Annotated in this window: 151 protein-coding genes, 3 tRNA genes, 3 pseudogenes and 1 riboswitch; of the genes and pseudogenes, 115 read left to right on the forward strand and 42 right to left on the reverse strand. The window is 70.0% G+C overall.

The genetic code is table 11. From position 1 onward, the window contains the following. Positions 1–134: 134 nt before the first annotated feature. Positions 135–524: pseudogene (locus ACFWWR_RS13745) on the reverse strand (SdrD B-like domain-containing protein); the annotation flags it as partial. A 144-nt stretch (positions 525–668) separates the two neighbouring features. Here ACFWWR_RS13745 and ACFWWR_RS13750 point away from each other — a divergent pair. After that, on the forward strand, positions 669–881 hold the full coding sequence (locus tag ACFWWR_RS13750; protein WP_383876506.1) for a hypothetical protein: 213 nt from the start codon (positions 669–671) through the stop codon (positions 879–881). A 50-nt stretch (positions 882–931) separates the two neighbouring features. Here ACFWWR_RS13750 and ACFWWR_RS13755 read toward each other — a convergent pair whose 3' ends face one another. The 3 genes from ACFWWR_RS13755 to ACFWWR_RS13765 form a co-directional block, all read right to left on the reverse strand. Continuing rightward, complete coding sequence (locus ACFWWR_RS13755) at positions 932–1,309, reverse strand: nuclear transport factor 2 family protein (RefSeq protein WP_383876508.1); 378 nt, start codon at positions 1,307–1,309, stop codon at positions 932–934. Between the two features lie 2 nt (positions 1,310–1,311). Next, a complete protein-coding gene (locus ACFWWR_RS13760; RefSeq protein ID WP_383876510.1) occupies positions 1,312–1,968 on the reverse strand; it encodes an NAD(P)H-binding protein in 657 nt (218 codons plus the stop codon). A 98-nt stretch (positions 1,969–2,066) separates the two neighbouring features. Further along, a complete protein-coding gene (locus ACFWWR_RS13765) occupies positions 2,067–3,365 on the reverse strand; it encodes a hydrolase (protein WP_383876512.1) in 1,299 nt (432 codons plus the stop codon). A gap of 269 nt (positions 3,366–3,634) precedes the next feature. Between ACFWWR_RS13765 and ACFWWR_RS13770 the strand changes: the two genes are divergently transcribed. From ACFWWR_RS13770 to ACFWWR_RS13805, 8 genes are all read left to right on the forward strand, one after another. Further along, positions 3,635–3,707, forward strand: a tRNA-Thr gene (locus ACFWWR_RS13770). Between the two features lie 46 nt (positions 3,708–3,753). Continuing rightward, positions 3,754–3,826 (forward strand) — tRNA-Met (locus ACFWWR_RS13775). A 96-nt stretch (positions 3,827–3,922) separates the two neighbouring features. Next, positions 3,923–4,087 (forward strand): 50S ribosomal protein L33, encoded by a 165-nt coding sequence (rpmG, locus tag ACFWWR_RS13780; protein WP_003948671.1) that lies wholly within the window; start codon positions 3,923–3,925, stop codon positions 4,085–4,087. Between the two features lie 86 nt (positions 4,088–4,173). Further along, the gene (locus ACFWWR_RS13785; protein ID WP_383876515.1) at positions 4,174–4,626 is read left to right on the forward strand and encodes a MaoC family dehydratase N-terminal domain-containing protein; all 453 of its coding nucleotides are present in this window, start codon (positions 4,174–4,176) and stop codon (positions 4,624–4,626) included. 4 nt (positions 4,627–4,630) lie between these two features. Continuing rightward, positions 4,631–5,059: a MaoC family dehydratase gene (locus ACFWWR_RS13790; protein WP_383876518.1), complete on the forward strand. Its 429-nt coding sequence runs from the start codon at positions 4,631–4,633 to the stop codon at positions 5,057–5,059. A 122-nt stretch (positions 5,060–5,181) separates the two neighbouring features. Further along, positions 5,182–5,751 carry a TetR/AcrR family transcriptional regulator gene (locus ACFWWR_RS13795; protein ID WP_383876521.1) on the forward strand — a complete coding sequence of 190 codons (570 nt, stop codon included), beginning with the start codon at positions 5,182–5,184 and terminating at the stop codon, positions 5,749–5,751. A gap of 95 nt (positions 5,752–5,846) precedes the next feature. Beyond that, positions 5,847–7,289 (forward strand): MFS transporter, encoded by a 1,443-nt coding sequence (locus ACFWWR_RS13800; protein WP_383876523.1) that lies wholly within the window; start codon positions 5,847–5,849, stop codon positions 7,287–7,289. A gap of 395 nt (positions 7,290–7,684) precedes the next feature. Further along, a complete protein-coding gene (locus ACFWWR_RS13805; protein WP_383865965.1) occupies positions 7,685–8,740 on the forward strand; it encodes a UDP-N-acetylmuramate dehydrogenase in 1,056 nt (351 codons plus the stop codon). Positions 8,741–8,772: 32 nt separating this feature from the next. Here the strand turns inward: ACFWWR_RS13805 and ACFWWR_RS13810 are convergent, their stop codons facing one another. Both ACFWWR_RS13810 and ACFWWR_RS13815 read right to left on the reverse strand, forming a co-directional pair. After that, positions 8,773–9,804, reverse strand: coding sequence for an adenosine deaminase (locus ACFWWR_RS13810; protein WP_383865967.1), 1,032 nt, complete (start codon positions 9,802–9,804; stop codon positions 8,773–8,775). 131 nt (positions 9,805–9,935) lie between these two features. Beyond that, positions 9,936–11,162 carry a pyridoxal phosphate-dependent aminotransferase gene (locus tag ACFWWR_RS13815; protein WP_383865969.1) on the reverse strand — a complete coding sequence of 409 codons (1,227 nt, stop codon included), beginning with the start codon at positions 11,160–11,162 and terminating at the stop codon, positions 9,936–9,938. 286 nt (positions 11,163–11,448) lie between these two features. Here ACFWWR_RS13815 and ACFWWR_RS13820 point away from each other — a divergent pair. From ACFWWR_RS13820 to tuf, 16 genes are all read left to right on the forward strand, one after another. After that, positions 11,449–11,521, forward strand: a tRNA-Trp gene (locus tag ACFWWR_RS13820). 108 nt (positions 11,522–11,629) lie between these two features. Then, positions 11,630–11,917, forward strand: a complete 288-nt coding sequence (secE, locus tag ACFWWR_RS13825; RefSeq protein WP_383865971.1) for a preprotein translocase subunit SecE — start codon at positions 11,630–11,632, stop codon at positions 11,915–11,917. 77 nt (positions 11,918–11,994) lie between these two features. Next, complete coding sequence (nusG, locus tag ACFWWR_RS13830) at positions 11,995–12,882, forward strand: transcription termination/antitermination protein NusG (RefSeq protein ID WP_383865973.1); 888 nt, start codon at positions 11,995–11,997, stop codon at positions 12,880–12,882. A gap of 182 nt (positions 12,883–13,064) precedes the next feature. Beyond that, positions 13,065–13,499, forward strand: coding sequence for a 50S ribosomal protein L11 (gene rplK, locus ACFWWR_RS13835; protein ID WP_020135826.1), 435 nt, complete (start codon positions 13,065–13,067; stop codon positions 13,497–13,499). A gap of 76 nt (positions 13,500–13,575) precedes the next feature. Continuing rightward, on the forward strand, positions 13,576–14,301 hold the full coding sequence (gene rplA, locus ACFWWR_RS13840) for a 50S ribosomal protein L1 (RefSeq protein ID WP_383865975.1): 726 nt from the start codon (positions 13,576–13,578) through the stop codon (positions 14,299–14,301). 120 nt (positions 14,302–14,421) lie between these two features. After that, positions 14,422–15,279 (forward strand): hypothetical protein, encoded by an 858-nt coding sequence (locus ACFWWR_RS13845; protein ID WP_384303374.1) that lies wholly within the window; start codon positions 14,422–14,424, stop codon positions 15,277–15,279. A 411-nt stretch (positions 15,280–15,690) separates the two neighbouring features. Next, entirely contained in the window at positions 15,691–16,221 is a 531-nt protein-coding gene (rplJ, locus tag ACFWWR_RS13850) for a 50S ribosomal protein L10 (protein WP_030039746.1), read from the forward strand. A gap of 114 nt (positions 16,222–16,335) precedes the next feature. Next, positions 16,336–16,719, forward strand: a complete 384-nt coding sequence (rplL, locus tag ACFWWR_RS13855) for a 50S ribosomal protein L7/L12 (RefSeq protein ID WP_384303376.1) — start codon at positions 16,336–16,338, stop codon at positions 16,717–16,719. A 159-nt stretch (positions 16,720–16,878) separates the two neighbouring features. Beyond that, on the forward strand, positions 16,879–17,064 hold the full coding sequence (locus tag ACFWWR_RS13860; protein ID WP_383865981.1) for a hypothetical protein: 186 nt from the start codon (positions 16,879–16,881) through the stop codon (positions 17,062–17,064). Between the two features lie 267 nt (positions 17,065–17,331). After that, complete coding sequence (rpoB, locus tag ACFWWR_RS13865; protein ID WP_383865983.1) at positions 17,332–20,817, forward strand: DNA-directed RNA polymerase subunit beta; 3,486 nt, start codon at positions 17,332–17,334, stop codon at positions 20,815–20,817. Between the two features lie 94 nt (positions 20,818–20,911). Next, positions 20,912–24,811, forward strand: coding sequence for a DNA-directed RNA polymerase subunit beta' (locus tag ACFWWR_RS13870; protein WP_383865985.1), 3,900 nt, complete (start codon positions 20,912–20,914; stop codon positions 24,809–24,811). Positions 24,812–24,946: 135 nt separating this feature from the next. Beyond that, on the forward strand, positions 24,947–25,489 hold the full coding sequence (locus tag ACFWWR_RS13875) for a DUF1707 and DUF4190 domain-containing protein (protein WP_383865987.1): 543 nt from the start codon (positions 24,947–24,949) through the stop codon (positions 25,487–25,489). Between the two features lie 378 nt (positions 25,490–25,867). Next, the gene (gene rpsL, locus ACFWWR_RS13880) at positions 25,868–26,239 is read left to right on the forward strand and encodes a 30S ribosomal protein S12 (protein ID WP_003948652.1); all 372 of its coding nucleotides are present in this window, start codon (positions 25,868–25,870) and stop codon (positions 26,237–26,239) included. A 2-nt stretch (positions 26,240–26,241) separates the two neighbouring features. After that, positions 26,242–26,712, forward strand: a complete 471-nt coding sequence (rpsG, locus tag ACFWWR_RS13885; protein WP_005481264.1) for a 30S ribosomal protein S7 — start codon at positions 26,242–26,244, stop codon at positions 26,710–26,712. A 39-nt stretch (positions 26,713–26,751) separates the two neighbouring features. Further along, positions 26,752–28,881: an elongation factor G gene (gene fusA, locus ACFWWR_RS13890; protein ID WP_383865990.1), complete on the forward strand. Its 2,130-nt coding sequence runs from the start codon at positions 26,752–26,754 to the stop codon at positions 28,879–28,881. Positions 28,882–29,039: 158 nt separating this feature from the next. Continuing rightward, entirely contained in the window at positions 29,040–30,233 is a 1,194-nt protein-coding gene (gene tuf, locus ACFWWR_RS13895; RefSeq protein WP_217237702.1) for an elongation factor Tu, read from the forward strand. Positions 30,234–30,326: 93 nt separating this feature from the next. Here tuf and ACFWWR_RS13900 read toward each other — a convergent pair whose 3' ends face one another. Together ACFWWR_RS13900 and ACFWWR_RS13905 are read right to left on the reverse strand one after the other, a co-directional pair. Next, on the reverse strand, positions 30,327–30,710 hold the full coding sequence (locus tag ACFWWR_RS13900; RefSeq protein WP_383865992.1) for a phage holin family protein: 384 nt from the start codon (positions 30,708–30,710) through the stop codon (positions 30,327–30,329). A gap of 74 nt (positions 30,711–30,784) precedes the next feature. Further along, a complete protein-coding gene (locus tag ACFWWR_RS13905) occupies positions 30,785–31,777 on the reverse strand; it encodes a hypothetical protein (protein WP_384303378.1) in 993 nt (330 codons plus the stop codon). A 246-nt stretch (positions 31,778–32,023) separates the two neighbouring features. Between ACFWWR_RS13905 and ACFWWR_RS13910 the strand changes: the two genes are divergently transcribed. Beyond that, positions 32,024–33,244, forward strand: coding sequence for an acyltransferase family protein (locus ACFWWR_RS13910; RefSeq protein ID WP_384303442.1), 1,221 nt, complete (start codon positions 32,024–32,026; stop codon positions 33,242–33,244). Between the two features lie 56 nt (positions 33,245–33,300). Here ACFWWR_RS13910 and ACFWWR_RS13915 read toward each other — a convergent pair whose 3' ends face one another. Continuing rightward, complete coding sequence (locus ACFWWR_RS13915; protein ID WP_384303380.1) at positions 33,301–33,546, reverse strand: hypothetical protein; 246 nt, start codon at positions 33,544–33,546, stop codon at positions 33,301–33,303. Then, on the reverse strand, positions 33,546–33,995 hold the full coding sequence (locus ACFWWR_RS13920; RefSeq protein ID WP_383865998.1) for a hypothetical protein: 450 nt from the start codon (positions 33,993–33,995) through the stop codon (positions 33,546–33,548). Before ACFWWR_RS13920 ends, ACFWWR_RS13915 begins: the two co-directional genes overlap by 1 nt. 501 nt (positions 33,996–34,496) lie before the next feature. Between ACFWWR_RS13920 and rpsJ the strand changes: the two genes are divergently transcribed. The 31 genes from rpsJ (at position 34,497) to truA (ending at position 52,131) form a co-directional block, all read left to right on the forward strand. Next, a complete protein-coding gene (gene rpsJ, locus ACFWWR_RS13925) occupies positions 34,497–34,805 on the forward strand; it encodes a 30S ribosomal protein S10 (RefSeq protein WP_003948644.1) in 309 nt (102 codons plus the stop codon). A gap of 17 nt (positions 34,806–34,822) precedes the next feature. Further along, entirely contained in the window at positions 34,823–35,467 is a 645-nt protein-coding gene (gene rplC / locus ACFWWR_RS13930; RefSeq protein WP_053753931.1) for a 50S ribosomal protein L3, read from the forward strand. An 8-nt stretch (positions 35,468–35,475) separates the two neighbouring features. After that, positions 35,476–36,132 (forward strand): 50S ribosomal protein L4, encoded by a 657-nt coding sequence (rplD, locus tag ACFWWR_RS13935; RefSeq protein ID WP_307676743.1) that lies wholly within the window; start codon positions 35,476–35,478, stop codon positions 36,130–36,132. Further along, on the forward strand, positions 36,132–36,551 hold the full coding sequence (gene rplW / locus ACFWWR_RS13940; RefSeq protein ID WP_383866001.1) for a 50S ribosomal protein L23: 420 nt from the start codon (positions 36,132–36,134) through the stop codon (positions 36,549–36,551). Before rplD ends, rplW begins: the two co-directional genes overlap by 1 nt. Before the next feature lie 40 nt (positions 36,552–36,591). Continuing rightward, positions 36,592–37,428: a 50S ribosomal protein L2 gene (rplB, locus tag ACFWWR_RS13945; protein WP_030039757.1), complete on the forward strand. Its 837-nt coding sequence runs from the start codon at positions 36,592–36,594 to the stop codon at positions 37,426–37,428. 12 nt (positions 37,429–37,440) lie between these two features. Beyond that, positions 37,441–37,722, forward strand: coding sequence for a 30S ribosomal protein S19 (gene rpsS / locus ACFWWR_RS13950; protein WP_003948639.1), 282 nt, complete (start codon positions 37,441–37,443; stop codon positions 37,720–37,722). A gap of 41 nt (positions 37,723–37,763) precedes the next feature. Beyond that, positions 37,764–38,111, forward strand: coding sequence for a 50S ribosomal protein L22 (rplV, locus tag ACFWWR_RS13955; RefSeq protein WP_006604878.1), 348 nt, complete (start codon positions 37,764–37,766; stop codon positions 38,109–38,111). Beyond that, complete coding sequence (gene rpsC, locus ACFWWR_RS13960) at positions 38,111–38,944, forward strand: 30S ribosomal protein S3 (RefSeq protein ID WP_217237697.1); 834 nt, start codon at positions 38,111–38,113, stop codon at positions 38,942–38,944. Before rplV ends, rpsC begins: the two co-directional genes overlap by 1 nt. A gap of 5 nt (positions 38,945–38,949) precedes the next feature. Beyond that, entirely contained in the window at positions 38,950–39,369 is a 420-nt protein-coding gene (rplP, locus tag ACFWWR_RS13965) for a 50S ribosomal protein L16 (RefSeq protein WP_004927269.1), read from the forward strand. Beyond that, entirely contained in the window at positions 39,369–39,593 is a 225-nt protein-coding gene (gene rpmC / locus ACFWWR_RS13970; RefSeq protein ID WP_003998824.1) for a 50S ribosomal protein L29, read from the forward strand. The genes rplP and rpmC overlap by 1 nt, the downstream gene beginning before the upstream one ends. Then, positions 39,593–39,880 (forward strand): 30S ribosomal protein S17, encoded by a 288-nt coding sequence (gene rpsQ, locus ACFWWR_RS13975; protein WP_383866005.1) that lies wholly within the window; start codon positions 39,593–39,595, stop codon positions 39,878–39,880. The genes rpmC and rpsQ overlap by 1 nt, the downstream gene beginning before the upstream one ends. Before the next feature lie 104 nt (positions 39,881–39,984). Continuing rightward, entirely contained in the window at positions 39,985–40,353 is a 369-nt protein-coding gene (gene rplN / locus ACFWWR_RS13980) for a 50S ribosomal protein L14 (protein WP_003998823.1), read from the forward strand. A 2-nt stretch (positions 40,354–40,355) separates the two neighbouring features. Next, the gene (gene rplX / locus ACFWWR_RS13985) at positions 40,356–40,679 is read left to right on the forward strand and encodes a 50S ribosomal protein L24 (protein WP_006376030.1); all 324 of its coding nucleotides are present in this window, start codon (positions 40,356–40,358) and stop codon (positions 40,677–40,679) included. Continuing rightward, on the forward strand, positions 40,679–41,236 hold the full coding sequence (gene rplE, locus ACFWWR_RS13990; protein WP_217237695.1) for a 50S ribosomal protein L5: 558 nt from the start codon (positions 40,679–40,681) through the stop codon (positions 41,234–41,236). Before rplX ends, rplE begins: the two co-directional genes overlap by 1 nt. 5 nt (positions 41,237–41,241) lie before the next feature. Then, a complete protein-coding gene (locus ACFWWR_RS13995) occupies positions 41,242–41,427 on the forward strand; it encodes a type Z 30S ribosomal protein S14 (RefSeq protein ID WP_003948630.1) in 186 nt (61 codons plus the stop codon). Positions 41,428–41,641: 214 nt separating this feature from the next. Beyond that, positions 41,642–42,040, forward strand: a complete 399-nt coding sequence (gene rpsH / locus ACFWWR_RS14000) for a 30S ribosomal protein S8 (protein WP_007384075.1) — start codon at positions 41,642–41,644, stop codon at positions 42,038–42,040. A gap of 24 nt (positions 42,041–42,064) precedes the next feature. After that, the gene (rplF, locus tag ACFWWR_RS14005) at positions 42,065–42,604 is read left to right on the forward strand and encodes a 50S ribosomal protein L6 (RefSeq protein WP_383866009.1); all 540 of its coding nucleotides are present in this window, start codon (positions 42,065–42,067) and stop codon (positions 42,602–42,604) included. A gap of 3 nt (positions 42,605–42,607) precedes the next feature. After that, positions 42,608–42,991 carry a 50S ribosomal protein L18 gene (rplR, locus tag ACFWWR_RS14010; RefSeq protein ID WP_053753923.1) on the forward strand — a complete coding sequence of 128 codons (384 nt, stop codon included), beginning with the start codon at positions 42,608–42,610 and terminating at the stop codon, positions 42,989–42,991. Positions 42,992–43,032: 41 nt separating this feature from the next. Next, positions 43,033–43,641, forward strand: a complete 609-nt coding sequence (gene rpsE / locus ACFWWR_RS14015) for a 30S ribosomal protein S5 (RefSeq protein WP_217237693.1) — start codon at positions 43,033–43,035, stop codon at positions 43,639–43,641. After that, a complete protein-coding gene (gene rpmD / locus ACFWWR_RS14020) occupies positions 43,641–43,823 on the forward strand; it encodes a 50S ribosomal protein L30 (protein WP_005481207.1) in 183 nt (60 codons plus the stop codon). Before rpsE ends, rpmD begins: the two co-directional genes overlap by 1 nt. A gap of 2 nt (positions 43,824–43,825) precedes the next feature. Then, the gene (gene rplO / locus ACFWWR_RS14025; RefSeq protein WP_383866012.1) at positions 43,826–44,281 is read left to right on the forward strand and encodes a 50S ribosomal protein L15; all 456 of its coding nucleotides are present in this window, start codon (positions 43,826–43,828) and stop codon (positions 44,279–44,281) included. Between the two features lie 408 nt (positions 44,282–44,689). Next, positions 44,690–46,003, forward strand: coding sequence for a preprotein translocase subunit SecY (gene secY, locus ACFWWR_RS14030; protein ID WP_383866014.1), 1,314 nt, complete (start codon positions 44,690–44,692; stop codon positions 46,001–46,003). Next, complete coding sequence (locus tag ACFWWR_RS14035; RefSeq protein WP_383866016.1) at positions 46,003–46,665, forward strand: adenylate kinase; 663 nt, start codon at positions 46,003–46,005, stop codon at positions 46,663–46,665. The genes secY and ACFWWR_RS14035 overlap by 1 nt, the downstream gene beginning before the upstream one ends. Positions 46,666–46,782: 117 nt before the next feature. Beyond that, positions 46,783–47,619: a type I methionyl aminopeptidase gene (map, locus tag ACFWWR_RS14040; protein WP_383866018.1), complete on the forward strand. Its 837-nt coding sequence runs from the start codon at positions 46,783–46,785 to the stop codon at positions 47,617–47,619. A gap of 303 nt (positions 47,620–47,922) precedes the next feature. Continuing rightward, complete coding sequence (infA, locus tag ACFWWR_RS14045; RefSeq protein ID WP_003948620.1) at positions 47,923–48,144, forward strand: translation initiation factor IF-1; 222 nt, start codon at positions 47,923–47,925, stop codon at positions 48,142–48,144. A 58-nt stretch (positions 48,145–48,202) separates the two neighbouring features. After that, positions 48,203–48,316: a 50S ribosomal protein L36 gene (gene rpmJ / locus ACFWWR_RS14050; protein WP_003998809.1), complete on the forward strand. Its 114-nt coding sequence runs from the start codon at positions 48,203–48,205 to the stop codon at positions 48,314–48,316. 207 nt (positions 48,317–48,523) lie between these two features. Then, a complete protein-coding gene (gene rpsM / locus ACFWWR_RS14055) occupies positions 48,524–48,904 on the forward strand; it encodes a 30S ribosomal protein S13 (RefSeq protein ID WP_037680379.1) in 381 nt (126 codons plus the stop codon). Positions 48,905–48,970: 66 nt separating this feature from the next. After that, positions 48,971–49,375 (forward strand): 30S ribosomal protein S11, encoded by a 405-nt coding sequence (rpsK, locus tag ACFWWR_RS14060; RefSeq protein ID WP_003956432.1) that lies wholly within the window; start codon positions 48,971–48,973, stop codon positions 49,373–49,375. Positions 49,376–49,490: 115 nt separating this feature from the next. Then, positions 49,491–50,513 carry a DNA-directed RNA polymerase subunit alpha gene (locus ACFWWR_RS14065; RefSeq protein WP_003966937.1) on the forward strand — a complete coding sequence of 341 codons (1,023 nt, stop codon included), beginning with the start codon at positions 49,491–49,493 and terminating at the stop codon, positions 50,511–50,513. A 172-nt stretch (positions 50,514–50,685) separates the two neighbouring features. Next, the gene (gene rplQ, locus ACFWWR_RS14070; RefSeq protein ID WP_383866021.1) at positions 50,686–51,198 is read left to right on the forward strand and encodes a 50S ribosomal protein L17; all 513 of its coding nucleotides are present in this window, start codon (positions 50,686–50,688) and stop codon (positions 51,196–51,198) included. 75 nt (positions 51,199–51,273) lie between these two features. Continuing rightward, positions 51,274–52,131: a tRNA pseudouridine(38-40) synthase TruA gene (gene truA, locus ACFWWR_RS14075; protein ID WP_383866023.1), complete on the forward strand. Its 858-nt coding sequence runs from the start codon at positions 51,274–51,276 to the stop codon at positions 52,129–52,131. Between the two features lie 13 nt (positions 52,132–52,144). On the opposite strand, the gene ACFWWR_RS14080 is transcribed toward truA, so the two are convergent. Continuing rightward, positions 52,145–53,029: a hypothetical protein gene (locus tag ACFWWR_RS14080; protein WP_383866025.1), complete on the reverse strand. Its 885-nt coding sequence runs from the start codon at positions 53,027–53,029 to the stop codon at positions 52,145–52,147. 633 nt (positions 53,030–53,662) lie between these two features. Here ACFWWR_RS14080 and rplM point away from each other — a divergent pair. From rplM to glmM, 3 genes are all read left to right on the forward strand, one after another. Continuing rightward, positions 53,663–54,106 (forward strand): 50S ribosomal protein L13, encoded by a 444-nt coding sequence (rplM, locus tag ACFWWR_RS14085; RefSeq protein WP_383866027.1) that lies wholly within the window; start codon positions 53,663–53,665, stop codon positions 54,104–54,106. 42 nt (positions 54,107–54,148) lie between these two features. Next, positions 54,149–54,670 carry a 30S ribosomal protein S9 gene (gene rpsI, locus ACFWWR_RS14090; RefSeq protein ID WP_217235218.1) on the forward strand — a complete coding sequence of 174 codons (522 nt, stop codon included), beginning with the start codon at positions 54,149–54,151 and terminating at the stop codon, positions 54,668–54,670. A gap of 185 nt (positions 54,671–54,855) precedes the next feature. Beyond that, on the forward strand, positions 54,856–56,214 hold the full coding sequence (gene glmM / locus ACFWWR_RS14095) for a phosphoglucosamine mutase (RefSeq protein WP_383866030.1): 1,359 nt from the start codon (positions 54,856–54,858) through the stop codon (positions 56,212–56,214). 220 nt (positions 56,215–56,434) lie between these two features. On the opposite strand, the gene ACFWWR_RS14100 is transcribed toward glmM, so the two are convergent. Continuing rightward, on the reverse strand, positions 56,435–57,370 hold the full coding sequence (locus ACFWWR_RS14100; RefSeq protein WP_383866032.1) for a DUF389 domain-containing protein: 936 nt from the start codon (positions 57,368–57,370) through the stop codon (positions 56,435–56,437). Positions 57,371–57,386: 16 nt separating this feature from the next. After that, complete coding sequence (coaA, locus tag ACFWWR_RS14105) at positions 57,387–58,355, reverse strand: type I pantothenate kinase (RefSeq protein ID WP_383866034.1); 969 nt, start codon at positions 58,353–58,355, stop codon at positions 57,387–57,389. Positions 58,356–58,532: 177 nt separating this feature from the next. On the opposite strand from coaA, the gene glmS reads away from it, so the two are divergent. Continuing rightward, positions 58,533–60,380, forward strand: a complete 1,848-nt coding sequence (gene glmS, locus ACFWWR_RS14110) for a glutamine--fructose-6-phosphate transaminase (isomerizing) (RefSeq protein ID WP_383866036.1) — start codon at positions 58,533–58,535, stop codon at positions 60,378–60,380. 204 nt (positions 60,381–60,584) lie between these two features. On the opposite strand, the gene ACFWWR_RS14115 is transcribed toward glmS, so the two are convergent. The 4 genes from ACFWWR_RS14115 to ACFWWR_RS14130 form a co-directional block, all read right to left on the reverse strand. Continuing rightward, complete coding sequence (locus tag ACFWWR_RS14115; protein WP_383866038.1) at positions 60,585–61,445, reverse strand: immunity 49 family protein; 861 nt, start codon at positions 61,443–61,445, stop codon at positions 60,585–60,587. Positions 61,446–61,458: 13 nt separating this feature from the next. Continuing rightward, entirely contained in the window at positions 61,459–64,362 is a 2,904-nt protein-coding gene (locus tag ACFWWR_RS14120; protein WP_384303382.1) for a hypothetical protein, read from the reverse strand. Between the two features lie 167 nt (positions 64,363–64,529). Next, entirely contained in the window at positions 64,530–66,275 is a 1,746-nt protein-coding gene (locus ACFWWR_RS14125) for a M16 family metallopeptidase (RefSeq protein WP_384303384.1), read from the reverse strand. Between the two features lie 73 nt (positions 66,276–66,348). Further along, positions 66,349–67,317 (reverse strand): hypothetical protein, encoded by a 969-nt coding sequence (locus ACFWWR_RS14130; RefSeq protein ID WP_383866044.1) that lies wholly within the window; start codon positions 67,315–67,317, stop codon positions 66,349–66,351. 167 nt (positions 67,318–67,484) lie between these two features. Between ACFWWR_RS14130 and ACFWWR_RS14135 the strand changes: the two genes are divergently transcribed. Beyond that, positions 67,485–67,856 carry a holo-ACP synthase gene (locus tag ACFWWR_RS14135; protein ID WP_383866046.1) on the forward strand — a complete coding sequence of 124 codons (372 nt, stop codon included), beginning with the start codon at positions 67,485–67,487 and terminating at the stop codon, positions 67,854–67,856. A gap of 30 nt (positions 67,857–67,886) precedes the next feature. Here the strand turns inward: ACFWWR_RS14135 and ACFWWR_RS14140 are convergent, their stop codons facing one another. Then, positions 67,887–69,059: a hypothetical protein gene (locus ACFWWR_RS14140; RefSeq protein WP_384303386.1), complete on the reverse strand. Its 1,173-nt coding sequence runs from the start codon at positions 69,057–69,059 to the stop codon at positions 67,887–67,889. A gap of 144 nt (positions 69,060–69,203) precedes the next feature. Here ACFWWR_RS14140 and ACFWWR_RS14145 point away from each other — a divergent pair, with 144 nt between their 5' ends. The 5 genes from ACFWWR_RS14145 (at position 69,204) to ACFWWR_RS14165 (ending at position 74,046) form a co-directional block, all read left to right on the forward strand. Then, positions 69,204–70,667, forward strand: a complete 1,464-nt coding sequence (locus ACFWWR_RS14145) for an NAD(P)H-hydrate dehydratase (RefSeq protein ID WP_383866050.1) — start codon at positions 69,204–69,206, stop codon at positions 70,665–70,667. 42 nt (positions 70,668–70,709) lie between these two features. Next, positions 70,710–71,879, forward strand: a complete 1,170-nt coding sequence (gene alr, locus ACFWWR_RS14150) for an alanine racemase (protein WP_383866052.1) — start codon at positions 70,710–70,712, stop codon at positions 71,877–71,879. Positions 71,880–71,978: 99 nt separating this feature from the next. Then, complete coding sequence (locus ACFWWR_RS14155) at positions 71,979–73,235, forward strand: alpha/beta fold hydrolase (protein ID WP_383866054.1); 1,257 nt, start codon at positions 71,979–71,981, stop codon at positions 73,233–73,235. Further along, on the forward strand, positions 73,201–73,713 hold the full coding sequence (gene tsaE / locus ACFWWR_RS14160) for a tRNA (adenosine(37)-N6)-threonylcarbamoyltransferase complex ATPase subunit type 1 TsaE (protein WP_383866056.1): 513 nt from the start codon (positions 73,201–73,203) through the stop codon (positions 73,711–73,713). The genes ACFWWR_RS14155 and tsaE overlap by 35 nt, the downstream gene beginning before the upstream one ends. A 162-nt stretch (positions 73,714–73,875) precedes the next feature. After that, the gene (locus ACFWWR_RS14165) at positions 73,876–74,046 is read left to right on the forward strand and encodes a hypothetical protein (RefSeq protein ID WP_383866058.1); all 171 of its coding nucleotides are present in this window, start codon (positions 73,876–73,878) and stop codon (positions 74,044–74,046) included. On the opposite strand, the gene ACFWWR_RS14170 is transcribed toward ACFWWR_RS14165, so the two are convergent. Beyond that, positions 74,043–74,597, reverse strand: a complete 555-nt coding sequence (locus ACFWWR_RS14170; RefSeq protein ID WP_384303388.1) for a hypothetical protein — start codon at positions 74,595–74,597, stop codon at positions 74,043–74,045. The genes ACFWWR_RS14165 and ACFWWR_RS14170 overlap by 4 nt on opposite strands. Positions 74,598–74,711: 114 nt before the next feature. On the opposite strand from ACFWWR_RS14170, the gene tsaB reads away from it, so the two are divergent. Genes tsaB through ACFWWR_RS14190 form a run of 4 tightly spaced genes read left to right on the forward strand, consistent with a single transcriptional unit; the run spans position 74,712 to position 77,215 of the window. Further along, complete coding sequence (gene tsaB / locus ACFWWR_RS14175) at positions 74,712–75,368, forward strand: tRNA (adenosine(37)-N6)-threonylcarbamoyltransferase complex dimerization subunit type 1 TsaB (protein ID WP_384303390.1); 657 nt, start codon at positions 74,712–74,714, stop codon at positions 75,366–75,368. A 29-nt stretch (positions 75,369–75,397) separates the two neighbouring features. After that, the gene (rimI, locus tag ACFWWR_RS14180) at positions 75,398–75,883 is read left to right on the forward strand and encodes a ribosomal protein S18-alanine N-acetyltransferase (protein ID WP_383866152.1); all 486 of its coding nucleotides are present in this window, start codon (positions 75,398–75,400) and stop codon (positions 75,881–75,883) included. Next, the gene (gene tsaD / locus ACFWWR_RS14185) at positions 75,876–76,961 is read left to right on the forward strand and encodes a tRNA (adenosine(37)-N6)-threonylcarbamoyltransferase complex transferase subunit TsaD (protein ID WP_383866064.1); all 1,086 of its coding nucleotides are present in this window, start codon (positions 75,876–75,878) and stop codon (positions 76,959–76,961) included. Before rimI ends, tsaD begins: the two co-directional genes overlap by 8 nt. Next, complete coding sequence (locus ACFWWR_RS14190; protein ID WP_383866065.1) at positions 76,958–77,215, forward strand: hypothetical protein; 258 nt, start codon at positions 76,958–76,960, stop codon at positions 77,213–77,215. The genes tsaD and ACFWWR_RS14190 overlap by 4 nt, the downstream gene beginning before the upstream one ends. Positions 77,216–77,320: 105 nt before the next feature. On the opposite strand, the gene ACFWWR_RS14195 is transcribed toward ACFWWR_RS14190, so the two are convergent. After that, complete coding sequence (locus tag ACFWWR_RS14195) at positions 77,321–79,630, reverse strand: glycoside hydrolase family 3 N-terminal domain-containing protein (protein ID WP_384303392.1); 2,310 nt, start codon at positions 79,628–79,630, stop codon at positions 77,321–77,323. 122 nt (positions 79,631–79,752) lie between these two features. Between ACFWWR_RS14195 and ACFWWR_RS14200 the strand changes: the two genes are divergently transcribed. The 5 genes from ACFWWR_RS14200 to ACFWWR_RS14220 all read left to right on the forward strand — a co-directional run bounded on the left by ACFWWR_RS14200 (position 79,753) and on the right by ACFWWR_RS14220 (position 85,412). Beyond that, entirely contained in the window at positions 79,753–80,820 is a 1,068-nt protein-coding gene (locus ACFWWR_RS14200; RefSeq protein ID WP_383866069.1) for a LacI family DNA-binding transcriptional regulator, read from the forward strand. A 130-nt stretch (positions 80,821–80,950) separates the two neighbouring features. Then, complete coding sequence (locus ACFWWR_RS14205) at positions 80,951–82,306, forward strand: endo-1,4-beta-xylanase (RefSeq protein WP_384303394.1); 1,356 nt, start codon at positions 80,951–80,953, stop codon at positions 82,304–82,306. A 94-nt stretch (positions 82,307–82,400) separates the two neighbouring features. Continuing rightward, positions 82,401–83,456 (forward strand): LCP family protein, encoded by a 1,056-nt coding sequence (locus ACFWWR_RS14210; RefSeq protein ID WP_383866073.1) that lies wholly within the window; start codon positions 82,401–82,403, stop codon positions 83,454–83,456. A 287-nt stretch (positions 83,457–83,743) separates the two neighbouring features. Then, on the forward strand, positions 83,744–84,100 hold the full coding sequence (locus tag ACFWWR_RS14215; protein WP_383866074.1) for a YciI family protein: 357 nt from the start codon (positions 83,744–83,746) through the stop codon (positions 84,098–84,100). A gap of 52 nt (positions 84,101–84,152) precedes the next feature. Continuing rightward, on the forward strand, positions 84,153–85,412 hold the full coding sequence (locus tag ACFWWR_RS14220; RefSeq protein WP_383866076.1) for an RNA polymerase sigma factor: 1,260 nt from the start codon (positions 84,153–84,155) through the stop codon (positions 85,410–85,412). 1 nt (position 85,413) lies between these two features. On the opposite strand, the gene ACFWWR_RS14225 is transcribed toward ACFWWR_RS14220, so the two are convergent. Next, positions 85,414–86,586: a methyltransferase domain-containing protein gene (locus ACFWWR_RS14225; RefSeq protein WP_383866078.1), complete on the reverse strand. Its 1,173-nt coding sequence runs from the start codon at positions 86,584–86,586 to the stop codon at positions 85,414–85,416. A 91-nt stretch (positions 86,587–86,677) separates the two neighbouring features. Here ACFWWR_RS14225 and ACFWWR_RS14230 point away from each other — a divergent pair, with 91 nt between their 5' ends. The 6 genes and pseudogenes from ACFWWR_RS14230 to ACFWWR_RS14255 all read left to right on the forward strand — a co-directional run bounded on the left by ACFWWR_RS14230 (position 86,678) and on the right by ACFWWR_RS14255 (position 91,846). Further along, positions 86,678–87,574, forward strand: a complete 897-nt coding sequence (locus tag ACFWWR_RS14230) for a polysaccharide deacetylase family protein (RefSeq protein WP_383866080.1) — start codon at positions 86,678–86,680, stop codon at positions 87,572–87,574. A 395-nt stretch (positions 87,575–87,969) separates the two neighbouring features. Then, positions 87,970–88,698, forward strand: a pseudogene (locus ACFWWR_RS14235) (polysaccharide deacetylase family protein); the annotation flags it as partial. Positions 88,699–89,012: 314 nt separating this feature from the next. After that, the gene (gene groES / locus ACFWWR_RS14240) at positions 89,013–89,321 is read left to right on the forward strand and encodes a co-chaperone GroES (protein WP_003998759.1); all 309 of its coding nucleotides are present in this window, start codon (positions 89,013–89,015) and stop codon (positions 89,319–89,321) included. A 131-nt stretch (positions 89,322–89,452) separates the two neighbouring features. After that, positions 89,453–91,078, forward strand: a complete 1,626-nt coding sequence (gene groL / locus ACFWWR_RS14245) for a chaperonin GroEL (protein WP_383866083.1) — start codon at positions 89,453–89,455, stop codon at positions 91,076–91,078. A 175-nt stretch (positions 91,079–91,253) separates the two neighbouring features. Further along, positions 91,254–91,505, forward strand: coding sequence for a hypothetical protein (locus tag ACFWWR_RS14250; protein WP_384303396.1), 252 nt, complete (start codon positions 91,254–91,256; stop codon positions 91,503–91,505). Continuing rightward, the gene (locus tag ACFWWR_RS14255; RefSeq protein ID WP_383866087.1) at positions 91,502–91,846 is read left to right on the forward strand and encodes a hypothetical protein; all 345 of its coding nucleotides are present in this window, start codon (positions 91,502–91,504) and stop codon (positions 91,844–91,846) included. The genes ACFWWR_RS14250 and ACFWWR_RS14255 overlap by 4 nt, the downstream gene beginning before the upstream one ends. A gap of 80 nt (positions 91,847–91,926) precedes the next feature. Here ACFWWR_RS14255 and ACFWWR_RS14260 read toward each other — a convergent pair whose 3' ends face one another. Next, positions 91,927–92,622, reverse strand: coding sequence for an ester cyclase (locus tag ACFWWR_RS14260; protein WP_383866089.1), 696 nt, complete (start codon positions 92,620–92,622; stop codon positions 91,927–91,929). Positions 92,623–92,715: 93 nt separating this feature from the next. On the opposite strand from ACFWWR_RS14260, the gene ACFWWR_RS14265 reads away from it, so the two are divergent. Further along, a complete protein-coding gene (locus ACFWWR_RS14265) occupies positions 92,716–96,303 on the forward strand; it encodes a hypothetical protein (protein ID WP_384303398.1) in 3,588 nt (1,195 codons plus the stop codon). Here the strand turns inward: ACFWWR_RS14265 and ACFWWR_RS14270 are convergent. Both ACFWWR_RS14270 and ACFWWR_RS14275 read right to left on the reverse strand, forming a co-directional pair. Then, a complete protein-coding gene (locus ACFWWR_RS14270) occupies positions 96,266–97,039 on the reverse strand; it encodes an SDR family NAD(P)-dependent oxidoreductase (RefSeq protein ID WP_383866093.1) in 774 nt (257 codons plus the stop codon). The genes ACFWWR_RS14265 and ACFWWR_RS14270 overlap by 38 nt on opposite strands. Before the next feature lie 97 nt (positions 97,040–97,136). After that, entirely contained in the window at positions 97,137–97,814 is a 678-nt protein-coding gene (locus tag ACFWWR_RS14275) for an MOSC domain-containing protein (RefSeq protein WP_384303400.1), read from the reverse strand. Positions 97,815–97,894: 80 nt separating this feature from the next. On the opposite strand from ACFWWR_RS14275, the gene ACFWWR_RS14280 reads away from it, so the two are divergent. Continuing rightward, complete coding sequence (locus tag ACFWWR_RS14280) at positions 97,895–98,800, forward strand: LysR family transcriptional regulator (protein WP_383866097.1); 906 nt, start codon at positions 97,895–97,897, stop codon at positions 98,798–98,800. 100 nt (positions 98,801–98,900) lie between these two features. On the opposite strand, the gene ACFWWR_RS14285 is transcribed toward ACFWWR_RS14280, so the two are convergent. Then, the gene (locus ACFWWR_RS14285) at positions 98,901–99,224 is read right to left on the reverse strand and encodes a WhiB family transcriptional regulator (RefSeq protein ID WP_383866099.1); all 324 of its coding nucleotides are present in this window, start codon (positions 99,222–99,224) and stop codon (positions 98,901–98,903) included. Positions 99,225–99,605: 381 nt separating this feature from the next. On the opposite strand from ACFWWR_RS14285, the gene ACFWWR_RS14290 reads away from it, so the two are divergent. From ACFWWR_RS14290 to ACFWWR_RS14305, 4 genes are all read left to right on the forward strand, one after another. Next, the gene (locus ACFWWR_RS14290) at positions 99,606–100,217 is read left to right on the forward strand and encodes a response regulator transcription factor (RefSeq protein WP_003948568.1); all 612 of its coding nucleotides are present in this window, start codon (positions 99,606–99,608) and stop codon (positions 100,215–100,217) included. Positions 100,218–100,484: 267 nt separating this feature from the next. Continuing rightward, positions 100,485–101,072, forward strand: coding sequence for a sigma-70 family RNA polymerase sigma factor (locus ACFWWR_RS14295; protein WP_286064117.1), 588 nt, complete (start codon positions 100,485–100,487; stop codon positions 101,070–101,072). 175 nt (positions 101,073–101,247) lie between these two features. Then, on the forward strand, positions 101,248–102,756 hold the full coding sequence (gene guaB / locus ACFWWR_RS14300) for an IMP dehydrogenase (RefSeq protein WP_383866101.1): 1,509 nt from the start codon (positions 101,248–101,250) through the stop codon (positions 102,754–102,756). A gap of 116 nt (positions 102,757–102,872) precedes the next feature. Further along, positions 102,873–103,997, forward strand: a complete 1,125-nt coding sequence (locus ACFWWR_RS14305) for a GuaB3 family IMP dehydrogenase-related protein (RefSeq protein ID WP_383866103.1) — start codon at positions 102,873–102,875, stop codon at positions 103,995–103,997. Between the two features lie 110 nt (positions 103,998–104,107). Here ACFWWR_RS14305 and ACFWWR_RS14310 read toward each other — a convergent pair whose 3' ends face one another. Next, positions 104,108–104,623, reverse strand: coding sequence for a hypothetical protein (locus ACFWWR_RS14310; protein ID WP_383866105.1), 516 nt, complete (start codon positions 104,621–104,623; stop codon positions 104,108–104,110). A gap of 146 nt (positions 104,624–104,769) precedes the next feature. Continuing rightward, a complete protein-coding gene (locus ACFWWR_RS14315; RefSeq protein WP_383866107.1) occupies positions 104,770–105,981 on the reverse strand; it encodes a nucleotide sugar dehydrogenase in 1,212 nt (403 codons plus the stop codon). 290 nt (positions 105,982–106,271) lie between these two features. Between ACFWWR_RS14315 and ACFWWR_RS14320 the strand changes: the two genes are divergently transcribed. Beyond that, positions 106,272–107,978 carry a glycerol-3-phosphate dehydrogenase/oxidase gene (locus ACFWWR_RS14320; RefSeq protein WP_383866109.1) on the forward strand — a complete coding sequence of 569 codons (1,707 nt, stop codon included), beginning with the start codon at positions 106,272–106,274 and terminating at the stop codon, positions 107,976–107,978. Positions 107,979–108,163: 185 nt separating this feature from the next. Here the strand turns inward: ACFWWR_RS14320 and ACFWWR_RS14325 are convergent, their stop codons facing one another. Next, positions 108,164–109,207 carry a serine hydrolase domain-containing protein gene (locus ACFWWR_RS14325; RefSeq protein ID WP_384303402.1) on the reverse strand — a complete coding sequence of 348 codons (1,044 nt, stop codon included), beginning with the start codon at positions 109,205–109,207 and terminating at the stop codon, positions 108,164–108,166. Positions 109,208–109,375: 168 nt separating this feature from the next. Between ACFWWR_RS14325 and ACFWWR_RS14330 the strand changes: the two genes are divergently transcribed. From ACFWWR_RS14330 to ACFWWR_RS14365, 8 genes are all read left to right on the forward strand, one after another. Then, positions 109,376–111,565 (forward strand): serine/threonine-protein kinase, encoded by a 2,190-nt coding sequence (locus ACFWWR_RS14330; protein ID WP_384303404.1) that lies wholly within the window; start codon positions 109,376–109,378, stop codon positions 111,563–111,565. Positions 111,566–111,753: 188 nt separating this feature from the next. Then, positions 111,754–114,705, forward strand: a complete 2,952-nt coding sequence (locus ACFWWR_RS14335) for a protein kinase (RefSeq protein WP_384303406.1) — start codon at positions 111,754–111,756, stop codon at positions 114,703–114,705. A gap of 176 nt (positions 114,706–114,881) precedes the next feature. Continuing rightward, positions 114,882–116,684: a serine/threonine-protein kinase gene (locus ACFWWR_RS14340; protein WP_383866116.1), complete on the forward strand. Its 1,803-nt coding sequence runs from the start codon at positions 114,882–114,884 to the stop codon at positions 116,682–116,684. A 69-nt stretch (positions 116,685–116,753) separates the two neighbouring features. Beyond that, positions 116,754–118,028, forward strand: coding sequence for a serine/threonine-protein kinase (locus ACFWWR_RS14345; RefSeq protein ID WP_384303408.1), 1,275 nt, complete (start codon positions 116,754–116,756; stop codon positions 118,026–118,028). A 92-nt stretch (positions 118,029–118,120) separates the two neighbouring features. Then, on the forward strand, positions 118,121–119,809 hold the full coding sequence (locus ACFWWR_RS14350; protein WP_384303410.1) for a serine/threonine-protein kinase: 1,689 nt from the start codon (positions 118,121–118,123) through the stop codon (positions 119,807–119,809). A 143-nt stretch (positions 119,810–119,952) separates the two neighbouring features. Next, positions 119,953–121,755 carry a serine/threonine-protein kinase gene (locus ACFWWR_RS14355; RefSeq protein ID WP_384303412.1) on the forward strand — a complete coding sequence of 601 codons (1,803 nt, stop codon included), beginning with the start codon at positions 119,953–119,955 and terminating at the stop codon, positions 121,753–121,755. Between the two features lie 137 nt (positions 121,756–121,892). After that, on the forward strand, positions 121,893–123,506 hold the full coding sequence (locus ACFWWR_RS14360) for a succinic semialdehyde dehydrogenase (RefSeq protein ID WP_383866124.1): 1,614 nt from the start codon (positions 121,893–121,895) through the stop codon (positions 123,504–123,506). Between the two features lie 75 nt (positions 123,507–123,581). After that, complete coding sequence (locus ACFWWR_RS14365; RefSeq protein WP_383866126.1) at positions 123,582–125,357, forward strand: GMC oxidoreductase; 1,776 nt, start codon at positions 123,582–123,584, stop codon at positions 125,355–125,357. 139 nt (positions 125,358–125,496) lie between these two features. Here the strand turns inward: ACFWWR_RS14365 and ACFWWR_RS14370 are convergent, their stop codons facing one another. After that, positions 125,497–126,552 carry an LAETG motif-containing sortase-dependent surface protein gene (locus tag ACFWWR_RS14370; protein ID WP_384303414.1) on the reverse strand — a complete coding sequence of 352 codons (1,056 nt, stop codon included), beginning with the start codon at positions 126,550–126,552 and terminating at the stop codon, positions 125,497–125,499. Positions 126,553–126,782: 230 nt separating this feature from the next. Between ACFWWR_RS14370 and ACFWWR_RS14375 the strand changes: the two genes are divergently transcribed. After that, positions 126,783–127,940 (forward strand): hypothetical protein, encoded by a 1,158-nt coding sequence (locus tag ACFWWR_RS14375; RefSeq protein ID WP_384303416.1) that lies wholly within the window; start codon positions 126,783–126,785, stop codon positions 127,938–127,940. Positions 127,941–128,562: 622 nt separating this feature from the next. On the opposite strand, the gene ACFWWR_RS14380 is transcribed toward ACFWWR_RS14375, so the two are convergent. Then, positions 128,563–128,844 (reverse strand): chorismate mutase, encoded by a 282-nt coding sequence (locus tag ACFWWR_RS14380; protein ID WP_383866132.1) that lies wholly within the window; start codon positions 128,842–128,844, stop codon positions 128,563–128,565. Between the two features lie 325 nt (positions 128,845–129,169). On the opposite strand from ACFWWR_RS14380, the gene guaA reads away from it, so the two are divergent. Next, positions 129,170–130,741, forward strand: coding sequence for a glutamine-hydrolyzing GMP synthase (guaA, locus tag ACFWWR_RS14385; RefSeq protein WP_383866134.1), 1,572 nt, complete (start codon positions 129,170–129,172; stop codon positions 130,739–130,741). Positions 130,742–130,757: 16 nt separating this feature from the next. On the opposite strand, the gene ACFWWR_RS14390 is transcribed toward guaA, so the two are convergent. Further along, the gene (locus ACFWWR_RS14390; protein WP_383866136.1) at positions 130,758–131,225 is read right to left on the reverse strand and encodes a pyridoxamine 5'-phosphate oxidase family protein; all 468 of its coding nucleotides are present in this window, start codon (positions 131,223–131,225) and stop codon (positions 130,758–130,760) included. A 141-nt stretch (positions 131,226–131,366) separates the two neighbouring features. Between ACFWWR_RS14390 and ACFWWR_RS14395 the strand changes: the two genes are divergently transcribed. Then, positions 131,367–132,176 carry a class II aldolase/adducin family protein gene (locus tag ACFWWR_RS14395; protein WP_383866138.1) on the forward strand — a complete coding sequence of 270 codons (810 nt, stop codon included), beginning with the start codon at positions 131,367–131,369 and terminating at the stop codon, positions 132,174–132,176. 18 nt (positions 132,177–132,194) lie between these two features. Here the strand turns inward: ACFWWR_RS14395 and ACFWWR_RS14400 are convergent, their stop codons facing one another. Then, a complete protein-coding gene (locus ACFWWR_RS14400) occupies positions 132,195–133,088 on the reverse strand; it encodes a DUF4429 domain-containing protein (protein WP_383866140.1) in 894 nt (297 codons plus the stop codon). A gap of 154 nt (positions 133,089–133,242) precedes the next feature. Between ACFWWR_RS14400 and ACFWWR_RS14405 the strand changes: the two genes are divergently transcribed. After that, complete coding sequence (locus ACFWWR_RS14405) at positions 133,243–134,532, forward strand: hypothetical protein (RefSeq protein WP_384303418.1); 1,290 nt, start codon at positions 133,243–133,245, stop codon at positions 134,530–134,532. Positions 134,533–134,704: 172 nt separating this feature from the next. Further along, positions 134,705–135,235, forward strand: coding sequence for a DoxX family protein (locus ACFWWR_RS14410; RefSeq protein WP_383866144.1), 531 nt, complete (start codon positions 134,705–134,707; stop codon positions 135,233–135,235). Between the two features lie 88 nt (positions 135,236–135,323). On the opposite strand, the gene ACFWWR_RS14415 is transcribed toward ACFWWR_RS14410, so the two are convergent. Continuing rightward, the gene (locus tag ACFWWR_RS14415) at positions 135,324–135,566 is read right to left on the reverse strand and encodes a hypothetical protein (protein WP_383866146.1); all 243 of its coding nucleotides are present in this window, start codon (positions 135,564–135,566) and stop codon (positions 135,324–135,326) included. Beyond that, the gene (locus tag ACFWWR_RS14420; protein ID WP_384303420.1) at positions 135,553–137,055 is read right to left on the reverse strand and encodes a PspC domain-containing protein; all 1,503 of its coding nucleotides are present in this window, start codon (positions 137,053–137,055) and stop codon (positions 135,553–135,555) included. The genes ACFWWR_RS14415 and ACFWWR_RS14420 overlap by 14 nt, the downstream gene beginning before the upstream one ends. A gap of 179 nt (positions 137,056–137,234) precedes the next feature. Between ACFWWR_RS14420 and ACFWWR_RS14425 the strand changes: the two genes are divergently transcribed. Further along, positions 137,235–138,527 (forward strand): PspC domain-containing protein, encoded by a 1,293-nt coding sequence (locus ACFWWR_RS14425; RefSeq protein ID WP_384303422.1) that lies wholly within the window; start codon positions 137,235–137,237, stop codon positions 138,525–138,527. Further along, positions 138,524–139,246 carry a LuxR C-terminal-related transcriptional regulator gene (locus ACFWWR_RS14430; protein ID WP_383875779.1) on the forward strand — a complete coding sequence of 241 codons (723 nt, stop codon included), beginning with the start codon at positions 138,524–138,526 and terminating at the stop codon, positions 139,244–139,246. The genes ACFWWR_RS14425 and ACFWWR_RS14430 overlap by 4 nt, the downstream gene beginning before the upstream one ends. Before the next feature lie 712 nt (positions 139,247–139,958). On the opposite strand, the gene ACFWWR_RS14435 is transcribed toward ACFWWR_RS14430, so the two are convergent. The 3 genes from ACFWWR_RS14435 to ACFWWR_RS14445 all read right to left on the reverse strand — a co-directional run bounded on the left by ACFWWR_RS14435 (position 139,959) and on the right by ACFWWR_RS14445 (position 145,675). Then, complete coding sequence (locus tag ACFWWR_RS14435) at positions 139,959–142,784, reverse strand: KGGVGR-motif variant AAA ATPase (RefSeq protein ID WP_384303424.1); 2,826 nt, start codon at positions 142,782–142,784, stop codon at positions 139,959–139,961. A 16-nt stretch (positions 142,785–142,800) separates the two neighbouring features. Further along, the gene (locus ACFWWR_RS14440; protein ID WP_384303426.1) at positions 142,801–144,513 is read right to left on the reverse strand and encodes a DUF4062 domain-containing protein; all 1,713 of its coding nucleotides are present in this window, start codon (positions 144,511–144,513) and stop codon (positions 142,801–142,803) included. Between the two features lie 97 nt (positions 144,514–144,610). Next, positions 144,611–145,675 (reverse strand): NlpC/P60 family protein, encoded by a 1,065-nt coding sequence (locus ACFWWR_RS14445; RefSeq protein ID WP_383875773.1) that lies wholly within the window; start codon positions 145,673–145,675, stop codon positions 144,611–144,613. Between the two features lie 484 nt (positions 145,676–146,159). Here ACFWWR_RS14445 and ACFWWR_RS14450 point away from each other — a divergent pair, with 484 nt between their 5' ends. After that, positions 146,160–146,513: a hypothetical protein gene (locus ACFWWR_RS14450; protein WP_383875772.1), complete on the forward strand. Its 354-nt coding sequence runs from the start codon at positions 146,160–146,162 to the stop codon at positions 146,511–146,513. A gap of 51 nt (positions 146,514–146,564) precedes the next feature. On the opposite strand, the gene ACFWWR_RS14455 is transcribed toward ACFWWR_RS14450, so the two are convergent. Continuing rightward, positions 146,565–147,740 carry an NlpC/P60 family protein gene (locus ACFWWR_RS14455; RefSeq protein WP_383875770.1) on the reverse strand — a complete coding sequence of 392 codons (1,176 nt, stop codon included), beginning with the start codon at positions 147,738–147,740 and terminating at the stop codon, positions 146,565–146,567. 7 nt (positions 147,741–147,747) lie between these two features. Continuing rightward, a riboswitch (cyclic di-AMP (ydaO/yuaA leader) is annotated at positions 147,748–147,917 on the reverse strand. A 364-nt stretch (positions 147,918–148,281) separates the two neighbouring features. Between ACFWWR_RS14455 and pcrA the strand changes: the two genes are divergently transcribed. After that, positions 148,282–150,768 carry a DNA helicase PcrA gene (pcrA, locus tag ACFWWR_RS14460; RefSeq protein WP_383875769.1) on the forward strand — a complete coding sequence of 829 codons (2,487 nt, stop codon included), beginning with the start codon at positions 148,282–148,284 and terminating at the stop codon, positions 150,766–150,768. A 64-nt stretch (positions 150,769–150,832) separates the two neighbouring features. Here the strand turns inward: pcrA and ACFWWR_RS14465 are convergent, their stop codons facing one another. Further along, positions 150,833–152,353, reverse strand: coding sequence for a M23 family metallopeptidase (locus ACFWWR_RS14465; protein ID WP_384303430.1), 1,521 nt, complete (start codon positions 152,351–152,353; stop codon positions 150,833–150,835). A 362-nt stretch (positions 152,354–152,715) separates the two neighbouring features. Continuing rightward, positions 152,716–153,600, reverse strand: coding sequence for an esterase/lipase family protein (locus ACFWWR_RS14470; RefSeq protein WP_383875766.1), 885 nt, complete (start codon positions 153,598–153,600; stop codon positions 152,716–152,718). Between the two features lie 530 nt (positions 153,601–154,130). On the opposite strand from ACFWWR_RS14470, the gene ACFWWR_RS14475 reads away from it, so the two are divergent. Next, positions 154,131–154,547 (forward strand): cobalamin B12-binding domain-containing protein, encoded by a 417-nt coding sequence (locus ACFWWR_RS14475; RefSeq protein ID WP_217235145.1) that lies wholly within the window; start codon positions 154,131–154,133, stop codon positions 154,545–154,547. 119 nt (positions 154,548–154,666) lie between these two features. Here the strand turns inward: ACFWWR_RS14475 and ACFWWR_RS14480 are convergent. Continuing rightward, positions 154,667–156,290 (reverse strand): annotated as a pseudogene (locus tag ACFWWR_RS14480) (DUF5691 domain-containing protein). A 541-nt stretch (positions 156,291–156,831) separates the two neighbouring features. Next, positions 156,832–158,187: an SWIM zinc finger family protein gene (locus ACFWWR_RS14485; RefSeq protein WP_384303432.1), complete on the reverse strand. Its 1,356-nt coding sequence runs from the start codon at positions 158,185–158,187 to the stop codon at positions 156,832–156,834. Between the two features lie 145 nt (positions 158,188–158,332). Here ACFWWR_RS14485 and ACFWWR_RS14490 point away from each other — a divergent pair, with 145 nt between their 5' ends. The 8 genes from ACFWWR_RS14490 (at position 158,333) to sucD (ending at position 169,701) form a co-directional block, all read left to right on the forward strand. Beyond that, positions 158,333–159,463 carry an AAA family ATPase gene (locus ACFWWR_RS14490; protein ID WP_383875761.1) on the forward strand — a complete coding sequence of 377 codons (1,131 nt, stop codon included), beginning with the start codon at positions 158,333–158,335 and terminating at the stop codon, positions 159,461–159,463. Further along, positions 159,460–162,108, forward strand: coding sequence for a DUF5682 family protein (locus ACFWWR_RS14495; RefSeq protein WP_384303434.1), 2,649 nt, complete (start codon positions 159,460–159,462; stop codon positions 162,106–162,108). The genes ACFWWR_RS14490 and ACFWWR_RS14495 overlap by 4 nt, the downstream gene beginning before the upstream one ends. A gap of 5 nt (positions 162,109–162,113) precedes the next feature. Then, on the forward strand, positions 162,114–162,374 hold the full coding sequence (locus ACFWWR_RS14500) for a hypothetical protein (protein ID WP_384303436.1): 261 nt from the start codon (positions 162,114–162,116) through the stop codon (positions 162,372–162,374). Positions 162,375–162,423: 49 nt separating this feature from the next. Then, positions 162,424–163,587 carry a VWA domain-containing protein gene (locus tag ACFWWR_RS14505; RefSeq protein ID WP_384303438.1) on the forward strand — a complete coding sequence of 388 codons (1,164 nt, stop codon included), beginning with the start codon at positions 162,424–162,426 and terminating at the stop codon, positions 163,585–163,587. A gap of 514 nt (positions 163,588–164,101) precedes the next feature. Continuing rightward, on the forward strand, positions 164,102–164,764 hold the full coding sequence (locus ACFWWR_RS14510; protein ID WP_383875753.1) for a hypothetical protein: 663 nt from the start codon (positions 164,102–164,104) through the stop codon (positions 164,762–164,764). A 289-nt stretch (positions 164,765–165,053) separates the two neighbouring features. Then, on the forward strand, positions 165,054–167,141 hold the full coding sequence (locus ACFWWR_RS14515) for a hypothetical protein (RefSeq protein WP_384303440.1): 2,088 nt from the start codon (positions 165,054–165,056) through the stop codon (positions 167,139–167,141). Between the two features lie 475 nt (positions 167,142–167,616). Continuing rightward, a complete protein-coding gene (gene sucC / locus ACFWWR_RS14520; protein ID WP_383875750.1) occupies positions 167,617–168,795 on the forward strand; it encodes an ADP-forming succinate--CoA ligase subunit beta in 1,179 nt (392 codons plus the stop codon). 21 nt (positions 168,796–168,816) lie between these two features. Further along, the gene (gene sucD, locus ACFWWR_RS14525; protein WP_217235135.1) at positions 168,817–169,701 is read left to right on the forward strand and encodes a succinate--CoA ligase subunit alpha; all 885 of its coding nucleotides are present in this window, start codon (positions 168,817–168,819) and stop codon (positions 169,699–169,701) included. Positions 169,702–169,839: the final 138 nt, after the last annotated feature.

Below are 169,839 nucleotides of genomic sequence, written 5' to 3' on the forward strand. Positions count from 1 at the left end.
GGTCACGGGCCCTTGGTCATGTCTGCTGCCGTACAGCGCACCGGCGTCCCTTGTTCGCCCCTCGCCGCCCCCACGAGTGCCGCCAAGGCCTCTGCGTCGGCGGCACGTGGGGCGGGCGAGGGATCGAGGGGGAACTACCGCCCCGCGTGGACGTGTTCGATGTCGTGGTCGTCCCCGCCGTCGCCGGTGAGCGTCACCGAGGCGGCCTGGGGCGGGTAGCCCGTCGCGATGATCGTGTACGCGCCACCGTCCAGGTCGGAGAAGGCGTGGGCACCGTCGGGGCCGGTCGTGGACGTGGCGACGACGTTGCCCGCGGCGTCCACCAGGGTCACCAGGGCATCGCTCAGCGTCGCGGTCCCCGGCACCAGGTCGGCGACGCTGAACGCGCCCAGGGCGTCGGTGCCTCCGGTCGCCAGGACGTCCCCGCTGACGTCGGTGACGATGACGACGGCCTCCCCGACCGGCGCCCCGCTGTCGGCGGACAGGACCACGCCGGTGAGGCCGCTGGTGCCACTCAGCAGGATGTAGCGCGGGCATCGCACCGTAGGTGAACCCGATGCCGGTGCCCGATGACGCAGGAGACCCGAACGAATGTTGATTGACCTAAGCAAGTGCGGTCGGTTTTCGGGGAGGAGTGGGGAGCAATTCAGGGCGGGCACACTGATCCCATGTCCACCCGCCGCAGACACTGCCCCGAATGCCGTCGCGAGATCGCGGTCGTCGCCGGACGCTTCGCCCGGCACGACCCGCCCCGCGCACGCGAGAGCGGCGAGCTCGTCTCGTGCCCAGGATCTCGGCGGCAGGCGGAACTCGGAGCCGCGCAGCCCACGTTGGACGGGTACGCGGTCCCCGTCTTTCCCGGGCAGCTGCCCCTGTTCTAGGGGTTCCAGTTCTAGGGGTTCCAGAGGTTCTGGACACGACTCACGGGCTTTTAGGGGCCGGGCCGCACATCCATCCGCGTCACCAACCCGTCCCCGCCGAACCGGTACACGTGCTCGACCGTCCCGGCCCAGTGCTCCCCACCCGCGTTCCGCATGCCGAGCCGTACGGTGACCGCCACCGCCTCGCCGTCCTCGTCGAGCCGCAGCCCTTCCATCCGTACGAGGGGATGCCCGGCAGCGAACTGCCGGGCCCAGTAGGCGCGTACCGCCTCGCGGCCGTGCAGCCGGACCCCGTCCAGCATGTTCGGCCAGTCCACGTCCGGAGCCAGGCACCGCACCAGGAAGGCGTCTCGCTCGTCCGTCGAGAAAACCTCGTACATCCGCCGCAGCAGCGCCTCCCGCGCCGCCGGCACCCCCGCGGTCGCCATCCTCAGTTTCCCGCCACCGACTTCACCGCCACGGACACCGGCGAGGACCCGCTGATCAGCTCCAGGACCAGTCCGGCCGTGGCCCGTGTGTCCACCAACTCCGCCAGTACGGCCGCCACGTCGTCCCGCGGCACCGCGCCCCGGCCCGTTTGCGCCTCAAGCCGTACGAGCCCGGTGCCGGCGTCGTTGGTCAGTGAACCGGGGCGCAGGATCGTCCAGTCGAGGGATTCCAGGCCGCTCACGTACGCGTCCGCCTCGCCCTTGGCGCGCAGGTAGACGTCGAAGATTTCGTCGCCCTGGTGCGCCGGATCCGCGCCCATCGACGACACGACCACGAAACGCCGTACCCCCGCCCGGACCGCCGCGTCCGCGAACAACACCGCCGCGGCCTTGTCCACCGAGTCCTTGCGGGCCACCCCGCTGCCCGGGCCCGCACCCGCCGCGAAGACCGCCGCGTCCGCGCCCTGCAGGTGCGCCGCGACCTCCTCGACCGAGGCCGACTCCAGATCCAGCAGGACCGGTTCGGCACCGGCCTCCCGCAGGTCGTCGCCCTGTTCGGCGCGGCGGATGAGCCCCGCGACCTCGTCTCCGCGCGCGGCGAGCAGTCGCTCCAGCCGCAGCGCGATCTGACCATGACCACCAGCGATGACAATGCGCATGCTTCCGACCGTACGCCCGCACAGCCGCATCCGCCGCACGACTCCGGCCACACATCAGGAGCGCGCACCCCCGGGCCGCACGTGCCCCGCCCGCCCCACTACGACAACTGCCCACGCCCCTGTCGAGGCAGCCCCAACTCCGCCGCGGCCGCAGTGTTGCAGTACTCCCGCACCGCGCTGGTCCGCGCCACCACGCGCCCCCGGTGGACCACGATCCGGCTGTACGCGAGCGAGAGCGCCCCCGACAGCCGGTCACCGCGAACAGCGAGCAGCTCGGCCGGAAATCCCGCCTCCACGCGTACCTCCGGCAGGCCCAGCACCGCCCGGGCCTGCCCGCTCACCGCGTCGTACGCCTCCTCGGGACGCAGGCCGTGGCGCGAGGCCAGCAGGTAGGCCGCCTCCAGCGGGTCGCCGCGCCCCACGGGGTTCGAGACGTCCCGCATGGCGCCGCTGCCGGCCGCCACCCGCACTCCGGCCGCCCGCAGCATCCGTACCGGGGCCGTGCCCCGTCGTTCGACGCCCCCGCAGCCGCCCTGCGGCAGACACACCACCGCCACGCCGGCCGCAGCGAGTTGATCGGCGGTCCGGGACGCCACCTCGGCGGGCAGGCGCTCCAAGCCGCCGCACGGCGCGAGGGTCACCCCGGGGCGCAGTCCGCCGGCCATGGCCGCGAGCCGGGACAGGCGGGCCGGGTCGGTGGCGTCGGTGTGCAGATCGACGGGGCAGCCGTGTTCGGAGGCGACGTCCAGGACCGCCTGCACGTACCCCGTCGGGTCAGGGTCGAGATCCGGACAACCGCCCACCACGGAGGCGCCCATCTTCACAGCGTCCCGCAGCATCGCCAGCCCGTCGGCCCCGGCCACCCCGGTCAGCACCCTCGGCATCGCCACGGTCGTCAGCTCCGCGAGCCCGCGCAGCGCCCGCCGTGCCTGGAGCACGGCGGTCAGCGCGCCGAGCCCCTGGACGTCCCCCACGCGCACGTGCGTGCGCAGCACGGTCGCCCCGTGCCCGAGTTGCAGCAGGGCGGCTTCCGTGGCCCGGCGCTGGACGTCCTGGGTGTCGTACGAGACCGGTCCCTCGCCGTCGGCCGACAGGGCGGTGTCGCCGTGGGCGTGCGGCTCGGCCGGGGCCGGCAGGAGGAGGTAGCCGCCGAGGTCCACGCGCGCGCCACGCGTGCGTGCCCCGCCCGCCGCGAGGCTGCCGACCGTGCCGACCGCCTCGATGCGTCCGCCGCCCAGCCGTACGTCCACGGTCCGGCCGTCGGTGAGCCGCGCGCCGCACAACAGGAGGTATGCCCCATCGAACCGCCCGGACGGCGAGCCCGACGAAGCACCAGAGGACGAACCCGACGACGAACCGGACGACGAATGGGGCGGCTGCGGCTGGCTGTCGGGCATCGCGCTCCAGGGGTTCGGGGGCTGCGGGGCTCGGGGACTGCGGAGTGAGTTCGAGGGCTGCAAAGGGGACGCAAGATCACGCAGAGTGAGTCCGAGCCTAGGGTGACGACCTGCTCACACCGGGGAGGAGCGCAATAGTCGTACCGGTGTGGTCCGTCGTACCGGAGAGGCGGCGGAGACCCCTGGGAGAACCGCGGATCGGGCCTGGACGGGAGCCGCGAAACGGATTTGGGCGAACGGCGGCCTAGCGTGTAATGTCTTCATCGCTCGCCCCAATAGCTCAGTCGGCAGAGCGTCTCCATGGTAAGGAGAAGGTCTACGGTTCGATTCCGTATTGGGGCTCTGGTGTGAGAGGTTCCCGCCGCAAGGCGGGGTCCGATCGCATCACAGCGGTGTAGCTCAGTCGGTAGAGCAAGCGGCTCATAATCGCTGTGTCACCGGTTCAAGTCCGGTCACCGCTACTGACAGTAGCCGATTGCGGGGTCGGTCCTTCGATCGGCTACTCTTCTATGCGTTAATGCGTTCATCGTCCCATCCGTTCGTCAAGGAGCACTCCTGTGGCTGCCACCGACGTCCGCCCGAAGATCACGCTGGCCTGCGTGGAGTGCAAGGAGCGGAACTACATCACCAAGAAGAACCGGCGTAACAACCCGGACCGACTGGAGATGAAGAAGCACTGCCCGCGTTGCAACGCGCACACCGCGCACCGCGAAACGCGATAATTCAGGCTCGTACGTGAGGCCGTCCCCCGCAGTTGGGGGGCGGCCTCACGTCGTTTCCGTCCAGCAGAATCAGGAGGTGCCGAGCCATGGCGCTCGACCAGTCCTTCGTGGGGCGGAGCTACCCGCCCACCGCCCCCTATGAAGTGGGCCGGGAGAAGATCCGTGAGTTCGCGGAGGCAGTGGGGGACGCCAACCCGGCGTACACGGACCCGGAGGCCGCCAAGGCGCTCGGCCACCCTGAAGTGATCGCCCCGCCGACCTTCGTCTTCTCGATCACCTTCAAGGCGGCCGGGCAGGTCGTCCAGGACCCGCAGCTCGGCCTCGACTACAGCCGGGTGGTGCACGGCGACCAGAAGTTCGCCTACGTCCGTCCCGTGCGCGCCGGTGACCGGCTCACGGTCACCTCGACCATCGAGGCGATCAAGTCCATGGCGGGCAACGACATCCTGGACATCCGCGGCGAGGTCCACGACGAGGCCGGCGAGCACGTCGTGACCGCCTGGACCAAGCTCGTGGCCCGTGCGGCCGAGGAGGCATGAGCAGATGACCGCCAACATCGCGTACAGCGACGTCGAGGTCGGCACCGAGCTGCCCGCCCAGACCTTCTCCGTGACCCGCGCCACCCTCGTCCAGTACGCGGGCGCCTCCGGCGACTTCAACCCGATCCACTGGAACGAGAAGTTCGCCAAGGAGGTCGGACTGCCGGACGTCATCGCGCACGGCATGTTCACCATGGCCGAGGCGATCCGCGTGGTCACCGACTGGGCCGGCGACCCGGGCTCGGTCGTCGAGTACGGCGTCCGCTTCACCAAGCCCGTCGTCGTCCCGAACGACGACCAGGGCGCCACCGTCGAGGTCAGCGGCAAGGTCGCGGCCAAGCTCGACGACAACACGGTCCGCGTGGACCTCGTCGCGACCAGCGCCGGGCAGAAGGTGCTGGGGATGTCGCGGGCGGTCGTACGACTGGCCTGAAGCCGGAGCAGTCGGTAAGGGGCGTTCTCCAATACGGAGCGCCCCTTACTCATGGGCACTGGTCGGCCCAGTCCCGAGAGGACCTCTTGACTTAGTTAGTGATTGAGTACTAACTTACTCGCATGGTCAGGATGAGCGCAGAAGAGAGGCGCGAGAGTGTCATCCGCGCGGCGACGGCCGAGTTCGCCCGTGGCGGGTACCACGGCACCTCGACCGAAGCGATCGCCAAGCGCGTCGGTGTCTCGCAGCCGTACCTCTTCCGGCTCTTCCCGAGCAAGAAAGCGATCTTCCTCGCGGCGGCCGAGCGGTGCGTCGAGGACACCATCAGCGCCTTCGCGGAGGCCGCCGAGGGACTCGAGGGCGAAAAAGCCCTGCATGCCATGGCGAACGCGTACACCAAGGCCATCGCGGAGCGGCCCGAGATGCTGATGATGCAGATGCAGATGTACGGCGCCGTGGCCGCCGCCGAGGAGGCCGGTGACCACGAGTTCGGCGAGACGGTGCGGGCCGGCTGGATGCGACTGTGGGACACCGTCCATCTGCCCCTGGGTGCCGACATCGACGAGACGACGACCTTCCTGGCGTACGGAATGCTCGTCAACTGCCTGGTGGCCATGGGCTTCCCGCCCGAGCACCGGGTCTGGGAAGGGCTCTACCCGTCGGCGCGGATCAAGGGCCGGCTGGAGAAGTAGCAAGGACCGAAGAAGGGCATCGAGGGCCCTTTCATGAACGTGAAAGTTAGTCATCAATAACTAACTGATCTTGTCGATCACTCTCTGGGGGAGAGATGTCACAGCAGACCGCACGTCGTGGAGGGGCCGTCTGGGCCCTTGTCATCACCAGCGTCGCCGGATTCATGGCGGCACTGGACAATCTCGTCGTCACCACCGCCCTGCCCTCCATCCGGAAGGACCTCGGGGGAGCACTGGACGACCTGGAATGGACCGTGAGCGCCTACACGCTCACCTTCGCCGTCTTCCTGATGTTCGGCGCGGCGCTCGGCGACCGCTTCGGCCGCCGCCGGCTCTTCATCATCGGCACCGCCGTCTTCACCGCAGCTTCCGCCGCCGCGGCCATGGCGCCCGGCATCGACTCCCTGATCGCCGCCCGCGCGGTCCAGGGCGTAGGGGCGGCGATCATGATGCCGCTGACCCTCACCCTCCTCACGGCAGCCGTGCCGGCCGCCAAGCGCGGAATGGCGTACGGCATCTGGGGCGCCGTCAACGGCCTCGCCGTGGCCTCCGGCCCGCTCATCGGCGGCAGCCTCACCGAGCACATCTCCTGGCAGTGGATCTTCTGGCTGAACGTGCCGCTGGGCATCGCCCTCCTGCCGCTCGCCCGCCTCCGCCTCGCCGAGTCCCGCGGCACCGGTGCCCGGCTCGACATCACCGGCACCCTGCTCGCCAGCGGCGGCCTCTTCGGGATCGTCTACGGCCTGGTCCGCAGCCCGGTGGACGGCTGGACGAGCCCGCTCGTCCTGACCGGCCTGTTCACCGGTACCGCCCTGCTCACCGGCTTCGTCCTTTACAGCATCCGCGCCAAGCACCCCATGATTCCGATGCGGCTGTTCCGCTCCCGCGCCTTCTCCGGGATCAACGCCGCGAGCCTGCTGATGTTCCTGGGGATGTTCGGCTCGATCTTCCTGCTCAGCCAGTACATGCAGGGCGTGCTCGGCTACTCGCCCACCGAGGCGGGCCTGCGCATGCTGCCCTGGACCGGCATGCCCATGCTCGTCGCCCCGATCGCCGGCATCCTCTCCGACCGCATCGGCGGCCGCCCCGTCGTCGCCGCAGGCCTCTTCCTCCAGGCCGCCGGCCTCGCCTGGATGGCCTCCGTGGCCACCGCGGACGCCTCCTACGCGATCCAGCTGCCCGGCCTGATCATCAGCGGCATCGGCATGGCCCTGTACTTCGCTCCCGCCGCCAATCTGGTGATGTCCAGCGTCAGCGCCCACGAACAGGGCATAGCCTCCGGCGCGAACAACGCTCTGCGCGAGGTCGGGGGCGCGCTCGGCATCGCCGTCATGGCGTCGATCTTCTCGGCGCAGGGTGGTTACGAGAGCGGGCAGGCCTTTGTGGACGGGCTGCGGCCTGCCTTGGTGACGGGGGCGGCGGTCGTGGCTGTCGCCGGGGCCGCGGCATTGCTCATCCCGGGACGGCACCGGGCGACCCGGCTCGCGAAGCCGGCACCGACCGAGCCGACGCCGGTCCTGGAGACCACCGGTTCCTGAACGAATGGCGGCGCCGGGTGCGGGCAACGGGGTTCCACCCCCTCTTTCCCAGACACCCGGCGCCGACGCGTGCGTCTACTGGGTGCTCCGCCCCCAGACCCCCAACCCATCCCCCCACCACCCGACTCGGAAGGCCGAGAGGCGGCCGCGACCGGCGTCTTAAGGCGTACGCTCCCGCACCGGCGTACGGCGGCGAGGGGCCGTGTCGGGGGGTGTCCGCCCGCAGCGGTTGGCGCGTCAACACGAGCACCTCGAAAGGCAACCGATTCCGCGCCGTTCCGAGGACGGACACCCCCTGACACGGCCCCGACCCCCAACCCGCCCGCACAGGCGCCGCAGGCACCCGCACCGCACCACAACCGAAGCTGTCAGCCCCGTCTCGTAGTCTTGGGCGCGTGCAGGAACTCCACGACGCCCCCCTCGCCCCGCTGACCACCTTCCGGCTCGGCGGCCCCGCGACCCGCCTGGTCACCGCGACGACCGACGCCGAGGTGATCGCGGCCGTCCGCGAGGCCGACGACAGCGGCACGCCCCTGCTGCTCATCGGCGGCGGATCGAACCTGGTCATCGGCGACAAGGGCTTCGCCGGAACCGCGCTCGTCATCGCCACCAAGGGCTTCGCCCTCGACGGCACCAGCCTGGAGCTGGCCGCCGGCGAGGTGTGGACCGACGCCGTCGCCCGCACCGTGGAGGCCGGACTCGCCGGCATCGAGTGCCTGGCCGGCATCCCCGGCTCCGCCGGCGCGACCCCCATCCAGAACGTGGGGGCGTACGGCCAGGAGGTCTCCGCCACGATCACCGACGTGACCGCCTACGACCGGATCACACGCGAGACGGTCACGATCCCGAACGCCGACTGTGCCTTCTCGTACCGCCACAGCCGCTTCAAGACCACCCCCGAGCGATACGTCGTCCTGCGTGTCCGCTTCGAGCTGGAGGACGCGGACGGACTGTCCGCTCCGCTCAAGTACGCCGAGACCGCCCGCGCCCTGGGCGTGGAACCCGGTGACCGCGTGCCGCTCGCCGACGCCCGCGAGACCGTGCTGAAGCTGCGCTCCGGCAAGGGCATGGTCCTGGACCCCGAGGACCACGACACCTGGTCGGCCGGCTCCTTCTTCACCAACCCGATCCTGACCGAGGAACAGTTCGCGGCCTTCCACGCGCGCGTGCGCCAGCGGCTGGGCGAGGGCGTGGAGCCGCCCGCGTACCCGGCGGGGGAGGGCCGTACCAAGACCTCCGCCGCCTGGCTGATCGACAAGGCCGGGTTCACCAAGGGCTACGGCACCGGACCCGCCCGCATCTCCACCAAGCACACCCTCGCCCTCACCAACCGCGGCGCGGCGACCACCGAGGACCTCCTCGCGCTGGCCCGCGAGGTGGTCACCGGCGTCCGTGACGCCTTCGGGGTGACGCTGGTCAACGAGCCGGTGACAGTCGGCGTCAGCCTCTGAACAAAGGGAAAGGGCCTGGCCCCGCCCGGATCCTAGGCCGCCAGCCAGCCGTCCACCCCTGCCAGCAGCTTCGCCTTCGTGTCCTCGGGGGCGGCCGAGCCACGAATCGACTGCCGGGCCAGCTCCGCCAGCTCCAGGTCCGTGAAGGCATGGTGGTTGCGGGCGATCTCGTACTGGGCGGCCAGGCGAGAACCGAAGAGAAGCGGATCGTCGGCACCGAGCGCCATCGGCACGCCCGCCTCGAACAGGGTCCGCAGCGGCACGTCCTCGGGCTTCTCGTAGACGCCCAGGGCGACGTTCGACGCCGGACACACCTCACACGTGACGCCCCGCTCCGCGAGCTGCTTCAGCAGGCGCGGATCCTCGGCCGCGCGGACCCCGTGGCCGAGCCGGTTCGCGTGCAGGTCGTCGAGGCAGTCCCGTACCGAGTACGGGCCCGTCAGCTCGCCGCCGTGCGGCGCCGACAGCAGGCCGCCCTCCCGCGCGATGGCGAAGGCACGATCGAAGTCCCTCGCCAGACCCCGGCGCTCGTCGTTGGACAATCCGAAGCCGACCACACCACGGTCCGCGTACCGCACGGCCAGGCGGGCCAGCGTGCGCGCGTCCAGAGGGTGCTTCATACGGTTCGCGGCGACCAGGACCCGCATGCCGAGGCCCGTCTCGCGCGAGGTCGTCTCCACCGCGTCCAGGATGACCTCCAGCGCCGGGATCAGACCGCCCAGGCGCGGGGCGTACGACGTCGGGTCGACCTGGATCTCCAGCCAGCCCGAGCCGTCCTTCAGGTCCTCCTCCGCGGCCTCCCGCACCAGGCGCCGGATGTCCTCGGGCTCTCTGAGGCACGAGCGCGCCGCGTCGTACAGGCGCTGGAAGCGGAACCAGCCCCGCTCGTCCGTCGCCCGCAGCTGCGGCGGTTCCCCGCTGGTCAGGGCTTCACTGAGCACCTCGGGCAGCCGCACGCCGTACTTGTCGGCCAGTTCCAGCACGGTGCCGGGCCGCATCGAACCGGTGAAGTGCAGGTGCAGATGGGCTTTGGGCAGCTCAGAGACATCACGTACACGCTCCATCCCAGGATCCTGCCGTACGTCCCTGCCGTCCCGGTAGCGCTTTCCCCTTTAGTGGTCTTGCTCGCACAAACAAACAGGGCGGGTGCCTCCGGAAATCCGGAGGCGCCCGCCCCGCGACGGCACCCGGTGACTCAGTCCCGAGCCTCGGCCAGCAGCTTCTGGATCCGCGAGACACCCTCGACGAGGTCCTCGTCCCCCAGGGCGTACGACAGCCGCAGATAGCCCGGCGTGCCGAAGGCCTCGCCCGGGACGACCGCGACCTCGGCCTCCTCCAGGATCAGCGCGGCCAGCGCGACCGTGTCCTGCGGGCGCTTGCCGCGGATCTCCTTGCCGAGCAGGCCCTTCACCGAGGGGTAGGCGTAGAAGGCGCCCTCGGGCTCGGGGCAGACGACGCCGTCGATCTCGTTGAGCATCCGCACGATCGTCTTGCGTCGGCGGTCGAAGGCCTCCCGCATCGTCGCGACGGCGTCCAGCCCGCCCGACACCGCGGCCAGCGCCGCGACCTGCGCCACGTTCGACACGTTCGACGTGGCGTGCGACTGGAGGTTCGTCGCCGCCTTCACGACGTCCTTCGGGCCGATGATCCAGCCGACCCGCCAGCCCGTCATGGCGTACGTCTTCGCGACACCGTTGACGACGATGCACTTGTCCCGCAGCTCCGGCAGGATCGCGGGCAGGGACGTGAACGTCGCGTCGCCGTAGACCAGGTGCTCGTAGATCTCGTCCGTCATCACCCACAGGCCGTGCTCGACGGCCCAGCGGCCGATCGCCTCGGCGTCCTCGGCGCTGTAGACCGCGCCGGTCGGGTTGGAGGGGGACACGAAGAGGACGACCTTCGTCTTCTCGGTGCGGGCCGCCTCCAGCTGCTCCACGCTGACGCGGTAACCGGTCGTCTCGTCCGCGACGACGTCGACCGGCACACCGCCGGCCAGCCGGATCGACTCCGGGTACGTCGTCCAGTACGGCGCCGGGACGATGACCTCGTCGCCCGGGTCGAGGATCGCGGCGAAGGCTTCGTAGATGGCCTGCTTTCCGCCATTGGTGACGAGGATCTGCGCCGGGTCGACCTCGTAGTTCGAGTCACGCAGCGTCTTGGCGGCGATCGCGGCCTTCAGCTCGGGGAGACCGCCGGCCGGCGTGTAGCGGTGGTACTTGGGGTTCTTGCAGGCCTCGACGGCCGCCTCGACGATGTAGTCCGGGGTCGGGAAGTCGGGCTCACCGGCGCCGAAGCCGATCACCGGCCGACCGGCCGCCTTCAGGGCCTTGGCCTTGGCGTCCACGGCGAGGGTGGCGGACTCGGAGATCGCGCCGACTCGGGCGGAGACCCGGCGCTCGGTGGGAGGGGTTGCAGGGCTCATGGGGCCCATCGTTTCAGACCGGAAACGACCCCGGCACGCGGGTTTCACAGACTGAACATGTGCGGGCAAACCCCTGGACACCCGTCCGGATCCCTGCCACGGCCAGGGCGATCTTCAGTCGATCTTCCGCCGTTCTTCCGTCGGCAGGGCCCTTACGGGCGCTTTCTGTTCGACGAGGACGCACAGAACACGTACACTCTCACCTCGTTGGCCCTCAGCAGCCTGCGCTCAACCGGTGCACACCGAGCACTCGGTCGGATGCGGTACGTTGTTGGGGAACACGCAAAGGGTCGTAGCTCAATTGGTAGAGCACTGGTCTCCAAAACCAGCGGTTGGGGGTTCAAGTCCCTCCGGCCCTGCTACACACTCCTTCGCCAGGATGTGTGCGCATGTACGTACAGCAATGCACCGCCGTGCGGCTCAGACCGGGCGCGGCACGGCCACGACCCGGAATCAGGTGAGGACGAGTGACGGACGCCGTGGGCTCCATCGACATGCCTGATGCCCAGGACGAGGCGCCGGAGTCCCAGAAGAAGACTCGTAAGGGCGGAAAGCGTGCCAAGAAGGGCCCGCTGAAGCGCCTCGCTCTCTTCTACCGCCAGATTGTCGCTGAGCTTCGCAAGGTCGTATGGCCCACGCGCAGCCAGCTGACGACGTACACGACCGTCGTGATCGTCTTCGTCGTCATCATGATCGGCTTGGTCACCGTGATTGACTATGGGCTCGACCACGCCGCCAAGTACGTCTTTGGCTGAGCCAAGAGCGAAGGGCGCCGTCACCGGCGCCCCTTTCGCGTGTTCCACCCCCATGTATCCAGGAAGAAGCAGCCACCGTGTCTGACCCGAACCTGAACGAGGCCGTCGAGCCGGACCAGTCCGTGGATGACGAACTCGACATCGTCGAGGGCGCGGACGAGGCGGACGAGTTCGAGGCTGCGGAAGCCGAACTGGGTGAGCCCGCCGAGGAAGCCGCCGTAAACGTCGAGGACGAGGACGAGACCGCCGAAGCTGCCGAGTCGGCCGAGGACGAGTCCGCCGAGGACGCCGAGGACGAGGCCGTCGCGGAAGAGGAAGAGGACGTCGAGGAGGAGCCGGCCGAGCCGGTCGACCCCGTCGCCGCCCTGCGCGAGGAACTGCGCACCCTCCCCGGCGAGTGGTACGTCATCCACACGTACGCCGGTTACGAGAACCGCGTGAAGACCAACCTCGAGCAGCGTGCCGTCTCGCTGAACGTCGAGGACTTCATCTTCCAGGCCGAGGTGCCGCAGGAAGAGGTCGCGCAGATCAAGAACGGCGAGCGCAAGACCGTCCGCCAGAACAAGCTTCCCGGCTACGTGCTGGTGCGCATGGACCTGACGAACGAGTCCTGGGGCGTCGTCCGCAACACCCCCGGCGTCACCGGCTTCGTGGGCAACGCCTACGACCCGTACCCGCTGACCCTGGACGAGATCGTCAAGATGCTCGCGCCGGAGGCCGAGGAGAAGGCCGCCCGTGAGGCCGCCGAGGCCGAGGGCAAGCCCGCTCCGCAGCGCAAGGTCGAGGTCCAGGTGCTGGACTTCGAGGTCGGCGACTCGGTCACCGTCACCGACGGCCCGTTCGCCACGCTGCAGGCGACCATCAACGAGATCAACCCCGACTCGAAGAAGGTCAAGGGTCTCGTCGAGATCTTCGGCCGCGAGACGCCGGTCGAGCTGTCGTTCGACCAGATCCAGAAGAACTAGTTCCTCGACTGGTTCCTCCCTGGACCCACCGCGTCCGAGCAGGTCAGAAGGGCTGTTGAAAGCCCGTCTGACCTGCTCGGTTTTTGGCCGCGCATCTATACCCGTTATCGTTGTGCGGTATGCCTTCATCTGGGACGCGACCCGGGTGGGGGTAGACCCGAATCGAAAGGACCCGGAGAGCAATGCCTCCCAAGAAGAAGAAGGTCACGGGGCTCATCAAGCTCCAGATCCAGGCCGGTGCCGCCAACCCGGCTCCGCCGGTCGGCCCCGCGCTGGGTCAGCACGGCGTCAACATCATGGAGTTCTGCAAGGCGTACAACGCCGCGACCGAGTCGCAGCGTGGCTGGGTGATCCCGGTGGAGATCACGGTCTACGAGGACCGCTCCTTCACCTTCATCACCAAGACGCCGCCGGCCGCCAAGATGATCCTCAAGGCCGCGGGCATCGAGAAGGGCTCCGGCGAGCCGCACAAGACCAAGGTCGCCAAGATCACCCAGGCGCAGGTCCGCGAGATTGCCACGACCAAGCTTCCCGACCTCAACGCCAACGACCTGGACGCCGCCGCGAAGATCATCGCCGGTACCGCGCGTTCCATGGGCGTCACGGTCGAGGGCTGAGCCCCAATCTCCCAGCAGTAGTGGCAGGGCCTGCTCGGCCCGCACCACGACTCCTCAAGAACACACAGGAGCAGTAGTGAGCAAGCGCAGCAAGTCTCTCCGCGCTGCGGACGCCAAGATCGACCGGGACAAGTTCTACGCCCCGCTCGAGGCCGTCCGTCTCGCCAAGGAGACCTCCACCAGCAAGTTCGACGGCACCGTCGAGGTCGCCTTCCGTCTGGGTGTCGACCCGCGTAAGGCCGACCAGATGGTCCGTGGCACCGTGAACCTCCCGCACGGCACCGGTAAGACCGCCCGGGTCCTGGTCTTCGCGACCGGTGACCGTGCCGAGGCCGCTCGTGCCGCGGGCGCCGACATCGTCGGCGCCGACGAGCTCATCGACGAGGTGTCGAAGGGCCGTCTGGACTTCGACGCCGTCGTCGCCACCCCGGACCTCATGGGCAAGGTCGGCCGCCTGGGCCGCGTGCTCGGTCCCCGTGGTCTCATGCCGAACCCCAAGACCGGCACCGTGACCCCGGACGTGACCAAGGCCGTCACCGAGATCAAGGGTGGCAAGATCGAGTTCCGCGTCGACAAGCACTCGAACCTGCACTTCATCATCGGCAAGGTGTCGTTCGACGACACCAAGCTGGTGGAGAACTACGGCGCGGCGCTGGACGAGATCCTTCGTCTGAAGCCGTCCGCCGCGAAGGGTCGCTACATCAAGAAGGCCGCGCTGAGCACCACGATCGGCCCCGGCATTCCGCTCGACCCGAACCGCACCCGCAACCTCCTCGTCGAGGAGGACCCGGCGGCGGTCTGAGCCTGACGGCTCGCCCAGTCGGCGACGGGCCCCGCACCTGCACGGTGCGGGGCCCGTTCCTGTGTCCGGGGGTCGTGCCCTGGGTTAGCGTGCGGTCACGGCAACGGCACAGGGGGACGTATGAAGTTCACGAAGGGGCGCCGCGTCGCCCTCGCGGTCGCGTCGGCGACCGCGGTGACCGCGGTGACCGCCTGCACTTCCGCCGAGCCCTCCGCGAAGCCCGAGAAGGACCGCCGGGCGGCCTCCGAGTTCCTTCCGGCCCTGCGTTCCGCCGAGCGGTCCACCGACCGTGCCCAGTCGGCCAGGGTGCGCTCCACGACGGTCATGGGCAGCCAGCTGTCCATCGAGGCCGACGGCGCCCTCGACTGGGGCCGCGCTCTCACCGGCACCCTGACCATCACGTACACCGGCGGCACGACGGCCGAGACGATGCGCGGTCTCGGCATCACGTCGATGGAGGCCCGCTACCTGTCCGACGCCTACTACGCGCGGATGGGCGACACGTTCGCCGAGAAGGCCGGCGGCAAGCACTGGCTCAAGTACGTGTACGCGGATCTCGAGGCTCTCGGCGGTGGTGGCGCGAACTTCGCGGACCAGATGCGCAACACCACGCCGAACCAGTCGGTGAAGCTGCTCCTCGACTCCGCGGACGTGCGCCGGGTCGGCGCGGAGACGGTGAACGGACAGGCCACCACGCACTACTCCGGCACGGTCCGGGTGAGCGATGTCGCCGACGCGGAGCTGAGGAAACAGCTCGAACAGGCCGGCGTCACCACGCAGACCGTCGACATCTGGGTCGACGACCGAGACCTGCTGGTCAAGAAGGTCGAGAAGGGCCGGATGGCCACCGGCGGGCTGACCCAGACCGCGTACTACAGCGATTACGGCACACGGGTCTCCGTACGGAAGCCTCCGGCCGACGACACCAGGGACTTCAAGGATCTGCTGGGGGAGCAGGGCGGCAGCCCGGCCCTTTGAGCTCGACGGCGAGGCGAAGATCGGGCTCGTGGACGAGGCCAGGTACACAGGCGGGGGTGGAGCCGCCGAGGAACCGGACGGCAGGAGCCGGCTCACCTTCGGTCTGTCCGAGCTGGGGGCGAGCTGAGCCCCGTACCACCGGATTTGCTCGACGGCGATCCGGTCGCGTATTCTCCTACAGAAGCCAAAGACCGCTGGTCGTTGCCGTGTGCTCGTAAGAGGGTGCGGTGGCCGAAGGATCCGCTGAACTGCGGACGACCCGCGTAGGTGAATGTGGATGTGCTCCCGGAGCTCGCTGCTCACGCTGCGAAAGTCCGGTAGAGCTACGCCCCGTGCGCCTGCGCCGGGGCGTTTCGTTTGTCCCAGCCCCTTCTGAGCGGTCCTCATCACCCGGAAGGAGGCCGACGCTCTATGGCAAGGCCCGACAAGGCTGCCGCGGTGGCCGAGCTCGCGGAGCAGTTCCGTAGCTCGAACGCCGCTGTGCTGACCGAGTACCGGGGTCTCACCGTGGCGCAGCTCAAGACGCTGCGTCGTTCGCTCGGTGAGAACGCCCAGTACGCCGTGGTGAAGAACACGCTGACCAAGATTGCGGCCAACGAGGCCGGGATCTCGACGCTCGACGACCTGTTCAACGGTCCGACGGCAGTTGCCTTCGTCACCGGTGACCCGGTGGAGTCGGCGAAGGGTCTTCGTGACTTCGCCAAGGACAACCCGAACCTCGTCATCAAGGGCGGTGTCCTTGACGGCAAGGCGCTGTCCGCCGACGAGATCAAGAAGCTTGCGGACCTCGAGTCCCGCGAGGTTCTGCTCTCCAAGCTGGCGGGTGCCTTCAAGGGCAAGCAGACTCAGGCTGCTCAGGTCTTCCAGGCGCTCCCGTCGAAGCTCGTCCGCACCGTGGACGCTCTTCGCGCCAAGCAGGACGAGCAGGGCGGTGCCGAGTAACTCGGCTCGCGCACTGACCGAAGCCGCCTGAGGCGACGGTCGTAGCGGGCCGAACGTACGCCCGCCATACATGTACATCCGGCACCTGCCGAAAAAGTGGAAGGATCGCCCCTCATGGCGAAGCTCAGCCAGGAAGACCTGCTCGCGCAGTTCGAAGAGATGACCCTCATCGAGCTCTCCGAGTTCGTGAAGGCCTTCGAGGAGAAGTTCGACGTCACCGCCGCCGCCGCGGTCGCCGTTGCCGGCCCCGCCGCCCCCGGCGCCCCGGTCGAGGCCGCTGAGGAGCAGGACGAGTTCGACGTCATCCTCACCGGCGCCGGCGAGAAGAAGATCCAGGTCATCAAGGTCGTGCGTGAGCTGACCTCCCTGGGCCTCAAGGAGGCCAAGGACCTCGTGGACGGCGCCCCGAAGCCCGTCCTCGAGAAGGTCGCCAAGGACGCCGCCGAGAAGGCCGCCGAGTCCCTCAAGGCCGCCGGCGCCTCCGTCGAGGTCAAGTGACCCCAGAGAGTCCTTCGGACTCTCCTGCAGGCTGACGCAGTCCCTCTGAGAGGGCTGTAACGCTGACGCACCGAAGAGCGATCATCCATCCGGGTGGTCGCTCTTCGGCGTTCCGGGGAGCCGGGTGGCGACCGCCTTGCACCGAGGTTCGCGCGGAGTATGGTGATCTTCGTCGTGTCTCCGGGCGCCCGGTGCAGGCAGCACGTGACGAGCGCAGCACCCGGTTCGGGCAAGGAGGGCCTTGACGAACCGCACGCGGCGCGCAATTCTCAGGACGCGTCGTCACAAGGATCCGAATCCGAGGCATGGATCGGCGACGAAGAGGGCAGTATCAACGTGCGTTGAGGACGTGGGCTTGCCGAAGGTGTTGAGAACAACGAGGGTCTCAAAAACCCGAGCTGGACATCAGTGTGCCAAGTGGCTACACTGACCCTTTGCGCTGCCTGTTAGCTGCCTCCTGCCCGTCACCAGGGGCATACCCTCACTTGAGCACTGACGATCAGACGGAATCCGACCTGGCCCTTTGAGCTGGGGAAGGAAACGTCTGTCTCTGTGTCCGGGAGAGGGACCGGTACGCGCGTAGTGAGTCCGAGCCCTCGGAAGGACCCCCTCTTGGCCGCCTCGCGCACTGCCTCGACCGCGAATACGAACAACGGCGCCAGCACCGCCCCGCTGCGCATCTCCTTTGCAAAGATCAAGGAGCCCCTCGAGGTTCCGAACCTTCTTGCGCTGCAAACCGAGAGCTTCGACTGGCTGCTCGGCAACGACGCGTGGAAGGCTCGTGTCGAGGCGGCTCTGGAGTCCGGTCAGGACGTCCCCACCAAGTCCGGTCTGGAGGAGATCTTCGAGGAGATCTCTCCGATCGAGGACTTCTCCGGGTCGATGTCGCTGACGTTCCGCGACCACCGTTTCGAGCCGCCGAAGAACAGCATCGACGAGTGCAAGGACCGCGACTTCACGTACGCGGCCCCGCTCTTCGTCACCGCCGAGTTCACCAACAACGAGACCGGCGAGATCAAGTCCCAGACGGTCTTCATGGGCGACTTCCCGCTCATGACCGGCAAGGGCACGTTCGTCATCAACGGCACCGAGCGTGTCGTGGTGTCGCAGCTGGTCCGCTCGCCCGGCGTCTACTTCGACTCCTCCATCGACAAGACGTCCGACAAGGACATCTTCTCCGCCAAGATCATCCCGTCCCGGGGTGCCTGGCTGGAGATGGAGATCGACAAGCGCGACATGGTCGGTGTCCGCATCGACCGCAAGCGCAAGCAGTCCGTCACCGTCCTGCTCAAGGCTCTCGGCTGGACCACCGAGCAGATCCTCGAGGAGTTCGGCGAGTACGAGTCCATGCGCGCCACCCTGGAGAAGGACCACACCCAGGGCCAGGACGACGCGCTGCTCGACATCTACCGCAAGCTGCGTCCGGGCGAGCCCCCGACGCGTGAGGCCGCGCAGACCCTGCTCGAGAACCTCTACTTCAACCCCAAGCGCTACGACCTGGCCAAGGTCGGCCGCTACAAGGTCAACAAGAAGCTGGGTGGGGACGCTCCGCTCAACGCGGGTGTCCTGACCGTCGAGGACGTCATCTCGACGATCAAGTACCTGGTGAAGCTGCACGCCGGCGAGACCGAGACGGCCACTGACAACGGCACGACGATCGTCGTCGAGACCGACGACATCGACCACTTCGGCAACCGTCGCCTGCGCAGCGTCGGCGAACTCATCCAGAACCAGGTCCGTACGGGTCTGGCGCGTATGGAGCGAGTCGTCCGCGAGCGCATGACGACCCAGGACGTCGAGGCGATCACGCCGCAGACCCTGATCAACATCCGGCCGGTCGTCGCCTCCATCAAGGAGTTCTTCGGCACCAGCCAGCTGTCGCAGTTCATGGACCAGAACAACCCGCTGTCGGGTCTCACCCACAAGCGCCGCCTGTCGGCTCTTGGTCCGGGTGGTCTCTCCCGTGAGCGGGCCGGCTTCGAGGTCCGTGACGTGCACCCGTCCCACTACGGCCGCATGTGCCCGATCGAGACGCCTGAAGGCCCGAACATCGGTCTGATCGGCTCGCTCGCCTCCTACGGCCGCGTCAACGCGTTCGGTTTCGTGGAGACGCCGTACCGCAAGGTCACCGGCGGTGTCGTCACCGACGAGGTCGACTACCTCACGGCCGACGAAGAGGACCGATTCGTCATCGCGCAGGCCAACGCCACGCTCAATGACGACATGCGTTTCACCGAGAACCGCGTCCTGGTCCGCCGTCGTGGCGGCGAGGTCGACTACGTCCCCGGTGACGACGTGGACTACATGGACGTCTCGCCGCGCCAGATGGTGTCGGTCGCGACGGCCATGATCCCGTTCCTCGAGCACGACGACGCCAACCGTGCCCTCATGGGCGCGAACATGATGCGTCAGGCCGTGCCGCTCATCAAGTCCGAGTCCCCGCTCGTCGGCACCGGCATGGAGTACCGCTCCGCCGTCGACGCCGGCGACGTGGTCAAGGCCGAGAAGGCGGGTGTGGTCCAGGAGGTCTCCGCGGACTACATCACCACCGCCAACGACGACGGCACGTACATCACGTACCGCCTGGCCAAGTTCGCCCGTTCCAACCAGGGCACCTCGGTCAACCAGAAGGTCATCGTCAACGAGGGCGACCGGATCATCGAGGGCCAGGTCCTGGCCGACGGTCCGGCCACCGAGAACGGCGAGATGGCGCTGGGCAAGAACCTGCTCGTGGCGTTCATGCCGTGGGAGGGTCACAACTACGAGGACGCGATCATCCTGTCGCAGCGCCTCGTACAGGACGACGTCCTCTCCTCGATCCACATCGAGGAGCACGAGGTCGACGCCCGTGACACCAAGCTCGGCCCCGAGGAGATCACCCGGGACATCCCGAACGTCTCCGAGGAGGTCCTCGCCGACCTCGACGAGCGCGGCATCATCCGCATCGGTGCCGAGGTCGTCGCCGGCGACATCCTGGTCGGCAAGGTCACGCCCAAGGGCGAGACCGAGCTGACCCCGGAGGAGCGCCTGCTCCGTGCGATCTTCGGCGAGAAGGCCCGTGAGGTCCGTGACACCTCGCTGAAGGTGCCGCACGGCGAGATCGGCAAGGTCATCGGCGTCCGCGTCTTCGACCGTGAAGAGGGCGACGAGCTTCCCCCCGGTGTGAACCAGCTGGTGCGCGTGTACGTGGCGCAGAAGCGCAAGATCACCGACGGTGACAAGCTCGCCGGCCGTCACGGCAACAAGGGCGTCATCTCCAAGATCCTGCCCATCGAGGACATGCCGTTCCTCGAGGACGGGACCCCGGTCGACATCATCCTGAACCCGCTGGGTGTGCCGTCCCGAATGAACCCGGGACAGGTGCTGGAGATCCACCTCGGCTGGCTCGCCAGCCGCGGCTGGGACGTCTCCGGCCTCGCGGAGGACTGGGCGCAGCGCCTCCAGGTGATCGGTGCCGACCAGGTCGACGCGGGCACGAACGTCGCGACCCCCGTCTTCGACGGTGCGCGTGAGGACGAGCTCGCGGGTCTGCTGCAGCACACCATCCCGAACCGTGACGGCGACCGCATGGTGCTTCCGTCCGGCAAGGCGAGGCTGTACGACGGCCGTTCCGGCGAGCCGTTCCCGGAGCCGATCTCGGTCGGCTTCATGTACATCCTCAAGCTCCACCACCTGGTCGACGACAAGCTGCACGCCCGGTCGACCGGTCCGTACTCGATGATCACCCAGCAGCCGCTGGGTGGTAAGGCCCAGTTCGGTGGCCAGCGCTTCGGTGAGATGGAGGTGTGGGCGCTGGAGGCTTATGGCGCCGCGTACGCCCTCCAGGAGCTGCTGACCATCAAGTCCGACGACGTCACCGGCCGCGTGAAGGTCTACGAGGCCATCGTCAAGGGCGAGAACATTCCCGAGCCCGGCATCCCCGAGTCCTTCAAGGTGCTCATCAAGGAGATGCAGTCCCTGTGCCTCAACGTGGAGGTGCTGTCCTCGGACGGCATGTCCATCGAGATGCGCGACACCGACGAGGACGTCTTCCGCGCTGCGGAGGAGCTTGGCATCGACCTGTCCCGGCGTGAGCCGAGCAGCGTCGAAGAGGTCTGACGGGAGTTCGGAGGCCTTCGCCATGAAGGCCTCCGGCCCCAGGACCCCCGTATCAGACCCCATGACTTACAACCCTGAGAGGGATTGACGCATAGTGCTCGACGTCAACTTCTTCGACGAGCTCCGGATCGGTCTGGCCACCGCTGACGACATCCGTCAGTGGAGCCACGGCGAGGTCAAGAAGCCCGAGACGATCAACTACCGCACGCTCAAGCCCGAAAAGGACGGACTCTTCTGCGAGAAGATCTTCGGTCCGACCCGGGACTGGGAGTGCTACTGCGGCAAGTACAAGCGCGTCCGCTTCAAGGGCATCATCTGTGAGCGCTGTGGCGTGGAGGTCACGCGCGCCAAGGTGCGTCGTGAGCGGATGGGCCACATCGAGCTCGCCGCGCCCGTCACGCACATCTGGTACTTCAAGGGCGTTCCGTCGCGGCTGGGCTACCTGCTCGACCTCGCCCCGAAGGACCTGGAGAAGGTCATCTACTTCGCGGCGTACATGATCACGTACGTCGACGAGGAGCGCCGCACCCGCGACCTGCCCTCCCTGGAGGCGCACGTCTCCGTCGAGCGGCAGCAGGTCGAGAACCGTCGGGACTCCGACCTGGAGGCCCGCGCCAAGAAGCTCGAGACCGACCTGGCCGAGCTCGAGGCCGAGGGCGCCAAGGCCGACGTACGCCGCAAGGTGCGCGAAGGTGCCGAGCGCGAGATGAAGCAGCTGCGCGACCGTTCGCAGCGCGAGATCGACCGTCTCGACGAGGTGTGGACCCGGTTCAAGAACCTCAAGGTCCAGGACCTCGAGGGCGACGAGCTGCTCTACCGCGAGCTCCGTGACCGCTTCGGCACGTACTTCGACGGCTCGATGGGTGCCGCGGCGCTGCAGAAGCGCCTGGAGTCCTTCGACCTGGACGAAGAGGCCGAGCGCCTTCGCGAGATCATCCGTACCGGCAAGGGCCAGAAGAAGACCCGTGCGCTGAAGCGGCTGAAGGTCGTGTCTGCCTTCCTGCAGACCTCCAACAGCCCCAAGGGCATGGTTCTCGACTGCGTCCCGGTCATTCCGCCGGACCTTCGCCCGATGGTGCAGCTGGACGGTGGCCGCTTCGCGACCTCCGACCTGAACGACCTGTACCGCCGTGTGATCAACCGGAACAACCGCCTGAAGCGGCTTCTCGACCTCGGTGCGCCCGAGATCATCGTGAACAACGAGAAGCGCATGCTCCAGGAGGCCGTGGACGCCCTCTTCGACAACGGTCGTCGTGGTCGCCCGGTCACCGGTCCCGGTAACCGCCCGCTGAAGTCCCTGAGCGACATGCTCAAGGGCAAGCAGGGTCGTTTCCGTCAGAACCTGCTCGGCAAGCGTGTGGACTACTCCGCGCGTTCCGTGATCGTCGTCGGTCCGCAGCTGAAGCTGCACCAGTGCGGTCTGCCGAAGGCGATGGCGCTGGAGCTCTTCAAGCCGTTCGTGATGAAGCGCCTGGTCGACCTGAACCACGCGCAGAACATCAAGAGCGCCAAGCGCATGGTGGAGCGCGGCCGCACGGTCGTGTACGACGTCCTCGAAGAGGTCATCGCCGAGCACCCGGTTCTGCTGAACCGTGCTCCCACCCTGCACCGCCTCGGCATCCAGGCCTTCGAGCCGCAGCTGGTCGAGGGCAAGGCCATCCAGATCCACCCGCTCGTCTGCACCGCGTTCAACGCGGACTTCGACGGTGACCAGATGGCCGTGCACCTTCCGCTGTCCGCGGAGGCGCAGGCCGAGGCCCGCATCCTGATGCTGTCCTCGAACAACATCCTCAAGCCCGCCGACGGCCGTCCGGTGACGATGCCGACCCAGGACATGGTCCTCGGTCTGTTCTTCCTCACCACCGACGGCGAACTGCGTGACACCAAGGGCGAGGGCCGGTCCTTCGGCTCCACGGCCGAGGCGATCATGGCGTTCGACGCCGGCGAGCTCGCGCTGCAGTCGCCGATCGACATCCGCTTCCCGGTGGGCACCATCCCGCCGCGCGGCTGGACCCCGCCGGTGCGCGAGGAGGGCGAGCCCGAGTGGCAGCAGGGTGACACCTTCCGGCTGCGGACGACCCTGGGCCGCGCGCTCTTCAACGAGCTGCTGCCCGAGGACTACCCGTTCGTCGACTACTCGGTGGGCAAGAAGCAGCTCTCCGAGATCGTCAACGACCTCGCCGAGCGCTACCCCAAGGTCATCGTGGCGGCGACGCTCGACAACCTGAAGGCGGCCGGCTTCTTCTGGGCGACCCGCTCCGGCGTCACCGTGGCCATCTCCGACATCGTCGTTCCCGAGGCGAAGAAGGAGATCGTCAAGGGCTTCGAGGCGCTGGACGAGAAGGTTCAGAAGCAGTACGAGCGCGGTCTGATCACCAAGGAAGAGCGCACGCAGGAGCTCATCGCGATCTGGACCAAGGCGACCAACGAGGTCGCCGAGGCGATGAACGAGAACTTCCCCAAGACGAACCCCATCTTCATGATGGTTGACTCGGGTGCCCGAGGAAACATGATGCAGATGCGGCAGATCGCCGGTATGCGTGGTCTGGTGTCGAACGCGAAGAACGAGACCATCCCGCGTCCGATCAAGGCGTCCTTCCGTGAAGGCCTGTCCGTGCTGGAGTACTTCATCTCCACGCACGGTGCCCGTAAGGGTCTGGCGGACACCGCCCTGCGTACCGCCGACTCGGGCTACCTGACCCGTCGTCTGGTGGACGTCTCGCAGGACGTCATCATCCGCGAGGAGGACTGCGGCACCGAGCGCGGTCTGAAGCTGAAGATCGCCACGCGCGGCGCCGACGGCGTGCTGCGCAAGACGGACGACGTCGAGACCAGCGTCTACGCCCGCATGCTCGCCGAGGACGTCGTCATCGACGGCAAGGTGATCGCGCCGGCCAACGTCGACCTCGGCGATGTCCTGATCGACCAGCTGGTGCACCACGGCGTCGAGGAGGTCAAGACCCGTTCGATCCTGACCTGCGAGTCCCACGTCGGCACCTGCGCCATGTGTTACGGCCGTTCGCTGGCCACCGGCAAGCTGGTCGACATCGGTGAGGCGGTCGGCATCATCGCCGCCCAGTCCATCGGTGAGCCCGGTACCCAGCTGACGATGCGTACCTTCCACACCGGTGGTGTGGCCGGTGACGACATCACCCAGGGTCTGCCCCGTGTCGTCGAGCTCTTCGAGGCTCGTACGCCCAAGGGTGTCGCCCCGATCTCCGAGGCCCAGGGCCGCGTGCGGATCGAGGAGACCGAGAAGACCAAGAAGATCGTCGTCACTCCGGACGACGGCAGCGACGAGACGGCGTTCCCGATCTCGAAGCGTGCCCGGCTCCTGGTCAGCGAGGGCGAGCACGTCGAGGTGGGCCAGAAGCTCACCGTGGGTGCCACCAACCCGCACGACGTGCTGCGCATCCTGGGTCAGCGTGCCGTCCAGGTCCACCTGGTCGGCGAGGTCCAGAAGGTCTACAACTCGCAGGGTGTGTCGATCCACGACAAGCACATCGAGATCATCATCCGGCAGATGCTCCGCCGCGTGACGATCATCGAGTCCGGCGACGCCGAGCTGCTGCCCGGTGAGCTGGTCGAGCGGTCGAAGTTCGAGACCGAGAACCGTCGTGTGGTCCAGGAGGGCGGTCACCCGGCCTCCGGTCGTCCGCAGCTGATGGGTATCACCAAGGCCTCGCTGGCGACCGAGTCGTGGCTGTCGGCGGCGTCCTTCCAGGAGACGACCAGGGTCCTCACGGACGCGGCGATCAACGCCAAGTCCGACTCCCTGATCGGCCTCAAGGAGAACGTCATCATCGGTAAGCTCATCCCGGCCGGTACGGGTCTGTCCCGCTACCGCAACATCCGGGTCGAGCCGACCGAGGAGGCCAAGGCCGCGATGTACTCGGCCGTCGGCTACGACGACATCGACTACTCGCCGTTCGGCACGGGCTCCGGCCAGGCCGTTCCGCTGGAGGACTACGACTACGGTCCGTACAACCAGTAGTAGGCGGGCAGGTTGAGTCGAGGGGCGGTCACCTTCTGGGGTGGCCGCCCCTCGGCGCGTCCGGCGACGGGGCCTGTGCCGGACACGCCGGTTCGGCGCATCATGGAGGGACCTCGGGGATCGGGGAGGTGCTCGGTGTCGAATCCGTCGTGGCAGCCCTGGCAGCCTGGACAGGGCCTTCCACAGCCCTGGCAGGGCCACAGCGCCCCGTCCATGCTCGCCTCGCACGCCGATCGGGAGCGTGCCGTGGACGTGCTCAGAGCGGGCTATGGCGAGGGGCGGCTGGAGAAGTCCGAGTTCGACCGGCGAGTGGCGCGGGCCTACGCGGCCCGTACGGTCGGGGAGCTGGCGTTGGTGGTCGCGGACCTGCCGCAGGGGCCCGTGCCGCAGCCGGCGGCCGCCCTGCCCGTGCCGGGGACGTTTCTGCCGGTGGCGCGGCCGCGGACGAACGGGAAGGCGGTCGGCTCGGCGCTCTGCGGTGTGCTCTGTCTGGCCTCGTTCGGGCTCACGGGCATCCCGGCGGTGGTCCTGGGGCATGCGGCGCGTGCGGAGATCCAGCGAACGGGGGAGGGCGGTGACGGGCTCGCGCTGACCGGGCTGGTGCTGGGCTGGCTGTCCACCGCGGTCTGGGCGGCCGTGCTGGCGCTGTTGTTCGCGGTGGCCCTGGCGACCGGCTGAGTGCGCGCAGCGCGGTGTGTGCGGCTTCTGTGAGGCCGCGATTCGAAGATCGGGAACTGCCGTCGGGGACGGTCCGGATCGTCGATTCGAAGATCACGGACGGTGTGTGGATATGAGATGCGCCGCTTGGGTATGTGGGTGGGCCCCATTTGTTTTGACCGCAGCGAATGAGCTAGGTACGCTCAGACCTTGTGCCTGGGGTGTGCCCTGGCTCTCGTGCGTGCCTTGAACCGCACATAGGGAGCCGTCACTGGCCACCGTGATCTGCGCTCTTTCTGCCTCGCGGCGGAGGTCTGCAGCATTCGACACACCCGACCGCGTGGGTCGGCGACGTTCCAGGTTAGCTTCACCATTCGGCACACAGAAACCGGAGAAGTAGTGCCTACGATCCAGCAGCTGGTCCGGAAGGGCCGGCAGGACAAGGTCGAGAAGAACAAGACGCCCGCACTCGAGGGTTCCCCTCAGCGTCGCGGCGTCTGCACGCGTGTGTTCACGACCACCCCGAAGAAGCCGAACTCGGCCCTGCGTAAGGTCGCGCGTGTGCGTCTGACCAGCGGGATCGAGGTCACTGCTTACATTCCGGGTGAGGGACACAACCTGCAGGAGCACTCCATCGTGCTCGTGCGTGGCGGTCGTGTGAAGGACCTGCCCGGTGTTCGCTACAAGATCATCCGCGGTTCGCTCGACACCCAGGGTGTCAAGAACCGCAAGCAGGCCCGCAGCCGCTACGGCGCCAAGAAGGAGAAGTAGAAATGCCTCGTAAGGGCCCCGCCCCGAAGCGCCCGGTCATCATCGACCCGGTCTACGGTTCTCCTCTGGTGACCTCCCTCATCAACAAGGTGCTGCTGAACGGCAAGCGCTCCACCGCCGAGCGCATCGTGTACGGCGCCATGGAGGGCCTGCGCGAGAAGACCAGCAATGACCCGGTCATCACGCTGAAGCGCGCGCTGGAGAACATCAAGCCGACCCTCGAGGTCAAGTCCCGCCGTGTCGGTGGTGCGACGTACCAGGTTCCGATCGAGGTCAAGCCCGGTCGCGCCAACACGCTCGCGCTGCGCTGGCTCGTCGGTTACTCCCGCGCCCGTCGCGAGAAGACGATGACCGAGCGTCTGCTCAACGAGCTTCTCGACGCCTCCAACGGCCTCGGTGCCGCTGTGAAGAAGCGCGAGGACACCCACAAGATGGCCGAGTCCAACAAGGCCTTCGCGCACTACCGCTGGTAGTCGCTACCCACATCGAGACCGAGAGAAGACGAAAGCCTTATGGCTACCACTTCACTTGACCTGGCCAAGGTCCGCAACATCGGGATCATGGCCCACATCGACGCGGGCAAGACGACCACCACCGAGCGGATCCTCTTCTACACCGGCGTCAGCTACAAGATCGGTGAGGTCCACGACGGCGCCGCCACGATGGACTGGATGGAGCAGGAGCAGGAGCGTGGCATCACGATCACCTCTGCTGCCACCACCTGTCACTGGCCGCTTGAGGACAACGACTACACGATCAACATCATCGACACCCCGGGCCACGTCGACTTCACGGTCGAGGTGGAGCGCTCGCTGCGCGTCCTCGACGGTGCCGTCACGGTGTTCGACGGTGTCGCCGGTGTCGAGCCGCAGTCCGAGACGGTGTGGCGTCAGGCCGACCGTTACGGCGTGCCGCGCATCTGCTTCGTGAACAAGCTGGACCGTACCGGCGCCGAGTTCCACCGCTGCGTGGACATGATCAAGGACCGGCTTGGCGCCGTGCCGATCATCATGCAGCTGCCGATCGGTGCCGAGATGGACTTCAAGGGCGTTGTGGACCTGGTCCGCATGAAGGCGCTCGTGTGGTCCGCCGAGGCGGCGAAGGGCGAGATGTACGACGTCGTCGACATCCCCGCCACGCACATCGAGGCTGCCGAGGAGTACCGCGGTCGGCTGGTCGAGACTGTCGCGGAGAATGACGACGAGATCATGGAGCTGTTCCTGGAGGGCCACGAGCCCACCGAGGAGCAGCTGTACGCCGCGATCCGTCGTGTCACCATCGCGTCCGGCAAGTCCGACGGCATCACGGTCACCCCGGTGTTCTGCGGTACCGCGTTCAAGAACAAGGGCGTTCAGCCCCTGCTCGACGCGGTCGTGCGCTACCTGCCGACCCCGCTCGACGTCGAGGCCATCGAGGGCCACGACGTCAAGGACCCCGAGGTCGTCGTCAAGCGCAAGCCGTCCGTGGATGAGCCGCTGTCCGCACTGGCGTTCAAGATCATGAGCGACCCGCACCTGGGCAAGCTCACCTTCGTCCGGGTGTACTCGGGCCGCCTGGAGACCGGCACCGCCGTGCTGAACTCCGTCAAGGGCAAGAAGGAGCGCATCGGCAAGATCTACCGCATGCACGCGAACAAGCGTGAGGAGATCGAGGCGGTGGGCGCCGGCGACATCGTCGCCGTCATGGGTCTGAAGCAGACCACGACCGGTGAGACGCTCTGCGATGACAAGAACCCGGTGATCCTGGAGTCCATGGACTTCCCGGCGCCGGTCATCCAGGTCGCCATCGAGCCCAAGTCCAAGGGTGACCAGGAGAAGCTGGGTGTCGCCATCCAGCGTCTCGCGGAGGAGGACCCCTCCTTCCACGTTCACTCGGACGAGGAGACGGGCCAGACCATCCTCGGCGGTATGGGCGAGCTGCACCTTGAGGTGCTGGTCGACCGTATGAAGCGCGAGTTCAGGGTCGAGGCCAACGTCGGTAAGCCGCAGGTCGCCTACCGTGAGACGATCCGTAAGGCCGTCGAGCGCGTGGACTACACCCACAAGAAGCAGACCGGTGGTACCGGTCAGTTCGCCAAGGTGCAGATCGCGATCGAGCCCATCACCGAGGCCGACGGTCCGGCGTACGAGTTCGTGAACAAGGTCACCGGTGGCCGTATCCCGCGGGAGTACATCCCGTCGGTGGACGCCGGTGCGCAGGAGGCCATGCAGTTCGGCATCCTCGCGGGCTACGAGATGACGGGCGTCCGCGTGACGCTCATCGACGGTGGCTACCACGAGGTCGACTCCTCCGAGCTCGCCTTCAAGATCGCCGGTTCGCAGGCCTTCAAGGAGGCCGCCCGCAAGGCCAGCCCCGTGCTGCTCGAGCCGATGATGGCCGTCGAGGTCACCACGCCCGAGGACTACATGGGTGAGGTCATCGGCGACATCAACTCCCGCCGTGGTCAGATCCAGGCCATGGAGGAGCGGGCCGGTGCCCGCGTCGTGAAGGGCCTCGTGCCCCTCTCGGAGATGTTCGGCTACGTCGGAGACCTCCGCAGCAAGACCTCGGGTCGCGCAAGCTACTCGATGCAGTTCGACTCCTACGCCGAGGTTCCGCGGAACGTCGCCGAGGAGATCATCGCGAAGGCCAAGGGCGAGTAACGCACCGCGTTCACACGCCGTAGGCTTGACTCCGGAGCCTCGCGGGGCATTCCGCCGCAATGGCGGAGGGAATGCCCCGAAGGATCCGGGCCATCCAGCAAAGATCACCTGGCGCCGATGAAGTAAGGCGTACCAGAACCACTCCCAGGAGGACCCCAGTGGCGAAGGCGAAGTTCGAGCGGACTAAGCCGCACGTCAACATCGGCACCATCGGTCACATCGACCACGGTAAGACGACCCTCACGGCCGCCATTACCAAGGTGCTGCACGACGCGTACCCGGACCTGAACGAGGCCTCGGCCTTCGACCAGATCGACAAGGCTCCTGAGGAGCGCCAGCGCGGTATCACGATCTCGATCGCGCACGTCGAGTACCAGACGGAGACGCGTCACTACGCCCACGTCGACTGCCCCGGTCACGCGGACTACATCAAGAACATGATCACGGGTGCGGCGCAGATGGACGGCGCCATCCTCGTTGTCGCCGCCACGGACGGCCCGATGCCGCAGACCAAGGAGCACGTGCTCCTGGCCCGCCAGGTCGGCGTTCCGTACATCGTCGTCGCCCTGAACAAGGCCGACATGGTGGACGACGAGGAGATCCTGGAGCTCGTCGAGCTCGAGGTCCGTGAGCTCCTCTCCGAGTACGAGTTCCCGGGCGACGACCTTCCGGTCGTCAAGGTCTCGGCGCTCAAGGCGCTCGAGGGCGACAAGGAGTGGGGCCAGTCGGTCCTGGACCTGATGGCCGCCGTCGACGAGGCGATCCCGACCCCCGAGCGTGACGTCGACAAGCCGTTCCTCATGCCCGTCGAGGACGTCTTCACGATCACCGGTCGCGGTACGGTCGTCACCGGCCGTATCGAGCGCGGTGTCCTGAAGGTCAACGAGACCGTTGACATCATCGGCATCAAGCAGGACAAGACCACCACCACGGTCACCGGTATCGAGATGTTCCGCAAGCTGCTCGACGAGGGCCAGGCCGGTGAGAACGTCGGTCTGCTGCTTCGTGGCATCAAGCGCGAGGACGTCGAGCGCGGCCAGGTCATCATCAAGCCGGGCTCGGTCACCCCGCACACCGAGTTCGAGGCCCAGGCCTACATCCTGTCGAAAGACGAGGGTGGCCGTCACACCCCCTTCTTCAACAACTACCGTCCGCAGTTCTACTTCCGTACGACGGACGTGACCGGCGTCGTGACCCTCCCCGAGGGCACCGAGATGGTCATGCCGGGTGACAACACCGAGATGAAGGTGGAGCTCATCCAGCCCGTCGCCATGGAAGAGGGCCTGAAGTTCGCCATCCGTGAGGGTGGCCGGACCGTGGGCGCCGGCCAGGTCACCAAGATCAACAAGTAAGTCCGTTGATCTGACCTGGTAGCTCCAGCCGCGAGCACCTGAAGGGGCCCGTACGACTTCGGTCGTACGGGCCTCTTCGCCGTGTGCGGGCCTCTAGGCGGATTCCGGTGCCGGCTGCGGGCCGAGCGCCATGACGACGAGGACCGACACGCGGACGATGACGCCGCCCAGCAGGGCCGGCAGGAAACCGTCGACGTGGAGGCCGTAGTCCATCTCGGAGCCGAGCCAGGAGGCGAGCAGCCAGACGAGCGTGTCCTGGACGACGCCGACCACGGCGAGGATCAGCAGCATGATCGGGGGAGCACTGCGGACGGCGCTCGGATAGCTGTGGATCAGCTGGTTCACGATGAGGAAGACGGCCCCGGGCAGCAGGAGCTCCAGGGGCGGCGAGTCGAGGATCAGCGAGATGCCGGGGAGCACAGCGGTCGCGAGGGCGACTCCGAGGAAGGTGCCGCACACGCGTCTTCGTTTGTACATGGGCGCGATCATGCGGTTCGGCCGACGGGCGTGACAAGGGGGAGGCCGGGCCGACCCGTGTGGCCCAACCGGCGTCACTGGATGTTCTGCAGATGCGCATGGCCGTACGAGACCGTGCAGACGTAGAGCTGCAGGGCGTGGTCCCGGCCGATGCTGAGCTCCGTGGCCCGTGCCGGGCTCCGGAACATCGGGCCCGGGTGGTCGGCGTCCTCGACCGGCCGCCAGCTTGTGCTGCCGCCGTCCCATTCGCCGCTGTCGATGGTGAGCAGGGGCCGGACGGCCGAGCCGCAGTCGGGGCAGGCCATGGGGAACGGGTCGGTGTAGCTCCACGGGGCGTGCCCGCCGACCTTGCAGCCCGGGGCGACGCCGAGGTCGTACTGGTAGACGAGCCCCTGCTCGTCCTCCCATGCCTCGATCCGGTCCGCCAGCTCCTCGGGCAGCTCGTGCGGGGCCGGGTACTCGGTGACCGTCTCGGGGTGCAGGACGCACGGTTCGGGAAGATGGCGGTCGTGGCCCAGTACGGGGGTCCGCGGGGCCGGGACCGGATCGGTGACCTGGGCTGCGGTGCGCCAGCGGAGGGCGGCGCGGGGCATGTGGCCCTCGTGGTCGAACGGGCACCACAGGAGCTGCAGGAGGTCCGTGCCGTCGGGGCGGGGGAGCCCGGGGCCGGGGAGGTCGGCGGCGTGGAGCTGGGCGACGGGCAGCATCGGGAGAGGGCCGTCCAGGGGGATCAGCGTCGCCTGCCGGAGGCGGTCGACGATCGCGCGTTCCTCCGGGGTCAGCAGGGCCGTCCCCTCCTCCCGCGGCCGGCTCCAGGCTTCGCGGAGGATCCGCCGCCGCAGCCGTACGTCCTCGGGGGCGTGGCCGAGCTGCGCGGGGCCGCCGTGGTCCGGGCAGGTGGGCCACGGCTCGCGGGGCGGCCACAGCAGCGGTCCGCCGATCGAGCTGTCGGCCGCGGTGGGGGTGCCTGGGCGGGGGTGCAGCCGTACGGTCGGGCGGGCGAGGGGCGCGAGTTCGGGGAAGTGGGCCGTCACGTCGAGCGGGCGGGGCGGGGTGGTGCGGGGCATGGGGCGAGGCTATGGGCGGAACGGCCGTCCTTGACAGGGGAGTTGGTCATGGGCGCCAGGTGAAGTGTTGCCGAACGCTGGGGGGCGCGTCGGCGAGGTTTCGGTCAACTCCGCGGCGCGGGCCGCACGGAATGTTCTTGTCTGTTCTCTGTGGGGTGGTTGTGGCGGTCGTAGCGTGAGCGACGGCCGAGGCCACTCGGCCGAAGTTCTTCGAGTTTCCCCATGAGGACGGACTGACTGGTGCCGATGCGTGGTGCGGACGGCAGAACGACGATCCCGACGCGGGTGGCGGGCCTGGGCGGGACTCTGCAGCAGCCGTTGCCTCCGCTCGCCGTGCCCAGGGGGCGGCCGCCGCAGCCCGTCGGAGCGGGCCGCCGAACCGCCGTACGGGAGAGGGCGGGCCGCCGGCTGTACGCCATCGACGGCATCCGTCTGCTGGCCGCCCTGATGGTCGCCGTCCACCACTACGCCGGCACCCACCGCGTCGACCAGCCGGGCAACGCGATCTGGGACCGGCCGGTGTCCGACATCATGCCCACGGTGTTCCGCTTCGCCTCCTACGGCTGGATCGGCGTCGAGATCTTCTTCGTGATCAGCGGGTTCGTGATCTGCATGTCGTGCTGGGGGCGCTCCCCGCGGCAGTTCTTCGTCTCGCGGGTGATGCGGCTCTACCCCGCGTACTGGTTCGCCGTCGCCTTCACCACGGCCGTACTGGTGGCGCTGCCCGGCGTCTGGGACCGCCTGCGCGCGAGGGACGTACTCCTCAACCTCACGATGCTGCAGTCCGGTTCGGGTGTCATGAACGTCGACGGCGTCTACTGGACCCTCTGGTCGGAGCTGCGCTTCTACCTGCTCTTCCTGCTCGTCGTCGCCACCGGGCTGACGTACCGGAAGGTCGTCGTCTTCTGCTGCGCCTGGGGCGCCGCCGCGATGCTCGCACCGGTGTCCGGGCTGCCCCTGCTGGAACTGCTGGCCAACCCCGACGGTGCCTGGTACTTCATCGCGGGCCTCGCCCTCTACCTCATGCACCGCTTCGGCCAGGACCTGTTGCTGTGGGGCATCCTCGCGATGGCGTGGCTGATGGGACAGCGGGAGTTGGGCCTGCGGATCGACGAGGTGGAGCACGTCTCCGGCTGGCGGGGGAGCGTGCTGATCTTCACCGTGTTCCTGCTGGCCATGGTCGCCATCGCGCTCGGCGCGACGGACCGAGTCCAGGGGAAGTGGCTGGTGACGGCGGGCGCGTTGACGTATCCGCTGTACCTGACGCACTACGCGGCCGGTACGACGCTGATCAACCGCTTGCGGGACACGATGGACGCCCGGGTGCTGGTGGGTGTGGTGCTCGCCGGGTTCCTGGTGCTGAGCTGGCTGGTGCACCGGTTCGTGGAGCGGCCGGTGGCCGGGATGGTGAAGCGGGGGCTGGACACGTCCTTCGCGCGGATGCGGAACGCGCGGGGGGCGGCCTGAGGTTCACGCTCCGCGCTTGCGGTCCCACGTCTGCAAGCGCGGGGGCGGCCTGAGGTTCACGCTCCGCGCTTGCGGTCCCACGTCTGCAGGACCGCCAGCGCGTAGGCGAGCCGGACGTCCAGGCGCCGGGGGGTGAGGCGGTAGACCTCGCTCACGCCCCGGTAGGCCAGGAGCGTGCCGGTGCCCGGGGTGCGCCAGCGGGTCCGGACCGGTCTTCTGAACGAGTAGTCGTCCGTGGTGCCGTCGAAGGAGGCGTACAGCAGCGCGCAGAGCGCGAACAGGAACCAGACGGGCGCGGTCATCACGTGGACGAGCCACGCGTACCAGGTGCCCTCCTTGCCCGAGACCTGCTGTGGCGTGTCGGTGAACCGCACGGACCAGCGGACGCGGCGGGGCCGGGGCAGCAGACGGGCGGGGGGCGGCGGGTGATCCGCGCCAGGAGCGCGCCCTCGGGTGTGTGGACGTCGTAGGCGTCCTGGGCGACCGGGTGGACGGAACACCACGGCCTGCCGTCCGGTCCGCCGTGGATCCAGAAGGGCGAGGGGGTCCTGCGGCTCCAGGGTGGTGCGGAGCGCGCTGCGAAGACCCGGGCCAGCGGGGTGTCCTCGGGGCGGCGGGCGCTCGACAGCCGGATCGTCGACGTCATCTCGGCGTCGGCCGGCAGGCCGAGTGCCTGGGGATCGGATGCCGGGACGGGGTTGTTCGCGGCGACCAGGAACACGTAGGGGGTGTTGCTTCCGGTGGTGTCCACTGTGCCGTCCGAATCAGCCGTCGCCGTCGTGCTCCCCGTGAAGTGCGCTGTCGGCGATCTTGACACAGGCCCGGAGCCACCCCAAAGGGTTTGACCTACGTCACGCCCGGGGTATTGTCTCCGGCCCGATTGGCCAGGCCCCCGCCCCCTATGGCAGACTGTCGGAGTTGCTCGGTCGAGTGTTGATGCTGCGCGCCTCCCGCCGGGAGGACCGGAAGCGAGTCCCACAGTACTCGTCGCCCCAACTGCCAGGTGGCAGCGCTGGGGCGGACGTACGGGAATCTTTCGGGAAGTGTCAGTGCAGCGCCGGCCAGGCACCCGGTGGGTCTTCGCCCTCGGCTTGCGGTTCCGGAAGGGCCGTGCTTCCCGGACGGGATGTTCCAGAGATGGGACATCTGTGTCAGTGAGAGCGCGACACACCCGACCGCGTGGGTCGGAGAGCGAAGTGTTCGGAACATCGGGTTCCAGAGCGTTAAACGAGAGACAGGACTACTAGTAGCCATGGCGGGACAGAAGATCCGCATCCGGCTCAAGGCCTACGACCACGAGGTCATCGACAGCTCGGCGAAGAAGATCGTCGAGACGGTGACGCGTACTGGTGCGTCGGTCGCGGGCCCGGTGCCGCTGCCCACTGAGAAGAACGTGTACTGCGTCATCAAGTCGCCGCACAAGTACAAGGACTCGCGCGAGCACTTCGAGATGCGCACGCACAAGCGCCTGATCGACATCCTCGACCCGACGCCCAAGACCGTTGACTCTCTGATGCGACTCGACCTCCCGGCCGGTGTCGACATCGAGATCAAGCTCTAGGGGCCGGTGATCTGAGAATGGCTAAGCAGATCAAGGGCATCCTGGGCGAGAAGCTCGGCATGACGCAGGTGTGGGACGAGAACAACCGTGTTGTTCCCGTCACCGTCGTCAAGGCCGGCCCCAACGTCGTGACCCAGGTCCGTACGAATGACTCCGACGGCTACGAGTCGGTCCAGATCGCCTTCGGCGAGATCGACCCTCGCAAGGTGAACAAGCCCCTCAAGGGTCACTTCGCCAAGGCCGACGTCACTCCCCGCCGCCACCTCGTCGAGATCCGTACCGCTGACGCCAGCGAGTACACCCTCGGCCAGGAGATCACCGCTGAGGTGTTCGAGGCCGGCATCAAGGTCGACGTGACCGGCAAGAGCAAGGGCAAGGGCTTCGCCGGTGTCATGAAGCGTCACAACTTCAAGGGCCTCGGCGCCGGACACGGCACCCAGCGCAAGCACCGCTCTCCCGGTTCCATCGGTGGCTGCGCCACCCCGGGCCGCGTGTTCAAGGGCCTCCGCATGGCGGGTCGCATGGGCAATGAGCGTGTCACCACCCAGAACCTGACCGTCCACGCCGTTGACGCGGAGAAGGGTCTGCTGCTCATCAAGGGCGCGGTTCCCGGTCCGAACGGCGGCCTCGTCCTGGTCCGCACTGCGGCCAAGGGGGCCTGAGGTAACCGATGAGCACTGTTGACATCCTTTCGCCTGCAGGCGAGAAGACCGGAAGCGTCGAGCTCCCCGCGGAGATCTTCGGCGTGGAGAAGATCAGCATCCCGCTGATCCACCAGGTCGTCGTCGCGCAGAACGCCGCTGCCCGTCAGGGCACGCACAAGACCAAGCGTCGCGGTGAAGTCCGTGGTGGCGGCAAGAAGCCGTACCGCCAGAAGGGCACCGGCCGCGCCCGCCAGGGTTCGACCCGCGCGCCGCAGTTCGCAGGCGGTGGCGTCGTCCACGGCCCGCAGCCGCGTGACTACTCGCAGCGGACCCCGAAGAAGATGAAGGCTGCCGCTCTGCGTCACGCCCTCACCGACCGGGCCCGCCACAACCGCATCCACGTCGTCACCGGCGTGATCGAGGGCGAGAACCCCTCCACGAAGGCCGCCAGGACGCTGTTCGGCAAGATCTCGGAGCGCAAGAACGTGCTCCTGGTCATCGACCGCGCCGACGAGGCCGCGTGGCTCTCCGCCCGCAACCTGCCCCAGGTCCACATCCTGGAGCCGGGCCAGCTGAACACGTACGACGTGATCGTCTCCGACGACGTGGTCTTCACCCAGGCCGCTTTCGAGTCCTTCGTGTCCGGCCCGCAGGCCACCGACACCGAAGGGAGCGAGGCCTGATGGCTACGCGTCACCCGAGCATTGCCTCCAAGGCCGCCAAGGCCAAGAAGGTCGCGCGCGTCGCCAAGGCGAAGCGCCACGAGGCCGAGGGCAAGAACACCGTCGTCACCCCGGTGAGCAAGTCGTTCACGGACCCCCGTGACATCCTGCTCAAGCCGGTCGTGTCCGAGAAGAGCTACGCGCTTCTCGACGAGGGCAAGTACACGTTCATCGTCGCCCCGGGCGCCAACAAGACCCAGATCAAGCAGGCCGTCCAGGCGGTCTTCTCGGTCAAGGTCACCGGGGTCAACACGATCAACCGCATCGGTAAGCGCAAGCGCACCAAGACCGGGTTCGGTCAGCGTGCCGGCTCCAAGCGCGCGATTGTGACCCTCGCTGAGGGCGACCGTATCGACATCTTCGGCGGTCCGACCGCCTGACGGCGGTCTGGATCGTCCGATATCGGACGAGGACTGAGAAATGGGAATCCGCAAGTACAAGCCGACTACGCCGGGCCGTCGTGGCTCCAGCGTCGCCGACTTCGTCGAGGTCACGCGGTCCACGCCGGAGAAGTCGCTGGTCCGCCCGCTGCACAGCAAGGGCGGCCGTAACAACGCCGGTCGTGTGACCGTTCGCCACCAGGGTGGCGGACACAAGCGCGCCTACCGAGTGATCGACTTCCGTCGTCACGACAAGGACGGCGTGCCGGCGAAGGTCGCGCACATCGAGTACGACCCCAACCGCACCGCGCGCATCGCGCTGCTGCACTACGCGGACGGCGAGAAGCGCTACATCCTCGCCCCGCGCAACCTGCAGCAGGGTGACCGCGTCGAGAACGGTCCCGGGGCCGACATCAAGCCGGGCAACAACCTGGCGCTCCGCAACATCCCGGTCGGTACCACGATCCACGCGATCGAGATCCGTCCCGGTGGCGGCGCCAAGTTCGCCCGCTCCGCCGGTGCCTCGGTGCAGCTGCTCGCGAAGGAGGGCACGATGGCCCACCTTCGTATGCCGTCCGGTGAGATCCGCCTGGTCGACCAGCGCTGCCGCGCCACGGTCGGCGAGGTCGGCAACGCCGAGCAGAGCAACATCAACTGGGGCAAGGCCGGGCGCAAGCGCTGGCTGGGCGTCCGCCCGACCGTTCGCGGTGTGGCGATGAACCCGGTTGACCACCCCCACGGTGGTGGTGAGGGCAAGACCTCCGGTGGTCGCCACCCGGTCAGCCCCTGGGGTCAGAAGGAAGGTCGTACTCGTTCGCCGAAGAAGGCTTCGAACAAGTACATCGTCCGCCGCCGCAAGACGAACAAGAAGCGCTAGGAGCGGGTTTAGATGCCGCGCAGTCTCAAGAAGGGGCCCTTCGTCGACGACCACCTGATCAAGAAGGTGGACGTACAGAACGAGGCAGGCACCAAGAACGTCATCAAGACCTGGTCCCGTCGCTCGATGATCGTCCCGGCCATGCTGGGCCACACGATCGCGGTGCACAACGGCAAGACCCACATTCCGGTGTTTGTCACCGAGTCGATGGTCGGCCACAAGCTCGGCGAGTTCTCGCCGACGCGCACCTTCCGGGGTCACGTCAAGGACGACCGGAAGTCGAAGCGCCGCTAACGCGGGGTGGAATGACCATGACAGACACTGGAAGGACAACCATGGAAGCCAGGGCCCAGGCGCGGTACATCCGCGTTACGCCCATGAAGGCCCGCCGCGTGGTGGACCTTATCCGTGGCATGGACGCCACGGAGGCTCAGGCGGTCCTGCGTTTCGCCCCGCAGGCCGCGAGCGTGCCGGTCGGCAAGGTGCTTGACAGCGCCATTGCCAACGCCGCACACAACTACGACCACACCGACGCCGGCAGCCTCGTCATCTCCGAGGCGTACGTCGACGAGGGTCCGACCCTGAAGCGGTTCCGTCCGCGTGCCCAGGGCCGCGCCTACCGGATCCGCAAGCGGACCAGCCACATCACCGTGGTCGTCAGCAGCAAGGAAGGAACCCGGTAATGGGCCAGAAGGTTAACCCGCATGGGTTCCGGCTCGGCATCACCACGGACTTCAAGTCCCGTTGGTACGCCGACAAGCTGTACAAGGACTACGTCAAGGAAGACGTCGCCATCCGTCGGATGATGACGTCCGGCATGGAGCGCGCCGGCATCTCGAAGGTGGAGATCGAGCGCACCCGTGACCGCGTCCGTGTGGACATCCACACGGCCCGTCCGGGCATCGTCATCGGCCGCCGTGGCGCCGAGGCCGACCGCATCCGCGGTGACCTCGAGAAGCTCACGGGCAAGCAGGTCCAGCTGAACATCCTCGAGGTCAAGAGCCCCGAGACCGATGCTCAGCTGGTTGCCCAGGCCGTTGCCGAGCAGCTCTCCTCCCGCGTCTCCTTCCGTCGCGCCATGCGTAAGAGCATGCAGGGCACGATGAAGGCCGGCGCCAAGGGCATCAAGATCCAGTGCGGTGGCCGCCTCGGTGGCGCCGAGATGTCCCGCTCGGAGTTCTACCGCGAGGGCCGCGTGCCCCTGCACACGCTCCGCGCGAACGTGGACTACGGCTTCTTCGAGGCCAAGACGACCTTCGGCCGCATCGGCGTGAAGGTCTGGATCTACAAGGGCGACGTCAAGAACATCGCCGAGGTCCGCGCCGAGAACGCTGCTGCCCGCGCCGGCAACCGCCCGGCCCGTGGTGGCGGCGGCGCCGACCGCCCGGCCCGTGGTGGCCGTGGTGGCGAGCGTGGCGGTCGCGGTCGCAAGCCGCAGCAGGCTCCGGCTGCCGAGGCCCCCAAGGCCGACGCTCCGGCTGCCGCTCCGGCTGAGAGCACCGGAACGGAGGCCTGACCGACATGCTGATCCCCCGACGGGTCAAGCACCGCAAGCAGCACCACCCGAAGCGCCGCGGTCAGGCCAAGGGTGGTACGACGGTCGCGTTCGGCGAGTACGGCATTCAGGCCCTCACGCCGGCGTACGTGACCAACCGCCAGATCGAGGCGGCCCGTATCGCGATGACCCGCCACATCAAGCGTGGCGGCAAGGTCTGGATCAACATCTACCCGGACCGCCCGCTCACGAAGAAGCCTGCCGAGACCCGCATGGGTTCCGGTAAGGGTTCGCCGGAGTGGTGGATCGCGAACGTGCACCCGGGACGGGTCATGTTCGAACTGTCCTACCCCAACGAGAAGATCGCCCGTGAGGCCCTGACTCGCGCCGCTCACAAGCTGCCGATGAAGTGCCGGATCGTCAAGCGCGAGGCAGGTGAAGCGTGATGTCGGCCGGTACCAAGGCGTCCGAGCTGCGCGAACTGGGTGACGAGGAGCTTCTCGCGAAGCTCCGCGAAGCCAAGGAAGAGCTGTTCAACCTCCGCTTCCAGGCGGCGACCGGTCAGCTCGAGAACCACGGTCGGCTCAAGGCCGTCCGTAAGGACATCGCGCGGATCTACACCCTGATGCGTGAGCGCGAGCTGGGCATCGAGACGGTGGAGAGCGCCTGATGAGTGAGAACAACGTGACTGAGCAGACCGCAGAGGCCCGCGGCTTCCGCAAGACCCGCGAGGGTCTGGTCGTCGGCGACAAGATGGACAAGACCGTCGTCGTCGCCGTCGAGGACCGCGTCAAGCACGCGCTGTACGGCAAGGTCATCCGCCGTACGAACAAGCTCAAGGCGCACGACGAGCAGAACGCTGCGGGCGTCGGCGACCGCGTCCTCCTCATGGAGACGCGTCCGCTGTCCGCGACGAAGCGCTGGCGCGTCGTCGAGATCCTCGAGAAGGCCAAGTAATTTCCTGCGGGGCAAACCCCGCAGGACAGTTCCGCCAGGCTCGGCGAGCTCCGTAAGTCACTTGCGGAGCTCGCCGGGAACCGGCAGACAAACAGGAGATAGACGTGATCCAGCAGGAGTCGCGACTGCGTGTCGCCGACAACACTGGTGCGAAGGAGATCCTTTGCATCCGTGTGCTCGGTGGCTCCGGTCGCCGCTACGCGGGCATCGGTGACGTCATCGTCGCCACCGTCAAGGACGCGATCCCCGGTGGCAACGTGAAGAAGGGTGACGTCGTCAAGGCGGTCATCGTTCGCACCGTCAAGGAGCGCCGCCGTCCGGACGGCTCGTACATCCGCTTCGACGAGAACGCCGCCGTCATTCTGAAGAACGACGGCGACCCTCGCGGCACCCGTATCTTCGGCCCCGTCGGCCGTGAGCTGCGCGAGAAGAAGTTCATGAAGATCATCTCGCTCGCGCCGGAGGTGCTGTAAGCATGAAGATCAAGAAGGGCGACCTGGTCCAGGTCATCACCGGTAAGGACAAGGGCAAGCAGGGCAAGGTCATCGCGGCCTTCCCCCGCGAGGACCGCGTCCTGGTCGAGGGTGTCAACCGGGTCAAGAAGCACACCAAGGCCGGCCCGACCGCCAAGGGTTCGCAGGCCGGTGGCATCGTCACGACCGAGGCCCCTGTTCACGTGAGCAACGTTCAGCTCGTCGTGGAGAAGGACGGCAACAAGGTCGTCACGCGTGTCGGTTACCGCTTCGACGACGAGGGCAACAAGATCCGCGTTGCCAAGCGGACGGGTGAGGACATCTGATGACGACCACCACCACTCCGCGTCTGAAGACGAGGTACCGCGAGGAGATCGCGGGCAAGCTGCGTGACGAGTTCAAGTACGAGAACGTCATGCAGATCCCCGGTCTCGTCAAGATCGTGGTCAACATGGGTGTGGGCGACGCCGCCCGCGACTCCAAGCTGATCGAGGGCGCCATCCGCGACCTCACCACGATCACCGGTCAGAAGCCGGCCGTCACCAAGGCCCGCAAGTCCATCGCGCAGTTCAAGCTGCGTGAGGGTCAGCCGATCGGCGCCCACGTCACGCTTCGTGGCGACCGCATGTGGGAGTTCCTGGACCGCACCCTGTCGCTCGCGCTGCCGCGCATCCGCGACTTCCGCGGCCTGTCTCCCAAGCAGTTCGACGGTCGTGGCAACTACACCTTCGGTCTCACCGAGCAGGTCATGTTCCACGAGATCGACCAGGACAAGATCGACCGCGTCCGGGGTATGGACATCACCGTGGTCACCACGGCGACCAACGACGCTGAGGGCCGCGCGCTCCTTCGTCACCTCGGCTTCCCCTTCAAGGAGGCGTGAGCGAGATGGCGAAGAAGGCTCTGATTGCCAAGGCTGCTCGTAAGCCCAAGTTCGGAGTACGTGGCTACACGCGCTGCCAGCGCTGCGGCCGTCCGCACTCCGTGTACCGCAAGTTCGGCCTGTGCCGCGTGTGCCTTCGTGAGATGGCTCACCGTGGCGAGCTGCCGGGCGTGACCAAGAGCTCCTGGTAATCCCCCTAATCAGGGATTTCCGGAGCTCTCGGTAAGCAATGGGCGTGTCAGGCGCCCACCCCTTCATGGCTTAGGCTTGGAGGGTTGGGCGCCTGATGGTCGCCCGTACGACTTACTACGCCGTAGGTCCACCGCGCCGCACCCGCCCCGTCTCGGATCGGGGAGAGGGATGGCGCACCAGGAAACCCCGGCGAGAGAGGCCGAAGGCCAATTCATGACCATGACTGATCCGATCGCAGACATGCTTACGCGTCTGCGGAACGCGAACTCGGCATACCACGACTCTGTGACGATGCCGGCATCGAAGATCAAGTCGCACATCGCGGAGATCCTCCAGCAGGAGGGCTTCATCACGGGCTGGAAGGTCGAGGACGCCGAGGTCGGCAAGAACCTCGTTCTCGAGCTGAAGTTCGGCCCGAACCGTGAGCGCTCCATCGCGGGCATCAAGCGGATCTCCAAGCCCGGTCTCCGGGTGTACGCGAAGTCCACCAACCTGCCGAAGGTGCTCGGCGGCCTCGGCGTGGCGATCATCTCCACGTCGCACGGGCTCCTCACCGACAAGCAGGCCGGCAAGAAGGGCGTAGGCGGAGAAGTCCTCGCCTACGTCTGGTAACGGAAGGGAACGGAGGAAACAGCTATGTCGCGTATTGGCAAGCTCCCCATCACGGTTCCCGCCGGCGTGGACGTCACCATCGACGGCCGTACGGTCTCGGTCAAGGGCCCCAAGGGCTCGCTGACCCACACCGTCGCTGCGCCGATCGACATCGCCAAGGGTGAGGATGGCGTACTCAACGTCACCCGCCCCAACGACGAGCGTCAGAACAAGGCCCTGCACGGCCTGTCCCGCACGCTGGTGGCGAACATGATCACCGGCGTGACCGAGGGTTACGTGAAGAAGCTCGAGATCAGCGGTGTCGGTTACCGCGTACAGGCCAAGGGATCGAACCTCGAGTTCGCTCTGGGCTACAGCCACCCGATCACCGTCGAGGCGCCCGAGGGAATCACCTTCAAGGTGGAGAACCCGACCCGCTTCCAGGTCGAGGGCATCGACAAGCAGAAGGTCGGCGAGGTTGCGGCCAACATCCGCAAGCTGCGCAAGCCCGACCCGTACAAGGCCAAGGGTGTCAAGTACGAGGGCGAAGTCATCCGCCGCAAGGTCGGAAAGGCGGGTAAGTAAGCCATGGCATACGGACAGAAGATCCTCAAGGGCGACGCCTACAAGCGCGCCGCGATCAAGCGCCGCCACATCCGGATCCGCAAGTCGATCAACGGTACGGCGGAGCGTCCTCGTCTGGTCGTGACCCGCTCGAACCGCCACATCGTGGCCCAGGTGATCGACGACCTCAAGGGTCACACCCTTGCGTCGGCGTCCACCCTGGACACCTCGATCCGCGGTGCGGAGGGCGACAAGTCCGCGCAGGCCAAGCAGGTCGGCGCCCTGGTCGCCGAGCGTGCCAAGGCCGCCGGTGTCGAGGCTGTCGTATTCGACCGTGGTGGCAACCAGTACGCCGGGCGCATTGCTGCCCTGGCGGACGCCGCCCGCGAAGCCGGACTGAAGTTCTGAGCCGGTTCCGTAGCTAGCGGAAACAGAGAGAGGTAATTCCAATGGCTGGACCCCAGCGCCGCGGTGGCGGTGCCGGTGGCGGCGAGCGGCGGGACCGGAAGGGCCGTGACGGCGGCGCAGCTGCCGCCGAGAAGACCGCTTACGTTGAGCGCGTCGTCGCGATCAATCGTGTCGCCAAGGTTGTGAAGGGTGGTCGTCGCTTCAGCTTCACCGCGCTGGTCGTGGTGGGCGATGGTGACGGCACCGTGGGTGTCGGTTACGGCAAGGCCAAGGAGGTGCCGGCCGCCATCGCCAAGGGTGTTGAGGAGGCCAAGAAGCACTTCTTCAAGGTCCCCCGTATCCAGGGCACCATCCCGCACCCGATCACGGGTGAGAAGGCTGCCGGCGTCGTGCTGCTCAAGCCCGCGTCCCCGGGTACCGGCGTTATCGCCGGTGGTCCGGTGCGTGCCGTGCTCGAGTGCGCCGGTATCCACGACATCCTGTCGAAGTCGCTCGGCTCGTCGAACGCGATCAACATCGTGCACGCGACCGTGGCGGCCCTGAAGGGCCTGCAGCGTCCCGAGGAGGTCGCGGCCCGCCGCGGTCTGCCGCTCGAGGACGTCGCTCCCGCGGCTCTGCTGCGTGCGCGTGCCGGGGCTGGTGCTGCGTAATGGCTCAGCTCAAGATCACGCAGACGAAGTCGTACATCGGCAGCAAGCAGAACCACCGTGACACCCTGCGCTCCCTTGGTCTCAAGGGCATCAACACGCAGGTCGTCAAGGAGGATCGTCCCGAGTTCCGCGGCATGGTGCACACCGTCCGCCACCTCGTGACGGTCGAGGAGGTCGACTGATCATGGCGGAGCAGAACCCGCTCAAGATCCACAACCTCCGTCCCGCCCCGGGCGCCAAGACCGCGAAGACCCGTGTCGGTCGTGGTGAGGCGTCGAAGGGTAAGACGGCCGGTCGTGGTACCAAGGGCACGAAGGCCCGTTACCAGGTTCCGGAGCGCTTCGAGGGTGGCCAGATGCCCCTCCACATGCGTCTTCCGAAGCTGAAGGGCTTCAAGAACCCGTTCAAGACCGAGTTCCAGGTCGTGAACCTCGACAAGCTGTCGGCGCTGTACCCGGAGGGTGGCGAGGTCACCGTTGAGGGACTCGTCGCCAAGGGTGCCGTTCGCAAGAACAGCCTCGTCAAGGTCCTCGGCCAGGGCGAGATCTCCGTGGCGCTGCAGGTGACGGTCGACGCCGTCTCCGGCTCCGCCAAGGAGAAGATCACCGCCGCCGGCGGTACCGTCACCGAGCTCGTCTGATTTCCTCGGACGTCTCGCTGACTTGAACGATCCCGATCGGGGATACCTCTTTTGTGGGTATCCCCGGCCGGAAAAAAGGCCCGCCGATTTATCGGCGGGCCTTTTTCCTGTGCGGAGCGCCGTCACACACTTCTGCCGTCGCCGTGGCGGTGATTGATGTGAAATGCGGCGGTGTGTGCGGAAGAGGCGATTCCCTGCTGTGGCGCAGAGCCGATCCCAGGCGGCCGTCGTCGGCTTCGTCCGCTTCTTGCAAGGGGGTCCGCACTGTTAGAGTCCTGTGGTCCATCCATAGCTAGTGGTGACAGGTGTCTGTCTCCCTCAGCACTGTTGGGCGACCGTCTACTGGCTTTCAAGGCCTTGTCAACGACTAGCCTCCCTGCTCTGCGTGCGGGGGGCGCAGGAGGCTCCGTGCTCACCGCGTTCGCCCGGGCGTTCAGGACGCCCGACCTGCGCAAGAAGCTGCTCTTCACGCTCGCCATCATCGTGGTCTACCGCGTCGGCACGCATGTTCCGATCCCGGGTATCGACTACAAGAACGTCCAGACCTGTATCGACCAGGCGAGTGCCAACCAGGGTCTGTTCGGTCTGGTCAACATGTTCAGTGGTGGCGCGCTGCTGCAGATCACGATCTTTGCGCTCGGCATCATGCCGTACATCACGGCGAGCATCATCCTGCAGCTGTTGACCGTCGTGATCCCGCGCCTGGAGGCCCTCAAGAAAGAGGGACAGGCCGGTACGGCGAAGATCACGCAGTACACGCGTTACCTGACGGTGGCGCTCGCCGTCCTGCAGGGCACCGGCCTGGTGGCCACTGCCCGCAGCGGTGCGCTGTTCAGCGGCTGCCCGGTCGCCACCCAGATCGTGCCGGACCGTTCGATCTTCTCCACGATCACCATGGTCATCACCATGACCGCCGGCACGGCCGTCGTCATGTGGCTCGGTGAGCTCATCACCGACCGCGGTATCGGCAACGGCATGTCGATCCTGATGTTCATCTCGATCGCCGCGACCTTCCCGGCCGCCCTGTGGGCCATCAAGCAGCAGGGCTCCCTGGCCGACGGCTGGATCGAGTTCGGCACGGTGATCCTCGTCGGCCTGGTCATGGTCGGCCTGGTGGTCTTCGTCGAGCAGGCCCAGCGCCGTGTTCCGGTGCAGTACGCGAAGCGCATGATCGGCCGCCGTTCCTACGGCGGTACGTCGACCTACATCCCGCTGAAGGTGAACCAGGCGGGTGTGATCCCGGTCATCTTCGCCTCGTCGCTGCTCTACATCCCGGCGTTGATCGTGCAGTTCTCCAACTCCACAGCGGGCTGGGCGACCTGGATCAAAAACAACCTCGCGGACACGGCGGCCACACCGCACATCATTCTGTACTTCTTCCTCATCGTGTTCTTCGCCTTCTTCTACGTGGCTATCTCGTTCAACCCCGAGGAAGTCGCCGACAACATGAAGAAGTATGGTGGCTTCATCCCGGGCATCCGGGCTGGCCGACCGACCGCTGAGTACCTGTCCTACGTACTCAACCGGATCACCTGGCCGGGTTCGCTGTACTTGGGGCTGATCGCTCTCGTGCCGACGATGGCGTTGGCTGGTTTCGGGGCAAACCAGAACTTCCCGTTCGGCGGGACCAGCATCCTGATCATCGTGGGTGTGGGTCTCGAGACGGTGAAGCAGATCGAGAGTCAGCTTCAGCAGCGCAATTACGAAGGGTTCCTCCGCTGATGCGTATCGTCCTCGTCGGGCCGCCGGGTGCCGGTAAGGGAACGCAGGCCGCGTTCCTCGCCCAGAACCTGTCGATCCCGCACATCTCCACGGGCGACCTGTTCCGGGCCAACATCAGCCAGCAGACGGAACTCGGCAAACTGGCGAAGTCCTACATGGACGCGGGCAACCTGGTCCCCGACGAGGTCACCATCGCGATGGCCAAGGACCGCATGGAGAAGCCGGACGCCGAGAACGGCTTCCTTCTGGACGGCTTCCCGCGCAACGTGTCGCAGGCCGAGGCGCTGGACGAGATGCTGCAGGCCGAGACGATGAAGCTGGACGCGGTGCTGGACCTCGAGGTCCCCGAGGAAGAGGTCGTCAAGCGCATCGCCGGCCGCCGCATCTGCCGTAACGACTCGGCGCACGTCTTCCACGTGACGTACAAGGCGCCGAAGCAGGACGGCGTCTGCGACGTCTGCGGCGGTGAGCTGTACCAGCGCGACGACGACTCCGAGGAGACCGTCCGCAAGCGGCTGGAGGTCTACCACACGCAGACCGAGCCGATCATCGACTACTACAAGGCGCAGGGCCTGGTCGTCACGATCTCGGCGCTCGGCAAGGTCGAGGACGTCACCGGCCGGGCCATGGAGGCTCTGAAGCGCGAGGACGACGCCGCGTAGCCGTTCGTACGTGCCGTAGCCGCGGTTCCCTTCCCAGGGGGCCGCGGCTGCTGCGTGGGTGCACGTATCGTTGAAGGCACCCGTCACACCCCCGGTCCCAGAAAGGCCCCCGCCCCCATGGTGCAGATCAAGACCCCCGAGCAGATCGCCAAGATGCGTGAGGCGGGGCTGGTCGTCGCCGCCATTCACGCGGCGACGCGTGAGGCAGCGGTGCCCGGGGCCACGACGAAGGACCTGGACCAGGTCGCGCGCAAGGTGCTGGCGGAGCACGACGCGAAGCCGAACTTCCTCGGGTACGGCGGTTTCCCCGCGACCATCTGCACCTCGGTGAACGAGGTCGTCGTCCACGGCATCCCGTCCGACGAGGTGGTCCTCAAGGACGGCGACATCATCTCCATCGACTGCGGCGCCATCATCGACGGCTGGCACGGCGACGCGGCCTACACGGCCTTCGTGGGCTCCGGTCACGCCCCGGAGCTCCTCGAGCTCTCCCGGGTGACGGAGGAGTCGATGTGGGCCGGTATCGCGGCCATGAAGCAGGGCAACCGGCTCGTGGACGTCTCCCGGGCCATCGAGACGTACATCCGCCGTCAGCCGAAGGCCGGCGGCGGCCGTTACGGCATCATCGAGGACTACGGCGGCCACGGCATCGGCACCGAGATGCACATGGACCCGCACCTGCTGAACTACGTCGACCGCCGCCGCGGCAAGGGACCCAGGCTGGTCCCCGGCTTCTGCCTCGCGATCGAGCCGATGGTCTCCCTGGGCACCCCGAAGACCGAGGTCCTCCAGGACGACTGGACGGTCATCACCACCGACGGCACCTGGTCCTCCCACTGGGAGCACTCCGTCGCGCTCACGGAGCAGGGACCACTGGTCCTGACGGCTCCGGACGGCGGCAAGGCGAAGCTCGCGGAGCACGGGATCACGGCGGCGCCGGATCCGCTCGCCTGAGCGTGTTCCGGGGTGCCGGGTCCTGTCCGGACGGCGGCCGCGGGTACGTGGGGGGCTGGTCGCGCCCACGCGGCGGAGCCGTACATTGTCACAGCCCCGCGCCTTCGGGGCGCCTGGCGCCGGGCCGGGTCGCAGACCGACGCGTGCTTAGAGATCTCCGGCTCGGGGCAGACTCTCTCGATTCGTCTTTCCGGGTGCGCTGTCGTAGACTGACTCGTCGGCTCTCGTGCACCCGCATGTCCGCATGCGCCCGTAAGGGACGCAAAGGGAGTCGATCAAGGTAGTCGATTCGAAGGGCGAAGCGTGGCCAAGAAGCAAGGTGCCATCGAGATCGAGGGCACTGTCGTCGAGTCTCTTCCGAACGCCATGTTCAAGGTCGAGCTCCAGAACGGCCACCAGGTCCTGGCGCACATCAGCGGCAAGATGCGTATGCACTACATCCGTATCCTCCCTGACGACCGGGTCGTGGTGGAGCTGTCTCCGTACGACCTGACGCGTGGCCGGATCGTCTACCGGTACAAGTAGATCTTGCCTTTGCCCCGTTCCGGCGGGGTGGTGGCACTGACCCGGAGAACCTCACCCCATGAAGGTCAAGCCGAGCGTCAAGAAGATCTGCGACAAGTGCAGGGTGATCCGCCGTCACGGTCGGGTCATGGTCATCTGCGAGAACCCGCGCCACAAGCAGCGCCAGGGCTGACGCACGACCACCCTCTGCACACCGCAGAACTTCGCGCGACGCGAGCTGAACATGTTCATACGCAGGACCCAGGCATCGTGAGCGATCGCCTGACACCCCCGGTTCGGAGGCCGGGGACCCAGTTCGTACCAAGTCTTCGAACAGAAGAGGCCGGCGGCTGGGGGTTGGTTCTGTGGAAGACCTCCGAAGATCAACTGGAGCCATTGAATGGCACGCGTTTCCGGTGTTGACATCCCGCGCGAAAAGCGTGTGGAGGTCGCCCTGACCTACGTGTTCGGCATCGGCCGGACCCTTTCCCAGCTCACGCTGGCCGAGACCGGCATCGACCCGAACACCCGGGTTCGCGACCTCTCCGAGGAGCAGCTGGTCGCGATCCGCGAGTACGTCGACAACAACATCAAGACCGAGGGTGACCTCCGTCGCGAGATCCAGGCCGACATCCGCCGCAAGGTCGAGATCGGTTGCTACCAGGGTCTCCGTCACCGTCGCGGTCTGCCTGTCCGCGGTCAGCGCACCAGCACGAACGCCCGCACCCGCAAGGGCCCGCGTCGCGCCATCGCCGGTAAGAAGAAGCCGGGCAAGAAGTAGTCCTCAGCGGACGCTTGATCAAGCGGTCTTCGCTGTAGGACCGACCACCTCCCGTAGGAGTTATAGATGCCCCCCAAGGGTCGTCAGGGCGCTGCCAAGAAGGTGCGCCGCAAGGAAAAGAAGAACGTCGCTCACGGCCACGCGCACATCAAGAGCACGTTCAACAACACGATCGTCTCGATCACGGACCCCTCGGGCAACGTGATCTCCTGGGCCTCCGCCGGCCACGTCGGCTTCAAGGGCTCGCGCAAGTCCACCCCCTTCGCCGCGCAGATGGCCGCCGAGTCGGCCGCCCGCCGCGCGCAGGAGCACGGCATGCGCAAGGTCGACGTCTTCGTGAAGGGCCCGGGCTCCGGTCGCGAGACCGCGATCCGCTCCCTCCAGGCCACCGGTCTTGAGGTCGGCTCCATCCAGGACGTCACCCCCACCCCGCACAACGGCTGCCGTCCGCCCAAGCGCCGCCGCGTCTGAGGCTCGGTTGTCTTGAGGTTGCGGGCGGTACGGCTCTTCGGAGGCGTGCCGCCCGTACCCTTGCAGTAACAGCAGGGCGTCAAATAGCGGGCGCCCATGACTGAAGGATCGCAACATGCTGATTGCTCAGCGTCCGTCCCTGACCGAAGAGGTCGTCGACGAGTTCCGCTCCCGGTTCGTGATCGAGCCGCTGGAGCCGGGCTTCGGTTACACCCTCGGCAACTCCCTGCGCCGTACGCTCCTCTCCTCGATCCCGGGTGCGGCGGTCACGTCCATCCGCATCGACGGCGTTCTGCACGAGTTCACCACCGTGCCGGGCGTCAAGGAGGACGTCACCGACCTGATCCTCAACATCAAGCAGCTGGTCGTCTCCTCGGAGCACGACGAGCCGGTCGTGATGTACCTGCGCAAGCAGGGCCCGGGTCTCGTCACTGCCGCCGACATCGCGCCCCCGGCCGGTGTCGAGGTGCACAACCCCGACCTCGTCCTCGCCACGCTCAACGGCAAGGGCAAGCTGGAGATGGAGCTGACGGTCGAGCGCGGCCGCGGTTATGTCTCCGCCGTGCAGAACAAGCAGGTGGGCCAGGAGATCGGCCGTATCCCGGTCGACTCCATCTACAGCCCCGTGCTGAAGGTCACGTACAAGGTCGAGGCGACCCGTGTCGAGCAGCGCACCGACTTCGACAAGCTGATCGTCGACGTCGAGACCAAGCAGGCCATGCGTCCGCGTGACGCCATGGCGTCGGCCGGTAAGACCCTGGTCGAGCTGTTCGGTCTGGCCCGCGAGCTCAACATCGACGCCGAGGGCATCGACATGGGCCCGTCGCCCACGGACGCCGCTCTCGCCGCTGATCTCGCCCTGCCGATCGAGGAGCTGGAGCTCACCGTTCGGTCGTACAACTGCCTCAAGCGCGAGGGCATCCACTCCGTGGGTGAGCTCGTGGCTCGTTCCGAGGCCGACCTGCTCGACATCCGCAACTTCGGTGCGAAGTCGATCGACGAGGTCAAGGCGAAGCTGGCCGGCATGGGCCTGGCCCTCAAGGACAGCCCGCCCGGATTCGACCCGACCGCCGCCGCCGACGCCTTTGGTGCCGACGACGACGCGGACGCCGGGTTCGTGGAGACCGAGCAGTACTGAGCGCTCCGCGGGGAGGCCGTACTGCGTCTGCGGGCCGGCTGTGGCTGGTCGCGCAGTTCCCCGCGCCCCTTCCAGGTCCCTCCGGGGGCCTGGATCTTCGACGGGCGACCGCCCGCTCGGATACTGACTCCGGTACCTGATACGGCCGGGGCAGACACCTAGGAGAAACACCATGCCGAAGCCCACCAAGGGTGCCCGTCTGGGCGGCAGCGCCGCGCACGAGAAGCTGCTCCTCGCGAACCTCGCGAAGTCGCTGTTCGAGCACGGTCGTATCACCACCACCGAGGCGAAGGCGCGCAAGCTGCGTCCGTACGCCGAGCGTCTGGTCACCAAGGCGAAGAAGGGCGACCTTCACAACCGCCGTCAGGTGCTCCAGGTGATCACGGACAAGAGCATCGTGCACACGCTCTTCACCGAGATCGGCCCGCGCTACGAGAACCGCCCGGGTGGCTACACCCGCATCACCAAGATCGGTAACCGTCGTGGCGACAACGCGCCCATGGCTGTCATCGAGCTGGTCGAGGCGCTGACGGTCGCGCAGCAGGCGACCGGTGAGGCCGAGGCCGCCACCAAGCGTTCCGCCAAGGACGCCGAGGCTCCGGCCGCCGAGGAGACCAAGGTCGACACGACCAAGGCCGACGAGGTCGAGGACGCGGCTCCGGCCGAGGAGTCCAAGGACGCCTGAGGCTGAACCCTCGCGTTGAGCGGGTCCGCCCCCTGCGGGGCGGGCCCGCTCTTGCGTTGCTGAGAGGATCTAGGGGTGAGTGACGAAGTACAGCCCGGGTTCGTACGGGTGCGGATGAACCTGTCGTACGACGGGACCGCGTTCTCCGGGTGGGCCAAGCAGGCCGGGGGACGGCGGACCGTGCAGGGCGACATCGAGGACGCCCTGCGGACCGTGACGCGGTCGAAGGACACGACGTACGAACTGACCGTCGCCGGGCGGACCGACGCCGGTGTGCACGCGCGCGGGCAGGTGGCGCACGTCGATCTGCCGGAGGAGCTCTGGGCGGAGCACCGGGAGAAGCTGCTCAAGCGGCTCGCAGGGCGGCTCTCCAAGGACGTCCGGGTCTGGTCCCTCGCCGAGGCCCCCGCGGGCTTCAACGCCCGTTTCTCGGCGATCTGGCGGCGGTACGCGTACCGGGTCACCGACAACCCCGGCGGGGTCGACCCGCTGCTGCGCAGCCACGTCCTGTGGCACGACTGGCCGCTCGACGTCGACGCCATGAACGAGGCCGCCGAGCGGCTCCTGGGCGAGCACGACTTCGCCGCCTACTGCAAGCGGCGCGAGGGCGCGACCACCATTCGCACGCTCCAGGAGCTGAGCCTCGTGCGCGGCGACGACGGGGTGGTCACCGCCAGGGTCCGGGCCGACGCCTTCTGCCACAACATGGTGCGCTCGCTCATCGGGGCGCTGCTGTTCGTGGGTGACGGGCATCGGCCGGCCGACTGGCCCGGCAAGGTGCTGGCGGCCGGCGTACGGGACTCGGCCGTGCACGTCGTACGGCCGCACGGGCTGACCCTCGAAGAGGTCGGTTACCCGGCCGACGCGTTGCTGGCCGCGCGCAACAAGGAGGCCCGCAACAGACGGTCACTGCCCGGGGCCGGCTGCTGCTGACCCCGGGCGGCCGTCATCCGTTCACCGCGGCCGATGCCTGGGCCTCGCCCCGGCGGCGGATCTGGCGGAACGTGAACTCGCCGAGGTCGTCGCCGGTCGTGAAGACGGCGGTGTCCTTGGTGGTCACGTCCTTGCCGTTGGTGAAGCCGGCGATCGTGAAGTAGGCGTAGCGGCCGTAGGAGTTGGTGGTCGAGCGGCAGACGGCGGAGTTGCAGAACGCCTTGACGCCGTTCCCGGCCAGCGACGCGACGATGCTCTTCTTGTCGGTGGCCTTCTTGGCCTTGACCGCCTGGGCCTCGCTGTCGAAGACGGCCACGCCGACCGTCACCGCCATGTCGTCCTTGGTGTAGGTGACGCGCATCAGGCGGGTGCAGCCGTTGTCGGTGAGGACCTTCGCGAGGGTGCCCTTGGCGGCCGTGGCGCAGCTCCTGGTGTCGGCCGTCGGGCCCTTCTTGTAGACGGTCGAGCCCATGGTCAGCTGCGTGCCCGGGAAGAGGATGGTCGGGCCGATCGGGGCCGTGTCCTTGCTCTTGTCGGAGACGAACTCCTTCGGGTCCAGCGGCGGCGGGGCGCTGGTCGGCTCGAACGACGGGTCCGCGGTGCCGGTCCCGCTCGGGATGTCCGCGCTGGTGGGGAGGGAGGCCGGCTTGCCCGATCCTCCCGGGTCGCCGTTCGCCGACACCACGGCCATCGCCACGGCGGTGCCGATCGCCAGCGTGGCCAGTGCGCCGCCGCCGATGAAAAGCAGCCGGCGCCGCTTGGCGCGCGTCTCGGACGCCTCGGCGAGCGCGGCCCAGTCCGGAGTCGCGTCGGTGTCGCCGCCGTTCCACGGCTGCTGGGAATGCGGTGTCCAGGGATCCCACTGGGACTGGGGTCCCCCCTGCTGCCCATAGCTCATGGGGCGCATCTTAGACGGGGGAGGCGGTGTGGCGATCCGCCCCAAGAGGCTCTGGAAGCAACAGCGTTCGCTCGACGAGCGAGTGCAAAAGCGACATCTCCGGGTGGTTGGTGCGAAGGGTGAGTGGGCCTCGGGAGGGTCCGCTGCGGCGCGTACGGCACGGCTGACCTCGGACGCAGGGACGGGCAACGCCATCGCCGTCCGAGCCGCGTGCCTGGCCGGGCCGGCAGTTCCTCGTATGACGATCCGCACGTCTCCATGTCTCGCGAGCGAGATGCCGGCGGCGGCCCTGATACCGACCGCGTTCCTCGTCGCAGGGTGGCTTCACGCTGTGTGCGGCGGTGTTCACGGAGGTGTGTCCCGTGAGGTCGCAGGGGTGTGTGGGGCGGGTAGAATCGGGCCGGACGGCAGCAGTCGCCTCGTTTTGACCCGTACGGGGCAGCGAAGGTATCCTGCTTCTTCGTTGTGTATTGGCTTGCTCATTCTCACGGGACGGGCCCTTACACCGGTCCACCGGGCCGATGACCAGCGACCCCACGTACGCGGTATGCGTCGCCGCAGTGGGCTGAGGCTGTCGTGATCGTTTCGGTGACCTTGTTTAGGACCATTCACTCGAAGCGAAGGCTACGAACCGTGCGTACGTACAGCCCCAAGCCCGGCGATGTGACGCGCCAGTGGCACGTCATCGACGCTCAGGACATCGTCCTGGGTCGTCTCGCCACCACCGCCGCCACGCTTCTGCGGGGCAAGCACAAGCCGATCTACGCGCCCCACGTCGACACCGGTGACTTCGTCGTCATCATCAACGCCGACAAGGTGCACCTGTCCGGCAACAAGCGGACCCAGAAGATGGCGTACCGCCACTCCGGCTACCCGGGTGGTCTGCGCTCCGTCCGTTACGACGAGCTGCTCGACAAGAACCCCGAGAAGGCCATCGAGAAGGCCGTCAAGGGCATGCTCCCCAAGAACACTCTGGGCCGTCAGATGCTCTCGAAGCTGAAGGTCTACAAGGGTGACCAGCACCCGCACGCTGCCCAGCAGCCGGTGCCGTTCGAGATCACCCAGGTCGCGCAGTAAGTCCGGCCACCCCCTAAGACTGAACAGAATCTGAGGAGAATCGTGGCCGAGACCACCGTTGAGCAGCCGGTCGAAGAGACCGAGCTTGTCGACATCGAGAGCTACACCACGGAGTCGGACGTCCCCGTCGAGGGCGAGTACACCTCCGAGTCCATGGCGTCCCGCTTCGGCGACCCGCAGCCGGCCGCCGGCCTGGGCCGTCGCAAGAACGCCATCGCCCGCGTCCGGATCGTCCCGGGCTCCGGCAAGTGGAAGATCAACGGTCGCACCCTCGAGGACTACTTCCCGAACAAGGTGCACCAGCAGGAAGTCAACGAGCCCTTCAAGGTGCTCGAGCTCGAAGGCCGCTACGACGTCATCGCCCGCATCGCGGGTGGCGGTGTCTCCGGTCAGGCCGGTGCGCTCCGTCTCGGTGTCGCCCGCGCGCTGAACGAGGCCGACGTGGACAACAACCGCGGCGCCCTCAAGAAGGCCGGCTTCCTCAAGCGCGACGACCGTGCGGTCGAGCGCAAGAAGGCCGGTCTCAAGAAGGCCCGCAAGGCCCCGCAGTACAGCAAGCGTTAAGCTTCGCTGCCTGCTCGTACTCGCAGTACTACCAGCAGTACGCAGTACGTCCGAACGCCCCGGCGGCACGCCACAGTGCCACCGGGGCGTTCGTTTATCACGAGCCTGGGCGTATAACGGCACAAGGCGCTCAAAGGCTTGTGCGATCGGATGCTTTCCGAATCTGAAGCTTCTCAGGAGGACAAGTGGGACGACTCTTCGGCACGGACGGCGTGCGCGGTGTCGCCAACGCGGATCTGACGGCCGAGATGGCGCTCGGCCTCTCCGTCGCCGCGGCGCACGTACTGGCCGAGGCGGGCACCTTCGAGGGGCACCGGCCGACCGCGGTGGTCGGACGGGACCCACGTGCGTCCGGCGAGTTCCTGGAGGCCGCCGTGGTCGCGGGCCTCGCCAGCGCGGGCGTCGACGTTCTGAAGGTGGGCGTGCTGCCGACCCCGGCGGTCGCGTATCTCACAGCGGACCTCGGCGCCGACCTAGGTGTCATGCTCTCCGCGAGCCACAACGCCATGCCCGACAACGGCATCAAGTTCCTCGCGCGCGGCGGGCACAAGCTCGACGACGAGCTGGAGGAACGCATCGAGGCCGTCTACGAGGAGCACCGCACCGGCGCCCCCTGGGACCGGCCGACGGGCTCGGGCGTGGGGCGCGTGCGGACGTACGAGGAAGGGGCCGAGCGGTACGTCTCCCACCTCGTCGGCGTCCTTCCGAACCGGCTCGACGGGCTGAAGATCGTCCTCGACGAGGCGCACGGCGCGGCCGCCCAGGTCTCGCCCGAGGCGTTCACCCAGGCCGGCGCCGAGGTCGTCACCATCGGTGCCGAGCCGAACGGGCTCAACATCAACGAGGGCTGCGGCTCCACCCACCTCGGCCTCCTCAAGGCCGCGGTCATCGAGCACGGGGCCGCGTTCGGCATCGCGCACGACGGTGACGCGGACCGCTGTCTCGCCGTGGACCACACCGGTGAGGAGGTGGACGGCGACCAGATCATGGCCGTACTCGCGCTTGCGATGCGGGAGCGTTCCGCACTGCGCTCCGGCACCGTTGTCGCGACGGTCATGTCGAACCTCGGGTTCAAGCTGGCGATGGAGCGGGAGGGGCTGACGATCATCCAGACGGCGGTGGGGGACCGTTACGTGCTGGAGGAGATGAAGGAGCACGGCTACACGCTGGGCGGCGAGCAGTCGGGGCACGTGATCATCCTTGATCACGCGACCACGGGGGACGGCACGCTGACCGGGCTGCTGCTGGCGGCTCGGGTGGCGGAGAGCGGGCGGTCGCTGCGGGAGCTGGCGGCCGTGATGGAGCGGTTGCCGCAGGTGCTGATCAATGTGCCGGATGTCGACCGGTCGCGGGTGGGTACGTCCGCGGAGCTCGCGACGGCGGTTGCTGACGCGGAGCGGGAGCTCGGTGAGACCGGGCGGGTGCTGTTGCGTCCCTCGGGGACCGAGCCGTTGGTTCGGGTGATGGTCGAGGCGGCTGACATCGATCAGGCTCGGTCTGTGGCCGGGCGGCTTGCCGATGCGGTGAAGTCGGCGCTGGGGTAGGGCTTTTCGGGTTGGGGGTAGGGGTTCTGTGGGTTGCGGGCTGCGGGTTCGTTGTGGCTTGTCGCGCAGTTCCCCGCGCCCCTAGGGGTGGCTTGTGTTGTGGGATTCCGCGCTGCTGGAGGGTGGCTTGTCGCGCAGTTCCCCGCGCCCCTAGAGGGGGCTGCTGGGGGTGGCTTGTCGCGTAGTTGCTCGCGCCCTTGGGGAGTTGTCCTACTCGGACTTAGATTGCTGAGCGCTTTCGTTGGGTGGACCAGAGCCATTTCTGGGTCAGCAGGGTGAGGGTGCCGGCCAGGATGATGCCCAACAGGTTCAGCAGGAGCTGTTCCGAGGAGCGCCAGGCCTGGTTGGTGTCGCTGTAGATGAGGGCCACGGCCGCGTTGGCGGCTGCCGGGACCGTTGTCACGGAGATGGCGACTCCGACCAGGGCGCCGGACTTGGCGGACGTCAGGGAGAGGGTGCCCGCGGCTCCGGCGAGGACGGCCACGACGAACGAGAACCAGTCCGGGGCGTAGATGAAGCCGGTGTTGGGCCGGTCGGCCTCCAACTGGGCCTTGGTGAACAGGCCGACGGCGTCCATGAAGAGGCTGAAGCCCACGGTCACCGCCATCGCCGCGGCGAAGCCCACCAGCAGCGCGATCAGGGAACGCAGGGCCAGGCGAGGCGCGCGCTGCACTATGGCGGTGCAGATGCCCGCCAGCGGCCCGAACTCCGGGCCGACCGCCATCGCGCCGACGATCAGGATCGCGTTGTCCAGGACCACACCGCAGGCCGCGATCATCGTGGCGAGCGTGATGAACGCGATGTAGGTGATGGAGAGCGTCGACTCCTCGTGGGTCGCGTCCGTCAGGTGTTCCCACAGGACCGCGTCCGCGCCCTCGCCGGGAGCGTCCGCCTCGGCCTTGTCGGCACGCTCGGACAGGGACAGGTCGATGTTCTCGACGGCGATGGAGCCGGTGTGTCCGAGGCCCAACTCCTGGAGACCGGTGAGGAGTTCGTCGCCGGCTTCGCGGGCGACGTCGCACATCACCACGTCTCCGGCCGGGTTGCGGGCGGCGCCCGGCATGACGACGAGATGGGCGGTGCCGACCGTCTTCTCGATCAGGCGGACCACGTCGTCGGTCTTGTCGGACGGGGCGATGAGACGCAGATGCAGCATGGCGGCAGACTAACGGTCACAGTTTGCGCAGGCTCAGGCGCTGGACCTTGTGATCGGGCCCCTTGCGGATGATGAGGGCGGCCCGGCCGCGGGTGGGGGCCACGTTCTCGATCAGGTTGGGCCGGTTGATCGTCCGCCAGGTCGTGCGGGCGTAGTCGAGGGCCTCCTCCTCGGACACCTGGGTGTACTTGCGGAAGTACGAGGACGGGTTCTGGAAGGCGGTCGCGCGCAGCTTCTTGAAGCGGTTGAGGTACCAGCGCTCGATGTCCTCCGCGCGGGCGTCGACGTACACGCTGAAGTCGAAGTAGTCGGCGAGGCCGACGCGGGTGCGGCCGTCCTTGCCGGGCAGGGCGGGCTGGAGGACGTTGAGGCCCTCGACGATCAGGATGTCGGGGCGGCGGACCGTGAGCCGCTGGTCCGGGACGATGTCGTAGATCAGGTGGGAGTAGACCGGGGCCGTCACCTCGTCCTTGCCGGCCTTGATGTCCGCGACGAAACGGGTCAGGGCGCGGCGGTCGTACGACTCGGGGAAACCCTTCCGCGACAGGAGACCGCGGGACTGGAGCTCCTTGGTGGGCAGCAGGAAGCCGTCGGTGGTGACCAGCTCGACGCGCGGGTGCTCGGGCCAACGGGACAGCAGGGCCTGGAGGAGACGGGCGACGGTCGACTTGCCGACCGCGACCGACCCCGCCACCCCTATGACGAACGGGGTGCCGGACTGGGAGCCCTGTTCGCCGAGGAAGGTGTTCAGGGCGCCTCTGAGGCCGTCCGTCGCGCCGACGTAGAGGTTCAGGAGCCGGGACAGCGGGAGGTAGATGTCCCGCACCTCGTCGAGGTCGATGACATCGCCGAGGCCGCGCAGCTTCTCGACCTCCTCGGCCGTGAGCGGCAGCGGCGTCTTCTCGCGCAGCACACTCCATTCCGCTCGGGTGAGATCGACGTAGGGAGTCGCCTCCGGCCTGTGCCGGTGGGCGCTCCGGGGCATCGGGGAGACCGGAGAGATCACAGTCCATTGTTAACGGAGTTTGAACGGCATGGCGGGTGGGGTCCGTCACGCGAGAGCCTGTCAGGCCGCGACCGGGGCTCGTATGGGCGTGGGAATTTCCGAATTCGGGCAGGATGAAGCAGTTTCGGGCGGCGATTCGTGCGTAGGCTGCGGGCCATGTGCGGAATCGTGGGTTACGTGGGGGCGCAGTCGGCGCTCGAGGTCGTGATGGCCGGACTGAAACGGCTGGAGTACCGGGGGTACGACTCGGCGGGTGTCGCCGTGCTCGCGGACGACGGGCCGGCCGTGGCGAAGCAGGCCGGGAAACTGGTCAACCTGGAGAAGGCGCTGGTCGACCAGCCACTGCCGACCGGTACGACGGGCATCGGGCACACGCGGTGGGCCACGCACGGCGGGCCGACGGATGCGAACGCCCACCCGCACCTCGACAACGCGGGACGCGTCGCGGTCGTCCACAACGGCATCATCGAGAACTTCGCCCTCCTGCGGGCCGAGCTGGCGGAGCGGGGGCATGCGCTGGTCTCCGAGACGGACACCGAGGTCGTGGCCCACCTGCTCGCCGAGGAGTTCGCCTCCGGCGCCGACCTGGCGGAGTCCATGCGGCTGGTGTGCCGGCGGCTGGAGGGCGCGTTCACGCTGGTGGCGGTGCACGCGGACGAGCCTGGTGTGGTCGTGGGGGCGCGGCGGAACTCGCCGCTCGTCGTCGGCGTCGGAGAGGGCGAGGCCTTTCTCGCCTCGGACGTCGCCGCGTTCATCGCCCACACGCGGTCGGCGATCGAGCTGGGTCAGGACCAGGTGGTGGAGCTGCGCCGGGACGGGGTGACGGTCACCGGCTTCGACGGGCGGCCGGCAGAGGTGCGGTCGTATCACGTCGACTGGGACGCCTCGGCCGCGGAGAAGGGGGGCTACGACTACTTCATGCTCAAGGAGATCGCCGAGCAGCCCAAAGCCGTCGCCGACACCCTGCTGGGCCGCATCGACGAATCCGGCTCACTGACGCTGGACGAGGTGCGGATCGGCGCCTCCGAACTGCGCGAGGTGGACAAGGTCGTCATCGTCGCCTGCGGTACGGCCTTCCACGCCGGGATGATCGCCAAGTACGCGATCGAGCACTGGACGCGGATTCCGTGCGAGGTCGAGCTGGCGAGCGAGTTCCGCTACCGCGATCCGATCCTGGACACGCAGTCCTTGGTCATCGCCATCTCCCAGTCCGGCGAGACCATGGACACGCTGATGGCCCTGCGGCACGCGCGCGAGCAGGGCTCCAAGGTGCTGGCCGTCTGCAACACCAACGGGTCGACCATTCCGCGCGAGTCGGACGCGGTGCTGTACACGCACGCGGGGCCGGAGGTCGCCGTCGCCTCGACCAAGGCGTTCCTGACGCAGCTCGTGGCCTGCTACTTGGTCGCCCTGTATCTGGGGCAGGTGCGCGGCACCAAGTGGGGGGACGAGATCAGCGATGTGGTTCGCGACCTGTCGCAGATCTCCGGCCAGGTCGAGCGGGTGCTGGAGACCATGGAGCCGGTGCGGGCGCTGGCGCGGTCCTTGGCCGACAAGGACACCGTGCTGTTCCTCGGGCGGCACGTGGGGTATCCGGTGGCCCTCGAGGGTGCCCTGAAGCTCAAGGAGCTCGCCTACATGCACGCCGAGGGCTTTGCCGCGGGCGAGTTGAAGCATGGGCCGATCGCCTTGATCGAGGACGACATGCCCGTGGTCGTCGTCGTGCCCTCGCCTCGGGGACGGTCGGTGCTGCACGACAAGATCATGTCCAACATGCAGGAGATCCGGGCACGGGGAGCACGCACGATCGTCATCGCCGAGGAGGGCGACGAGGCGGTGGTGCCGTATGCCGATCACCTGATCCGGATTCCGGCCACGCCGACCTTGCTTCAGCCGCTGGTGGCCACGGTGCCGTTGCAGGTGTTCGCCTGTGAGCTGGCGACGGCTCGGGGCAACGAGGTGGATCAGCCCCGGAACCTGGCGAAGTCGGTGACGGTGGAGTGAGCCGACTTCAGGCGTGGTGGTAATTCTTTCTCGAAGCGCTCACCGTTCTCCTGGCACGCCAGGGCCGGGCAGAAGGCGCTGACCCGGGCGCCCGGGTCACGTACCACTGCGGTCCGGTGGCCTGAAGTGCGCGGCCCTTGTGCGCGATACGGCACTGCACCTGTTCCACGGTCGTGGTCGCGGCGGAGCTGACCTGCGTCCGGCTCAGGTGTCGAGCTCGCCGACCCAGGCTCCTTCGACCAGCGCCTGGGGGAGGTAGTCCGACCGGACCTCGGGCGGGAAGTCGGCGTCGTGCCCCAGGCATGCCATGGCCAGCGGGCCGAGCGCCAGGAGTCCCTCGCTGCTGGTGGCGCGGTCCTCGTCCGCGGTCCAGTACTCCTTGTGCCATCGCACGGCATCGGCGAGTGTCGAGTTGAACTGTTCGCTGTCCTGGCGCAGATAGCGGTAGAAGAGTTCGAGCGGGGGGTAAAGGATCTTCAGCATGAGCTCGGGGCCGGCGATCACAGCGGTCTCCGGCTTGGTCCCGTCGACGGCGGCAACCAGCTTTTCACTCACGTTGCCGCGGTTGAGCCAGTAGCTCTGCAGGGCGTCGATCCAGTCGTAGATGTACTCGTCGTACTCCGCCCCCGACTCCCTGAGGAGGGAGATCGGAACGGCGCACAGTCGCGTCATCCGATCCTGCTCCCGGCAGATGACGGCGAGCCAGAACGCCTTGAGCCAGTTTCCGGCATTCGCGCTGTACTGCGGGCCCGAGGCGGGGATGGACCTCAATTTTCCGGCAATGCGCACTTCGACGCGGTCGTCGGAAGCGGTGGCTGAGGCGAACAGTGCGGACCCGACCTGCATGGCCGCCACCCACGCTCGCCAGGTCGGGGAGTATTCGGCCAGCGGGTCGCGGAGGCATCGCGCTTCTGCTTCGGTGAGTGTCATGAGGAAAGCCTGATCGAAATTGCGCGAATCCTCCTCGAGGCCATCGATGGCCTCGACGGCCCCCTCGTGAAGTAGTTCGCACCATCCCTCTGCATCTTCAGCAGAAAACTCGTGACGAGTTACGATCACGGTCACCGTGCAGCTCCCTCTAGCTTATGTCGAAGTGTTTCATGGTGTAGCCGATATGGTGACCTGGATTCTCAGTCGCCTTGACATATATGTAATCCAGCTTACCAGCCGCCAGTTGCTTCAGGAGCGTCCTGGCCAGCGCGGCCTCGTTGGGGCGCTTCAACATATCGCTGAGAGTTGCCACGACGTATTCACGCGTCCCCTGCTTGACGCGCACGCCGCTTCCACCGCCGTCCAGGCCCTGCACTCGTCCAACGCCTTCACGGTCCTTGAGCTCACCGTTGGGCGCCTTGGATTCGACCAGTAGATGTCGGTCGCCGTTCTCGTATATGTGGTCGAATCGTCGATTACCGGTTCCTGGTGGCGTGACGTCGTTGGCGTCCGGGAAATTATCGGGTATCGCGTGGTATTTGACCACGTCCTCGCCGTAGGCCTCGCTGGCGCGCGTGTTGTACTTGTCGGATCCGAATGTCTCCTGTGCCTCTTTCAAGGCGGCGGCATTATCGGCCGACGGGTCCTCCTTGAAGGCGCGCTCGGCCGAGTTCAGATCCATGGAAGCTCGCCGGTGGGCCGCCGAATCATCGAGATGGTCGATGTGATCGGGGATGACGGTGTCCCGGGTTCCTTCAATGGGTTTGATCGGCTGGTACTTCTCCGGTGCCGCGGCGGGGCGGCCGTCCGGGTTGTACCATTCCCCGGAATCCTTCTGCTTCAGGCGGGTCAGCGGGTTGCCGTTCTCGTCCTTTCCGTAGATGCTCTTGCGCGTCCCGTCGGAGTCATAGTGTCGCTGGCGCCAATCCGGATCGGCGTTGGCCTTTTCCACTTGCTGCCGGCTGATCTCCTGCCGCTGCTCCGGGGTGAGCGGACGGTCATGACCGGTTCCGTCATGGTTCGGGGTGGCCCCCGGCTCGTCAGCGCCACGGGCCGCGTCTTCCGCGCCTCCGGCCGCGTCGTCCGCGCCTCCGGCCGCGTCGTCCGCACCCCGGGCCACGTCGTCCAGGCCGCCGGGGTGGGCGCCGCCCGTCGCAGGGGGCTCGTTGTGGGTGCCGCTCGTGCCGGGGCCGTCGTTGTGGGTGCCGCTCGTGCCGGGGCCGTCGTTGTGGGTGCCGCTCGTGCCGGGGCCGTCGTTGTGGGTGCCGCCGGTGCCCGGACCGTCGTTGTGGGTGCCGCCCGTGGACGGTGTGTCGCCGTTGCCCTGGCGGAGCGGTTCGTTGAGGTCGTTCCTGGGCATGTGGTCGCCCGCCGAGCCGCCGGGGGTCTGGCCCGCCGTGCCGCCGGGGGTCTGGCCTGCCGTGCCGCCCGGGGTGGTGTCCGGGCGGCCCGTCGGCAGGTCGTCGCCCGCGCGGCCCACGTCGCCGAGGTTGGTGTCGAGGCTGTTGCCCAGGCGGATGTGCCCGCCGGCTTCGGCGGTGTTGGCACCCGCGCCGACCAGGGCGGGTTCCCTGACCGGGGAGTCCACGCGGGGCACGTCCGCGCCCGCGGCCGGGTCGCCGGAGGCCGGTCGGTCGACGATGTCCTTGGGGCCGGGTGCCTTGGCGTCCAGCTGGACGTTGCCGCGCTCGTCCAGGATGTTGCCGTTGCGGTCGGCGAACAGCATGGGCTCGCCCTCGGGCGTGTTCAGCCGCTCCGCGCCGGCCGGCAGTACCGGGGTGTCGTCGGGCAGCCTGATGTTCCCGCCCGGCAGTTCCGTCGCGCCCGCGGGGATCGCCGCGCCCTCCGGCAACCGCACGGTCCCGTCCGGGAGTTTCAGCGCGCCCTCCGGCAGGGTGATCGCGTTCTCCGGGAGGGCGGGGATGTCGATGTTGCCGACCCCCTTCAACGCCGCGCTGATGTCACCGATCTTCGACAGACCCGCGCCCGCGCCCTTGGCGATGTAGGTCATCGGGTCGATGACCTTGCCCGCCTTGCCCGCCGCCGACAGCACCTTGGCCACCGCACCGGCCTTGCCCGCACCCGCGACACCGGCGCCCGCGCCACCCGTGAACACGGTCGTCAGGACGTTGAAGGTGACCGCACCGGCGGCACGGCCGGGGTTCTTGCCCCACTCGTCCCACGCCACCAGCGCCTTGCCGGTCTCCTTCATCGCCGTACGCGAGTCACGGATCCAGGACGGCAGCTTGTCGTCCGGCAGCGTCCAGAACAGCGCGCCCGCACCGGGGATGGAGGAGATCACCAGACCGGTCGCCAACTGGGCGAGGCCCTTCCAGGCCTGGCCCATCGCGTCCCAGCCGCCGAAGCCCACCAGCGTGCCGAGGCCCTTGATCGTGCCCCAGACGCCGTCCACGATCAGGCCGTCCCAGACGAAGGACTTCACCCAGTGGCCGACCTCGTACCAGTGGTGCTTCTCCTCCGCCGGGTCGCCCCAGGGCACCTTGGCGTTCTTCATGTCCTCGGCGTTGAACCCGTACTGGTCCTTGCGCTCCGACCCGTCCCCGGCGACCATCTGCGTGCCGCCGCTCCACAGGGCGGTGATCTTGTTGTGGCAGGTCCGTTCCGCCGCCCAGAACGCCGCCACCGTCGCGGTGATCTCGTCCCGGATCTGGTTGTGCTTGTCGATCTTGTCCTCGTCGTACTCCCACTCGTCGTCGTCCTTGACGGAGTCGACGAACGTCTGGGCCGAGGTCTTCAGTTCCTTCAGCTTGTCGACGAGCGGCCGGATCTCGGTGGCATACGACGACAGTGCGCCGGACACGGTCTCGAGGTCGTCGGCGAAGGCGTCCGCGCGGTCCTTGACCGGCTTCGTCGTCGCGAACAGCTGCTCCGCGTCCGGAGCGGTGTAGTACGCCGACAGACCCTGGAACTGGGAGTGGACGTCCTCGCCCGTCTTGCGGATGTCGCCCGCGTCCTTCTTCAGATCCGCGTAGTCGGTCTCCAACTTCGGCAGATCGCCTGTGAACTGCGGTATCTCCCCCGGCTTGAGCACGCTGCCCCTCGCCCCCCGTTATTCCCAGACGTCGCCGAATCGAGCATCTGTCTCAATGGACGTGTCGCGTCCGTCGGCCGGTTCCAGCCTAAGAGCGGAACGGCTGTTTCGGGAGGGGGAGTTGAGAGCGCAGGCACAGCTCCGCACCCCTCGGCCCCGCTCAGCCCTCAGCCTCGTCTGCGCCGCCGCGCCCCGTACACCTGCCACGTCACGAACACCAGCGGCAGCTCGAGCACCCAGATACCGGTCACCGCGTCCCACTCCGGGTTCGCCGCCCCGGCCTCGTCCGCGGTGACCAGAGCGCAGAGCAGGCCCCAGACAACCGTCATCGCGCCCACGAGCCACAGGGCGAGGGTCCAACCCCACGTCGACCGGCCCTCGCCGCTCCCGGACGACGCCGGTTTCCGCTCCCTCGGCCGCGGGATCTGCTCCGGGGCCCGCGCGGGCATCCGTACCACCGCCGCCTCCGGCACCGCCGCGTCGATCGCAGCTGTCCGCTCCGGTGTCACACTCCGGTACAGGGTCGGCTCGACGGTCACCGCGAAGCCGTCGACGCCGGTCAGGGCACGGGCCCCGTCCGGGCGGGCGGTCATCGCCGCGACCGCGTCGTAGCGCACGGTCACCGGGCCGGCCGGAGTCGTCAGGGTCACGCCTTCCGTGCCGATGACCAGGGTGACCTCTTCGCTCTCCAGAGACTGGTGCCGGGTGCCGGTGACCGCGTCCTGCGAGTACTGCGGGGCGAGGGTGCAGCCCGCCCAGTCGGCGCCCCCGCGGCCCGGGACCTGGAGCAGGCCGGACGCCCACGCCTCCTGGGCCACCTCGCGCAGGTCGGCGACCGTCACGGCGTTCAGTTCGGCCTTGTGGTCGTCGGGGGAGAGGAGGCGGTGGCCGAGGAGGAGGTTGAGGGAGTAGGAGGGGAGGGCGGCGGCACCGAGGTCGGGTCCGTCGTACATCTTCATGATCTTGCCGCGCACCGAGTCGAGTTCGGACTGTTCGATGCGCCCCGCCCGCAGGCGGGCGAGGGTGTCGACGAACCCTCCGACCACCGCGTCCTGCTTCTTCGGCAGGGCGTCGGCGTACGCCGTGAGCGTCGCGAACCCGGCGTCGCGCAGCGCGTAGTCGGCCTCCGCCGTGTACGAGTAGCCGCCCTCCTGACGCAGGTCCTGGAAGAGGGCGCGGCCGAGGACGTCGGCGAAGACGGAGGCGGCGGTGGAGCGGCGTACGACGGCGTTGAAGACGACGTGGCCGTCGTCGCCGTGGATGTACGCCGGTGTCGTCGGCAACGCGGTGGAGGCCGCCGGCGCCGGGAAGCGGGTGCCCGCGGGGAGGGTGAGGTCCAGGCCCTCCGGTACCGAGTCGCTCGTGATCCACAACACCGCGTTGTCCCGGGTGAAGCGGGTCCGGGCCCAGTGGCGGACCTGGTCGGCCGTCAGGCCCCAGGTGCCGAGTTCGTTGTAGCTGGACAGGCCGTAGCCCTGGGCGCCGTAACGCCACAGCGGGAGCTGGGAGTCGGCGCCGCCGCCGCGGCTCGCGGCCTCCGTGCGGAGGATCTCCTTCTCGGTCTCCAGACGGTCCAGCGGCAGGTCGCGCAGGGCGGCGCAGACGCCGTTCAGATGGGCGACCACCTCGTCCTCGCTGCCGGTGACGTGGAAGAGGGTGTACGTGTTCGCGGTGGCGCCGTTGTGGTGAAGGTCGGTCAGGCCCAGGCGGTGCAGGGCGAGGTGTTCGACGAGGTGGGTGATCCCGGAGGTGGCGAGGGTCTCGTCGGCCCGGCCCACCCGGAAGAAGAGGCCCGCGGTGATCTCGCCCTGCCGGGAGGGGGCGTAGAGGGTGGGGATGCCGTGGGTGGTGGTGTGGGACAGCAACCCCTTGAGGGCGTCGAGGTCGTCCGTGTCGTGCAGTTCCGCCGTCATGCGCAGCCCCGTGGTCCGGTGTCGTTCCGTCTGTAATTCCGTCTGTCGTTCCGTCGTCATCCGTCGGCCCCCCTCAGAGCGTCGCCAGCGCCGCCTTGCGGTACTTCACGAACGCGCTCTTCGGATCGGACAGGTACGACCACGGGAAGTCCGAGGCCCGGTCGCCGAGCGCGGTGAAGTGCGGCAGCGCGTCCTCGAAGTGGCCGCCGAGCGAGAACGCCATCGCGAACGCGCTGTGCGCGCCGAGCCCGTACCAGCCGGGCCGGTAGGCGGAGTGCAGCACGGACACCTGGGCGGCGAAGCGCAGGTCGTCGCGGACCGGCAGGCCGCGCAGGTACGCGCCGGCCTCGCTGCCCTCGAGGTCCAGCCAGCGCTCCAGGTGCGCGAGTGCGACCAGGGCGCCGGTGTGCGAGCCGTCGGGGGCGGCGGCCGCGGCCTCCCGGGCGAAGCCGTGCGCGGCGTCCCAGGAACCGCTCCACTTCGGGCACAACTGCTGGAGCAGTTGCATCTGCGCCGGGTAGTGGTGCGGGTGGTGGACGGACAGGCGGTCGTAGCGGCGGCGGGCCTCGGACTGTCCGAGCGACAGGCCCCGGGCGGTGATCAGGCGGACGGTCCAGGCCGGGGCGTACCCCGGCTGCTCCGCGCACACGTCGATCAGGATCCGCTCGGCCCGCCGCAGCCAGTCGTGGAACTGGTCGAACTGCTCCCTCGACACGTACTTGGCGCGGAGGTCGCTGCGGATGCCCCAGCCGATGCGGACGTACCGGTCGGCGAGCAGGGTGCGGGGGAGCGGGTCCGCCGGGCGGTCCGCCGCGGCCTTCTCCAGCATGCCCTCGACGCCGTCCGTCTCCGCGAGGAGCCCCATGGCGAAGGAGACCTTCTCGGCCGAGTCGAGGGACGTGAAGTACGCCTGGACCGCGGGCCAGTGGCTCTGCTCGGCCGCGCTGCGCAGGGCGACGAGCTCGGGAAGTGTCTCGTACGGATCGAAGGACGGCCCCGATGCGCCTGCGGACCGTCCGCTGCCACTGCCGGTACTGCTCATGCCTGTTGCGCCCCCCTGGCGATCCCCGAACGCCGACGCGCCGACCGGCCCTCAGAGCCCCCCACGGTGCGACGACGTGTGTGATGTCGATGTGTTGAAGTCGCCGCAGGCTAACAGTCGGCTGTGACACACGTGTCGGCGCAGGCGCCGGTCGTAGGGTGCTCGGCATGAGCATCATCGGTGTCGGGATCGACGTGGCGGAGATCGACCGGTTCGCGGCGTCGCTGGAGCGTACGCCCGGGATGGCACAGCGTCTGTTCCTGGACAGCGAGTTGTTGTTGCCCAGCGGTGAGCGTCGGGGTGTCGCCTCGCTCGCGGCGCGGTTCGCGGCCAAGGAGGCGCTCGCCAAGGCGCTGGGCGCCCCCGCCGGGCTGCACTGGACCGATGCCGAGGTCTACGTGGAGGACAGCGGGCAGCCTCGGCTGCGCGTGACGGGGACCGTGGCGGCGCGGGCGGCCGAACTCGGCGTCCGGTCGTGGCATGTGTCGCTGAGTCATGACGCGGGAGTGGCCTCGGCGGTCGTCGTGGCCGAAGGGTGACGACCACCGAGGCGTTCTGTCCTGCGGCCGTCAGCAGATCGACTGGCTGCTGTTCACCAGGGTGTTGTTGCGGAACGTGGTGTTCGTGCCGCAGGGGTTCTCCCGGATCGCGGAGTTGGTCACCGTCAGGTTCTGGACGGTGATGTCCGCGTTGCCCGGGAACTCCGAGCGGGCCGCGAGGCGTATCTCGCCGCCGCCCGTGACCGTGCCGCTCCGGGCGGCGAGGTTCACGTTGTAGCAGTTCTCGATCAGGACCGCGTTGTTGCCGGTCTGGGAGAGGGTCACCTTGTCGATGACCGCGCCGCCGCTCTCCGACACGCAGAAGACACCGCGTCCGCCGCCGCGCGCGATCACTTCTCCGACGCGGATGTTGGTGGGGTAGGCGCTGCCGACCCGGCCGTTGCGGTTGGCCATGCGGAAGGCCGCGTAGCCGGTGCCGGTGCCGGCGTTCTCCGCGTCCACCTTGGTGACGGTGGCGTTGATGGTCTGGTTGAGCAGCAACCCCGACTCGCCCACGTTCCGTGCCGTCACCGTGCCGATGGTGAGGCCGTCGACGCCGTACGTCTCGACCGCGTGGCTGGAGGCGCCGGAGACGTACGCGTTGTCGATGCGGACGTTGCGCGTCCACTGGCTGGTGTCGCCGCGGTTGTCGATGCGCACGCCGAGGCCTGCGGAGAGGCGCATGTCGAGTTGGCCGAGGATCACGTTCTGGACGTTGCGCAGGAAGACTCCGTAGAGGGGGCTGCCGGTCAGGTTGAGGTGCTGGACCTCGATGTCGCGGGTGCCGCGGGAGTAGACCGGGGCCTGGTCGCCGGAGCCGGTGCCGGTGCCGGTGCCGGTGACGTCGATGGTGCCGCAGACGTCGAGGGCGGTGTAGCTCGGGAGCGAGATGCGCGAGCCTGCGGACATCGAGCCCGAGCCGCGGACCACGACCCGTTCCTTGGCGGTGCGGCCGGCGGTGAGGCTGTTGACCGCGGCCTGGACCGCCGCGCGCAGGTCGGTTCCGGTGTACACGGTCGAACCGCCCCGCCGGGCGGTCCAGGTGCTGCCGTTGCGTACGGCCTCGGCCTGGTAGGAGCCCTCCCCGCAGGCGGCCGCCACGGCCGGTGCGGGGGCGGCGGTGGCGGGGGCGGTGAGGGTGCCGACGGCGGTCAGGAGGGCGGCTGTACCGGCGGCGGCGATGAGTGCGGCTCTGCGTCCCATGGGGAGGCGTCCTCTCGTGGAACTCTCGTCGAATCGATTCGACTGAATCGATTCATCCGGTGGGGGCCGGTGAGTTTGGCAAAGGGGTGGCAAAGGGTCAATGGCTGTGACGAGGTTCGTCGGGTACGGGGGAGACTCGACGGCATGCGTACTGCGTACAGCGTGGAGACGGTCAGGACGGCCGAGCGGGAGCTGATGGCACGGCTCCCGGACGGGGCCTTGATGCAGCGGGCGGCGGCCGGACTCGCCGCCGCCTGCGCGGACTTGCTGGGGCGGGTGTACGGCAGTCGGATCGTCCTGCTGGTCGGCAGCGGCGACAACGGCGGCGACGCCTTGTACGCCGGGGCCCGGCTGGCGCGCCGGGGAGCCGGGGTCACGGCGGTGCTGCTCGCGCCCGAACGCACCCACCCCGGTGGACTGGCCGCGCTGCGGCGGGCCGGCGGCAGCGTGGCGGCGAGCGGGCGGGCGGACGGCAGCCCCGCGTTCCCGCACCCCGCCGCGGAACTGATCGACCGGGCGGATCTCGTGCTCGACGGGATCGTCGGCATCGGCGCCAAGGGGCCTTTGCGGCCGGACGCGGTACACCTGGCCGAGCTGGCCGAGCGGTCCCGGGCCGCCGTCGTCGCCGTCGACCTGCCCAGCGGGGTCGACCCCGACAGCGGTGAGGTCGAGGGCACCGCGATCCGGGCCGACCTGACGGTCACCTTCGGGACGCACAAGCCGGGGCTGCTGGTCGATCCGGCCAGGGAGTACGCCGGTTCGGTACGGCTCGTCGACATCGGCCTGTCGCTGCCCGCCGAGCCCGCGCTGGAGGCGTTGCAGCACGCGGACGTGGCACGGCTGCTGCCGGTGCCGGGTGCCGAGAGCGACAAGTACCGGCGGGGCGTGGTCGGGATCGCCGCCGGGTCCGCGCGGTATCCGGGGGCCGCGGTGCTCGCCGTCTCGGGGGCGCTGCGGGGCGGGGCCGGGGCCGTACGGTACGTCGGACCCGCCGCGGACGCCGTGATCGCCCGCTTCCCCGAGACGCTCGTGTCGGACCGGGGGCCCCGGAAGGCGGGGCGGGTACAGGCGTGGGTCGTCGGTCCCGGGGCGGGGGACGACGCCTCGACGGTGGCGGAGGTGCTGGCGTCGGACGTGCCCGTGCTGATCGACGCGGACGGGCTGCGGCTGGCGGACCCGGACGCGGTACGGGCCCGGACCGCGCCGACCCTGATGACCCCGCATGCCGGGGAGGCCGCCGCGCTGCTCGGGGTGGCGCGGGAGGAGGTCGAGCGGGCCCGGCTGGACTCGGTGCGGGAACTGGCCGGGCGGTACGGCGCGACCGTGCTGCTGAAGGGGTCGACGACGGTGGTGGCCGACTCGGGGGGCGGGGCGGTGCGGGTGAACCCGACGGGGACGTCGTGGCTGGCCACGGCGGGTAGTGGGGATGTGCTGTCGGGGCTGGCGGGGTCGTTGCTGGCGGCCGGGCTGTCGGCGCCGGACGCGGGGAGCGTGGGGGCGTATCTGCATGGGCTGGCGGGGAGGCTGGCGGCGGACGGGGCGCCGGTGGGGGCCCACGATGTGGCGGCTGCCGTGCCTCGGGCCTGGCGGGATGTCGTACGGGAGTGACGTGGCGGTCCTGTCGGACCCCTCTGAGACACTGGGGGCGCCATGACTGAGACAGCACCTGCCCCGACCGCACCGCTGCGGGCCCGCGCCGAGATCGACCTGGCCGCACTGCGGGCCAACGTGCGGAGTCTGCGTGCCCGTGCGGCGGGGGCGGCCGTCATGGCCGTGGTGAAGTCCGACGCCTATGGACACGGGGCGGTGCCGTGTGCCCGCGCGGCGGTGCAGGCCGGGGCCACCTGGCTCGGTACGGCCACGCCCGAGGAGGCCCTCGCCCTGCGGGCCGCCGGGCTGGACGGCCGCATCATGTGCTGGCTCTGGACGCCCGGCGGGCCCTGGCGGGCCGCCGTCGAGGCCGATCTCGACGTGTCCGTCAGCGCGATGTGGGCCCTGAGGGAAGTCACCGAGGCGGCCCGCGGGGCCCGTACTCCCGCGCGCGTGCAGCTCAAGGCCGACACCGGGCTGGGGCGCAACGGCTGTCAGCCCGGCGAGGACTGGGCCGAGCTCGTCGATGAGGCGCTGAAGGCCGAGCGCGAAGGGCTGGTCCGGGTCACCGGGCTCTGGTCGCACTTCGCCTGCGCCGACGAACCCGGGCATCCCTCCATCGCCGCCCAGCTCACCCGTTTCCGGGAGATGGTGGCGTACGCGGAGGGCCGGGGCGTGCGGCCCGAGGTGCGGCACATCGCCAACTCGCCGGCCACGCTCACCCTTCCCGAGGCCCACTTCGACCTCGTACGGACCGGGATCGCGGTCTACGGGATCTCACCGAGCCCCGAGGTCGGCAGCCCCGCCGACTTCGGGCTGCGTCCGGTGATGACCCTCTCGGCGACCGTCGCGCTCGTGAAGCACGTGCCGGGGGGCCACGGCGTCAGTTACGGGCATCACTACGTCACGCCGGGCGAGACGACCCTCGGCCTGGTACCCGTCGGCTACGCGGACGGCATTCCGCGGCACGCCTCCGGGACCGGCCCCGTGCTGGTCGGCGGCAAGTGGCGGACGGTCGCGGGGCGGGTCGCCATGGACCAGTTCGTCGTCGACCTGGGCGGTGACGAGCCCGAAGCGGGGGCGGAGGCCGTCCTCTTCGGGCCGGGCGACCGTGGTGAGCCCACCGCCGAGGACTGGGCCCAGGCCGCGGGGACCATCGCGTACGAGATCGTCACCCGGATCGGAACGCGCGTTCCCCGCGTCCATGTGAATGAGGAACCAGTCGGGTAACCCGCAAGTGCGCGGAAGAACAGCAAGCCCTGCATCACCCGGCAACACCTGTGTCAACCGACCCAGCGAACCAGCAGTGCGGCGAAGAGGAGCGGTTACGTGAGCGAGAGCAGTGCGGAGGCCGTCGCGGACGCCGCGGCGGCCGTCGCCGCCGCCGCGGGGGCGGCCGCCGGCTGGCGCCGGGCGACCGGCATCGCGGGCGCCGCGATAGGGGTGGTCGCCGCGGGCGCGGCCGCCGGAGTCGCCATAGAGCGGCTCACCGTCGGCCGCGGGATGCGCCAGAGGGCGCGACTCGCGTTGGACTCGACCGGGCCGTACGGCGCGCTGCGCGGCACGCCCGGCAAGGCGTACGCCGACGACGGCACCGAGTTGTACTACGAGGTCGACGACGTCGACCCGGACACCACCGCCGCCTCGATCGGGCCCCGGCGCCGGCGGCTCTTCGGCCGCAAGGCACCCGCGCCCGTCACCGTCGTCTTCAGCCACGGCTACTGCCTCAGCCAGGACTCCTGGCACTTCCAGCGCGCCGCCCTGCGGGGCGTCGTACGGACCGTGCACTGGGACCAGCGCAGCCACGGCCGGTCCGCGCGCGGTGTGGCCCAGGTGCAGAACGACGTGCCGGTCAGCATCGAGCAGCTCGGCCGCGACCTGAAGGCCGTCATCGACGCGGCCGTGCCGGACGGGCCGCTCGTGCTGGTGGGGCACTCCATGGGCGGCATGACCGTCATGGCCCTCGCCGACCAGTACCCCGAGCTGATCCGCGAGCGGGTGGTGGCGGTGGCGTTGGTGGGCACGTCGTCGGGGCGGCTCGGCGAGGTGAACTTCGGGCTGCCCGTGGCGGGCGTGAACGCCGTACGACGGGTGCTCCCCGGCGTGCTGAGGGCGCTGGGCCAGCAGGCCGCCCTGGTGGAGAAGGGGCGCCGGGCGACCGCCGACCTGTTCGCCGGGGTCATCAAGCGGTACTCGTTCGCGTCCCGGGACGTCGACCCGGCCATCGCCCGGTTCGCCGAGCGGATGATCGAGGGCACGCCGATCGACGTGGTCGCCGAGTACTACCCGGCGTTCAACGACCACGACAAGACCGAGGCCATCGCCCACTTCGCCGACATGCCGGTGCTCGTACTGGCCGGGGTGGGGGACCTCGTCACGCCCAGCGAGCACAGCGAGGCCATCGCCGACCTGCTGCCGGACGCCGAGCTGGTGCTCGTCCCGGACGCCGGGCACCTGGTGATGCTGGAACACCCGGAAGTGGTCACCGACCGGCTCGCCGACCTGCTCACCAGGGCGGGTGCGGTACCCGCAGGAGCTACCGTGGGTGGCTATGGAAGCACCAGCAGCGCCGCACGACCCGGCTGACATCGAGCTGACCGTCACCTCCCCCGACCAGATGCGCGAGCTGGGCCGCCGCCTGGCCAAGCTGCTGCGCGCCGGCGACCTCGTGATGCTCACCGGTGAGCTGGGCGCGGGCAAGACGACGCTGACCCGCGGGCTCGGCGAGGGGCTCGGCGTCCGGGGGGCCGTGACGTCCCCGACCTTCGTGATCGCCCGTGTGCACCCGTCCCTCGGGGACGGGCCGCCGCTCGTCCATGTCGACGCCTACCGCCTGGCCGGCGGCCTCGACGACATGGAGGACCTCGACCTCGACGTCTCGCTGCCCGAGTCGGTGATCGTCGTGGAGTGGGGTGAGGGCAAGGTCGAGGAGCTGACCGACGACCGACTGGAGGTCGTGATCCACCGGGCCGTCGGAGACACGACGGACGAGGTGCGGCACGTGACGCTGACCGGGCTGGGGAAGCGGTGGGCAGCGGTCGATCTGAGCGTGCTCTCGGCGTGAGCGGTCCGCGCCCGTTCGTGTGAACGGCGGCCGCGAGAGATGAAGGTTCCGACAAGGCGTCGGCAAGATGTTGCGCTCGACGTCTCGTGCGTGGTCACATGGTATCCAGTTTGTAGTTAGGTGTACCTAACTACGCCCGCCCCCGAACTTCAGGAGGCGTCCATGTCGGCCACCGAGAACACGCCGGAACCGCGGCCGTATGCGGTCGTCGCCGGGGTGTCCATGCGCGACCTGCTGGCGTCCTGCGCCGCCGCGCACGCCGTTTCCACGCCGCCGCGTCTGCCCGACCCCGGAACGGTCCAGCCGTCTGCCGAGCATCGGAAAGCGGCCTAGGGGACCACGACTACCTTCGCGCCGATCGTCGCGGACTTCCACATCGCGTCGCCGTCGGGCCGGGACTCCCGGATACCGCCTGTCTTGGCCACGCGGCCGGAGGCCGGCGCGGAGTTGTCCAGCGCTGCGCTGAAGCCGACGGCCACGCCGTCCACGCTGGTGAAGCGCACGACGTGCTCGACGGGGATGCCGTCGGTGCCGGTGATCCTGTTCGAGCGGGACATGACCGTGTAGGTGCCCGGGGCCGGGGCGACGGTCCCCGGGGTGACCTTGAAGGTGCGGCTGACCTTGTTGCCCGGGCCGACCAGCCACACCCGGTCGTCGTTCAGCGAGTAGACGACCCGTTCACCCGTACCGGAGTCGGCGGGCAGCGCGGTGGGGTTCCCCTGGTCGCGGGGCGCCTTCGCAACGGCCGTCGCGGCCGGGCCGCCGGTGTCCGGCCCGCCGAGGCCGGCCGGGACGCTCACCGAGGCCTGGTATGCGAGGAAGCCGACCGCCGCCAGGGCCGCCACAGTGAGCCCGGTCACGATTCCCGAGCTGCCACTTGCCACCGTCGTCCACCTCATGCCTCGTGTAGTACGTCCCGCTTTGCGGCGACGGTAGCAGCAGGTGACCACCCGTCCTGGACGGCCGTGCCCGCGCCGCGGGAGCCGTAGGCTGTTTGCGTGCTCTTGCTCGCTCTGGATACCGCCACCCCCGCCGTCACCGTCGCGCTGCACGACGGCACGGACGTCATCGCCTCGTCGAGTCAGGTGGACGCGCGCCGGCACGGCGAGCTGCTGCTGCCGGCCGTCGACCGCGTCCTCACCCAGGCCGGCCTCAAGATCGACGCCGTCACCGGTGTCGTCGTCGGCATCGGCCCCGGCCCCTACACCGGACTGCGCGTCGGCCTGATGACCGCGGACACCTTCGGGCTCGTGCTCGGTGTCCCCGTCCACGGCGTGTGCACCCTCGACGGCCTCGCGTACGCGGCCGACATCGAGAAGGGCCCCTTCGTCGTGGCGACCGACGCCCGGCGCAAGGAGGTCTACTGGGCGAAGTACGCCGACTCCCGCACCCGCCTCACCGACCCCGCCGTCGACCGGCCCGCCGACGTCGCCGGCCAGGTGGCCGGGCTGCCGGCCGTCGGCGCGGGTGCGCTGCTCTACCCGGACACCTTCCCCGTCGCGCACGAGCCCGAGAACGTGTCGGCCGCGGCGCTCGCCTCTCTGGCCGCCGAGAGACTGGCCGCCGGCCGGGAACTCCCCGCCCCCCGGCCCCTGTACCTGCGCCGCCCCGACGCCCAGGTCCCCAAGAACTACAAGGTGGTCACCCCCAAGTGACCCACACCGTGACTCCTCGACTGCGCGAGATGCGCTGGTGGGACATCGACCCCGTGCTCGAACTGGAGCGGGACCTCTTCCCCGAGGACGCCTGGTCGCGGGGGATGTTCTGGTCCGAGCTGGCCCACTCCCGGGGCGCCGAGGCGACCCGGCGCTACGTCGTCGCCGAGAACGCCGACGGGCGCCTGGTGGGGTACGCGGGACTCGCCTCCTCAGGAGACGTGGCCGACGTACAGACGATCGCCGTCGCCCGCGACCACCAGGGCACCGGCCTCGGCGGACGGCTGTTGGCCGAGCTGCTGCGTGCCGCGTCCGCCTTCGAGTGCGCCGAAGTGATGCTGGAGTGCCGGGTCGACAACGTCCGCGCCCAGAAGCTCTACGAGCGCTTCGGCTTCGAGCCCATCGGTTTCCGACGCGGCTACTACCAACCGGGCAACGTGGACGCCCTGGTGATGAAACTGAACGGCCCCTCCACCTCCGTGAACGGCGTACAAGGAACCGAGATCCATGGCTGACGAACCGCTCGTCCTCGGCATCGAGACCTCCTGTGACGAGACCGGCGTCGGCATCGTCCGGGGCACCACCCTGCTGGCCGACGCCATCGCCTCCAGCGTCGACGAGCACGCCCGTTTCGGCGGGGTCGTGCCGGAGGTCGCCTCCCGGGCGCACCTGGAGGCGATGGTGCCGACCATCGACCGCGCGCTGAAGGAAGCGGGAGTTTCCGCGAAGGACCTGGACGGCATCGCCGTGACGGCCGGTCCGGGTCTCGCCGGTGCCCTGCTCGTCGGGGTCTCGGCGGCGAAGGCGTACGCCTACGCGCTCGGCAAGCCGCTGTACGGCGTGAACCACCTGGCCTCGCACATCTGCGTGGACCAGCTGGAGCACGGGGCGCTGCCGGAGCCGACGATGGCGCTGCTGGTGAGCGGCGGCCACTCGTCCCTGCTGCTCTCCTCGGACATCACCTCCGACGTACGGCCGATGGGCGCCACCATCGACGACGCGGCGGGGGAGGCCTTCGACAAGATCGCGCGCGTGCTCGACCTGGGCTTCCCGGGCGGCCCGGTCATCGACCGGTACGCGAAGGAGGGCGATCCGTCGGCCATCGCGTTCCCGCGCGGTCTGACCGGGCCGCGCGACCCGGCGTACGACTTCTCCTTCTCCGGGCTGAAGACGGCCGTGGCCCGCTGGATCGAGGCGAAGCGGGCGGCGGGGGAGGAGGTGCCGGTGCGTGACGTGGCGGCGTCCTTCCAGGAGGCGGTCGTGGACGTGCTGACGCGCAAGGCGGTCAGGGCCTGTCGTGACGAGGGCGTCGACCACCTGATGATCGGCGGCGGCGTGGCGGCCAACACCCGCTTGCGGGCGCTGGCCCGGGAGCGCTGCGAGGCGGCCGGGATCCGGCTGCGGGTACCGCGGCCCAAGCTGTGCACCGACAACGGGGCGATGGTGGCCGCGCTGGGGGCGGAGATGGTGGCGCGGAACCGGCCGGCGTCGAGCTGGGACCTGTCGGCGGACTCGTCCCTTCCCGTGACCGAACCGCATGTGCCCGGGCACGACCACGTCCACGAGGTCGGCAACGAGAACCTGTACTCATGACGGTCGCGCTGATGTGGGAGGCACGGGCGGTCGACGGGCGGGGCGAGGAGTTGCTGGCCTGGGTACGGCGGCAGCAACTGCCCGAGGCGCCGCTGCGCCGGGAGACCTTCCGCGCCCCGCAGGACCGGGTGCTGGTCATCACGTGGTGGGACGCGGCCTACGACGCCGAGCTGCCCGAACTGCCCGAACCGGGCGGTGACCTGGTCGGCCGGGCGGTGCACCGGTGGCGGTTCGAGTCGGTGGACGCGGGCTGACCGGGGAGCAGGAGAGCCGGAGAGCTTCGGGGGCGGCCGCGACGGCCGGTGCGGCCGTCGCGGCGATGACACGCCCTCAGCTCAGGGTGGCTGTACCGGTCGAGGTCACCCCGCGTCCGACACCTCCGCCTCGCAGTGCAGCCTGCGGTCCGGACCCAGCACCCTGACCGGCCCCGTGACGGTCAGCCGGGCCGTGTGGCGTACGTCCGCGCTGGAGACCGCCAGCCGTAGCTCCAGCGCACCCGGTTCGACCACCCTTCGGCCGGACCGGTCCGTGAAGGCCGACAGGTCCGGGTGGAAGCGGAAGGTGACCCGGGAGGACCGGCCCGGCTCCAGCTCAAGGCGCCGGTAGCCGATCAGGCGGACGTCGGGGCGGGTGACCGTGGCGACCGGATCGTGCAGATACAGCTGGACGACCTCGGCGCCGGGGCGGTCGCCCGCGTTGCGGACCGTGACCGACACCTCGTAGGTACCGTCGGTGTCCACCTCCGCCGCCGGTCCGCTCCCGAAGTCCTCCCACGCGAACTCCGTGTAGGAGCGGCCGTGTCCGAAGGCGTACAGCGGTGTCGGGTCCAGGTTGCTCACGTCCGCCCGCAGGCCCAGCGGCGGCTGGAGGTACGTCCACGGCTGGCCGCCGGGGACGCGCGGGACGCTGACCGGCAGGCGGCCGGACGGGTTCACGCGGCCCGACAGCACTCCCGCCACCGCCGGGCCGCCTTCCTCCCCGGGGAAGAACGCCTGGACGACGGCGGCGAGCCGGCCGTCCCAACGGCCCAGGGCGTACGGGCGGCCGGTGAGCAGGACGAGGACGACCGGGACGCCGGTCGCCACCAGCGTGTCCAGCAACTCGGCCTGTGCACCGGGGAGCCGCAGGTCCGTCGCGTCGCAGCCCTCGCCCGACGTGCCCCGGCCGAACAGGCCCGCCCGGTCGCCCAGTACCGCCACGCAGACGTCCGCCTCGGCCGTCCGCGCCACAGCTTCCTCGAAGCCGGACGGGTCCGGATCCGACACCCCGCAGCCCTCGGCGAACGCCACCTTCGCGTCCGGGAGTTCGGCCCGCAGGGACTCCAGCAGCGTGGGGATCTCGATGCCCATCGGCACTTCGGGGTGCTGCGTGAGGACGTGGGAGGGGAAGGAGTAGCAGCCGAGCATCGCCAGCGCGTCCGACGCCCTCGGGCCGACCACCGCGATGCGTGTGTCCGGGGCCAGGGGGAGCAGGCCGTCCGGGTTGTCCAGCAGCACCACCGACTCCTCGGCCAGGCGGCGGGCCAGCGCGCGGTTCGCCGACGAGTCGAGGTCGATGCGGCCGGTCGGCTCCGGGGCCCAGTCCTCGTCCAGCAGGCCCAGTTCGCACTTCTGGAGCAGGACCCGGCGGACCGCCCGGTCGATCAGGGACTCCGGGACCGAGCCCGCCCCGACCGCCTCCAGCAGTGGCTTTCCGTAGCACTTGAGGGTCGGCAGTTCCACGTCGACGCCCGCCGACAGCGCCGCATTCGCCGCCTCCGCCTCGGTCCCCGCCACCCGGTGCTGGGTCTGCAGGAAGCCGATGCCGAAGTAGTCGGCGACCACCGTGCCGGCGAAGTCCCACTGCTCGCGGAGGAGTTCGGTCAGCAGGCCGGGGTCGGCCGAGGCGGGGACGCCGTCCGTGTCGGTGTACGCGGCCATCACCGAGCGGGCGCCGCCCTCCCGCAGCGCCATCTCGAACGGCGGGAGGACCACGTCGGCGAACTCGCGGACCCCCGCGCGTACGGGGGCCTGGTTGCGGGCGCCGGCCGAGGAGGCGTACCCGGCGAAGTGCTTGAGCGTGGCGATGATCCCGGCCGATTCGAGGCCGCGGACATAGGCGGCGCCGACCGTGCCGACCAGGTACGGGTCCTCGCCGATGGTCTCCTCGACGCGCCCCCAGCGGGGATCCCGTACGACGTCCAGGACCGGGGCGAGGCCCTGGTGGACGCCGACCGAGCGCAGGTCGTCGCCGATGCGGCGGGCCATCTCCTCGACGAGCGCGGGGTCGAAGGTCGCGCCCCAGGCGAGCGGGACCGGGTAGGCGGTGGCCTGCCAGGCGGTGAAGCCGGCCAGGCACTCCTCGTGGGCGATCGCGGGGATGCCGAAGCGGCCGGCCTCGGCGATACGGCGCTGGGCGCGGGCCAGTGCCTGCGCGCCCAGCGCCGGGTCCACCGGGGCCGTGCCGAAGGGACGGGTGAGCTGGCCGAGGCCGTGGGTGATCAGCTCGTCCCAGTCGTAGTCGGTGGTCATCTCGCTCTGCAGGGGGGCGACTCCGTCGCCGTCCGTGGCGGCGCCCACCCACACGCCGTACAGCTGGGCGGTCTTCTCCTCCAGGGTCATCCGGGAGAGGAGGTCGTCGACGCGGGCGGCGGCGGGCAGGGCGGGGTCACGCCAGGGGGCGGTGGTCATGTAACTCCTGTCGGGGTCGATGGCCCTCTCGCGAATGTTTCGTAATGTAAGTCGAATGTTTTGGGAACCTAGGGCGGTGAGAGGGGTTCGTCAAGAGGTCGCGCAGGGATACGATCGCCGCCATGACACCCCCGGAGCCCGCAGAAACCCGGACGACAGCCCCGACGGCCGGACGGTCCGCGCAGACCGCGACGCTCGCCGAGATCGCCCGCGAGGCCGGCGTTTCGGCGCCGACAGTTTCGAAGGTCCTGAACGGACGTGCCGATGTCGCCCCGGCGACCCGCAGTCGCGTGGAGGACCTTCTGCGCGCGCACGGCTACCGGCGCCGGCGTGCCGAGGCGAGCCGCTCGCCCCTGATCGACCTGGTCTTCCACGAGCTGGAGAGCGCCTGGGCGATGGAGGTCATCCGGGGCGTGGAGAACGTGGCGCGGGACGCCGGTCTGAGCGTGGTGCTGAGCGAGAGCGCGGGGCGGCTGACCCCGGGACGGACCTGGGCCGACCAGGTCGCCGCCCGCCGTCCGCACGGCGTGATCCTCGTGCTGTCCGGGCTCGACGAGTCCCAGCGCGCCCTGCTCAACAGCCGCTCCATCCCGTTCGTGGTGATGGACCCGGCCGGCGACCCGGGCGCCGACGTGCCCTCGATCGGCGCCACCAACTGGCAGGGCGGCCTCGCCGCCACCCGGCACCTGGTCGAGCTCGGGCACACCCGGATCGGCGCGATCAGCGGACCGTCCCGGATGATGTGCAGCCGCGCCCGCATCGACGGCTACCGGGCCGCCCTGGAGACCGCCGGACTGCCCGTCGACCCCGAGCTGATCGCGGCCGGCGACTTCCACCACGAGGCCGGCTACCGGCGGGGCCTCGAACTGCTGCGCCGCCCGGACCGGCCCACCGCGGTCTTCGCCGGCAACGACCTCCAGGCGCTCGGACTGTACGAGGCCGCGCGCGAGCTGGGGCTCAGGATCCCGGAGGACCTGAGCGTGGTCGGCTTCGACGATCTGCCGGTGGCGCCCTGGGTGGGGCCGCCGCTGACGACCGTACGACAGCCCCTGACGGAGATGGCCGAGGCGGCCGCCAAGCTGGTCCTCGACCTCGGACGCGACGCCGGCGCCACGTCGGCGGCGACCCGGGTGGAGCTGGCGACGAGTCTGGTGGTGCGGGCCAGCACCGGGACACCGCCGACGGGGTAGGGCAGGCCCGCGGGGAGGCCGTAAGGCGACTGCGGGGAGGCCTGTTTCTGTATTGACCGGTGTGGTGACGCACCCCACACTGCTCCGAAGCCAATCGGTTGTTCGACCGAAACTTTCGGAGGCACCCGCAATGAGATCTCTGAGAACGGGCTTATCCCTCACATCACTGCTCAGCGGCGTCGCCCTGCTCGGCGCGCTGCTGGTCACGGCGCCCGCGGCGCACGCCGCCGACGCACCCCTGCGCGACCTCGCCGACGCCAAGGGCAAGGTCATGGGCACGGCGGTCACCGGATCCAAACTCACCGGGACGTACGGCGACACCGCCGCCCGCGAGTTCAACGCCCTCACCCCCGGCAACGCCATGAAATGGGGCTCGGTCGAGCCGACCCGGGGCACCTTCAACTGGGCCGAGGCCGACCAGATCGTCGCCTTCGCCGAGGCCAACGGTCAGCAGGTGCGCGGCCACACCCTGGTCTGGCACAGCCAGAACCCGAGCTGGCTGACGAACGGCACCTGGACCGCGGCCCAGCTGAGCGGGCTGATGAACGACCACATCGCGCTGGAAGTCGGCCGGTACAAGGGCCGGCTGGCCACCTGGGACGTGGTCAACGAGCCGTTCAACGAGGACGGCACCTACCGTCAGACCCTCTGGTACAACGGCCTCGGCGCCGACTACATCGCCCAGGCCCTGACCGCGGCGCGTGCCGCGGACCCGGCCGCCAAGCTGTACATCAACGACTACAACGTCGAGGGCGTCAACGCGAAGAGCACCGCCCTGTACAACCTGGTCAAGTCCCTGAAGGAGCGCGGCGTCCCGATCGACGGGGTCGGGCTCCAGGCCCACCTCATCCTCGGCCAGGTGCCGTCCACGCTCCAGCAGAACATCCAGCGCTTCGCCGACCTCGGCGTGGACGTGGCGATCACCGAGCTGGACATCCGGATGCAACTGCCGTCCGACAGCACGAAGCTGACCCAGCAGGCCGCCGACTACAAGGCGGTCGTCGGCGCGTGTGTGGCGGTGGCCCGGTGCGTCGGCGTCACCGTGTGGGGCTTCACCGACTCCGACTCCTGGATCCCGGACACCTTCCCCGGGCAGGGCGCGGCGACGCCGTACGACGAGAACTACGCGCCGAAACCGGCCTACCACGCCATCGCGGAGGCGCTGGGCGGGACCACGAGCGAGCCGCCGACGGGCGCGTGCACGGCGACGTACAGCGTGACCAGTCAGTGGAACTCCGGCTTCACCGGACAGGTGCGGATCGCCTGCTCGGGGTCCGCGCTGTCGTCGTGGAAGGTCGGCTGGACGTACGGCGCGGGGCAGCGGATCACGCAGGCCTGGAACGCGACCTGCACCCAGACGGGGACGGCGGTCAGCTGCTCCAACGCCTCCTACAACGGGACCGTCCCGGACGGCGGGTCGGTGACCTTCGGGTTCAACGCCTCGTGGAGCGGGAGCAACCCGGTGCCGGTGGTGACGCTGGGGTGAGGCGGTCCTGAGAAGTATGAGATTTTCCGAAGAAAAGCGTCTCCCGCCCCCGTCCCTAACATTCTCCTAATAATTCGGACTTACGTTCCTCCCCGTGACCGGACACGGAGAGCACGGCGACGAGGGCAGACGCGGGGGCCGGCGGTCGAGAGCGCTCAAGGCCGCCGGTCTCACACTCGCGGGCGCACTGGTGCTGGGCGTCGCCACGGCCGGCTGGGCTTACTGGCACCTCAACAGCAACATCAAGAGCGTCGACATCAACAACGCGCTCGGCGACGACCGCCCCGCGAAGGCGGTGACGACGCCGACCCCGTCCGGTTCCGCGTCCGCCTCCCCGCTGCCCACCGAGGCGCTGAACATCCTGGTCCTCGGCTCCGACTCGCGCAGCGGCGAGGAGAACCAGGAGCTCGGCGGCGGTGACAGCTCCGGGGCACGGTCCGACACGGCGATGGTGGTGCACCTCGACGCGGGCCGTACGACGGCGACCGTGGTCAGCATCCCCCGCGACACGCTCGTCACCCGGCCGTCCTGCCCGCTGTCGTCCGGGGGGTCGACGGCGGTGGCGTACCACTCGATGTTCAACAGCGCGTACTCGGTGGGCGGGCCGGTGTGTGCGGTCAAGACGGTCGAGTCGATCACCGACGTCCGCATGGACCACTACATCGAGATCGACTTCGCGGGCTTCGCCAAGCTGGTGGACGCGCTCGGCGGGGTCACCGTCACCACGGACGAGGACATCGACGACGACGACAGCCACCTGAAGCTGAAGGCCGGCACCCACGAACTCGACGGCGACCAGGCCCTCGCGCTCGCCCGTACCCGGCACGGCATAGGCGACGGCAGTGACCTCGGCCGCATAGGTCTCCAGCAGATGCTGGTGAAGGCCCTGCTGGAACAGATCTCCTCGACGAACCTGCTGTCCGACCCCGCCAAGCTGTACCGGGTCGCCGACGCGGTCACCGGCAGCCTCACCACGGACACCGGTCTCGACTCCCTGACCGAGCTGATGCGCCTGGGCGAAAGCCTCAAGGGCCTGTCGGCGGACCAGGTGACGACGGTGACGATGCCGGTGGTGACCGCACCCTCGGACCCCAACCGCGTGGTGGCGGACGAGCCGGAGGCCGGCGAACTCTGGGAGTCGCTCAGGTAGTCGGGGCGGCCGCCTCGGTCCCCTGCTGCGGCTCGGCCTCCTCACGCCGGCGGCCACGACGGGCGTCGCGCCGGAGGGGACCCGAATGGCGCCGGGCTGCGGCCGGGATGCTGTACCGGCATGGCGCCCCGCCCGCGGAGAGACGTGCCCGGCACGACGCCCGGCGTGCAAGCGGCGGAAAAATCTTCGAAGATCTTCGTCGAGCCTGTCGATGCGGGTGCCTCCCGATCGACGCAGGGGTGAGAGGCCGGGAACAGCCCGGCCCACGACACGAGGAGGCAGGCACCATGCCGCGCTATCTCTCCCTGGTCCAGATCGACGAGTCCACCGCCCCCGCCGAGGGCCCCAGCCCCGAGCTGATGCAGCGGATGGGGGAGCTGATCGACGAGATGACGAAGGCCGGCGTGCTGCTGGACACCGCCGGGCTGACGCCGACCGCGCAGGGCAACCGGGTGCGTTGGGAGGGCGGGCAGCTGTCCGTCACGGACGGGCCGTTCACGGAGGCCAAGGAGGTCGTCGGCGGCTACGCGATCATCCAGGCCAAGGACAAGGCCGAGGCGATCGAGTGGACCAAGCGGTTCCTGAAGGTGCACGAGGAGCACTGGACGGTGACGTGCGAGGTGCGGGAGATCGCCGAAGGCTGAGCGCCGGCTGAGCGTTTGGCGGCATGCCTGCGCGGGTGTCTGATGGTGGGCTGTGACACCACAGCCCACCGCCGACCCGCGCGGAGCCGTCGAAACCGTCTTCCGGATCGAGTCCCCCCGCATCATCGCCGGCGTCGCCCGCATCGTCCGGGACGTCGGCATCGCCGAGGAACTGGCCCAGGACGCGCTCGTCGCGGCCCTGGAACAGTGGCCGCGCGACGGCGTCCCCGACAACCCGGGCGCCTGGCTCATGGCCACCGCCCGGCACCGCGCCGTCGACCTGGTCCGGCGCCGGGAGAACTACGCCCGCAAGCTCGCCGAGATCGGCCGGGACCTCACGGACGCGGCCCCGCCGGAGGAGCCCGCCGACCCCGAGGACATCGACGACGACCTGCTCCGCCTGGTCTTCACCGCCTGTCACCCGGTCCTGTCCGCCGAGGCCCGCACCGCCCTCACCCTGCGTCTGCTCGGCGGCCTGACCACGCCCGAGATCGCCCGCGCGTTCCTGGTGCCCGAGGCGACGGTGGCTCAGCGCATCGTGCGCGCGAAGCGGACCCTGGCCGCCAGGAACATCGCCTTCGAGGTCCCCTACGGCCCCGACCGCGAGGCCCGCCTCGGTTCCGTCCTCGACGTCATCTACCTGATCTACAACGAGGGTTACGCCGCCACGGCCGGCGACGACTGGCTGCGCCCGGGCCTGTGCGAGGACGCCCTGCGGCTGGCCCGCGTCCTGTCGGCCCTGATGCCGAAGGAACCCGAAGTCCACGGCCTGACCGCCCTGCTGGAGTTCCAGACGTCCCGGTCCGCGGCCCGCACCGGCCCGTCCGGCGAGCCCGTCCTCCTCAAGGACCAGAACCGCCGCCGCTGGAACCGCATGCTCATCGCCCGCGGCATCACCGCCCTCGGCCGCGCCGAAGCCACCGGAGCCCCGGGCCCGTACGCCCTCCAGGCCGCGATCGCCGCCTGCCACGCGATGGCGCACTCCTACGAGGAGACCGACTGGCGGGCGATCTCCACGCTGTACGCCCTGCTCGCCGCCCGTGCCCCCTCCCCGGTCGTCGAACTCAACCGGGCGGTCGCCGTGTCGATGGCGGACGGCCCGGGTCCGGCGCTGGAGATCGTCGACTCTCTGGCCGCCGAACCGGCCCTGCGGGACTACCACTTGCTGCCGAGCGTGCGGGGCGACCTGCTGATGCGTCTTGGCCGTACGACGGAGGCGCGGGCGGAGTTCGTACGGGCGGCGGAGCTGACGCACAACACCCGGGAACGGGAGCTGCTGCAGAGGCGGGCGGCCGAGGCCGGGGCTTCCTGAGTCAGGCGGGGTGCCCGAGGAGCATGGTCGGCGCCCCGGCGACCCGCGTCAGGAACACGGTCGCCGAGTTCGGCCCGTGCTGCTTGGGGAGGGCCTTGCGGCGCAGTTCCTCCGGCTCGACCGCGGATCCCCGCTTCTTCACGGTCAGGATGCCGACTTCGCGCTCCCGCAGCAGGGCCTTCAACTTCTTCACGTTGAAGGGCAGTCGGTCGGTGATCTCGTACGCGGAGGCGTACGGGGTCACGTGCCGCTCGTCGGCCGTGATGTAGGCGATCGTGGGGTCGATCAGCCCGCCGTCGAGCTCCTCGGCGACCTCGGCGACCAGGTGGGCGCGGATGACGGCGCCGTCGGGCTCGTACAAGTACCGTCCGACGGGGCGGACCCGGGGGTCGGGCAGGCCCCGGCCGAGGAGCGTCCGCGGGCCCGGCAGCAGGGTCGCCCGTACCGCCCCCGGTTCGGTGCGGAACCACAGCACCGCCTCCTTGACGTCCCCGCCGTCGGAGATCCACTCGGCCTCCGCCTCGGCGGGCACGGCCTCGTGGGGGATGCCGGGGGCGACCTTCAGCGCGGCGGCGCGAGACGCCGTACGGGCGGCCTGGACGGCCCAGGACAGCGGTGGCGAGTACGCCTCGGGGTCGAAGATCCGCCCCCGCTTGGCGGAGCGCCTCGCCGGGTCGACGAACACGGCGTCGTATCCGGACGTGTCGACCTCCGTGACGTCCGCCTCCCGCACCTCGACCAGATCGGCGAGGCCCAGCGCGTCCGCGTTCGCCCGTGCCACCGCCGCCGTCCCCGGGTCCCGGTCCACGGCCAGCACCCGGATCCCGGCCCGCGCCAGCGCGATCGCGTCCCCCCCGATCCCGCAGCACAGGTCGGCCACGGAGGTCACGCCCAGCTCCTGCAACCGCCGCGCCCGGTACGCCGCCACGCTCGCCCGGGTCGACTGCTCGACCCCGTGGGGCGTGAAGAACATCCGCCCGGCGTCCTCGTCCCCGAACTTCGCCGCCGCCCGCTGCCGCAGCCGCGCCTGCCCGAGCGCCGCCGACACCAGTTCGGCGGGGTGCTCGCGGCGCAGCCGGGTGGCGACGGCGAGTTCGTCGGCCGGGGCGGTGCCGCGCACCGCGTCGAGGAGGGCGCGGCCCTCGGGGGTGAGGAGGGGGGCAAGGTCGTTCACCGCATCATTGTGGGCCAGTCGGTGGACGGTGTGCCTCCGGTGGCGGTGTCGGCCCGGGTTCGCAGTGGCGGTCCTGCGAGGATCCGGCACCATGCGAACAGTAGGACAAACATACAAAAATGGGCCATCGGTGACGGTGCGGACCGGTGTCGCCGTGCTCGCCGTCGCGGCCCTCCTCTCCGGCTGTGCGCAGGGCGGCGGCTCCGAGGTGCGGCCGGCCCTCGGCCAGCAGCGTGCGAAGGAGGGGGGCGCGGCCAAACTGAGGGCCGCGCACCAGGCCAGGATGGCGGCGGTGAAGCGCTGGGGTCTCCAGAAGGTCCCGCTCCTGCCCCCGCGTCCGCCTGCCGTCAAACCGAGGATCACCACCCGCAAGGGCTTCGAGGTGGACGGCCACCACAACCTGCCGCCGGTCTTCACCACGGTCCCCACCGAGCAGAAGGTCGTCTTCCTCACCATCGACGACGGCGCCGAAAAGGACCCGGCGTTCCTGCGGATGATGAGCGAACTGAAGATCCCGTACACCGCCTTCCTCAGCGACTACCTGATCAAGGAGGACTACGGCTACTTCAAGAAGATGCAGGCCCGCGGGGTCACCCTCAACAACCACACCCTCCGTCACCCCTACCTGCCCGGGCTGTCGTACGCCCGCCAGAAGCACGAGATCTGCGGCATGCAGGACGTGATCGAGAAGCGCTACGGCAAGCGCCCCACCCTCTTCCGACCGCCCTACGGCAACTACAACGAGGACACCCTGCGCGCCGCCAGATCCTGCGGCATCAAGTACGCGCCCCTGTGGAACGAGGAGGTCTTCGTCGACCGCTGGGAGTACCGCGAGTGGGACCGCGAGATCCGCCCCGGCGACATCGTCCTCAGCCACTTCCGCGGCCGGGAGATCTGGAAGGGCACGATGCCGGACATGATCCGCCGCTTCCTGAACAAGATCACCAGGGAGGGGTACGCCGTGGCCCGCCTGGAGGACTACCTGTGAGGTGGCGGGCCCTCACGGCCGGCGTCCTCGCGGCCACCCTCCTCACCGGCTGCGCCCAGTCCGCCGACCCCGTCGAACGGCTCGGCGAGAAGGCGGCCGGGCGGGCGGGGTCGTACGGCCCGAGCGGGGCGGCCGAGGGGATGGGCTCGAACGGTCCGCAGGGGGAGGGGTCGCACCGGCCGGGGGGCGGCTCGGAGGGCCCGGGAGACGCGGGCTCGGACGCTCGGGAACGCGGGAGCTCGCACGGGCCTGAGGGCGGCGGCTCGGAGAGCCCGGGAGGCGCGGGCTCGGACGCTCGGGAACGCGGGAGCTCGGAGGGTCCGGGAGGCGCAGGCTCGGAGGGCCGGGGAGGCGGGGGCTCGGACGGCCCGCGAGATGCGGGCTCCTACGGCCCGGAAGGCGCGGGCCCGTCCGGTCCGGAACGTGCGGGCCCGTCCGGTCCGGAAGGCGCGGGCGAGCGGCCGTACCGTCGATGGGGGCTCGCGGCCCCCCTGCGTCCGGCCCCGAAGCCGGCCGCCCGGCCCGCCGCCCCGCCCACGGGCCGCCCGCCCGTCCTCGACCGCGTCCGCACCCGCGACCGGGTCGTCTTCCTCACCTACGACGACGGGGCCGAGAAGGACCCGCGGTTCGTCGACATGGTCCGCGAACTGCGGCTTCCGGTCAGCATGTTCCTCACGGACAGTGTCGTCGGGCCGGGATACGGCCACTTCGCACGCCTCCGGTCGGTCGGCGCGAGCATCCAGAACCACACCCTCGACCATCCCGCGCTGCGCGGGCTGCCGTACGCCGGCCAGCGCGCCGAGATCTGCGGGCAGCAGGACAAACTCCGCTCCCGCTTCGGCATCCGCCCCCGCCTCTTCCGCCCGCCCTACGGCACGTACGACACCACCACCCTGCGCGCCGCCGCCGACTGCGGCCTCTCGGCGGTCGTCCTGTGGCGGGCCTCGGCGGAGAACGGCGAGCTGACCTTCACCGAGGGTGCGAACCGCCCGCGGCCGGGCGACATCGTCTCGGTGCCCTCGCGCGAGCCGACCGCCGACACGCTGACGGAACGGACGATGCGACTGCTGCGGGAGATCCAGGGGAGGGGGCTGACGGTGGGACGGCTGGAGGACTACGTCTAGGTCACGTCCAGGGCACGTCCCGGGCACGTCCAGGTCGGCTTTTCGGTGCCGGTCCAGGCCGCTCCCGGCCCGAGGCGGGCATCGGCAGAGGGGGCCCGACAGCGAACGCAAGGTGAAAACCTGGCCGCCGCGCCGCACCGCATTGGCACTCCGCTTGACCGAGTGCTAATCGCAGTCATAGTCTCAGACCTGGCACTCCCCCCTGGAGAGTGCCAACTAGCGACGGGCAGGTCCGGCACCCGCGACGACGGATCCACCTGGTCGCCACCTCAGACAGTTAACCCCGTGAGATCTCCGAAGGGGGAGGTCGGATCGTGACGACCACCAGCTCCAAGGTTGCCATCAAGCCGCTCGAGGACCGCATTGTGGTCCAGCCGCTCGACGCCGAGCAGACCACCGCCTCTGGCCTGGTCATCCCGGACACTGCCAAGGAGAAGCCCCAGGAGGGCGTCGTCCTGGCCGTGGGCCCGGGCCGCTTCGAGAACGGCGAGCGTCTTCCGCTCGACGTCAAGACCGGCGACATCGTGCTGTACAGCAAGTACGGCGGCACCGAAGTGAAGTACAACGGCGAGGAATACCTCGTCCTCTCGGCTCGCGACGTGCTCGCGATCATCGAGAAGTAATTCACCTCGCTTCGCGTCACCGCGAAGCACATTGCTTGAGCTGCGCCCCTGGCCCCCCGCGATCACCACATGAGCCGGGCGCCGGGGGCGCGGCTAATTTCACCTAGATTTCCGAGAGGGCTCACGCTCCCATGGCGAAGATCCTGAAGTTCGACGAGGACGCCCGTCGCGCCCTCGAGCGCGGCGTCAACAAGCTCGCTGACACGGTCAAGGTGACGATCGGCCCCAAGGGCCGCAACGTCGTCATCGACAAGAAGTTCGGCGCCCCCACCATCACCAACGACGGCGTCACCATCGCCCGCGAGGTCGAGGTCGAGGACCCGTACGAGAACCTCGGCGCCCAGCTGGTGAAGGAGGTGGCGACCAAGACCAACGACATCGCGGGTGACGGCACCACCACCGCCACCGTGCTCGCGCAGGCGCTCGTACGCGAGGGCCTGAAGAACGTCGCCGCGGGTGCCTCCCCGGCGCTGCTGAAGAAGGGCATCGACGCGGCCGTGGCCGCGGTCTCCGAGGAGCTCCTCGCGACCGCCCGCCCGATCGACGAGAAGTCCGACATCGCCGCCGTGGCCGGTCTGTCCGCCCAGGACACGCAGGTCGGCGAGCTCATCGCCGAGGCGATGGACAAGGTCGGCAAGGACGGTGTCATCACCGTCGAGGAGTCCAACACCTTCGGTCTGGAGCTGGACTTCACCGAGGGCATGGCCTTCGACAAGGGCTACCTGTCGCCGTACTTCGTGACGGACCAGGAGCGCATGGAGGCCGTCCTCGAGGACCCCTACATCCTCATCAACCAGGGCAAGATCTCCTCGATCCAGGACCTGCTGCCGCTGCTTGAGAAGGTCATCCAGGCGGGTGCCTCCAAGCCGCTGCTGATCATCGCCGAGGACGTCGAGGGCGAGGCCCTGTCGACCCTGGTCGTGAACAAGATCCGCGGCACCTTCAACGCGGTCGCGGTCAAGGCCCCCGGCTTCGGCGACCGCCGCAAGGCGATGCTGCAGGACCTGGCGGTCCTCACCGGCGCCACGGTCATCTCCGAGGAGGTCGGCCTCAAGCTCGACCAGGTCGGCCTGGACGTGCTGGGCTCCGCCCGCCGCGTCACGGTCACCAAGGACGACACGACCGTCGTCGACGGCGCCGGCGACTCGGCGGACGTCACGGGCCGCGTCGCCCAGATCAAGGCCGAGATCGAGAACACCGACTCCGACTGGGACCGCGAGAAGCTCCAGGAGCGCCTCGCGAAGCTGGCCGGCGGCGTGTGCGTGATCAAGGTCGGCGCCGCCACCGAGGTGGAGCTGAAGGAGAAGAAGCACCGCCTGGAGGACGCCATCTCCGCGACCCGCGCCGCGGTCGAGGAGGGCATCGTCTCCGGTGGTGGCTCCGCTCTGGTGCACGCCGCCAAGGTGCTCGAGGGCGGCCTCGGCAAGACCGGCGACGAGGCCACCGGTGTCGCCGTCGTCCGCCGCGCGGTCGTCGAGCCGCTGCGCTGGATCGCCGAGAACGCCGGCCTGGAGGGCTACGTCATCACCTCCAAGGTCGCCGAGCTCGACAAGGGCCAGGGCTTCAACGCCGCCACCGGCGAGTACGGCGACCTGGTCAAGGCCGGCGTCATCGACCCGGTCAAGGTCACCCGCTCCGCCCTGGAGAACGCCGCCTCCATCGCCTCCCTCCTCCTCACGACCGAGACCCTGGTCGTCGAGAAGAAGGAAGAAGAGGAGCCGGCCGCCGGGGGTCACTCCCACGGCCACTCCCACTGAGGCACGGCAGCACCCCGAGGCCCGGCACCCGCGAGGGGGCCGGGCCTCGGCGTGTGTGCGGGTGTCGGAACAATCCCGGCCTCACCGACGCGGACCAGACCTCGATGGGCCCATCGCCATCCAGGTCCGCCGGGCCGCCGAAGTACTCGGGTACGACCCGAACAACCTCACCGACATGCAGCGGGACACCGTCGTCGAAGCGACCAGGGACCCGGCCCAGAACATGTTCATCGCGTCCGAATACCTGGCCCAGCTCAAGGCCGAGAGCGAGTTCGCGGACGTACCGCCGGAGCAGATGACCCGCGCACAGATGCAGGAACTGGCCGCCCGCTACAACTGCGGCCCGTACTACGAGAGCGATGACGCCCAGGCATATGGTCGCGGCTTCGACCGGAAACTGGATGACGCGAAGGAGGCGCTCAGGTGAGCTCCAGCCCGACGGCGGACGTGCGCGAGGGCCGGCGGTCGAGGTCCTCCAGCCGGGTCGGCACCGCCGTATGCGCAGTCGTTGTCGCTCTTGGAGCTCTGGTGACGGGCTATGTCGTGCTCACGGCCTACATGGTCGAGCCGGACGGCCCGTGGGACAGGCAAGCCGTCACCAATTCCGGCGTCGCAGCCGGCATCGGCTTGGCCTTCTCCGGCGTGGTGGCCCTGCTGACGTGGATGTTCGTCAGGGCCCAGTGGATGCGCCGGTGGTGGTACGCCATCCCCACGCTGTTGGCGGTCGCCGCGCTGCTGCGGCTGACGGTGCTCGCGCCGGAGATCTGACACGGCGAGCCCGGTCGAGGCGGACAGACCCCGCGGAACCCCCACTCCCCTGAGGGAGCGGGGGCTTTCCCCTTCGCGGGTCACGGGGTCTGAGCGACCATCCCCAACTGCTCCAGCAGACCGGCCCGGTCGTACTGCCACCAGCCCTCGCAGATCATTCCCTCCCGGAACCGGTGCCAGGTCGTACCCGTCATGGCGACCTCCTGTCCGGTGGCCGCGATCCCCAGGAACTCGCCCTTCTGGCGCCCGGTCCACGTCCACCGCGTGCATACCCGGTCCCCCTCGGCGACCTGGTCGTCCACCCGGAACGAGAAGTCGAAGGACCGCCGCCAGCCGGCGTACTCCTCCCGCGCCCCGCGCAGGCCCAGGTCCTGCGGATTGGCGGGATCATGATCCACGTAGTCGTCCGTGAACCGCTCGAACATCGCCTCTGCCTCGCCCCGCCCGGCCTCCACGAAGAACTCCCGCGCGACCTCACGGTTGAGCTGCTCGTCCCGCACCACGTCCAGGTCGGTGAAGGTCGGCATCCCGTCACACAGGGCGACCAGCTCCCGGAAGACCCGCTCGGTCTCGGGAAGATTCGAGTTCCGCATCGCCTCCTCGTACGACGGAAACTCCACGATCTCCACGAAGTGCGACGCGTCCGACAGATCCTTCCCCACCACGGCATGCGTCGCGGTCCGCTTCCCCCGGGTCTGCTCGACCCACGCGTCCATCAGCCGATTCATCTCCTCGAACCGGCTGGTCCTGCAGTCAATGAGCTGTACAAAGGTCATGACACCGCCTCCGGCCCCCTGGGTCCGGCTGAACAGCACCATTCTCCCACCAGGACGCCTCGGCGCCTCCTGTTCGTTTGGCATCATGACGCCATGCAGGCGTGGGGGAAGCAGTCCGTCTCGGCGGGCGGCGACATCGGTGTGGCCGTCACGGGCGACCACAGTCAGGTCCTGCTGGCGCCCGCGGTGCGCTCGGGCTACCGGGAGCAGGTGCGCCGCATCGCCCCCGCCGAACTCGTCGACCGCGAGACCGAGTTGGCCGACCTGGCAGCCTTCTGCACCGCCGAATCCGGCCCGGCGTATGCCTGGTGGCGGGCAGGAGCCTGGGCGGGCAAGACCGCGCTTCTGTCCTGGTTCGCGCTGCACCCTCCGCAGGGAGTGCGGATCGTCCCCTTCTTCGTCACGGCCCGGCTCGGGGCGCAGAACGACGTGGTGGCGTACGTCGACGTCGTACTGGAACAGCTGGCGGAGCTGTCCGGCGAGGGCATCCCGGCCTACCTGACCCCGGCCACCCGCGAGGCCCACCTGTTCCGCCTCTACGGCGAGGCCGCCCGCGCCTGCCGGGAGCGCGGCGAACACCTGGTCCTGCTGGTCGACGGCCTGGACGAGGACCGCGGAGTCACCACAGGTCCCGACGCGCACAGCATCGCGAGCCTGCTGCCGGCCCGCCCTGAGCCCGGCATGCGGGTCCTGGTCGCCGGCCGCCTCAACCCACCCCTTCCGGGCGACGTACCCGGCGACCATCCGCTGTGCGACCCAGCCGTCGCGCAGACGCTGAAGCCGTCGCCGTACGCCCAGGCGGTGCGCACCGAGGCGGAACGCGAACTGAAGCAGCTGATCGAGGCGGGTGGCCTGGAGTACGACCTGTTGGCCCTGGTCACAGCCGCGGGCGGCGGCTTGACCGCGGAGGACCTCGCCGGGCTCACGGGAGCGGTGCCCTACCGCGTCCGGAACACCCTGGACACGCGCGCGGGGCGGACCTTCGGCAAGCGGGTGCACGTGTACCTGCTCGGCCACGAGGAACTGCAACTCCAGGCCGAGGACATGCTCGGCGCCGCCGAACTGCACCGGTTCCGGAGCCGGTTGTACGTATGGGCCGACGAGTGGCGGGACCGCGACTGGCCCGCGAAGACACCGGAGTACCTGCTGCGGGGCTACTTCCAGATGCTGCGTGCGACCGGGGACCCGGACCGGCTGGTCGCGTGCGCGCTGGATGCCGTACGGCACGACCGCATGCGGGAGTTCACCGGCGGTGATGGTGCCGCGCTGAACGAGATCCAGGCCGTGGAGCAGCTCGTGGCCGAGCGGGCCGGGCATCCGCTGCTCGACTCCGTGCGACTGGCGGTGCACCGGGACCGCCTCGGCCACCGCAACGCGGGACTGCCCCACGCGCTGCCGAAGGCGTGGGCCGCGGCCGGTCGGACGAGCCGGGCTCTGGCACTGGCGCGCGGCTTCTCGAACCCGGAGCGGCGAGGACTGGCGCTGGCGGACGTGGCCGGCGAACTGCTGACCCGCGGCGGGGAGACACACACGGCGTCGGAGCTGCTGGCCGAGGCCGAGACCTGCGCGCGACAGTGCGGCGAACAGCTCTCCAACAACCTGATCAGGGATCGGGTGATCGAGCACCTGGTCCGGGCCGAGCGGTACGACGAGGCCGCCGAGACGGCGCGTGCCCTCGACGACTCGATCTTCGGGCCGCACCCGTACACGCGGGTGGTCACCGGCTGGCTGGCGGCCGGACGCCTGGATCGCGCACAGGAGTTGGTGCGCACCGCCCCCGACGAGCAGTGTGCCGCGCTGGGCACCGAGGCCGTTGTCGCGGCGCTGATCGAGGAGGGACAGGCGGCCGAGGCCGAGCGGCTGGCACGGGCAGCCGCGTTCCCGGCCGCCCGTATCCGGGGGCTGATCACGGTGGGCGCCGCGCTCACCCGCTCCGGTGAACGACCGCGCGCGGAACGCCTCTACGCCGAGGCCTCGTTGCTAGCCGCCTACGACGAGCACCGGGCCGTCCAGGTCACCGGGCTCCTTCTGGCGGGCGAGTTCAAGCGGGCACTCACGGCCGCGAGGACCGTGCGGGACCGCTCCAGACGGCAACGCGCGCTGGCGGACGTCGTGAAGCACTGTGCGGAAGCGGGACAGTTCGAAGCCGCCCTGCGCCTGGCCCGTTCACTCGGCAAGAACACCCGCCCGTCCGCACTGCGGAACGTCGCACTGAGCCTGGCCCGCAAGGGGGAACACGAGCGTGCCCTGGCCCTGGCCCTGGAGATCTCCCAGCCCGGCACGGACTCGGGCACACTGCTGTGTTCCCTGGTGCGGGTACTGGCGGAAGCGGGTGAGATCGACGCGGCCGAGACGTTGGCACGCAGTGCGGACGAGTGGGTCTGGCGGCGGAGCGCCCTGTGCGAGATCGTCGGGTCCCTGGCCAGGCGCGAGGACTTCGGCCGGGCCACCGACCTCGCGGCCTCCATAGAAGATCCCGAAGGCCAGGCCCGCGCAATGGTCGACGTGGCCCTCGAACTGGCGAGATCGGGGAGGCAGGAGCAGGCGGAGCAGATCCTTCAGGACGTCGAGACGCGTACGCGGTTCCCCGACGCGCTCACGGCCGCCTTGAAACTGAGTCACGCGGCCATGGCCTTCGGCGAGGCCGGACGCCTGGAGGAGGCCCTGTCGCTGCTGCACGACGTGGAGGAGCTGTTCCCGCGGTGGGATGTCGTCCGCTTCGCCGGGAAGGAGCTGACGGCCGTGGTCTCGTCGCTCGCCGCCGTGGGAGAGATGGACCGGGCCGCGGCGCTGCTCGGACGGATCATCCCGGATCAGCGGAGAGGAGCGGTGACGGCACTGGTGCGATGCCTGGCCGCGAGCGGTGCCCACGAACGGGCGAGGGCACTCGCGGAGTCCTACATCCTGGACAGGAGTGACGATCCCCTCAGGGTGTACGACGTGAACGGTGCACTGGTCCGCGGCCTTGCGCAGGCCCATGACTTCGACCGTGCCGAGAGCGTGATTCGGGAAACGCCCGATTTCTACTTTCGGTCCGAGTGCGGAGGTGACCTGGCCTTGGCGATGGCCGAAGCAGGCCTGCACGACCGGGCGAAGGCACTGGTCGACGAACTCACCACGAGCGTGCCGGTGGCCGGCACCCCTGACGTGGTGCGGGCACTGATCAAGGTCGGTGAACACGACTGGGCCGTGGCGCTGGCGGCCGAGGCCGAGTCGTACGTCGACGAACAGGAGGAGGTGCACTGGGCCTCGGTGGTCCCGCTCGCCGGGGTCATGGTCGCCCTGGGCCGTTACGACGAAGCAGTCGTCCGTGTCGAACGCCTCCTCCAAGACCTCGACGAGCAGACCACGCGGGCCGTGACGGAGGTCGTGAGCGCACTCGCCGACGCCGGCGCCCTCGGCCAAGCCGAACGTCTGACTCGGCTCCTCGTCGCCCCTGCCTCCGCCGCACAGGCCTACACCTCCGTCGCGGCGGCCGCGACGGACCCGGCGCAGGCGCGTCGGCTGACCGCCCTCGCCCTGCAGGCCGGCGGCTGGGTGCCGGCGCTTCCCGCCCTGTTGCGGCACGCTCCCGAGACGGTGCCCCTGGTGATCGACGCGGCGCACGAGATGAAGTCCGCCTGCCGTCACCGCCCCGAGCCGCCTACTGCGGCCCGTACTTCCGCCCAGTCCTGGAGCTGATCCCCCCGAGCAACCCCCGAGGCACCACCTTCACCACACCCATCAACGCCTTGTACCGGGGATCCGGAATCGACACGGTCTTCCCGCGCGCCAGATCCCCCAACGCCGCCGCGACCAGCTTGTCCGCGTCGAGCCACATCCACCCCGGGATGTTGTCCGTCCCCATCCCGGCCCGCTGGTGGAACTCCGTACGCACGAAGCCCGGGCACAGCGCCATCAGCCGCACCCCGCTGCCCGCCAGGTCCTTCGCCGCTCCCTGCGTGAACTGCACGACCCACGCCTTGGACGCGCCGTACGTGCCGCGCGGCAGGAAGGCCGCCACCGACGCGACGTTGACGACACCCCCGCGCCCGCGCTCCCGCATCGCCTCCGTCGCCGCCGACGTCAGTCGGAGCACCGCCTCGCAGTGCACCTTGAGCATCATCAGCTCGTCGGCCATGGACACGTCGAGATAGCGGCCCTTGTTGCCGAAGCCCGCGTTGTTGATCAGCAGGTCGACCGGGTTCTTACGGTCGGCCAGTCGGGCGGCGACCGCCTCGATACCGTCGTCGGTCGCCAGGTCGGCGGTGAGGACCTTGACCTCGATGCCGTGCCGGTCGTGCAGTTCGGTCGCCTGTTCCCGCAGCCGCTTGGTGTCGCGGGCGACGAGGACGAGGTTGTGCCCGTCCGCCGCCAGCCGTCGCGCGAAGGCGGCACCGATGCCCGCGGTGGAACCCGTGATGAGAGCCGTTGTCATGGCCCAAGGTTAATGACCCGGACTGCGGGCGTCCGCTCTCTGCACACGGGCTCCGGCTGCGTGAAGGCGGGGCGAACGGCGGACCCGAGAGCGCCCGTCAGGCTCCCTGCTTCTCGTGCTTCTCGACGTACTCCCGTGCCCACTGCCGCACCTCCGAGTGCAGCGCCCCACCCGCCACCAGCAGCCGCGGCTGCAGGTGCCGCTCGGTGGTGATCGCCCGGAACACCAGGGCCACCGTCACGTCGTGGTCGGGCCGGTGGATGATCTCGACGGGGTCCCCGGTCCGGATCTCGCCCGGTTCGATCACCCGCAGATACGCACCCGACGCTCCCTTCTGCGTGAAGCGCTTCACCCACCGCTGCTCACCCATGTGGCCCTGGAAGGTGAAGCACGGAATCCGCCCACTGGTGACTTCCAGCACCACCTCGGACCCGACGCGCCAGCGCTCGCCGATCAGCGCGCCGGAGACGTCGATGCCCTGCGTCGTGAGGTTCTCGCCGAAGGCGCCGTTCGCCAGCGTGCGGCCCAGTTCGGGCTCCCAGTCGTCCAGGTCCTCGCGGGCCACCGCGTACACGGCCTGGTCGTCGCCGCCGTGATGCCGGGTGTCGCACACCGTGTCCCCGGCGAGCCCGCTCGCCCCGACCCCCTTGGGCCCGGGTGCCGTCACCTTCACCGGCGCACTGGTCGGCTCTTTGTCGATGCCGGTCAGTCCTTCCGGCTGGTCCGTGTACGGCACGGCCTTCGCGCGGCCCAGATTCACCGAGAGAAGCTTCATGGGTGCACGGTAGGGGACCCCACCCCAAAGTGTCGACGGAGTTTTCTGCTCGATCCCCAAGCTCCGCTTATGCTCTGTGGGTGATCGAGGCCCGTCATCTCCGCGTGCTGCGCGCCGTCGCCGCCACCGGCTCCTTCTCGGCGGCGGGGCGCGAACTGGGCTGCACCCAGCCCGCCATCAGCCAGCAGATGAAAGCCCTGGAGTCGTCCGTCGGCACGCCTCTGCTCATTCGCAGCGGACGCGAGATGAGGCTGACCCAGGCCGGTGAGGCGCTGGTGCGGCACGCCGCCGGGATCCTCGCCGGGCTCACCGCGGCCGAGGAGGAAGTCGCCGCCATCGCGGGCCTGCGCGCCGGACGGGTCAGGCTCGTCTCCTTTCCCAGCGGCAGTTCCACCCTCGTACCGACGGCGCTCGCCGCCCTGCGCGCCGAACACCCCGGCACCCGGGTCTCCTTGGAGGAGGCCGAACCGCCGCAGTCCGTCGCGCTGTTGCGTGAGGGCGACTGCGACCTGGCGCTCGCCTTCCGGTACGAGGGGGCGGCCGGCGCCGAGGAGTGGGACGACCTCGTCGTACGGCCGCTGCTGACGGACCGGCTCGTCGCGCTCGTGCCCGAACGGCACCGGCTCGCGCGTACCGGGTCCTCGGGGTCTGTCGCCATCGGCGAACTCGCCGGGGAGCCGTGGATCGCCGGCTGCCCGCGCTGCCGCGGTCAGCTCGTCGAGGTGTGCGAGAGCGCCGGCTTCACGCCGCGCATCGACTTCGCGACCGACGACTATCCGGCGGTCGTCGGCCTGGTGAGCGCCGGTCTCGGCGTCGCCGTCCTGCCCCAGCTCGCCGTCGAGTCCGTACGGCCACGGGGTGCGCGCACGGTGACGCTGGAACCGGCGGTCCGGCGGGAGATCGTCGCGCTCACGCTGCCCGACCTGGCTCAGGTCCCGGCGGTGGCGGCGACCCTGGACCAGCTGACACGCGCCGCGAAACGCTGACGCGCGCTCCCGAGGAATGCCCCGGGGAAAAAATTAGGGGCACGCGTGCGCGTGCCCATCTCGCAGAAACGTTCCTTCAGTTGTTCGGTCGTCCGGTCGTTCAGTTGCTCGAAGAGCCGTCCCCGGTCGACGCCGACACCAGCCGGTGGCGCGCCCGCCCCATGAGTTCCTCGCGTTCGTCCTCGGTCAGCCCGCCCCAGACGCCGTACGGCTCTCTCACCGCCAGCGCGTGCGCCGCGCACTGCGCGCGCACCGGGCACCTCATGCAGACCTCCTTGGCCGAGTTCTCGCGAGCGCTCCGGGCCGCACCGCGCTCCCCCTCCGGATGGAAGAAGAGCGAGCTGTCCACCCCTCGACAAGCGGCCAGGAGCTGCCAGTCCCACAGGTCCGCGTTCGGTCCGGGAAGGCGGGAGAAATCTGCCATTGCGTGACCCCTTGTAGCCGTTCTGGGCGGATACGGTGTCTACGACCGTACATCTACGATCTAAGGAGATGAAAATATGACTCATTGCGAATCTAGCCTCAGACACTAAGAAATGGGAAGAAAAGGGTCTGAATGGGGCATGGGTTGTGATGAAACGTTGTGGGTCCACCGCGCATGTCTGCACCGTGTCCGCGCCCTCACGTAGAGTGCCGAAGATGGCACACAGCCCCGTAACTCTTTCGAGTGACCATCGTTGAGAGTGCGGAGGCGGTTGAAGCAACAAGCGCTCGGGCAGGCGTCCGAGACGGTCGACCGCACAGGTGACGATTTCGTACCAGCCTGGAGGCTCAAGGTGACGTGCATCAGCTGCGGAGGACGGCCATGACATCCGTCCTCGTCTGCGACGACTCCCCGCTTGCCCGAGAGGCGCTCCGCCGCGCGGTTGCGACCGTGCCCGGTGTCGAGCGCGTGACGACGGCGGCCAACGGCGAGGAAGTCCTCCGCCGCTGGGGTGCCGACCGCTCGGACCTGATTCTGATGGACGTACGCATGCCCGGTCTGGGCGGCGTCGAGACCGTCCGGCGGCTGCTGTCCGCCGATCCCGGTGCGCGCATCATCATGCTCACCGTCGCCGAGGACCTCGACGGCGTGGCGCTCGCGGTTGCCGCCGGTGCCCGCGGCTACCTGCACAAGGACGCCTCGCGCGCCGAACTGCGCGCCACCGTGACGCAGGCCCTCGCCGACCCGACCTGGCGGCTGGCTCCGCGCCGGCTGCGCTCCGCCGAGATGGGCGCCGCGCCGACGCTCACCGCGCGCGAGATCCAGGTCCTCGAGGGCATGAGCCACGGCCGCTCGAACGCCGAGATCGGCCGAGAGCTGTTCCTCTCCGAGGACACCGTCAAGACCCACGCCCGACGGCTGTTCAAGAAGCTCGGCGCCTCGGACCGCGCGCACGCAGTGGCGCTCGGTTTCCGCTGGGGCCTGGTGCGCTGAGCAGGGCTGGGTGTGTCGTAGCGGGGGTACGGAGATCCCCGCCCGCCTCGGGGCGGGCGGGGGTGGCGATGGGGCCCGCCGGGCGCCCGCTGCTCGTTTCGCCGCGGATGCCGCATCCTTGAGGGTGTGGAGTTCCTCGGGGACGAGTCGATCGAGCGGGAGGGGAGGGCGCAAGGGATGAGTTCCGGCGCACCTGCTCATAACGCTTCGGTGCACAACGACCAGGGCGATGCCACGCATCGGATGGCGCCAAGGCACCATGGACCGATGCGCGACGACGAGGCGGGCACTGCCCCAGGGGCGATCGGCGGGCTCGTGCATCGCGCCGTCGACGGGGATGAGCAGGCCACTCACGACCTGCTCGCCCATGTCCACCCCCTGGCGCTGCGCTACTGCCGCACCCGTCTGTCCCGCCTCCCCGGCGACGCCCGGCACTTCGTCGAGGACCTGGCTCAGGAGGTCTGCGTGGCGGTCCTCCTCGCGCTGCCTCGCTACAAGGACACCGGCCGCCCCTTCGAGGCGTTCGTCTTCGCCATCGCCGCGCACAAGGTCGCCGACCTGCAACGGGCGGCGATGCGCCACCCCGGTTCGACGGCCGTCCCCTCGGACGAGATGCCCGAGCGACCCGACGACTCGCTCGGCCCCGAGGAGCGGGCGCTGCTCAGCAGCGACGCCGAATGGGCCAAGAAACTCCTGGCCAACCTTCCCGAGAACCAGCGGGAGCTGTTGCTGCTGCGCATCGCGGTGGGCCTCACGGCCGAGGAGACCGGCCAGATGTTGGGAATGTCACCCGGAGCGGTCCGGGTGGCCCAGCACCGGGCACTGAGCAGGCTGCGGGCGCTGGCCGAGCAGTAGCGCTCGCCGGGGCGCTGCCCCGGATGACCAGGCTTGCACCGGATATGAACAGGCGTCCGCGGAATTCCGTACGAACATACGAAGCCCGGAGTCATCCGGAACCGTGGAATTCGGGAGCTGAGCTTCCCGTTAGCATGGACATCCGCACCGAGCAAGGCCATTTGGGGAAGGTGTCATGACTGCCAACGTCGACGGAGTGCCCGGAAAATTCGCGACCCTCGGGCTGACCTACGACGACGTGCTGCTGCTGCCGGGCCCGTCGGACATGGCACCCGACGAGATCGACACCGCCTCGTACGTCTCCAAGAACGTGCGGGTCAACATCCCGCTCCTGTCCGCCGCCATGGACAAGGTCACCGAGGCGCGCATGGCGATCGCGATGGCCCGCCAGGGCGGCGTCGGCGTTCTGCACCGCAACCTCTCCATCGAGGACCAGGCCAACCAGGTCGACCTGGTGAAGCGCTCCGAGTCCGGCATGGTGGCCGACCCGATCACGGTCCACCCGGACGCCACGCTCGGCGAGGCCGACGCGCTGTGCGCCAAGTTCCGCATCAGCGGTGTCCCGGTGACCGACGGCAACAAGAAGCTGCTCGGCATCGTCACCAACCGCGACATGGCCTTCGAGACCGACCGCACCCGCCGGGTACGTGAGGTCATGACGCCGATGCCGCTGGTCACCGGCAAGGTCGGCATCTCCGGTGTCGAGGCCATGGAGCTGCTGCGCAAGCACAAGATCGAGAAGCTTCCGCTGGTCGACGACGCGGGCATCCTCAAGGGCCTGATCACGGTCAAGGACTTCGTGAAGGCGGAGAAGTACCCGAACGCCGCGAAGGACGGCGAGGGCCGTCTGCTGGTCGGCGCCGCGGTCGGCGTGGCCGGTGACGCCTTCGAGCGCGCCCAGGCCCTGATCGAGGCAGGCGTCGACTTCATCGTCGTCGACACCGCGCACGGCCACTCCCGTCTGGTCGGCGACATGGTCGCCAAGATCAAGTCGAACTCCTCGGGCGTCGACGTCATCGGCGGCAACATCGCCACCCGTGACGGCGCCAAGGCGCTCATCGACGCCGGTGTCGACGGCATCAAGGTCGGCGTCGGCCCCGGCTCCATCTGTACGACCCGTGTCGTCGCCGGCATCGGCGTCCCGCAGGTCACCGCCATCTACGAGGCGGCGCTGGCCGCCAAGGAGGCCGGCGTCCCGGTCATCGGCGACGGCGGCCTGCAGTACTCCGGCGACATCGCCAAGGCCCTGGTCGCGGGTGCCGACACCGTGATGCTCGGCTCGCTGCTCGCGGGCTGCGAGGAGTCGCCGGGCGAGCTGATGTTCATCAACGGCAAGCAGTTCAAGTCGTACCGCGGCATGGGGTCGCTGGGCGCCATGCAGTCCCGCGGCGACCGCAAGTCCTTCTCCAAGGACCGCTACTTCCAGGAGGGCGTCGCCTCCGACGAGCAGCTCGTCCCCGAGGGCATCGAGGGCCAGGTGCCCTACCGCGGCCCGCTCTCCTCGGTCGTCCACCAGCTGGTCGGCGGTCTGCGCCAGTCGATGTTCTACGTCGGCGGCAGGACCGTCCCCGAGCTCCAGGACAACGGCCGGTTCGTACGGATCACCTCGGCGGGCCTCAAGGAGAGCCACCCCCACGACATCCAGATGACGGTCGAGGCACCGAACTACAGCCGCAGCAAGTGACCCCCACGCGCGCGTGAAGCAGGCCGAGGGCGGCTCCGGAGCATCCGGGGCCGCCCTTGTCGTACCCGTCGGCGATACTGGAAGACGCTGAAACGCATCAGGGAAAGGCCACACACGTGACTGAGATCGAGATCGGGCGCGGCAAGCGCGGCCGCCGGGCGTATGCCTTCGACGACATCGCCGTCGTCCCCAGCCGCCGTACGCGGGACCCGAAGGAGGTCTCGATCGCCTGGCAGATCGACGCCTACCGATTCGAGCTGCCCTTCCTGGCCGCCCCCATGGACTCGGTCGTCTCCCCGGCCACCGCTATCCGTATCGGTGAGCTCGGCGGTCTCGGGGTGCTGAACCTCGAGGGCCTGTGGACGCGGCACGAGGACCCGCAGCCGCTGCTGGACGAGATCGTCGGCCTGCCGGTCGAGGCCGCGACCCGCCGCCTTCAGGAGATCTACGCCGCTCCGATCAAGGAAGAGCTGATCGGGCAGCGCCTCAAGGAGGTGCGCGACTCGGGCGTGGTCACCGCTGCCGCGCTCTCCCCGCAGCGCACCGCCGAGTTCTCCAAGGTGGTCGTGGACGCGGGCGTGGACATCTTCGTCATCCGCGGTACGACGGTCTCCGCGGAGCACGTCTCCGGCTCGCACGAGCCGCTGAACCTGAAGCAGTTCATCTACGAGCTCGACGTCCCGGTGATCGTCGGCGGCTGCGCCACGTACACCGCGGCCCTGCACCTGATGCGCACCGGCGCGGCCGGCGTCCTGGTCGGCTTCGGCGGCGGCGCCGCCCACACCACGCGCAACGTGCTGGGCATCCAGGTCCCGATGGCCACGGCGGTCGCGGACGTGGCGGCTGCCCGCCGCGACTACATGGACGAGTCCGGCGGCCGGTACGTGCACGTGATCGCCGACGGTGGCGTCGGCTGGTCCGGCGACCTGCCCAAGGCGATCGCCTGCGGTGCCGACGCGGTGATGATGGGCTCCCCGCTGGCCCGTGCCACGGACGCGCCCGGCAAGGGTCACCACTGGGGCATGGAGGCGGTGAACGAGGAGCTGCCGCGCGGCAAGAAGGTCGACCTCGGCACGGTCGGCACCATCGAGGAGGTCCTCGCCGGCCCGTCCCACACGCCGGACGGCTCGATGAACTTCTTCGGGGCGCTGCGGCGGGCGATGGCCACGACCGGGTACAGCGAGCTGAAGGAGTTCCAGCGCGTCGAGGTGACGGTGGCGGACTCCGTGCACCGGCGCTAGTCGACACGACGCGAAGGGGCCGCCCACCGTCAGGTGGGCGGCCCTTCCGGGTACGTACGGGATACGTACCCGGTACGTCGGTACCCGGTACGTCAGTACCCGGTAAGTCGTTACGCGGCGGCCTTCTTGGCGCCGGAGAACGCGGCGAACGCGCCGACGCCGAGGAAGACGAAGGTCAGCACGTCGGCCTCCTCGCTCCAGCTCTTGGTCACGAGGTCGAAGTGGTCCGTGAAGATCGTCATCACGGACATGCCGCTCGCGTCGGCGCCGATCATCGCGATGCCGATGAGCTGGCCCGCGTAGACGGCCCCGAGGGACAGGATCGCGCTCACCACGGGCAGCGCCGGGTGGGAGCCGCCGATCTTGCCCGCGGCGAGGCCGATGAGGAAGCCGACGCCGACGGCCGCGTAGCCGATCTCGTACTCGGTGGCACCGACGATGGCGCCGTAGATGCCGGCGGTGACCAGGGCCGCGACGACGGCGACGACCAGGCCGAGGGCGACATTGCCGCGGGCCGGGGCGGGCGGCGCCGGGGCGAACGGTACCGGGGGAGGCGGCATGGCGCCCGGCTGCTGGGCGTACGGGTTGCCCTCGGCGGGCTGCGGCGGTGGCGTTGGCTGGGTCATGACAGAAATCCCCCCATGTCCCTCGCGGGACCGGTGAACGAGCGGTGTGGTGTGCGCACGAGCGTGCGACGGATCTCGCGCACACATGTGCGACGAGTCACGAAGAGTAGCAGGCACCCCTGCCCGGTTCACCCGGGAATTCGCCCTCAGATTCGATGGGCCGCCCCGGTCGGCGTCGCCCCTCGCGTGTCCAGCAGCAACTGGGCCTTCACCGACAGACCCTGGAGGTCGTAGGTGCGGTGCTGCTGGAGCAGGATCGTCAGATCGGCGTCCGCGGCGGCCTCGTAGAGCGAGTCCGCGCGCGGGACCGGGCGGTCCAGGACGCTCCAGGACGGGACGTGCGGGTCGTGGTAGCTGACCGAGGCGCCCAGCTCCATCAGCCGGACCGCGATCTCCTGGGCGGGAGTGGACTGCTGGTCGGCGAGGTCGGGCTTGTAGGTGACGCCGAGGAGGAGGACGCGGGCGCCCCGGGCCGACTTGCCGTGCTCGTTGAGGAGGGTGGCGGCGCGCTGGATGACGTAACGCGGCATCTGGCTGTTGACCTGCTGGGCGAGTTCCACCATGCGCAGGGTGCGGCCGGAGCCGCTGCCGGTCAGGTCCTGGGGGACGGCGTGGCCGCCGACGCCGGGGCCGGGGCGGAAGGCCTGGAAGCCGAACGGCTTGGTCTCCGCGCAGCGGATGACGTCCCAGAGGTCGACGCCCAGGTCGTGGCACAGGACGGCCATTTCGTTGACGAGGGCGATGTTGACGTGCCGGTAGTTGGTCTCCAGGAGCTGCACGGTCTCCGCTTCGCGTGGTCCACGCGCGCGTACCACCTTGTCGGTGAGACGGCCGTAGAAGGCGGCGGCGGACTCGGTGCAGGCGGGGGTGAGACCGCCGATCACCTTGGGGATGTTGGCGGGGGTGAAGTCGCGGTTGCCGGGGTCGACACGGCTGGGCGAGTAGGCGAGGTGGAAGTCGCGGCCCGCGCGCAGCCCGGAGCCCTCTTCGAGAAGGGGGCGCAGGAAGTCCTCCGTCGTGCCCGGGTGGACGGGCGACTCCAGGATGACCGTGGTGTGCGGGCGCAGGTGGGCGGCCAGGGTGCGGGCGGCCGCCTCCACCTGGCCGAGGTCGAGTCCGCCGTCCGCGCCCCGTGGGGTGGGGGCGCAGATGACCGCGGTGCGCACCCGGCCGAGTTCGGCCGGGGAGGTGGTCGGCCGGAAGCCCCCCGAGAGCATCCGGCGGACTTCGGCGGGGCTGAGGGAGCCCGGCTCGGGACCGGTGCGGTAACCGAGCGTGTTGATGCCGACGGCGACGGCGGCCTGGGCCAGGGGCAGTCCGTAGGGGCCGAGTCCGATGACGGCGAGATCTGCGGGCATGGCGTGGACCGTCCTTCCCAGTAGCCGAAGCGGGACAGGTGCGCAAGCCCTGTGGACAGGATGGACGAGCGCAATGTCAGACTAGGAGTAAATATGACCGTTGGGCGGGATTTATTACGTGTGTCTCCCTGTGGGTCCGTGAGTGTTGTTGCGCACGGCGTGAAGGTTGTCCACAGGCTGGGGCCCCTGGTGGCTGAAGTCGGGCAACCCGGTCAGAATTTGGGCATGGGGGATACGAACCGGGCCACTCCTCCGGGGTGAACCGGCACGACCGACAGCGGGAGGCAGCGGTGAGGACAGCGACACTGGGCCCGGCGCAACGCGCCGAGTCACTCGCATCAATGGCCGAGCGCGAGCTGGACGTGCTGGTGGTGGGCGCGGGAGTGGTCGGCGCGGGCACCGCGCTCGACGCCGTGACCCGGGGCCTGTCCGTGGGCCTGGTCGAGGCGCGTGACTGGGCGTCGGGCACGTCGAGCAGGTCCAGCAAGCTGGTCCACGGCGGCCTGCGCTATCTGGAGATGCTCGACTTCGCCCTCGTCCGCGAGGCGCTGAAGGAACGCGGTCTGCTGCTGGAGCGGCTCGCGCCGCATCTGGTCAAGCCGGTGCCGTTCCTGTATCCGCTGCAGCACAGGGGCTGGGAGCGGCTGTACGCCGGGTCGGGCGTCGCCCTCTACGACGCCATGTCGATGGCCCGCGGTCATGGCCGGGGCCTGCCCGTGCACCGGCACCTGAGCCGCCGGCACGCGCTGCGCGTCGCGCCCGCCTTGAAGAAGGACGCACTGGTCGGCGCGTTGCAGTACTACGACGCCCAGATGGACGACGCCCGCTTCGTGGCGACCCTGGTGCGCACGGCGGCGGTGTACGGCGCGAAGGTCGCCAACCGCGCGCGCGTGACCGGATTCCTGCGCGAGGGCGAGCGCGTGGTCGGCGCCCGGGTGCAGGACGTCGATGCGGGCGGGGAGTACGAGGTCCGCGCCAAGCAGGTCGTGAACGCGACCGGTGTGTGGACCGACGACACCCAGGCGATGGTGGGGGAGCGCGGGCAGTTCCACGTCCGGGCGTCCAAGGGCATCCACCTGGTCGTGCCCAAGGACCGGATCACGTCCTCGAGCGGCTTGATCCTGCGCACCGAGAAGTCCGTCCTGTTCGTCATCCCTTGGGGCCGCCACTGGATCGTCGGTACGACGGACACCGACTGGGACCTCGACAAGGCGCACCCGGCCGCGTCCAGCGCCGACATCGACTATCTCCTCGAGCACGTCAACTCGGTGCTCTCGGTGCCGCTGACCAGGGACGACGTCCAGGGGGTGTACGCGGGACTCCGGCCCCTGCTGGCCGGCGAGTCGGACGCCACCAGCAAGCTGTCGCGCGAGCACACCGTGGCGCATCCGGCACCCGGGCTCGTCGTGGTGGCCGGCGGCAAGTACACGACATACCGGGTGATGGCCAAGGACGCGGTGGACGAGGCGGTGCACGGGCTCGACATGCGGGTCGCCGAGTGCGTGACGGAGGACGTCCCGCTGCTCGGCGCCGAGGGCTACCGGGCGCTGTGGAACGCGCGGGCGCGGATCGCCGCGCGGACGGGTCTTCATGTGGTGCGCGTGGAGCACCTGCTGAATCGGTACGGCGCGATGGCGGAGGAGGTGCTCGACCTCATCGCCTCGGACACCTCGCTCGGCGAACCGCTCCATGCGGCCGACGACTACCTGCGCGCCGAGATCGTGTACGCCGCCTCGCACGAAGGTGCGCGGCACCTGGACGACGTCCTGACCCGGCGTACCCGCATCTCCATCGAGACCTTCGACCGGGGCACCCGCAGCGCCCGTGAGAGCGCCGAACTGATGGCGCCGGTACTCGGCTGGGACAAGGGCCACATCGAACGCGAGGTCGAGCACTACGAGAAGCGGGTGGAGGCGGAGCGGGAGTCACAGCGACAGCCGGACGACCTGACGGCGGACGCGGCGCGGCTGGGGGCGCCGGACATCGTGCCGCTGTAAGGCTTTTCGGGCGGAGTGCGTCGGCGGTGGGTGGCCGGGCGTCTGCGGGCGGTGGCCGGGCCGTCGGCGGTGGGTGGGGGGTGGGGCGAGCGTCTGGCGCCGGTGGTCGCATGCCCGCGGTGGGTGGCCGAGCGTCACTCGAACGAGTGTCGCGAACCGGGATCTTCGTTCGGAACCCGGCCGTTCTACGAGGTGCGGGGGCAGAACTCGGCAGCGAGCAGCCGGGGTTCGAGGCCGGGATCTGCAACCGCCGTCGTGTTCACGCGGAAGGTGAGGACGCGACGGCCGCCGACCGTGGCCGCGGTGCGCACGTAGCTGCCGGTGATGCGGCCGTTGTGCCCCCACACCGTGGTGCCGCACGGCAGCTTCACCGGGAACAGGCCCATGCCGTACGCGCCGTGTGCGGTGCGGGTGTCGAGCATCTCGCGCAGCCAGCGCGGGGACAGCAGCCGTCCGCCGAGCAGGGCGGCGTAGAAGCGGTCCAGGTCGGCGAGCGTGGTCACCAGCTCGCCCGCGGCGCCGGCCACCCGCGGGTCGAGTTCGGTGACGTCGGTTCCGTCGGCGGCGTAGGCGCGGCCGTGCGGGGAGGGGAGAGTCGTGCGGGAGCCGGGGAAGGAGGTGCCCGTCAGACCCAGCGGAGCGATGACGCGGCGCTCGGTCTCGGTGGCGTACGAGTGGCCGGTGACCTGCTCGACGACCAGGCCGAGCAGGACGTAGTTGGTGTTCGAGTAGGAGTAGCGGCCGGGGGTGGCCGGAGGGTGGGTGAGCGCGATGTGCACAGCTTGAAGAGGGGTGACGGGCACGACGCCGTTGGTGTCCGCGGTGAAGTCGTACAGGCCGCTGGTGTGGGTGAGCAGGGCGCGCAGGGTCAGCGCGCGGCCATCGTTGCCCGCTCCCCGCACCAGGCCGGGCAGGTGCTGCTCCACGGTGTCGGACAGTTTCAGCCGGTCCTCGGCGGCCAGTTGCAGGACGACCGTCGCGACGAAGGTCTTCGTGATGCTGCCGGCGCGGAAGTGGTCGGCGCGGGAGATGCCCGGACCGCTCTGGGCATAGCGGGTGCCGGACTCCTCGCGGGCCAGCAGGGCCGCGGCGGCGAGGCCACCCTGCTTGACCAGCAGCGGAAGGACCGCGTCCGTGGGCGGGATCGTCGGGGCCGAGGAGGCGGCGGGGGCCAGGGCGAGCAGCGCCAGGCACAGGGGCACTGCCGACAGCGTCCGGAGCGGTGGCATCGCGCGGGTCCTCCCTTGTCGGGGCCCATCATGCAGGGCGGTGGACGGCTGCTTCACCGGACCCCGTGTGGAGGGCTGCCGGTGCCGTCAGGGGCACCCTGGGCGTTGGGCACTTGTCGGGTGAGGGACAATGGAGGCTCTGTCAGGGCGGGTTGCATGAGGGGACGCATGTCGGAGGCGGAGCGGGCGGGCACATCCCGTCAAGACACTCGTCAGGACAACAGCGGGCGTCTTCTCGCCGGGCGGTACCGGCTGGGAGGTGTGCTCGGCCGCGGTGGCATGGGCACGGTGTGGCGGGCCGAGGACGAGACCCTGGGCCGGACGGTCGCCGTCAAGGAGCTGCGGTTCCCGTCCAACATCGACGAGGACGAGAAGCGTCGGCTGATCACCCGCACGCTGCGCGAGGCCAAGGCCATCGCGCGGATCCGCAACAACAGCGCGGTGACGGTCTTCGACGTCGTCGACGAGGACGACCGCCCGTGGATCGTGATGGAGCTCGTCGAGGGCAAGTCGCTCGCCGAGGCGATCCGGGAGGACGGTCTGCTGGAGCCCAGGCGGGCGGCGGAGGTCGGCCTGGCGATCCTCGACGTGCTGAGGTCGGCGCACCGCGAGGGCATCCTGCACCGTGACGTGAAGCCGTCGAACGTGCTGATCTCCGACGACGGCCGGGTCGTGCTCACCGACTTCGGCATCGCCCAGGTCGAGGGCGACCCGTCCATCACCTCGACCGGCATGCTCGTCGGCGCGCCCTCCTACATCTCCCCGGAGCGGGCCCGCGGGCACAAGCCGGGACCGGCGGCCGACCTGTGGTCGCTGGGCGGGCTGCTGTACGCGTCGGTCGAGGGTGCGCCGCCGTACGACAAGGGGTCGGCGATCGCGACCCTGACCGCCGTGATGACCGAGCCGCTGGAGGAGCCGAAGAACGCGGGGCCGCTGAAGGACGTCATCTACGGCCTGCTCAACAAGGACCCCGCCAAGCGGCTCGACGACGCCGGCGCGCGAGCCATGCTTAATGCCGTGATCCACGCGCCCGAGCCGAAGGCGGCCGAGCCGGAGCAGGCTCCGGACGCGACGAAGGTCGTGCCGCTGCCCCCGCAGCCCGACGAGCGGGCGGACCGGGGCAAGCGGGGCGAGGAGGCGGGCGAGCGGTTCCGCGGGGCCTTGCGTTCCGTGCGGAAGGCCGCCGGGGCGGCGGGTGCCGTGGCTTCCTCCGCGGCCGCTTCCCGGACCAAGTCCGGTACTGAGACGGCTGCTTCGGGTTCGGACGGCAGCGGGAGCGCTGTCCCAGGATCCGGCGGTGGTACGTCGGGTGCCGGGGCCCGTGGTCGTACGGCGGACACCGGGGCGGCCGGTGGCGGTAAGGGCGCGTCCGTCGCCGACGGGGCCGGCTCCTCGGGGAAGGTCGCGTCGAGCGGGGCGGCGGGGGCAGGCTCGGGCTCCGGTTCGGGATCGGCTTCCGGTGGGGTGCCCGGTCCTCGTGACCGGAGTGCTCAGGGTGCGAGTGCTGCCGCGGGTGGCGCGGGTGCCAACTCCTCGACGGGTGGGCGTAGTTCGGGCTGGCCCGTGATGACGCCGCCGGATCTGCCGCCGAGGCCCGTGCCGAGGGCGCCGCTCACCGATGTGGTGCCGCGGCGGACGCTGGTCGTCATCGCGGTGGTGGTGGTGCTCGCCGTGATCGGCACCGTACTGGCCCTCACGCTCGGTGACGACGGCGGCTCCGACGGGGCCGCGGGCAGTGGCGGCAAGGCGTCGGCCAGTGCGACCGCGAGTGCCGGCACCAAGGAGGACGAGGGCGGCGGTACGCGTACCGACGGCTCGGCCACCGAGTCCGCGGCGGCCGGGTCCGGGAACACCTCGAGCGCCGAAGCGAGCGCGTCCGGAGGCGCTGGCTCGGGTGAGGGCTCCTCCGGTTTCGGTGACGGCAAGGCGGCGGAGACGACGTACAAGGGAAGCCAGGGGTACTCGATCGGGTTGCCGGCCGGATGGAAGTTCCAGTCGACGGGGTCGGCGGGGGACCGTTTCACCGGCCCGGACGGTCAGAAGCTGCTCGTGGCCTGGACGTCCACGCCGAAGGGTGACCCGGTGGCGGACTGGAAGAGCCAGGAGCGGTACATGACGCGCTCCCAGTACAAGAGGATCCGAATAGAGAAGGTGGACTACCGCAGCTGGAACACGGCTGACTGGGAGTTCACCTACTCGGAGAGCGGGACGACGTACCGGACGATCGACCGGGGCTTCGTCGTCAACGACCAACTCGGGTATGCGCTGATGTACACCGCGAAGGACGCGAAGTGGGACAGCGAGCTGCGTGAGGGCACCTGGAAGACGCTGGCCGACACCTTCACACCGAAGCCGTGAGGCCGCGTGACCTGTGATCGACACCTTGTTCGGTTTCTCGTTTGACGCGTGAGATCTGGAATCCCCTCTTTGCGAGTTGCCTCCGGCACGTATCGTGAGTGCTTGCGGACCGTACGCAGCCAGGAAAGTAGGCGGAACGGGCCGCGAGGCGAACGGAATTGACCAACCGGGCGGCCGGGGGAGGCAACGTGGACGACTATGCGGGACGGGTACTCGCCGACCGCTACCGCCTGCCGCTGCCGCCCTCCGACGAGTACGAACTCACCGAGACCCGGGCCTTCGACACCTACAGCGGGCAGGAAGTCCTCGTCAGGCAGGTGCCGTTGCCCGAGGTCGTCGAGGCGGAGGTGCTCGACGCGGAGGGGCTGCCGGAGGGATTCACGGCGCGGGATCCGCAGGGTCGGCAAGGCCGTGGAGCGCGGCGGTCCCCGGCGGGTGCGGCGGCGCGGCGACCCACGGATCCGGCCGTACGGCGGGCCGTCGAGGCCGCGCAGTCGGCGGCCCGGATTCCCGACCATCCTCGGCTCGACCAGGTCTTCGACGTGTTCGCCGACGGTGGGTCGCTGTGGATAGTCAGTGAGTTGGTGTCCGCGCGGCCGCTGGCGGCGTTGCTCGCGGAGAAGCCGCTCACGCCGTACCGGGCGGCCGAGGTCGCCTCCGACGTCCTCATGGCGCTGCGGGTGCTGCACGCGCACGGCTGGGTGCACCGGAACATCACCGCCCGCACGGTGCTCGTCTGCGACGACGGCCGCGTGATGCTGACCGGCCTCGCGGTCGGAGCGGCGGAGGAGGCACTGTGCGGTTACGACCCGGTGCCGGCCGAAGGGGCGGAATGGGGTGCCGGGGGCGGGGAGTTCGGTGACGGTTCTGGGGCTGGGGGGTCTGGTGGGCCTGGCGGCGCGGAGGACAGTGGGCGCGCTGCTCGTGCCGGGGCCGTTGGAGGAAACGGCGGCGTAGGCGGGCCTGGCGGTGGCGGTAGTGCCGCTGGAGCCCGTGGAGTCGGTGGCGCCGGTGTGCCTGTCGGACCCGGGGGCGGTCGCGGATTCGGTGGCGCCGTGCCGGTCGGGCCCGGCGGTCCCCGAGGCGCCGGTGGTGGTGGTTTCGGTGGGGCCGATCCCGAGGCTGCTCGGCGGGCCGCCATCGAGGCGCGGGAGGCCGGAGGGCTTCCGGCTGCCGGGGCGGAGCCGGAGAGCGCGAACGGCGCGGGAACTTCGGCCGCGGTCGCCCGTAGGGACGTCGACGGCGGTGCGGACGTCAGGGCGGCGCGGGCCGGGGCGATCGCCGCGTATCGCGCGGGGGCGCGGGCGGCGGCCCGGGTTCAGGAGGCGCAGCAGAGCGGCCGGGCGGCACTGCCCGGGGCCCGCCCCGCGCCCGAGGACGGCCCGGCCGCACACCCGAACGGGGCGGCGCAGTTGCCGCCTCCCACGGCGAACGGTGGGCAGCAGCCGCCGTATCCGGGTGCGCAGGGTGGGCGGGCGCCGTACCCCTCTGCCAACGGGGCGGCGCAGTCGCCGTACTCCACCCCGGGCGGTGGGCAGCAGTCGCCGTATCCCGGTGCGAACGGGGGGCGGGAGACGGCCAGGGGTGTTTCCCCGGGGCAGATTGCCGATCCCTATGGTGTGCGTCCCGCGTCCTGGCATGGGGCCGCGCCTCGGGGTGGGGCCGGTGGCGTCACCGCGTCGCCCGGTGCGCCCGGCGAGGGGGGAGTTGCTTCGGCGGGGTTTGGTGCGACCGCGGCCGGTGTTCCGGTCCCGTCGGCGGCCGGCCTGGCGGGACCGGGTCCTCACGGCTCCTCCGCGCCCCCCCTTCCCGGTGGCCCCGGCGCCCCCACCGGCCGGTGGGACGAGCTGGCCGCGGGGTCGCCCGTGCGGCGGGGGCCGACCACCGCGTTGGCCGCTGAGCGGGCTCGGCAGGCGCGGATGGCCGTGGTGGGGCCGGTGACGGAGCGGTGGGCGCCCGAGCAGGCCGGGCCGGTGCACGAGAACTGGCAGTTGGCGGCGCCGATCGGGCCGCAGACCGACCTGTGGGCGCTCGGGGCGCTGCTGTTCAGGGCCGTACAGGGGCATGCGCCGTATCCGGAGGAGTCGACGGCCGAGCTCGTCCAGTTGGTGTGTGCGGAGCCGCCCGCGTTCGCCGAGGAGTGCGGGCCGCTCAGGCCGGTGGTCGAGTCGCTGCTGCGACAGGACCCGACCGAGCGGCTGGACTTCGAGGAACTGCGCGGCTGGCTGCGCTCGCTGGTGCGTTCGGCGCCCGAGCCGGAGGCCGGCGCGCACGTCGTCGCCGCGCCGCCCACCGACAGGAGTCGACTGCCCGTCGTACGCCGTCGGGGCGAGCTGGTGCGCAGGCGGCGGGCCGGGCTGCCCGCGACGAGTGCGCACGGGCGGCACAAGCGGGCGCGGGAGGAGGCGCGTTCGCCGAGGAGTCTCGGGCGGACCCTGCTGGTGCTGATCCTGCTCGTGCTGGCCGGGGCGATCGCGTACGCCATGTTCTTCATGCCGAAGGCGGACCCGGACGACCAGGGCGCCGGGGACCGGACCGGGGCGGCCGGTGAGGTGAGCCAGGCTCCCGAGCAGTCCCCGGAGGCGAGCAGCGAGCCGCGGCCCGACCAGACCTCGCCCGGATCCTCCACGGGGAGTCCCTCGGCGTCCGCGGGTTCCACCGAGCCGCAGACCGAGGGGCCCGAGGTCGCCGACGGCTTCACCCTGCGCAAGGACACGGAGGGCTTCCGGGTCGCCGTGGCCAACGGCTGGGAGCGCACGGCGGAGAACGGGCGCGGGCAGATCGTGTACGCGCACGGGAACTTCGAGCTGATCGTCGTGCCAGGGCGGGACAGCGCGGCCGAGGACGGCAGTGATCCCATGGTGTATCAGCGGGAGAAGGAGCCCGAGTTGCAGCCGTACCGCGACTCCAGCTGGGCCACCGCGACGGGGCTGAAGACGATCCAGGTGGGCGGCCGGACCATGGCCGAGGGGCAGTTCACCTGGACCGGCGACGACGGACGCGAGCTGTTCGTGCGCAATCTGGCGCTGCTGATCGACGGGAAGTACCACGTGGTGCAGGTACGCGGCCCGGAGGCGGAGCGGGACGAGGTGACGCGGCTGTACGAGCAGGCGGCGCAGACCTATCAGGCCACCGGCTGAACACCGGGCGGGAAGCGGCGGCTGACGGACGCCTCCGGCTACTCATTGGTTGACTTTCGCCTCTCGAAGCGACAACCGTCACAGTGCGGTCTCCTTGGTGCTCCCCTGGTTCCTTTCGGCGCGGGCAGGTCCTTAGTCTGACTCCGTCAAGAGCATTGCGGGGCAACGTGAATCAGATGCAGGGCCAGCTCGTCGCCGGGCGCTACCGGCTCGCCGACCCGATAGGCAAGGGCGGCATGGGCCGGGTTTGGCGTGCCCACGACGAGGTGCTGCACCGGGCCGTCGCGATCAAGGAGCTGACCGCCGCCCTCTACGTGTCCGAGAGTGACCGGACGGTCCTTCTCGCCCGCACCCGGGCGGAGGCGCGCGCGGCCGCCCGGATCAACCACTCCGCCGTCGTCACCGTGCACGACGTGCTCGACCACGACGGCCGGCCGTGGATCGTGATGGAGCTGGTCGAGGGCCACTCGCTGGCCGACGCCGTCAAGGAGCAGGGGCGGGTGGAGCCGACGGAGGCCGCCCGCATCGGCCTGTGGGTGCTGCGCGCGCTGCGCGCCGCGCACACGGCCGGAGTCCTGCACCGCGACGTGAAGCCCGGCAACGTCCTGCTCGGCAGCGACGGCCGCGTCCTGCTCACCGACTTCGGCATCGCGCAGGTGGAGGGCGACACCGCCATCACCCGTACGGGAGAGATCGTCGGCTCGGTCGACTACCTCGCGCCCGAGCGGATCCGCGGCCACGACCCGGGAGCCTCCTCCGACCTGTGGGCGCTCGGCGCCACGCTGTACACGGCGGTCGAGGGCAGGTCGCCGTTCCGTCGCACCACGCCCCTGACCACCATGCAGGCCGTCGTCGACGAGGAACCCACCGAGCCGCGGTACGCCGGCCCGCTCGGGCCCGTCATCGCCGCCCTGCTGCACAAGGATCCCGCCCTGCGGCCCGACGTGGCCGAGGCCGAGCAGATGCTCGCCGAGGCGGCGGAGGGACGGCGGCCGAGTGCCGCGCAGGCGTACGTGCCGACGCAGCACGTCGGGGTCGGGTCCGGGAGGTCCCCGTACGGGACGGGGCCCCACACCGGAGCGGGCGTCGGTGGGTACGGCGGGACGCACGGTGGGGTGTACGACGGGACGCACCGTGGTGCGCAAGGCGGGGCGCACAGGGGGCCGCAGGGTGGGGCCCACAGTGGCCCGCAAGGTGGGGCGCACGGCGGGGGGACCACGCCGGTCACCGGGACGCCGTATCCCCCGGTGACGGGCGCGACCAGTGTGACGCCCGTCGGTGGACCGGCGCACCATGCCGCCGCCGCTCCGCCGGCCCCGTCCGGGCGCCGTCGGCTGCGCACCCTCGCCCTTGTCGTCGCCCTTGCCGCGATCATCGGCGGAGGTACGGCGGTGTGGGTGCAGCGGTGGGACGAGGGGCGGCGGCAGGCCGACGCCGGGACGTCCACCTTGCCGAGCCCCACGGACACCACCGGCACCGGTGCGCCGACTCGGGCGGGCTCCGGCTCGAACACCTGGGTCTCCGTCGACGATCCCGTCGGGTTCAGCCTCTCTCTGCCCAAGGGCTGGAAGCGGTCGGTCCACAGCGACAAGGACGGCATCGTGCAGATCGACTACTCACCCGACGGCGGCGAACACTTCGTCCGCATCGCCGTCGACGAATCGCCGGACTTCGGCGACCCGTACGCCCACCAGCTCGACCTGGAGGAGCAGCTTCGGCGGCTGGTCGACTACGACCGGGTGACGCTGGAGAAGAACGTCTACCGTGACCGCGACGGTTCCCTGTGGGAGTACACGTGGACCGCGCAGGCCAAGGACGCGCCGCCGTCCCCCGGTCCGCGCCGCGCCATCGAGGAGACGTACCTCGCCCGGGACGGCGTCGAGTACGCCATCTACATGTCGTCGCCGGCCGAGAGCTGGGCGAAGACGCGCAAGCAGTTCACGGCGGTACTGCAGGGGTGGCAGCCGGGGACCGGCTGACACGCGCCCCCTGGGAATGGCCGGTCGCCGACCCGGAGGGGGTCCGTCCGGTGCGGCATCATGAGGCGCATGGGGACCGAGGGGGACAACGTCCGTGTGATCGCGGGTCGTTACCGGCTCGAGGAGCGGCTCGGGCGCGGTGGCATGGGGGTCGTCTGGCGGGCGACCGACCAGTTGCTCGGCAGGCAGGTGGCGGTCAAGGAACTTCCCCTGGACGACACGCTCTCCGCGGACGAGGCCCGTCGGCAGCGCGAACGCACCCTGCGCGAGGCGCGTGCGGTCGCCCAGTTGAGTCATCCGCACGTCATCGTCGTCCACGACGTGGTCGAGGACGGTGAACGCCCTTACATCGTCATGGAGTTGATCCACGGCGGCTCACTGGCCGACCGGATCGCCGAGCGCGGCCCGGTCGACGCCGTGGAGGCCGCCCGGATCGGCGTCGCCCTGTTGGGTGCGCTGCGGGCGGCGCACGCGGCGGGGGTTCTGCACCGTGACATCAAGCCGGCGAATGTCCTGCTGGAGGAGAACGGCGCCGGTGGGAACGGCATGACCGGCACCCACGGCACCCACGGCACCGTCGATGCCCACAACACCCACGGCACCGGCCACGACGGTTACGACCGTGCCGGCCCCGGCTCCGGCCGTGTCGTGCTCACCGACTTCGGCGTCGCGCAGGTCGCCGGCGCCTCCACGCTCACCGAGAGCGGGGCCTTCGTCGGCTCACCCGAGTACACCGCGCCCGAGCGGATGTCCGGGGCGGTGACCGGGCCCGCGTCCGACCTCTGGTCGCTGGGCGCGCTGCTGTGCACCGCGCTGAGCGGCGAGTCACCGTTCCGGCGCGACTCGTTGGGCGGCATCCTGCACGCGGTCGTCTCCGCGGAGATACGGCCGCCCGCGCAGGCCGCGCCGATCCTGCCCGTCGTACAGGGCCTGCTCGAACGCGATCCCGGGCGGCGGCTGGACGCGGGGGAGGCGGAGCGGATGCTGCTCGACTTCCTGGAGACGGGCCGCACGTCGAAACGATTCGGTCCGGGGAAGCGCCACGCGTACTCCACGCGCAGCGTGCTGGTCGCCGCGCTGCTGGTCACCGCGATGGCGGGGGCGGGGGTGTCGGCTGCGGCCCTGTTGATGGACCGGGAGGGTGGCGGGGGTGTGGTGCCGGTCCCCACGAGTTCGGCCCCGCCCTCCGGCGGAACGTCGAGTGCGCCGGGTACGCCGACTGCACCGCGTACCTCGACCGCACCGGGTAAACCGAGGTCGTCGGCGTCACTGAGTGCGTCCCCCTCGCCCAGTCCCTCCGCGAGCCCCTCCGCCCCCGTCTCCGCTCCGACGAACTCCGGATAAAGGGAAGATAAGCGGCAACCTGAGTCACGGGTCTGTGACCGGAAAGCGCCAGAGGTGGAAGCGGAAGCACTTGGCGCGATATGGATGAACCCATGAGCAGCAACGGGGGAGCCCCTTACGGAGCCGAAGAGCCAACGAGTTTCGGTCTGCAACCGCCCAACCCGTACGCGGCGGTGCCGCACCCCGACAACCCGTACGCGGCACCCACTCAGGTCGTGCCGCCGCAGGCCGCCCCGCCGCGGGCCGCGCCCCAGCCGGAGCCGGAGCCTGCCCAGGACCCCGGCATCGGTCGGCTGATCGCCGGTCGGTACCGGCTGCTCGCCAAGCTCGGGCACGGTGGCATGGGCACGGTGTGGCGGGCCAAGGACGAGACGGTGGACCGCGAGGTCGCCGTCAAGGAGCCCCGCGTACCGGACCACCTTCCCGACCGCGAACGTGCCAATGCCTTCGAACGCATGCGCAGGGAGGCGCGCGCGGCGGCCCGGCTCGACCATCCCGCCGTGGTGAACGTGCACGACGTTGCGGTCGTGGACGGCCAGCCGTGGATCGTGATGGAGCTGGTGCGGGGCCGTTCGCTGGGTGACGCGTTGCAGGAGGGCACCCTCGGGGCCCGGGATGCGGCGAAAATCGGCCTCGAGGTGCTGGGCGCGCTGGAGGCCGCGCACGCGGCGGGCATTCTGCACCGTGACGTCAAGCCGGACAACGTCCTGCTCGGCCGGCACGACCGGGTCGTCCTCACCGACTTCGGCATCGCCCAGATCGAGGGCGAGACCAACCTGACCGACACCGGCGGCTTCGTCGGCTCGCCCGAATACATCGCGCCGGAACGGGTGCTGGGCCAGCGCCCCGGCCCGGCCAGCGACCTGTGGTCCCTCGGCGTGGTCCTGTACGCGGCGACGGAGGGCGTCTCCCCGTTCCGCCGCAGCAACACCCCGGCGACCCTCCAGTCCGTCCTCAATGCGGCACCTGCCCCACCTGCCTCCGCGCAGGGCCCGCTCGCCGAGGCCATCAACGGCCTGCTCCAGAAGGACCCGGCCCGCCGCCCGAACGCCGCCCAGGTCCGCGACCTGCTGGAGCGCACCGCCAACCCTCCGGCCCCGGCCCCGACACAGGTCGTCCAGATCACCGGCTCACCCGCGACCGGCGGAGCCCCCGGTGGCGTCCGGCTCGGCCGCAGGACCCTGATCGGCCTCGGTGCCGCGGTCGTCGCGGCGGCGGTGGCGGCGTATCTGGTGATCGCGGACCCCTTCGCGGGGCCGCTGCCGGACGGCTGGAAGACGGTGCCCGCGCAGGACGTCGCGGCCACCCTGGCGGTGCCCGCCGACTACAAGAAGTCCGAGCCCGACCGGGAGACCGACAAGGGCCACTGGGTGACGTACACCGATGCCAGTGGTGCCATCTGGATCAGCCTGTCGCTCTACAAGAAGGCCGAGGACACGAGCAGCGAGATCGCGGGCTCCGCGGCCGCCGAGATGTACGACGACGACGGCGTGTTCAAGCAGAGCGGCAGCTACGAGCTCGACATGCCCGCCGAGAAGCTGAAGACCAAACCCGACAGCGCGACGTACCAGGGCAGGAAGGCCGCCGAGAACACCGTCGTCTACACCACCGACGACACCCAGAACCCCCGCCCGCGCGAGCTGAGGCTCTTCTACTACAAGACCTCAGCCGGCGACATGTACAAGCTCTCCATCGGCTACCCGGGCGAGGGGGACTTCACGGGGCGCGGGCGCGAGGTGGCGAAGACGGCGATCGCGAACCTGGACGTCGACAAACCGTGAACGGATTCGAGATGGTGCGGTTCTCGGCATGGGCGAGGCTGGTGAAACGGCGCGCGCCGTCATCGCGCAGTTGGTGCGGGACGGGTTCGCCGGGAACCTGAGCCGCGTCGACAAGCGGCCACCTCGCAAGGTACTCATGGGGCATGAGCAACGACGGTGGCTCCGGAGGCGGCAAGGAGCGGATAGTCGGGGGGCGTTACCGGCTGGTCGAACGGATCGGGTCCGGCGGGATGGGCACCGTGTGGCGGGCCGTCGACGAGCTGGTCGGACGGGAGGTCGCCGTCAAGCAGCCGCGGTTGCCCGGGGATCCCGAGGACGAGAGTCATCAGAGGGCGGCCCACCGGCTCTACCGCGAGGCTCGTGCCGCCGCCCGCGTCGACCACCCCTCCGCCGTCACCATCCACGACGTCGTCGCGGGGGAAGAGGACGGCCTCCCATGGATCGTCATGGAGTTGGTCCGCGGCGAGTCCCTCCACGACATGCTTCAGCGCGGGCCCGTCGAACCCGCCGAGTCCGCCCGCATCGGCCTCGCCGTCCTCGGCGCCCTGCGCGCCGCGCACTCCGTCGGCATCGTGCACCGGGACGTCAAGCCGGCCAACGTCCTGCTGGGCCGACACCGTCGCGTCGTCCTCACCGACTTCGGCATCGCCCACGTACAGGGCGAGGAGTCCCTCACCATGACCGGCGAGTTCGTCGGCTCCCTGGAGTTCATCGCGCCCGAGCGGATGTCCGGCCGGGGTGGCCCCGCCGGCCCCGCCTCCGACCTGTGGTCGCTGGGTGTGCTGCTCTACGCCGCCGTGGAGGGCCGGCCCCCCTTCCGCCGTACGACCCTGGAGTCCACCCTCGCCGCGATCCTCGCCGCCGACACACCGGAGCCCAAGCAGGCCGGTCCGCTCGGGCCAATCATCGTGCGACTGCTGGAGAAGGACCCCGAGCGGCGTCCCGACGCGTCGGAGGTCGCCGTGGCGCTGGAGGCGGTGGCGAAGGGGTGGCCGGTGCCGGGCCCCTCCGGGGAGGAGACCGAGGCGGAGAAGCAAAACGTGTCAGGGCTCAGGGAGTTGGCGGAGGACGCCGGGACGGTACGGCTGGGGGAGGCCGTACGAACGCCGGAGCCGACACCCGAACCGGAACCCGCGCCCGAACCGGAATCCGAAACGGAACCCGAACCCGCACCGGCAGCGGCTCCCGCACCCGAACCGGAATCCGAACCAGCAGCGGCTCCCGCTCCCGCTCCCGCACCACAACCGGAAACCGCCGCCACCTCGAAGCCGAAGCCGAAGACCAAGCCGAAGCGCCGCCCTCGCCTCCCCCTCCCCGCCACCCTGCTCGCCGCCCTCCTCGTCGGCGGCATATGGCTGGGCACGTCCACCTACCTCACGGAGACCGATAGCGGCTCCGCCACGGAACTGACCCCCACCCGCGCCCCCACTCCCACCCGCACCGCCCCACGCACCCCCACCACCGCTCCCACCCCCACCGCCTCCTGGATCACCCACCGCGAGCCGGCCATGAACGCCACCCTCGCCCTCCCCGCCGCCTACAAGGAAACCGCCCGCGACGGCAGCGCCGAGGACCCGCCCCGCTTCGTCGTCTACGACCTCGACGACACCATCCGGCTCCGCCTCACCCAGTGGGACAAGGCCCCCCGCTCCCCGATGGCCCAGGCGCAGGCGGCGCAGGACACCTGGGGCAGCCGCAACGGGGACGCGAGCACGCAGAAGACCCGCACCAGCTTCCACGGCTACGAGGCGGCGCTCGCGGACACCACGTACGACCTGGACGGGCGCCCCACCCGGGTCATGCAGCTGATGATCGTCACCGATGACAGCCGCATGTACGAGCTGCGCGTGGACATGCCCAAGGGAACGCCGGACGAGAAGAAGGGCACGGCGGTGTTCAAGGCGGCCCGTGGCCGTCTCGAGATCGGAAATGACGAGAACGGCTGAACTCCCGGCAGCCGCCACCGGCCAACGCCCTGATCAGCGCATTCCCTGCCAGCGACCGCTGGCATCATGCGGGTCCTCGGTGAATCCGCGTTACCAACGGGTACACAAAGCCTTCGCCACGTCATACCCTGCGGCTCATGACGGACGCGCAGGCCCCGGCCAAGACCGGCACGAACCCCATCGCCCCCGCCCCCGAGGGCGCCCGTACCGCGGCCGACGTGGTCACCCCGGAGCTGGTCGCCCAGCTCACCAAGGGCGTGGCCGGATCCGGTCGGACCGCGAACCACACGCCGTTCACCGGCGAGAAGCTGGCGGACCTGCCCGAGTCGACGCCCGAGGACGTGCAGAAGGCCTTCGACGCCGCCCGTAGGGCGCAGTCGGTCTGGGCGCAGACGCCGGTACGGCAGCGCGCCGCCGTGCTCCTGCGTTTCCACGACCTGATCCTCGAACGCCAGGCGGAGGTCCTCGACCTGATCCAGCTGGAGACCGGCAAGGCCCGCCTGCACGCCCACGAAGAGGTGCAGGCCGTGGCCGTGGCGGCCCGGCACTACGGACGCAGGGCCACCGCGTATCTGAAGCCGAAGCGGCACGCGGGTGCCGTCCCGGCCCTCACCAAGGTCACCGAACTGCGCCACCCGCGCGGTGTCGTCGGTCAGATCGCTCCCTGGAACTACCCCCTCGAACTCTCCGTCGGCGACGCGCTCCCCGCCTTCGTCGCGGGCAACGCGGTCGTGATGAAGCCGGACACGGAGACCTGCCTCACCGCGCTCTGGGCCCGCGATCTGCTCATCGAGGCCGGTCTGCCCGCCGACGTCTTCCAGGTCGTCCTCGGCGAGGGCCCGGTCATAGGCCCCGAGGTCGTCAAGCACGCCGACTACGTCTCCTTCACCGGCTCCACCCGCACCGGCCGCGAGGTCGCGCAGGGCGCCGCCGCCCGCCTGGTGGGCGTCTCCCTCGAACTCGGCGGGAAGAACGCGATGCTGGTCCTGGAGGACGCCGACATCGAGAAGGCGGCCGCGGGTGCCGTCCGCGCCTGCTTCTCCTCGGCCGGCCAACTCTGCATCTCCATCGAGCGGTTGTACGTCCACGAGTCCATCGCCGACGCCTTCCTGGAGCGCTTCGCCGCCCGCACGAAGGCGATGCGCCTCGGCACGTCCCTCGCGTACGGCGCCGACATGGGCTCCCTGGTCGGTGAGCGGCAGCTGGAGACCGTCACGCGGCACGTCGAGGAGGCCGTCGCCAAGGGCGCGAAGGTCGTCGCCGGCGGGGTGGCCCGCCCGGACGTCGGCCCGTACTTCTTCGAGCCGACCATCCTCGACGACGTCGAGGCGCCGATGTCCGTGTGCGGCGAGGAGACCTTCGGCCCGGTCGTCTCGATCTACCGTTTCGGTTCCGAGGACGAGGCGGTCGAGCAGGCCAACGCCACGCCGTACGGCCTCAATTCCTCCGTCTGGACGCAGGACGGCCGGCGTGGCCGCGAGGTCGCCGCCCGTCTGCGCACCGGCACGGTGAACATCAACGAGGGCTACGCCCCGGCCTACGGCAGTGTCCAGTCCCCGATGGGCGGCATGAAGGAGTCCGGCCTCGGCCGCCGTCACGGCTCCGAGGGCATCCTCAAGTACACCGAGGCCCAGACGGTGGCCCAGCAGCGCCTGCTGCCGATGGCCCCGTCGCTGGGGATGGACGACGAGAAGTACGCGGCCTTCATGAGCCGCAGTCTCCGCCTGATGAAGGCATTCCGTTTCAGGTAGCCGACCCAGGGGCGCGGGGAACTGCGCGACCAGCCAAGAATCACCCGCACTGCACACTCAAAGAGGAGCCGGCACGTGCCCCAGGACACCTACGACTACGACGTCATCGTCGTCGGCTCCGGCTTCGGCGGTTCGGTAACCGCCCTCCGCCTGACGGAAAAGGGCTACGACGTAGGCGTCCTGGAGGCCGGCCGCCGCTTCACCCCCGCCACGCTCCCGAAGAACTCCTGGGACCTGAAGAACTACCTCTGGGCCCCGAGACTCGGCATGTACGGCCTCCAGCGCATCCATCTGCTGGGCAACGTCATGGTCCTGGCCGGCGCGGGTGTCGGTGGCGGCTCCCTCAACTACGCCAACACCCTCTACGTACCGCCGAAGCCGTTCTTCGAGGACCCGCAGTGGCGTGACATCACCGACTGGCAGCAGGAGCTGGCGCCGTACTACGACCAGGCGCGGCGCATGCTCGGCGTACGGCTCAACCCGACGATGACCCCGTCCGACGTGCACCTGAAGGCGGCCGCCGAGCGGATGGGCGTCGGCGACAGCTTCCACATGGCGCCGGTCGGCGTGTTCTTCGGGGACGGGGAGGACGCCGGCGGCGCTGCGAAGGCCCAACCCGGTGAGCAGGTGGACGACCCCTACTTCGGCGGCGTGGGCCCGGCCCGCAAGGCCTGCAACGAGTGCGGCGAGTGCATGACCGGCTGCCGGCACGGTGCGAAGAACACCCTCAACGAGAACTACCTGTACCTCGCCGAGAAGGCGGGCGCGGTCGTCCACCCGCTGACGACGGTCGTCTCGATCACGGACGACTCGCGGGGCGGCTACGCGGTGGCCACGCTGCCGACCGACCGGAGGAAGGGCGAGGGCCGGACCTTCAAGGCCCGCCGGGTGGTCCTCGCGGCCGGCACCTACGGCACCCAGACCCTCCTGCACCGGATGAAGACGGGCGGCCAACTGCCGTACGTGTCCGACAAGCTGGGCGAGCTGACCCGCACCAACTCCGAGGCGCTGGTCGGCGCGCAGACCAGCGACCGCCGCTACCGCAAGATCACCGGCGAGCAGAAGGTCGACTTCACCCGCGGAGTGGCCATCACCTCGTCCATCCACCCGGACGCCAACACCCACATCGAGCCGGTCCGCTACGGCAAGGGCTCCAACTCGATGGGCAGCCTGTCGATCCTCCAGGTCCCGTACGCCGAGGGCTCCTCGCGCGTCCTGGCCTGGCTGAGCAACGCGGCCCGCCATCCCGGCCTGGTCCTGCGCTCCCTCTCCAACCGCCGCTGGTCGGAGAAGACCATCATCGGCCTGGTGATGCAGTCGCTGGACAACTCCCTGACGACGTACCTGAAACCGGACGGCGTGGGCAAGGGCCTGCTGACGGCCCGCCAGGGCCACGGGTCCCCGAACCCCAAGCAGATCAAGGCGGCCTCGGAGGGGGCGTCGGCCATAGCGGCCGAGATCAACGGCTTCGCCGGCTCGAACGTCGGCGAACTGATGGGTACCCCGCTCACCGCCCACTTCCTCGGCGGCTGCCCGATCGGCTCCTCCCGCGACACCGGCGTCATCGACCCCTACCACCGCCTCTACGGCCATCCCGGCATCTCGGTCGTCGACGGCGCCGCGGTCTCCGCGAACCTGGGAGTGAACCCCTCCCTCACCATCACCGCCCAGGCCGAGCGCGCCATGTCGTACTGGCCCAACAAGGGCGAGGCGGACCCGCGTCCGGCACAGGGCGGGACGTACGAACGCCTCAAGCCGGTCGAGCCGAAGTCCCCGGCGGTCCCGGCGGACGCCTTCGGCGCGCTGAAACTGCCGTTCCTGGGGATACCGGCGGTGCCGCCGAAGAAGTAACCCCGAGCGGACCGCCGTACACAAGAGGCCGTACACAAAGAGGCCGTACGCAAAGAGAAGGACCTGCACCCCCCTCCGAGCGCAGGTCCTTCTCTGTTCTTGCGAGCCTTACCGGGCCTTGGTCAGCCCTGGTCGGGCTTTAGGCCTGAGCACCGGCCTTCCGGCGCCGCACCACGAACACCGCACCCGCACCGGCGACGACCGCGACGCCACCCACGAGGCCGATCATCGGCAGCGCCGAGCTCGAACCCGTCTCGGCCAGGGTGCCGGTGGCGGAGACCTCGTTCACGTCGGTGAGGTCCGTCTTGCCGCCCTGCGGCTTGGCGTCGTTCGGGTCACCGGCGTCGGAACCGGCGGCGAGGATGTCGAAGAAGTAGACCCAGCCGTTCGGGTCGTCGGCGACCCAGCAGCCCTCGTCGTCCGCGTACTCGGCGAGGCCGCCGGTCAGACCGAGGGAGTCCGGCACCTTGCCGCTGACACTGAGGCGCAGCTTGTACGAGATCGACTGGCCCGCGCCGAGCGAGAACGAGGGGAACGTGCCACCCTCGCCCGCGGCGTTCGCGATCGTGTCCCAGGCGTGGGTGGCCGTGTTGAAGACCTGGACCTTGATCTCGCCGGAGTAGTCCTCCGCGTCGTCCCAGCCGATCGCGGCGACGCCGATGAGCGGCTTGATGTCCTTGATCTCGTCGTCCCCGTGGTTGGACACGTTGAACGAGAACCCGGTCCACCCGCTGCCGGCGACGATCGTCTCGGGGAGCCCGGACAGGCCGCTGCTCACGTCGTCGCTGAGCTCGGCGGTGCTGTTGCCGTCCTCGTCGACGCAGAGCTCCGGGTCCTCGTCCTCGGGCGTGCTCGCGCTGGGGCTCGGGGAGGTGGAGGCGGCCGGGGAGCTCGCGTCGCCGGCCGGGGTGCTGGTGTCGGCGGCGGGCGTGCTGGTGTCCGCCGCGGGCGTGCTGGTGTCCGCGGCCGGGGTGCTCTGGTCCGCGGCCGGGGTGCTGGTGTCCGCTGCGGGCGTGCTGGTGTCCGCGGCCGGGGTGCTCGTGTCGGCGGAGGGAGTGGTCTCCTCGGCCGCGGGGCTGCTCGTCGACGTGTCCGGAGTCCCCTCCGTCGCGAACGCGGCGGGTGCGGAGAGCAGGGCGAGCGGGGCTAGGACGGCCGTCGCGGCCGCTGCGGCCATGGCACGGCGAAGCTTCATGAAGACCTCGAAAATCCGGTGTGCCGCGGGCGGCAGCACGCTTGAGAGGCCTCCGCGTGTGGGACGCGGGTGTGGCCCTTGAGTCGCATGGTTTGATCCGCGAAGCCCGCGAATGGTTGCCCTTGTCTTCACAGGATTCTTATGTGATCTGGATCACTATTCGGGGCGGGTGGGAGCTGACGTACGCTCAGCAGCCCGTAAAACCCACTCGCAGAAAGGCGCCCGGCGCCGTGGTCGACAGATCGTCCGAAGAGCCGAGATCCGGTTCGGGGGAGGGGGGCGACTCCTCCTCCATCCCCGACGAGGTGTGGGAGAAGTTCGTCCAGGACAGCGAGCGCGAGGTAGCTGCCGCGGCCCCGAAGGAGCCCTCCGCCCGCGCCCGCATGGTGACCGAGCGGCTGCGGCAGCAGGAGGCGCGGGGCGAGCTTCCCGCGGGCTGGCGCACGGGTCCGGCCTGGCAGGAGATGAACGGACGCGCCGCCCGGCGCCGCCGGCGATGGGCGATCATCGGCATACCCCTCGCGGTCGCGGTCGCCGTCGTGGCGATGAAACCCTCGCTGTTGCCGGGCGACCCCTTCGGTACGGGGACACCGGACGCCGCCGCGGCCTCACCCCTGGGCGAGGAGACAGCGGCCCCGACCGCGCCGCCCGCCGCCGCGGACGCCGAAACCCCCACGCTGGACGAGCCGTTCGCCGGTTCCCCGGCGCGGCAGTGGGCCGACGGGGCGGTCGGCATCGTCCTGCCGGAGGCGAAGGCCGTCGGCGGGCTGTCGAAGGACCGGGTCGACCTGGCGCTCCGGCTGACCAAGAAGCTGCTGGTCGGAGCGAACCTGGACCCGAAGACCGTCCGCGGCGAACGCCCCGAGGCCGCGTTCGCGGTGCTCGACCCGAAGCAGCCGGAGTTCGTCGACGGCCTGAACCGGTCCCTGCGCGCGCCCGACGAGGAACACGACCCGCTGGACCTGTTCAGCCGCTTCGACCCGGCAGACGTACGACTCGTCGGTGACGTGATCAAGACGCGCGGCCGGATGACCTTCAAGAAGGGCGACCAGGACGGGGTGGCAGTGCACGCCGACTACACCTTCGTCTACCCGGTCGTCCGCACCGACGGTTCGACCGAGGTCACCCGCACCGTCGTGCGCCGCGTCCTCGACGTCGAACTCCTCGACCCCGCCCGCTATGTGTCCACCCCCGACCGCCTGAACGTCCTGAACCTCGACCGGGACGTCGGCAACACGTCCTGCGAGATCGACGACGGCTATCTGCGCCCGGAGTTCCCCTCGACCACCCCCGCGGACGAACCGGCGAGCGGCCCGACGGTCGATCCGTACGACCGCAGCCGTGACATCGGCGAGGACGGGACGTGCGGGACGGTGTCGCGAACCTGACACACGGCGCCTGATGCCTGGTGCCGACAGGGCGCGAAGGCGGGACACGAGAGCAGGACATGAGAAGGGCCCCGCAGGCCGGAGCCGCGGGGCCCTTCTTTTCTTTCGTCAGCACCGACGTCAGGGCAGCGTCGGTGCCGGGGGAGCGGCGCCGGGGGGTTGCGCCGCTTGCCTTGTGTGCCCTCGGTCGGCGCCCCGGCGCATTCGGGGCGCAGGGATGGTCTCGACCTTTGGCAGTACGGCGATACACGTCAATGCAGTTGTCTACGGCGGGACTCGGGGGGCTTTCCAGGCATCGTGCTCGATGGATGCTGCCCACCGCAACCGTTTGACTCAGACTTGGACATTTGGACTCGGACATTTTGAACTTGGACGTCCCGTCGGTCGGCCCCGGGCGTCCCCGGAGCCGACCGTTCTCTTGGGTGACCGGGCTGCTGTCCCCTGCCGTCCGGTCACTTTTCCGGAGCGAGGTCCCACGACGCACGGCACGATCCGTACGTCTCATCGCTCCAGCGAGCCACGCGTGGTTCTATCGGGCCCGCCCCTGGCTGACACGGACACCACGACAACGAAGCGCTTCGCGTCGCGGTCACGCGCCGTACGGGTGAGAGCGGGACCGAACTCAGATGCGACCCCGGCACAGTTCGAGGAGCGTCATCGCGAGGGACGTACCGGGCTTGCCCAGCGCCTGGCTGTAGTGGTTCAGGACGTCCATCTCGCGGGAGAGGTTCACGCGCCGGCCGCCGGAGGAGATGCGCGCCTCCTGGATGACGGCGGACACGGCCATCCGTTCCTGGATCAGTCCGATGATCCGGTCATCCAGTGCGTCGATGCGCTCACGCGCGCCGGAGATCACGTCGGCGGCCTCGTGGGTACGGGCGCCGGTCACGTCGATGGCGGTCATGTCGGGGCTCCTCATGGCAGGGGAAAGGCAAGGGGTGCGGGATGCCCCGGAGCGACAGAACCCGGAAAACGACAGACGCCCCGGGCCTTGTCGGCCCGGGGCGCCTGGGAAGTCGCTTGTCAGTTGCTCAAGCAGCACGACCATGGCAGCCGGCGGGCCGGTTGCCATAGGTAAAGAGGAAGGTCGGGTGCGTGAGCATGCTGCCAGTATGCCACGGAACTTTTTGGCGTCGGTCCCCACATCTCGGACGCCCGGGACCCCACCCCCGCCCACCTCGGTAGAATCGGGTTACACAGAGACCCCGCCCCACCGCCGGAAGGCCCCCGTGTCATCAGCGACCCCCGCCCCCGACACCGTCCTGGTCGTCGACTTCGGCGCGCAGTACGCCCAGCTCATCGCCCGTCGCGTCCGCGAGGCACGGGTCTACAGCGAGATCGTGCCGAGCACCATGCCGGTCGCGGAGATGCTCGCCAAGAACCCGGCGGCGATCGTCCTCTCCGGCGGCCCTTCCTCGGTGTACGCCGACGAGGCCCCCCGCCTCGACCGCGAGATCTTCGAGGCAGGCGTCCCCGTCTTCGGCATGTGTTACGGCTTCCAGTTGATGGCGCAGACCCTCGGCGGCACGGTCGACAACACCGGCGCCCGTGAGTACGGCCGGACGCCGCTGCACGTCTCCAGGTCGTCCTCCACCCTCTTCGAGGGCACCCCGGACGAGCAGTCGGTGTGGATGTCGCACGGCGACGCCTGCTCCGCCGCCCCCGAGGGCTTCTCCGTCACGGCCTCCACCGAAGTCGTCCCGGTCGCCGCCTTCGAGAACGACGAGAAGAAGCTGTACGGCGTCCAGTACCACCCCGAGGTCATGCACACCACGCACGGCCAGCAGGTGCTGGAACACTTCCTCTACCGGGGTGCGGGTCTGACCCCGTCCTGGACCACGGGCAACGTGATCGAGGAGCAGGTCGCCGCGATCCGCGAGCAGGTCGGCGACAGGCGCGCCATCTGTGGCCTGTCCGGCGGCGTGGACTCCGCCGTCGCCGCCGCCCTCGTCCAGAAGGCCATCGGCTCCCAGCTGACCTGCGTGTACGTCGACCACGGCCTGATGCGCAAGGGCGAGACCGAGCAGGTCGAGAAGGACTTCGTGGCCGCGACCGGCGTACAGCTGAAGGTCGTGGACGCCGAGGAGCGGTTCCTCAAGGCGCTCGCCGGGGTCTCCGACCCCGAGGAGAAGCGGAAGATCATCGGCCGGGAGTTCATCCGGGTCTTCGAGCAGGCGCAGGCGGAGATCATCGCGGACGAGGGCCCCGCGGTCGAGTTCCTCGTCCAGGGCACCCTCTACCCCGACGTGGTCGAGTCCGGTGGCGGCACCGGCACCGCCAACATCAAGTCCCACCACAACGTGGGCGGGCTCCCCGAGGACCTCGAGTTCAAGCTGATCGAGCCGCTGCGCCAGCTGTTCAAGGACGAGGTCCGGATGGTCGGCCAGGAACTCGGCCTGCCGGACGAGATCGTCCAGCGCCAGCCGTTCCCCGGCCCCGGCCTGGGCATCCGTATCGTCGGCGCGGTCACCAAGGAGCGGCTCGACCTGCTCCGTGACGCCGACGCCATCGCCCGCGAGGAGCTCACCGCCGCCGGCCTGGACCGGGACATCTGGCAGTGCCCGGTGGTCCTGCTCGCGGACGTCCGCAGCGTCGGCGTCCAGGGCGACGGCCGCACCTACGGCCACCCGATCGTCCTGCGGCCCGTCTCGTCCGAGGACGCCATGACCGCCGACTGGTCGCGACTGCCGTACGACGTCCTCGCGAAGATCTCGACGCGGATCACGAACGAGGTCGCCGACGTCAACCGGGTCGTGCTCGACGTGACGAGCAAGCCGCCGGGCACCATCGAGTGGGAGTGACCTCCCCCTTCCAAGGTCAGGTCCGCTTGAGCGTGCGCACCGGCGCTCCGGGCTTCCAGACCTGGACGACCAGGTATGTGTCGTCCTCGACGTAGGTCCGCACGACCTCCGTCAGCTCGGTGCGGAAGAGGTGGAGCGGCTCCGGCGGTTCCACCTCTTCGACGTATCCGGCCTTCGTCTCCGGGTCGTCGACCTCGATCGCCCGCCCGCTGATCCGGACGTCGCCGCCGCCCATTCCGGTGCCCTCCCCGGGGTTCGCCTGGAGCGCGAACCGCGGGTCGCGGCGCAGGTCGAGCGCCTTGAGCGAGCCCGGCATCATGCCCAGCCACAGCTCGCCGTTCAGGAAGCGCACCTCCAGGCCGGTGGTGCGCGGCGATCCGTCCTTGCGGAGGGTCGCGAGGATGTGGTGCGTGTAGGCGCCGAAGCGTTCTTCGACGGTCTTGGCCAGGTCGGGTTCCGCGGCGGAGAAAGCTGCCCAGTTCATATCAGCCAGTCTTCCGCCGATACCCGACATCTTCTGTCGGGTATCGGCCGGGTGCGCCATCTTTACCCCCCAGCGCTGTTCTCCTGCTCTGACCGACGGTAACTTCCGCCCCGTAAGCCAACCCAGTGCGGAGGACGACACATGCACGGGACGCCCGAAGCCGGGCCCACTCCACCCCAGCCGCTCCCCACCGACCGGCTCCGGTTCGCCATGCCACCGATGCACGAATCGGTCGACGACGAACGCCGGCACCGCAAGGAACGGCTCGCGGGCGCACTGCGGATCTTCGGGCGGCTCGGCTTCGAGGACGGGGTCTCCGGCCACATCACCGCCCGCGACCCCGAGTACAGCGACTGCTTCTGGGTCAATCCGTTCGGGATGCCGTTCAAGCACGTCACCGTGAGCGACCTGGTCCTCGCCAACTCCGACGGCCAGGTCATCGAGGGCCGCTACCACGTCAACCAGGCCGCCTTCACCGTGCATGTCCAGGTGCACGCCGCACGCCCCGACGTCGTCGCGGTCGCCCACTGCCACTCGGTGCACGGCCGCGCGCTGTCGGCCCTGGGCGACTTCCTGGACCCGATCACCCAGGAGAGCTGCGCCTTCTACGAGGATCACGCCCTGTACGACGCCTACACCGGTGTCGCCGTCGACGCCGACGAGGGCCGCCGCATCGCCACCGCCCTCGGCACCCGCAAGGCGCTGGTGCTGCGCAACCACGGGCTGCTGACGGTCGGCGACTCGGTGGACGCGGCGGCCTGGTGGTTCCTGTCCCTGGAACGGTCCTGCCAGGTCCAGCTCACCGCCAAGGCGGCCGGGCGGCCCGTCCTGATCGACCACAAGGCGGCCGTGGCCACCCGGGAGCAGCTCGGCGGCGACCTGGTGGCGTGGATCAACTACCAGCCGATGTGGCAGGACATCAGCCGCAGTGAGCCGGATCTGCTGAGCTGAGGCTTCCGGGCCGACGCTTCAGAATTTCCGGAGGACGGCGGCCTTCGTCATCGCGAACTCCTCGTCCGTGAGCACCCCGTCCCGGTGCAGCTCGCCCAGCTCCCGCAGCTGTCGTAGGAGGACGTCGTGATGGTCGGCCTGGGGCGGCACGGTCGCCGTCAGCGGGCGCCGGGTGGTCTGCTCGCCGCTCTCGACGGCGGCGCGGGTGGAGGGGTGCGGCAGCCGGGCCGTGACGGCGGTCGCGACGAGCGCCGTCAGCAGGTCGCGGCGGGCGCTGCCCCACAGGTCCAGGGCGTAGGGGTCCTTCTCGGGCGGCAGTTTGGAGAACGTGGTCCCGCGGGTCACGAAGCGCAGGAAGCCGTCCTCGTAACCGGAGTTCGGCAGCCACTCGACCTGGGCGAGATCGCCGAGGTCGATGATGCGGGGGCCCGTCGCCCGTTTGACCCGGTCCGAGGTGTCGGCCCAGTCGATGCGGACCCGGGTGCCGTCGAAGGAGACCGTGCCGTCGGAGGAGCGGACCGAGACCGGGACCGGCGGGCCGGGCAGGAGGTAGGCCTTGGTCGGCTCCGTGGGGATCTGGTCCAGGAGCAGGGAGCGGCGGATCTCCTCGGCCACGTACTCGGCGACCCCCGCCCGGTCCACCTCCACCAGCAGCCGGTACGGATCGGCCGGGTCGGGCAGGCGGCCCCCGGTCGCGTGCAGGAGCGGGTCCGCGCCCTCGCGCAGCCGTATGCGCAGCCGCCCGCGCCTGCGTTCCGGCTCGAAGGCGACGCCCGAGATGGCCTCCAGGGGCACGGCGATCTCGCCGTACGTCTGCCGGAACAGTGGGACGGAGCGGTGGAGTCCCGGCGTGATCCTGACCGTGCTCCCGTCGAAGGCCCAGGTCCCGTCGCGCTGGATGATCTCGGCCATGGAGGAATTCTCGCAGCCGGGTCAACACGGCGAACCGCCCTTCCCCCGCCCTGACCGGACCTGCCCGGCACGGACCGTGTTCCGTAGGGCACAATTCGCTGTCATCGCACGGACGTAGTGAGGCACAAAATAGCGGGGAAGGCGGGCATCGGGCGTGGCGGTGCAGGAGGCGAGACAGAGCGCGGACTCGGGCGCGCACGGGAGCGCGCACGCGGGTGGCTGCACCTGTGGGGACTGTCCCCACGGGGCGCGTGCGGGACACCGTAGGGCGGTCGCCGAATTCCTGCTGAAGCGGGACGAGTTCGCGGCCGGACAGGGGCTTCCGGCGGCGGTGGCCCACTCGGCCTCCGCCTCCCGCCAGTGGGTCTCGGAGGAACTGACCCAGTCCGCGGACCTCGTCGCCGAACGCGGCCGGGCCGAGGGCGAGGCCTGGCTGTCGCGGCTGTGGCGCCGTACGGCGGGTGCGGTGTGGGCGCTGGTCGTGCTGCTGCTGCTCGTGCAGGCGCTCACGGCCGTCGGCGCGGGCTGGACCTCGGCACGCACCGCCGGACTGCTCGCCGCCCTGGTGGTGGCCGGCGCCCTGACCGCGGCCTCGTGGTTCCACCGGGCGCGCGGCGGCGCGCTGGCGCCGCTGATCGGCGAGGACAACCGCCTCTCCACGTCACGGGCGGTCGCGGTCGGCTGGGTGCTGCTCGTCGCGTACGCCGTACTCGTGCTGGTGGGCCGCCTGGCGGTGGCGTCCGAACCGCCCGAGCGCGACGCGCTGATCTCCGGGTTCGAGCTCTCCCGTGCCGCCGGCGTGGTGACCGTCCTCGCCGTGGTGTGCGCGATCGCCGTCCTGGTGCGGCGGGTGGTCGGGCTGCGGGTGCTGGGGCAGCGGCTGCAGAAGGTACGGGCGGACCGGCCGCGCGCCGCCGACCTGCTGACGGACGACGCGGGCCGGGGGGCCTTCGCGGACATCCAGTACGTCGTCATCAACACGGTCGCCCTCCTCTTCGCTGCCGTACGGCTGGCCCGGCGCCCCGACCAGATGCCGGACCTGCCCTGGGGTCTTGCGGTGGTGGTGCTGGTCTCCGCCGCGACCTACCTCGCCGGGAAGTACGCGGAGGGCGGGCGCCCGGTGATCCTCTCCGTCGTGCGCGCCCGCGAGGCGGGCGACCTGGACGGGCCGATCCGCACGGGCGACGACATCGAGATCCGCGGCGCCGCGTTCGTGCCGCCGGGAGCACAGGGCGCGGACCGGCTGTCCCGGATGGTCGTCCGGATCGGCCCGGTCAACGTGCACGTGCCCCTGGTCCCGGTGACCGGCGGCTTCAGCAACCCCACCGACGCCGTACTGACCGTGCCGGTCCCGGCCGACGTGGAGCCCGGCCGGGTGGACGTCCAGGTGGTCACGGCGGCGGGCGTCGAGACGAACCGGTACGCGATCGACGTGACCGACTGATCCTGGGTTCCTGGGCCGTTCGGTGTCGTGGGCGTGGCCGAAGCCGGTCAAGTCGGAGAAACTGGTCGGGACAGGGGCGCAACCGGTCACGACGGGATTGAACGGGGCCTCCCTGTCGTACGTATGGTCACTTGAGGGTCACGGCACGGCGGGCGAGAGGCGGCTAGGAGCTATGACTCACGGCATTCGTACGGACAGGCACTCCCCCTACGCCACCGGCGGCCCGGACTGGCGGGACACCGCCATCCGCTACGCCCTCCTTCCGCTCCGCGTCTTCCTCGGCGTCACCTTCATCTACGCCGGCCTGGACAAGCTCACCGACAGCGCCTTCATGAAGGACTCCGGTTCCGGCTCGGTGGGCGACCTGATGCGCACCGTGCGCGACTCCTCGGCCATTCCGGCCCTGGTCGACCTGTCCCTGAAGAACCCCGTCGGCTTCGGCTACGCCATCGCCTTCGGTGAACTCGCCGTCGGCATCGGCACCCTGATCGGCCTGCTCGCCCGCCTCGCCGCCCTCGGCGGCGCGCTGATCTCGCTCAGCCTGTGGCTGACCGTCAGCTGGGCTTCCGACCCGTACTACTACGGCAACGACCTCGCCTACCTGATGGCCTGGATCCCCCTCGTCCTCGCCGGCGCCCCCGTCCTCTCCCTCGACGCGGCCCTACGGGCACGGCGACGACGGCGAGTGGGGGACTACCGGTAGCTCCGCAGGCGGGGGCGGCCCGAGCAACGGCTGAGCAACGTCCTCAGGGGGCGCGAGGAACTGCGATCAGCCGCACAGGGGCGGAGTGTCAGTGCGGTTCCACCGGTTGCGGCCCGGCAGGGTTCGTACGGCCCCCCGCGCGGCGTCTGCGTACGGCCCGGGTCAGCACTCCCACCGCGCCCGCCAGACAGAGGCCGCCCGTGACGACGGGGATGACCACGAACCACGGGGTCTCCCAGGTGCCGCCCGCGTCACCGGCGTACATGACGCCCGCGAGGACGAGGAAGCATCCTGCGACCAGCTTTCCGGGCTGGAACTCATGACGTAGCACGGCTCACCTCCGCCTGTCCGACGCCGACCCTGAGATCGAGGTCCAGCGTGCCGGTGGCCTTGACGCCGTCGGCCGGTGGCAGGGTCACCTCCTTGTGCTTGCCCGGTGCCACGTCCACGTCCTGCTCGTCGTCGCCCGGCAACTGGATGTCGCCCACCCCCACGTCGATGCTCAGCTTCAGGGTCACGTCCGCGGGCACGATGATCAGCAGCCGCCCCATGCCCACGTCGGCCTGCGTGGCGACCGTCTGCCCCTTCGCCAGGTCCAGCCGGCTCAGGTCCAGGGTGCCGACGCCGGTGCCGAGGTCGTACTGCTCCTGGACCTGTGCCGCCGCGGCGGGCCGCCAGCTCGTGCGCTCCCAGTGCGTGTCGATGTCCCCTGGCAGTGCCGCCGCACCGGCGAGCAGGCCCGCCGTGACGATCGCCAGGAACACCGACCCCGCCCCCGTGCGCCCCAGGAACGAGCTGACCGCCATGCCCACCCCGAGGACGATCAGCGCGCAGGCCAGGCCGGTCTGCAGGCTGGTGCCGAGGGTGTGGTCATCCCACGTCAGGCGGGTGCCGAGGCCGCCCGCGAGGAGGGCGAACAGGAACACCCAGCCGCCGATCCAGCGGGGTCCGCGGGGCTTGGGCGGCGGGATGTACGGGGTGCGTATGTGTTCGCGGCTGCGCCAGGAGGTGCCCAGGCCGATGTGGACGGCCGCCGCGATGTCCCGGTCCCGGGAGTCCTCGGGGCCCCACAGATAGCCCGTGCCGCCCACGTGCGTGCCGTCCTTGATGATGGGGTCACGCCACCAGGACGGGTAGGCGGCGGGCACCGGCGGTGCCTTGGCCTCCGGCGGGGCGTCGGCGACGGCCTGGGCGGACAGCGGATCGGTGTCGGGGGCGCCGCGCTGCCGCGACCAGTACCCGGCGCCCGCGAGGATCAGGGAGAGGACGACGGCGAACGTCAGCACCCCGCCGTTGTTCAGCAGCGTCAGGAACACCCCGCACCCGATCAGGGCGAACAGCACGGCCGTCAGCGCCTGGCCGTCCACGCGGCCGGTCAGCAGCTTGCGCACCTCGTTCTCGTCCTCGTCGTCGTACGGGACGAAGAGCCATGCGAAGCCGTAGAAGAGGAGGCCTATGCCGCCCGTCGCGGACAGCACCGCGAGGGTGATCCGGAAGATCACCGGATCCATGTCGCACTGCCGCCCCAGCCCGGCACACACACCGGCGAGCATCTTGTGCCGCCGGTCGCGCCGGAACTTGTGGGGCAGCTCTGCCGCGGCCGCTTCCGCCGCGGCCGCCTCTCCTTGTTCCCGCGCGCCCGCCCGCACGTGCGGGCGGGCGGCCTCGTCGGGGCCGGCCGGGGCGTCCGCGTGCGGCTCCTCCCCCGCGGCGGGCGCGGCATCCGCGGCGGGCACGGCGTCCTGCGGCCCGGCGCCCGGCAGGGGGCGCGGGCCGGAGCCGGGTCCCGGACCCGTCGCGGCGTGCTCGTGATCGGTCATGGGTCCATGGTGACTGCCGCATCGCCGCCGCGGCAGTCGGTATGACCCTGGCCCGACCCTGAGATCTGCCCTGAGCCGGTGCCGGGGGAGCGTTCGAGGGACCCGCCCGCCGAAGATCAGGGGAGTCTCGGGGCACAACCCTGATGCCCCGGTCCTCGCGCCGTGTGAACATCGATGGCATGCCGGAAGTCGCAGCAGCGCCCCTCGTCGAACCGCGGCCTCCGCGCAAGCTCTACCGCAGCAGCGACGGACGCTGGCTCGGTGGCGTGGCGCGGGGGCTCGCCGGACATCTCGGCCTGCCGGTGATCTGGGTGCGACTCGTCTTCGTCGGCCTGTTCATGGCGGACGGCCTCGGCGCCCTGCTGTATGCCGCGTTCTGGTTCTTCGTACCGCTCGGTGTCGGTGGCGTCGGCGGGCTGAGACCCCCGTCCCTCGTCGCCACCGAGACCTCGGCGGACGGCCGCCGCAGACTCGTCACGCGCAGGCCGGACAAGGGCCAGATCGTCGCCCTGCTCCTCATGGTCGTCGTGGCCATGGTCTTCGTCGGCAATGTGAACCTCGGCAACGGCGCCAAGGCGTACCTCTGGCCGATCGTCCTCGTCGGCGCCGGCGTCGCCCTCGTCTGGCGCCAGGCGGACAACGCCCGCCGGGCCCGCTGGGTCGAGGCCGGCCGCCGCCGGCGCACGCTCAGCCTGCTGCGCGCCGTGGTCGGCGTCCTGCTCGTCACCGCCGGCGTCTCCGGCGTTTTCGTCCTGCAGGGCTCCGCCGCCCACCTCGGCTCGGTCCTGCAGGCGGCCCTCGCCGTCCTCGTCGGCATAACGCTCCTCGCCGGTCCCTACCTCGTGCGCATGACCCAGGACCTCTCCGAGGAGCGCCTGATGCGCATCCGCGCCCAGGAGCGTGCCGAGGTCGCCGCCCATGTCCACGACTCGGTGCTGCACACGCTGACCCTGATCCAGCGCAATGCGGAGAACGCGGGCGAGGTGCGCCGCCTCGCCCGCGCCCAGGAGCGCGACCTGCGCACCTGGCTCTACAAGCCCGAGGGCACCGGCAAGGACGAGGCCGACGAGCCCACCACCCTCGCCGACGCGGTGCGGCGCAACGCCGCGGAGGTCGAGGACAAGCACGGCGTCCCCATAGAGGTGGTCGTCGTCGGCGACTGCCCCCTCGACGAGAGAATCGGTCCACAGATGCAGGCCGCACGCGAAGCGATGGTGAACGCCGCCAAGTACGGTGGCGAGGGCGGCGCAGTCCAGGTCTTCGCCGAAGTCGAGGGAAAGACGGTCTTCGTGTCCGTCCGGGACCGCGGCCCCGGCTTCGACCTCAACTCGATACCCGCCGACCGCATGGGCGTCAGAGAATCGATCATCGGCCGCATGGAACGCAACGGCGGCACGGCGCGGCTGCGCGCGGTGCCGGACGGCGGCACGGAGGTCGAGCTGGAGATGGAGAGGGCGGAGAAGACGTCATGAGCGACCCGACCGAGGGGAACGCGGAGCCCATGGAGACGACGGCTGGAGGACCGGGCGGGCGCCACGTACGCGTGGTCCTCGTCGACGACCACCGCATGTTCCGTACGGGCGTCCAGGCCGAGATCGGCCAGACCGAGCAGACCGGCGTGGAGGTCGTCGGCGAGGCCGCGGACGTCGACCAGGCGGTCACCGTCATCACCGCGACCCGCCCCGAGGTGGTCCTCCTCGACGTCCACCTCCCGGGCGGCGGCGGCGTCGAAGTCCTGCGCCGCTGCGCCCCGTTGATGTCCGACGCCGAGCAGCCGGTGCGGTTCCTCGCCCTGTCCGTGTCGGACGCGGCGGAGGACGTGATCGGCGTGATCCGCGGTGGCGCGAGGGGCTACGTCACCAAGACGATCACGGGCACGGACCTGATCAACTCCATCTTCCGTGTCCAGGAGGGCGACGCGGTCTTCTCCCCGAGGCTCGCCGGCTTCGTCCTGGACGCCTTCGCCTCCACGGACGCGCCCCCGGTCGACGAGGACCTCGACCGTCTCACCCAGCGCGAGCGGGAGGTGCTGCGGCTGATCGCACGCGGGTACGCGTACAAGGAGATCGCCAAGCAGCTGTTCATCTCGGTGAAGACGGTCGAGTCCCATGTCTCGGCGGTGCTGCGGAAGCTACAGCTGTCGAACCGGCACGAGCTGACCCGGTGGGCGACGGCACGGAGGCTCGTCTAGCCGGCCGCTGTGCCGCGAGTTCGAACCAGACCGTCTTGCCGATCCCGTACAGCCGGGGTTCGGCACCACCCCAGCTGTCCGCGAGCACGGTCACCAGAACGACGAATGGTGGGCCCGTCTCCTCGAAGGTGACGTGACGACCGAGCCGGTTGCCGAACGGGAGGTCGCGACCGTGTCGCAGGCCGTCTCCGACGACGTACGTCAGTCCGAGGCGTACGACGTCCTCGCCCGACTCGGCCCCCACGAACCGCGACTGGCCCTGTCCGCCGCCGACTGTGCCGAGCTCGAAGTGCCGGCCGGCGGAGGAGACTCCCCGCCCGGAAGGATTCCCGAGGCGGAGGCGGCTCCGCCGAGTGGCTCGCCCGGGGGGTTTCACCGGACCACCGGTCGCAGGTCCTCCTCGCGGGGCTCCCGGACCAGAGGCACTCGCCCCGCGCCTTCCTCCGGCGTCGGCTCATCGACGAGATGCCGCCCGACCGTCCCCTCCCGGCGCCGGGGCGGGCGGCGCCTCGCGCCCTGATGGAGTGCACCGACTGAGGTGTGCCCGGTCGGGCGGAGGCGCTGCCCGGAGGCCCTGCCGGGCTTGCAGGGGCCGGGACAGGACCGCGGACCGGGCATCGAGCGGAGCGTAGATCCGTCAAGTGCAGCCGGGTTGAGCAGATGCGCGCCGCCCTTCGCACACCGCAGCGGGCGTGAGTCGGGAGTGTCTGACTCAAGGAGTGAGTGAGCGGCGTTCGCGCTGGTGCAGGACAGTCATCTGAAACGTGATGATGACGGCGATCGTGCCGAGTGCGATCAGGGACTGTGACCACCATCTCGCACCATCGCTGTCAATATTGAAGGCGCCGAACACGACAGAGATTCCGGCTCCGAAAAGGAACAGGAAGATCTTGGTCAGATTTCCTGCCCTGCGTTTCCTTCTGACGTCAGCCTGTGACGCTGCCAAGTAGCCCTTCTCCGACTCCCCGAGCATCCAGCCCGTGATCGAGGTTTCGGCGACCGACAGGCTCCGCTCGCCGAGAAGTCCTTCCTGAGCGCGCCCCGAGCGCTCCCAGTCCTCGGTGGCTGCGGACAGCTTCTGGCGTAGTTCGAGTTCGGATCTGGCCGCCTCGATCCACTGGCGGGAAGTCGGCCATGCGTTCACGAGAGCGTGGTGGGCGAGCCTTACGCATGGGGACCCGGCATCGTAGGAGGTGACCAACAACCGTCGTTGGAGCAGCTGTTCGCACAGATCAGTGGCTCCCATTGCCGCGATGGTCACTGTGGTGACTGCTCGCCTGTGTGGCTGGCCATCGGAATCGACCGTACCGAGGTGCAACAGGAGCTGGCGAGCCCGCTCGTAGTCGTCCGAGGAGAGTGAGCGGAACCATTCCTCTGCGGCAAGGACCAAGCTGCCCTGAACGCCGCCCGAATCCCCGTAGGCCTCGTGGGTGAGGTAGCCCTCGCGCCTGTACGTCCACATGTTGTGGAGGACGAACTGCAGGAGGGACAGCGCACTCGGCTCGTTGCCCACGTCCTGCAGCAGGAGGTCGGCGAGGCCCGGTTCCAGCTGGAGGCCCACGGCTCGCGCCGGCATCTCCATCGTCTGTCGCAGGTCGCCGGGGGACATGGGCCAGACGGTCACGCTGTGCTCCGGCTGCACGAGGAAGGGTGCGTGCTCATGAGCCTCAACCAGGAAGTCAGCGCGCAGGATGGTCAGTGGAAGGGTCGCCGACGAGTTGACGAGCTCCCGCAGCAGGTCCAGTTGGCGGTGCCGGTCGGCAGACTCACGGGTGAGCAGTTTCTCGAACTGGTCGAGTACGACCACCACCTTGCGGGAGGGATCCAAAAGGTCTGTGACAGAACGCAGTGCCCTCTGCAACGCCTGGACACTGTCATAGCGGTCGACCCTGACGACCGGCCAGACGTCGCTGCCGGGCAGGCCGCCCCGGCGAAGCAGGGGAAGCACCCCCGCATTCACCAGGCTCGTCTTGCCACTCCCCGCCTCGCCGATGACCGCGCACGTCCCGTACCGCTCCACGGTGTCCAGGACCTTGTGCACCAGCCCGTCCCGCCCGAAGAACAACCGCTCGTCGGCCTCCGAGAAGGGCGTGAGCCCGCGATACGGAGCCGGCCCGTGTTGGAGCGGCGGCAAGTCTGCCGCCTTCGACCGCTTCAGACCCGCCCGCACGGTCTCCAGTAGCCGATCCGCATCCAGACCTCTGCTGAAATCGAGATACGTGTAGTTCCGCAGCTCTTGCGGCAGCCCACTGGTACCAGGCAGCAGCACCGGCAGCAGACGTGTCTCCCCTCTGGCGGCCACGGCACCCAACTCACCCAGTTGGTAAGGGCTCAGTTCGCCCGCCGAGCCGACCAGAACCAGGCTGACCTTGGCCCGGACAGACCTTGCCCACGGCTCGCCCGGCACCGGCTCGGCGACCCGGAGTCCGCCCCGGTGGGCCAAAAGTTCACGGATCTGATCAGCAGCCTCCCGGCCGGTGTTGCCGTACGACAAGAAGACATCCGGCGAAGCGAAACGCGTCGTAGGGTCGTACAGCGTCTCGACCGGCTCCCTCCTGCCCGCATCCCCCCTCCCGTCGACAGACGCCGGACGCAACGCCGCCACCGCGTTCCGCTCGGGCGCCAGCAATGCGATCGCGTTCCGCAAACTGTCGTACGCCCGTACCAGCGCCCGCCGCTCCTCCGCCCGTCCCGGATCCGTGATGACCTGCTCGTCGAACGCGTACGCCGGTACATAGGGCACCTGCAGTTCCCAGAAGGTGAGCCCCGCCCGCCCCAGCACATCCGGCATGAACGGGTCGAACGTATGTCGGAAGCGCTCAGTGAAGTCGTCGAGGAGCACTGGATCCTGCTGGTCGACGCGGGCCGGGACGACCAGGACCTCCAGGGGGCGGTCGCCTCGTACCGCGCGGACCTGGGGGGACAGGAAGTGGCGGACCATCCACGCCGTGCCGTCGAGGTTCTGGAGGTTGGGCGCGCACAGGGCGACGATGACGTCGGCCAGTTGGTATGCGCATACGCCGCCCAGCTCCGTCACTCCCGTGCGGCTGTCGACCAGGATGATGTCGTACCGTTCGGCGCAGGTTCGGCGGAACCACTCGAAGAACAGCTCGCCCGACCAGACGTAGTAGAAGTCCTGCCAGTCGAAACGGCGCAACTCGGCTCCGTAGCGGGTGATTTGGTCGTCCGTCTGGCGCAGGCCCGCCGGGAGCAGGTCGAGGCAGCCGCCGTCCGAGCGGCGGGGGTAGATGGTGGAGATGTAGCGGTCCAGGTCGCGGTACGCGTCCTCCTCGCCCTCGTCGGCCGCCGAAGAGGCCACGGACATCGCGTACTTGAAGGCGAGGAGCAGGTCCAGCAGACCCTCTCGGCCGCGTACCCGCGCGTGATCGAGGGGGAAGAAGTGCTCCAGGCCGGGTGCCTCCAGGTCGAAGTCGACCATCAGGACGCGCATGCCGCTTCGGGCCAGCTGGTCGGCGATGTTGGCGAGTGCCATGGAGCGGCCGACGCCGCCCTTGTAGGAGTAGAAGGTGACGATCATGTCCCTCCGCCTTCCATCATGTCGCGCCACCTTCGGTGATGAGCCGGGCCATGGAGACGGTGGATCGGGTGCCGAGTTCGGCCTCCAGACGGCGAGCCTTGTCGGGGCTGGGACGGGCGTTGCGGTAGGCGTCCAGGGTCTGCGGCAGGCTGGCGCGCAGCCATCTGTCCAGGTGGCGTCTGCTGGCGACGTTCATCTCGCAGAGGGGATCGAGTGCGTCGCCGAAGCGGCGGTGGGCGTGGTGGAGACGTTCGGCCAGTACGTCCCGGATGAGTTCGTGCGCAGTGCCGGCGGCCGGGTCGCCGGGGGAGAGGGTGATCAGGGACACCTGGGCACCGTCGTGGAGGGGAGATGCACGGAAGGCCGCCTCCAAGTCGCGGTGGAGTAGGGAAAGTTCGTCGGCCACCACCAGGCAGCCGTTACGGGCTATGTCCCGGAAGAGGAGCGAGTGGGCCGGGTCGTAGGAGAGCAGATCGTCGAAGAGGTACGGCTGGAGCCTGATCTTTCTGCCGCGCAGGAGCAGGTCGGGATCATTGACCCCGGCCACGGCGGCATCCAGGACCTTCGCGATGGTCCGGCTCTCCGCGCCGAAAGGTCTCCAGTCCGCCCGGGAGGTGCCGTACCGCTCACGCACCGACTCCGGTGGCAGGCCGAAGCCCTGGACGATGTCCGCCACCTGCCCGGAGGGTGTGCTGAAAAGGTTCTCCGCTTCCCCATCGGTCATGGTCACGACCACGACAGGGAGGCCAATCTCGTAGTCGGGGCGTTGCAGCCCGACGGTTCTCGAGAGGGCCGCGTTCAGCCGGTACGGCAGGGGTTGTGTCGCCGACTCGGTGATGACCTCGGTGATTCCCCAGTGCGCGGCGTCGGACGCCACGCCGTCGTCGGAGCCGGGTGCGGTCACGCCGAGCAGGGGGTGGGCCGTGCGGGCGCGGGCCAGGTCCAGAATGCGGCGGGTGCGTTCGGGGTTCTCCCCGAGCACGGTCATCAGGGCCGGGGACAGCATGAGGGCGACCGTGCGAGCTGCGGTCACGGCACGGTCCAGGCCGAGCATCTCCTCCGGGGCCGAGGCCAGCAGAGCCGTCGATGAGGTGGTGACGCTCCACAGACCTCGCACGCCTGCGGCCAGCTGGTCGGCCGTCTCCTCGTCCTTGGGAGCGTGCAGCAGATGCAGGTCATGGGTCAGCCGGCGGGGATGCGGTGGTTCCGCGACGGGCCTGGGCCGCTCGGTGGCACCGGCGGGAAGTCGCAGTTCGGCCGCCACGGCCGCCGTCACCTCCGCCGCGAGCCGGTCGGGGTTGGTGAACCAGCCGACGCCGTGCTCCTTCATCAGCTCCTGGCGCAGGCACTTGATACCCGCGGCGGAGGGCTCACCGGGGTTGGTCACGGCGTCGATGTGACTGGTGTCCCACTTGGCGCCGTCTTTGACCAGGAAGATCAGCCGCTTGCGACCCGCCGCGCCGGCCTGGCGATACTCCAGTTCCGTGATCGACCGCCCGTCCGGGTTCTGCGGACCGACCTCGGGGACGAAGCCGTAGCGGAAGGCGAAGAGCCCGACGTAGAGGTCACAACTCTCCACGTCGGCAAGACATCTCCCCAAGGGACGCTCGTCGAAGGCGGCATAGTCCTCCATGGCGATGACGTCCAGCTGAAGTCGGCGCAGTGCGGCCAGCGCAGCCGCCCTGTATTCCTCCAGATCGGACACCGTCGACGACAGATAGACCCTCACCCTGCGTACCTCGCTCCTCACGCGGTGAGGACAAGGTACAGGCGGGCGGGGGGATTTGGCGGCGGTCCGGCCACACCGTCCGAGCAGCCCTCGCCGCTCACACCACCCGAGTCGCCCCCGCGAACGGCATCTCGCTGATCGGAGCCAGCCGCACCGGCGCCGACGGGTTCGGGGCGTGGATCATCTGGCCGTTGCCGACGTAGATGCCTACGTGGCTGATGGCGGAGTAGAAGAACACCAGGTCGCCCGGGAGGAGTTCGGAGTGGGGGACGCGCCGGCCGGTGTCGATCTGGGCGTAGGTCGTGCGGGGCAGGGAGAGGCCGGCGGAGCGGTAGGCGGCCTGGATGAGGCCCGAGCAGTCGAAGGCGTCGGGGCCGGTCGCGCCCCAGACATAGGGGCTGCCGAGCTTGGTGTAGGCGTAGGAGACGGCTGCCGCGGCGCGGGAGTTGGGTGCCTGGGAGGTGACGGAACCGGGAGCCGCCAGGCCGTCCCGGGGAGCCGTGGACGCCCGTGAGGCCCGGGTCGGGTCACTCTCCCCGAGCCGCGCCCGCTCCTCGGTGGGCAGCTGGGACAGCAGCCGTCGGGCCGCGCCCAGCTTGCCGTTGACGGTCTTCTTGTGCCGCTTCAGCTCCGCCTGACGCGACTTCAGGGAGGCGAGTTCGATGTGGGCCGCGCCGCGCAACTGCTCGATCTCCCGCAGCTGTCGGCGTACGCGTGCGACGGACGAGGCCTGGCGGTTGCCGGCCCGTTCGGCGAACTCGGCGCCGTCCAGGTACCGGTCGGGGTCGGCGGAGAGCGCGAGCTGGAGGGCGGGGTCCAGGCCGCCGTCGCGGTACTGGGCTGCGGCCATCGAACCCAGCGATTCCCGGGCGGAGTTGAGGCTGTCCGTCTTGCGCGCCGCCTCGTCCCGCAGGGTCGCCAGCCGCGTCTCGGCCGCCTCCGCCTTCTCCTTCGCCCCGTTGTACTTCTCGGTGGCGACCTCCGCCTCCTGGTACAGCTTGTCCACCTTCGCCTTGACCTGCGCCGGCGTGAGCTGCGGTTCGGCGTGTCCGGTCCCGTCGAAGCCGGTCGCGGTCGCCGCGCCCGCGAGGGCGATCGTCGCCGCCGTACGGGCCTTGCTGCCGGCGATTGAGCGTTGCCGGGGCTTGCGGTGCGCTGCCACGTGGACTGCACGTCCTTTCGTGCGACTCGTACGACCGCCTTGTCCGTACGAACGCCAGGCGGAGCGGACGTACGGCCGCCCGCGGGCGGTCACGCGTCCGGCGGCGACCCGCACAGGGGGAGCGGACCGCCGCCGGACCTTTCTCGGCGGTGGTGGCCGACTGCCGCCCCTGGCCCGGGCGGCGGTGGGGAGCCGGTCACCTGGTGGAGGACGCTAAACCCGACAGTGACGGCTTGGTAACGCGATGTACGGAAGTTCCTCCAGCTGACCGCCGGGTGACCGGATGTGACCGTGATCCACCGTGAGGGCCGTCTACTTCACGCAGAGCGATGACCGATGTGTCGAACCGGGACCTATGGGGGCGGCGGAGTGCTATGGGGCGCATATATGCAAGATCCGGTCGGCACGGGTGGCGGGCGCGCGAGGTGTTCTCGGGGCGGGGCGGTGTCGGGCGGCGCCCGGGCCCTGATTAGGCTCCGGCCTCATGGACGTACTCATCCATCTCTTCGTCGGCCTGCACATCGTCGGCATCGCCTCGCTGCTCGGCGGCTTCCTCACCCAGATGAAGGCGATGGGGCAGGGCACCGCCCGGTTCGTCCCGGCGATGCTGCACGGCGCCCTGACGATGCTGGTCACCGGCGTCATCCTGGTCGGGCTCAACCAGGCCGACGACCAGCCCGTCAACAACATCAAGATCGGCGTGAAGCTGGCCCTGCTGATCGTGATCCTCGGGCTCGTCTACGTGAAGCGGGATGAGGAGAAGGTGGAGAAGGGGCTGTTCGGCCTGGTGGGCCTGTTGACCACCGCGAACATCTTCATCGCCGTGCTGTGGACGTGACCTCGGCTCTGCCGGCGGCGTAGGCCGCCGACAGAGCCTTCGAGCGTCGCGTCAGGCCGGCCGCACCACGCTGTGGATCGACGACTCGCCGTCGTAGTAGATCGACTCCTCGCGGACGTACGCGCCCGGCTTCGGGGCGTGGATCATCATGCCGTTGCCGATGTACATGCCGACGTGGCTGAGATCGTCGTAGAAGAACACCAGGTCACCGGGCTGGGCGGCGGAGAGGGAGACCGTGGTGCCGGCGTTGACCTGGTCGTACGTGACGCGCGGGATGTCCACGCCGGCGGCCTTCCAGGCAGCCTGGGTGAGCCCGGAGCAGTCGTAGGACTCGGGGCCGGTGGCGCCCCAGACGTACGGCTTGCCGATCTGGGCGCGGGCGAAGGCGAGTGCCTTCTCGGCCTTGGTGGCGTACGCGGAGTCCGTGGCGGTGGAGGTGGAGCTGGAGGTGGAGGAGGACGAGCTCGACGCGCTGCTGTTCGCCTCCTGCTGAGCCGCCTCCTCCCGGGCCTTCTGCTCCGCCGCCTGCTGCCGTGCCAGCTCCGCCGCCTTGGCCGCGGCCTCCTGCTGCTTCTTCTGCTCGATCGCCGCGAGCCGTGCCTTCTCCTCGGCGGTCAGCTGGGACAGCAGCGCGCGGGCGTCGGCGAGCTTCTTCTGGACGGTGGCCTTGGCGGTCTTCAGGTCGCCCTGCGACTCGGTGAGCGTCCGAAGGCTCTCGGTGGCCTCCTGGCGCTTCTTCATCGTCGCGGACTGCTCGGTGACGTAGTCGTCGACCGCGCCCTTCTGGCGATTGGTCAGCCGGCCCATCAACTGGGTCTGGTCGAAGTAGTCCTGCGGGGAGTCCGCGAGCAGGAAGGTCGCCGTGTCGGGGGTGGAGGCGCCGCTGCGGTACTGGGCGGCGGCGAAGGAACCGAGCTCCTCCCGGGCCTCGTTGAGGCTCTGGGTGCGCTTGGCGACGTCGTCGAGGAGGGTGTCGACGCGCTTGCGCTGCTTGGCGGTCTTCTCCTCGGCCGCGTTGTACTTGTCGGTCGCCGACTCCGCCTGCCGGTACAGGTCGTCGACCTTCTTCTCGACCTCTTCGAGGCTCGGTTTGTCGTCGGCCGACGGGGCGGCGTTGGCCGTCTGGGACAGCAGGGCCACGGAGGTGAGGGCGGCCGTGGCAAGGGCGGGGGTCCGTATGCCTGCTACGCGCGTACCCGAAGGACGCGACTTGCGGTGCGACGCCAAGGGAGGCGACTCCTTCCACGTTCCGCCTACCGAGTTAGCTGTCGGGTTCGGGCGGGTGGCTAGGAAGGTTTGCCCTACGGCCCTTCCCCGGAGGGAATGCGGGCCGATTCACCCCAAGTTCGGTGGGTCCCCGGCTCCGGGCGCACGGCGGCGCGTCGGACTCGGCGGAGGCCGCGCGGCCCGGCGACGTTCGCCGGAGGGGGTCGTACGGCCTGCCCGGCACGGTAGCCAACTGGTGTGGCCCCTGTGAAGGTTGATGTTCGATATGCCCGATACATTTTCGTGACCTTGGGTCAGGCATGCCGCTCGCCGTGATCAATCCATGGTGCTCTGCTGCGGTATATGCGCCTTTCGGTCCTTTCGGCAGGCGATCCACCATCTCGACTCGGCCGATCGCTGACCGTGATGACACCCTTGCGGACGGTAAGTCGGCCGGGTCGGTCGACCTCCGCAAGATCTTCGGCCCCTGAAGCCGCCGAATCAGGCGATGTTCTCGGGGCGGCGGCGGGCTGTCAGTGGGGCGCCCTAGACTCGGAGAGCGATGAGCAGCCTCTTTGACGACAGCTTCCTGGCGAACCTCCAGGCCCCCCGGGCCCACGAGGAGGAACACCCGCCACCCCCCGAGGACGATCACGTACCGGAGCCGGTTCCGGACGATCTGTTCGGCGGGAAGTTCGACGTGCCGCCGGACCGGGACGCGTACTACCGTGACGGCGCCCCGCGCCCGGTGGTGGACGCGGCCGCGCTCCTGGACGGACTGAACGAAAACCAGCGCGCCGCGGTCGTGCACCACGGCACCCCGCTGCTCATCGTGGCCGGCGCGGGCTCCGGCAAGACCCGCGTACTCACCCACCGCATCGCCCACCTACTCGGCGAGCGGCACGTGCATCCGGGCCAGATCCTCGCGATCACCTTCACCAACAAAGCCGCGGGCGAGATGAAGGAACGCGTCGAGCAGCTCGTCGGCCCGCGCGCGAACGCGATGTGGGTGATGACGTTCCACAGTGCCTGCGTGCGGATCCTGCGACGGGAGTCGAAGAAGCTGGGCTTCACCTCCTCCTTCTCGATCTACGACGCGGCCGACAGCAAGCGTCTGATGGCGCTCGTCTGCCGTGACCTGGACCTCGACCCCAAGCGCTTCCCGCCGAAGTCCTTCAGCGCCAAGGTCTCGAACCTGAAGAACGAGCTGATCGACGAGGAGGACTTCGCCGCCCAGGCCACCGACGGCTTCGAGAAGACCCTCGCCCAGGCCTACGCCATGTACCAGTCACGACTGCGCGAGGCGAACGCCCTCGACTTCGACGACCTGATCATGACGACGGTCAACCTGCTCCGCGCCTTCCCGGACGTCGCCGAGCACTACCGCCGCCGCTTCCGGCACGTCCTCGTCGACGAGTACCAGGACACCAACCACGCCCAGTACTCCCTGGTCAGGGAGCTCGTCGGCACCTCCGAGCACCCGGTGGACGTACCGCCCAGTCAGGACGACCTCCAGCCCGCCGAACTGTGCGTGGTGGGCGACGCCGACCAGTCGATCTACGCCTTCCGCGGTGCGACCATCCGCAACATCCTCCAGTTCGAGGAGGACTACCCGGACGCGACGACGATCCTCCTGGAGCAGAACTACCGCTCCACCCAGACGATCCTCACCGTCGCCAACGCCGTCATCGAGCGCAACGAGTCCCGCCGCCCCAAGAACCTGTGGACCAACGCCGGTGCCGGGGCGCGCATCACCGGCTATGTCGCCGACACCGAGCACGACGAGGCGCAGTTCGTCGCCGACGAGATAGACCGTCTCACCGACGCGGGCAACGCGAAGGCGGGAGACGTCGCCGTCTTCTACCGTACGAACGCCCAGTCCCGTGTCTTCGAAGAGATCTTCATCCGCGTCGGCCTGCCCTACAAGGTCGTCGGCGGCGTCCGCTTCTACGAGCGCAAGGAGGTCCGGGACGTCCTCGCCTACCTGCGGGTGCTGGCCAACCCGGAGGACTCGGTCCCGCTGCGCCGGATCCTGAACGTCCCCAAGCGGGGCATCGGCGACCGCGCCGAGGCGATGATCGACGCCCTGTCCCAGCGGGAGAAGATCAGCTTCCCGCAGGCGCTCAAGCGCGTCGACGAGGCGTACGGCATGGCCGCGCGCTCGACGAACGCCGTGAAGCGGTTCAACACGCTCATGGAGGACCTCCGCACGATCGTTGAGTCCGGCGCGGGCCCCGCGACCGTCCTGGAGGCGGTGCTCGAACGGACCGGCTACCTCGCCGAGTTGCAGGCGTCCACTGACCCGCAGGACGAGACGCGCATCGAGAACCTTCAGGAACTCGCGGCCGTGGCCCTGGAGTTCGAGCAGGAGTCCGGGGAGGGCGAGACCCCGGGCGGTCTCTCCGCATTCCTGGAGCGGGTCGCGCTAGTCGCCGACTCCGACCAGATCCCCGACGAGGACGAGGACGGCTCCGGAGTCATCACCCTGATGACCCTGCACACCGCCAAGGGCCTCGAGTTCCCGGTCGTCTTCCTGACCGGCATGGAGGACGGCGTCTTCCCGCACATGCGCTCCCTCGGCCAGCCCAAGGAGCTGGAGGAGGAGCGGCGCCTGGCGTACGTCGGCATCACGCGCGCGCGGGAACGGCTGTACCTGACCCGGTCGTCGATGCGCAGCGCGTGGGGACAGCCCTCGTACAACCCGCCCTCGCGGTTCCTGGAGGAGATCCCGGCACAGCACGTCGACTGGAAGCGGACGGGTGCCATGGCGCCGATGTCCTCCGGGCCGGCGTCCGGGGTGGCGGCCTCGCTGTCGTCGTCCCGCTCCCGCTCGTCCGCCTCGGGTGCGTCCGGCTTCGCCACGCGCCGGACCTCGGAGAAGCCGACCGTGTCGCTGGCGGTCGGGGACCGGGTGACACACGACCAGTTCGGGCTCGGCACGGTCGTGGGCGTGAAGGGCACGGGCGGCAACGCGGAGGCGACGATCGACTTCGGGGACACCAAGCCGAAGCGGCTGCTGCTGCGGTACGCGCCGGTGGAGAAGCTGTAGGAGACGGGGGCGGGGCCCGGGCCGGTCGGCCTGAGGGAGCAGCCCGGGGCTGCCCCCTCACGTCCTACGTCGGGTCGATCCCGTGGCTGCGCAGCCACGGCAGCGGGTCGATGGCCGAGCCACCCGCCGGCCGTACCTCGAAGTGCAGGTGCGGGCCGGTCGAGTTGCCGGAGTTGCCGGAGTACGCGATCGGGTCGCCGGCCTTGACGGTCGTACCGGAGGCGACGCGGTAGCTGGAGAGGTGGCAGTACCACGTCTCCGTGCCGTCCTTCGCGGTCACGATCATCATGTTGCCGTACGCGCTGTTCCACTGCGTCCGCACGGTGCCGTCGGTGGCGGCCATCACGGTCGTGCCGTAGGAGACCGGGAAGTCGATGCCGGTGTGCACGGACATCCAGTTGATGCCGGACTGGCCGTAGTAGGCGCTGAGGCCGTGCTGCGCGACCGGCAGCGCGTACTTGGGCCGCAGCCGCTCCTTGCGCGCCGCCTCCGCGGCCGCCTTCTTCTTCTCGGCGAGCTGCTGGGCCTTGAGGTCGATACGTTCCTGCGTACGGCTGGCCCGGTCGGCGAAGTCGTCGGCGCCCGCGGACAGGCTCTGCAGCTGGGTGTCCAGCTTGTTGTTCGCCGCGGAGGGCTTGACGGCCGTCGCGTCCGCCAAGGTCGTCGTCGTGTCGCTGCTGTCGTCGGCAAGCGCGCTGACGGACGCGGCGGCGATCCCCACGACGCCCATGACACAGGCCGAGGGGACGGCCACCGTCAGCAGCGCGGAGCGCTTGGGGGGCGTACGGCGGCGCGAGCGGGACGCGCCGCGGGCGGCGGCGCGCGAGGACGGGGCGGACGCCGCGGCCGGTGCGGGTGCCGGGGTGACTTCTTCCTGGTCGTCCAGGAGGTGCGCGTCGGCTTCGGCGGGCGTGGCGTCGGTGGCGCTGCCGGTCAACTCGCCGTCGTGCGAAACGTTTTCGTTGTACGTCTCGTCGTACGTCTCGTTGTGGGCGACCTGTTCGAAGGTGGTCGTCGCCTGCTGTTCGTACTCGTCGTGGGCCGTCGTGGCGGCGCCGCCGTCGGAGTTCCACTGAGTGGCGTCGTACGCGCCCGTGTCGAAGGCCTGCGTGCCCCATTCCCAGTGCTGGGTCTGGTCGGCCGGGCCGCCGCAGGACTGGTCGGGCCGGAGCCAGGCACTCGCCTCCCACTGCCCGCTGGCGTCGGGGCTCGTGGCCTGCGGCGGGATCGCGGCGAGCTGCTGGTGTTCGGCGGTCCAGGCGGTGGTGTCGTACGCGCCGGTGTCGTAGGCCGCGTGGTGCTGGGCCGCGTACGCGTCGTAGTTCGGGGCCTGCTGACTGCCCGTCGACCATGCCGAGGTGTCGTACGACCCCGTGCCGTCGCCGGGAAGGCAGCCGAAGAGGGGGTCGGCCTCGAAGGAGGTGGTGGCCGCTACGGCGGTGTCGAAACCGGTGCCCGCACCCGTGTCGAAACCTGTGGCGTCGTAGTTGCCGTACGTGGTGAAGTCGCCGTGCTGGACTTCCTGGGTGCCGTACGACGCGTAGTGCGCCGAGGCGGCTTCGGAAGCCGGGGTCGGGGTGGTCATGGTCCCCGACGGGTGACGGTCGTTCACCAACTTCTCTTTCGCCTCGACAACAGGGGCTGGCAGAGCAGTGCGGTGACTGTACCCGGCGGTATGCGGGCACGACAATCTTCGTCAGGTTTCGTGCTTGAAGGAAACGGGCATTCGGCCGTGTTTCGGGGGACTGCGGGCGCGGGTTTGGCCCTGCGTTCGAAGAGTGTTCGATAATGATCGGCTTCGCGTGGGCTGTCTGCGGCTCGCTTGCGGCTTGTCCGCGGCTGTCTGTGGCGCGCCTGAGGCGTGCCTGTGGAGCGTCTGCACGGCTTGTGTGCGGTCTGTGTGCGGCTCGTCTGTGGCTCTTTCCCGGGCCGTTGTCCCGGCTGCCGTTACGCCACGGTCAGACCGCCTGTGTGCGGGTCGGCCTCGGCCGCCGTCCGTGCCGTGTCGAGCACCTGCCGTATCCCCGTCGCGACGGCGGGGTGCACGGGCAGGGCGAGATGCCCGACGCCACTCACCCGGACGTTCTGCACGGTCAGGTCGGGGTGGTCGATGCAGGCGGCCTCCAGCGGGTCCATCAGGTGGTCGAGGTCGCTCCAGAAGCTGACGAAGTGCGTACGGCAGCCGGGCGCGGGGCGGGTCAGCTCCTCGAGCAGCTCCGAGCCAGGGCGCATCTGGCGCACGATCGGGTGCGCGTTCGCCAGCCGCGCCACCCGGGTGCCGGAGTGCGGGGTGCCGAGTGTCACCAGCGTCCGGACGCGAAGGTCGCCGCCGAGCCGCTGGACGTAGTAGCGCGCGATCAGCCCGCCGAGGCTGTGCCCGACGATGTCGACCTGCTCCCTGCCCGTGCGCTCGCAGATCTCCTCAATGTGCCGGCCGAGCAACTCCGCCGCGGTACGGATGTCGCAGGTCAGCGGCGAGTAGTTGAGCGACTCGATCTGCTGCCTGCCGTGCTGGGCGAGGCTGCGGCGCAGCAGGACGAAGACCGAGCGGTTGTCTATGAAGCCGTGCAGCAGGACGACCGGGGGCTTGGCCTCCGTGGGCAACTGGGGTGTGCCGGCGTCGTCCGGGGAGGGGAGCTGGGGCAGCGGGGACCGGCGCTCCTGGGTGATGCCGTAGGGGTAGAGGAGCAGATGGCCCGCGAGGATCGCGATCTCCAGGGCCGTCGCCTTCAGGAGTGCCACGGAAAGGCCCGCCAGCTTCCCCGGGAGCACGCCCGGGAGGAGACGCTGGCAGAGCGGAAGAAAGGGCAGCGTTGCCCCGGTGACCTTCATGGCCGACCTCCTGTCGGCACGCTGGAGGACGGCTCTGTCCCCCGTGTGCCCTTGTGGGGAGGCGCGGCGGAGGTCGTCGACGGAGCGCGAGTGGGGCGCGTGGGGTGAGGATGGTGCGCGGCGCGTGGTTCCGGGGTTTCCGATGTGGCTTGTGTTGTCGCGGCTGATGTTGTGATTGGTACCAGTGGTGCTACTGGTACCGATGGTACCGGTGGTGCTGGTGTTGCGCCGATGACGTGACGAGGTCCCCTGCCGGTGTGGCGACGAGGCTCCCCGCTGTCGTGCCTTACCTGCCCTGCGTGCCTTTCGTGCCCTCGTCGAAGCGTCTCACCGCCGCGGCACGCGGCCTGCGCCGCGGCGGTGAGACGACCTCGTTGCGGCTCCCGAACGTGTCCCACCGTGTGATTTCCCCCTCGGTACCCACCGCGAAACTGCCGGTTGCGGGATGCTGGCGATAACGTTCGTTCACTTTCCCGGCCGGTGCGGTACTTGTCGGTACGGATGGATGTAGTCGCTTCATGGAGGCAGTGATGGGTGTGGCAGCCGGTCCGATCCGCGTGGTGGTGGCCAAGCCGGGGCTCGACGGCCACGATCGCGGGGCCAAGGTGATCGCGCGGGCGCTGCGCGACGCCGGTATGGAGGTGATCTACACCGGGCTCCACCAGACCCCGGAGCAGATCGTCGACACCGCGATCCAGGAGGACGCCGACGCGATCGGCCTCTCGATCCTCTCCGGGGCGCACAACACGCTCTTCGCGGCCGTGATCGGCCTGCTCAAGGAGCGCGAAGCGGAGGACATCCTCGTCTTCGGCGGCGGGATCATCCCCGAAGCGGACATCGCTCCGCTGAAGGAGAAGGGCGTCGCGGAGATCTTCACGCCCGGTGCGACGACGCAGTCGATCGTGGACTGGGTTCGCGCGAACGTGCAGCAGCCGGCCGGCGCGTAGGCGCTCGTACAGCCGCGGGCTGTCGTGCTGCCGGGGCGGCAAGGGTGGGCGTGGACGGTATTCCGCGAGCGCCGGGCTGCGTGATGGACCGGTCGCTGCGGCCCACGCCTGCCCACCCGTTACGCCGCGCCCAGCTCCTCGGCCATGGCCGCCCGCAACCGCAGCGTGGTCACCAGGCGCTGGAAGGCCTCCGCCCAGTACCCTCCGGCCCCCGGTGACGCGTCCTCCGGTTCGTCCGGCACCGCCAGCAGGCCGTTGAGGCGGCTCGCTTCGGAGGGGTCCAGGCAACGCTCGGCCAGCCCCATCACTCCGCTGAAGCTCCATGGATAACTCCCCGCATCCCGTGCGATGTTGAGCGCGTCCACCACGGCACGGCCCAGTGGCTCGGCCCACGGCACCGCGCACACCCCGAGCAGCTGGAACGCCTCGGACAGGCCGTGGACCGAGATGAACCCGGCCACCCACTCGGCCCGTTCGGCAGAGCCGAGGGTGCCGAGCAGTTTGGCGCGCTCGGCCAGTGACACCGCGCCGGGACCGCCGGCCTCGGGTGCGGCGGGCGCCCCGAGCAGGGCCCGCGCCCACTCCGCGTCCCGCTGCCGCACGGCCGCCCGGCACCACGCCGCGTGCAGTTCGCGCTGCCAGTCGTCCGCGACCGGCAGCGCCACGATCTCCCGGGGTGTACGGCCGCCGAGACGACCGGACCAGGTGGTGAGCGGTGTCGCCTCCACCAACTGGCCGAACCACCAGGACCGTTCACCTCGGCCCGCCGGAGGCTTGGGTACAACCCCGTCGCGCTCCATGCTCGCGTCGCACTCGTGCGGTGCCTCGACCGCGAGAGTCGGCGCGGCTCCCGTGTGGTCGACGGCCACGCACGCCCCGGCGCGGACCGCCATCCGGGCCGCCAGCGCCGAACCCGGCAGTCCCGACAGCAACTCCGCAGCCGTGGACCGTACGTTGCGGCTCCGGTCGGACAGCGCCTGCTCCAGGAACGGCTCGTCCGCCGCGGTCAGGCCCCTGCGCAGGGAGTCGAGGAACATCAGCCGATCCTCGGCCCGCTCCGTCGACCAGGTCGACGCCAGCAACTCGCGCGCGGCGGCGGGCTCGCGGGCACGTATCGCGGAGAGCAGGGCGACCCGCTCGGCGAACAGCCCCTCCTGCCAGAGCTGTTGGATCTGGCCGGTGTCCTCGGAGGGCGGCAGTGCCGCGCCCCCGCCCGGTGTCGCGCGCAGGGCGAACCGCCAGTCCGGGTTCAGCCGGGCGAGCCACACGGCACGCGGCCCGGCGAAGGCCAGCGCCGCCGGGCGCAGGTCCGTACGCCCACGGGCCGCGTCCAGGAGCGCGGGCAGCATCTCGGGGGGTGCGGCGAAACCGCGGCTGTTCGCCGCCGCCAGCCACTGCGGCAGCAGCTCCATCAGGTCCGGTGCCGTACCTCTGCGCCCACCGCCGCCCGTGCCGGGGCGGTCGGCCAGCAGCATCGCCAGTCGGCGGGCCGCCGCGGCGGGCAGTGGCGGGCGCGGATCCCGGGCCGCCGGTTCCGGACACCGGGCCGCCCGGCCGGGCCGCAGGCCGGCCCGCCGTCGTACGGTCTCCACGGCAGCCGCGTCCAGCAGCGCCACCGGAGCCTCCCGCCCCGGTGCCGAGCCCGGCGGTGTGCGCCGCTTCCGTGCCGAGCAGCGCCGCCGTGACGAGGTCCTCCCAGGCGCCCGGCGCGGGCGCGTCCGCAGGAGCGGGGGTCCTGTTCATTCGGTTCCTTTCCCTGCGGTGCCTGCGAGTGGTTGAAGACTCACTCGATGCGAGTTTCCCGTGAGGCGGGTCACATGCGTGGATCGGGTGAGAAAGGGTGGATTGGCGGATGGTTGTGCGCGGCCTGGGTCTGTCGGGAGAGGGGGTACGGGGGCCCGTCGGGGGCGTGCGCCGCTGGTGAGGACTGGTGTTGTTCGGGTGAGTGCACGGCTGGTCACGGTGGGTGCTGGACGGATGGGCGCACGGGTGGTTGCGGTCGGTGTCGGTCGGATGCGTGGACGGGTGGTTGCGGTCGGTGTTGCTCGGTGGAACGTACGGATGGTGAGTCGGGGTGGCGTCCGGGCCGATGCACGGCCGGTCACGGTGGGTCTCTGACGCGTGAGCACACGGCTGATGGCGGTCGGTCCTGGTCGGACGCGCGCACGGGTGGTGACGGTCGGTGTCGGTCCGGGGAACGTGCGGCGGGTGGGGGTGGGTGTCGTCCTCACGAGTGCTGCGCTGGTGCCGCCGGGTGCCGCCCGGCGGGCGTCGTCCCGTCGGTTCAGCACAGGGGCACCGCCTCGCCCGGCCCCTCCGGCCAGGCCGTCAGCGGAGTGAAGCCCCGGTGGCCGCACTCGCCGAAGACCTTCACGGGTGCCCCGCCCGAGAGGGCGACGAGACGCCACAGGCCCGGACGGGAGCGGGCCGCGGAGGTGAGCGGCAGCGCCTCGTCCCTGTCGGCGTCCGCCAGCTGCCAGGAATCGCCGTCCGGGGTCGGGACGACACTGTCCAGCGTCACCGGGACGGATTCCAGCCATGGGTCGTCCCGGAGGGCCTCGCCGTAGCGGTCGGCCGCCTGGGCCGGTGTCACTCCCGGCGGCCGGGTCACCGCGGGAGCGGGCAGGGCGAACTGCTCGCCGAGCGCCGCCCGCTGCTGCCCGGTGCCCGGATAGGCGGAGACCTCCGCATCCAGGGCAAGGCCGACCGGCAGCGCGAGTTCGGGTGCGCGGCCGGCGGCGCCGTAGGAGAGGAGCAGCGCCGTACGGGCCGACTCGGCGCCGTACAGCCATATCCGGCGCGTTGTCAGACGCGCGTCCGCCGTGTCGTACTGGGCGAGGACCAGCCAGCGGTCCCGCACCGGCGGGCCGTCCGCCGAGGCGGACAGGCCGATGCGCGAACGGACCGTCGCCGCCAGGCCGTCGGGCAGGCGCTCCCGGCGCAGCCAGCCCTGGTCGAGGAGGTGGAGGAGAGCGCACTCCTCCAGCAGCCGCACCGGCCAGCCGGGACCGGATGACGGGATCGCCCCCAACTCCCGTACCCGCGCTGCCAGTCCGGAGGCCTGGGCGTCGACCATGCGGGCCGCCGTCTCCTCCCACAGCCCGTACCCCGCCTGCTCCGCGCCCGCGAGGCCGCCGCGCAACAGGTCCGCCAGCCGCTGCTCCAGCTCCGTCGCGCCCGCGGTGATCCGCTCGGCTCTGCGTTCCGCCCTGCGCCGCGCTGCCTCCGGATCACCGGGGCCCGTCGAGGAACCGGCCGCGCCCGCCGCCCGTTTCTCCGTCGCGCGCTTCCTTCTCCCCTCTATCCACTCCCCGGCCCAGTCCGGCGGCTGCGCGGACGGCACCACGCCGTCCCCGCCCGCCCAGAGCAGCAGCAGCCCGAGGGCGTGCTTGCACGGGAACTTGCGGCTCGGACAACTGCATCGGTACGCCGGGCCCGACGCGTCCGCGATGTCGACGACCGTCTGATACGGCCTGCTGCCACTGCCCTTGCACAGCCCCCACACCGTCCCCTCGTCACCACTCCCCGCCTCGGACCAGGGCCCGGCCGCACCGAGTTTGCTTCCCGCTTTGCGTGATGCGGCGTCAGGCGCCAGTGCCAGCACCTGATCCGCACTCCAGCGCACCCCCTGCTGAGTCATGACATCGAAGGTAGATCCCGCCACTGACAATCGGTCCGGCGAACACCTCCGCCAGCCCGTTTTCGCAGGTCAGATCGCATTGTCAGTGGCGTGGTGCACGGTTGGTACCAGATCCGAACCGGCCGAGCTGGAGGGGGCCTCAGCCATGTCTGTCTCCGTGGAACCGATGTCTGTCGAAGTACCTGACGGGGAGCCCGCCGTCGCGTTGCGGCCGCACGCCGAGGACGCCTTCGCCCATGAACTCGCCGCACTCGCAGCGCAGGACGACCGGCCGCGCCCGGCCCGCTGGAAGCTGTCGCCGTGGGCCGTCGCCACCTACCTGCTCGGCGGCACACTGCCCGACGGCACCGTGATCACACCGAAGTACGTGGGCCCGCGCCGGCTCGTCGAGGTCGCCGTCACCACCCTCGCCACCGACCGCGCCCTGCTCCTGCTCGGCGTGCCCGGCACCGCCAAGACCTGGGTGTCCGAGCACCTGGCCGCCGCGGTCAGCGGCGACTCGACCCTGCTGGTGCAGGGCACGGCCGGCACCCCGGAGGAGGCGATCCGGTACGGCTGGAACTACGCGCAGTTGCTGGCGCACGGCCCGAGCCGCGACGCCCTCGTCCCCAGCCCGGTCATGCGGGCCATGGCGGAGGGGATGACGGCCCGGGTCGAGGAACTGACCCGCATCCCGGCCGACGTGCAGGACACGCTCATCACGATCCTGTCGGAGAAGACACTGCCGATACCGGAACTGGGCCAGGAGGTGCAGGCGGTCCGCGGCTTCAACGTGATCGCGACCGCCAACGACCGTGACCGCGGGGTCAACGACCTGTCCAGCGCCCTGCGCCGCCGCTTCAACACGGTCGTGCTGCCGCTGCCGGAGAGCGTCGAGGCCGAGGTCGACATCGTCTCGCGCCGCGTCGACCAGCTCGGCCGCTCCCTCGACCTGCCCGCCGCGCCCGACGGCATCGACGAGATCCGCCGCGTCGTGACCGTCTTCCGTGAACTCCGCGACGGTGTCACGTCCGACGGCCGTACGAAGCTGAAGTCGCCCAGCGGCACGCTCTCGACGGCCGAGGCGATCTCCGTGGTCACCAACGGCCTGGCCCTTGCCGCCCACTTCGGCGACGGCGTGCTGCGGGCCGGCGACGTCGCCGCGGGCATCCTCGGCGCCGTCGTCCGCGATCCGGCCGCCGACCGCGTCATCTGGCAGGAGTACCTGGAGGCGGTCGTCCGCGAGCGCGACGGCTGGAAGGACTTCTACCGGGCCTGCCGGGAGGTGAGTGCGTGAACGGCGCGGGGAGGGAGGCCGATGAGGTGGCAGGGGCCTGGGCGGGGCCGTTGCTGCTCGGGGTTCGGCATCACGGGCCCGGTTCCGCGCGGGCCGTGCGGGCGGCGCTGGCCGCGGCCCGGCCGAGGGTCGTGCTGATCGAAGGGCCGCCCGAGGCGGACGTCCTGATCCCGCTCGCCGCGGACGAGGACATGCGGCCGCCGGTCGCGCTTCTCGCCCACGCCGTGGACGAGCCCGGCCGCTCGGCGTTCTGGCCGCTGGCCGAGTTCTCCCCGGAGTGGGTCGCGATGCGCTGGGCCCTGGAGCACGACGTCCCGGCCCGTTTCATCGACCTGCCGGCCACGCACACCTTGGCGTGGGGGAGGGACGACGAACCTGGGGAGGGGGCGCAGAATCCCGCGGGTGAGGGTGACGGGGGGCCCTCGGCGGGGGGTTCCGACGGTTCGGCGGCCGGTGCCGATGAGTTCGTGGCCGGGGGAGGCCGCGGGCCTGCGGGCGGGGTAGGTGGCAAGCCTGTGGCCCAGGTCGGTGGCGAGCCTGTGGCCGGTGGTGGCGGCGGGCCCTCGGCCGGGGATTCCGGCGAGTTCGTGGCTGGGGGAGGCAGTGAGCCTGCGGGCGGGGCAGGTGGCGGAGCCGCGGGCGGGGACGGCAGCCGGGCCGACAGCGACCGGCGTGACGAGGCCGTGGTCGGTGTCGAGGTTCGGGTCGATCCGCTGGGGGTGCTTGCCGAGGCTGCCGGTTATGACGATCCGGAGCGTTGGTGGGAGGACGTCGTCGAGCACCGAGGGGCGGGCGAGGGGGACGCCCTGGCACCCTTCGTCGCCCTGGAAGAGGCCATGGGGGCGCTGCGGGAGACGTACGGGAGCGGGGGGCACGACCGGGATCTCGTCCGGGAGGCGTACATGCGGCTCCAGCTGCGCGCGGCGCAGCGGGAGTTCGGGGACGGCGTCGCCGTGGTGTGCGGGGCCTGGCACGTGCCCGCGTTGCGGCAGAAAAGCGCGGTCGCCGCCGACCGGGCGCTGCTCAAGGGCCTGCCCAAGGTCAAGACGGCGATGACGTGGGTGCCGTGGACGTATCGCCGCTTGTCGCGTCACAGCGGGTACGGCGCGGGCATCGACTCGCCGGGTTGGTACGGGCATCTGTTCGGCGCGCCGGACCGGCCGGTCGAGCGGTGGCTGACCAAGGTGGCGGGTCTGCTGCGGGACGAGGACCGGCTCGTGTCCTCGGCGCACGTCATCGAGGCGGTGCGGCTGGCGGAGACGCTCGCCGCGATGCGCGGTCGTCCGCTGCCCGGGCTGAGCGAGACGACCGACGCCGTGCGGGCGGTGATGTGCGAAGGCTCGGACGTGCCGCTGGCGCTGGTGCACGACCGGCTGGTCGTGGGGGACGTGCTGGGGGAGGTGCCGCGGGCGGCGCCCGCAGTGCCGTTGCAGCGGGACCTCGACCGGATCCAGCGCAGGCTGCGGCTCAAGCCGGAGGCGCTGGAGCGGGAGTTGGAGCTCGACCTGCGCAAGGACACCGACGCCGAGCGCAGCAGGCTGCTGCACCGGCTGCGGCTGCTGGGCGTGGGATGGGGCGAGTCGGTGGCCTCGCGCGGGAGTACGGGCACCTTCCGGGAGACGTGGCGGCTGCGGTGGGAGCCGGAGCTGTCCGTGCGGGTCGCGGAGGCCGGGGTGTGGGGCACGACCGTGCTCGGCGCCGCGACCGCCAAGGCCGAGGCGGACGCCGTCTCCGCACAGGCTCTCGCCGACGTCACCGCCCTCGCCGAGCGCTGCCTGCTGGCCGAACTGCCGGACGCGCTGCCGACGGTGATGAGGATCCTCGCCGACCGCGCGGCGCTCGACACGGACGTCGGCCACCTCGCCCAGGCCCTGCCCGCACTGGTCCGCTCCCTCCGCTACGGCGACGTACGCGGCACGGACACCGCCGCCCTGACAGAGGTCGCCGCGGGCCTCGCCGAACGGATCTTCGTCGGCCTGCCCCCGGCCTGCGCCGCACTCGACGCCGACGCGGCCGAGGAGATGCGGCGCCATGTCGACGCGGTGCACGGGACGCTGGGATTGCTGGGCGAGGCCTCCGCGACCACCCACGGCGATCTGCGTGAGCGTTGGTACGGCGTGCTGCGGGTGTTGTCCGGGCGGGACACCGTGCCCGGTGTCGTCCGGGGGCGGGCCGTGCGGCTGCTGCTGGACGAAGGGGAGTTGGCGCAGGGCGACGCGGCGCGGCTCATGGGGCTCGTGCTGTCGCCGGGCACGCCACCGGGGGACGCGGCCGCGTGGATCGAGGGCTTCGTCGGAGGGGGCTCCGGCGGCGGGATGCTGCTCGTGCACGACGAGCGGCTGCTCGGGCTGGTCGACGCCTGGCTGACGGGCGTGCCGGCGGAGGCGTTCACGGACGTGCTGCCTCTGCTACGGCGGACCTTCTCGGCGTACGAGGCGGGGGTGCGCCGGACCCTGGGCGAGTTGGTCCGACGCGGGCCGGGGCAGCGGGGGAGCGGGGCGCCGGCAGGGACCGGGATACCCGGCTTCGGGGCCGACCTCGACATCGAGCGTGCGGCCGCGGTGCTGCCGGTGGTGAGGCTGCTGCTGGGCCTGGACGGCGTGGCGCAGAGCACCGACGACAACAACCTTGTGGGGGTGGCGTGACGGCCATGACGGCCATGACGGCCATGACGGCCATGACGAACGGGACGGCCCTGGCGAACACGACGGCCCCGGCGAACACGACGGCCATGGCGAACACGACGGCCATGGCGAACAGTACGGCCGACCGGCTGAACGAGCCGATGGAGCGGGGCGGCGTGGTGGCAACGGCCGGGGCCGGGCACAGGGGCGGGGCGGCGGCCGGACCGACGACGATCGTGCTGGTCGTTCCGCTCTGGGAACGGCTTCGTGCGGGGGTGCGCGGATGACGAACGGGTCGGTGGCACGGGTGGCCTGCGAGCGTGGGGGAGTGGCGGGATGACGGCGGAGCTGGTCGACCCGGCAAAGGAGCGGCTGAGGCGCTGGCGGCTCGTCCTCGGGGGCGACGCGGCCGACGGCACCGGATGCGCGTTGTCCGGGCAGGACGCGGCCATGGACGGGGCGCTGGCCGCGCTCTACGGCAAGGCGGACAAGGGGCCGGCGGGGCGGGACCGCTCGGCGGGGCTCGGGGCGTCGGCGCCGGCCGTGGCGCGCTGGCTCGGGGACATCCGGACGTACTTCCCCTCCTCCGTCGTACAGATCATGCAGCGCGACGCCATCGACCGGCTCGGGCTGTCCACGCTGCTGCTGGAACCGGAGGTGCTGGAGGCGGTGGAGGCCGACGTCCACCTCGTCGGCACGCTCCTCTCCCTCAACAAGGCGATGCCGGAGACCACGAAGGAGACGGCACGGGCGGTCGTGCGCAAGGTCGTCGAGGACCTGGAGAAGCGACTGGCCAGCCGCACCCGGGCCACCCTCACCGGCGCGCTCGACCGCAGCGCTCGGATCAACCGGCCCCGCCACCACGACATCGACTGGAACCGCACGATCGCCGCCAACCTCAAGCACTACCTGCCGGAGTACCGGACGATCGTGCCGGAGCGGCTCATCGGGTACGGGCGGGCCTCCCGGTCCGTGAAGAAGGAAGTCATCCTCTGCATCGACCAGTCGGGGTCGATGGCGGCGTCCGTGGTCTACGCGTCGGTGTTCGGGGCGGTGCTGGCGTCCATGCGGTCGATCAGCACACGGCTCGTCGTCTTCGACACGGCGGTCGTCGACCTCACCGACCAGCTGGACGACCCGGTCGATGTCCTGTTCGGGACCCAGCTCGGCGGCGGCACCGACATCAACCGCGCTTTGGCCTACTGCCAGTCGCAGATCACGCGGCCCGCGGAGACGGTGGTCGTACTGATCAGCGACCTCTACGAAGGGGGCATACGGAACGAGATGCTCAAGCGGGTCGCGGCGATGAAGGCCTCGGGGGTGCAGTTCGTGACGCTGCTGGCACTGTCGGACGAGGGGGCGCCCGCGTACGACAGGGAGCACGCGGCCGCGCTTGCCGGGCTGGGAGCGCCGGCCTTCGCCTGTACGCCGGATCTGTTTCCGGAGGTGATGGCGGCGGCGATCGAGAAGCGGCCGTTGCCGATACCGGAGAGCGCGTGAGGGGCCGGAGGCGTGGTGGCTCGCCGGTGATTTGTCGACCCATTGACCTGCGTTGTCGGACGACCGGGGTCGGCAAACCGGACATGACTACGCATCGGTAACGGGGGGCTTGCGCAACCTCGGGAGTGCCGTGCGAGGATCAACGCGCCCGTCAGCGGCGCGTTGCGCTCCGCTTGTTCCGCACGGGAGGAACCTCCCCCTCTTGACCTTCCCAGCCGTCCTTTCCGGTACCGCCCTGCGCGTGATGCGTACGGCGGCCGGGCGGCGTGCGCTGCAAGTGGCCGTGCTGGTGGGTGGGTTGTTCGCGCTCGGGTTCCTCTGCGGGGAACAGGCGCATGCGGCGGACGGGGTGCCGTCGGCGACGCCGACGAGTTCCGTTGCTTCGGCGACCTCCCTTGGTTCCCCGGCCTCTGGTTCCCCGGCCTCCGTGACGTCGGTGGCTTCCCGGGCTTCCCGGACTTCCGATGAGGTTGTGCCGGCGGGTTCGGCTGAGGGTTCGCAAGGCGCGCGGTCGGTGAAGACAGGTGCGCCCGCGGCCGACGACCACGTCGTCCGGCCGCTGGTCGGTCACGTCGTCCGGAGCGTGGACGCTCGCGTCACGGAGCCGGTCGGTCGCCTCGTGGGCACCGTGGCCACAGGGCTGGCCGAGGCGGAGGCGAAGCTGCCGTCGTTCCCCGCGTCCCCTGTGCTGCCGAGCCTGCCGGACGGTTCGGAGCTGCCCGGTCTTCCTGAGCTGCCGCCTCTGCCCGGTCCGCCCGCGCTTTCGGGGCAGACGTTGCCGGCGCCGGTCACTTACGCGCCGGGGTCGGGTTCATCGGTCGCAGCGCCGACGGTGACAGGACAGAGGCCGGAGGGGCGTACCGCTGCGGCGACGCCCGTGACGTACGGACCGCGGTTCGCCGCCGGTGCCGTAGTCACCGGCGGAGTGGCGCACACGTCCGCGCTTCCGGCCGAGCCCGCCGGACAGGGCCCCGAGCGTCACATGCCCCCCGGTGACGCGGGCGGTGTGCTGAGCGGCAAGTCGGCGGTCGACCACGGCACGCCGCGGCACGGTGACGGGCATGCCGTCACCGGCGACGACCGGGCAGCCGTGCGGCTCGTGGCCGGCGTCGCCGCGCGCGCCGCGGCGGAAGGTACCCGGGACAGGCACCGGGACATCCCCGTATTTCCCGGCTAGGGCAGGCCCTCCCCCCGCTGTAGACCTGCCGCGCGGGGGCGGAACAGGTCTGCCCGACCGTCCGGACGCCCCGTCGATCTCCGGATGGAGCCCCGGAGCCCTCACCGAGTTTCCGCGGTCCCGCACGAACCTGTCCCAGGTTCCTGGATCCCCCAACTCCCGGACCGCGGCCGGAGACGGCGCCGGAAATGTCCCCAAGCCTGCCCAAGTCCCGAGGCCCTGAGAGCCCTTCGAAGGAGCTCTCCCTCGCGCCTCGGAACTCTCGAGGATCTAAGGATCTGACGTACGCATGAACAAGAACATCCGCCGTTCCATCGTCATAGCCGCCGGCGTCACCGGCGCGTGGGCGCTCGGTTCCACAGTGGCCAGCGCCGACGAACTGCCCGCGTCCGCCCTCTCCGCGCCGGACGCCACCACCGACGCCACCACCGACGCGACGACCGACGCGACGACTGGCCTCACCGACACCCTCGGCACGGTCACCGACACCGTCACCGGCACGGTCGACGGTGTCGTCTCCGGCGTGCAGGACACCGTCTCGGGAGGCACGGTCGCCGACACCGCCGGCACGGCCAAGAACACCGCGTCCACCGATGCCGAGGACCAGGCCCGGCGGTACGTCGACGCGAAGGTCACCGTCCCGAAGGTGTCCAAGGTGAAGGGTGCCGCGGCCATCCAGGGCGCGCAGGCTGCCCGCGCGGCGCAGGCCGCCACGGCCAGGGCGACCGTCACCGCCGACGAGAGCGTCACCGCCGTCCGCTCCACCGTCTCCGACGCGAGTGCCCGGAGTGCTCAGATCGTTCCGAGCACTCCGAGTGCTCCCCAGCGCGAGATCGACTACCTCTTCGGCCCCCTCACCGCCTTCGCACCCGAGCTGGAGCAGGCGTTGGCCGCAGCCCAGACGAGGTTGCAGGGCACCCAGTCCGCGGCCCGGTCCCAGGCGCAGGGCGTCGACGGCGTCGTACGGACGAAGGCGCGGCACACGGTCGCCGGCGCGGGCCGCACCGCGGCAGGCGTGACCGACGCGGCGCAGACCACGGTCGTGGGCGCCCGGACCCGGGGCGACGGCGCGTCCACCATCGTCCAGGGCCGGGCCACCGCCGTGACGAGCGCGGCCGAGGCCGGCGTCTCCTCCGTACCTGGCCACCTCACCGGCACGGTCGGCGGAGTCGGCCGGCAGGTCACCGGCACGGTCACCGACATCCCCGGCACCGTCACGCCGGTCGTCCAGCAGACGGCTGCAGCCGTCGTCCCGCCCGTGGCGATGGCCGCCGTCGGCGGGGTTCTCCCGGTCGCCGGGCAGGCGGTGGCCGGTGTCGTGCCGAGCGCGGAGCACGCCGTCGCCGGTGTCGTACCCGTCGCCGGTCACGCGGTCAACGGTGTGAGCCCGGTCGTCACCGGCACGGTGGACGGCGTGCACCCGGTCGTCACCGACACGGTGAACGGCGTCACACCGGTCGCGGGCGGCGCTGTGGCCGGGGTCGAGCAGACCGCCGGGCACACGGTCGACGCCGCGACCGCGCTGGCGTACGGAGTGGTGGCCGACGTACAGCCCGTAGCGGGCGGTGTCGTGCAGGGTGTGCAGCCGGTCGCGGCGGGGGTCGTGCGGGGCGTGCAGCCGGTCGCCGCGGGGGTGGTGCAGGGTGTGCGGCCGGTCGTCGGCGGGGCCGTCTCCGACGTACCTCAGTACGCCGCGGCCACGGTCGGCGACGCCCAGTGGGTCGTGAACGGCGTCGCCACGGACGTGCCGCCCTACGCCACCGGCCTCGTCGGCCAGGTCGCCGACGGCACCACGGACGCCGTACTGCCGCCGGTCGCGAACACCGCCGTGCACGGCGTGGCGCCCGTCGCCGGGCAGGCCGTCGCGGACGTGGCCGCGGTGGCGTACGGCGTCACGCAGGACGTGGAGCCCTTCGCGTACGGCGTCGCCGGTGACGTACCCCCGCTCGCGCACGGTGTGACCGGGCACGCGAGCGACCTGGGCTACGGCGTCGTCGGCCAGGTGCCGCCGTTCGCGCAGGGTGTCACCGGTGCCGTGCGGCCGGTCGTCGACGCCGTCGTGGAGACCGCGCGGCCCGTCGTGCAGGGCGTGGGCGGCAGCGCCACCGCGCTGGCCTACGGCCTCACGCAGGACGTCGAGCCCTTCGCGTACGGCGTCGCAGGCGAGGTCGCCCCGTTCGCGTACGGCGTCGCAGGCCAGGTCGCCCCGTTCGCGGAGGACCTGACCGGGACCGTCCAAGCCACCGCCGGCCCGCTCGCCGGCCACGCCGTCACCGGCGTCGAGGGCGTCGCCCGGTCGGTCACCCCGGGTTACGCGCGGGACGTACAGAACACGGCCGCACAGAACCTGCACCACGGCAGCACGTACGGCGCCTGAGCCAGACCGCCAGACCGCCAGACCGCTAGTCCGGCAGTCCGGCAGGCCGCTCGACTGCTCGACCACCTGACTCCATGAGGCCGCAGGACCCGGACGGCCGAAAGCCATCGGTTTCGTCCGGCCGGAACCTCATGGACGGGGCCGGGTGGTCCCCATTGGGGTGGGGATCATCCGCCCTGCGCCCCTCAGGGGCTGTTCAAGGGGCCTCACCGGGTCAACCTCAGCCCGGTGAGGCCCTCACAAACGGCACGCCGTGCCGGTGAGCTCGGCATCATGTGACAGGTATCACCGCTCAGGTGTGACCCGCGATTTAGAGGCCTCCGGCAAGCAGGGATAACCTGCGAGACGGACATGCCGCGCGCTCGGACACCGTGTGCGCCTCCCTTGTGACTGACAGACGGCGGACGTCACGTTGCCCTCGCGGCACGCCCACGCAGACAACGAACCGCGAGATCACTGATAGGGACGGAAGCGCGTGGACCTGTTCGAGTACCAGGCGAGGGACCTCTTCGCCAAGCACGATGTACCGGTGCTGGCCGGTGAAGTCATCGACACGCCTGAGGCGGCCCGCGCAGCCACTGAGCGTCTTGGTGGCAAGTCCGTCGTCAAGGCCCAGGTGAAGGTCGGCGGCCGTGGCAAGGCCGGTGGCGTGAAGCTCGCCGCCACCCCGGACGAGGCCGTCGCCCGTGCGACGGACATCCTCGGCATGGACATCAAGGGCCACACGGTCCACAAGGTGATGATCGCCGAGACGGCCCCGGAGATCCTGGAGGAGTACTACGTCTCCTTCCTCCTGGACCGCACCAACCGCACCTTCCTCTCCATCGCCTCCGTCGAGGGCGGCATGGAGATCGAGGAGGTGGCGGCCAACCGCCCCGACGCCGTCGCGAAGACGCCGATCGACGCCAACGAGGGTGTGACCCCCGAGAAGGCCCGCGAGATCGTCGCGGCCGCCAAGTTCCCGGCCGAGGTCGCCGACAAGGTGGCCAACGTCCTCGTCACCCTGTGGAAGACCTTCATCGCCGAGGACGCGCTCCTCGTCGAGGTCAACCCGCTGGCGAAGGTCGCCTCGGGTGACGTCATCGCCCTGGACGGCAAGGTCTCCCTGGACGAGAACGCCGAGTTCCGCCAGCCGGACCACGAGGCTCTCGCCGACAAGGACGCGGCCAACCCGCTCGAGGCCGCCGCCAAGGAGAAGAACCTCAACTACGTCAAGCTCGACGGTGAGGTCGGCATCATCGGCAACGGCGCGGGTCTCGTCATGAGCACCCTCGACGTCGTCGCGTACGCCGGTGAGGCCCACGGCGGCGTCAAGCCCGCCAACTTCCTCGACATCGGCGGCGGCGCCTCCGCCGCGGTCATGGCGAACGGCCTGGAGATCATCCTCGGCGACCCGGACGTCAAGTCCGTCTTCGTCAACGTCTTCGGTGGCATCACCGCCTGCGACGAGGTCGCCAACGGCATCGTGCAGGCGCTGCAGCTGCTCAAGGACAAGGGCGAGGAAGTCACCAAGCCCCTCGTCGTCCGCCTCGACGGCAACAACGCCGAGCTGGGTCGCAAGATCCTCTCCGACGCCAACCACCCGCTGGTGCAGCGCGTGGACACCATGGACGGCGCGGCCGACAAGGCCGCCGAGCTCGCGGCTGCGAAGTAAGGAAGAGGGACAGACACAGCCATGGCTATCTTCCTCAACAAGGACTCAAAGGTCATCGTCCAGGGCATGACCGGTGCCACGGGCATGAAGCACACCAAGCTCATGCTGGCCGACGGCACCAACATCGTCGGTGGCGTGAACCCCCGTAAGGCGGGCACGTCCGTCGACATCGACGGCACCGAGATCCCGGTCTTCGGCACGGTCGCCGAGGCGATCGAGAAGACGGGCGCGAACGTGTCCGTCCTCTTCGTGCCGCCGGCCTTCTCCAAGGCCGCCGTCGTCGAGGCGATCGACGCCGAGATCCCCCTCGCGGTCGTCATCACCGAGGGCATCGCGGTCCACGACTCTGCCGCGTTCTACGCGTACGCCGTGTCGAAGGGCAACAAGACGCGGATCATCGGCCCGAACTGCCCCGGTCTCATCACCCCGGGCCAGTCCAACGCCGGCATCATCCCGGGCGACATCACGAAGCCGGGCCGCATCGGCCTGGTCTCGAAGTCCGGCACGCTGACCTACCAGATGATGTACGAGCTGCGTGACATCGGCTTCTCGTCCGCCGTCGGCATCGGTGGCGACCCGGTCATCGGTACGACGCACATCGACGCGCTCGCCGCGTTCGAGGCCGACCCCGACACCGACCTGATCGTCATGATCGGCGAGATCGGCGGCGACGCCGAGGAGCGTGCGGCGGACTTCATCGCGAAGAACGTGACGAAGCCGGTCGTCGGTTACGTCGCCGGCTTCACCGCACCCGAGGGCAAGACCATGGGCCACGCCGGCGCCATCGTCTCCGGCTCCTCCGGTACGGCCGCCGCCAAGAAGGAGGCCCTCGAGGCCGCCGGCGTCAAGGTCGGCAAGACGCCGACCGAGACGGCGAAGCTGGCGCGCGCCATTCTCGGCCACTGAGCACGGCCTCACCGGCTGAACCAGGCGCCACGCCGCACAGCGAGAAGGGCCCGCATCCTCACCGAGGATGCGGGCCCAACACGCAGTTGTCAGCCAACAAGAGGGCCCAAACCCAAAACCCCCAGCAACCACACCACC

It is taken from the genome of Streptomyces sp. NPDC058678, assembly GCF_042714835.1.
In the GTDB taxonomy this organism is placed as follows: domain Bacteria; phylum Actinomycetota; class Actinomycetes; order Streptomycetales; family Streptomycetaceae; genus Streptomyces.

Coding starts and splice junctions, on each gene's coding strand:
- ACFWWR_RS13750 (WP_383876506.1), top strand. CDS start 669: ATGTCCACCCGCCGCAGACACTGCCCCGAATGCCGTCGCGAGATCGCG.
- ACFWWR_RS13755 (WP_383876508.1), bottom strand. CDS start 1,309: ATGGCGACCGCGGGGGTGCCGGCGGCGCGGGAGGCGCTGCTGCGGCGG.
- ACFWWR_RS13760 (WP_383876510.1), bottom strand. CDS start 1,968: ATGCGCATTGTCATCGCTGGTGGTCATGGTCAGATCGCGCTGCGGCTG.
- ACFWWR_RS13765 (WP_383876512.1), bottom strand. CDS start 3,365: ATGCCCGACAGCCAGCCGCAGCCGCCCCATTCGTCGTCCGGTTCGTCG.
- ACFWWR_RS13785 (WP_383876515.1), top strand. CDS start 4,174: ATGGCGCTCGACCAGTCCTTCGTGGGGCGGAGCTACCCGCCCACCGCC.
- ACFWWR_RS13790 (WP_383876518.1), top strand. CDS start 4,631: ATGACCGCCAACATCGCGTACAGCGACGTCGAGGTCGGCACCGAGCTG.
- ACFWWR_RS13795 (WP_383876521.1), top strand. CDS start 5,182: ATGGTCAGGATGAGCGCAGAAGAGAGGCGCGAGAGTGTCATCCGCGCG.
- ACFWWR_RS13800 (WP_383876523.1), top strand. CDS start 5,847: ATGTCACAGCAGACCGCACGTCGTGGAGGGGCCGTCTGGGCCCTTGTC.
- ACFWWR_RS13810 (WP_383865967.1), bottom strand. CDS start 9,804: ATGGAGCGTGTACGTGATGTCTCTGAGCTGCCCAAAGCCCATCTGCAC.
- ACFWWR_RS13815 (WP_383865969.1), bottom strand. CDS start 11,162: ATGAGCCCTGCAACCCCTCCCACCGAGCGCCGGGTCTCCGCCCGAGTC.
- rplK (WP_020135826.1), top strand. CDS start 13,065: ATGCCTCCCAAGAAGAAGAAGGTCACGGGGCTCATCAAGCTCCAGATC.
- ACFWWR_RS13845 (WP_384303374.1), top strand. CDS start 14,422: ATGAAGTTCACGAAGGGGCGCCGCGTCGCCCTCGCGGTCGCGTCGGCG.
- rplJ (WP_030039746.1), top strand. CDS start 15,691: ATGGCAAGGCCCGACAAGGCTGCCGCGGTGGCCGAGCTCGCGGAGCAG.
- rplL (WP_384303376.1), top strand. CDS start 16,336: ATGGCGAAGCTCAGCCAGGAAGACCTGCTCGCGCAGTTCGAAGAGATG.
- ACFWWR_RS13860 (WP_383865981.1), top strand. CDS start 16,879: ATGGTGATCTTCGTCGTGTCTCCGGGCGCCCGGTGCAGGCAGCACGTG.
- rpsG (WP_005481264.1), top strand. CDS start 26,242: ATGCCTCGTAAGGGCCCCGCCCCGAAGCGCCCGGTCATCATCGACCCG.
- fusA (WP_383865990.1), top strand. CDS start 26,752: ATGGCTACCACTTCACTTGACCTGGCCAAGGTCCGCAACATCGGGATC.
- ACFWWR_RS13900 (WP_383865992.1), bottom strand. CDS start 30,710: ATGTACAAACGAAGACGCGTGTGCGGCACCTTCCTCGGAGTCGCCCTC.
- ACFWWR_RS13905 (WP_384303378.1), bottom strand. CDS start 31,777: ATGCCCCGCACCACCCCGCCCCGCCCGCTCGACGTGACGGCCCACTTC.
- ACFWWR_RS13910 (WP_384303442.1), top strand. CDS start 32,024: ATGCGTGGTGCGGACGGCAGAACGACGATCCCGACGCGGGTGGCGGGC.
- ACFWWR_RS13915 (WP_384303380.1), bottom strand. CDS start 33,546: ATGACCGCGCCCGTCTGGTTCCTGTTCGCGCTCTGCGCGCTGCTGTAC.
- rpsJ (WP_003948644.1), top strand. CDS start 34,497: ATGGCGGGACAGAAGATCCGCATCCGGCTCAAGGCCTACGACCACGAG.
- rplC (WP_053753931.1), top strand. CDS start 34,823: ATGGCTAAGCAGATCAAGGGCATCCTGGGCGAGAAGCTCGGCATGACG.
- rplD (WP_307676743.1), top strand. CDS start 35,476: ATGAGCACTGTTGACATCCTTTCGCCTGCAGGCGAGAAGACCGGAAGC.
- rplW (WP_383866001.1), top strand. CDS start 36,132: ATGGCTACGCGTCACCCGAGCATTGCCTCCAAGGCCGCCAAGGCCAAG.
- rplB (WP_030039757.1), top strand. CDS start 36,592: ATGGGAATCCGCAAGTACAAGCCGACTACGCCGGGCCGTCGTGGCTCC.
- rpsS (WP_003948639.1), top strand. CDS start 37,441: ATGCCGCGCAGTCTCAAGAAGGGGCCCTTCGTCGACGACCACCTGATC.
- rplV (WP_006604878.1), top strand. CDS start 37,764: ATGGAAGCCAGGGCCCAGGCGCGGTACATCCGCGTTACGCCCATGAAG.
- rpsC (WP_217237697.1), top strand. CDS start 38,111: ATGGGCCAGAAGGTTAACCCGCATGGGTTCCGGCTCGGCATCACCACG.
- rplP (WP_004927269.1), top strand. CDS start 38,950: ATGCTGATCCCCCGACGGGTCAAGCACCGCAAGCAGCACCACCCGAAG.
- rpmC (WP_003998824.1), top strand. CDS start 39,369: ATGTCGGCCGGTACCAAGGCGTCCGAGCTGCGCGAACTGGGTGACGAG.
- rpsQ (WP_383866005.1), top strand. CDS start 39,593: ATGAGTGAGAACAACGTGACTGAGCAGACCGCAGAGGCCCGCGGCTTC.
- rplX (WP_006376030.1), top strand. CDS start 40,356: ATGAAGATCAAGAAGGGCGACCTGGTCCAGGTCATCACCGGTAAGGAC.
- rplE (WP_217237695.1), top strand. CDS start 40,679: ATGACGACCACCACCACTCCGCGTCTGAAGACGAGGTACCGCGAGGAG.
- ACFWWR_RS13995 (WP_003948630.1), top strand. CDS start 41,242: ATGGCGAAGAAGGCTCTGATTGCCAAGGCTGCTCGTAAGCCCAAGTTC.
- rpsH (WP_007384075.1), top strand. CDS start 41,642: ATGACCATGACTGATCCGATCGCAGACATGCTTACGCGTCTGCGGAAC.
- rplF (WP_383866009.1), top strand. CDS start 42,065: ATGTCGCGTATTGGCAAGCTCCCCATCACGGTTCCCGCCGGCGTGGAC.
- rplR (WP_053753923.1), top strand. CDS start 42,608: ATGGCATACGGACAGAAGATCCTCAAGGGCGACGCCTACAAGCGCGCC.
- rpsE (WP_217237693.1), top strand. CDS start 43,033: ATGGCTGGACCCCAGCGCCGCGGTGGCGGTGCCGGTGGCGGCGAGCGG.
- rpmD (WP_005481207.1), top strand. CDS start 43,641: ATGGCTCAGCTCAAGATCACGCAGACGAAGTCGTACATCGGCAGCAAG.
- rplO (WP_383866012.1), top strand. CDS start 43,826: ATGGCGGAGCAGAACCCGCTCAAGATCCACAACCTCCGTCCCGCCCCG.
- ACFWWR_RS14035 (WP_383866016.1), top strand. CDS start 46,003: ATGCGTATCGTCCTCGTCGGGCCGCCGGGTGCCGGTAAGGGAACGCAG.
- map (WP_383866018.1), top strand. CDS start 46,783: ATGGTGCAGATCAAGACCCCCGAGCAGATCGCCAAGATGCGTGAGGCG.
- rpmJ (WP_003998809.1), top strand. CDS start 48,203: ATGAAGGTCAAGCCGAGCGTCAAGAAGATCTGCGACAAGTGCAGGGTG.
- rpsM (WP_037680379.1), top strand. CDS start 48,524: ATGGCACGCGTTTCCGGTGTTGACATCCCGCGCGAAAAGCGTGTGGAG.
- rpsK (WP_003956432.1), top strand. CDS start 48,971: ATGCCCCCCAAGGGTCGTCAGGGCGCTGCCAAGAAGGTGCGCCGCAAG.
- ACFWWR_RS14065 (WP_003966937.1), top strand. CDS start 49,491: ATGCTGATTGCTCAGCGTCCGTCCCTGACCGAAGAGGTCGTCGACGAG.
- rplQ (WP_383866021.1), top strand. CDS start 50,686: ATGCCGAAGCCCACCAAGGGTGCCCGTCTGGGCGGCAGCGCCGCGCAC.
- ACFWWR_RS14080 (WP_383866025.1), bottom strand. CDS start 53,029: ATGAGCTATGGGCAGCAGGGGGGACCCCAGTCCCAGTGGGATCCCTGG.
- ACFWWR_RS14100 (WP_383866032.1), bottom strand. CDS start 57,370: ATGCTGCATCTGCGTCTCATCGCCCCGTCCGACAAGACCGACGACGTG.
- coaA (WP_383866034.1), bottom strand. CDS start 58,355: ATGCCCCGGAGCGCCCACCGGCACAGGCCGGAGGCGACTCCCTACGTC.
- glmS (WP_383866036.1), top strand. CDS start 58,533: ATGTGCGGAATCGTGGGTTACGTGGGGGCGCAGTCGGCGCTCGAGGTC.
- ACFWWR_RS14125 (WP_384303384.1), bottom strand. CDS start 66,275: ATGACGGCGGAACTGCACGACACGGACGACCTCGACGCCCTCAAGGGG.
- ACFWWR_RS14130 (WP_383866044.1), bottom strand. CDS start 67,317: ATGAGCAGTACCGGCAGTGGCAGCGGACGGTCCGCAGGCGCATCGGGG.
- ACFWWR_RS14135 (WP_383866046.1), top strand. CDS start 67,485: ATGAGCATCATCGGTGTCGGGATCGACGTGGCGGAGATCGACCGGTTC.
- ACFWWR_RS14140 (WP_384303386.1), bottom strand. CDS start 69,059: ATGGGACGCAGAGCCGCACTCATCGCCGCCGCCGGTACAGCCGCCCTC.
- ACFWWR_RS14145 (WP_383866050.1), top strand. CDS start 69,204: ATGCGTACTGCGTACAGCGTGGAGACGGTCAGGACGGCCGAGCGGGAG.
- alr (WP_383866052.1), top strand. CDS start 70,710: ATGACTGAGACAGCACCTGCCCCGACCGCACCGCTGCGGGCCCGCGCC.
- tsaE (WP_383866056.1), top strand. CDS start 73,201: ATGGAAGCACCAGCAGCGCCGCACGACCCGGCTGACATCGAGCTGACC.
- ACFWWR_RS14165 (WP_383866058.1), top strand. CDS start 73,876: ATGTCGGCCACCGAGAACACGCCGGAACCGCGGCCGTATGCGGTCGTC.
- rimI (WP_383866152.1), top strand. CDS start 75,398: ATGCGCTGGTGGGACATCGACCCCGTGCTCGAACTGGAGCGGGACCTC.
- tsaD (WP_383866064.1), top strand. CDS start 75,876: ATGGCTGACGAACCGCTCGTCCTCGGCATCGAGACCTCCTGTGACGAG.
- ACFWWR_RS14190 (WP_383866065.1), top strand. CDS start 76,958: ATGACGGTCGCGCTGATGTGGGAGGCACGGGCGGTCGACGGGCGGGGC.
- ACFWWR_RS14195 (WP_384303392.1), bottom strand. CDS start 79,630: ATGACCACCGCCCCCTGGCGTGACCCCGCCCTGCCCGCCGCCGCCCGC.
- ACFWWR_RS14200 (WP_383866069.1), top strand. CDS start 79,753: ATGACACCCCCGGAGCCCGCAGAAACCCGGACGACAGCCCCGACGGCC.
- ACFWWR_RS14205 (WP_384303394.1), top strand. CDS start 80,951: ATGAGATCTCTGAGAACGGGCTTATCCCTCACATCACTGCTCAGCGGC.
- ACFWWR_RS14215 (WP_383866074.1), top strand. CDS start 83,744: ATGCCGCGCTATCTCTCCCTGGTCCAGATCGACGAGTCCACCGCCCCC.
- ACFWWR_RS14230 (WP_383866080.1), top strand. CDS start 86,678: ATGCGAACAGTAGGACAAACATACAAAAATGGGCCATCGGTGACGGTG.
- groL (WP_383866083.1), top strand. CDS start 89,453: ATGGCGAAGATCCTGAAGTTCGACGAGGACGCCCGTCGCGCCCTCGAG.
- ACFWWR_RS14250 (WP_384303396.1), top strand. CDS start 91,254: ATGCAGCGGGACACCGTCGTCGAAGCGACCAGGGACCCGGCCCAGAAC.
- ACFWWR_RS14260 (WP_383866089.1), bottom strand. CDS start 92,622: ATGACCTTTGTACAGCTCATTGACTGCAGGACCAGCCGGTTCGAGGAG.
- ACFWWR_RS14265 (WP_384303398.1), top strand. CDS start 92,716: ATGCAGGCGTGGGGGAAGCAGTCCGTCTCGGCGGGCGGCGACATCGGT.
- ACFWWR_RS14270 (WP_383866093.1), bottom strand. CDS start 97,039: ATGACAACGGCTCTCATCACGGGTTCCACCGCGGGCATCGGTGCCGCC.
- ACFWWR_RS14275 (WP_384303400.1), bottom strand. CDS start 97,814: ATGAAGCTTCTCTCGGTGAATCTGGGCCGCGCGAAGGCCGTGCCGTAC.
- ACFWWR_RS14285 (WP_383866099.1), bottom strand. CDS start 99,224: ATGGCAGATTTCTCCCGCCTTCCCGGACCGAACGCGGACCTGTGGGAC.
- ACFWWR_RS14290 (WP_003948568.1), top strand. CDS start 99,606: ATGACATCCGTCCTCGTCTGCGACGACTCCCCGCTTGCCCGAGAGGCG.
- ACFWWR_RS14295 (WP_286064117.1), top strand. CDS start 100,485: ATGCGCGACGACGAGGCGGGCACTGCCCCAGGGGCGATCGGCGGGCTC.
- guaB (WP_383866101.1), top strand. CDS start 101,248: ATGACTGCCAACGTCGACGGAGTGCCCGGAAAATTCGCGACCCTCGGG.
- ACFWWR_RS14310 (WP_383866105.1), bottom strand. CDS start 104,623: ATGACCCAGCCAACGCCACCGCCGCAGCCCGCCGAGGGCAACCCGTAC.
- ACFWWR_RS14315 (WP_383866107.1), bottom strand. CDS start 105,981: ATGCCCGCAGATCTCGCCGTCATCGGACTCGGCCCCTACGGACTGCCC.
- ACFWWR_RS14325 (WP_384303402.1), bottom strand. CDS start 109,207: ATGCCACCGCTCCGGACGCTGTCGGCAGTGCCCCTGTGCCTGGCGCTG.
- ACFWWR_RS14330 (WP_384303404.1), top strand. CDS start 109,376: ATGTCGGAGGCGGAGCGGGCGGGCACATCCCGTCAAGACACTCGTCAG.
- ACFWWR_RS14340 (WP_383866116.1), top strand. CDS start 114,882: ATGCAGGGCCAGCTCGTCGCCGGGCGCTACCGGCTCGCCGACCCGATA.
- ACFWWR_RS14345 (WP_384303408.1), top strand. CDS start 116,754: ATGGGGACCGAGGGGGACAACGTCCGTGTGATCGCGGGTCGTTACCGG.
- ACFWWR_RS14350 (WP_384303410.1), top strand. CDS start 118,121: ATGAGCAGCAACGGGGGAGCCCCTTACGGAGCCGAAGAGCCAACGAGT.
- ACFWWR_RS14355 (WP_384303412.1), top strand. CDS start 119,953: ATGAGCAACGACGGTGGCTCCGGAGGCGGCAAGGAGCGGATAGTCGGG.
- ACFWWR_RS14360 (WP_383866124.1), top strand. CDS start 121,893: ATGACGGACGCGCAGGCCCCGGCCAAGACCGGCACGAACCCCATCGCC.
- ACFWWR_RS14370 (WP_384303414.1), bottom strand. CDS start 126,552: ATGAAGCTTCGCCGTGCCATGGCCGCAGCGGCCGCGACGGCCGTCCTA.
- ACFWWR_RS14380 (WP_383866132.1), bottom strand. CDS start 128,844: ATGACCGCCATCGACGTGACCGGCGCCCGTACCCACGAGGCCGCCGAC.
- ACFWWR_RS14390 (WP_383866136.1), bottom strand. CDS start 131,225: ATGAACTGGGCAGCTTTCTCCGCCGCGGAACCCGACCTGGCCAAGACC.
- ACFWWR_RS14395 (WP_383866138.1), top strand. CDS start 131,367: ATGCACGGGACGCCCGAAGCCGGGCCCACTCCACCCCAGCCGCTCCCC.
- ACFWWR_RS14400 (WP_383866140.1), bottom strand. CDS start 133,088: ATGGCCGAGATCATCCAGCGCGACGGGACCTGGGCCTTCGACGGGAGC.
- ACFWWR_RS14410 (WP_383866144.1), top strand. CDS start 134,705: ATGACTCACGGCATTCGTACGGACAGGCACTCCCCCTACGCCACCGGC.
- ACFWWR_RS14420 (WP_384303420.1), bottom strand. CDS start 137,055: ATGACCGATCACGAGCACGCCGCGACGGGTCCGGGACCCGGCTCCGGC.
- ACFWWR_RS14425 (WP_384303422.1), top strand. CDS start 137,235: ATGCCGGAAGTCGCAGCAGCGCCCCTCGTCGAACCGCGGCCTCCGCGC.
- ACFWWR_RS14430 (WP_383875779.1), top strand. CDS start 138,524: ATGAGCGACCCGACCGAGGGGAACGCGGAGCCCATGGAGACGACGGCT.
- ACFWWR_RS14435 (WP_384303424.1), bottom strand. CDS start 142,784: ATGATCGTCACCTTCTACTCCTACAAGGGCGGCGTCGGCCGCTCCATG.
- ACFWWR_RS14450 (WP_383875772.1), top strand. CDS start 146,160: ATGGACGTACTCATCCATCTCTTCGTCGGCCTGCACATCGTCGGCATC.
- pcrA (WP_383875769.1), top strand. CDS start 148,282: ATGAGCAGCCTCTTTGACGACAGCTTCCTGGCGAACCTCCAGGCCCCC.
- ACFWWR_RS14465 (WP_384303430.1), bottom strand. CDS start 152,353: ATGACCACCCCGACCCCGGCTTCCGAAGCCGCCTCGGCGCACTACGCG.
- ACFWWR_RS14470 (WP_383875766.1), bottom strand. CDS start 153,600: ATGAAGGTCACCGGGGCAACGCTGCCCTTTCTTCCGCTCTGCCAGCGT.
- ACFWWR_RS14475 (WP_217235145.1), top strand. CDS start 154,131: ATGGGTGTGGCAGCCGGTCCGATCCGCGTGGTGGTGGCCAAGCCGGGG.
- ACFWWR_RS14485 (WP_384303432.1), bottom strand. CDS start 158,187: ATGACTCAGCAGGGGGTGCGCTGGAGTGCGGATCAGGTGCTGGCACTG.
- ACFWWR_RS14490 (WP_383875761.1), top strand. CDS start 158,333: ATGTCTGTCTCCGTGGAACCGATGTCTGTCGAAGTACCTGACGGGGAG.
- ACFWWR_RS14500 (WP_384303436.1), top strand. CDS start 162,114: ATGACGGCCATGACGGCCATGACGGCCATGACGAACGGGACGGCCCTG.
- ACFWWR_RS14505 (WP_384303438.1), top strand. CDS start 162,424: ATGACGGCGGAGCTGGTCGACCCGGCAAAGGAGCGGCTGAGGCGCTGG.
- ACFWWR_RS14515 (WP_384303440.1), top strand. CDS start 165,054: ATGAACAAGAACATCCGCCGTTCCATCGTCATAGCCGCCGGCGTCACC.
- sucD (WP_217235135.1), top strand. CDS start 168,817: ATGGCTATCTTCCTCAACAAGGACTCAAAGGTCATCGTCCAGGGCATG.